The 230,686-nt window shown below is 39.9% G+C and carries 222 protein-coding genes, 15 tRNA genes, 1 rRNA gene, 1 pseudogene and 3 riboswitches (1 of these 242 cut by a window edge); of the genes and pseudogenes, 69 read left to right on the top strand and 170 right to left on the bottom strand.

Annotation, left to right across the window (positions count from 1 at the left end):
* From ACFQ4X_RS01195 to ACFQ4X_RS01185, 3 genes are all read right to left on the bottom strand, one after another.
* Window positions 1–692: the beginning of a heavy metal translocating P-type ATPase gene (locus ACFQ4X_RS01195; protein ID WP_379832749.1), read on the bottom strand. Its footprint begins 1,363 nt before the window's first position; only the first 692 of its 2,055 coding nucleotides appear in the window; it begins with the start codon at window positions 690–692; the stop codon falls past the left edge of the window.
* 18 nt (window positions 693–710) lie between these two features.
* Window positions 711–1,025 carry an ArsR/SmtB family transcription factor gene (locus ACFQ4X_RS01190; RefSeq protein WP_066286796.1) on the bottom strand — a complete coding sequence of 105 codons (315 nt, stop codon included), beginning with the start codon at window positions 1,023–1,025 and terminating at the stop codon, window positions 711–713.
* Between the two features lie 119 nt (window positions 1,026–1,144).
* Window positions 1,145–2,356 carry a DUF418 domain-containing protein gene (locus tag ACFQ4X_RS01185; RefSeq protein WP_379832748.1) on the bottom strand — a complete coding sequence of 404 codons (1,212 nt, stop codon included), beginning with the start codon at window positions 2,354–2,356 and terminating at the stop codon, window positions 1,145–1,147.
* A 145-nt stretch (window positions 2,357–2,501) separates the two neighbouring features.
* Here ACFQ4X_RS01185 and ACFQ4X_RS01180 point away from each other — a divergent pair, with 145 nt between their 5' ends.
* Genes ACFQ4X_RS01180 through ACFQ4X_RS01170 form a run of 3 tightly spaced genes read left to right on the top strand, consistent with a single transcriptional unit; the run spans window position 2,502 to window position 5,189 of the window.
* Window positions 2,502–3,305 carry an SGNH/GDSL hydrolase family protein gene (locus tag ACFQ4X_RS01180; RefSeq protein ID WP_379832747.1) on the top strand — a complete coding sequence of 268 codons (804 nt, stop codon included), beginning with the start codon at window positions 2,502–2,504 and terminating at the stop codon, window positions 3,303–3,305.
* The gene (locus ACFQ4X_RS01175; RefSeq protein ID WP_379832746.1) at window positions 3,302–4,216 is read left to right on the top strand and encodes an ABC transporter ATP-binding protein; all 915 of its coding nucleotides are present in this window, start codon (window positions 3,302–3,304) and stop codon (window positions 4,214–4,216) included. The genes ACFQ4X_RS01180 and ACFQ4X_RS01175 overlap by 4 nt, the downstream gene beginning before the upstream one ends.
* Entirely contained in the window at window positions 4,209–5,189 is a 981-nt protein-coding gene (locus ACFQ4X_RS01170; protein ID WP_379832745.1) for an ABC transporter permease, read from the top strand. The genes ACFQ4X_RS01175 and ACFQ4X_RS01170 overlap by 8 nt, the downstream gene beginning before the upstream one ends.
* A gap of 306 nt (window positions 5,190–5,495) precedes the next feature.
* Here ACFQ4X_RS01170 and ACFQ4X_RS01165 read toward each other — a convergent pair whose 3' ends face one another.
* Window positions 5,496–7,502, bottom strand: a complete 2,007-nt coding sequence (locus tag ACFQ4X_RS01165) for a methyl-accepting chemotaxis protein (protein ID WP_379832744.1) — start codon at window positions 7,500–7,502, stop codon at window positions 5,496–5,498.
* 275 nt (window positions 7,503–7,777) lie between these two features.
* Window positions 7,778–8,491 (bottom strand): TerC family protein, encoded by a 714-nt coding sequence (locus tag ACFQ4X_RS01160; RefSeq protein ID WP_379832743.1) that lies wholly within the window; start codon window positions 8,489–8,491, stop codon window positions 7,778–7,780.
* Between the two features lie 498 nt (window positions 8,492–8,989).
* On the opposite strand from ACFQ4X_RS01160, the gene ACFQ4X_RS01155 reads away from it, so the two are divergent.
* The 3 genes from ACFQ4X_RS01155 (at window position 8,990) to ACFQ4X_RS01145 (ending at window position 12,539) form a co-directional block, all read left to right on the top strand.
* Window positions 8,990–9,802: a YihY/virulence factor BrkB family protein gene (locus ACFQ4X_RS01155; RefSeq protein WP_379832742.1), complete on the top strand. Its 813-nt coding sequence runs from the start codon at window positions 8,990–8,992 to the stop codon at window positions 9,800–9,802.
* A 280-nt stretch (window positions 9,803–10,082) separates the two neighbouring features.
* Entirely contained in the window at window positions 10,083–11,117 is a 1,035-nt protein-coding gene (ytvI, locus tag ACFQ4X_RS01150) for a sporulation integral membrane protein YtvI (protein ID WP_379832741.1), read from the top strand.
* A 381-nt stretch (window positions 11,118–11,498) separates the two neighbouring features.
* The gene (locus ACFQ4X_RS01145; RefSeq protein WP_379832740.1) at window positions 11,499–12,539 is read left to right on the top strand and encodes an acyltransferase family protein; all 1,041 of its coding nucleotides are present in this window, start codon (window positions 11,499–11,501) and stop codon (window positions 12,537–12,539) included.
* A gap of 292 nt (window positions 12,540–12,831) precedes the next feature.
* On the opposite strand, the gene ACFQ4X_RS01140 is transcribed toward ACFQ4X_RS01145, so the two are convergent.
* From ACFQ4X_RS01140 to hutP, 7 genes are all read right to left on the bottom strand, one after another.
* A complete protein-coding gene (locus tag ACFQ4X_RS01140; RefSeq protein WP_379832739.1) occupies window positions 12,832–14,520 on the bottom strand; it encodes a S8 family serine peptidase in 1,689 nt (562 codons plus the stop codon).
* Window positions 14,521–15,026: 506 nt separating this feature from the next.
* Complete coding sequence (locus ACFQ4X_RS01135) at window positions 15,027–15,287, bottom strand: helix-turn-helix domain-containing protein (protein WP_379832738.1); 261 nt, start codon at window positions 15,285–15,287, stop codon at window positions 15,027–15,029.
* Between the two features lies 1 nt (window position 15,288).
* Window positions 15,289–16,254 carry a formimidoylglutamase gene (gene hutG, locus ACFQ4X_RS01130; protein WP_379832737.1) on the bottom strand — a complete coding sequence of 322 codons (966 nt, stop codon included), beginning with the start codon at window positions 16,252–16,254 and terminating at the stop codon, window positions 15,289–15,291.
* A complete protein-coding gene (gene hutI, locus ACFQ4X_RS01125; RefSeq protein WP_379832736.1) occupies window positions 16,229–17,500 on the bottom strand; it encodes an imidazolonepropionase in 1,272 nt (423 codons plus the stop codon). Before hutI ends, hutG begins: the two co-directional genes overlap by 26 nt.
* 379 nt (window positions 17,501–17,879) lie before the next feature.
* On the bottom strand, window positions 17,880–19,541 hold the full coding sequence (gene hutU, locus ACFQ4X_RS01120) for a urocanate hydratase (protein WP_379832735.1): 1,662 nt from the start codon (window positions 19,539–19,541) through the stop codon (window positions 17,880–17,882).
* A gap of 15 nt (window positions 19,542–19,556) precedes the next feature.
* Complete coding sequence (gene hutH, locus ACFQ4X_RS01115; protein ID WP_379832734.1) at window positions 19,557–21,083, bottom strand: histidine ammonia-lyase; 1,527 nt, start codon at window positions 21,081–21,083, stop codon at window positions 19,557–19,559.
* A gap of 337 nt (window positions 21,084–21,420) precedes the next feature.
* Window positions 21,421–21,855, bottom strand: coding sequence for a hut operon transcriptional regulator HutP (hutP, locus tag ACFQ4X_RS01110; RefSeq protein WP_077363280.1), 435 nt, complete (start codon window positions 21,853–21,855; stop codon window positions 21,421–21,423).
* Between the two features lie 402 nt (window positions 21,856–22,257).
* Between hutP and ACFQ4X_RS01105 the strand changes: the two genes are divergently transcribed.
* On the top strand, window positions 22,258–22,716 hold the full coding sequence (locus ACFQ4X_RS01105; RefSeq protein WP_379832733.1) for a hypothetical protein: 459 nt from the start codon (window positions 22,258–22,260) through the stop codon (window positions 22,714–22,716).
* An 8-nt stretch (window positions 22,717–22,724) separates the two neighbouring features.
* On the opposite strand, the gene ACFQ4X_RS01100 is transcribed toward ACFQ4X_RS01105, so the two are convergent.
* From ACFQ4X_RS01100 to ACFQ4X_RS01070, 7 genes are all read right to left on the bottom strand, one after another.
* The gene (locus tag ACFQ4X_RS01100; RefSeq protein ID WP_379832732.1) at window positions 22,725–23,843 is read right to left on the bottom strand and encodes a GerAB/ArcD/ProY family transporter; all 1,119 of its coding nucleotides are present in this window, start codon (window positions 23,841–23,843) and stop codon (window positions 22,725–22,727) included.
* 135 nt (window positions 23,844–23,978) lie between these two features.
* Entirely contained in the window at window positions 23,979–25,325 is a 1,347-nt protein-coding gene (locus ACFQ4X_RS01095; RefSeq protein WP_379832731.1) for a TrkH family potassium uptake protein, read from the bottom strand.
* A gap of 3 nt (window positions 25,326–25,328) precedes the next feature.
* Window positions 25,329–25,985: a potassium channel family protein gene (locus ACFQ4X_RS01090; protein WP_379832730.1), complete on the bottom strand. Its 657-nt coding sequence runs from the start codon at window positions 25,983–25,985 to the stop codon at window positions 25,329–25,331.
* Window positions 25,986–26,120: 135 nt separating this feature from the next.
* A riboswitch (cyclic di-AMP (ydaO/yuaA leader) is annotated at window positions 26,121–26,279 on the bottom strand.
* A 78-nt stretch (window positions 26,280–26,357) separates the two neighbouring features.
* The gene (locus tag ACFQ4X_RS01085; RefSeq protein ID WP_379832729.1) at window positions 26,358–27,140 is read right to left on the bottom strand and encodes an undecaprenyl-diphosphate phosphatase; all 783 of its coding nucleotides are present in this window, start codon (window positions 27,138–27,140) and stop codon (window positions 26,358–26,360) included.
* A gap of 115 nt (window positions 27,141–27,255) precedes the next feature.
* Window positions 27,256–28,767 carry a cardiolipin synthase gene (gene cls, locus ACFQ4X_RS01080; protein WP_379832728.1) on the bottom strand — a complete coding sequence of 504 codons (1,512 nt, stop codon included), beginning with the start codon at window positions 28,765–28,767 and terminating at the stop codon, window positions 27,256–27,258.
* Between the two features lie 381 nt (window positions 28,768–29,148).
* Window positions 29,149–30,303 carry a stage II sporulation protein P gene (gene spoIIP / locus ACFQ4X_RS01075; RefSeq protein WP_379832727.1) on the bottom strand — a complete coding sequence of 385 codons (1,155 nt, stop codon included), beginning with the start codon at window positions 30,301–30,303 and terminating at the stop codon, window positions 29,149–29,151.
* Window positions 30,304–30,446: 143 nt separating this feature from the next.
* Window positions 30,447–30,914 carry a MarR family winged helix-turn-helix transcriptional regulator gene (locus ACFQ4X_RS01070; RefSeq protein ID WP_379832726.1) on the bottom strand — a complete coding sequence of 156 codons (468 nt, stop codon included), beginning with the start codon at window positions 30,912–30,914 and terminating at the stop codon, window positions 30,447–30,449.
* A 172-nt stretch (window positions 30,915–31,086) separates the two neighbouring features.
* Between ACFQ4X_RS01070 and ACFQ4X_RS01065 the strand changes: the two genes are divergently transcribed.
* From ACFQ4X_RS01065 to ACFQ4X_RS01055, 3 genes are read left to right on the top strand one after another with little or no spacing between them, the layout of a single operon-like run.
* Entirely contained in the window at window positions 31,087–31,683 is a 597-nt protein-coding gene (locus ACFQ4X_RS01065) for an ArsR/SmtB family transcription factor (protein WP_066286759.1), read from the top strand.
* Between the two features lies 1 nt (window position 31,684).
* Entirely contained in the window at window positions 31,685–32,929 is a 1,245-nt protein-coding gene (locus ACFQ4X_RS01060; protein ID WP_379832725.1) for an MFS transporter, read from the top strand.
* An 11-nt stretch (window positions 32,930–32,940) separates the two neighbouring features.
* On the top strand, window positions 32,941–33,930 hold the full coding sequence (locus ACFQ4X_RS01055) for an NAD-dependent epimerase/dehydratase family protein (protein WP_379832724.1): 990 nt from the start codon (window positions 32,941–32,943) through the stop codon (window positions 33,928–33,930).
* Window positions 33,931–34,159: 229 nt separating this feature from the next.
* Here the strand turns inward: ACFQ4X_RS01055 and ACFQ4X_RS01050 are convergent, their stop codons facing one another.
* Window positions 34,160–34,798, bottom strand: coding sequence for a hypothetical protein (locus ACFQ4X_RS01050; protein WP_379832723.1), 639 nt, complete (start codon window positions 34,796–34,798; stop codon window positions 34,160–34,162).
* A gap of 273 nt (window positions 34,799–35,071) precedes the next feature.
* On the opposite strand from ACFQ4X_RS01050, the gene ACFQ4X_RS01045 reads away from it, so the two are divergent.
* Window positions 35,072–35,611: a histidine phosphatase family protein gene (locus tag ACFQ4X_RS01045; protein WP_379832722.1), complete on the top strand. Its 540-nt coding sequence runs from the start codon at window positions 35,072–35,074 to the stop codon at window positions 35,609–35,611.
* Between the two features lie 89 nt (window positions 35,612–35,700).
* On the top strand, window positions 35,701–36,330 hold the full coding sequence (locus ACFQ4X_RS01040) for a CAP domain-containing protein (protein WP_379832721.1): 630 nt from the start codon (window positions 35,701–35,703) through the stop codon (window positions 36,328–36,330).
* A gap of 41 nt (window positions 36,331–36,371) precedes the next feature.
* Here the strand turns inward: ACFQ4X_RS01040 and ACFQ4X_RS01035 are convergent, their stop codons facing one another.
* Both ACFQ4X_RS01035 and ACFQ4X_RS01030 read right to left on the bottom strand, forming a co-directional pair.
* Window positions 36,372–37,784 carry an ATP-binding protein gene (locus ACFQ4X_RS01035; RefSeq protein WP_379832720.1) on the bottom strand — a complete coding sequence of 471 codons (1,413 nt, stop codon included), beginning with the start codon at window positions 37,782–37,784 and terminating at the stop codon, window positions 36,372–36,374.
* A 244-nt stretch (window positions 37,785–38,028) separates the two neighbouring features.
* Window positions 38,029–38,577, bottom strand: a complete 549-nt coding sequence (locus ACFQ4X_RS01030; protein WP_379832719.1) for a TlpA disulfide reductase family protein — start codon at window positions 38,575–38,577, stop codon at window positions 38,029–38,031.
* Between the two features lie 227 nt (window positions 38,578–38,804).
* Here ACFQ4X_RS01030 and motA point away from each other — a divergent pair, with 227 nt between their 5' ends.
* Together motA and motB are read left to right on the top strand one after the other, a co-directional pair.
* Window positions 38,805–39,590 (top strand): flagellar motor stator protein MotA, encoded by a 786-nt coding sequence (gene motA, locus ACFQ4X_RS01025; protein ID WP_066286740.1) that lies wholly within the window; start codon window positions 38,805–38,807, stop codon window positions 39,588–39,590.
* Complete coding sequence (gene motB / locus ACFQ4X_RS01020; protein ID WP_379832718.1) at window positions 39,583–40,356, top strand: flagellar motor protein MotB; 774 nt, start codon at window positions 39,583–39,585, stop codon at window positions 40,354–40,356. The genes motA and motB overlap by 8 nt, the downstream gene beginning before the upstream one ends.
* A gap of 658 nt (window positions 40,357–41,014) precedes the next feature.
* Here the strand turns inward: motB and ACFQ4X_RS01015 are convergent.
* A complete protein-coding gene (locus ACFQ4X_RS01015; protein WP_379832717.1) occupies window positions 41,015–42,298 on the bottom strand; it encodes a M48 family metallopeptidase in 1,284 nt (427 codons plus the stop codon).
* Window positions 42,299–42,375: 77 nt separating this feature from the next.
* On the bottom strand, window positions 42,376–43,203 hold the full coding sequence (locus ACFQ4X_RS01010; protein WP_379832716.1) for an HAD family hydrolase: 828 nt from the start codon (window positions 43,201–43,203) through the stop codon (window positions 42,376–42,378).
* 141 nt (window positions 43,204–43,344) lie between these two features.
* Between ACFQ4X_RS01010 and ACFQ4X_RS01005 the strand changes: the two genes are divergently transcribed.
* The 3 genes from ACFQ4X_RS01005 to ACFQ4X_RS00995 are packed head-to-tail and all read left to right on the top strand — an operon-like array spanning window position 43,345 to window position 45,674.
* On the top strand, window positions 43,345–43,749 hold the full coding sequence (locus ACFQ4X_RS01005) for a GntR family transcriptional regulator (protein WP_379832715.1): 405 nt from the start codon (window positions 43,345–43,347) through the stop codon (window positions 43,747–43,749).
* Window positions 43,733–44,617, top strand: coding sequence for an ABC transporter ATP-binding protein (locus tag ACFQ4X_RS01000; protein WP_379832714.1), 885 nt, complete (start codon window positions 43,733–43,735; stop codon window positions 44,615–44,617). The genes ACFQ4X_RS01005 and ACFQ4X_RS01000 overlap by 17 nt, the downstream gene beginning before the upstream one ends.
* A complete protein-coding gene (locus ACFQ4X_RS00995; RefSeq protein WP_379832713.1) occupies window positions 44,607–45,674 on the top strand; it encodes a hypothetical protein in 1,068 nt (355 codons plus the stop codon). The genes ACFQ4X_RS01000 and ACFQ4X_RS00995 overlap by 11 nt, the downstream gene beginning before the upstream one ends.
* A gap of 81 nt (window positions 45,675–45,755) precedes the next feature.
* On the opposite strand, the gene ACFQ4X_RS00990 is transcribed toward ACFQ4X_RS00995, so the two are convergent.
* The 12 genes from ACFQ4X_RS00990 to ACFQ4X_RS00935 all read right to left on the bottom strand — a co-directional run bounded on the left by ACFQ4X_RS00990 (window position 45,756) and on the right by ACFQ4X_RS00935 (window position 57,444).
* On the bottom strand, window positions 45,756–46,556 hold the full coding sequence (locus tag ACFQ4X_RS00990; RefSeq protein WP_379836986.1) for a glycerophosphodiester phosphodiesterase: 801 nt from the start codon (window positions 46,554–46,556) through the stop codon (window positions 45,756–45,758).
* Between the two features lie 623 nt (window positions 46,557–47,179).
* Window positions 47,180–48,040: a Cof-type HAD-IIB family hydrolase gene (locus ACFQ4X_RS00985; protein ID WP_379832712.1), complete on the bottom strand. Its 861-nt coding sequence runs from the start codon at window positions 48,038–48,040 to the stop codon at window positions 47,180–47,182.
* A gap of 419 nt (window positions 48,041–48,459) precedes the next feature.
* On the bottom strand, window positions 48,460–48,591 hold the full coding sequence (locus ACFQ4X_RS00980) for a hypothetical protein (protein WP_276531385.1): 132 nt from the start codon (window positions 48,589–48,591) through the stop codon (window positions 48,460–48,462).
* A 97-nt stretch (window positions 48,592–48,688) separates the two neighbouring features.
* Window positions 48,689–48,994 (bottom strand): AzlD domain-containing protein, encoded by a 306-nt coding sequence (locus ACFQ4X_RS00975; RefSeq protein WP_379832711.1) that lies wholly within the window; start codon window positions 48,992–48,994, stop codon window positions 48,689–48,691.
* The gene (locus ACFQ4X_RS00970) at window positions 48,987–49,712 is read right to left on the bottom strand and encodes an AzlC family ABC transporter permease (RefSeq protein ID WP_379832710.1); all 726 of its coding nucleotides are present in this window, start codon (window positions 49,710–49,712) and stop codon (window positions 48,987–48,989) included. The genes ACFQ4X_RS00975 and ACFQ4X_RS00970 overlap by 8 nt, the downstream gene beginning before the upstream one ends.
* Before the next feature lie 102 nt (window positions 49,713–49,814).
* Window positions 49,815–50,879, bottom strand: a complete 1,065-nt coding sequence (locus tag ACFQ4X_RS00965; RefSeq protein ID WP_379832709.1) for an undecaprenyldiphospho-muramoylpentapeptide beta-N-acetylglucosaminyltransferase — start codon at window positions 50,877–50,879, stop codon at window positions 49,815–49,817.
* Between the two features lie 176 nt (window positions 50,880–51,055).
* Entirely contained in the window at window positions 51,056–52,489 is a 1,434-nt protein-coding gene (lpdA, locus tag ACFQ4X_RS00960; protein WP_379832708.1) for a dihydrolipoyl dehydrogenase, read from the bottom strand.
* Entirely contained in the window at window positions 52,490–53,767 is a 1,278-nt protein-coding gene (locus ACFQ4X_RS00955; RefSeq protein WP_379832707.1) for a dihydrolipoamide acetyltransferase family protein, read from the bottom strand. It abuts the gene before it with no gap.
* Window positions 53,768–53,779: 12 nt separating this feature from the next.
* Complete coding sequence (locus tag ACFQ4X_RS00950; RefSeq protein ID WP_379832706.1) at window positions 53,780–54,775, bottom strand: alpha-ketoacid dehydrogenase subunit beta; 996 nt, start codon at window positions 54,773–54,775, stop codon at window positions 53,780–53,782.
* The gene (pdhA, locus tag ACFQ4X_RS00945) at window positions 54,775–55,839 is read right to left on the bottom strand and encodes a pyruvate dehydrogenase (acetyl-transferring) E1 component subunit alpha (RefSeq protein WP_379832705.1); all 1,065 of its coding nucleotides are present in this window, start codon (window positions 55,837–55,839) and stop codon (window positions 54,775–54,777) included. The genes ACFQ4X_RS00950 and pdhA overlap by 1 nt, the downstream gene beginning before the upstream one ends.
* Before the next feature lie 14 nt (window positions 55,840–55,853).
* Window positions 55,854–56,954, bottom strand: a complete 1,101-nt coding sequence (locus tag ACFQ4X_RS00940) for a Leu/Phe/Val dehydrogenase (protein WP_379832704.1) — start codon at window positions 56,952–56,954, stop codon at window positions 55,854–55,856.
* A 94-nt stretch (window positions 56,955–57,048) separates the two neighbouring features.
* A complete protein-coding gene (locus ACFQ4X_RS00935; RefSeq protein ID WP_379832703.1) occupies window positions 57,049–57,444 on the bottom strand; it encodes a thioesterase family protein in 396 nt (131 codons plus the stop codon).
* Window positions 57,445–57,596: 152 nt separating this feature from the next.
* On the opposite strand from ACFQ4X_RS00935, the gene ACFQ4X_RS00930 reads away from it, so the two are divergent.
* Window positions 57,597–58,013 carry an HIT family protein gene (locus ACFQ4X_RS00930; protein ID WP_379832702.1) on the top strand — a complete coding sequence of 139 codons (417 nt, stop codon included), beginning with the start codon at window positions 57,597–57,599 and terminating at the stop codon, window positions 58,011–58,013.
* A gap of 223 nt (window positions 58,014–58,236) precedes the next feature.
* On the opposite strand, the pseudogene ACFQ4X_RS00925 reads toward ACFQ4X_RS00930, so the two are convergent.
* The 4 genes and pseudogenes from ACFQ4X_RS00925 to ACFQ4X_RS00910 all read right to left on the bottom strand — a co-directional run.
* A pseudogene (locus tag ACFQ4X_RS00925) lies at window positions 58,237–58,677 on the bottom strand (AhpC/TSA family protein); the annotation flags it as partial.
* A gap of 139 nt (window positions 58,678–58,816) precedes the next feature.
* On the bottom strand, window positions 58,817–59,536 hold the full coding sequence (locus ACFQ4X_RS00920) for an SDR family oxidoreductase (RefSeq protein WP_379832701.1): 720 nt from the start codon (window positions 59,534–59,536) through the stop codon (window positions 58,817–58,819).
* Between the two features lie 87 nt (window positions 59,537–59,623).
* A complete protein-coding gene (locus ACFQ4X_RS00915) occupies window positions 59,624–60,973 on the bottom strand; it encodes a sodium-dependent transporter (RefSeq protein ID WP_379832700.1) in 1,350 nt (449 codons plus the stop codon).
* A 37-nt stretch (window positions 60,974–61,010) separates the two neighbouring features.
* Window positions 61,011–61,961, bottom strand: a complete 951-nt coding sequence (locus ACFQ4X_RS00910; RefSeq protein ID WP_379832699.1) for an NAD(P)H-dependent flavin oxidoreductase — start codon at window positions 61,959–61,961, stop codon at window positions 61,011–61,013.
* Window positions 61,962–62,028: 67 nt separating this feature from the next.
* Here ACFQ4X_RS00910 and ACFQ4X_RS00905 point away from each other — a divergent pair, with 67 nt between their 5' ends.
* The gene (locus ACFQ4X_RS00905) at window positions 62,029–62,544 is read left to right on the top strand and encodes a gamma carbonic anhydrase family protein (protein WP_379832698.1); all 516 of its coding nucleotides are present in this window, start codon (window positions 62,029–62,031) and stop codon (window positions 62,542–62,544) included.
* A gap of 260 nt (window positions 62,545–62,804) precedes the next feature.
* Here the strand turns inward: ACFQ4X_RS00905 and paaX are convergent, their stop codons facing one another.
* The 20 genes from paaX to ACFQ4X_RS00805 form a co-directional block, all read right to left on the bottom strand.
* Entirely contained in the window at window positions 62,805–63,698 is an 894-nt protein-coding gene (gene paaX / locus ACFQ4X_RS00900; protein WP_066286689.1) for a phenylacetic acid degradation operon negative regulatory protein PaaX, read from the bottom strand.
* Window positions 63,699–63,767: 69 nt separating this feature from the next.
* Complete coding sequence (locus tag ACFQ4X_RS00895) at window positions 63,768–64,544, bottom strand: enoyl-CoA hydratase-related protein (protein ID WP_379832697.1); 777 nt, start codon at window positions 64,542–64,544, stop codon at window positions 63,768–63,770.
* A gap of 12 nt (window positions 64,545–64,556) precedes the next feature.
* On the bottom strand, window positions 64,557–65,762 hold the full coding sequence (locus tag ACFQ4X_RS00890) for an acetyl-CoA C-acyltransferase (protein WP_379832696.1): 1,206 nt from the start codon (window positions 65,760–65,762) through the stop codon (window positions 64,557–64,559).
* A complete protein-coding gene (locus ACFQ4X_RS00885) occupies window positions 65,762–66,634 on the bottom strand; it encodes a 3-hydroxyacyl-CoA dehydrogenase (RefSeq protein WP_379832695.1) in 873 nt (290 codons plus the stop codon). The genes ACFQ4X_RS00890 and ACFQ4X_RS00885 overlap by 1 nt, the downstream gene beginning before the upstream one ends.
* A gap of 352 nt (window positions 66,635–66,986) precedes the next feature.
* A complete protein-coding gene (locus ACFQ4X_RS00880) occupies window positions 66,987–68,495 on the bottom strand; it encodes an aldehyde dehydrogenase family protein (RefSeq protein WP_379832694.1) in 1,509 nt (502 codons plus the stop codon).
* A 26-nt stretch (window positions 68,496–68,521) separates the two neighbouring features.
* The gene (locus ACFQ4X_RS00875; protein ID WP_379832693.1) at window positions 68,522–69,292 is read right to left on the bottom strand and encodes an enoyl-CoA hydratase-related protein; all 771 of its coding nucleotides are present in this window, start codon (window positions 69,290–69,292) and stop codon (window positions 68,522–68,524) included.
* A 10-nt stretch (window positions 69,293–69,302) separates the two neighbouring features.
* Window positions 69,303–70,079: an enoyl-CoA hydratase/isomerase family protein gene (locus ACFQ4X_RS00870; RefSeq protein WP_379832692.1), complete on the bottom strand. Its 777-nt coding sequence runs from the start codon at window positions 70,077–70,079 to the stop codon at window positions 69,303–69,305.
* Window positions 70,072–70,377 carry an EthD family reductase gene (locus ACFQ4X_RS00865; RefSeq protein ID WP_066286672.1) on the bottom strand — a complete coding sequence of 102 codons (306 nt, stop codon included), beginning with the start codon at window positions 70,375–70,377 and terminating at the stop codon, window positions 70,072–70,074. The genes ACFQ4X_RS00870 and ACFQ4X_RS00865 overlap by 8 nt, the downstream gene beginning before the upstream one ends.
* A gap of 41 nt (window positions 70,378–70,418) precedes the next feature.
* Window positions 70,419–70,919, bottom strand: a complete 501-nt coding sequence (gene paaD, locus ACFQ4X_RS00860) for a 1,2-phenylacetyl-CoA epoxidase subunit PaaD (RefSeq protein ID WP_379832691.1) — start codon at window positions 70,917–70,919, stop codon at window positions 70,419–70,421.
* Between the two features lie 26 nt (window positions 70,920–70,945).
* On the bottom strand, window positions 70,946–71,752 hold the full coding sequence (gene paaC / locus ACFQ4X_RS00855; RefSeq protein WP_379832690.1) for a 1,2-phenylacetyl-CoA epoxidase subunit PaaC: 807 nt from the start codon (window positions 71,750–71,752) through the stop codon (window positions 70,946–70,948).
* Window positions 71,752–72,096, bottom strand: coding sequence for a 1,2-phenylacetyl-CoA epoxidase subunit PaaB (gene paaB / locus ACFQ4X_RS00850; RefSeq protein ID WP_077363378.1), 345 nt, complete (start codon window positions 72,094–72,096; stop codon window positions 71,752–71,754). Before paaB ends, paaC begins: the two co-directional genes overlap by 1 nt.
* A gap of 24 nt (window positions 72,097–72,120) precedes the next feature.
* Window positions 72,121–73,086 (bottom strand): 1,2-phenylacetyl-CoA epoxidase subunit PaaA, encoded by a 966-nt coding sequence (gene paaA, locus ACFQ4X_RS00845; RefSeq protein ID WP_379832689.1) that lies wholly within the window; start codon window positions 73,084–73,086, stop codon window positions 72,121–72,123.
* A 70-nt stretch (window positions 73,087–73,156) separates the two neighbouring features.
* Window positions 73,157–74,485, bottom strand: coding sequence for a phenylacetate--CoA ligase family protein (locus ACFQ4X_RS00840; protein WP_379832688.1), 1,329 nt, complete (start codon window positions 74,483–74,485; stop codon window positions 73,157–73,159).
* Between the two features lie 561 nt (window positions 74,486–75,046).
* Window positions 75,047–76,036, bottom strand: a complete 990-nt coding sequence (locus tag ACFQ4X_RS00835; protein ID WP_379832687.1) for a lipoate--protein ligase — start codon at window positions 76,034–76,036, stop codon at window positions 75,047–75,049.
* Between the two features lie 27 nt (window positions 76,037–76,063).
* Complete coding sequence (locus ACFQ4X_RS00830; protein WP_379832686.1) at window positions 76,064–76,798, bottom strand: MBL fold metallo-hydrolase; 735 nt, start codon at window positions 76,796–76,798, stop codon at window positions 76,064–76,066.
* Window positions 76,799–76,921: 123 nt separating this feature from the next.
* Complete coding sequence (locus tag ACFQ4X_RS00825) at window positions 76,922–77,251, bottom strand: YmaF family protein (protein WP_379832685.1); 330 nt, start codon at window positions 77,249–77,251, stop codon at window positions 76,922–76,924.
* Window positions 77,252–77,489: 238 nt separating this feature from the next.
* Entirely contained in the window at window positions 77,490–78,317 is an 828-nt protein-coding gene (locus ACFQ4X_RS00820; RefSeq protein ID WP_379832684.1) for a carbohydrate ABC transporter permease, read from the bottom strand.
* A 30-nt stretch (window positions 78,318–78,347) separates the two neighbouring features.
* Window positions 78,348–79,676: a carbohydrate ABC transporter permease gene (locus ACFQ4X_RS00815; protein ID WP_379836984.1), complete on the bottom strand. Its 1,329-nt coding sequence runs from the start codon at window positions 79,674–79,676 to the stop codon at window positions 78,348–78,350.
* A gap of 160 nt (window positions 79,677–79,836) precedes the next feature.
* Complete coding sequence (locus ACFQ4X_RS00810; protein ID WP_066286650.1) at window positions 79,837–81,138, bottom strand: ABC transporter substrate-binding protein; 1,302 nt, start codon at window positions 81,136–81,138, stop codon at window positions 79,837–79,839.
* A 45-nt stretch (window positions 81,139–81,183) separates the two neighbouring features.
* Window positions 81,184–82,170 (bottom strand): LacI family DNA-binding transcriptional regulator, encoded by a 987-nt coding sequence (locus ACFQ4X_RS00805; RefSeq protein WP_379832683.1) that lies wholly within the window; start codon window positions 82,168–82,170, stop codon window positions 81,184–81,186.
* 206 nt (window positions 82,171–82,376) lie between these two features.
* Here ACFQ4X_RS00805 and ACFQ4X_RS00800 point away from each other — a divergent pair, with 206 nt between their 5' ends.
* Window positions 82,377–83,099: an amino acid ABC transporter ATP-binding protein gene (locus tag ACFQ4X_RS00800; RefSeq protein WP_379832682.1), complete on the top strand. Its 723-nt coding sequence runs from the start codon at window positions 82,377–82,379 to the stop codon at window positions 83,097–83,099.
* Between the two features lie 296 nt (window positions 83,100–83,395).
* Here the strand turns inward: ACFQ4X_RS00800 and ACFQ4X_RS00795 are convergent, their stop codons facing one another.
* From ACFQ4X_RS00795 to hemE, 8 genes are all read right to left on the bottom strand, one after another.
* Window positions 83,396–84,940 carry a glycine betaine ABC transporter substrate-binding protein gene (locus ACFQ4X_RS00795; protein ID WP_379832681.1) on the bottom strand — a complete coding sequence of 515 codons (1,545 nt, stop codon included), beginning with the start codon at window positions 84,938–84,940 and terminating at the stop codon, window positions 83,396–83,398.
* Complete coding sequence (locus ACFQ4X_RS00790) at window positions 84,933–86,084, bottom strand: ABC transporter ATP-binding protein (RefSeq protein ID WP_379832680.1); 1,152 nt, start codon at window positions 86,082–86,084, stop codon at window positions 84,933–84,935. Before ACFQ4X_RS00790 ends, ACFQ4X_RS00795 begins: the two co-directional genes overlap by 8 nt.
* Before the next feature lie 654 nt (window positions 86,085–86,738).
* Window positions 86,739–88,877, bottom strand: a complete 2,139-nt coding sequence (locus ACFQ4X_RS00785; RefSeq protein ID WP_379832679.1) for a YhgE/Pip family protein — start codon at window positions 88,875–88,877, stop codon at window positions 86,739–86,741.
* A gap of 380 nt (window positions 88,878–89,257) precedes the next feature.
* Window positions 89,258–89,830, bottom strand: coding sequence for a TetR/AcrR family transcriptional regulator (locus tag ACFQ4X_RS00780; RefSeq protein WP_379832678.1), 573 nt, complete (start codon window positions 89,828–89,830; stop codon window positions 89,258–89,260).
* Entirely contained in the window at window positions 89,830–91,107 is a 1,278-nt protein-coding gene (locus ACFQ4X_RS00775) for an ATP-binding protein (RefSeq protein WP_379832677.1), read from the bottom strand. The genes ACFQ4X_RS00780 and ACFQ4X_RS00775 overlap by 1 nt, the downstream gene beginning before the upstream one ends.
* A gap of 100 nt (window positions 91,108–91,207) precedes the next feature.
* Window positions 91,208–92,623, bottom strand: coding sequence for a protoporphyrinogen oxidase (gene hemY / locus ACFQ4X_RS00770; RefSeq protein ID WP_379832676.1), 1,416 nt, complete (start codon window positions 92,621–92,623; stop codon window positions 91,208–91,210).
* 5 nt (window positions 92,624–92,628) lie between these two features.
* Window positions 92,629–93,570 (bottom strand): ferrochelatase, encoded by a 942-nt coding sequence (gene hemH, locus ACFQ4X_RS00765; protein WP_379832675.1) that lies wholly within the window; start codon window positions 93,568–93,570, stop codon window positions 92,629–92,631.
* A gap of 5 nt (window positions 93,571–93,575) precedes the next feature.
* Complete coding sequence (gene hemE, locus ACFQ4X_RS00760) at window positions 93,576–94,604, bottom strand: uroporphyrinogen decarboxylase (RefSeq protein WP_379836982.1); 1,029 nt, start codon at window positions 94,602–94,604, stop codon at window positions 93,576–93,578.
* Window positions 94,605–95,302: 698 nt separating this feature from the next.
* Here hemE and ACFQ4X_RS00755 point away from each other — a divergent pair.
* A complete protein-coding gene (locus ACFQ4X_RS00755; protein ID WP_379832674.1) occupies window positions 95,303–98,521 on the top strand; it encodes a M36 family metallopeptidase in 3,219 nt (1,072 codons plus the stop codon).
* Window positions 98,522–98,727: 206 nt separating this feature from the next.
* Here ACFQ4X_RS00755 and ACFQ4X_RS00750 read toward each other — a convergent pair whose 3' ends face one another.
* Entirely contained in the window at window positions 98,728–100,956 is a 2,229-nt protein-coding gene (locus ACFQ4X_RS00750) for a transglycosylase domain-containing protein (RefSeq protein WP_379832673.1), read from the bottom strand.
* A 157-nt stretch (window positions 100,957–101,113) separates the two neighbouring features.
* Here ACFQ4X_RS00750 and ACFQ4X_RS00745 point away from each other — a divergent pair, with 157 nt between their 5' ends.
* Window positions 101,114–101,605, top strand: a complete 492-nt coding sequence (locus tag ACFQ4X_RS00745; protein ID WP_379832672.1) for an antibiotic biosynthesis monooxygenase family protein — start codon at window positions 101,114–101,116, stop codon at window positions 101,603–101,605.
* Window positions 101,602–102,516 (top strand): diacylglycerol/lipid kinase family protein, encoded by a 915-nt coding sequence (locus ACFQ4X_RS00740; protein ID WP_379832671.1) that lies wholly within the window; start codon window positions 101,602–101,604, stop codon window positions 102,514–102,516. Before ACFQ4X_RS00745 ends, ACFQ4X_RS00740 begins: the two co-directional genes overlap by 4 nt.
* Here ACFQ4X_RS00740 and ACFQ4X_RS00735 read toward each other — a convergent pair.
* Together ACFQ4X_RS00735 and ACFQ4X_RS00730 are read right to left on the bottom strand one after the other, a co-directional pair.
* Window positions 102,494–103,201 (bottom strand): phosphatase PAP2 family protein, encoded by a 708-nt coding sequence (locus ACFQ4X_RS00735; RefSeq protein WP_379832670.1) that lies wholly within the window; start codon window positions 103,199–103,201, stop codon window positions 102,494–102,496. The genes ACFQ4X_RS00740 and ACFQ4X_RS00735 overlap by 23 nt on opposite strands.
* Before the next feature lie 298 nt (window positions 103,202–103,499).
* Entirely contained in the window at window positions 103,500–103,832 is a 333-nt protein-coding gene (locus tag ACFQ4X_RS00730; RefSeq protein ID WP_379832669.1) for a DUF3243 domain-containing protein, read from the bottom strand.
* A 205-nt stretch (window positions 103,833–104,037) separates the two neighbouring features.
* Between ACFQ4X_RS00730 and ACFQ4X_RS00725 the strand changes: the two genes are divergently transcribed.
* On the top strand, window positions 104,038–104,469 hold the full coding sequence (locus ACFQ4X_RS00725; protein ID WP_077363426.1) for a ferritin-like domain-containing protein: 432 nt from the start codon (window positions 104,038–104,040) through the stop codon (window positions 104,467–104,469).
* 319 nt (window positions 104,470–104,788) lie between these two features.
* On the opposite strand, the gene ACFQ4X_RS00720 is transcribed toward ACFQ4X_RS00725, so the two are convergent.
* From ACFQ4X_RS00720 to ACFQ4X_RS00700, 5 genes are all read right to left on the bottom strand, one after another.
* Window positions 104,789–105,526, bottom strand: coding sequence for an EcsC family protein (locus ACFQ4X_RS00720; protein WP_379832668.1), 738 nt, complete (start codon window positions 105,524–105,526; stop codon window positions 104,789–104,791).
* A 58-nt stretch (window positions 105,527–105,584) separates the two neighbouring features.
* Window positions 105,585–105,710: a BBE domain-containing protein gene (locus tag ACFQ4X_RS00715; RefSeq protein WP_379836980.1), complete on the bottom strand. Its 126-nt coding sequence runs from the start codon at window positions 105,708–105,710 to the stop codon at window positions 105,585–105,587.
* A 39-nt stretch (window positions 105,711–105,749) separates the two neighbouring features.
* Entirely contained in the window at window positions 105,750–106,967 is a 1,218-nt protein-coding gene (locus ACFQ4X_RS00710) for an ABC transporter permease (protein ID WP_379832667.1), read from the bottom strand.
* Window positions 106,964–107,707 (bottom strand): ABC transporter ATP-binding protein, encoded by a 744-nt coding sequence (locus tag ACFQ4X_RS00705; RefSeq protein WP_379832666.1) that lies wholly within the window; start codon window positions 107,705–107,707, stop codon window positions 106,964–106,966. The genes ACFQ4X_RS00710 and ACFQ4X_RS00705 overlap by 4 nt, the downstream gene beginning before the upstream one ends.
* Before the next feature lie 69 nt (window positions 107,708–107,776).
* Window positions 107,777–108,307: a PCYCGC motif-containing (lipo)protein gene (locus ACFQ4X_RS00700; RefSeq protein ID WP_379832665.1), complete on the bottom strand. Its 531-nt coding sequence runs from the start codon at window positions 108,305–108,307 to the stop codon at window positions 107,777–107,779.
* Between the two features lie 599 nt (window positions 108,308–108,906).
* Here ACFQ4X_RS00700 and ACFQ4X_RS00695 point away from each other — a divergent pair.
* The 3 genes from ACFQ4X_RS00695 to ACFQ4X_RS00685 all read left to right on the top strand — a co-directional run bounded on the left by ACFQ4X_RS00695 (window position 108,907) and on the right by ACFQ4X_RS00685 (window position 111,159).
* Window positions 108,907–109,365, top strand: a complete 459-nt coding sequence (locus ACFQ4X_RS00695; protein WP_379832664.1) for an HIT family protein — start codon at window positions 108,907–108,909, stop codon at window positions 109,363–109,365.
* An 81-nt stretch (window positions 109,366–109,446) separates the two neighbouring features.
* Window positions 109,447–110,526 (top strand): phosphoserine transaminase, encoded by a 1,080-nt coding sequence (gene serC / locus ACFQ4X_RS00690; protein ID WP_379832663.1) that lies wholly within the window; start codon window positions 109,447–109,449, stop codon window positions 110,524–110,526.
* 120 nt (window positions 110,527–110,646) lie between these two features.
* Window positions 110,647–111,159: a tryptophan transporter gene (locus tag ACFQ4X_RS00685; RefSeq protein ID WP_077363442.1), complete on the top strand. Its 513-nt coding sequence runs from the start codon at window positions 110,647–110,649 to the stop codon at window positions 111,157–111,159.
* 26 nt (window positions 111,160–111,185) lie between these two features.
* On the opposite strand, the gene ACFQ4X_RS00680 is transcribed toward ACFQ4X_RS00685, so the two are convergent.
* On the bottom strand, window positions 111,186–111,605 hold the full coding sequence (locus ACFQ4X_RS00680) for a YkvA family protein (protein WP_379832662.1): 420 nt from the start codon (window positions 111,603–111,605) through the stop codon (window positions 111,186–111,188).
* Between the two features lie 366 nt (window positions 111,606–111,971).
* On the opposite strand from ACFQ4X_RS00680, the gene ACFQ4X_RS00675 reads away from it, so the two are divergent.
* Both ACFQ4X_RS00675 and ACFQ4X_RS00670 read left to right on the top strand, forming a co-directional pair.
* Entirely contained in the window at window positions 111,972–112,253 is a 282-nt protein-coding gene (locus ACFQ4X_RS00675; protein ID WP_379832661.1) for a YtxH domain-containing protein, read from the top strand.
* Between the two features lie 210 nt (window positions 112,254–112,463).
* Window positions 112,464–113,045, top strand: a complete 582-nt coding sequence (locus ACFQ4X_RS00670; RefSeq protein ID WP_379832660.1) for an HTH-type transcriptional regulator Hpr — start codon at window positions 112,464–112,466, stop codon at window positions 113,043–113,045.
* On the opposite strand, the gene ACFQ4X_RS00665 is transcribed toward ACFQ4X_RS00670, so the two are convergent.
* From ACFQ4X_RS00665 to ACFQ4X_RS00650, 4 genes are all read right to left on the bottom strand, one after another.
* The gene (locus tag ACFQ4X_RS00665) at window positions 113,036–113,377 is read right to left on the bottom strand and encodes a DUF1878 family protein (protein ID WP_077363450.1); all 342 of its coding nucleotides are present in this window, start codon (window positions 113,375–113,377) and stop codon (window positions 113,036–113,038) included. The genes ACFQ4X_RS00670 and ACFQ4X_RS00665 overlap by 10 nt on opposite strands.
* Before the next feature lie 321 nt (window positions 113,378–113,698).
* Window positions 113,699–114,277, bottom strand: coding sequence for a YpmS family protein (locus tag ACFQ4X_RS00660; protein WP_379832659.1), 579 nt, complete (start codon window positions 114,275–114,277; stop codon window positions 113,699–113,701).
* 487 nt (window positions 114,278–114,764) lie between these two features.
* Entirely contained in the window at window positions 114,765–114,851 is an 87-nt protein-coding gene (locus ACFQ4X_RS00655; RefSeq protein WP_130297031.1) for a YjcZ family sporulation protein, read from the bottom strand.
* 102 nt (window positions 114,852–114,953) lie between these two features.
* Window positions 114,954–115,049: a YjcZ family sporulation protein gene (locus tag ACFQ4X_RS00650; protein ID WP_379832658.1), complete on the bottom strand. Its 96-nt coding sequence runs from the start codon at window positions 115,047–115,049 to the stop codon at window positions 114,954–114,956.
* A 233-nt stretch (window positions 115,050–115,282) separates the two neighbouring features.
* Here ACFQ4X_RS00650 and ACFQ4X_RS00645 point away from each other — a divergent pair, with 233 nt between their 5' ends.
* Entirely contained in the window at window positions 115,283–116,179 is an 897-nt protein-coding gene (locus tag ACFQ4X_RS00645; RefSeq protein WP_379832657.1) for a peptidylprolyl isomerase, read from the top strand.
* Window positions 116,180–116,651: 472 nt separating this feature from the next.
* Here the strand turns inward: ACFQ4X_RS00645 and ACFQ4X_RS00640 are convergent, their stop codons facing one another.
* From ACFQ4X_RS00640 to ACFQ4X_RS00600, 9 genes are all read right to left on the bottom strand, one after another.
* On the bottom strand, window positions 116,652–116,975 hold the full coding sequence (locus tag ACFQ4X_RS00640; protein WP_379832656.1) for a sporulation YhaL family protein: 324 nt from the start codon (window positions 116,973–116,975) through the stop codon (window positions 116,652–116,654).
* Between the two features lie 66 nt (window positions 116,976–117,041).
* The gene (locus tag ACFQ4X_RS00635) at window positions 117,042–118,349 is read right to left on the bottom strand and encodes an MDR family MFS transporter (protein ID WP_379832655.1); all 1,308 of its coding nucleotides are present in this window, start codon (window positions 118,347–118,349) and stop codon (window positions 117,042–117,044) included.
* 371 nt (window positions 118,350–118,720) lie between these two features.
* The gene (gene yhaM / locus ACFQ4X_RS00630; RefSeq protein WP_379832654.1) at window positions 118,721–119,680 is read right to left on the bottom strand and encodes a 3'-5' exoribonuclease YhaM; all 960 of its coding nucleotides are present in this window, start codon (window positions 119,678–119,680) and stop codon (window positions 118,721–118,723) included.
* A 91-nt stretch (window positions 119,681–119,771) separates the two neighbouring features.
* Window positions 119,772–121,136 (bottom strand): HAMP domain-containing sensor histidine kinase, encoded by a 1,365-nt coding sequence (locus ACFQ4X_RS00625; RefSeq protein ID WP_379832653.1) that lies wholly within the window; start codon window positions 121,134–121,136, stop codon window positions 119,772–119,774.
* On the bottom strand, window positions 121,133–121,810 hold the full coding sequence (locus tag ACFQ4X_RS00620; RefSeq protein ID WP_379832652.1) for a response regulator transcription factor: 678 nt from the start codon (window positions 121,808–121,810) through the stop codon (window positions 121,133–121,135). Before ACFQ4X_RS00620 ends, ACFQ4X_RS00625 begins: the two co-directional genes overlap by 4 nt.
* Before the next feature lie 19 nt (window positions 121,811–121,829).
* Window positions 121,830–124,691 carry an ATP-binding protein gene (locus ACFQ4X_RS00615; protein ID WP_379832651.1) on the bottom strand — a complete coding sequence of 954 codons (2,862 nt, stop codon included), beginning with the start codon at window positions 124,689–124,691 and terminating at the stop codon, window positions 121,830–121,832.
* Between the two features lie 8 nt (window positions 124,692–124,699).
* Entirely contained in the window at window positions 124,700–125,914 is a 1,215-nt protein-coding gene (locus tag ACFQ4X_RS00610; protein ID WP_379832650.1) for a metallophosphoesterase family protein, read from the bottom strand.
* Between the two features lie 337 nt (window positions 125,915–126,251).
* Entirely contained in the window at window positions 126,252–127,526 is a 1,275-nt protein-coding gene (locus ACFQ4X_RS00605) for an ABC transporter permease (RefSeq protein ID WP_379832649.1), read from the bottom strand.
* Window positions 127,519–128,418: an ABC transporter ATP-binding protein gene (locus tag ACFQ4X_RS00600; RefSeq protein WP_379832648.1), complete on the bottom strand. Its 900-nt coding sequence runs from the start codon at window positions 128,416–128,418 to the stop codon at window positions 127,519–127,521. The genes ACFQ4X_RS00605 and ACFQ4X_RS00600 overlap by 8 nt, the downstream gene beginning before the upstream one ends.
* Before the next feature lie 146 nt (window positions 128,419–128,564).
* On the opposite strand from ACFQ4X_RS00600, the gene ACFQ4X_RS00595 reads away from it, so the two are divergent.
* Together ACFQ4X_RS00595 and ACFQ4X_RS00590 are read left to right on the top strand one after the other, a co-directional pair.
* Window positions 128,565–128,750: a YhzD family protein gene (locus ACFQ4X_RS00595; RefSeq protein WP_066286575.1), complete on the top strand. Its 186-nt coding sequence runs from the start codon at window positions 128,565–128,567 to the stop codon at window positions 128,748–128,750.
* Window positions 128,751–128,779: 29 nt separating this feature from the next.
* Entirely contained in the window at window positions 128,780–129,214 is a 435-nt protein-coding gene (locus tag ACFQ4X_RS00590) for a GNAT family N-acetyltransferase (RefSeq protein ID WP_379832647.1), read from the top strand.
* A gap of 114 nt (window positions 129,215–129,328) precedes the next feature.
* Here the strand turns inward: ACFQ4X_RS00590 and ACFQ4X_RS00585 are convergent, their stop codons facing one another.
* The 6 genes from ACFQ4X_RS00585 to ACFQ4X_RS00560 all read right to left on the bottom strand — a co-directional run bounded on the left by ACFQ4X_RS00585 (window position 129,329) and on the right by ACFQ4X_RS00560 (window position 135,152).
* On the bottom strand, window positions 129,329–130,813 hold the full coding sequence (locus tag ACFQ4X_RS00585; protein WP_066286574.1) for an aldehyde dehydrogenase family protein: 1,485 nt from the start codon (window positions 130,811–130,813) through the stop codon (window positions 129,329–129,331).
* Between the two features lie 365 nt (window positions 130,814–131,178).
* Window positions 131,179–132,027, bottom strand: coding sequence for a Cof-type HAD-IIB family hydrolase (locus ACFQ4X_RS00580; protein ID WP_379832646.1), 849 nt, complete (start codon window positions 132,025–132,027; stop codon window positions 131,179–131,181).
* A gap of 153 nt (window positions 132,028–132,180) precedes the next feature.
* Window positions 132,181–132,549: a YlbF family regulator gene (locus ACFQ4X_RS00575; protein WP_379832645.1), complete on the bottom strand. Its 369-nt coding sequence runs from the start codon at window positions 132,547–132,549 to the stop codon at window positions 132,181–132,183.
* A gap of 50 nt (window positions 132,550–132,599) precedes the next feature.
* The gene (locus tag ACFQ4X_RS00570; RefSeq protein ID WP_379832644.1) at window positions 132,600–133,736 is read right to left on the bottom strand and encodes a DUF445 domain-containing protein; all 1,137 of its coding nucleotides are present in this window, start codon (window positions 133,734–133,736) and stop codon (window positions 132,600–132,602) included.
* 81 nt (window positions 133,737–133,817) lie between these two features.
* Window positions 133,818–134,519: a diphthine--ammonia ligase gene (locus tag ACFQ4X_RS00565; protein WP_379832643.1), complete on the bottom strand. Its 702-nt coding sequence runs from the start codon at window positions 134,517–134,519 to the stop codon at window positions 133,818–133,820.
* A 27-nt stretch (window positions 134,520–134,546) separates the two neighbouring features.
* Window positions 134,547–135,152, bottom strand: a complete 606-nt coding sequence (locus tag ACFQ4X_RS00560) for a polysaccharide deacetylase family protein (protein ID WP_379832642.1) — start codon at window positions 135,150–135,152, stop codon at window positions 134,547–134,549.
* 131 nt (window positions 135,153–135,283) lie between these two features.
* On the opposite strand from ACFQ4X_RS00560, the gene ACFQ4X_RS00555 reads away from it, so the two are divergent.
* The 4 genes from ACFQ4X_RS00555 to ACFQ4X_RS00540 all read left to right on the top strand — a co-directional run bounded on the left by ACFQ4X_RS00555 (window position 135,284) and on the right by ACFQ4X_RS00540 (window position 139,135).
* The gene (locus tag ACFQ4X_RS00555) at window positions 135,284–136,165 is read left to right on the top strand and encodes a PucR family transcriptional regulator (RefSeq protein WP_379832641.1); all 882 of its coding nucleotides are present in this window, start codon (window positions 135,284–135,286) and stop codon (window positions 136,163–136,165) included.
* Window positions 136,166–136,298: 133 nt separating this feature from the next.
* On the top strand, window positions 136,299–137,396 hold the full coding sequence (locus ACFQ4X_RS00550; protein ID WP_379832640.1) for an ABC transporter ATP-binding protein: 1,098 nt from the start codon (window positions 136,299–136,301) through the stop codon (window positions 137,394–137,396).
* 310 nt (window positions 137,397–137,706) lie between these two features.
* Entirely contained in the window at window positions 137,707–138,489 is a 783-nt protein-coding gene (locus ACFQ4X_RS00545; protein ID WP_379832639.1) for a transporter substrate-binding domain-containing protein, read from the top strand.
* The gene (locus tag ACFQ4X_RS00540) at window positions 138,482–139,135 is read left to right on the top strand and encodes an amino acid ABC transporter permease (RefSeq protein ID WP_379832638.1); all 654 of its coding nucleotides are present in this window, start codon (window positions 138,482–138,484) and stop codon (window positions 139,133–139,135) included. Before ACFQ4X_RS00545 ends, ACFQ4X_RS00540 begins: the two co-directional genes overlap by 8 nt.
* 35 nt (window positions 139,136–139,170) lie before the next feature.
* On the opposite strand, the gene ACFQ4X_RS00535 is transcribed toward ACFQ4X_RS00540, so the two are convergent.
* The gene (locus ACFQ4X_RS00535) at window positions 139,171–139,419 is read right to left on the bottom strand and encodes a hypothetical protein (protein ID WP_379832637.1); all 249 of its coding nucleotides are present in this window, start codon (window positions 139,417–139,419) and stop codon (window positions 139,171–139,173) included.
* A gap of 78 nt (window positions 139,420–139,497) precedes the next feature.
* Window positions 139,498–139,689: an alpha/beta-type small acid-soluble spore protein gene (locus ACFQ4X_RS00530; protein ID WP_066286545.1), complete on the bottom strand. Its 192-nt coding sequence runs from the start codon at window positions 139,687–139,689 to the stop codon at window positions 139,498–139,500.
* Between the two features lie 142 nt (window positions 139,690–139,831).
* Between ACFQ4X_RS00530 and ACFQ4X_RS00525 the strand changes: the two genes are divergently transcribed.
* Complete coding sequence (locus ACFQ4X_RS00525; RefSeq protein ID WP_379832636.1) at window positions 139,832–140,167, top strand: ArsR/SmtB family transcription factor; 336 nt, start codon at window positions 139,832–139,834, stop codon at window positions 140,165–140,167.
* A 262-nt stretch (window positions 140,168–140,429) separates the two neighbouring features.
* Here the strand turns inward: ACFQ4X_RS00525 and ACFQ4X_RS00520 are convergent, their stop codons facing one another.
* Complete coding sequence (locus tag ACFQ4X_RS00520) at window positions 140,430–141,947, bottom strand: aldehyde dehydrogenase family protein (RefSeq protein WP_379832635.1); 1,518 nt, start codon at window positions 141,945–141,947, stop codon at window positions 140,430–140,432.
* A 144-nt stretch (window positions 141,948–142,091) separates the two neighbouring features.
* Here ACFQ4X_RS00520 and ACFQ4X_RS00515 point away from each other — a divergent pair, with 144 nt between their 5' ends.
* From ACFQ4X_RS00515 to ACFQ4X_RS00500, 4 genes are all read left to right on the top strand, one after another.
* A complete protein-coding gene (locus ACFQ4X_RS00515; protein ID WP_379832634.1) occupies window positions 142,092–142,868 on the top strand; it encodes an SDR family NAD(P)-dependent oxidoreductase in 777 nt (258 codons plus the stop codon).
* A 195-nt stretch (window positions 142,869–143,063) separates the two neighbouring features.
* Window positions 143,064–144,302, top strand: coding sequence for a DUF2157 domain-containing protein (locus ACFQ4X_RS00510; RefSeq protein WP_379832633.1), 1,239 nt, complete (start codon window positions 143,064–143,066; stop codon window positions 144,300–144,302).
* Window positions 144,295–144,816 (top strand): GDYXXLXY domain-containing protein, encoded by a 522-nt coding sequence (locus ACFQ4X_RS00505; RefSeq protein WP_379832632.1) that lies wholly within the window; start codon window positions 144,295–144,297, stop codon window positions 144,814–144,816. The genes ACFQ4X_RS00510 and ACFQ4X_RS00505 overlap by 8 nt, the downstream gene beginning before the upstream one ends.
* Window positions 144,817–144,897: 81 nt before the next feature.
* Window positions 144,898–145,233, top strand: a complete 336-nt coding sequence (locus ACFQ4X_RS00500) for a hypothetical protein (RefSeq protein WP_379832631.1) — start codon at window positions 144,898–144,900, stop codon at window positions 145,231–145,233.
* 48 nt (window positions 145,234–145,281) lie between these two features.
* Here ACFQ4X_RS00500 and ACFQ4X_RS00495 read toward each other — a convergent pair whose 3' ends face one another.
* Window positions 145,282–146,601: a protoglobin domain-containing protein gene (locus ACFQ4X_RS00495; RefSeq protein WP_379832630.1), complete on the bottom strand. Its 1,320-nt coding sequence runs from the start codon at window positions 146,599–146,601 to the stop codon at window positions 145,282–145,284.
* Window positions 146,602–146,774: 173 nt separating this feature from the next.
* On the opposite strand from ACFQ4X_RS00495, the gene ACFQ4X_RS00490 reads away from it, so the two are divergent.
* On the top strand, window positions 146,775–146,927 hold the full coding sequence (locus ACFQ4X_RS00490) for a hypothetical protein (RefSeq protein WP_172827325.1): 153 nt from the start codon (window positions 146,775–146,777) through the stop codon (window positions 146,925–146,927).
* A 225-nt stretch (window positions 146,928–147,152) separates the two neighbouring features.
* On the opposite strand, the gene ACFQ4X_RS00485 is transcribed toward ACFQ4X_RS00490, so the two are convergent.
* The 8 genes from ACFQ4X_RS00485 to ACFQ4X_RS00450 form a co-directional block, all read right to left on the bottom strand.
* Window positions 147,153–149,183, bottom strand: a complete 2,031-nt coding sequence (locus ACFQ4X_RS00485; RefSeq protein ID WP_379832629.1) for an ABC transporter ATP-binding protein — start codon at window positions 149,181–149,183, stop codon at window positions 147,153–147,155.
* Between the two features lie 2 nt (window positions 149,184–149,185).
* A complete protein-coding gene (locus ACFQ4X_RS00480) occupies window positions 149,186–150,943 on the bottom strand; it encodes an ABC transporter ATP-binding protein (protein ID WP_379832628.1) in 1,758 nt (585 codons plus the stop codon).
* 741 nt (window positions 150,944–151,684) lie between these two features.
* Window positions 151,685–152,152: a 6,7-dimethyl-8-ribityllumazine synthase gene (gene ribH / locus ACFQ4X_RS00475; protein ID WP_379832627.1), complete on the bottom strand. Its 468-nt coding sequence runs from the start codon at window positions 152,150–152,152 to the stop codon at window positions 151,685–151,687.
* A gap of 17 nt (window positions 152,153–152,169) precedes the next feature.
* The gene (locus ACFQ4X_RS00470) at window positions 152,170–153,363 is read right to left on the bottom strand and encodes a bifunctional 3,4-dihydroxy-2-butanone-4-phosphate synthase/GTP cyclohydrolase II (RefSeq protein ID WP_379832626.1); all 1,194 of its coding nucleotides are present in this window, start codon (window positions 153,361–153,363) and stop codon (window positions 152,170–152,172) included.
* 11 nt (window positions 153,364–153,374) lie between these two features.
* On the bottom strand, window positions 153,375–154,025 hold the full coding sequence (gene ribE, locus ACFQ4X_RS00465; RefSeq protein ID WP_379832625.1) for a riboflavin synthase: 651 nt from the start codon (window positions 154,023–154,025) through the stop codon (window positions 153,375–153,377).
* A gap of 287 nt (window positions 154,026–154,312) precedes the next feature.
* Window positions 154,313–154,467: riboswitch (FMN riboswitch) on the bottom strand.
* A 55-nt stretch (window positions 154,468–154,522) separates the two neighbouring features.
* Window positions 154,523–155,893: a TrkH family potassium uptake protein gene (locus ACFQ4X_RS00460; protein ID WP_379832624.1), complete on the bottom strand. Its 1,371-nt coding sequence runs from the start codon at window positions 155,891–155,893 to the stop codon at window positions 154,523–154,525.
* Window positions 155,894–155,994: 101 nt separating this feature from the next.
* Window positions 155,995–157,065, bottom strand: a complete 1,071-nt coding sequence (locus ACFQ4X_RS00455; RefSeq protein ID WP_379832623.1) for a hypothetical protein — start codon at window positions 157,063–157,065, stop codon at window positions 155,995–155,997.
* An 88-nt stretch (window positions 157,066–157,153) separates the two neighbouring features.
* On the bottom strand, window positions 157,154–157,885 hold the full coding sequence (locus tag ACFQ4X_RS00450; protein ID WP_379832622.1) for a TIGR02206 family membrane protein: 732 nt from the start codon (window positions 157,883–157,885) through the stop codon (window positions 157,154–157,156).
* A gap of 129 nt (window positions 157,886–158,014) precedes the next feature.
* Here ACFQ4X_RS00450 and ACFQ4X_RS00445 point away from each other — a divergent pair, with 129 nt between their 5' ends.
* Entirely contained in the window at window positions 158,015–158,635 is a 621-nt protein-coding gene (locus tag ACFQ4X_RS00445) for a YhbD family protein (protein WP_379832621.1), read from the top strand.
* A 19-nt stretch (window positions 158,636–158,654) separates the two neighbouring features.
* Complete coding sequence (locus ACFQ4X_RS00440) at window positions 158,655–159,440, top strand: polymer-forming cytoskeletal protein (RefSeq protein ID WP_379832620.1); 786 nt, start codon at window positions 158,655–158,657, stop codon at window positions 159,438–159,440.
* Window positions 159,441–159,782: 342 nt separating this feature from the next.
* On the opposite strand, the gene sugE is transcribed toward ACFQ4X_RS00440, so the two are convergent.
* The gene (sugE, locus tag ACFQ4X_RS00435) at window positions 159,783–160,106 is read right to left on the bottom strand and encodes a quaternary ammonium compound efflux SMR transporter SugE (protein ID WP_379832619.1); all 324 of its coding nucleotides are present in this window, start codon (window positions 160,104–160,106) and stop codon (window positions 159,783–159,785) included.
* A gap of 50 nt (window positions 160,107–160,156) precedes the next feature.
* Window positions 160,157–160,260: riboswitch (guanidine-I (ykkC/yxkD leader) on the bottom strand.
* 120 nt (window positions 160,261–160,380) lie between these two features.
* Here sugE and ACFQ4X_RS00430 point away from each other — a divergent pair.
* From ACFQ4X_RS00430 to ACFQ4X_RS00415, 4 genes are all read left to right on the top strand, one after another.
* On the top strand, window positions 160,381–161,862 hold the full coding sequence (locus ACFQ4X_RS00430; protein ID WP_379832618.1) for a spore germination protein: 1,482 nt from the start codon (window positions 160,381–160,383) through the stop codon (window positions 161,860–161,862).
* A 23-nt stretch (window positions 161,863–161,885) separates the two neighbouring features.
* Window positions 161,886–163,031, top strand: a complete 1,146-nt coding sequence (locus ACFQ4X_RS00425; protein WP_379832617.1) for a Ger(x)C family spore germination protein — start codon at window positions 161,886–161,888, stop codon at window positions 163,029–163,031.
* Window positions 163,032–163,276: 245 nt separating this feature from the next.
* Complete coding sequence (locus ACFQ4X_RS00420; RefSeq protein WP_379832616.1) at window positions 163,277–163,507, top strand: hypothetical protein; 231 nt, start codon at window positions 163,277–163,279, stop codon at window positions 163,505–163,507.
* 15 nt (window positions 163,508–163,522) lie between these two features.
* A complete protein-coding gene (locus ACFQ4X_RS00415; protein WP_379832615.1) occupies window positions 163,523–164,623 on the top strand; it encodes a GerAB/ArcD/ProY family transporter in 1,101 nt (366 codons plus the stop codon).
* Here the strand turns inward: ACFQ4X_RS00415 and ACFQ4X_RS00410 are convergent, their stop codons facing one another.
* On the bottom strand, window positions 164,624–165,538 hold the full coding sequence (locus ACFQ4X_RS00410; protein ID WP_379832614.1) for a LysR family transcriptional regulator: 915 nt from the start codon (window positions 165,536–165,538) through the stop codon (window positions 164,624–164,626). It abuts the gene before it with no gap.
* 112 nt (window positions 165,539–165,650) lie between these two features.
* Between ACFQ4X_RS00410 and ACFQ4X_RS00405 the strand changes: the two genes are divergently transcribed.
* The gene (locus ACFQ4X_RS00405; protein WP_379832613.1) at window positions 165,651–166,646 is read left to right on the top strand and encodes an MFS transporter; all 996 of its coding nucleotides are present in this window, start codon (window positions 165,651–165,653) and stop codon (window positions 166,644–166,646) included.
* Window positions 166,637–166,879: a hypothetical protein gene (locus tag ACFQ4X_RS00400; protein ID WP_379832612.1), complete on the top strand. Its 243-nt coding sequence runs from the start codon at window positions 166,637–166,639 to the stop codon at window positions 166,877–166,879. The genes ACFQ4X_RS00405 and ACFQ4X_RS00400 overlap by 10 nt, the downstream gene beginning before the upstream one ends.
* Before the next feature lie 85 nt (window positions 166,880–166,964).
* On the opposite strand, the gene ACFQ4X_RS00395 is transcribed toward ACFQ4X_RS00400, so the two are convergent.
* On the bottom strand, window positions 166,965–168,170 hold the full coding sequence (locus tag ACFQ4X_RS00395) for an MFS transporter (RefSeq protein ID WP_379832611.1): 1,206 nt from the start codon (window positions 168,168–168,170) through the stop codon (window positions 166,965–166,967).
* 158 nt (window positions 168,171–168,328) lie between these two features.
* On the opposite strand from ACFQ4X_RS00395, the gene ACFQ4X_RS00390 reads away from it, so the two are divergent.
* A complete protein-coding gene (locus ACFQ4X_RS00390) occupies window positions 168,329–168,691 on the top strand; it encodes a winged helix-turn-helix transcriptional regulator (RefSeq protein WP_379832610.1) in 363 nt (120 codons plus the stop codon).
* A gap of 119 nt (window positions 168,692–168,810) precedes the next feature.
* The gene (locus ACFQ4X_RS00385; protein WP_379832609.1) at window positions 168,811–170,268 is read left to right on the top strand and encodes a flavin monoamine oxidase family protein; all 1,458 of its coding nucleotides are present in this window, start codon (window positions 168,811–168,813) and stop codon (window positions 170,266–170,268) included.
* A 52-nt stretch (window positions 170,269–170,320) separates the two neighbouring features.
* Here the strand turns inward: ACFQ4X_RS00385 and ACFQ4X_RS00380 are convergent, their stop codons facing one another.
* The 4 genes from ACFQ4X_RS00380 to ACFQ4X_RS00365 form a co-directional block, all read right to left on the bottom strand.
* Window positions 170,321–170,839 carry a DinB family protein gene (locus ACFQ4X_RS00380; protein ID WP_379832608.1) on the bottom strand — a complete coding sequence of 173 codons (519 nt, stop codon included), beginning with the start codon at window positions 170,837–170,839 and terminating at the stop codon, window positions 170,321–170,323.
* Between the two features lie 278 nt (window positions 170,840–171,117).
* Complete coding sequence (locus ACFQ4X_RS00375) at window positions 171,118–172,227, bottom strand: hypothetical protein (RefSeq protein ID WP_379832607.1); 1,110 nt, start codon at window positions 172,225–172,227, stop codon at window positions 171,118–171,120.
* Window positions 172,220–172,771, bottom strand: coding sequence for a sigma-70 family RNA polymerase sigma factor (locus tag ACFQ4X_RS00370; protein WP_379832606.1), 552 nt, complete (start codon window positions 172,769–172,771; stop codon window positions 172,220–172,222). The genes ACFQ4X_RS00375 and ACFQ4X_RS00370 overlap by 8 nt, the downstream gene beginning before the upstream one ends.
* 267 nt (window positions 172,772–173,038) lie before the next feature.
* Window positions 173,039–174,532 carry a LysM peptidoglycan-binding domain-containing protein gene (locus ACFQ4X_RS00365; protein WP_379832605.1) on the bottom strand — a complete coding sequence of 498 codons (1,494 nt, stop codon included), beginning with the start codon at window positions 174,530–174,532 and terminating at the stop codon, window positions 173,039–173,041.
* Between the two features lie 287 nt (window positions 174,533–174,819).
* Between ACFQ4X_RS00365 and ACFQ4X_RS00360 the strand changes: the two genes are divergently transcribed.
* The 6 genes from ACFQ4X_RS00360 (at window position 174,820) to ACFQ4X_RS00335 (ending at window position 179,969) form a co-directional block, all read left to right on the top strand.
* Window positions 174,820–176,181, top strand: a complete 1,362-nt coding sequence (locus ACFQ4X_RS00360; RefSeq protein WP_379832604.1) for an arsenic transporter — start codon at window positions 174,820–174,822, stop codon at window positions 176,179–176,181.
* Window positions 176,182–176,224: 43 nt separating this feature from the next.
* Window positions 176,225–176,875 (top strand): DUF2642 domain-containing protein, encoded by a 651-nt coding sequence (locus ACFQ4X_RS00355; protein ID WP_379832603.1) that lies wholly within the window; start codon window positions 176,225–176,227, stop codon window positions 176,873–176,875.
* A gap of 160 nt (window positions 176,876–177,035) precedes the next feature.
* Window positions 177,036–177,797 carry a GTP cyclohydrolase II gene (locus ACFQ4X_RS00350; RefSeq protein ID WP_379832602.1) on the top strand — a complete coding sequence of 254 codons (762 nt, stop codon included), beginning with the start codon at window positions 177,036–177,038 and terminating at the stop codon, window positions 177,795–177,797.
* Window positions 177,784–178,872: a bifunctional diaminohydroxyphosphoribosylaminopyrimidine deaminase/5-amino-6-(5-phosphoribosylamino)uracil reductase RibD gene (gene ribD / locus ACFQ4X_RS00345; RefSeq protein WP_379832601.1), complete on the top strand. Its 1,089-nt coding sequence runs from the start codon at window positions 177,784–177,786 to the stop codon at window positions 178,870–178,872. The genes ACFQ4X_RS00350 and ribD overlap by 14 nt, the downstream gene beginning before the upstream one ends.
* A 12-nt stretch (window positions 178,873–178,884) precedes the next feature.
* Window positions 178,885–179,463, top strand: coding sequence for a 5' nucleotidase, NT5C type (locus tag ACFQ4X_RS00340; RefSeq protein ID WP_379832600.1), 579 nt, complete (start codon window positions 178,885–178,887; stop codon window positions 179,461–179,463).
* A gap of 137 nt (window positions 179,464–179,600) precedes the next feature.
* Window positions 179,601–179,969, top strand: coding sequence for an SET domain-containing protein (locus ACFQ4X_RS00335; protein ID WP_379832599.1), 369 nt, complete (start codon window positions 179,601–179,603; stop codon window positions 179,967–179,969).
* Between the two features lie 283 nt (window positions 179,970–180,252).
* On the opposite strand, the gene ACFQ4X_RS00330 is transcribed toward ACFQ4X_RS00335, so the two are convergent.
* On the bottom strand, window positions 180,253–181,509 hold the full coding sequence (locus ACFQ4X_RS00330) for an ATP-binding protein (RefSeq protein WP_379832598.1): 1,257 nt from the start codon (window positions 181,507–181,509) through the stop codon (window positions 180,253–180,255).
* 135 nt (window positions 181,510–181,644) lie between these two features.
* Here ACFQ4X_RS00330 and ACFQ4X_RS00325 point away from each other — a divergent pair, with 135 nt between their 5' ends.
* The gene (locus ACFQ4X_RS00325) at window positions 181,645–181,929 is read left to right on the top strand and encodes a hypothetical protein (protein ID WP_379832597.1); all 285 of its coding nucleotides are present in this window, start codon (window positions 181,645–181,647) and stop codon (window positions 181,927–181,929) included.
* 82 nt (window positions 181,930–182,011) lie between these two features.
* On the opposite strand, the gene ACFQ4X_RS00320 is transcribed toward ACFQ4X_RS00325, so the two are convergent.
* Entirely contained in the window at window positions 182,012–182,836 is an 825-nt protein-coding gene (locus tag ACFQ4X_RS00320; RefSeq protein WP_379832596.1) for an STAS domain-containing protein, read from the bottom strand.
* Between the two features lie 261 nt (window positions 182,837–183,097).
* Between ACFQ4X_RS00320 and ACFQ4X_RS00315 the strand changes: the two genes are divergently transcribed.
* Window positions 183,098–183,406, top strand: coding sequence for a PadR family transcriptional regulator (locus ACFQ4X_RS00315; protein WP_379832595.1), 309 nt, complete (start codon window positions 183,098–183,100; stop codon window positions 183,404–183,406).
* Window positions 183,407–183,422: 16 nt separating this feature from the next.
* On the top strand, window positions 183,423–184,610 hold the full coding sequence (locus tag ACFQ4X_RS00310; protein WP_379832594.1) for a chromate transporter: 1,188 nt from the start codon (window positions 183,423–183,425) through the stop codon (window positions 184,608–184,610).
* A 215-nt stretch (window positions 184,611–184,825) separates the two neighbouring features.
* Here ACFQ4X_RS00310 and ACFQ4X_RS00305 read toward each other — a convergent pair whose 3' ends face one another.
* From ACFQ4X_RS00305 to ACFQ4X_RS00290, 4 genes are all read right to left on the bottom strand, one after another.
* Complete coding sequence (locus ACFQ4X_RS00305) at window positions 184,826–184,957, bottom strand: hypothetical protein (protein ID WP_379832593.1); 132 nt, start codon at window positions 184,955–184,957, stop codon at window positions 184,826–184,828.
* Window positions 184,958–184,985: 28 nt separating this feature from the next.
* Window positions 184,986–185,852, bottom strand: coding sequence for a permease (locus ACFQ4X_RS00300; RefSeq protein ID WP_379832592.1), 867 nt, complete (start codon window positions 185,850–185,852; stop codon window positions 184,986–184,988).
* Between the two features lie 19 nt (window positions 185,853–185,871).
* Window positions 185,872–186,039: a hypothetical protein gene (locus tag ACFQ4X_RS00295; RefSeq protein WP_379832591.1), complete on the bottom strand. Its 168-nt coding sequence runs from the start codon at window positions 186,037–186,039 to the stop codon at window positions 185,872–185,874.
* A 98-nt stretch (window positions 186,040–186,137) separates the two neighbouring features.
* Entirely contained in the window at window positions 186,138–186,473 is a 336-nt protein-coding gene (locus tag ACFQ4X_RS00290; protein WP_379832590.1) for an ArsR/SmtB family transcription factor, read from the bottom strand.
* A gap of 201 nt (window positions 186,474–186,674) precedes the next feature.
* Here ACFQ4X_RS00290 and ACFQ4X_RS00285 point away from each other — a divergent pair, with 201 nt between their 5' ends.
* Window positions 186,675–187,235 carry a YdhK family protein gene (locus ACFQ4X_RS00285; RefSeq protein WP_379832589.1) on the top strand — a complete coding sequence of 187 codons (561 nt, stop codon included), beginning with the start codon at window positions 186,675–186,677 and terminating at the stop codon, window positions 187,233–187,235.
* A 37-nt stretch (window positions 187,236–187,272) separates the two neighbouring features.
* Here the strand turns inward: ACFQ4X_RS00285 and ACFQ4X_RS00280 are convergent, their stop codons facing one another.
* The 4 genes from ACFQ4X_RS00280 to ACFQ4X_RS00265 all read right to left on the bottom strand — a co-directional run bounded on the left by ACFQ4X_RS00280 (window position 187,273) and on the right by ACFQ4X_RS00265 (window position 190,681).
* Window positions 187,273–188,343 carry a sensor histidine kinase gene (locus ACFQ4X_RS00280; RefSeq protein WP_379832588.1) on the bottom strand — a complete coding sequence of 357 codons (1,071 nt, stop codon included), beginning with the start codon at window positions 188,341–188,343 and terminating at the stop codon, window positions 187,273–187,275.
* Complete coding sequence (locus tag ACFQ4X_RS00275) at window positions 188,336–189,034, bottom strand: response regulator transcription factor (protein WP_379832587.1); 699 nt, start codon at window positions 189,032–189,034, stop codon at window positions 188,336–188,338. The genes ACFQ4X_RS00280 and ACFQ4X_RS00275 overlap by 8 nt, the downstream gene beginning before the upstream one ends.
* 145 nt (window positions 189,035–189,179) lie before the next feature.
* Window positions 189,180–190,466, bottom strand: a complete 1,287-nt coding sequence (locus tag ACFQ4X_RS00270; protein WP_379832586.1) for an MFS transporter — start codon at window positions 190,464–190,466, stop codon at window positions 189,180–189,182.
* A gap of 2 nt (window positions 190,467–190,468) precedes the next feature.
* Entirely contained in the window at window positions 190,469–190,681 is a 213-nt protein-coding gene (locus ACFQ4X_RS00265) for a hypothetical protein (RefSeq protein WP_379832585.1), read from the bottom strand.
* A 119-nt stretch (window positions 190,682–190,800) separates the two neighbouring features.
* Here ACFQ4X_RS00265 and ACFQ4X_RS00260 point away from each other — a divergent pair, with 119 nt between their 5' ends.
* Window positions 190,801–191,691 carry a LysR substrate-binding domain-containing protein gene (locus ACFQ4X_RS00260; protein WP_379832584.1) on the top strand — a complete coding sequence of 297 codons (891 nt, stop codon included), beginning with the start codon at window positions 190,801–190,803 and terminating at the stop codon, window positions 191,689–191,691.
* A 239-nt stretch (window positions 191,692–191,930) separates the two neighbouring features.
* Here the strand turns inward: ACFQ4X_RS00260 and ACFQ4X_RS00255 are convergent, their stop codons facing one another.
* From ACFQ4X_RS00255 to arsC, 7 genes are all read right to left on the bottom strand, one after another.
* Window positions 191,931–192,305: an enoyl-CoA hydratase gene (locus ACFQ4X_RS00255; RefSeq protein ID WP_379832583.1), complete on the bottom strand. Its 375-nt coding sequence runs from the start codon at window positions 192,303–192,305 to the stop codon at window positions 191,931–191,933.
* Between the two features lie 78 nt (window positions 192,306–192,383).
* Window positions 192,384–193,427, bottom strand: coding sequence for a zinc-binding dehydrogenase (locus ACFQ4X_RS00250; protein ID WP_379832582.1), 1,044 nt, complete (start codon window positions 193,425–193,427; stop codon window positions 192,384–192,386).
* 366 nt (window positions 193,428–193,793) lie between these two features.
* On the bottom strand, window positions 193,794–194,741 hold the full coding sequence (locus tag ACFQ4X_RS00245) for a nucleoside hydrolase (protein ID WP_379832581.1): 948 nt from the start codon (window positions 194,739–194,741) through the stop codon (window positions 193,794–193,796).
* Between the two features lie 187 nt (window positions 194,742–194,928).
* Window positions 194,929–196,338 carry a SpoVR family protein gene (locus ACFQ4X_RS00240; RefSeq protein WP_379832580.1) on the bottom strand — a complete coding sequence of 470 codons (1,410 nt, stop codon included), beginning with the start codon at window positions 196,336–196,338 and terminating at the stop codon, window positions 194,929–194,931.
* 95 nt (window positions 196,339–196,433) lie between these two features.
* On the bottom strand, window positions 196,434–197,672 hold the full coding sequence (locus ACFQ4X_RS00235) for an MFS transporter (protein WP_379832579.1): 1,239 nt from the start codon (window positions 197,670–197,672) through the stop codon (window positions 196,434–196,436).
* Between the two features lie 268 nt (window positions 197,673–197,940).
* Window positions 197,941–199,176 carry a TolB family protein gene (locus ACFQ4X_RS00230; RefSeq protein ID WP_379832578.1) on the bottom strand — a complete coding sequence of 412 codons (1,236 nt, stop codon included), beginning with the start codon at window positions 199,174–199,176 and terminating at the stop codon, window positions 197,941–197,943.
* Window positions 199,177–199,268: 92 nt separating this feature from the next.
* On the bottom strand, window positions 199,269–199,670 hold the full coding sequence (arsC, locus tag ACFQ4X_RS00225; RefSeq protein ID WP_066286431.1) for an arsenate reductase (thioredoxin): 402 nt from the start codon (window positions 199,668–199,670) through the stop codon (window positions 199,269–199,271).
* A 138-nt stretch (window positions 199,671–199,808) separates the two neighbouring features.
* Between arsC and ACFQ4X_RS00220 the strand changes: the two genes are divergently transcribed.
* The 4 genes from ACFQ4X_RS00220 to ACFQ4X_RS00205 all read left to right on the top strand — a co-directional run bounded on the left by ACFQ4X_RS00220 (window position 199,809) and on the right by ACFQ4X_RS00205 (window position 203,062).
* Window positions 199,809–200,129, top strand: a complete 321-nt coding sequence (locus ACFQ4X_RS00220; protein WP_077363606.1) for an ArsR/SmtB family transcription factor — start codon at window positions 199,809–199,811, stop codon at window positions 200,127–200,129.
* 38 nt (window positions 200,130–200,167) lie between these two features.
* Window positions 200,168–201,460 carry an arsenic transporter gene (locus ACFQ4X_RS00215; protein WP_379836978.1) on the top strand — a complete coding sequence of 431 codons (1,293 nt, stop codon included), beginning with the start codon at window positions 200,168–200,170 and terminating at the stop codon, window positions 201,458–201,460.
* 21 nt (window positions 201,461–201,481) lie between these two features.
* The gene (locus tag ACFQ4X_RS00210; protein WP_379836976.1) at window positions 201,482–201,943 is read left to right on the top strand and encodes an ArsI/CadI family heavy metal resistance metalloenzyme; all 462 of its coding nucleotides are present in this window, start codon (window positions 201,482–201,484) and stop codon (window positions 201,941–201,943) included.
* A 534-nt stretch (window positions 201,944–202,477) separates the two neighbouring features.
* Window positions 202,478–203,062, top strand: a complete 585-nt coding sequence (locus ACFQ4X_RS00205; protein ID WP_379832577.1) for a YitT family protein — start codon at window positions 202,478–202,480, stop codon at window positions 203,060–203,062.
* Between the two features lie 242 nt (window positions 203,063–203,304).
* On the opposite strand, the gene ACFQ4X_RS00200 is transcribed toward ACFQ4X_RS00205, so the two are convergent.
* From ACFQ4X_RS00200 to ACFQ4X_RS00125, 16 genes are all read right to left on the bottom strand, one after another.
* Window positions 203,305–203,688, bottom strand: a complete 384-nt coding sequence (locus ACFQ4X_RS00200; RefSeq protein WP_379832576.1) for a DUF302 domain-containing protein — start codon at window positions 203,686–203,688, stop codon at window positions 203,305–203,307.
* Window positions 203,689–203,752: 64 nt separating this feature from the next.
* Window positions 203,753–204,532 (bottom strand): sulfite exporter TauE/SafE family protein, encoded by a 780-nt coding sequence (locus tag ACFQ4X_RS00195; RefSeq protein ID WP_379832575.1) that lies wholly within the window; start codon window positions 204,530–204,532, stop codon window positions 203,753–203,755.
* Window positions 204,533–204,560: 28 nt separating this feature from the next.
* The gene (locus ACFQ4X_RS00190; RefSeq protein ID WP_077363618.1) at window positions 204,561–205,046 is read right to left on the bottom strand and encodes a DsrE/DsrF/DrsH-like family protein; all 486 of its coding nucleotides are present in this window, start codon (window positions 205,044–205,046) and stop codon (window positions 204,561–204,563) included.
* A gap of 79 nt (window positions 205,047–205,125) precedes the next feature.
* On the bottom strand, window positions 205,126–205,353 hold the full coding sequence (locus tag ACFQ4X_RS00185) for a sulfurtransferase TusA family protein (protein ID WP_379832574.1): 228 nt from the start codon (window positions 205,351–205,353) through the stop codon (window positions 205,126–205,128).
* Between the two features lie 43 nt (window positions 205,354–205,396).
* Window positions 205,397–206,521 (bottom strand): MBL fold metallo-hydrolase, encoded by a 1,125-nt coding sequence (locus ACFQ4X_RS00180; protein WP_379832573.1) that lies wholly within the window; start codon window positions 206,519–206,521, stop codon window positions 205,397–205,399.
* Window positions 206,522–206,562: 41 nt separating this feature from the next.
* Window positions 206,563–207,135 carry a sulfurtransferase TusA family protein gene (locus ACFQ4X_RS00175; RefSeq protein WP_379832572.1) on the bottom strand — a complete coding sequence of 191 codons (573 nt, stop codon included), beginning with the start codon at window positions 207,133–207,135 and terminating at the stop codon, window positions 206,563–206,565.
* A 158-nt stretch (window positions 207,136–207,293) separates the two neighbouring features.
* The gene (locus ACFQ4X_RS00170; protein ID WP_130296841.1) at window positions 207,294–207,557 is read right to left on the bottom strand and encodes a metal-sensitive transcriptional regulator; all 264 of its coding nucleotides are present in this window, start codon (window positions 207,555–207,557) and stop codon (window positions 207,294–207,296) included.
* A gap of 126 nt (window positions 207,558–207,683) precedes the next feature.
* Entirely contained in the window at window positions 207,684–209,432 is a 1,749-nt protein-coding gene (locus ACFQ4X_RS00165) for a phospho-sugar mutase (RefSeq protein ID WP_379832571.1), read from the bottom strand.
* A gap of 538 nt (window positions 209,433–209,970) precedes the next feature.
* Window positions 209,971–211,521, bottom strand: a complete 1,551-nt coding sequence (locus ACFQ4X_RS00160) for a GNAT family N-acetyltransferase (protein WP_379832570.1) — start codon at window positions 211,519–211,521, stop codon at window positions 209,971–209,973.
* Window positions 211,522–211,553: 32 nt separating this feature from the next.
* Window positions 211,554–211,949 carry a VOC family protein gene (locus tag ACFQ4X_RS00155; RefSeq protein ID WP_379832569.1) on the bottom strand — a complete coding sequence of 132 codons (396 nt, stop codon included), beginning with the start codon at window positions 211,947–211,949 and terminating at the stop codon, window positions 211,554–211,556.
* Window positions 211,946–212,611 carry an HAD family hydrolase gene (locus ACFQ4X_RS00150; RefSeq protein ID WP_379832568.1) on the bottom strand — a complete coding sequence of 222 codons (666 nt, stop codon included), beginning with the start codon at window positions 212,609–212,611 and terminating at the stop codon, window positions 211,946–211,948. The genes ACFQ4X_RS00155 and ACFQ4X_RS00150 overlap by 4 nt, the downstream gene beginning before the upstream one ends.
* A gap of 82 nt (window positions 212,612–212,693) precedes the next feature.
* Window positions 212,694–213,551 carry a ComEC/Rec2 family competence protein gene (locus tag ACFQ4X_RS00145; RefSeq protein WP_379832567.1) on the bottom strand — a complete coding sequence of 286 codons (858 nt, stop codon included), beginning with the start codon at window positions 213,549–213,551 and terminating at the stop codon, window positions 212,694–212,696.
* Between the two features lie 312 nt (window positions 213,552–213,863).
* Window positions 213,864–215,030, bottom strand: coding sequence for a sporulation protein YhbH (gene yhbH, locus ACFQ4X_RS00140; protein WP_066286403.1), 1,167 nt, complete (start codon window positions 215,028–215,030; stop codon window positions 213,864–213,866).
* Between the two features lie 194 nt (window positions 215,031–215,224).
* Window positions 215,225–215,401 (bottom strand): hypothetical protein, encoded by a 177-nt coding sequence (locus tag ACFQ4X_RS00135; RefSeq protein WP_379832566.1) that lies wholly within the window; start codon window positions 215,399–215,401, stop codon window positions 215,225–215,227.
* Window positions 215,402–215,433: 32 nt separating this feature from the next.
* Window positions 215,434–216,009, bottom strand: a complete 576-nt coding sequence (gene lepB / locus ACFQ4X_RS00130; RefSeq protein ID WP_379832565.1) for a signal peptidase I — start codon at window positions 216,007–216,009, stop codon at window positions 215,434–215,436.
* A 192-nt stretch (window positions 216,010–216,201) separates the two neighbouring features.
* Window positions 216,202–218,097, bottom strand: a complete 1,896-nt coding sequence (locus tag ACFQ4X_RS00125) for a PrkA family serine protein kinase (protein WP_379832564.1) — start codon at window positions 218,095–218,097, stop codon at window positions 216,202–216,204.
* 169 nt (window positions 218,098–218,266) lie between these two features.
* Here ACFQ4X_RS00125 and ACFQ4X_RS00120 point away from each other — a divergent pair, with 169 nt between their 5' ends.
* Entirely contained in the window at window positions 218,267–220,105 is a 1,839-nt protein-coding gene (locus tag ACFQ4X_RS00120; protein ID WP_379832563.1) for a transglycosylase domain-containing protein, read from the top strand.
* Window positions 220,106–220,275: 170 nt separating this feature from the next.
* Here ACFQ4X_RS00120 and ACFQ4X_RS00115 read toward each other — a convergent pair whose 3' ends face one another.
* The 5 genes from ACFQ4X_RS00115 to queG all read right to left on the bottom strand — a co-directional run bounded on the left by ACFQ4X_RS00115 (window position 220,276) and on the right by queG (window position 224,586).
* Window positions 220,276–220,845, bottom strand: a complete 570-nt coding sequence (locus ACFQ4X_RS00115; protein WP_379832562.1) for a DUF5366 family protein — start codon at window positions 220,843–220,845, stop codon at window positions 220,276–220,278.
* 487 nt (window positions 220,846–221,332) lie between these two features.
* The gene (gene trmL, locus ACFQ4X_RS00110) at window positions 221,333–221,806 is read right to left on the bottom strand and encodes a tRNA (uridine(34)/cytosine(34)/5-carboxymethylaminomethyluridine(34)-2'-O)-methyltransferase TrmL (RefSeq protein ID WP_379832561.1); all 474 of its coding nucleotides are present in this window, start codon (window positions 221,804–221,806) and stop codon (window positions 221,333–221,335) included.
* An 86-nt stretch (window positions 221,807–221,892) separates the two neighbouring features.
* Window positions 221,893–222,777 (bottom strand): amidase domain-containing protein, encoded by an 885-nt coding sequence (locus ACFQ4X_RS00105; RefSeq protein WP_379832560.1) that lies wholly within the window; start codon window positions 222,775–222,777, stop codon window positions 221,893–221,895.
* Window positions 222,778–222,844: 67 nt separating this feature from the next.
* Window positions 222,845–223,381: a methylated-DNA--[protein]-cysteine S-methyltransferase gene (locus ACFQ4X_RS00100; RefSeq protein WP_130296853.1), complete on the bottom strand. Its 537-nt coding sequence runs from the start codon at window positions 223,379–223,381 to the stop codon at window positions 222,845–222,847.
* 59 nt (window positions 223,382–223,440) lie between these two features.
* Entirely contained in the window at window positions 223,441–224,586 is a 1,146-nt protein-coding gene (gene queG, locus ACFQ4X_RS00095; RefSeq protein WP_379832559.1) for a tRNA epoxyqueuosine(34) reductase QueG, read from the bottom strand.
* 77 nt (window positions 224,587–224,663) lie between these two features.
* Here queG and ACFQ4X_RS00090 point away from each other — a divergent pair, with 77 nt between their 5' ends.
* Window positions 224,664–225,317, top strand: coding sequence for a B3/B4 domain-containing protein (locus tag ACFQ4X_RS00090; RefSeq protein WP_379832558.1), 654 nt, complete (start codon window positions 224,664–224,666; stop codon window positions 225,315–225,317).
* Window positions 225,318–225,917: 600 nt separating this feature from the next.
* On the opposite strand, the gene ACFQ4X_RS00085 is transcribed toward ACFQ4X_RS00090, so the two are convergent.
* The 17 genes from ACFQ4X_RS00085 to rrf all read right to left on the bottom strand — a co-directional run bounded on the left by ACFQ4X_RS00085 (window position 225,918) and on the right by rrf (window position 230,572).
* Complete coding sequence (locus tag ACFQ4X_RS00085; protein WP_379832557.1) at window positions 225,918–228,374, bottom strand: YhgE/Pip family protein; 2,457 nt, start codon at window positions 228,372–228,374, stop codon at window positions 225,918–225,920.
* A 489-nt stretch (window positions 228,375–228,863) separates the two neighbouring features.
* Window positions 228,864–228,948: transfer RNA gene (locus tag ACFQ4X_RS00080), tRNA-Leu, on the bottom strand.
* A gap of 24 nt (window positions 228,949–228,972) precedes the next feature.
* A tRNA-Cys gene (locus ACFQ4X_RS00075) sits at window positions 228,973–229,047 on the bottom strand.
* Between the two features lie 14 nt (window positions 229,048–229,061).
* Window positions 229,062–229,136: transfer RNA gene (locus tag ACFQ4X_RS00070), tRNA-Gly, on the bottom strand.
* Window positions 229,137–229,165: 29 nt separating this feature from the next.
* A tRNA-Gln gene (locus ACFQ4X_RS00065) sits at window positions 229,166–229,240 on the bottom strand.
* A 9-nt stretch (window positions 229,241–229,249) separates the two neighbouring features.
* Window positions 229,250–229,325: transfer RNA gene (locus ACFQ4X_RS00060), tRNA-His, on the bottom strand.
* 16 nt (window positions 229,326–229,341) lie between these two features.
* Window positions 229,342–229,415 (bottom strand) — tRNA-Trp (locus ACFQ4X_RS00055).
* 28 nt (window positions 229,416–229,443) lie between these two features.
* A tRNA-Tyr gene (locus ACFQ4X_RS00050) sits at window positions 229,444–229,528 on the bottom strand.
* An 81-nt stretch (window positions 229,529–229,609) separates the two neighbouring features.
* Window positions 229,610–229,685 (bottom strand) — tRNA-Thr (locus tag ACFQ4X_RS00045).
* Between the two features lie 9 nt (window positions 229,686–229,694).
* Window positions 229,695–229,770, bottom strand: a tRNA-Phe gene (locus ACFQ4X_RS00040).
* 42 nt (window positions 229,771–229,812) lie between these two features.
* Window positions 229,813–229,888: transfer RNA gene (locus tag ACFQ4X_RS00035), tRNA-Asp, on the bottom strand.
* Window positions 229,889–229,975: 87 nt separating this feature from the next.
* Window positions 229,976–230,052 (bottom strand) — tRNA-Met (locus ACFQ4X_RS00030).
* 24 nt (window positions 230,053–230,076) lie between these two features.
* Window positions 230,077–230,152, bottom strand: a tRNA-Val gene (locus ACFQ4X_RS00025).
* 24 nt (window positions 230,153–230,176) lie between these two features.
* Window positions 230,177–230,251: transfer RNA gene (locus tag ACFQ4X_RS00020), tRNA-Glu, on the bottom strand.
* Between the two features lie 25 nt (window positions 230,252–230,276).
* Window positions 230,277–230,368: transfer RNA gene (locus ACFQ4X_RS00015), tRNA-Ser, on the bottom strand.
* 4 nt (window positions 230,369–230,372) lie between these two features.
* Window positions 230,373–230,447 (bottom strand) — tRNA-Asn (locus tag ACFQ4X_RS00010).
* A 9-nt stretch (window positions 230,448–230,456) separates the two neighbouring features.
* Window positions 230,457–230,572: ribosomal RNA gene (gene rrf, locus ACFQ4X_RS00005) — 5S ribosomal RNA — on the bottom strand.
* Window positions 230,573–230,686 lie beyond the last annotated feature (114 nt).

The raw sequence follows: 230,686 nt of genomic DNA, 5'->3' as shown, positions 1-230,686 counted from the left end.
TTTACAGAGCTTTTACCATGAACAACGACTCCATCTGAAGGAATCTTTTGACCTGTTTTTACAAGTACAATGTCATCCACGTTTAATTCTTCTATTGAGATGATTTCCGTCTTTCCATCTTTCAATAAAACAGCTTCCTTAGGAGCGACTTCTAGAAGAGTTTCCATCGACCTGCGTGCTTTCTCCATACCATAGGATTCAAGCAGTTCATTGATACCAAAAAGAATCGCTACAAGAGCAGCTTCTCTCCACTCTCCAATAGCGACAGCACCTATTAAAGCGACCGTCATCAAAGTATTAATATCGAATTTTAATTTTGTTAAGTTGCGCAGACCTTTCATGAACGTGGGATATCCAGAGAGAATCGTCGCAATTCCGTAAAAGACTACTGGTAAAGCCGGCTGCTCCGTATACCATTCAGCCGTTAATGCAGCGATAAATGATGCAGCTGAAACATACAGAAAAATCATGAGCCAGTTCGGTCCTTTTGATTTTCCATCTGCTTCAAATCGGACCTTTTCTGATGAAAGAATCGAACGGACAGCATCCATATCGACTTCTTCATTTAAAATAATTTTACTTGAATTAAATTGGACTTGAGTCTCTTCCCCGCCTGGAAGCTGCTGAATTTGCTCCTGCAGTTTCAACGCACAGTGACCGCATGATAATCCGGTAATCTTGTGTTCCTTCATCTGCTGTTCCTCCTCTCTCTAGTCGTGTCTCGCATGATGAATCGATTGATGCAAGAGAGTCATCACATGCTCATCATCTATCGAATAATACAAGGTTGTTCCTGCACGTCTGAATTTTACAAGTCTAAGGTTTTTTAAAAAACGCAGCTGATGCGAGACTGTTGACTGCATGAGTGACAGTTCTTCCGCTATTTCTGAAACACTGCATTCCTTTTCTCCTAATAAGTGAAGGATCCGAATCCTTGTCGGATCTGAGAGTGCTTTAAAAGTTTGCGATACAATAAATAGTGTTTCCTCATCAAGTTGTTCATATTTTTCGTTGTTTTCTTTCATGAACTGGCACCCCCAGATATTGTTCTTTTTTAATATATGAATATATGCTCATATATGTTACTCATAGTGTAGCGGAATTTAAGAAAACATGCAAAAAAAAGCTGGAGTCCTCCAGCTTTTTAAGACACACTTTCTTCTGTTCTTTTTAACTTTTGCCTCTTCCCATAGGTTAACGTGCGCCAAATCCACTCAAGCGGTCCCATTTTATAGTTTCTTAACCACCATATTGAAAAAAGAACCTGTAAACCGAAGATGATAACAGCAATCATAATGCCGGTTAACGGACCGTATTCTCCATAAAGACCGAGTCCATAACTGAAAAAAATAAAGGTAGAGACGATCGATTGAGTCAGGTAATTCGTGAAAGCCATCCTCCCAGTAATCCGGAACAAGTTAAACAATCGTTTAAACTTGCCGCTTCTATAAAGCAGCACAATCGAACATATATAAAAGATGCTCATCATCGCTCCGCCAAATTCATAGCCCCACGACATAGCTGTATCATACCGCCAGTCTTCTCCTTTATAAGGAAAGAAAATAACGGCAAACATTTTGCTCCCTGGCCCCAAAACAAGAGTCAGTCCCCAAAGCTTCCATAACGCTTTATTTTCAAAACGCCGCTTCTTAGCGGCATAAGCGCCAAACAAGAACATAGGCAATATACCGAATAAAAAGAACAGGAAATATTGATTGAGATCAGTCCATTCGCGAATCCTCTCTTGCATGATTTCTGAATATGTACCCTCGCTATAAATCTGAATGGAGTTCTGAACCTCATTTTCATGCTGTGCGTTCAATGACTCCTGATAGCTTAAAGCCGCACCGCTTGTCCAGTAATCATACGTTAAAACAGACATGAACAAACTGTATGCGGTAATCATAACCAATCCAGTGATCAACAATGCTTTTCTAGGTAATCTGTAGAACAAAAGCATGATCACCCCAACTACGGCATACGTAACAAGAATATCACCGTACCAAAAGAAGAGAACATGAACTGCACCGAACAAAAGCAACACAAACTGTCTTCTTAGAAAGACTGGTAAAAAACTCCGGTCATTTGCTTTTGCTCTTTCAGACATCAGTATCATGCCAAAACCATACAAGAACGAAAACATCGTAATAAAATTTCCTTGAACGAAAAATTCAAGCAGAACGTTCGTCCAAATATCATAAGGCTGATTAAAATATTCATAGCTTAATGCCCTTATCGGTGAATCTGGTCCGGAAAACGACTTCATATTTACGAGCAGTATACCGAAAATTGCAATTCCCCTAAGGATATCCAGCGATTCGATTCTTTGGGATTCTCCGACTGGCGACCACTTCATAATTCAATCATCTCAAAAAAATTTTTCATGATTCCACTCCCTTTGGTTTATTTTACCTCAAATAGGCAAAAAAGTTAGAATGCGAAGCAATTTTTGCTATCCTAGAAAGAACAGATAATGAGAATTGGGAAGGATGAAACCTGTTTTGAAAAAATACACCTTAACGATTGTTTCGGCAGTTTCCATTGCTGCAAGTCTTTTATGGCTGTTTGGTCTTGGCTGGACACTGCAAGATCAATTTTCAGCCAACGAAAAATTCGAACAGCCAGCAGAAAAAACAGAGTCTGCCACATCAAAAACTGACGATGGCAAGCTTACCATTTTCGCGCTAGGGGATTCATTGACACGCGGAACAGGAGATGCTGATGGCAAGGGCTACACAGGATATTTATCTGATCTTTTAAAGGAAAAATCAGAACAGGATATCAATCTCGTTAATACAGCTATTAAAGGAGAAACATCTCGAGGTCTTCTGAAACAGATTCAGCAAAAGGAGATACAGAGGCAAGCCAAACAAGCTGATGTAATCGTGATGACGATCGGCGGGAATGACTTGTTTCAGCAAGGTTCAGCCCTTGAATCCTTGGATATGAACGCGATTAATGGAAAAAAACAAATTTACTTAAAAAATGTAAAAAACATTTATAAACAGCTCAGAGATTTAAATGAGGATGCTGTCATTTATCATGTCGGACTCTACAATCCTTTCAGCAATCTTCCGGATGCCAAAACAACATCATCTGTTGTTAGAGACTGGAACTTCCAGACTGCGGAAGCCGCAGCTGAGTATGAAAACATTGTCTATGTACCAACGTTTGATCTTTTTCAGCTGCAGGTTGAAAGCTACTTATACTCTGATCAATTCCACCCAAATACAGAAGGATATAAGTTAATGGCAGAACGTGTAGCCTCACTGATCACCTTTGAACAGGAGGAAGATGAATCATGAGTAATATACCTGCATTAGAAGTTGAAAATCTGACGAAAAAAATCAAGCGAAAACTGATCATTAAAGGTGTCTCTTTTACCCTTTATCCTGGTGAGGTGTTTGGCTTCCTAGGACCGAATGGCGCCGGCAAAACGACGACGATCCGTATGATTGTCGGCTTGATTTCTCCTACTTCAGGAACGATTAAAATTGGCGGCAAAAATGTTCGGACAGAGTTTACAGAAGCGATGCGGCATCTTGGCTGTATTGTTGAGAACCCTGAACTTTACCCTTATTTAACAGGATGGGAAAACTTGGAGCACTTTGCAAAAATGGATGCTTCTATTCCAAAAAGCAGGCTTCAGGAAGTCGTTACACTTGTAGGTTTAACCAACCGGATTCACGACCGCGTCAGCACGTATTCACTTGGCATGAGACAGCGCTTAGGAATTGCACAGGCTCTTTTAGGAAAACCGAAAGTGCTCATATTGGACGAGCCGACGAATGGCCTTGACCCTGCTGGAATACGCGAGATGCGTGAGTTCATCCGAAAGCTTGCGAGAGAAGAAAAATTAAGTGTGCTAGTCTCTTCCCACTTACTGAGTGAAATTCAGCTCATGTGTGATCGAGTCGCGATCATTTCTAAAGGTTCAGTTATTCGTACAGACTCTGTGCAAAATCTTTTAGCTGAACAAGAGAGAGTCATCTGGAAAGCCGAGCCGCTCTCTCTGGCTAAAGAGATATTAGAAAAAGAAACAGAGGTACAGGAAGGTTTGGATGGTACGCTGATCACGCTTTATAACGAACCACTTTTGCCTGAATGGAACGAAAAACTTGTACATGCTGGCGTGAAAGTAAAAGAAATGAGAACTCAGCTTCCTTCTCTAGAAGATCTGTTCTTAGAAGTGACAGGAGGCGAAAGTATTGATTAATCTTGTACGCAACGAAATGCTGAAGCTTTTGCGTAAAAAAAGGCTGTATGTCATCGTCCTCATCATCGCTTTTTTAGTACCGCTTTTTACATATGCTCAGTTTAAAGAGATCCAGGAGCAGCGGGAAAAGATGGGTACTCAGGACTGGCGCACAGTACTACAGCAAGAGATTACAGATACACAAAACAGACTTAGCTCGAGCCGTATTCAAGATGAATGGCGGAAATATTTAAAGATCAGATTATCTCAGCAGCAATATTATCTCGAAAATGATATTGATCCGCGCGCACCAGGAGCACCAACTTTTATGCGCATTTTCGTAGAGAACTCCATCGATCTCTTGCTGCCGCTTCTAGTTATGGTAATCGTCGCTGATCTCGTTTCCTCAGAAGCCAGCGGAGGCACAATCAAACTGTTATTAACAAGACCCGTAAAACGATGGCGGATTCTGCTAAGCAAGTACTTAGCCATGCTGCTCTCGGTATCTTTTATTGTATTGTCAGTTGCTGTGTTGTCATATGCGATATCCGGGATGGTGTTCGGGTACGGAGGCTGGAATATGCCGCTCTTGACAGGGTTTGCGGTTTCAGGTGATGAATTGCTGACAGACAATGTACACATCGTGCCTCAGTGGCAATATATTCTGATGGAGTTCGGCCTAGTCTGGTATGTATGTGTCATCGTAGGTACATTAACTTTTATGCTGTCTGTTTTACTCCGAAGCACCGCAGCGGTAATGGGAATCATGCTAGCTTCCCTAATCGCAGGAGCTATATTAGTTAATATGGTTTCCTCATGGGAAAGTGCTAAGTACTTTTTCATGGTGAACCTGAATCTCACAAACTATGTAAGCGGAATGGCTACTCCAATCGAAGGCATGTCATTAGGATTCTCAATGGCCGTCCTTGCAGTCTGGGGGCTCGCCGGGTTTATCATCGCGTTTGTTACTTTCTCAAAACGGGATATCTATTAATAGATGAAAAAAAGGAAACGGAATTACAGCTCCGTTTCCTTCTTTTTATGGGTGTAGTTGAAATTTTACGGTACGTGTTCTTATATTTATTACACGTTCGCTCAGACTCGTTGAGTTACGCTCAAAAACGCAGATTTACGCTCAAGATTTTCTCGCTACGCTCAAACTACCTATAGTTACGCTCAAAATCTTCCTTTTTCGCTCAAACTCCCTCTTCTAGCATCTTAGAGCAGAAGTCAACTACTTCTTATGCCGAAAAATTTACGAAAACAGTCTATACTTAATAATTTTGAACTTATTTTTGAACTAAATTTTAAAATGCTTGATCATTTCAGTTAAGGCTGTAGAAGCGTCATTCAATTCTTCTGCCGACTGTGAAACGGTTGCAAGTGCGCGAACTTGTTCTTCCGAGGAAGCACTTACTTCTTCACTAGCTGCAGCTGATTGTTCAGCAACAGCAGCTATGCTTTGGATAGAAGCTACTACTTCTTCTTTGTAGTTATTGATAATTTCAACTTCACTAGTAATCTGCTGAATTGATTTTACCATCTGGTCCATCGTATCCGCGATTTCATCAAATGCGCGCTCTGTATCTGTTACAGTGCAATTCTGATCTTCTGCGATCCGCTTAGTTTGTTCCATTTCCTTCACGGCACGAACAGATTCTGCACCGATGCCTGTAATCGTTTTTCTTACTTTATCAGCTGCAATGGATGATTGTTCAGCAAGCTTTCGAACTTCATCGGCAACAACTGCAAAACCTCTTCCGCTTTCACCTGCCCTAGCTGCTTCAATACTTGCATTTAGAGCAAGCAGATTCGTTTGCTCCGATATCTCTGTAATCGTCTGAATGACCTGCTCAATCTCTTCTACTTTGCCAGCTAAACCTGAGATTACTTCTTCAATATTTTGCAAGACCTCATTGCTCTCACCCGTTTTCTCACGGAGGACATGCATTTGCGATAGACCATTCTTATTTGCAGTTTCTGCTAGAATCGATAGGCGAGCCATCATTTCAGCCTGTTCGTTAACCTTTTCAATCTGTGAAGAGAGATCGAGAGTCCTGCGGTTCGTTTCATCTGCATCCTCTGCCTGGGTCGTAGCACCTGAAGCGATTTCAGCAACAGCTCTTGAAACTTCTTCACTAGCCGCAATAGTTTCATCTGATACAGCACTTAGATTTGATGTTGATTCATTCACGGTAACAACGGACTGGCTTACAGACGTAATCAGTCCTCTCATGTTTTCAACCATCGCATTAAAATGGTGGGTAAGCGTTCCAACTTCATCTTTGGATTTTGCTTCTACTGATACAGTCAGATCACCTTCTGCTACAAGCTGAACTTGTTTTTGCAGATTGCGAATAGGATTCGATATGCTTTTTGCCAGAAAATACGTTACAACAAGGGCAATCACTACAGCTATTGAAGCAAAGATCAAAATCATGTTAAAAAGCTGCTGAGCATCTTTTAACAATTCATCTGTCTCATACACAAAACCCAGCTTCCAGCCTGTGTCTGAAATCGTTGTATAATAAAGCTCACGGTCTGTACCTTTGTATTCGTATGAAATGTTTCCTTTTTCATTCTTATACATAGCTTTCGTAAACGATTCTTTACTCAAGTCTTTTCCTTGCTGGTCAGGATGAACAAGCGCCATTCCTTTTGGATCAAGAAGGACAGGATAACCGTTATAGCTTACTTTCGTTTGATTGATCATGCCTGAAAGCCCTGCAAGGCTCAAATCTAGACCAACAACCCCTAGCACATCTTTAGTGGCAGGGTCTAATACTGGTTTCGCAACAGTAACTACATATTCACCTGAGCTTGCATCTTCATATGGTTCAGTCCACATGATTTTTTCAGGTGACTGGACAGCAGTCTGATACCACGGGCGTCCGGTAGGATCAAACCCTTCAGGAAGTTCCAGCACGGGTGTTGTTTTAAACTGCTTCGTTTCAGCTCCAACATATAGAACTGCTACATTCTTGTTTAACTCTAAAAAGTGCTTAAAATCCTGATCGACAATTGGCCATGATTCATTAAGTCCTTTTGCTTCATCCTTTTTCAAGGTCTTTAAATAGTCTATAAGCCTGCTGTCCCGACTATAGCGATCAACAGTATTCCCATATGAATCTAAATATAGTTCTGTTGAAGATTTTACATCATTCGCTAAACCCGAAGCTTGTTCTTGAACATTTTCTGCTATTTGCTGCTTCGTCTGATAATAAGAAAATAAAGATGTTGATATTAGTGCAATAGCCACAAGAACACTGACAGACAGCATAATTTTCGTTTGTATTTTTTTAAACAATTGTTTAACCCCCATTCTATATCTCTGCTAAATATCGACATAAATTTACAGAATCTTTATAAAAATAGGTTAAACCGGTACTTTGGAATTACTTTTAATTAAAAAGTAATCAAATTAGGTACTTTTTACCTAACCAGAAGGTTGAGTGACTTAATTAAGGTTTGGAAATTTCATTTTTCCGTGGTAATTTAAGTTTTATCGAAATTTCGACATTCCCCAGCCCACATAAATATAAAAAAGACCTGTACAGGAATAATCCCATACAGGTCTTTGTCTTATGCTTCGTTATTTGAAGGCTCTGGTGCTTTTTCATTAGCTGCTGCTTTTTCTTCAGCCATTTTTTTCTTCTTAAGAGTTCCAAGTCCTAAAACAATAACAACCATTAAAATTTCAAAACCATATTTAATAAAGTCATTTTCAAAGTATGGCTTCATGAATTTCTCGCCTACGATCATTTTAGAAGCTGTCCAAGCAAGAACACCTGCCCCGATGGTGATAATAAAAGGATATTTTTCCATCAGCTTCAGAAAAAGTGTACTTCCCCAAACAACGATCGGAACTGAGATTAATAATCCGATGACAACAAGCAGAAAGTCACCATGTGCTGCACCAGCTACTGCAAGAACGTTATCAAGACCCATAACGGCGTCGGCGATGATTATCGTTTTAATTGCTGCGAATACATTATTTTGTGCTTCAATATCATGATCTTTTTCTTCTATCATTAGCTTGTAAGCAATATATAAAAGAATTAGTCCGCCGCCCAGCAGCAAACCTGGAATTTTTAATAGCCACACAACAGCGAGTGTCGCTGCCGCACGAATCACGATGGCACCTACTGTACCCCAAATGATTACTTTTTTCTGATTTTCTTTAGGTAAATTTCTAGCTGCTAAACCTATAACAATTGCATTATCTCCAGCCAAAACCAAATCAATAATGACAATTGCGAGCAAGGCTGACCAAAAATCTGGTGCGAATAACTCCATTTAAAAAATCCTCCCTGTTAAACATCTGTTTAATAGTATACCCTATGATTTTATAAAAAGATAATGAAATAACTTAAACTTTCCCCCATGAAAAAAGGCTGTAGTAATAGCTTTTTTGCCCTTACAGGCTTATCCATTTTTTCATATATATAATGGAAGGGGGGTTCATGTGCTGTTCTGGATGTTCTTTTCCGTGCAAATCATGTATTTTATTTTGTGGCGTCCCTTTATTTTGCCGAAATGTAAATCCTTGCTGCTGTCCAATTTTCCCAACGCCGTCTACACCTTCAACCTCTCCTTTTGTTCTTTGCTGCCAATCCAGCTGCTATTCCAGACCAACAAGAAGGTCCTCATCCTGCTGCAATTCTTAGGAAATTTCAATTACGACTTTAATTCATACGTGCAATTGAACGTTTTGTTTCAAAATAAGCGTTCTTTTTTTTGTTTACGGGAATAATGCAGGATAGAATGATACGCCGCAATCATGGAGGCATACATATGCGATGGGTATTGAAACAGTGGTTCCACCGTTTTTTTGAAGATAAAGTTTTTGATCTTTCGGCTCAGTTAGCATATTATTTCTTAGTTTCTTTATTTCCTTTTATTTTTCTTATATTTACTGTTATGGGTTTTTTACCGATTTCTTCTTCATATGTGCTCTCTCTTTTTCAGTCTATTGCACCAGAAGAAGCATATACCTTACTAGAGTATAATTTAATTGCAGTATTAGACGAACACCGCGGAGATGTATTTTCGATTTCATTAATTATAATGATTTGGCTTGCAACCATTGGTACACATGCCATTATACGGGTATTTAATCTTGCTTACCAAGTGGAAGAAAGCAGACCTTTTATTAAAGAATTAATTCTTGGGATATTTTTAACTTTCGGTTTAGTGGTGGCAGTTATCACTGCGTTATTGCTTCCTGTTTTTGGACGAACGATCGGAGTCTACATATTTGAGCAAACAGGATACTCTCATCCGGTATGGCACATTTGGGAAACGGCTAGGTATATGATTGGTTTTTCCATCCTTCTCTTTATCTTTTCAGCGCTTTACATGTTCGCTCCAAACATAAAGCTATCATTTCGTAATGTTTGGCCTGGTGCAGTATTTTCCACAGCTGGATGGCATCTATTTTCCTATCTTTTTTCTTCGTATGTTTCCATTTTTGATTATGGACAAATTTACGGAAACATGGGAGCACTGTTAACCCTTATGATCTGGTTCTATCTTTCTGCATTGATTTTAATAGCAGGAGGACAGTTAAATGCAATCTTGGCAATGAGGACGCCTGAAAGAAAATAAAGAAAACTTCGCTGACGCCAAGCCTTTCCCGTCAGCTCTAGTTGCGCTTATACTATCCACTATGACTTGTTGCTACGACGAAAATCATCGTGCAAACAAGTGATACTTTCTGATAGTGTAAAAAGATTTTTAAAAACTTTTCTTTCTGCAATTGACTTTTTCACTTTAACGGAACATCATTGTTTATATATAAAGAATTTTCATCTCTTTTTCCGGTCATAATGGGTACTAGCCTATTCAAGTATAAACCGGATAATTTTACGGAGATTGGAGTCGGAAAATGACTGTAAAAAACGTTGTTTTGTTATTATTTTTGCTCGCTGGAATCGTCATATTTGTCTTTTACAGTATACCTCTCCTTCTTGCATTATTAACCGCTATAATGCTTGAACCGGTAGTAAAATTGTTCATTAAACTATTTAAAGGCAGACGATTGCTGTCCGTCACTATTTCATTCGTGCTATTTTTAGCTGGATTTGGAATTCTATCATACTGGCTGACTACAACACTTGTTATTCAAGTGATTGAGTTTATTACTGTCCTCCCATCATACTCAGTCCACCTGTTTGAAGTGGCTGAAGATACGTTTTATGAAATGGAAAACTTCTATGCAACTCTTCCACCAGAAGTTGTTAGAACCCTTGAGGAAGGCTTGGTAGCACTAAAGGAATATGGAGTTGAAACCGCTAAGGGCTTGACGACGGGAATCTTAGGTCTTATTACTGCGATACCAGGTATGCTGATTTATTTTATAATCTATATCGTTGCGGTATTTTTATTTTCATTGGATCTGCCTCGCTTGTATGCAGAATTTCTGAACTTATTTACAACTTCTGCCCGTGAAAAGGTTGAACTTGTATTCAGCCAGCTTTCAAGAGCAACTGTTGGTTTTTTTAGAGCTCAGATCATCTTAAGCTTCATTACATATATCCTTGCTTTAGTGGGACTTATGATTTTGGATGTAGAATACGCGGTAATTCTTGCTCTATTAATTGTAATTGTTGATATCCTCCCTATTTTGGGAACAGGCTCATTCCTTGTACCATGGGCAGCTTACTCGTTCTTTATCAACAATAATGACCACCTCGCTTTTGGTCTATTAATCATGTTCGGTGTGATTACAATTGTCAGAAGAATCATTGAACCTAAAATACTTGGATCTAGTCTTGGTATTTCGGCATTGGCAGCTCTCGTATCCTTATACATAGGTTTCCAGCTTCTTGGAATGATAGGATTGATTGTGGGGCCAGCTGTTGTTATTATTTACGAAGCGCTTAGAAGTGCCGGTTTTATTAAAATAAAAATAGACTTTTAATCAAGGCAGTTTCGCGAACTTTATTGCCCTTGAAAGTGGTTGATTTCCGCTCCAGGATGCTCGCTTTCCGCGGGGCGGGCGGTGAGCCTCCCTATCGCTTCGCGCTGCCTGTCCCCTGATCCCGCAGGACAAGGAAGGCTTCGGAAGCGTTAGCATCGCACGAAGAAAATGTGATTTTCATTTTCGAGGAGTCTCGCACCTTGCTCTCCATCTTTTAGAGAAGAGCCAAATGAAAAAACGTGTTTCCTGTTTGCAGGAAATGCGTTTTTTTAATTTAGAGGTTAGAAAACTATGAAAGGTTGGGAATTATAGAGGATAGGAAGAAAAAGGTGAAATTCATACGAACACTTTATATGGTGAATTTTTATTGGAGGAATCTTGATGAGTACTGCAGCAAAAGAACGCGATTATTATTTTGACAACGCAAAGTTTATTCTCATTTTTCTGGTCGTGTTCGGACACTTTATTTCGCCGATAAAAGGTCAAAACGAGTGGCTTTACACGATCTATAATTTTATTTACACATTTCACATGCCTGCCTTTATTCTTATTGGCGGATTCTTTACTAAAGGTGTTTGGCGCGACGGCTACCTGCCCAAGATCTTTAAAAAGGTCCTGATCCCTTACCTGGTATTTCAGTTGGTGTATAGTTTATTTTATTACGATCTCTACGGAAAAAGTGAAGTGAAACTAGACTTCTTTTCACCGCATTGGACTCTATGGTTTTTACTGAGTCTTGTATTCTGGAACATTCTGTTGAAGTTATTTGTGAAGATCAAGTACCCGCTTGTTCTAGCTATCGGAATTGGTGTAGCTGTCGGCTATATTCAAGATATTGGAACATTCTTAAGCTTGCTGAGAACATTCGTCTTTTTCCCAGTGTTTCTGCTGGGGCATTTATTGGAAAAACGAGACTTCAAAAAAATATTAAAGCCTTCTGCAAAAGCAGCAGCCGCATCATTCTTAATCGTATTATTCATTACCTATCACTTTATTTTCCCGAACGGAACGAAGGAATGGCTGCTCGCTTCATCATCATATTCTGAGATTCTCGGATATAACAATTGGTATGGCGGACTCATTAGACTTGCAATGTATGCTATTATGTTTGCCGCAACGTTCAGCTTTTTAGCACTTCTTCCGAGGCGGAAAATGTTTTTTACAGAGTTTGGCGAACGGACACTTTACATTTATCTGCTTCACGGCTTTGTACTGAAGTATTTGTTTACGACCGAACTTTTTGCCAAAATCGAAGAGAACGGCGCCTACTTTATGCTTCTGTTTCTAGCAGTTATCGTCACACTATTTTTAGCCAGCAAACCAGTTATTGCTCTTGCACAGCCGTTTATTGAACTTCGCTGGTCTAAACTGAAACGAATGCTGAAGCCAAAACCATCACGGCCTCAAGAAAGCGAAAGTTAATATTCATTTAAAAAACACCGCTGGACATTCGTGTCAACAGCGGTGTTTTTATTAGGCAATTTAGGTAAACTCTGCAGCTAATGGGATGGTTGACTTCCGCTCCAGGATGCTCGCTTCCCGCGGGGCGTGCGGTGAGCCTCCTAGCGCTCTACGCTGTTAGGAGTCTCACCTGTCCCGCTGATCCGCAGGACAAGGAAGACTTCGACAGCTATACATCGCACGAAGAAAATGTGAAGTCCATTTTCGATGAGTCTCGCACCTTGCGCTCCAATCAACTTGTCAAAGAAGATTATTAATTTAAGCTTGACGCGCCTGCACTTACATCTAAATCATACGCTCCGCTTCCTCTGCTTGATGAAACCTTCACTTTATAAACACCTGTTTGTGTCGGCTTGAAGAATGCATGATCCTGCCGCTCATTTTGTGAAGAACTAACGACTGTGTTTCCGCTTGGATCGATTAGTGAAACAGAGTAGTTATGTGATGCCGGGAAAATGAACCAGCCCGGGCTGTAGTTTTCCGTAATGACAGTCATAGAAATCGGATATGCCGCAGATGTTACATTTAGGGAGAATGTCTGTGATCCGCCAGAACTTAAAGTCCCGCGTTTATAAAAATGATCCGGCACAGCAGGTCCAGAACCAGTTAAGCCCCCAGCCGTTTTTACTGCAGCATGTCCGTCTAAACGTCCGTATCCATATTCATTGTCTTTGCCTATTTTTCCAAAATCAATCGCTGTTGAATAGAGTGCATTCTTGATTTGCGGCTCAGTGATTGACGGGTTCGCATCATGAATTAGTGCAATAGTTCCAGCTGTAAATGGTGTAGCCATACTCGTGCCGCTGTATGTTACATATTGATTTCCTGAATTAGCTTTTGCTGCTGTGATATTATAGCCTGGTGCAAAAATATCTGGCTTCACTCTGCCGTCAGCTGTTGGGCCGCGAGATGAGAAGTATGTGATATTGAAGCCGCCTTCGTTTAGATCAGCACCTGCACCAACTGTGATTGCTTTATCAGCTGCTCCAGGAGAGCCGATCGTTGAAGCCGAAGGTCCTGAGTTTCCTGCTGCAACGGCAACAGCAAGTCCAGCTGCTGATGCGTTATTTACCGCAACAGATGTAGCATCTTGTCCGTTTGAGCTTCCTGAAGTCCCAAGGCTTAATGAAAGAACTTCAATGCCGTACGTATCTTTATTTTGCACGGCCCAGTCGATTCCCGCTGTAACGGTACTCATACTGCCTGACCCCTGGCTGTCTAAGACTTTAACACCAACTAGAGCAGCTCCTGGTGAAACACCTTTATGAGCAGGATTTGAATCTCCTTCACCCGCAACAATGCTGGCACAATGCGTTCCATGTCCTTGGTCATCATAAGGTGTTGTACGATTGTTCACAAGATCTTTCCACCCGATCACTTTTCCCCCATCCAGATCAACGTGTGCAGCATCAATCCCCGTATCAATGACTGCTACAACACTATCGGCTTTTGAATATGAGCGATCATTCCCATCTTGATCACCAGTCACACCATAATCGGCACGGGCTTTTGCCGTTCCGAACCAGCTGTTCGCTGTCTCCAGGTTCATTTGTATCGGTGCATCATATTCTACTTGTTTTACAAAAGGAAGATGCTCCAGCAGCATGATCTGCTTCTTTGTCATCGTTGCTGCCATTCCATTGATTACTTTGTACTCAAAGGACTTTTTGAACATCCCAACTTTTGAGGCGAGTTTCTCAAAGGCTTTTCCGCCGGCGAACTCCTCGTTGAATTGAATAATTACCGGCACCTTCTCTTCATCTGAAAGCTGCTGAAGTTTACTTTCCAGGTTATCGAAAAGTTTGTTTTTATTTAAGTTTACAAGTGCCTCAGTTATCTTTTGGTCCGTTAACTGTTTTGGACTTTCCGCCATTACCGAAAACGGTGTCAGCATGATCGATGTTGCTAAAAGTGTTGTCGCTATAAATTTCTTTTTATTCACCCTAAATAACCTCCTGCTTAATATGTAGTCTGAAAATTTCGTCATTTCTTGGTGATTACTTCCATATTAAACAGAATTCGGATGAATGAGGATAAGGTAGATGATTTATTTTCTTCCAAAGACTTTGGAGCTAGTTTTTTAGTCTTTTGGGAACGTAAAATTTCTTTTAGTAGATATGAATCAATTATAAAGGAGAAAACTCTACTGTAAATGTACTACTATTTTGATCATATATACGTGGATTCTCATTATAGTAGGATTTCACTAGTTTTATTATCATATCGAAGAGATCCTAGCAGAGTAATTCCTCTGAAGAAATACAAAATTTACACTTCCTCAATTTATCACCTAAAAAATGAGGATCATCACATAAAAATCTTAAATAATCATATAAAAATCGTTGCTCATCATATAAAAAATCTCACTAAAGTCCTTACGGAGAGGACAATAACTCAGAGACAAATAAAAAAAGCCTGCAACCAAGCAGGCTTCAGATAAATGCTATTCTATGATCCATGTTTATAGTATTCTTGTTTTGCTTCTGCAAGCACACGCAAAGGAAGTTTATCAGCTAGTTTAAATGCCTCTTTTTCGTTCAGCTCCAAAGCAGTCACTAGTTTCTCGATCTTCTCTTCAGATGGAATCATTCTTCCCTTTTCAATATCTGCCATATACTGAGGCGTGATGCTTAATCTCCTTGCAAGCTCAGACTTGCTTAAGCCTTTTTGCTTTCTGAAGTTTTCAATGAATCTTCCAAACTCACTCATTTTATTTCCCTCCTTCTCGTTTTGAATAAAAAAGCGAAAATTGCATGATGATATAAGCAGCCAGCCGGCTTGTCATATTTCGAAAATCTAGAGTCGGATCGATCTCGACAATATCCATTCCTTTTACAGAAGGGTTGCTGCCAAGCCATTGAATGCCTTCAATTAATGAATCGCTGTCTAATCCGCCTGGTCCAATCGCTGGACAGCCTGGGGCAAATGCCTGATCCAGTACATCCATGTCCAAAGAAATGTATATGTTATCTGTTGTCTGTTTTAACTGTTCAACTGATTTTTTCAGCAAAGTTAGAAGCCCTTCACGTTTGATGTCTCCCATTGTATAGACGGTTACACCATGATCCTTTGCATAATCATGATAAAGCTTTCCGTTTGAGAAATCCCGAATACCCAGCTGCACAAGCTGATCACCGCTGATCACATCGTTTTCGATAAGCTGTCTGAACGGAGTTCCGTTTGATGGACCGCCATCTTCTGTGTTTCTTAAATCAAAATGCGCATCAAACTGGATGATTCCTACCCGGCCTTTCGTTTCCTGAAAAGCTTTTATTGCTCCTGCAGAAACAGAATGGTCGCCTCCCAATGTGATAATCAAAGCTTCATTGTGCTGACTTTGAATTTCTTTTAATGTAGAATAAATGCGGTTTTGGGATTGAATCAAATCCGTTACATGCATCTCAATGTCACCAAAATCGGTGATAACCCCATCCCACATGTCTGTTTCCTGCTCAATGCTATAGGTCGAAAAAGAGTGCATCATCTGTCTGATCGTCTGTGGTGCCATAAACGCGCCAGAGTGGGAAATAGATGTTTTTGAAAGAGGTGCGCCTGTAAGTGCTACCCCTTTCACACCTTCACCTGCCCATGGCTTTAGAAGCTGTCCTGCCTTCTTTATTCCTCGGTCAGTAAACGGCGCTTCACCTGTTTTACGAAGAAAGGGTATAGTTTGCATGTAAATCCGCCTTTCCAGCCACCAATACACCGTTTTTCCAAACTTTATTTACGTGGTTTACACCATAATGATAAGGAACATATTTGTAGTTCGGTACATCCCAAAGCACAAGATCCGCATCTCTGCCTTCTATCAAGCTGCCTGCAACATCACCGCGCCCGATCGCATAAGCCGCATTAACCGTTACTGCGTTCCAGATCTCTTCTGGCGTCATCTTCAGCTTTAGTGCTGCTAAATTCATAATGAATTGAATATTCTCAGTTGGCGAACTGCCTGGATTGAAGTCTGTTGAAAGAGCTACTGCTGCTCCGCTCGAAATCATCTCTCTAGCAGGTGCATAGTGATCTTTTCCTAAATAAAACGTTGTTCCGGGCAATAGAACAGCAATCGTATCTGATTCACCTAGCATGCGGACGCCTTCCTTGCTTGCTCCAACGAGGTGATCAGCTGAAACAGCGCCGATCTCACATGCCATTTCTGTTCCGCCAAGCGGATCGATTTCGTCAGCATGTATCTTCAGACCAAACCCAGCTGTTTTTGCTTTTTGTAAAAATGTTCTGGACTGCTCAACCGTGAAGACACCTGTCTCACAGAAGATATCTACAAATTCAGCAAGACCTTCTTTCGAGATAACACTCAGCATAGATAGCATTTCTTCTAAGAAGGCATCCGGTCTTCCTTTATAGTTTTCCGGGATAGCATGCGCTCCCAAAAAGGTAGAAACGAGATCCATCGGATGTGATTCATTCAGCTTTTTGGCTACGCGAAGCTGCTTCAATTCTGTTTCTTTATCAAGGCCGTAGCCGCTTTTCGCTTCCATTGTGGTAACACCATATGTTAAACATCTGTTTAAATGAAACATCGCTTTTTCAAAAAGTGCTTCTTCAGTCGTTTCTCTTGTTGCTCTTACAGTGGAAAGAATTCCCCCGCCTTGTGCCAGGATTTCCAAATAAGGAACACCCTGTTGCTTTAGCGCGAGCTCATGCTCACGGGATCCCCCAAACACTAAATGTGTATGGGGATCAACCAAGCCAGGTGATAATAATTTTTCTTTAGCATCGATCGTTTCGTTAGCTTTTAGATCAGCCGCTTCTTCACGTGTTCCAACAAAAGCAAACTTGCCATCCTTTATTCCGACAGCTCCATTATCAATTACTTTGAGCTCATTCATTTCCGTTCCGCGAAGTGCTCTGCGTTCTCCAACTGGAACGACAATTTGTGAAGCGAAAATTAATGTATCAAGCATTCGTCACACTCCTTTTTCGTGATTTTCCATATTTCTAAACTTTGAATCGATTTCGTAAGTATCCTTTTTTGACAAGTTGATAGAAACTTAACTTATGATTGGGATCTCCTGTCCTTTGTTTATCCAATTTTACGGTACGTGTTCTTTTATTTATTACACGTTCGCTCAGATTCGTTTAGTTACACTCAAAAAGGTCGAGTTACGCTCAAGACTCTCTTTTTGCGCTCAAACTGCCTTAAGTTTCGCTCAAAATCTTCCTTTTTCGCTCAAAGTAACTAAAAACGAGGACAAACTCGAGAGACTCACCGCATGCCGCGTGGAAAGTGATCACAATGAACGGAAATCAACCACTTCTGCTAGCAACAATACAGGTTCAGCCTTATTTATTGATCATCGGCAGGTCAACGCCTTTTTCATTTGCTGTTTTAATCGCAAGATCATAGCCAGCATCAGCATGTCTGACGATTCCCATTCCAGGATCGCTCGTTAATACGCGCTCTAATCGGCGTGCTGCTTCTTCTGTCCCGTCTGCAACAACTACCATTCCTGCATGCAGAGAGTAGCCCATTCCTACGCCGCCGCCATGGTGGACAGAAACCCAGCTTGCACCGTTAACAGCATTGATCATCGCGTTCAGAATCGGCCAGTCTGCAACTGCATCACTGCCGTCCATCATTCCCTCAGTCTCACGGTTCGGTGAAGCAACAGACCCGCAATCCAAGTGATCGCGACCGATAACGATCGGTGCTGACAACTCACCATTAGCCACCATCTCATTAATGATTTTTCCGAACTTCGCACGCTCTCCGTATCCTAACCAGCAGATGCGGGAAGGAAGTCCTTGGAACTGTACTTTTTCCTGAGCCATCTTGATCCATTTGCAAAGGTGCTCATTGTCACTGAATTCTCTTAAGATAACTTCATCTGTTTTTTTGATATCTTCCGGATCACCAGATAAAGCTACCCAGCGGAACGGTCCTTTTCCTTCGCAGAAGAGCGGACGGATAAATGCTGGAACGAAGCCAGGGAAATCAAATGCGTTCTTGACACCTTCATCGAAGGCTACTTGTCTGATGTTGTTGCCATAATCAAAAACTACAGCACCTTTCTTTTGCATTTCCAGCATTGCCTGAACGTGAACAGCCATCGAGTGCTTTGACTTTTCGATATACTGCTCAGGATTTCGTTTACGCAGTTCTGCGCCTTCTTCCATGGAAAGTCCCAGTGGCAAGTAACCATGCAGTGGATCATGTGCAGATGTCTGGTCTGTTACTAGGTCAGGGATTTCGCCCATCTCGATCATTTTCGGTAAAAGTTCAGCCGCATTACCTAAGAGTCCGATTGATAATGGCTCTCCTTTTGCCGCATATTCCTTTGCCATTGCTAAAGCTTCATCTAAGCTGTCTGTCTTTTTATCTAAGTATCTTGTATCAAGTCGGCGCTGAATTCTTGTTTCATCTACATCGATCGCTATTACTACGCCATCGTTCATCGTTACAGCTAGAGGCTGAGCACCGCCCATACCGCCAAGTCCTGCTGTAAGCGTAATCGTTCCTTTTAACGTACCATTAAAATGCTTGCGGGCTGCTTCTGCAAAAGTTTCGTATGTTCCTTGCAGAATTCCTTGTGTACCGATATAGATCCAGCTTCCGGCTGTCATCTGGCCATACATCATGAGACCTCTTTTTTCGAGATCACGGAATGTCTCCCAATTTGCCCATGCAGGAACAAGGTTAGAGTTTGCAAGCAGTACACGCGGTGCATCCGTATGTGATTTAAAAACAGCGACAGGCTTTCCTGACTGAACGAGAAGTGTTTCATCATTTTCAAGTCTTTCTAATGTTTCAACGATTTTATGATAAGAATCCCAGTTGCGGGCAGCCTTTCCGATTCCTCCATAAACGACTAGCTCATCCGGATTCTCTGCCACTTGTGCATCCAAATTGTTCATAAGCATACGGATGGCAGCTTCTTGCACCCAGCCCTTTGCAGATAATTTAGTTCCTCTTGCAGCTGAAATTGAATGTTTTACGTTTGACATGTAAAAAACCTCCCCTTAATGTGCTAGCTTTTGAGTTTTAGTTCCTATTAAAATGTCATTCCATGAACCATCTAAGATCCAGGATGCAACTGCTTCCATATCACGGTGGAACATACGGTCACATTGAATCGTCGGACACACTTTTCTGCCATGTTCATATACTTTCTTTGTTTTTGGAGCGAGTTTTTCAGGGCCTCTGAAATCAGCAGCCTGCATCGCACAGATTAATTCAACAGCAAGTACTCGTCTTGCATTTGTGATAATCTGAGCCGCATGTCTTGAAGCAATCGTACCCATGCTCACGTGATCTTCCTGATTGGCTGATGACGGAATGGAATCCACACTCGCCGGGTGAGCCAGTGTCTTGTTCTCAGACACTAGCGATGCTGCCGCATATTGCATAATCATGGCACCAGACTCAAGACCAGGGTTCGGACTTAAAAACCCAGGCAGATCATTCAATTGAGGGTTGACCATCCGTTCGATGCGGCGTTCTGAAATATTAGCCCACTCTGCTGCGGCAAGCTTCAAGAAGTCCATCGCAAATGCAATCGGCTGTCCATGAAAGTTTCCGCCAGAAATGATCTTGTTCCCATCATCAAAGATTAGCGGATTGTCCGTTGCAGCGTTCATCTCGATCTCAAGCTTTTCTTTTACATAGCCTAGCACTTGCCACGAAGCGCCATGAACTTGAGGAATACAGCGTAACGAATAAGCATCCTGCACTCTGATTTCTCCCTGCTTGGTCGTGAGCTGGCTGCCCTCTAAGTAGTTTCGAAGTCTCTCGGCTACCTCAACCTGCTCTTTGTATCCTCTTGCAATATGAACATCTTCATCAAAAGCATCCGTAATTCCTCTTAAACTCTCAGTCGTTAATGATGCGATCGCATCGGCCATCAATCCGATTCTTTCAGCTTCTATATAGGCTGCTATCCCTTGAGCAGTCATCGCCTGTGTACCATTGATCAGCGCAAGTCCTTCCTTCGCAGTAAGAACAACAGGTTCGATTCCAGCTCTCTTAAGTGCATCCTGTCCCGTCAAGCGTTCTCCCTTGTAATAAGCCTCACCTTCACCGACTAAAACAAGAGCCAAATGAGATAACGGAGCGAGATCACCGCTTGCCCCTAATGAACCTTGCTGAGGTACAACGGGATGAACACCATGTGAAACGAGGTCTAGCAATCTTTCAATAACAACCGGGCGGATTCCAGACAAACCTTTTAATAGCGCATTTGCTCTTAAAATAAGCATCAGTCTGCTGATGGTCTCAGGAAACGGTTCACCAATTCCGCACGCATGGCTTCGAATCAGATTTAATTGCAAGGTCTCCACATCGTCCCTTGAGATGAATACATCGCTGAACTTTCCAAACCCTGTGGTAATGCCGTATACAACCTTGCCTGAAGCTACGATCTCTTCTACGGCTTTACGGCTGTCAGCCACCTTTTTCATACTTATCGGACACGCTTCTACCGGTTCATTGTCATGTAGAATACGCTTTATCTCTTCCATAGAAAGCGTATTTCCAGTTAAAATAACCATCTTCATCCCTCTTTTTCTTAGACTCTTTTCTGAAAAATTGTTGCTTTGGGATTCTCTCGGAGGCACCCTTCATTGAAGTTGATTGGAGCGCAAGGTGCGAGACTCCTGCGGGATCAGCGGGACAGGTGAGACTCCTAAGGGCGCATAGCGCCGAGGAGGCTCACCGCACGCCCCGCGGAAAGCGAGCATCCTGGAGCGGAAATCAACCACTTTCAAACAGCTACAAAGTTTACGCAAACAGCCTTATAAATTTAGTCTCTGATCAAACAAAAAAGAGCGCACCCGAAAGAAACTCTTTCGAATACGCCCCCTCATCACTAATAACTATGGGCAGTTTTTAAATATGATTGATTCCAAGTCCGATCGCCTCATGTTCAAGCCCTTTTACTGGCGCACCGATCGTTCCATATAGCGCGACTGCAATCCAGTCGCCTTCTTCTTTCTTCTCATAAGGGTTTCCACGGACAACGATAAAACGAAGACCTACTGTCCGAAGAACCGTTCCCAGTTGAACCTGGCCTCTTGTCACACCATGAAAGGCTTCCATAATGGCATGATAAAGAGAATGAGTTTCCCTATAAATACCGCTCTGAATGACCTTTTCATTTTTGGCCGCTGTCTCGATTGCTGCTACTACCTTCTGAGAGTCCATAGAACCGGCTTTGCCTACGCAATACTTCCAGCCCTGCTTTTCAATCTCAGATAGATAGCTCTCATCCAGCACACCTAAAATGGCCATTTTTCCGATAAGTTTTTCATTAGATAATGCCATATATTTATACACTCTTTCTGCTCACGACTATTAACTACCTCTAGTGTATGCGTTTACATTTTGTCCGTCAATTCCCTTTCAACAACTTATCACAGCAGTACAATAAAGAAAAAGACTCCATTTACGGAACGTGTTCTTATATTTATTACACGTTCGCTCAGACTCATTCAGGTTTCGCTCAAAAACGTCGAGTTACGCTCAAGATTTTCTCGCTGCGCTCAAACTGCATTTAGTTACGCTCAAAATCTTCCTTTTTCGCTCAAAGCCCCTCAACCTGGAGCGGAAATCAACCACTTACAAGAGCAACAAAAATTGTGAAAACAGCCAAATAAAATGAGGTATAATCTAGCAATCTAGCGGCAAGACTGTTTGTAAGAAAATAAACGGAATGAGGGCTGCGAAATGTTAGACGTACAAAAAGAGATCACGCTTGCTTCAATGTTAAGAACTCCACATTTTGAAGAAGATGTTAATGATTTTTTTATTGCTTATGACAAAGAACATAACCCTTTATTGCTATTGCCGACAACAAAGGGTTTTCTCCCGGAAAGACAGCTTTACAGCATCTCTTTTATTAAAAAAGAAAACAATTCATACCAATACACGCTCTCAGATAAAATCATGCCTTTTTCCATTGATGAATCTACATTAATTCATGATCAGCTAGGCTTCTTTTTCGGTCCAGAAAACAATATGCTCAAAAGCTTCTTTAAAGGTGATACGTATGGTGCTTATGTAGTCTGGACAAAACATATGGTTAAACAGCTGATTAATGAAACACTTCAGGATTGGCATAATACTTCAGACAGCCAGCAGCGAGAAAAGCATAAAGACAGGCTGACACTTCTTTTACAGGCATAAAATAACATTTAAGTGGACGATGACGTTTGACCGTTATTCGTCCTTTTCTTTTTAATTTTTTTCTTAATAAAGGTCATTACAAATAAGATAGGTATATAGCTGATTGCAAGATAAAATCCAATTATGTTCGTATAATTGTTGAGCATGTTTATTTTGAAACGCGTATCTAGGAAGATACAAGCTAAAAGGACTATACATAATAAAACGATTAGTGTAACGTGCTGCCTGATGTTCAGCATCAATTTCGCAACACGGCTGGAACACCATATAGCAAGGGTTATATTCGGCAAAATTACGAGACACCACATGGAAACGAAAACAAAATCAAAACGTTCTACAAAGGATACTTGTACAATTTTAACCATTGAGAGTGTTGCCCAAATATTTCGAGCAAGCTGCTCCTGACTGAAAAAGGCAAAAGAAAACAGTGTTACTAAAAGATACATCATAAAGGAAAAGATATTCGCATGGTGTGCAAACTTTTGTGATTTTTTCGCATTCTTTATAAAAGGATAGAAAACCAGCAATGTTTCAAACCCAAGATAACTAAGCATCATATTTTTTGAAGCCGTAAAATAATCTTTCAGCCTCTCATCAAACACTGGCAGCAAATTAGAAAAGTGGGTGTATTCAAGCGGATAAATTAAAAGGAATATAAGTCCCAAAGGAATAACAACACCTAAAAAACAAACGCCAGCAACCGTACGGAATCCTGCAGAAACCACATAATAAGTTAAAAGAAGGAATACAAGAGCTATTGTCCACGTTTTTAGTGTTGGAAACATCCATACTTGTACAACCTCAATATATGTTCTTAAAACCGTTATCGACCACAATAGAAAATACAGAAGAAGAGCAAAGTTAAAGATGTTCCCCAGCATTCCGCCAAACAATGTTTTGTGTATCGTGACGATATCTCCCCCGCCATTATCCAGCACGTAATAGATCATCCAGATAAGAATATGAACGAAAATAGCCGCAATGATAACAGAGATCCAAGAATCATAACCTGCGTATTTTGCAATGACCCGCTGATACCCTAATACTCCAACCCCCACTTGTTCTGAATGCACGAGAAAGAAGACAAGAAAGGGAGAAACAAGAAATATTTCTTTAATTTTTTGCATTTCGTCCTCACCCTTTCATGACACTCATTAAATCTTGTTTTAGCATTCCCAACAGAACGCCGCTTATCCCATTTTTAACCAAAAAAAAAGCTAACTCTTAAAGGCTATAGCCGCCTTTTCGAGTTAGCTTATTTATTATCCAGTGAATACTTCACCATCTGGATATCGAATATTTTCTCTTGTTTGTTTAGCAAGACTAAACGCTAGTGTCAGGGGACCAAGTTTACCAAAGACCATCACGATACAAATTACAATCTTTCCGATAATCGTCAGATCGGGTGTTAATCCCATACTTAGTCCAACTGTCCCGAATGCGGAAATCACTTCAAACAGTATTATCATAAAGGATTCGCCTTTTTGCACATATGTTACGATGAACAATGCTGCAAAGATAAATAAAATCGAAATGGTCGTAATTGCTAAAGCACGATAAACAACTGCATTACGGATCGTGCGTTTCATGACAACGGTATCTTCTTTTCCTTTTAAGAACGCTGCAACCGTAAAGAGAATGACTACGAATGTTGTAAGTTTGATACCCCCGCCTGTTGAAGTGCTTCCTGCACCGACAAACATCAATAGGATCATTAAAAGGGACGTATCCGGATTAATTGCCGTCATATCGATCGAGTTAAATCCTGCTGTTCTAGGAGATACTCCCTGAAAATATGCTGCCCAAAGCTTTTCAGCTCCCGATAACATGCCTAATGTTTTTGGGTTATTAAATTCAAATAAATAAACAAACAAAATGGCCACAATATTGATAGCAAATGTTGAAATAATCATTACTTTTGAATGAAGCGAAAGATCTTTCCATTTCCGGCTGACCCAGAGGTCTACTAGAACGGTGAACCCGATTCCCCCTGTAATAAATAGCAGAGAAATTACAATGTTAACCATCGGATCACCAACATAACCCATCAATCCATCAGACCAAAGCGCAAAGCCTGCATTATTGTAAGCAGAGATGACGTGGAAAACACTGTAATATACCCCTTTACCAAACCCCATCTCAGGTACCCATCTTAATGACAAAAAGAATATGGCGATGATTTGAATACTGATCGAAAAGACGAATAAGTTACGAACGAGCCTTATAACTCCGCCGATTGAGGGCTGGTTTAGCGCTTCTTGCATCAAAACCCTTTGTTTCACGGAGATCTTTCTCCCCATCATAATTACAACGAGAGATGCAAAGGACATCACACCAAGTCCGCCAACCTGTATTAAAAATAAAATGACGATCTCTCCGAATAGAGTGAACGTCGAACCCGGATCGACTGAAGCCAGCCCGGTTACAGTAGCCGCAGAAGTTGCTATAAACAACGCATCAATCCATCGCAGTGATTCCTCGTGGGCTATGGGAAGTTTTAATAAACAAGCGCCTAATATGATCAAAAACAAAAAAAGCGATGCTAAAAATTGAGGAGGGTTCAATTTTATCGGATTATGCAACCTGGATTTATTGACATGCAGTGCCACTAATTACACTCCCTCATCCTCAAAGCGGTTCAAGTCTTCATTGCGTCCAATTACCACGAGGACATCTCCATATTGAAGAGTAACATCTGCAATCGGAGAGACTAGAATGTCATCACCGCGCTTAATCGCAACGATATTACATCCAAAACGAGCTCGAACGTCTAAATCTGTCAGTGTTTTATTCACTAATTTATCTGTAACACCAATTTCTACAATACTGTGTTCATGCGACAGTTCAATAAAGTCGATAATTTTTTCTGAAGAGATAAGCTGAGCAACACGAAGAGCCATATCGCGTTCTGGATGAATAATTCGGTCTGCTCCTAGTTTTTCCAATACTTTATGGTGATAGTCATTTTGAGCTTTAACCCAAACCTTATTTACACCTGATTCTTTTAACAAAAGAGTTGTTAAAATACTTGCTTGAATATCTTCACCAATCGAGACGATAACATGGTTAAAATTTCTGATCCCAAGCGATTTCATTACCTTTTCATCTGTTGCATTAGCTTGAACGGCCTGAGTTGCAATCGTCGCAAATTCATTGACCTTTTCCATATCATTATCGATCGCGAGTACATCATAGCCCATTTTGGCAAACTCCCGGCAAATGCTGCCCCCAAAACGACCTAATCCGATAACTGCAAACTGTTTTTTCATTTAAATTCTCCCCTTAAAATCCATGAAGTTTTCCTTCGTTGTTTCTAGCCTTGCTGGTTAAGAGGTTCTCAAAAAGCTGTAAAAAACAAAAAAAGACCACACAAAAAAGCGGGTCCGGTTTTTCACCAATTTGACCTCTCCAGTGACATGACGCTTACGGGGTTAGCTGTCGGATTAGGGAATGGAGTATCCCTTTTTGCTTGCTTGCAAAATTCACCCCAAAAGATTGGTTCCCCCGTTTCACAGTCTCCTTTAAATTAAAGAAATTGACTGTAAATTCAGCGATCTAAAGCCTGCTAAATTTTGAATTACATATACTGTAATCCTCCGTCTTTTAATTGTCAATCCATTTTTTACGTGTTAACAAATACTTTACATTTTTCCGGAAAATTGCAATCCAAGTACGATTAAACCGATCAGCCATACATAAATTGCAAAGCCTTTTAAAGTACCGGTTTGCAATAACTTGATCATCCATTTCACAGCAATATACCCGAATAAAGCGGAGGCGATTGTACCGATAATCAAGGATGAATAAGCTATGGAAGGTGCTGTTGATGTAAAAAGATCTTTAGACTGCAGAACCACTCCGCCAGCGATTGAAGGAATTGATAAAAGAAAAGAAAAATAAGCTGCGGCTTTTTTATCAATCTTACAAAACAGGGCTGCCGCTATTGTTAAACCTGAACGCGAAACCGCAGGAAGGATAGCCGCACCCTGAAAGGTACCGATTACAAGAGCATCCCGGATTGTTATCTCCTCTATTCCTTTATATCCGTTTCGTTTAAAAGAATCTGCCCACCAAAGCAACAGCCCTGTTACTAAGAACTCCCAACCAACCGTTACACCGGTTTTCGAAATTTCTTCAAAGAAGTCCTTAAAAGCAAGTCCAATAATAGCCGTTGGAATGGTACCGACAATAAGTAATATTCCTGTTTTGCTAAATGGTTTTTTTATTACTTGTAGAATATCTTTCCAATAAACCGTCATAACAGCAAGCAATGTACCGATATGAAGCATGCTGTCGAGAAATAGTCCCGCTTCTTCCAGGTTGAAGATCTGCCTTCCCAGTAGCAGATGCCCAGTTGAACTCACCGGCAAGAATTCTGTTAATCCTTGTACAATCCCTAATATAAGAGCTTCAAGCCAGTCCATAAAAAAAATCCCCCTCAATAGATGGTCTCTCGTACAACCCTATTCTCAAGGAGGACTTTCTATTCTTTGTTTTTTGATAAGCGGTGAATCTCTTCGTCTTTTTTGTTTCTTCAGTTTAGAGAACACCTGAGAAAAGGCGGGAGAATGATTCTTTCGTTCTTTCCCATAGCCCTCTTTTATAAAATTCTACAGGACGGACCTTTGTTGATTCTTCTATGTCTTCTTCATATTGTTCAACGAGGTCGTTAACTGACTTTGTGTTAAGCAAAAATACGTTTACTTCGAAATTCAAATGGAAGCTTCTCATATCCATATTCGCTGTTCCAATAGATGCCGTATCTCCGTCAATGATGATAACTTTCTGATGCAAAAACCCTTTTTGATACGAATAGATCTCTATACCTGAACGGAGCAGCTCAGGGAAGTAAGAGCGGGTTGCATATTGAGTTAAAAATCCGTCGTTGATCTCCGGAACCATCAATCGGACCTGTACTCCTTTTTTGGCAGCGACTCTTAATGCAGTCCGGATGGCTTCATTCGGAACAAAATACGGTGTGGCGATCCAAATTGATTTTTCCGCACAAGAGATCAATGAATAATACAAATCACTCATGATTCCCAGCTGGGTATCTGGACCACTCGCAACAACATGTACGATCCCATCCCCATCTGAAGGATAGGCTTCCGTCAGATGGGAATCTTCCAATAAATCTTCTCCACATACATATTCCCAGTCCATCAGGAATATCGCGTGCAGAACTTGAACGGCTTCCCCTTCCATCACCATGTGAGTATCGCGCCAAAATCCGATATCAGGGTCTTCTCCTAAATACTCAACTCCTACGTTTAACCCACCAACAAATCCAACCTTGCCGTCAATCACGATAATTTTTCTGTGATTTCTAAAGTTAAGCTTCTGGTTAAAAAATCCGTACCTTACCGGCAAGAAGGCTTCCACAAGAATACCTGCTTTTTTCATACGGTCAATATCATATTGCTGAAGAGATAAACTGCCTACTCCATCAAACAGGAATCTTACCTTAACACCTTCATTTGCTTTTTTGATTAAAAGATCGATGATATCCTTCCCGAGACGGTCAGAGCGAAAGATATAGTATTGAATGTGTATGTACTCTTTCGCCTCTTGCAGTCTTCTAATAATTTCAGGAAAAGTTTCTTGCCCGTTCTTCAGGATCTTAGTCCCGGTATGACGATTAATTTTTGTTAATGTGATGTGATGCGCATGCGTTGCAAAGCATTGCTGATGCCGCTTCAAATCACTGAAATCAGGTTTCTCATCTTGTTTGGAAACCCTGATCCATTCATCACGATCATTTTTACGTTTAGACTTGAATAGATGTCCTTTTAAATAAAGCTGTCCTGAATACAGATAAAACATATATCCGATAAAAGGAAATAATATAAGTACATAAATCCATAAAAGTGTGTGCTGTGCGGTTCTGTTTTCCAGCATTAACGAATAGATCGTATACAAAATCACCGCAATATACAGGAGCCCGAATACCGTTTTAATGATGACATATCCTTCTGCAAAGAACACGATGTATAAACAGATAAGCAATAGTACAGTAAGGAAAAATTCCCAGATTCGTTTCATCCGCTTCATGCAATAGCTCCTTTTTCACATTCTTCTCTTTCTCTTTTTATTCCCGTCCACTGGTAATTAAAACAAGCGTTTCTCTTTTTTTATACCATTTTTAATTAGGATTTGCAGAACCTAAGCTTGTTATGACCAGGAACTATCCTTAATTTGTTAATCTTTTATACACAAGGGGGTATATCCAACAGATCAACAAGATAATTTGAAACATTAGAAGCATAATTTGATGAGTTTTCACCTTAATTTGAAAGATTTTATGTTTAATTTGACAAACTTTAGCCATTTATTGACGAACCGACCAACTACAGCAATTCTTTACCGTAACATACCCTCCAAACTGAAAGCCCCAGAGCGATTCAACACTCTGGAGCTGTCACCATAAATCATCTATTCAGCTTTCACATCTTTTTGCTTCCAATAGTACTCCGCGACTGCTTCCGCGATCGCTTCAGCACTTCTGTACAATTCATCCATGTTGTTATCGACTCCGCCAAATTCGATCAATAGCGCATTTTCATGCATGTCTTGGTTGTACACCCCATTAGTTCCCTCAGATTTATTTTTTCCGATGACCCCTCTGCTTAAGCTTGGGTACTTTTCATTTAATATTTTGTGAATCTCTTGTGCGGCTGCTTGGTTCTTTTCATAATTCGGATTCCCTTTACCAATGACAAACAGCACTTTTGCATAAGATTTCCCATCTATCGTAGCTGTAGTGGTTTTCCTGCGGGAAGAATCCCGATGCAGATCAAAGATTAATTCCAAGTCGTTATTGTTGGCCATTGCACTCTCCACAAGAGTCCTCGACATCGGATAGCTCTTGCGGTAATCTGCATTGTTCTTTCTTAGGAACTCTGTCATGTCTGTCATATCAACAGCTGCTCCGATTCCTCTGGATTCAAGCTCTTCTCCTAGCTTTTTTCCTACCATCGTGATGTTCACCTTGGAGTGAATCGCATGATCAGGGTTTGTCACTCCCTTTAGATGAGGCAAGAATGATTCCCAGCTGTGAGAATGGTAAATGTAGGCTACTCTTTTCCCTCCGGTCGTCTGTCCTGGAGGATTTTGAGGTTCAGATGGTTCCGGATCCTCGAGCCTTTCGATATCTTGCACTTCCGCATCTTCACCGCTTAAGAGCAATTCCATCGGCGGCGGTGATTCATAACCGATGTTTGTATAGTCTGTCCCTTCCCCTGCAACAATGATCGTTGAATCATAAAGTGCAAAACCAGGCAGCTCGTTTCCAAGCAAGCTTCTAATATCACCAGGCTTAATACTTGTTGTAAGCTCCAGCAAGATACTGGACAAGGCAGGAGGTTCACTCTCTTTCGGCAGTTCCTGTGTAAAATATCGATTTTCCCAGCCTATAAAATATACGAGTGCTTCCCCTGAAAACTCGGTTAACCACTTATGCATGGTGGATGAGCTCAGCCTGTACTTGTGTTCAAAGGATGTGATGAAACTAGTGGCAATGACAATAAAAAGCATGGCTCCTGCTAATAAAAGCGGTAAACGTTTCATATTTAATTGCGGGGTAAACATTTGTCGTCCTCCACTTCTTAATTCGTTTCTATCACATCCTATGCACGGAAAAATTCAAATAGAATTAAATCTATGAAAAAATAATAGAGAAAAAATGACGAAGAGATTCGCCTCTTATCAATCCACAAAAAAACCAGCCATAATCAGCTGGTCTTCGAGGAAAGCACATATTCTTCTGCGTCTGGCTGTGTACCATTTGCAAGCTTTTCATAAATATCTATAAAAGTTCCTAGTTCTTCTGATGACAAATGATTAAGGTAGTCACTGATAGAGTTCACTCTCTCATTTTCAGCTTCTCTCAAAATCTCATGTCCTTCGTCTGTGATTTCAAGATATACAATTCGACGGTCTAGTTCACTTCGGTAGCGGCTTACAAAACCACGCTTGTACAATCGGTCTGCTCCCACTGTGATTGCACTTGGCTTAACACCCATATATTCGGCTAATTTTGAAACTGTCCACTTATTCCTTACACATAATGTTTTCAAAAGAACAAATTGTGTTTTCGTTAATTCTTTTTCAATCGCAATTTCCGGGTGCAGTCGCTTTGAAACAATGTAATGTACTCTTTCTAACCTCTCCACATAGGATTTCAGATCCTTATTCCCCATACTGTGAACCTCCAGCCTCTAGTTGTAATGCGAACATTATACTAAGATTATACAAAAATTTTCACAACATTTGAACTATTTTTTACAAATAATGTGCAAAACAATTGACGTTTGGCATATTATTACATTATGATACATTCAAATATATTTGAACGTTTTAGGAGTGTTAAACATGCAAGAAATATATCACATCCGTGAGATCGAACAATTAAAGGTAATCAGTGACCCGCTGCGCATTAAAATTCTGTGGGAGATCTTAGATGAGGCAAAGACTGGTAAGATGCTTGCCGACATCTTGGAAATCCCTGCTCCAAAGATTCACTATCATCTCAAAGAGATGGAACGCGTTGGCTTATTAATTGTGGAAAGAACCGAAGAAAAGAATGGGATTATACAAAAGTTCTACAGACCTGTCGCTCAATCTTTTTCAATTACGGAAATCCTGCCTGATCAGCGTAACGCTGTAAAAGATGAACTTTCTGATGCGTTAAAGGAGAATATTCTCGTTTCCTTGGACAAAACGAAATCCATGATTAGAAAGCTTGATCCAGAAGTTCTTGCATACACTGATTCCCCGCTTAAATTTGGCTATAGACACGTTAAGCTCTCACCCGATCAAGTGAAACAGCTTCATGAAAAAGCAAAAGAAATTTCAGAGCTAATATCGGAATTCAAAAAGAATGAACAGGAAGAAGGTGAAATGTACCACTACTTCATGCTTTCGTTTCCATTAAAAGATACACCTTATCCAGAAGAGGAGATTGATTGAGATGGCACAAGCCACTGCATTAGCTGAACCTAAAATAGAATCACTATTTAAACAGCGTTCCTTTTTGTTTATTTGGGCAATAACGATTTGCTCTTCTTTCTCTATTGCTATTTTTCAATTTTCACAAAGCTGGTACGTAGTTAAAACACTTGATAAAGAAGCCTCATTAGGAATCGTTTTTATAGCTGCAAACGTACCTCGTATTTTATTCATGGCGATTGGAGGTGTTTTGGCAGACAGGATCAGCAGGACAAAAATTTTATACATGGCTAATTTCCTAAGAACGATTGTGTTATGCAGTCTGCTCGTCATGCTGGCAACAGGGCATCTATCACTTGTATCCTTTATCATTTTCGGATTTCTTTTCGGTGTTTTGGATGCTTTCGTATGGCCTGCAAATGGCTCTCTGCTGCCAAATGTCGTTGACAACGCACAGCTGACACGTGCTAATTCTGTTGTCCAAACGACACAGCAGAGCTCACTTATACTTGGACCAATGATTGGCGGATTGCTTGTTGCTTCAAGCGGCGGCTATATGCTTTCGTTTGGTGTACCAGCAGTTATGTTATTGATCTCAGCGATACTTGCCTATTTTTTAAATATTCCTGCTTCTGAAAGTTCAGGAACAAATAAGCCAGGTATGTGGCAGTCCATTAAGGAAGGAATCGATGTTGTAAAACAATCCACTTTTCTAAAAGCTTTGTTTTTAAGCACAATCTTTCTTAACGTTTTTGTTGTAGGTCCGTTAATGATGGGGCTTCCTATTTTCGTTAAAAATATTCTCGACGGCAGCGCACTTGATTTTAGTTTTATTGAAGGCTCTATGGCTGCAGGAATGCTGATTAGTTCAGTGATTATCGGTATTCTAAATATCAAAAAAAGACGCGGATTGATGGTAACCGTCTCTTTATTCACAATGAATATTTTCTTTTACTGGTTTAGTCAAAGTTCTTCACTTTACGTTTGTATGATGGCGATCTTTTTTATCGGGGTTACCTTCCCTGCGACCAACATTCCTCTTATCTCAGCGGTTCAATCATCTGTGGATAAAAAACTGCTTGGACGCCTGATGGGACTTTTAACGATGGCAAGTATGGGGCTTGCTCCCTTATCTCTAGCTGCTACATCCATGCTGATCTCATATGGATTTACAATTGATAACATTATGGCTGGCGGAGCACTTTCTTTAATTATTGTTAACCTTTTAATCATGTGGAAACTTCCTGCATTAAGAAAAATGGAATAGGCGGTGTAGAAATGAAAGTATTAATCATTGGCGGCACACGTTTTTTAGGAAGGCACTTGGCAGAATCTTTTTTAAAAAATAAACATGAGGTCACTTTGTTTCATAGAGGTAAAACAGCTGCTCCCGGCATTTTTCAAGGTGTTGAAGAATTAATCGGTGACCGTGAACAAGATCTTTCCCTGTTAGAAAACAAAAGCTGGGACGCAGTACTGGATACTTGCGGGTATTTTCCAAAACAAGTAAGGAAAACAGCAGAAGCTCTTCATAACAATGTATCTTCTTATATTTTTGTGTCATCTGTATCCGTATATGCAGATCAATCTGTCCGTTATTTAACCGAAGAAGCTAAAACAGCTGTCCTAAAAGATCCCGACACAACTGAAATGGGTGAAAACTATGGTGCACTGAAAGCTGCTTGCGAAAAAGAAGTCCAAAAGGTATTTGGTGAACAGGCATTGATCATTCGTCCAGGATTAATCGTTGGTCCTCACGATTATACCGACCGCTTTACTTATTGGCCTCATAGGGGTGCGCGCGGCGGAGAAATTCTTGTACCAGAAATGATTGATCCAACTATCCGATTTATTGATGCACGGGATTTAGCGGATTGGATCGTACGTATGGCAGAAAATCAGGAAAATGGTGTATATCAAGCGGTTGGCGATAGTTATAACTTCAATAATTTCGTTCAAAAATGCATACCTAATACAACAAATGCTAACATTGTACCTGTTCCAGAATCTTTTTTATTAGAAGAAAAAGTCGGTGAGTGGGTTGAGATGCCCCTATGGATCGCAAGTGAAGAATATCGTGGACTTGATTATGCTGATGACTCGAAGGCCAAAAATAAAGGACTCGTTTTTCGTTCAATAGAAGAAACAATTCAGGATACAGCTGCCTGGTCACTATCAAGAGATTTAGACTGGGACCAATGGAAAGCGGGATTACACCCTGATAAAGAGGCATCCTTATTGCAAAAGTGGAAACAAAAAGTTAAATAAAAAATAAGCTGGCACATGAGGACCTATCCTTAATGAGCCGGCTTTTTTAAAAGAAGTGAAAAATACATGAATGCCCATGGCACTTGTCCATACCATTTATTCCTTAAGGACATATAGTAGGATTGTGAGATACAAATCTCTCCTGCTGGCAAGAGGTCAGCAGAGCAATTCCCTACCCCCATTTCTTCATCATGCGTTCGGTTTTCTTTACCATAATCCTTCTTTAGGATTATGGCTTTTTTATTGAAAACGGAGAACGCGTTTCGTTAAATTGCAGGTATTTATTTAAATGAGCGGGAAGCTCTCCTTTTTGAAATACATACTGAATATCTGATAATGGAATCTCCAAACGTGCCAGTGCTGGGTATAGCGGCAAAATTTCTTTTGGTTCATAGGATTGATGATAGCTATTAATCGCCTCATTTGTTTCCTTCTCAACTGAAATTCGATAAGCATGAATTTCTTGAATCTGCTGAACCATCATTAAGTACTCTGCCTTCAGCCGCTCTAATTGATCGATTTTTTTCTCCATACTTACTTTCGCAGTATCGAGCTCACGATCTCGGGATGTGTAAACCGTTTTTATGTATTCTGAAAGCCTGTCATCTCTATTCTCTTTTAACTCATCTAGATGTTCCATGGCTGCACGTTCTTTTTCCATTGCTGCCAGATAACTGTTTTTTGCTTCCGTTAAATGTTCCATCGTAACTTTTGTATTCCTTACACCGTACTCATTCAATAGATCTTCATATTCATTAGAAGCCCATTCTTTTTGTTTATGCAGCTGCTGCCATTTCTCTTGTGCTCGAGCTATATCATCATCGTATTCTTTTTTCATTTGTTTAAAATGATTTAATTCAGGATACATAACAATCTCCCTTCGTCTTTCACCATTTATAGTATTCGGGAAGGAATCAGGTTTAACGTCTCGAATGAAAAATAAGGTTCTTTTTGTAAGTGGTTGATTTCCACTGCAGGATGCTCGCTTTCCGCGAGGCGTGCGGTGAGCCTCCTCGGAGCTGTGCTCCCTTAGGAGTCTCACCTGTCCCGCTGATCCCGCAGGAGTCTCGCACCTTTCACTCCAATCAACTTGTCAAAGAAGAGAGCCAAAAAACAACATCTATATAAGTGAGGATATATAATGAAAATTATAGCTGTCAGACACTGTAAAGCAACTGGACAAGAAAGTGAAGCTCCATTAACAGAAGAAGGCTTACAGCAAGCAAAGGAGCTTGCACGTTTTCTTGAAGGTTATCGATTCGACTATGTCATTTCAAGTCCTTTCAAGAGAGCTGTAGATACCATAAAACCATACGCAGAATTAACTCATACCGATATTAAAACGGATGAACGGTTGGCCGAGCGCATACTTTCGACTCAAACAGATCCAGATTGGGATTGGAGATTTCATTTAAAACGTACATATAATGAAGAACATTTAAAGTTTCCTGGAGGAGAGTCTACATTTGAAGCAAAACAGAGAGTTCAGTCTCTCATACAAGAACTAAAGGATGCTGGCCATAATTCTGTATTGCTTGTAACGCATGGAAACTTAATGAGTTTATTAATTAACCACTACGAGCCGTCCTTTGGATTTAAAGAATGGGAGCTCTTAAAAAACCCTGATGTATTCATGATTGATATTCAAAATAATGATGTAACCAACTTGTGGGTCGTTTAAACTGGTACATAATTCCAGACCCCCAACCCTCCTACAAAAGTCCCGAAACATGTACACGTAAGATAATTTATTAGGAGGGGAAACATCTTATGAAAAAATTAGTAGTAGCATCAGTATTGGGCGCTTCCCTATTCGGCGCAAACGCAGGAATCTCAGAAGCGGCATCTACATGCCCATTTGCTTCTTTAAATAATAATCAGCAGCAAGCACAAGCTGCTCCAGCACCACAACAACAACAGCAGCAAGCTGCACCGGCACCGGCACCGGCTCCAGCACCTCAGCAAGAGCAGACTCAAGCTCCAGCTGAAGAAGCACCAAAAGCTGAAACAAGTGCAGAACTTACTGCAGAAGAGCAGCAAATGCTTGACCTAGTAAACCAAGAGCGTGAAAAGCAAGGTTTACCAGCATTAAAAGCTGATCCTGAATTAACAAAAGTAGCTCGTGTTAAAGCAAAAGACATGATCGACAACAACTATTTCGATCACAACTCACCAACTTATGGTTCTCCATTTGATATGTTGAAGCAGTTTGGTGTGGAATATAAGACAGCTGGTGAAAACCTAGCAGGAAACTCTTCTGTTGACGGTGCTCATACTAGCCTAATGAACTCTCAAGGTCATCGTGAAAACATCTTAAAATCTGACTACACAAACGTTGGTATCGGTGTAGTTGACGGTGGTCAATATGGTAAAATGTTCGTTCAATTATTCAAAGGGTAATATACTTTAATACAAAAAGCTTTCCCGATTGGGAAAGCTTTTTAATTTTGCTTATCAACAGGTAATGAGATAATAAATTTTGTTCCGATCCCTTTTTCGCTCTGCACATCAAGCTTGCCGCTATGATGTTTAATAATGTTATTGCTGACCATTAAACCCAGCCCTGTTCCTTCATCCTTGGTCGTGAAAAATGGTTTTCCGATCTTTTTTAATACCGATTCTTCCATACCGCATCCGTAATCACATATTTGTATCTGAACATATTTAGAATGCGGACACATTTTTATTGTTACATCTACTTTATTCCCTATTGATGAAGCTTCAATTGCGTTTTTAATAAAGTTTATAAAAACTTGTTTTAATTGCATTGGATCACAAAACATAAGCGGGATTCCATCCTCGAAATCAGTTAAGATTTCGATGTTCTTCATTATGGCCTGCGTGTTCAATAGATCAACTGTATCTTTTATAATCGCCTCAATACAGGTCAATTCAAAGTTTTGTGAATTGCTTTTGGATAAAACCAAAAATTCCTTGATGATATGTTCAATTCTATCAACCTCAGATAAAATTATGGATAAATACTGATTAAAATCATCTGTTTGATTTTGGATAAGCTGAACAAATCCCTTTAAGGAAGTTAATGGATTCCGAATCTCATGTGCCACCCCTGCCGCCAGTTCTCCCACAACATTAAGTGTTTCTGCTTTCAAGAGTTTTTGTTCAGTTAATTTTTGATCTGTAACGTCTTTAAGGATTGTCACATGCAAAAAATCGACCATATCTTTTTCACAAGAGTATTCAATTTCTTTATAATAACCGTCAGGCGTTCTATAACGAAACTCGCCTGAGATTTTTTTGCCGTGCATAACCTCTCCCCATTTTTTCCGGATAACATCCCGGCCATTCTTCATAAAAAAGGTCTCGGCATTCTTTCCTATCAGTTCTTCTCTGGATAGTTCCAATAACTCACAAGCTCTTTCGTTTACTTCTGCGATCTCCATATTTGAACGGCATAAAATAATGGCTTCAAGTGCATGGTTAAACAACTGTTTAAATTTATTATCACGAATGCTTTCGGACTGGTCTTTTAAAGACACCATGTATGAAGTACCAATAACTTGATTCTCACCTAAAACAGGATACAGAGTAGTGCGGACAGTATGAGCTGCTACTTCTATTTCTGCCGTCTGCGTTTCTCCTGAGAAAGCTTTTTCTATTTGAGGTGTCCAGCTTGATACTAGTTCTTTTGAATGCAGTTCATAAAGCTTTGTCCCAGCTGCCGGTCTAACTGAAACCCCAAGAGCATCATACATCGCACCAGAAGAATGAGTAAAAATATAATCACCTTTGTCTTCTCTTTTCAGTCCAAAAAGATGGATGGGGCAATGTGAAAGTGTACTTTGAAAATCTGCAATACGTTTTATATCAATTTCTTCATATTGCTTGTTCATTAAGTAGTCCCCTTCTCTTACATAATCTGATACGGGTTTTAAGCACAATCAATAGTCCTGACATTCAGTAAGTTCCGCTAATACCTTAATTCGACAAAAAGAATATCTTCCCTATTGGTCAACTTTCCCATTTTTTCAGAATAAGGATACGGGTCTTTAGGATTACTTTTTAAATTGAAACTTTATCGAATGAAATAAAAAAACCTTTGTCCATAATCGACAAAGGTTTTAAAACTTACCTCATTTAATTCATACTCTTTATTTCATCCTCCATAAACTTATAGTCCATCGGTCCTATATGCATCTTCGTGATGGTTCCTTCTTCATCAATAAAGTAGCTAGTCGGTATCGAGACCGCTCTGAACTGTTTTCCAGTTGTATTTTTTTCATCGAGCGGAACTGGAAACGCAAGTTCATATTCTTTTACAAAATCCCTGATTTTATCAGGTTTTGTTTCAGAGTATTCTAAGTTAACTGCCAGGATCTCTACATCCTTCTGTTTATATTCCTGATAAAACTTCTGCATTTCAGGCATTTCTTCACGGCAAGGCGGACACCATGTTGCCCAGAAATTTAATATTACTTTTTTTCCCCTATATTCTTTAAGTGAGATCTGTTTTCCATCGAGTGTATTAAGTGTAAAATCCGGCGCCATACTTCCTGGTTTCAAACCGGTATTTTGTGCAGCTGGTGTCTGTTTTTTCGCCTCTTCATTTTCTTTTTGTGATGTATATAATGCAAGACCAATTAAACCTGCAAATATAAGTGTGAGAATAACCGGCTTGAGCTTCAATTAAATTCCTCTTTTCACTTCATTTTATCAACTTCCATCTTATCAAAAACAGGCAGCAATTGTCTTTTTCAGCTGCCGCTCTACTAAACATTTGTTTAAAATTTATTCCCCGATTGGTGTTTTTCCATCATTTATCATTAAGTTTCCCCTTATCTTTCCGATATAAAAGAATATCTGGCATACACGAAATTAGCTACAGAAATAAAAGATAAAGTGGGGAACATCTTATGGATCGCTCAAGTTTAATAGGGGTTATTCTTGGAATTATTGCAATTGGAGTCGGAATGGTATTAAAAGGTGTCAGTCCGGTTTCTTTACTCAACCCTGCAGCACTGTTAATTATTTTTGCTGGTACTGCTGCAGCCATTCTAATCGCATTTCCTATGAGTGAAATAAAAAAAATTCCAGCATTGTTTAAAGTACTTTTTCAAGAACAAAAACTCATTGATATGAAGGATCTTGTAACGATCTTTATCGAATGGGCTACAATCGCCAGAAAAGAAGGCCTTCTTGCCCTTGAACCTAAAGCAGAAGAAGTAGATGATCCATTTTTACAGCAAGGAATTAAGATGATCGTTGACGGTCAGCCTCCTGAATTTATTAAAGACGTGCTATTAAAAGACTTAGAAACCATGGAAGAACGCCATGCGTCTAACGCTACAATTTTCACCCAAGCTGGCACTTATGCTCCTACTCTTGGTGTGTTGGGAGCTGTTGTTGGCCTTGTTGCTGCATTAAGCAATATGGCAGACATCGTTGCACTAGGCTCTGCGATTTCAGCAGCATTCATCGCAACATTATTCGGGATCTTTACCGGTTATGTACTTTGGCATCCATTCGCCAATAAATTAAAACGCAAATCAAAGAAAGAAGTCATGATTAAAGAAATTATGATTGAAGGATTGTTATCTATTCAAGATGGTACATCACCAAAGATTTTGGAAGAAAAACTTTTAACGTATATTCCGACTAGTGAACGCGACCAATATAAAGCGGGTGGTACAGTTGGCTAAAAAGAAGAAGCATCATGAAGATCATGTAGATGAGTCATGGCTCATTCCCTATGCTGACATGCTTACATTGCTTTTAGCTCTATTTATTGTTCTATTTGCAATGAGTGAGATCGATGCCCAAAAGTTTAAGCAGATGGCAAGTGCATTCCGAAATGAATTTACAAGCGGTACGGGAGTAATGGAGGAACAGGCGCCAATCCCTACTCCAGATTCAACGCCGATTCCTGATGCTGCAAAAGAAATCATATCGAAGGAAGAAAAAGAACGTCTCGAGGATGCTAAGAAAGAACTTGAAGCTCTAGAAAACTTGGAAAAAAGAATCAATGCATTCATTCAGGCTAACAATCTTACAACAAGCCTTCAAACACAGCTAACCGAAAACGGCCTCTTGATCACCATTTTAGATAATGCCCTGTTCGATTCCGGAAGTGCAACAGTTAAGCCTGGATCCAGAGAGATCGGCAAGAAGTTATCTGATCTCCTTGTTACGAACCCTCCGCGCAATATTGTAATTGCAGGACATACTGACAATGTGCCGATCAGTACAGCTAATTTCCAATCTAACTGGGAGCTCAGTGCATTCCGCGGTATTAACTTTATGCGAGTTCTGCTAGAGAATCCCGCGTTAAAACCAAATCAAGTAAGTGCAAGCGGATATGGCGAATACCGGCCAAAAGCTGATAATAAAACAGCTGAAGGCAGAGCGAAGAACCGCAGGGTAGAAGTTTTGATTCTTCCAAATGTAAGCTTACAGGCAGTGAAATAAAACTCAGGTTTCCTTGTAAACCTGGGTTTCCCTCATAAAATTCGAGAACCGCTCGTAAATCTCAAAAATCGCTCATAAATCTCGAGAACCGCTCATAAATCTCAAGAACCGCTCATAAATCTCGAGAAGCGCTCATAAATCTCAAGAACCGCTCATAAATCTCAAGAACCGCTCATAAATCTCAAGAACCGCTCATAAATCTCGAGAAGCGCTCATAAATCTCGAGAAGCGCTCATAAATCTCAAGAACCGCTCATAATTCTCAAGAACCGCTCGTAAAACTCAAAAACCGCTCATAAACACGAAAAAGCTGGCCGGGAAAGTGGATATCATCCACACTCGGCCAGCTTTTCTTTTATTTTGGTTATTTTCTAAAGCCTTTTTTCTAAAAGATTGTTGCTTTCGGGTCATTTTTTCATTCACTACATTGACAAATTGGAGCGCAAGGTGCGAGACTCCTCGAAAATGAAAATCACATTTTCTTCGTGCGATGTTAAGCTGTCAAAGCCTTCCTTGTCCTGCGGGATGAGTGGGACAGGTGAGACTCCTAACAGCGCAAAGCGCTAGTAGGCTCACCGCACACCCCGCAGAAAGCGAGCATCCTAGATCGGAAATCAACCACTTACAAGAGCAACAATTATTACGAAAAAAGCCTTAAATTAATGAGGTAACTGCTCCTTATCCATTGTTTTCCCTGTATTATAACTGTCTAAAAAGTGGATACGCTCAAGCATTGTTGGATGGCCATACAAGAACCACTTCACAATTTTTGGCGGATTAACCTCACTCAGTGATACAGTTGCCAACTGCTGAAAAGCACCAACTGCTGCTTCAGGATTCTTTGTCATCTGAATCGCGTACTGATCAGCATCCCGTTCTGCTTTTCTGGAAACAGCATTTTCCACTGGAGATACCGCAAAGCTAAGGAGCGAGAATATCAGAAGCAAAGCAGGAAGAGCGGCGAGGTCCCCCACTCCTTTAACACCCCACGACTTACCGTATTTCTCAATCCACTTGCGATAGATGATATTACCAAGCCACAAGCCCAAGAAAGAAAGAACAATCGAAGAAATCAGATTCCAATACAGGTGATTCATCACATAATGTCCGATCTCATGAGCCATGACAAACAACACTTGGTTATCACTCAATTTATTTAACGTAGTATCCCATAAGACAATTCTCAAGTTAGAACCGATTCCGTTAACATATGCGTTTAAGGCGTTCGTCTTTTCAGACATGTTCACTTCATACACATTTTCAGCAGGTATATCCGCTTTGTCCGCTATGTTAAGAATCTTTTCTTTTAAAGCTTCATCCTGCAGCGGGTAGAACTTGTTGTACAAAGGATCAATTACGACAGGCTGAATAAAGTATAAAAACACCGTAAAAGGAATGGAGAGCAGCCATGCAAACAGCCACCATTTCTTTTCATATTTTTTAATGAGCCAATACATGACTCCAACCATAAGCGTTGTCAGTGCCCAGCTGATCCAGAAATCCACAAGACCATCTCTCATCCAGCTATGAAAGGATTGGACAGATATGTTATAGCTTTTTGATACTGTAAAGCTGTAATAGCGGAGCGGGAATGTTAACACCCAGCTCGCAAACGACAGAAGCAATACATAGACCGCCGTATGAACGATCGAAAATTTTGTTAGTCCGCTTGAAGCTTTTCGAAACCATTTTGACAGTCCAAAACCTAGAACAAATAAGTAAATCATCCATTCGAGTGGTACAGAAATAAAGTACAAAAAGTCCTTTATCCTTGAGAAATCAGTACTCAACTCAAGTTCTCTGTCCGTCATAAACATTGCCGGGTCTGCCGCAGATCCCTTAAGGTCTACTGGCAGTGCCGAATCGGCTCCGTGAAACAAGTAATACCACATCAATGCACCGTATATAGCAAAGCCTAGCATAAACCACATGGATTTTTTCAAAACACATGCCCCCTTTTATACCTACTATAAATTGTAAGGGGATTTGTCCAATTTAGAACAAGTCATGAGATAATTTTTTATAAAGCGTTCGTCAAGGTTGGAATAATTGTAAGATTTTCGTGTTCAACTTCTATACGGTTTGGCTGTATGTAGATTGCTTTTAGTCCCATTAACAAAGCTGGTGCAATTTCATTAATAAAATTGTCACCGATTGATACGGCCTCATGCGGCAGCACACCAAATTCGTCCAGAATGGTTTGCATCTTTTCTTTTGTTTTCAGCGGCTTGTGTCCTTCTGTAACAAGGGCATGAAACATCCCGTCCAGCTCAAGCTCGTTAAGCAGTCTTTTTACATCTTCTTTTTCGCTGTTCGAGAGAAGGACTAGCTTCTTTTCTTCTTTTAAGCGAATCAAACTGTCTTTCAGCCCAGGTGTTTTTGTTAAATTAAACTGATCTGTAACCATATATTCTTTCGTAGCGTTATAACATTCCCACGTATCACTTTGCTTCAATCCAAAATGCATAGCTGTCGCATATGGGAGCCACCAGCCGTCACCAATTGCAATCAGGCGTTCAAAATCATATACAAGTTCACCCGCATATTCCTGTTTTATTCTTTCTGCTGGCCAGTCTTCCCCATCAAATGAGGTAACCTTTGTTACCTGAAGAGTCATAGGGTCAACAGTTACACTTGTATCGTGTTTTATATCATATACCTTCCCGATCCCAACAGGGTGTGTTCCCTTTTTCATGTTTTCATATGTATCCCAGAAAGCCTGTCGCTTATCTTCAGCAACTCGCTGCTGCATCAGCCTGCAATAATAATCAAAATGATCTGTGTCTTCATAAAGAGTTCCGTCCAGATCAAAAATCAGCAGCTTTGCTTCATCAATCAAGTGTTTCATGCTGAACACCTCCTGCAATTATTGTAGATTTCTGCATTATAAAAAGTAAAGAAAAGTACATTGACAGGAATTTACTAATCCTGTATGTTATAAGTGTACTATATAGAGTAATACACACATAGTATTTAAAGGTGGGATAATATGATTTTAAATTTAGATCCCCGAAGCAATACACCAATATGGGAGCAAGTCGTCCATCAAATTAAAGAGCTGATTTTGAAGGAGATCCTGCAGCCCGAAGATAAGTTGCCTTCGGTAAGAGAACTATCAGGAACATTATTGATAAATCCAAACACAGTAAGTAAAGCGTACCAAGAACTGGAGCGGCAAGGCATCATCGAGACCCTGCGGGGAAAAGGCACTTTCGTTTCTGCTTCCATAACCCCTAGAGCCGATGAGCAGAAGATTGCCGAAATGAAGCAGCAGATCAAACAGCTTGTCATTGATGCTTCGTATTTAGGAATCGACCAGCAAACGTTGGCACTATGGATAAAAAAGTTTTCTGAAGAGCTTGGAGGGAATAACGACCATGTTAAAAATGATTAATGTTAGTAAAAAGATAGATGGACGCCAGGTTTTAGAACATGTCAATATTACTCTTGAGCCAGGTATGATTGCAGGCATTGTCGGCCGTAACGGAGTTGGTAAGTCTACTTTGCTCAGAACACTTGCGGGAATTCTCGACCCAGACGAAGGCGAAGTAACATTTAATGATATAGATATCCACCAGCAGCCTGGAGTTAAGCAAAAGCTTACTTATGTTCCTGATTCTACTGAAATCTTAAAAACTTACAACGTTAAAGAGATTGTGAAACTGTATGATGCAATCTATGAAGACTTTGACGTTATGTATTTTTACTCATTAATGGATCGTTTTAAGCTCCCAAAAAACAGAAAGCTTAGAACCTATTCCAAAGGGATGAAAGCTTTATTTCTTATGATTCTTTCATTCTCAACAAAAGCTGATTTTTTTATTTTGGATGAACCGACAAACGGATTGGATCCGATCGTAAAACGAAATATTCTTCAATTTATTATTGAAGAAGTAAGTGAACGTCAATTAAGTGTCCTTATTTCCACTCATCACCTTGAGGAAGTTGAAAAGATTGCTGACGTGCTCATTATGATGAAGGATGGTCAGATTGAGTCTACCACTTCAATCGAAGACGCTAAATCATCCTTCAGGAAAGTTCAAGCCGTTTACAAACACTCTCTACCTGAGAAAATTGCAAACTTAAACAACGTAACTATTCTTTCTCAAACCGGTAGAGTGTACACGCTGATGATCAAAGGCAATATCGAGGCGACGATGGAAAAGATGCAGCAAGAGCAGCCTTTATTGTTAGAAGAGCTTCCGATGACACTTGAAGATATATTTATTTCATCGCTTGGAGGGGAATCACATGTTTCATAAAGGATTATGGATGAGAAATCAAAAATTAGCCGCGCCCGCTGTTTGGGCCGTTTACCTCTCTTTATTCTTTTTTCTGCCTTTTTTCTTTTTTGGGGAAGCACAAAGCCTTCAAACACAGGTAGACGAATTCGATTTACAAGCATCACAATTGAGCTTTAGTTTTCATGGTGTTCAAATCGCCTTGTTTATGACGCTGATTCTTGTAGGGTTTGCCTCTTTGCTTATCGGGCCAGAGAGAACAACACATTCTACTGATCTGACATTTTCGCTTCCTTTTAAAAGAAAAGATATTTTTCTTTCAAAATGGATGTTTGGTGCAGTACATATTACTACTGGACTTTTAGTTAATCTATTATTATGTATGCTCATTGTAAGATTTACGATTCTTAATGAAATTGCTGATGCCACATTTTTATTGGAATTCATGATCTTAGTAATCCCTTTTTCTATCGCCATATTCACATTTAGTATGTTTATAGGTACGATCGCGGGCAGCATGATATCGCAGTTTATTCTAAGTTTTATTTTCTTGTTCTTCCCGATCGGTTTCTTTTCTTTAATTGGGACGTTCCTGATGTTCCACGGGGTTCAATTAGATATGTTGAATGGTCTTAACGAGGGATCTTTAAACACATTTGGAGATTTTATTGCAACCGCTACACTGCCTGTTCCAGTGTTTGAATTCGCCTATTATACGGATGTTGTTGATAATATCTATGGTTCTGTATCAGATCATACAAGAATGCCAAATTATCTTATATTACTCTCTCCGCTTATTTATTTTGCGGTAACTTTTCCACTGGGGATTTGGTTTTTCAGCTGTACGAAGAACGAAAACAATGGAAGATTGCTTGTTTTTGAAAAAGGAAAGCGTTTCTTCAGCTTTGGTGTAATCTTTTGCTTCGCTCTTGCGTTTGGTATGGCGGGCGGAAATCTATTTAGTTCTTTTAATAATCCGTCTTTAATCAGCTATTATTTTTCAGCTTCGATTGGCGCAGTACTTAGTTACTTCGTGTTAAGAAAGATCATGAATATTCGATTAGGGTTAAGCAAATAAACTTAGAGCGGATCAACTTCCGCTCTTTTTTTGTTGAAACAGAAAAAATGCAGCTGACGCATATATGCCAGCTGCTTTTGTTTATCGTCCTTTTTTCACTTCATTCAACAGGTCTGGGAAGTTTGTGAACATTCCGGTTACGCCCCAGTCGATTAGTTTTTGCATTTCTTCTTTTTCATTCACTGTATAAGGATGTATCTCAAGTCCGTTTTGAACGGTTTTCTGAACATACTCCTTGTCGATCATAGCACTGTTTGGTCCGATACCGACTGCATACTGTTTAATAGCTTGAACTTCAGCATCAGAAACGGCAGCTGGTGATGTATACCACATTAGCTGTACTAGTTTTATAGAGGGGTCAATCTCGTTCATTTTCAATAAACTTGCAGAGCTGAATGACTGCACAAGTAATGTATCTTTGTTGATTCCGTATTCATCAACCATCTCTGCGAGTTTTTCTTCCATCCCAGGATAGACTTCAGGCGACTTTGTTTCGATATAATAGTTCGCATTCTTTCCGAACGTTTTGAACACTTCTTCTAACGTTGGCACTTTAAGACCCTCATACTCAGGGTTTGCTTTTTCCGGATATTTCTCATTGAACCAGCTGCCTGCATCAAGTTCTTTAATTTCTTCAAGCGTGTAATCTTTAACCTGTCCTGTTCCATTCGTAGTACGGTCAAGTGTTTCATCATGCATGGCGATAAGCTCACCGTCTTTTGTCATCTGAAGATCTACCTCTATGTAATCCCCATGCATTTGTTCACCCATTTTGTATGCAATTAAAGTGTGTTCCGGTGCATAACCAGAAGCACCTCGATGTGCTACATTTAATATTTCTTTCTCTTTTTCAGCTGCATCAGCTGTAAATCCTGATACCATAACTGTAAGGCTTAACGCAAGAGCCCCGATAGTTGCTTTGAACATGATATTACACTCTCCCTTTGTTGTCAGTGAAGTACTCTCTCACATTAACAAGGGAGTTTGAAGACTTGTTTACACCTGCGTAAATCCGATGTAAAGAAATTATAAATAATGGCTGTTTTCGTAAGCTTTGTTCTCTTGGAAGTAGTTGATCTCCGTTTCAGGATGCTCGCTTTCCGCGGGGCGTGCGGTGAGCCTCCTAAACTACCCTCGCTTTTAACTACTTTGAGCGAAAAAGGAAGATTTTGAGCGAAACATAAGGCAGTTTGAGCGCAGCTAGAGAATCTTGAGCGTAACTCGACGTTTTTGAGCGTAACTTAAAGAATCTGAGCGAACGTGTAATAATAAGAGAACACGTACCGTAAAATTACAACTACAAGGATCGGAGAGCGGGGCTAAAACGGACGCTTCCGCTTTTCTTCTGTGCCATTGATCCTAGCCGTATTCTCGCACCTTACTTTCAAATCAATTGTCATCGAAGTGTCTTTACAAAAAGAATCACATGCAAAAATCTTTTAGAGAAGAGCTTAAATAAAAAAAGCCAGCTCGACATTTTCGAACCAGCTTCTGTAAAAGTTATTTTATTTTGTTTCTAAAAATCTTTGAATAGCAAACGCTACTCCGCTTTCGTCATTCTCTTTCGTTACGAATGCAGCCATATTTTTTATCTCGTCCACCGCATTTCCCATCGCGACAGGAAATCCTGCAATTTCGAGCATCGAAACATCATTGTAGTTATCACCGATTGCCATCGTATTTTCCAAAGAGATTCCATTTATTTCTGCAAATCTTTTTAGAGCTACACCTTTTTGTGCTTCACTATTTGTAATCTCCAAGTTATTATCAGCTGACGAACTGACTGCTAGATCCTCAACCGCTTGCAGATGCTGAAACGCACGCTTAAGTTTTTCTGTATCACTTGAAAAAGCAAGGAACTTATAGACCTCTATATCCTTTTGATCCAGAAGTTTTTCAAAATCTCCTACTACACTTACAAGTCCTAAACGAAAACGGCGTAAAGCTGCCTTTTGAACGTCATCATCCGTTGCTTCAGGATTTGAAGTAATAACAATATCCTTCATAACCTCATAGGCTTTTTCACGATTATCCGTATACGTTCCCTTACTTGTATAAAGTTCGTAATAGATTTCCTCTTTATCTAGAATACTTTTGATTTCTTCATATTGTGAGAACTCTAGAGGTGTTGAAGAAAGAATCTCCCATTCAGCAGACCTAATTTCAGCTCCGTTCACACAGATAAGAGGAAGATGCAATTCTGCGTCTTTTAATGTATGTCTTGCTTCATCATAAGAACGCCCTGTTGCGATCACAACATGATGTCCATCATTTACTGCTTGTGAAATGACCTTACTGTTCTCTTTTGTAACTTTCAACTGTTTATTAACTAGTGTTCCATCCATATCTATTGCAATCAGCTTCATTAATACCATCCTTTATTGCTTAGTCCATTAATAAGTTTACCCATAAGTGAAATAATTCAAATCAACTTGTGTGTTTTAAAAATAGGCTGTTTGTAACAATTGTTTCTATAAAAAGATGTTGATTTCCGCTACAGGATGCTCGCTTTCCGCGTGGCGTGCGGTGAGCCCCCTAGGCTCTTCAAGCCCGCAGGGTCTCACCTGTCCCGCTGATCCCGCAGGACAAGGAAGGCTTTGACAGCGTTACATGGCACGAAGAAAATATGATTTTTCATTTTCGAGGAGCCTCGCACCTTGGACTCTAATCAACTAGTCGAAGAAGCGTACTCAACAAAAAAATGTTTGAAAGCAACAATCTTTTAGTAATGAGCCTAAAAATAAAAAAAGAGCTTTAGAAGCTCTCTTAAAAAACAATTTTAGCATTAATCTTTGTAGATAAATGATTGTACCATATCCGTTACAGCGTGGAAAATTTCAACGGCTTGAAATGATAATACAGAAAGAGCTGAAATAGAAAATAAACCTATAAGTACAAATCTAAGTAAATGAGGCATCAGTAATCTCCTCCTTTTACTTGTGATTATACGCCCACTGATTTCTAAAAATCAATTAATAAGGTTAATTATTCATAAAGTAAATTATGACAATTGTCTACAAAAAGGTATAACCGTATAAAACCAAAATCGAGGCCAACACCACGATAATAACATTAAGGTTCAGCCATGCTGCAATAAATGCAGCAGCTGCTCCTATGACACCATACACTACAGAATTCGGATTAATCGTCAGCACTCCTGGGAATATGAGCGCTCCTAAAATAGCAAACGGAACATTTTTCAATATCCCCTGTACTCTTGGATGCAAGTTATTTGTGTGGAACATGACAAGTGGAAGCATCCTTGGAATGTACGTAACAAGGCCCATTCCAATAATAACCCAAATCAGATTATCATTCATTCCGCCCATCCCCCTTCACAAAAAACTCAATTGAAACGGCTGCGATCAATGTAGATAAAATTATTCCCCACCCGCCGCTAAGAAAAGGGATAAATGAAAATAAAGAGTTCAGGACTGCAGCTGTTCCTGCAAGAGCAATGACTTTACGGCTTTTTTTAGCTGCAGGTACAAGCAATGCGATAAACATTGCATAAAGTGCAATACCCATGCTAGCCTGAAGTGATTCGGGCAATCCCGAGCCCATCACAAACCCTGCACCTGAAAAAACTACCCAGGAGCTGTATGCCGCTAGACCGAGACCTAATAAATAGCTTCCCGTTATCTTTTTTTCTTGAGACGTTGCGGCTACTGAAAAGGTTTCGTCGGTAATAAAAAAAGCATAAATGGCTTTAAGCCATTTTGGCTCATCTTCTGCACGCTCTTTCAGGGAAGCACTCATCAGCAAATGACGGATGTTCATAATAAAAGTCGTTAGAATAAGTTCAGCAGCCCCGCTTGCGGTAGCGATCATAGATAAAGCGATATATTGTGAAGCACCAGCAAATACAATAATACTCATGCCAACCGTTTCAAAAAGGCTGAGACCGGCTGCTTTGGCAAGCAAACCGAATGTAAAAGCAACAGGCATATAGCCAATTGCGATTGGCAGTCCAGCTTGAATACCTTTTTTCCAAAGACCATGGGTTTGTTCGCTAGAAATTGCAGGACTAGGCAGCATTGTCTTCATCTCCGTATTCAGTGTGTGTGATTTGTGCAGGAATTGTGTATAAATTGAAGGGGGTCTGTCCCGGGGACAGACCCCCTTCAATTCTCAAACAATTTATTTACCGCCAGTGATTGTTCGCAAAATAAGGTCTACGCTATCAGAGGCTTTGAAGCTCTCCATGTTTCGCTGCATGTTGTCTTTATCAGCTTTAAGCTGTTTTAAAGACTGCAGAAGCGTTTCTTTTGTTAAATCTTCTTCGTACAGCACATGGCAAAACCCTTGTTTCTCAAAGGATTGTGCATTCAAAATCTGGTCACCGCGACTCGCGGCTCTTGACAAAGGAATTAACAGCATCGGAATTTTAAGTGTCAGCCATTCAAAAATACTGTTAGAACCCGCACGTGAAATCACAAAGTCTGTTGCCGCCACTACATCCGGCAATTCATTTTGAATGTACTCAAACTGGCGGTATCCTTCTGTATTATTTAGATTCTGATCCAAGTTTCCTTTTCCGCATATATGAACAATCTGATAAGAACGAAGCAGCTCAGGGAGAGACTCTCTTACAGCTTCATTAATTTTGCGGGCTCCTAAGCTTCCTCCCATGATCGTTAACACTGGCAAGTGGCTTCTAAACCCTAAGAAAGATAGACCTTTCTCACTTGATCCCTGCAGCAGCTCATCACGGATAGGTGAACCAGTTACGATGGCTTGCCCTGAAGCAAAATGCTTTTTCGCTTCATCAAATGTCACAAAAATCTTAGAAGCAAATTTAGATGAGATCTTGTTAGCAAGTCCTGGTGTAATATCCGATTCATGAATGTATACAGGAATCTTTCGCAGCCATGCTGCAATAACTACAGGCACTGCCACAAATCCTCCTTTAGAAAATACTGCATCAGGTTTGATTTTACCAAGTTTCAAATAAGCCTGGGCCACACCTGCCGCCACTTTAAACGGATCTTTTATATTTTTCAAGTCAAAATAACGTCTTAATTTACCGCTGGAAATACCGTAATAAGGTACATTCGTTCCTTCTTCTATTAAACTTTTCTCTATTCCATCAACAGAACCGATGTAATGAAGGTCCCATCCCATTTTTTCTAATTTAGGTATTATTGCTAAATGCGGGGTTACGTGCCCAGCAGAACCACCGCCGGTTAAAACTAGTTTCTTCAAACTGCATTCCTCACTTCTTTGTTTATCCGCAAGCTGTAGCGGATTTAATCTTATCGCCATTTTAATATATGTTGCTAAAAAAAGAAAATAGCAGCTGTATGATTCTTTACTGTTAAACAGCTGTTTAATATCTTTCGAAACAATATATAAAAAAGCGGCCTATAAGACCGCTTTTCTTAGACTGTGCTTTTCTCTTTTTTCCGTGCTGGCGGAACATGAATCGCTTTCCCGCTCACACATTCAATAGCCTCAAGCCATGCTTCATTTAAAGCTGGATGTGCATAGACCGGATAAGCAAGATCTTCCTCACGAGCAACCATCTCTAGTGCGTAAGTGCCTGCTTGAATCATATCAACAGCCCCTGCACCCATCATATGAATTCCAAGAATTACATCTGTCTTTGCATCGATTACCATCTTCGCAAGACCTTCTTTTTGACCTAGAATAGAAGCAAATCCGTTTCCGCTCATTGAGAACTGACCGGTTTTAACTTCATATCCTTCACTCTTTGCTTGTTCTTCTGTCAAACCGACTGTTGCGATCGGCGGATTTGTATGCACCACATAAGGTACTAAACTCAAATTGAAAGCTGAAGATTGGCCAGACATATGTTCAGCAGCTGTTTTCCCTTGTTTGATTGCTTTTGAAGCAAGCTTCATGCCAATCGTACAATCACCTGCAGCATAGATATTGGATACACTCGTCTGGCTGTGCTCATTTACGACGATAAATCCGTTCTCATCACGTTCCACATTGATTGCTTCGAGCCCAAGTCCCTCAACATTTGGTGAATAACCGGCTGCAAAAAGCACATGAGAAGCTTCAATAGAAACTTTTTCTTCTGCATCCTTTGTCAATGTCACTGCAACAGTATCAGCCGTTTCCTCTGCACTTTCCCACTGATGATTCTTGAACACTTTAATCTTATTTTTCTTTAAAACTCGCAGCAGTTCTTTTTCAATACCGCTGTCTAAGCTGAATCCATCATCAGGTGTGATTAATGTTACTTCACTTCCTAGCTGTTTATAAGCCATTGCCGCTTCCAATGCAAAATAGTCTTCACCGTAAACAACGAGACTCGCTGGCAGCTCATTCTGCTCCCATAAAGTATGAGGCGTCATTACACGGTTTGATAATTTTGCCTGTTTCGGCAATAACGGACTGCTTCCCGTTGCAATCAGTGCATGTTCAAATTCATACATTTCAAAATGGTGGCCTGAATCGATGCCGATTCTCTCACCTGACATAAAGGAAGCTGAACCTGTTAAGTGCTCAATCTTATTAGCTTTAATAAGTGCTTCAACACCTTTTTGAAGTCCAGTTACAACAGAAGAATAGTAGTTTGAAAAGGTTTCATATTCGAAAGTCGCTTCAGGTACCGAGATGCCCATTTGTTTATAATGAGACAGCCCGGAAAAATTAGCAGCTGTTTGAGTTAAGCTCTTTGAAGGGATGCATCCTTTATGAAGGCAAACTCCGCCAAGCTTTTCTTTTTCGATCAGCGTTACTTCGAGTCCCAGCTGAGCCGCACGGATTGCAGCATGATAGCCGCCAGGTCCTCCTCCGATAATAACCAGCTGTCGTTTTGTTGCAAAATCACCTACAACCATCTATATCAGCTCCAGTGTCATGAAGTAAGGATTCTCGATGAGTTCTTTTACACGGTTGGTGAACATAACAGCAGTCGCACCATCCGCTACACGGTGGTCAAACGACATAGATACATTCATCATCGAACGAATCACGATCTCGTTTCCAAGCACAACTGGCGTTTTCTTCGTCTTATGGAAAGCCATTAGCGCAACTTCCGGATGATTAATAATCGGTGTTGCTGCGATTGATCCAAGCGGTCCAACGTTAGAAATCGTAAATGTCCCGCCAGTCATATCTGATCCTTTTAACTTGTTTGTTTTCGCTCTTGTAATCTTATCTTTCATATCCACTGCGATGTCTCTTACGTTGCGCTGCTCCACATGTGAGATAACAGGTACGATCAAGCCTTCATCAGAATCAGTTGCGATTCCAATATTTACGTTCTTCTCAAGACGGATCACTTCTTTTTCTTCATCAAGCTTCGCATTGAAAATCGGGAAGTCCTTCAGAGCAATCTGAATCGCCTTTACGAAAAATGCCGCAACAGAAACGTTCATTCCGCGCTTATTCTCTGGGTCCATCGCTTTCAGCTGCTTCTTCAGATCCATTACAGCTGTTACATCGATTTCTTCAAAGTGCGTAACATGCGGAATTGTCGCAAGAGATTGAACCATCTTTTTCGCAATCTGTTTTCTGCGTCCTTTAAACGGAATCTCCTCTGAGCCTTTTGAAGTATATGAAGGTGCTTCTGTCTTACTGTCGTCTGCAGTATGGTTTACAGCTTCCTCTTTAACTGTAGAGGCAGAACCATTCTCGATAAAGTTATAGACGTCCTGATCCGTAACGCGTCCGCCAGGTCCAGTGCCGATGATCTGTTCAATATCAACTCCGTTTTCTCGGGCGATTTTTCTTGTAAAAGGTGCAGCGAGAACACGTTTGTTAAGCGTAGCGATGCCACCTGCAAATACGGTATTTTTAGGTGCAGCTACAATCTTATCTACTACAGGCTGTTCCTTAACGTTCGCAGGCTCTTCTGCCTTTTTCTCAGATGGTGCTGATGAAGTCGCTTCGATCGTTAAAATGACAGATCCTACTGTCACAACGTCTCCTTCTTTTACTTTAATGTCCTTAATGGTGCCGGCTGCAGGTGAAGGAAGTTCAGCGGTCACTTTGTCTGTTTGCACTTCGACAAGCGGCTGGTCGATCTTAACCGTATCCCCCGCTTTTACGAAAAAGTGGATGACTTCCCCTTCATGCATGCCTTCTCCAATATCATGCAGTTTCACTTCTACCATTTGTTCCACCTCCTAAAATTGAGTGACTTTCTCGATTGCCTGAACTACACGATCTGCACTCGGCAGGTAGTGGTCTTCAAGAGCGAACATCGGCACTGGTGTATCAAAACCAGTCACACGCTCAACAGGTGCTTTCATGTATAAGAATGAAGTATCGTTAATCAGCGACATGATCGTCTCACCAAGTCCGCCAGTTCCCGGTGCTTCGTGTACGATAACAGCGCGTCCAGTCTTCTGAACACTCTCTGCAATCATGTCTTTATCAAGCGGATAAAGTGTACGAAGGTCGATCACATCACACTTTATGCCTTTTTCCTCTGCCGCTTTAGCTGCTTTTGTCACAACATCGATCATCGCACCGTATGCAAAGATTGAAACATCGCTTCCCTCTTGCAGACGTGCAGCTTTTCCTAGAGGAACATTGTACTTTCCTTCAGGCACATCCATCTTCGTGCTTCTGTAGCATCGCATCGGCTCAAGGAATAGAACCGGATCCGGATCTTCAATTGCAGAGATCAGCATTCCCTTTGCATCATACGGATTAGACGGAACAACAACCTTCATTCCAGGCATTCCGGTAAAAAGTGCTTCAACGGAATCAGAGTGGATTTCAGGTGCTCGCACTCCTGCTCCAAACGGCGCACGAATAACCATTGGCACAGTAAAAGCACCAAGTGTTCTTGCACGAATTCTCGAAGCGTGTGTCATGATCTGGTTAAACGCCGGATAGATGAACCCTAAGAACTGCATTTCAGCGATAGGTTTAAACCCGTTCATCGCAAGACCGATAGAAGTACCAATAATTCCAGACTCTGCAAGCGGTGTATCGATTACTCTTTTCTCGCCGAACTCTGCAACCAGTCCGTCAGTTGCCCGGAATACGCCTCCATTCTGCCCAACGTCTTCCCCTAACACGATTACGTTTTCATGTTCTTTCATCATGACGCGCATGCCGTCTGTCACGGCTTGAACCATCGTTAATTTTTTCGTATCAACTGCCGTTGTCATTAGCGATCACCTCTTGAATGTGCATATGCTTCTTTTTGGCTTTCAATCGGCCAAGGATTCTCCGCAAACACATGATCAAATACATCGTTATAATGTGGTGCCGGAGCCTCTTCCATCTCTTTTACTGCTGCTTCAATCTCAGCTGTTAAAGACTCCTGCAGCTCTTCAGCCCACTTCTCATCCCACATGTTTTCATTTTTCATAAAGCGCTCAAGTCGAAGAATAGGATCTGTCTTTTCACGTCTTGTCGCTGACTCATTCTGGTCTCTGTATTTGGAAGGATCGTCAGCTGTCGTATGCGCTCCATACCGCCAAGTAACAGACTCGATCAATGTCGGACCTTCGCCTTTTCTAGCGCGCTCAACCGCAGTGCGTGTGTGGAAGTAGACTGCAAACACATCGTTGCCATCCAAACGTACGCCTTCCATCTCATAAGCGACTGCTTTTTGAGCGATCGTTTTACTTTTCATTTGTTTTTCGATTGGAACTGAAATCGCGAAACCGTTGTTTTGGTTAAAGAAAACAACAGGAGCATTGAATACGCTGGCAAAGTTCAATCCTTCATGAAAATCTCCTTCTGATGTTGCACCGTCTCCAAAATAAACGATGGAAGCACGATCCGTTCCTTTAAGCTTTTCAGCCCATGCAGCACCTGTCGCATGCAAGAGCTGAGATGCGATCGGCACTGCCGGCGGGAATATGTTCTTTCCTTCAGGAGGGATACAGCCTTCTTGACGGCCTTTCCAATAAAGGAAAAGTGTTTTTAATGAGTGGCCAAATGTCATCGTCGCCGCATGATCACGATAAGTCGGGAACATCCAGTCGCCTTCCCCCATCGCCAGTGCACTGCCGATCTGTGAAGCTTCCTGTCCTTCAAAAGGCACATACGTCCCAATTCGTCCTTGACGCTGCAGGTTAACACCTTTACGGTCAAACAGACGGGAACGAAGCATTTTTGTATAAAGTTCTTTTGTAAGTTCTTCCGTTATTTCACTGCGGTATGTTTCGTCGTTCCATTCCCCGTTTTCATTAATGATCTGCAATTTCGGAAATAGCTTTTCCATGAATGAATCCCTCCTTAGTTTCGAACCTGCCATTTAGGTCTTCTGTTATGAGCAAAGAAGCTGTTGCGTTTTGAACGGGCTGCTAATTTTTCTTCACAAAAACGGTTAGCCGCTTCCATAGTCGAAATGCTGTTCTTCGTGCTTTCACTGTAAATCTGAATCAAGCTGTCATAGATCGCTCTTGTTTTTGTCAGTACACGCGCTTTGTTTGGTCCGTAAAGTTCATCTGCAACCTGGATCAGTCCACCTGCATTTACGATATAGTCAGGACCATATAGAATTCCTTTTTGCTGCAGGTATAAGCCATGCTTATCCTCTAAAAGCTGGTTGTTCGCACTTCCAACAATCGCTTTAACTTTAAGCTGTTCAATCGTCTCGTCATGGATGATTCCGCCAAGTGCGCACGGAATAAAAATATCGGCGTCTACTCCGTAAATGTCACTGCCTACAACCACTTCAACATTGCCTGGAAGCAGTTCAGCTCTTTCTTGAATCTGCTTCAGAGCTTTTTCGTTGATGTCGGTTACGTAAATTTGTGCACCAGCTGCCAATAACTGCTCTGCAACTTTAAATCCAACTTTTCCCAAGCCTTGGATGGAGTAAGTTTTCCCTGCGAGATCGTCAGTTCCTTCAAGAGTTTGAATCGTTGCTTGCAGACCATAGATAACACCTTGTGCTGTAGGTACTGAAGAATCCCCGCTTCCGCCATATTCTTCAGGAACACCAACGATGCAGTTTGTTTCTTTTAAAGCATGAACAAAATCGTCTGGCGTCGTTCCCATGTCAGTTCCCGTATAAAAACGTCCGTTTAATGAATCAACGAACTGGCCGAATGCACGGAATAATTCTGGAGTTCGTTCTGTTGTAGGATCGCCGATAATAACGGACTTCCCGCCTCCAAAGTCAACATCTGCTCCTGCGCATTTGTACGTCATGCCCTTTGAAAGGCGCAGTACATCCTCAAGTGCCTCATCAACAGATGAATAAGGTCTCATTCTGCATCCGCCAAGAGCTGGTCCAAGGGTTGTATTATGTATTGCGATAATCGCCTTAAGACCTGTGGATGGATCATTACAAAATACGACTTGCTCGTGCTGTGATATTTTTTCAAACATGCTGAATCCCCCTAGTGTGTCTCTATTTCGCTTTGATTCTTTTTTGCTTTGCTGCTTTAAAGTGAAAGCGCTTTCATTATAAGTCAAAAAAATATTAAACTTTCATTTCTTCAATTTTTTGTGAGATCGCTGCTCTTGGCAGGATATATTGAGTAACTTCACCTTCACCTGCAAGTGCTTTTCCATTATGAACGGTAACATCGCAAATAACTGCTTTACCTTTTATTTCGCGTAATGTAGCTGTGACAATCAGTTCTGCGCCTCCAGGTGTTGGCGACATATGTTTTGCGGCTACACCTCCGCCAATACCTTCTTCATGATCTTCAAGATATGGCAATATGATTTGTCTTGCTGCCCATTCCATATGGTAGACCATGCTGACCGTTGAATATGCCGGATGAACCAGCTTACCTTCAAATTGAGCAAACATATCGGGTGTCACTGTAGCTGTAATGGTGGCTTTTTGACCAACCTCCATGCCTGGTTTCATGCATACACCTCATATCTTTCATCTAATTTATATAACGTTTTCTTAACGTTATCATATCATTTTGTGTGATAAGCGGTCAATGAATCGCCCGAATTGTTCCATTTGTAAGAAATGTGGAAAATATGCAAAAATAAAGGCGGAGGTGTTTTCCCATGAAAGAATGCTTATTTTGCAATCCTATGAATTTTCCAGAACAGAAAATAGTCTTTGAGAATGAAAGCTGTTATTTTATCCAAAGTCCAAAAGCACAGGATATTTTGGAAGGTGCAGGCTTAGTCATTCCAAAAGCGCATGTTGAAACCGTGTTTGATTTAAGCGAAAAAGAGTGGATGGATACATATGAATTGATGCACAAAGCGAAGAAACTGCTGGATGAAACATACAGACCTGACGGTTACAGCACTGGCTGGAACGTTAAGCTCGTTGGCGGACAAAGCATACCTCACGCCCACTTTCATATCATTCCTCGTTTTGCAGATGAGCCGTATGCCGGTAAAGGAATCCGGGCATGGATTAAATCGGAAGCGAACCGTCGGCCAAACAGGAAGATTGGGGCTGAAGTGAAGTAATCCTACTTACATATTTTGTTAAATTATGTAATGACGCTCAATTTTTATGTGATTTCTACGGCTTTTTATGTGATGAAGCTTGTCTTTTATGTGATGGATAACACTTTTTATGTGATTAACTCAATCGAGCGAACTTTAGCATCTTAAATTGCTCGTCATTTGCCTAAAATAAGCTAAGAACCCTGCCACTTTCCATGTGGCAGGGTCCTTTCAACTTCAAACCTTATTTATTTTCGCTAACCTGCTTCAAAATCTCCTTCACCCGTGCATGATCTTTCGGTGAATCATCCATGTGCTTCCACAAGACTTCACCATCGCGATCAAACAGCCATGAACTTCCTTGAACGTTTACGTCCTGATTCTTGACTGCACTAAAGAAAAGCTCTCTTTTCTTCTCTTCTTTCGGAATAATGTCGCTTATCTTGGCTTTACCGCTCAAAATTCCAGTGCCAACATACGCCAGGCTCTTCAAAGTTGTGAACCGATGATTTCCCATCTCCCTATATACATTCAGTTGGGGATCTCCATAAATGTTAAAAGGATATGGACCATGAACTTCTAAAAACTTTTCAATCTGTTCACGATCGGCTGGTGAAACAATGACTGCCTTAACCGAACGTGCCTCAAACTCACCGTATGACTTGCGCAACTGCGCAAGGAAATGCTGACAGAAAGGTCAGCCAAGATGTCTGACTAAAGCCACGAATGTCTTATTATCACCAAACAAATCACGCAGAACGACGGCCTCGGAACGATCAATTGAAACCAATTTTTGATTCAAGTCCATGGGAACAGCCTCCTTTTTATACGTTTGGATATTCCTGAGAAAGTGGATGAAGCATGATTTCATCAACGACCATATGCTTTGGTGCACTAGCCATATATGCAACTGCTTCTGCGATGTCTGTGACCTTCAGCCAATCTTCTTTAAAATCAAGACCCGGTTCACTGTCCGCAAAATACGTATCAATTGCACCAGGATTTACCGTACCTACTCGTACACCAAATTCACGAAGCTCTTGAGCAAGCGAACCAGAGAATCCTTGTACAGCATATTTTGTAGCGGTGTATACAGAACCGTTTGCAATTGTTCTTCGTCCTACATCAGAAGAGATCGTGATGATCGTTCCTTCCTTGCGCTCTTTCATGTGCGGAACAACCGCTGTACTGCATAGGAAAACACCTTGAACGTTTACTTCAAACATTTTTTGAAAGTCTGCTAAAGAGTGCTCCTCAGCCAACTTAAACTGGCCAACACCTGCATTGTTTACCAAAATATCTACTTGTCCAAAGTGATCAAACGTTTGTTTAAAAAGATCCGCAACATCCGTTTCATTTGATACGTCAGCTTTCACTGCAAGAACGTCATAACCGCTATTTTTCAGCTCTTCTGCTGTTTCAAATATACCTTCTGATGAACCGACCAACGTTAATTTCGCACCAAGTGTTCCTAATTTTTCTGCAATCGCCTTACCGCATCCGCGGGTAGCGCCTGTAATAACAGCAACTTTATTTTGTAGCATCTTAAAAATCATCCTTTCACTTTAGTACTCTGCTCTATTATAAGCATAAAAAAGACGCAGAACCAAATATGGTCTGCGTCAATGAGATCAGCCTGTGATCATTTTAAATACGCCAAGCGTGTTGAGGAAAACAATGAAAATAATTACTGGCACAATGTAGCGGACTAACATGAGCCATAATGCAAATCCTTTAACCGTAACGGATGACCCTGCTTTAAACTCTTGAAGCAATAGATCCTTTGGATATCGATATCCAACGAATAGTGCGATAAATAGAGCACCAAGCGGAAGCAAGATATTACTAACCAAGTAGTCTAATAGATCAAAGATCGTCTTGCCGAACAGAGTCACATCAGACAGTACACCCATTGAAAGTGCTGAAGGAATACCTGCAGCAAAGATAAGCAATCCGATGATCCAAGACCATTTTGCACGGTTCGTTAAAGTACCTTTTGTGATCGATGCAACAATGATTTCAAGCATAGAGAACGCTGATGTTAATGTTGCGAACAAGAAAAGAGCTAAGAAAATGATAAAGAAAAATTGTCCAAAGACGATCTGTTCAAACACTGCCGGCAGTACTACGAACAATAATCCCGGTCCTTCTGCAGGCTCAAGTCCTAACGAGAATACTCCTGGGAAGATTGCCAATCCAGCAAGCAATGAAATTAATACGTTAAGCAAAACAATTGTTGTAGCAGATTTCGTTAAGCTTTCGTTCTTACCTAAATATGAGCTGTACGTTACCATTACTGAAATACCGACACTTAAAGAGAAGAATGACTGGCCAAGCGCGAAAAGAATATCGTCTCCGCCGATCTCTGAAAAGTCAGGAAACAAGAAGAATTTTACACCTTCCATCGCATTGTCCAATGTCAATGAACGTGCAATTAAAACAACAAACAAAACGAATAGAGCAGGCATCATAATCTGGTTTGCTTTTTCGATACCGTTTTTAATTCCTCGGCTAACAACAAAGATTGTAATGATCATAAAGATAAACTGTGAAATCAAAACAGGCCAAGGGCTTGAGATAGATTCTCCAAACATTGCCCCAAAATCGTTTTTGAAAAAATCACCTGAAAAACTCTTGCCTAGATAAAGTACGATCCATCCGCCGATTACACTGTAAAAGGATAATAGAATAAATGCAGTTACTACACCCATGCGTCCGAGCCATGGCCAGGCTGATCCTGGCGCAAGTGTACGGTAAGCTGAAATAGCTTCCTTCTGAGCTCCGCGGCCGATTACAAATTCAGCCATTAAAAGTGGAAAACCTACTAAAAAAGTAAACAATAAAAAGATAAGGAAAAACGCTCCTCCACCGCTTGTCCCCACTACATAAGGAAATTTCCAAATCGCTCCGAGTCCGATTGCGGATCCTGCTGCTGCTAAAATAAAGGCTAACTTCGATGTCCACTGATCTTGCTGATTCATAATCTGAACTTCCCCCTCTGTTACAAATACAACTAGCCTATATTAAACGTTTGTTTAACAAACTAACTGTTTCTTTCGCTTCTTTCATCATCGTTTCAAGCAGTTCTTTCACGGTTGGAATGTCTGTAATTGCACCCGCAACCTGCCCGCTGTTAATAAAACCATTCTCCAAATCACCTTTTACTGCCCCTAAAATATGACGGTCTTCCGTTGTATGTTCAAGAAACTCTTCTTGTGTAACGCCATTTTTTTCAAGCTGAATCAGCTTTTGGGCATAAGGCGTATCGTAAATTCTCCGGATCTTTCCTATTGAACGTCCGACGATCATCGTTTTCGTATCATCGGCTTGCAGGAGAGATGTCTTATAGATCTCATGAAACGGAGCTTCTTTTGTCGCAATAAAACGTGTTCCCATTTGCACACCTTGAGCACCAAGAGCAAAAGCTGCTGCTAATCCGCTTCCATCAGCAATTCCCCCCGCTGCTATGACAGGAATGGAAACATTTCTGCTAACTTGCGGAAGCAGAACCATTGTCGTCGTTTCATACGGCGAGTTTAACCCTGCTGCTTCATAACCTTCTGCAACCAGTAGATCTGCACCTGCTGCTTCGGCTTTTTTCGCATGATAGACGGATGCAATCACCGTAATCACTTTAATTCCGTGTTCCTTTAATTTCGGTATGTAAGGCGCGGGATTACCTGCTGAAAGGGAAACGACTTGAACGTTGTGTTTGATCAAAAGTTTAAGAATTTCCTTAACGTCTGATGCTACAGTTAAAGGTACATTAACAGCAAATGGGCGCTCTGTCATCCCTTTTGTTGCAACAATCAGCTTTTCAACCTCAATTACTGGCATCGTCCCGGCACCGATCGTCCCTAATCCCCCAGCGTTTGAGATGGCTGAAGCAAGCTCTGCGTTACTAACGTTTCCCATTCCGCCTTGGATAATCGGAAACTTTATGTTTAACTTTTCGCAAACCGGATTCAAATTTTCCACCTCTCTTTTGTTCCTTTGTTATACTGAACCTATCAACCTATTATCCAGGGAGGCTCATATGAAATACTCATTTAACGGAAAAACTCCAGAAGTTCATGAAAGCGCTTTTATAGCTCCAGGTGTCCACGTCATTGGAGACGTAACAATCGGTGAAGGGGCAAGCATCTGGTTCAACAGCGTCCTTCGCGGTGATGAAGGTCCTATCTCAATCGGTAAAAAAACAAACGTTCAAGATAACTGTACACTTCACCTCTACGAAGGATTTCCGCTTATTCTTGAAGATGAAGTTTCAATCGGGCATAACGTCATTCTCCATGGCTGTACGATAAAAAAAGGTGCGCTTGTTGGCATGGGTTCAACAATCCTCGATGGTGTCGAAATCGGTGAACAAGCCTTTATAGGTGCAAACACATTGATTCCTCCAGGCAAAAAAATCCCGCCGAGGGTCATGGTTATGGGTTCACCCGGCAAAGTCATCCGAGAACTGAACGATGAGGACTTAAAGCTAATCAAGCTCACTATCGACACGTATTACGAAAAAGGAAAGCAATTTGCCGCTGAACTTAAAAAGTAAAAAACAAGCAAGCACTTTCGTTCATAGATGCGAAAGTGCTTTTTGGTTAACCTTTGTTGCTATTGAAAGTGGTTGATTTCCGCTCCAGGTACTCGCTTTCCGGGGGGCGTGCGGTGAGCCTCCTCTGCGCTTTGCACCGTTAGGAGTCTCACCTGTCCCGCTAATCCCCCAGGAGTCTCGCACCTTGCGCTCCAATCAACTATTCAACGATGAACTTAAAAGCATCCATAAGTAACGACCTTTTAGAAAACAGCATACTACTAAGACCGATTCTCCTGAATCAAAGGATGATTCAGTGCATCAAATTCCGAATTCTTTTTTAGGGCATTCCCATCTGAATAGATGCTTTCAAAGAAACGGCTTGCAGGTCCGGCAAGTGCTCGGTAGTAATCACTGAACAAAGATGCCGCATGATCACCAAGCCATTCAGCAGGCAGCAGTTCCTGAGGTAAACCTGGATCGATAAAAAGGAACTTGCGGTATTCATGAACAAGCTTCGTCCGTTCAACAAAGCATTCCCCGTCCGTCATTTCGCCTTTTTCGATCTTATTCTTATCAATCACATATTTTTGTGAGTACGTCACGATAAACTCATTGTATTTCGTGTTGATATCATTGAGATCCCAGCACTCAGATACGAGCTTTTCATTTTCATTAGGACCATTATAAACGGCCGTAAATGAATGAACGTAGTCTTCGATCTGATATTTATCAATCATCAATTGAACCTGTTCAGAAGACTGATGAGGCGAAATCCAAAAGCTATTTGCCAGGAGCCCGAAGCCGCTCCACACAAGCTCTTTACGAAGTTCATCCCTAATGCTTCTTTTTTCTTCAGGAATGGTGTAGGTGAACATCAGCCATTCCCCGTTCCATGGTTCCTGCTGCACTTTAAATATCCTTTTCGCAGCCTCATCCATACGCTTTTTTCCGCGTTCGGTTAAGTAATAATAACTCTTGTTTCCTTGCTTTCTAGCAGCGATCCATCCCTGTTTGTTCATTCTTGAAATTGCTGCCCTTACAGCTTGTTCATTATGGCCAAACTCTTCTAAAAGACGGATCAGACTGCCAATCCATATTTCACTTCCATAATGCCGGATATAATCCCCATAAAGGGTAAAAATCATGGAACGTGTGTTTAAACTGTTTTGCATTGTATTTAACCTCATTTGTACCTGTAATTGTCTGTACAATCCTACCAGAACAATATGAGCGAAAACAAGTTACTCTCCTTTGAATACAGGTGGTCTTTTTTCTCCAAAAGCAACAAGTGCTTCCATTCGATCTTTTGTCGGAATCGTCACTTCGTACGCTTTAGCCTCGATAGCCAAGCCTGTCTGAAGATCAACTTCGCTTCCATATTTGATCGCATATTTTGCTTGCTGTACCGCAACAGGCCCATTCTTCATGATAAGCGCTGCATAGTTCTCACAGACAGCCATCAATTCTTCTCTGGATGTTACCTGGTTTAAGATACCATACGAGAACGCTTCTTCAGCCATCATCTTTTTCGCTGTTAAAATTAGCTCCATCGCTTTTGCCTGACCGATCAATCTTGGCAAGCGCTGCGTTCCGCCTGCTCCAGGAATGATTGCCCAGCTAAGTTCAGTAAGCCCCATAGAAGCTTCTCTTACAGAAACGCGAAGATCACAAGCAAGCGCAAGCTCAAATCCTCCGCCAAACGCGTGGCCGTTGATCGCACAGATTGTAGGCTGAGGCAAAGCTTCTACCGCTGAAAACACATCTCGAATCTTACGTACGTTACGTCGAACTTCAGATTCTGTCAGCGTACGGCGCTCTTTTAAATCAGCACCTGCACTGAATGCTTTCTCTCCTGCTCCTGTAAAAATAACAACACGAACGTCATTGTTGTGATGGATGTCTTCGACTGTCTCTTCAAGTTCTTTTAGCGTCGCGTAGTTAAAACAGTTCAATACCTCAGGACGATTCAATGTTACATAGGCAACATGGTCTTTTACTTCATATAAAATGGCACTCATCGGATAATCCTCCTACTCATTAATGGCTTCAACAACAGAAGCGATTCCCTGTCCTACACCAATACACATTGTGGCAAGACCGTATCGTGATCCTTGCTTTTTCATTTCATGGATCAGCGTCGTCAAAATCCTTGCACCGCTTGCTCCAAGCGGATGACCGAATGCGATGGCACCGCCGTTTACGTTTACTTTTTCTGAATCCAGTCCAAGTTCATTCATGCATGCCAAAGATTGTGATGCAAATGCCTCATTCAATTCGATCAAGTCCAGATCAGTCACAGATAAGCCTGCACGTTTTAATGCTTTACGTGATGCCTCGATCGGTCCAACACCCATGATCTCAGGCTCTAAACCGGCCACACCTGAAGATACATACCTTGCTAACGGCTTAAGCCCAAGCTCATCCGCTTTTTCACGGCTCATTAATAACAGCGCGGATGCTCCGTCATTTACCCCTGAAGCGTTTCCTGCGGTAACAGATCCGTCTTTAAACAACGGTTTAAGTGCCCCAAGCTTCTCAAGTGAAGTTTCTGAACGAGGGTGCTCATCTTTCGAAATCCACGTTTCATTTCCTTTTCGGTCAACTAATCTTACAGGTACGATCTCTTCTTTAAATCGGTCTTGTTCCATCGCTTTTTTAGCTTTTTGCTGAGAGCTGTATGCAAACTGATCTTGCGCTTCTCTAGAGATGTAATATTTCTTCGCTACATTCTCAGCCGTTTCAGGCATAGAATCTGTTCCGAATTTTTCATGCATAAGCGGATTAACAAAACGCCATCCGATCGTCGTATCGAACATCTTCATATCCCCGCGTGGATATTCCACCTCTGGCTTACCCATAACTAGAGGTGCCCGTGTCATGCTCTCTGTTCCGCCAGCAATGAATACATCGCCTTCACCTGCCATGATGGCTCGCGCAGCATAGATTACCGCATCCATTCCAGATCCGCAAAGACGATTGATCGTAGTTCCACCAACCTCAACCGGCAGTCCTGCCAAAAGTGCAGACATGCGGGCTACGTTTCGATTGTCTTCTCCAGCTCCGTTTGCATTCCCAAAAATAACTTCTTCAATGTCTGATGGAGGCAATGCTGAGTTTCTTTCTAAAAGAGCTGAAATAACGACTGCACCAAGATCATCCGGTCTTACTGACTTTAGAGCACCTTTATAGCGGCCTATTGGTGTTCGGACAGCGTCCACAATAACGACTTCTTTCATTACTTCTTCACCCCGCTGCCTTCCGTTGTATAATCATAAACCCCTTTGCCTGATTTACGGCCAAGTCTTCCCGCTTTGACATACTTAACAAGAAGAGGAGCAGGGCGGTATTTTTCACCTAATGTTTTATGAAGGTAGTTTAAGTTATTTAATCGTGTGTCGAGTCCTACCAGATCTCCAAGTTCGAAAGGTCCCATCGGGAAGTTAAGTCCGAGTTTAATCGCTTTGTCGATATCTTCAGGTGTACCCACACCTTCTTGCAGCATGTAAAACGCTTCGTTACCGATCATGGCAGAGATACGGCTCGTTACGAAACCAGGAAACTCGTTTACCGTAACCGTTTCCTTGCCCATTTTTACAGCAGCTTCTTTTGCAAGCTCAACCGTTTCGTCATCCGTTTCATGGCCGCGCACGATTTCTATAAGCGGCATTCTATGAACAGGGTTAAAGAAATGCATCGCAATTACTTTTTCTGGACGCTTTGTAAATGACCCAATTTCTGTAGGGCTCATCGTCGATGTATTTGTAGCAAGCACACAATGTTCTGGTGCTGAATGGTCTAATTCTTCAAAAACAGCACGCTTAATCTCTATATTTTCTGGAACAGCTTCAATTACTATGTCTGCATCACTGGCAGCTGCTGTTAGATGCACAGTATAAGAAAGTCTAGCTTGAGCTGCGCTTGCATCCTCTTGTGACAGCTTTCCTCGAGATACCGCTTTTGAAAAAATAGAATCGATTTCTTTTTTTGCGTTTTCCAGCTGATCTTGCTTTACATCAACGAGCTGAACATCAAATCCTCCAACCGCACAAACGTAAGCAATTCCTCTCCCCATTACACCAGATCCGATGACTACTGCATTTTGCAACATGGTCTCTCCTGCCTTTCTTTTAAACAAGTGTTTAACGTTTTTGATTATACTTTTGTTGCTTTTAATGAATCTCTTCGTAGCAACATTTTTTTAGAAAACAACCTTGTATAAAAAGCGAGCACAACGGCCCGCTTTTGTTTTTTTATGTCTTTTTAAAGGCTTTTAGGAGCTTGTTGCTTCATTGACAAGTTGATTGAAGTGCAAGGTGCGAGACTCCTGCGGGACGAGCGGTCAGGTGGAGACTCCTAAGGGCGCAAAGCGGCAGGAGGCTCACCGCACGCCCCGCGGAAAGCGAGCATCCTGAAACGGAGATCAACTACTCCCATGAGCAACAAAGCTTAAACTATAAGTTTTACAGATTAAAAGGATTCAATGGACGAGATCCTGTATAGGAAACGACACTCTTTGTTTCTGTATAAAGGTCCAGCGTTTCAATACAAAGCTCACGGCCGAATCCAGATTGCTTGTATCCGCCGAACGGTGTACCTGGGAATGCTGAGAACGGAGAGTTGATCATGATCGTTCCAGCCTGAATCATACCAGCAACACGTGTTGCTTTTGCATGATCCTTAGTCCAGATCGCAGCAGCCAGACCGAAATCTGTATTATTCGCTAAACGAACCGCTTCTTTTTCATCCTTAAATGTGGATACAACGACAACAGGTCCAAAGATTTCTTCCTTAACCACTTTCATGTCTTCGTTTACATCCGTAATGATCGTCGGCAAGTACCAGTGGCCATTTTCAAAACCATCCACTTTAGCACGTCCGCCGCCTAAAGCAATCGTTGCTCCTTCTTCTTCAGCAGATTTCACATAGCCGTCGATTACTTCAAGCTGGCGCTCAGAGATGATCGCACCAACATGCGTTCCTTGATCAAGCGGATTTCCAAGAACAAGTCTCTTCGCTTTTTCAACGAACTTTTCCATAAATGCCTCATAAACACTTTCCTGAATGTAAAGACGAGAACGTGCTTCACATGATTGACCCGTGTTATAGAAAATACCGAACAATGAACCATCTACAGCAGCATCGATATCTGTATCTTCAAAAACAAGGTTAGGGGATTTCCCGCCAAGCTCAAGCGTCACACGTTTAAGCGTCTGTGATGCTTTTGCCATGATATCTTTACCCGTTCCTGTCTCACCTGTAAAGGCTACTTTATCAACATCATCATGTTCAGCTAAATAAGCGCCAACTGTTGAACCGTCGCCAGTGATGATGTTTACAACACCTTCAGGAACTCCAGCTTCGTGACAGATCTCTGTCATAACGATCGCAGTTAATGGCGTTAAGCTCGCAGGCTTTAAGATCACAGAGCATCCTGTTGCGATTGCCGGAGCAATCTTCCATGCTGCCATCATCATCGGATAGTTCCAAGGAATGATCTGTGCACAAACACCAAGAGGCTCTTTTAACGTGTAGTTCATGAACGGCCCTGGCATCGGGTTCACTGCACCGCGATGGCTTACGATTGCACCTGCATAAAATTCGAAGTCTTCGATTGCCTGCATCACTTGTCCTTGTGCAGCGCTTAACGATTTTCCGCTGTTCAGAATTTCTAGCTCAACAAGTTCGTTGAAGCGAGAACGCATGATGCTCGCGATTTTGTTCATTGTGCGAGAGCGCTTATTGACAGGAGAGCGCTTCCATTTTCCTGTTTCAAATGCAGTTCTAGCAGCGATGACAGCACGGTCTACATCAGCTTTCGTTGCTTTTGCCACTTTAGCTAAAGGTTCGCCAGTAGCAGGGTTGTACGTAACAAAATACTCCCCTTCAGATCCGGCCGTACTTTGACCTCCAATAATCATATCGTATTGATCACGCTTTACTGCTTTAATTTCTGTTTTTGCTGTACTCATACTCTCCACTCCCTTTTCTAAGATGTCTATTTTCCTGTGAATGCCGGTTTTCTCTTATCTAAAAATGCTGCAAGACCTTCTTGATGATCTTCAGACTCTCCAGCGATTTTCTGTGCTTGCGCTTCATACTCGAGTACTTCGTTCAGATCGCTTTCCCAGCTTTTATTTAAATAACGTTTGATAAGCCCGATTGCTTTCGTAGGCATGTTTGCCAATTTTTCTGCGAACGTTTCTACTTCAAGCATGAAATCCTCTTCGGTTACTGCTTTTGTTACGAGACCAAATTCTTTCGCTTGCTGTGCTGTGATTTTTTCACCTAGCACTGCCAGTTCCATCGCTTTAGCGTGGCCGACCAGTCTTGGCAAGAAATAAAGGTTCCCTGAGTCTGGAACTAAGCCCACGTGTATGAAAGCTTCTATAAAACTCGCTTTCTCGCTCGCGATGCGGAAATCGCACGCCAATGCCAGGCTCATACCTGCACCTGCTGCCACACCGTTAACCGCTGCGATCACAGGCTTTTCCATCGATACAAGTGCCTGCACCATAGGGTTGTACCCTTTGCGGAGAACTTCACCATAATCCGTGTCGGTTGAACCAGAAAGATCCTGACCCGAACAGAAAGCGCGCCCAGCACCTGTGATTACAACCGCTCTCACATTGCTGTCTTTGTTCGCCTCTTTAATCGCTGCGACCATTTCCTTATGCATAAGCGATGTAAAAGCATTTAATTTATCCGGACGGTTCAGTGTAATCCAAGCCGTCTTCCCTCTAGTTTCATAAGCTATCGTTTCAAACATGGTTTTCCCCCTACTTCCCTTTAAACTCTGCAGGACGTTTTTCAACAAAAGCTTTCATGCCTTCTTTTTGATCCTGTGATGAGAATAATAGGTAAAAGTTTTTTCGTTCAAACTGCATGCCTTCGTAAATTGAATAATCGATAGATTTATAGACGGTTTCTTTAATTAAACGAACCGATAATGGTGCTCTGGACGCTACAAGTTTTGCGTACTTTTTCGCTTCTTCTAAAACTAATTCAGGTGCAACAACCCGGTTGATTACACCGTATTGAAGCGCCTCATCTGCTGTCATGGGATCACCAATCCATAGCCATTCCAATGCTTTTTTCTGGCCCATCAGCTTAGTAAGCTTAACTGTTCCTCCAGCACCCGGCATTACGCCAAGCTTGATTTCCGGGAATCCAAACTGCGCGTTTTCAGCTGCAAAAAGAATATCTGCACATAGAGCAAGCTCGAAGCCCCCGCCGAAACAATAGCCGTTAACAGCACCGATAATCGGCTTCTTAATCGTTGCAAGACGATCCCATTCTTTGAACTGATTTAATAGTTCAAGAGAAACGCTGTCGTCATCTTTCATTTCATCAATGTCTGCACCAGCAGCAAATGCACGCTGGTTACCTGTTAAAACAATTGCTTTCACCTCATCATTACGGTCAAATCCTTCAAAAGCATCTAAAAGCTCCGTAACCATCGGCCGGTTGATCGCGTTTAGAACACGAGGCCTGTTTAATTGAATTAAGGCAATCCCATCTTCAACTGAGGTTAAGATTGTTTCGTAATTACTCATTGATTTCCTCACCGATCATGAGCGTTACAAGTTCTGCTGCAAAGCTCATTAAGTCTTTACCAGAAGCTTTACCTTCGTCAGACTTCATCGCTGCTTTTAGTGCGTCATGATCATCGTAGTACATTTCACAAAGAATATGGTACTCGCTTTTCCCCATTGGAGAACCAACAATCTTAGTTACTTCCATTTTGCGAAGTCCAGGAATCTTTTTTGTAATCTCTGTATGATGTCCAAAATAGTGCTCGTCGAATTGATCAATGTTTTCCGGTGTTTTGTAAAGTGCGATTAATTTTACCATGAGTGTTTCCTCCCTATTTTTAACCTCATATTTTTTTGTGGCTACCCCATATCAGCAACAGGTTTCATTGCTTCAAACGGGTTTTTGCAAGACTTGCAATACAGGATGCTTCGGCATGCTGTCGGACCAAAAATATTTTCCATCGTCACATATGTTGACCCGCAATATGGACAGTCGATCTCCCATGGCTCACCCATTACATGGTTTGCCGGCGGCGGAGAGATTCCGAATTCTTTTAATCTCTCACGTCCCTCTGGTGTGATTCGGTCTGTCGTCCATGAGGGTGTAAATACAAAATTCACTTCTGCCGATTCAATTCCTTCTACTGTTTCTAAGGCTTTTTTGATATCTCGTTCGATGATGTGCAAGGCAGGACACCCCGAAAAGGTAGGAAGTACGGAAACTTTCACATTTCCATCTGTCACTTCTACTTCGTGTATCATACCAAGGTCTAATATGCTGACGGAGGCGATTTCAGGATCTTTAACATCCCCAAGCGCGTCCATAACGATATCGGTCATGCTGTTTTTTAATTCGGACACGTGGTTCATCTCCTTTCAATATCGTCTTACCAGCCAGTTGCAGGATTTGTAGCATACACTTCTGAAAGTGTAGATAATGCTTGTTTTAAATCATCTGTGTGAACACCGTTTCTCCCGTTGCCTCTTTCCATTCGAGGCTCACCAGGATATTCTGCTCCCACTTCTTTAAACACTGCTTCCATCTTGTTCGTCCAGCGCTTTTTCATGACTGCTTCATCATCAATAAAGTTCGCCTTGACGATATCTGCGTATGAAGGACCAAGTGTCAGAACGCCTCCAAAGTCTTTCCAAACCTTTTCAATAGCCGCGTTCATGCGCTTGATTGCTTCGTCCGTGCTCGTCATCAGCTGCTTAAACCAAACTTCCCAGTGCATAAGGTGATAATATTGTTCCGTCATAATTTTTCTTGCCGCCTCTGCCAGCGGCTCATATGAAGAATGGCGAAGCGAATCTAAACGAATCTGCTTATGCACCGCATAAAAGTAATTGCGGACTACAGCAAATGCCCAGTCATACTCAGGTTCTTTTAAATACGTTCCCGGTCCATTCACTTCTTCTAAAATGATGGCATTGCGGAATTGATCAGTTGTACGAAGGTGAGCAATTCTATCTGCTTCCCCTTCTCCAAGGTCTTCTAAAAGACGATAGTAAAGATTTGCATGCCCCATCATGTCCTGAGAGATGGATGAGAACGCAACGTCCTCTTCAATATGCGGTGCCAGCCCAAGCCATTCAGATCCACGGAACGAAAGAAGAAAATCATCGTCTCCCATCTGATAGAGGAGCTCGATCAATGCGGCTTTCTCTTGTGGCTTCAATGTTTCCTGTGTCATTAATTGTCTCCCCTTCCGCCAAGGATGTGCTGTTCTGTAAACTGCTCCTGGTTGTAGTCACGCCATTTTTTCTTTAAATAACCGTATCCTTTTGTTTCTCTATACTCCTTATCAAGCCTTTTGAGCATCTCTCTCTCATCCTGATTCAGACCACGGATGTTCTCTCTTTTTACAACCCAGATGTCAGCAACTGTCTCTCTTCTGAAAAAGTTCTCTTTTGCCATGATGAGTGCCATATCAGCGTTAGGAGCGAGCAGGCTGAAGCTGTGCTGAAACGGTGATTTATCTGTTTTTTTGCTAAATACCTCATATACGTTGTAAAACTCATTTTTCGGTTCGTTCACGTTGGTTGTCTCTCCCTTCCGCTGTTAGATCGCTTTTTTAGCAGCCAATGCCTCACGTACCCACTCGTTATTTTTGTATGAGCGGCGGCGAAGGTCTAAGCGATTTTGAGATTGTGGTCCATTTCCGGATACGATCTGCTTAAACATGCTCCAATCAGCATCCTTATAGATCCACATTTGAGTTTCTTCATCAAACCGGATCGTATCATCAGGAATTGTGAGTCCGAGCGACCAGATACGCGGAATGTATTTTGTGAAAAATTCTTGTCTTAAATCTTCATTCGTTTTTGTACGGATTTTGTACATAATGTTCTTATCCGCATTCGAGTTACCCGTTTCTTTAGCTGATTTCGGTCCGAAGAACATGATAAGTGACTCCCACCAGCGGTTAAGAGCGTCCTGCAGCATCTGGCGCTGTTCAGGCGAACCTTCTGCCATCGCTAAAATAATGCTCTCTCCATGCTGTGCGTGGAATACTTCTTCTGCACAAATTCGCTTTAACGCTCGAGCGTAAGGGCCATAAGAAGAATCAAGCATCATACTTTGAGAGATGATTGCAGCCCCATCTACGAGCCATGCAATGATTCCAGCATCTCCCCAAGTGGGTGCATCCATATGGAAAACGTTATGGAACTTCAGTTTCCCTGAAAAAAGGTCTTCCATGATATCATGGCGCGTCTTTCCAAGCGGCGCCATCAAGTCTTCTGCTACACGAAGCAGCAATTGGCCATGCCCCATTTCGTCCTGTACCTTTGCCATGATTGCAAGCTTGCGGTGCAAGGAAGGTGCTTTAGGTACCCATTCTTTCTCTGGAAGCGCTCCCATAATTTCCGAAATGCCATGCATGGAAATCAAACGGATCAGCTGCAGACGATAATCATCCGGCATCCAGTCATCGGGTTCAATTTTTTCACCAGCATTGATACGATCTAAAAAATGCTGCATCTTTTCTTCTTCACTAAGTTGATTAAAGCTCACACCAACTGTCATGTTATTCCCTCCTATTATATTACGTTTTATTACCGTAATTATAAAATAACGTCATGCTTTTAAACAATGGTTAAACACCCATTTTTTTCTGAGCGTGCCTCACAACTCTGATCGCCTTTCCTTCAGAACGCGGAATGGCTTTTGGCGGAAACACTTTTATCTTCATCGTTACAAGGCAAGTGTCTTTAATTTTTTTAGAGATGGTTTGTTTAAGCAGCTCAGTCGCTGAATGTGCTTCATCACCATTCGTGATCGCATAAAGTTTTTCACTCATCTCGACATGAAGTTCAATGTGCTCCCTGAATCCTTCTGTCTCTATATGCACTTGGTAATGAGGGACGATATCCTCAATGGCAAGCAGGCAATTCTCGATCTCTGAGGGGAAAACATTAACCCCTCTGACAATGATCATATCGTCAATCCGCCCCTTCACCCTGCTCATCCGGACCGAAGTCCTGCCACAGCTGCAAGGTGTACGGTCAAGTTTAGCGATATCTCCAGTACGATAGCGGATGATCGGGAAAGCTTCCTTCGTTAAGCTCGTAAAAACAAGTTCTCCATATTCCCCGTCCGGCATTGGTTCGAGCGTATCCGGATTAATAATCTCAGCTATAAAGTGGTCATCCATAATATGCAATCCGTTCTGTGCTTCGTGACACTCCATCGCTACTCCAGGACCCATCACTTCGCTCAGCCCGTAAATATCCATAGCTTTGATTCCGAGCTTTTCTTCGAGTGTTGCCCGCATCTCTTCCGACCAAGGCTCCGCACCAAAGATACCGTATTGGAGTGAAGTGGCTCTTGGATCTTTCCCGAGCTCTTCCATCTTTTCAGCAATGGTTAAAATGTAAGATGGTGTTCCGCAAATCACTTGCGGTTTGAAATCTTCAATAAGCAAAATCTGCCTCTCTGTGTTACCTCCAGATACAGGAACCGTAACCATTCCAAGCCGTTCTGATCCGTTATGAAGACCTAGTCCGCCAGTAAAAAGTCCATATCCATAAGCGTTGTGCAGAACGTTACCGGGCTCACCGCCCGCGATTGCTATAGACCGCGCTACCATGTCACTCCATCTTTCAATGTCACCTTCTGTATAACCGACTACGGTAGGTTTCCCGCTTGTACCTGAGGATGCGTGAAGCCGGACTAGATGGTCTTGCGGAACCGCAAAAAGTCCGAATGGATAGTGATCTCGCAAATCCTTTTTCACGGTAAACGGCAGCTTCTGCAGATCTTCCAGTGAGTTGATTGAAGATGGATCAATTTCTTTTTCATCAAATGCATTTTTGTAAAAAGGCACATTTTCATAAACTGCATGTACTGTCTGCTTTAAACGATGAAGTTGAAGCTCTTCTTTCTCATCACCATTCATGCACTCCACTTTAGGATGAAGAATCATTTATTGTTCATCTCCTTTTAGGATTATGTAAGCGATTACATTAGAGGATAAAAAAATATGACGTTTTTATAGCGTTATTGCATATTAGTGTAATGTAATTTGATTTAAGCTTATCATTTATATTAATTTTCTGTCAAATGAATTTGAGTGTTGAAGTGACTGGTTTAAATGCTTCAAAACATTTGTTTCAAGGTGAAATTGATTTCCGCTCCAGGATGCTCGCTTTCCGCGGGGCGTGCGGTGAGCCCCCTAGGCTAATCGCCTGCCGGGGTCTCACCTGTCCCGCTAATCCCGCCGGAGTCTCGCACCTTGCGCTCCAATCAACTCACAGAAGCAAACTCAACAAACAATCTTTTAGAAAAAATCCTTTTTTATTACACGTTCACCCGATAGAAGCTCCGTTTCACCCGTGCACAGCTATGTTTCACCCGTTGAACTGCCACTTACACCCCATCACACCTTACTTTCACCCGTTGCACCACATACAGAGCGATTTTGAAATATACCCCTTTACATATACAAAAAAACCGCCCTCAAAGAGGCGGTTAATTTTTTATCTATTTAATATAGAAGATCTAGAAATTCCTGACGTGAAACATTACCAAAATAGTGCTTCAAATCGATATCTTCCAGTACTTTTTCAATTTCTTCTCGATCATATCGTACACCGTTCAGCTTATTCTCGATATCTGATACATCACCTACACCGAAGAAGTCCCCAAAAATCTTACTTTCTTGGATAATTCCTTTTACGATATGAAGGCGGATATCAATAGAGCCTGCTGCAAAACGATTAGATAATTCAACGTTAAACTTCGGCGACTTACCGTAGTTCCAATCCCAGTTCGCATAGCGCTCTCTGGAGATTTTACGGATCTCAGTCCAGTCATTTTCTGTTAATTCGTATTTTGGAATTGAATCGAACTCTTCAAATAAGTAAGTAAGTAGTATTTCTCTAAATTCTTCCATCGTCATGTCCTCATCCAAGTGCTCACGAATATTCGTAACACGGCTTCGGATGGACTTGATCCCTTTAGATTCAATCTTGTCCATGCGGACGTTTAAAGCTGATACTACATTTTCAATCTCAGAATCAAACAATAAAGTTCCGTGACTGAACATACGCCCTTTTGTTGAAAACTGTGCATTGCCCGATATCTTCTTGCCTTCAGCCAAGATATCATTGCGTCCGCTTAACTCAGCGTTCACACCTAATTTTTTTAAGGCTTTTACTACTGGATCAGTGAACTTCTTAAAATCATGAAAAGAGTTCCCATCATCCTTAGTGATAAAGCTGAAGTTCAAGTTCCCAAGGTCATGATACACAGCTCCGCCTCCAGATAAACGGCGTACTACATGAATCCCCTGATCGCGCACGTACTCTGCGTTAATCTCTTCAACCGTATTCTGGTTTTTGCCGATGATGATGGATGGTTCATTTATATAAAAAAGCAAATACGTTTCATTGATGTCCAAATGCTTCAAAGCGAATTCTTCAATCGCCAAATTCACTCTTGGGTCTGTAATATTTTCATTATCAATAAAAAGCATAGTTTTCTCCTCTTTCAGTCCCTATCTTTAAGCTCCCCACGTCCAGCCGGATGAGGCAAGCTCCACTTTATTGTTATACACCTCTTTTGCCTCTGTGACAAGCTGTGATAACTGACCAAAATGAGGAAGATGTGTGAGCAGAAGCTGACGGACTTCTGATTGCTGGGCGAGCTTACCGCAATCTTCAGATGTCATGTGGCCAGGACCGCTTCCATCCATTCCCTTATAAAAGTTGCATTCAGCAATAAGAAGATCAGCATTCTGGCTGAAAGGTACCAGTTCCGGAATAAATGCAGTATCCGCGGTATAGACGATCGTATCTTTCCCATCTGTTATACGCATCGCATAACAAACAGCGGCATGCTTCGTCAGCTGAAATGTAATCGTAAACGGACCAACTTTTAATTCACCAAAAGGATCATATGCGACTCCTTTTGTATGCTGAAGATGAGTCAGTGAAAGCAACCCTGCTTCATCTTCGTTATGGCCATAAATCGGAAGTGTCTTAATCCCTTCCTGTAAAAAAGATTGGATAAGGCGGCTATATTGAAGTACTCCAATATCTGCAACATGGTCAGCATGGTAATGAGAGATAACCACCGCATCCAGCTCTTCTGGTTTTATGTACTTTTGCAACTGGGAAAGTACACCGCTTCCGCAATCTACAAGAAGGTTAAAGCCTTCACATTGTAAAAGATAGCCTGATGTAGCTTCCCCTGCACCAGGATATCCGCCCCAGTAGCCTAAAACAGTAAGTTTCATGTAAAATTCCTCCGATTTTGTTTGGATATCTTCAGATTATCAGAATCAAGTTTAGTCTTCCATTTTCCAAAATAAAAAAACACCGAAAAAAAATCGGTGTTTCCTTATATAATTACTCACTTATTAACCAGAAACATTTTTCCCCGTCCAACCCGAATACTGATGTGTATGCCCATCATTAAAAGTAGTTGTCCCTGTTATCATATGATAATGTGTTCCATCCGCTGAATAGATGGGTGGCCCGGTTGTTCCAGAGAAACGGTGTACATGACCGTCATCAAATGTAGTTGTTCCTTCATAGTTATGAACATGCCCCATTGTGTTTTTAACTGGGCTTGTCGTCCCTTGTACAGTATGTGAATGCCCATCATTAACTGAAGTCTGAGTAGAATATTGATGAACATGCACGTTTCTGCCCATCCATTTCATTTGTTCAATATCATGATCGTGCACAATACTTCCTCCTTCCTTACATTTAATCTCTCCTATTTCTATGTACGTTTTTTCAAAAAATACATAAAGAAAACTTGGCTGACGCCAAGCCTTTCAGTCAGCCTTAGTTGACCTTATACTTTGTACATAAACTTGTTTGCCACGTCGAATATCATCCCCTTAACAAGTTATGATTTTTAAAAGTGAAACAAAAAACCCTGCAGCTAATTTAAGCTGCAGGGTTTCCAAAACAAGATTTCTATTCTTTTACCGCACCGGATGTCAGTCCGGAAACAATCTTACGCTGGAACGCAAGAACCATAATTACAAGTGGGACCGTTACGATAACTGTTGCAGCCGTAACTTCACCCCACGGAATCGTGAACTGTCCTTCAAACATCGCGATACCGACCGGAACGGTTTTATAAGCATCATCCGTGTTGATCGTTAACGCGAACAGGAACTCGTTCCATGCTGAGATGAACACAAGGATCGCTGTTGTGAAAATCCCTGGAATCGCAAGCGGCAGGATAACTCTCCAATAGGTTTGCATCAAGGATGCACCGTCGATCTTCGCCGCTTCTTCTAAATCAAACGGAATCTTCCGGAAGAACGTTACAAGCAGCCAGATTGAAAGCGGCAAGGTAAACGTCGTATAAGGAATGATCAAACCAAGATAGCTGTTCGTCAATCCAAGGTTCTTCAATACAATATAGATCGGTGAAATCGTTGCAATCTGCGGAAACATCGAAACAGATAGCACCAAACCTAAGATAAATGTTTTGCCTTTAAACTTTAAGCGTGCGATCGCATAAGCCGCAAAGCTAGCAACAAGAACGGCATAGATTGTTGTAATCGTTGAAACCACCAAGCTGTTCCACAGATATTTTAAGAATGGGTAGTTCACAAATACAGATTCGTAATTTTCAAGAGTCATATTATCCGTAAACGGTATGAACGCACGATCGCCAAACAATTCAGCAACCGGTTTAATCGAGCTTGCCAGTACCCATAAAAACGGAAACATGACAAGGAAGACAAACAATGTTAGAAATACGTAAAACATTGGACCCGCTTTTTTGTTCATTTCCTATTCACTCCTTATGTTTTCCGTTTTTTACTTATCATTTAAAAGATCTCGGCCTAAAAACTTAATATAGATCATCGAGATAATCGCCACACAGATAAACACAATAACGGACAACGCCGACCCTTCACCGAAATTGGTTTGTGCAAACATAACTTTATAAGCTAATATTGAGATCGTTTCAGTAGAGTTCGCTGGACCTCCGCCTGTTAAAACGTAGATCAAATCAAACACACGGAATGCATCCAGTGTACGGAACAATAATGCAACAAGAATGCTAGACTTTAATAACGGCAATGTGATTTTTAAAAACTGTTTCCACTTACTCGCACCATCAATGGCTGCTGCTTCATAAAGGGAACTTGGAATGGTCTGTAATCCAGCCAGTAAGAGCAACGCCATATAAGGTGTTGTTTTCCATACATCTGCAAAAATTACCGAGAACATGGCACCATTGCTGCTGGTTAACAAATCTGTCATTCGGTCAAAAAGACCAATACTTTCAAATGCCTTCGCAACAATCCCGTTTTGACCATCGTATAAATACTTCCACATGAATGCCGAAACTGCCGTCGGAATAGCCCATGGTATGAGGATTGTCGCACGGACAAGCCCTCTTCCGAAGAACGCCTTGTTAATCAGGATCGCAATTGCAAGGCCAATCACAAGCTCAGCGAAAACAGAGATCACAGTAAAGACTGTAGTATTTGAGATCGCCTTCCACATACGTCCGTCTGATAAATTTTCTTTATAATGTTTGAGTCCGATAAAGTTCGGTGTGATAACAGAATCACTTAATGAAGAAGATAAACCGATAACATCATCGGGATTTTTCAGCTCGCCTTTCAGCTCACGTACTCGATCTGTCGTATCATCCACCGTCTTTTCAAGATCAAGAGCTACATCTTTGTCCAGCTCAGCAACAGCAAGATCCTCACTGACAGGCTTCATGACCATCAGTTTTTCGTCAACCTGATCATATTGATCCTTCAGTTCACCGTCTTTCTTTAACTCTGAATCTATTTTTTCTAGATTTGCCTGAATCGCCTCTAGTTCTTCTTTTGTTTTTCCAGAAGCCTCTCCTATTTCTTCATCAAGAGAATTCATTAAAAAAGGATAGTTGTCCAGGTAAGTATGGAGATTCACACTGTAAGAAGTATGAGCCTCAGATTTTGCTGGATTATTAAGTCTTAAGTCAAACATGCTGTAATAAAAAGATTGGAAAACAGGCCAAATCGCAATGACAAAAATAAGAATCATGGCAGGTGCAATAAGCAGATATCCGATTGAACGTTCAGACAGCTTCTTTTTGCTCTTTGTTTTCGTTTTTGCCTCAATAGGTTTTGGGTTATTAGGCATTAAGTTAGGTTTCAAAAGGGTCAGCTCCTTGCTTTTCGAATGCAATCGACGGACGGGCGTTGAAACGTCCATCCATTTCACTCTTATGGAATCGATACCAGCTATAGAGAAAGGGGAGCCTTCATCACAGAAGGCCAGCCCCTATTTCCAAAATAATTGATTATTTTTCAAGCTTCTCTGAAATTTCTTTTTGCATATTCTTTGCAGCTTCTTCAGGTGTAATCTTTTTAGCGATAGCTTGAGATACCTGAACTTGGATGATGTCAGAAATCTCAGGGTAGTTCGGAGCTACCGGACGAGATACCGCAGCTTCAAGAGCTTTTACAAATCCTTCATCCTTGTAGTAAGGGTTTGCTTTTAGAATTTCTTCATCTTCGTAAAGAGAAAGAATCGTTGGTGCATGTCCGCCTTTGATCGCGTCGATCTTCTGTCCTTCTTCACCAGCCATAAAGCTTAAGAACTTCCATGCTTCTTCAGGATGCTTGGTGTTCTTGTTAATACCAGCCATCCATCCGCCAAGTGTTGCTGCAGATCCTGCATCTCCAGCTGGAAGTGGAGCAGCTGCTACTTTACCTGCGATTTTAGATTGCGACTCATCGTTTGCTAACGCATATTGATATGGCCAGTTACGAATCAAACCAGCTTGACCGTTGATGAATGCTGTATGAGATTCTGGCTCAGCAAATGTTGTGATGTTTTGCGGTACAACATCAGAGTTTACGATCTCTACTAGCTTAGAGATCCCTTTGATCGCTTCTGGAGAATCTACTTTCACTTCACCATTTTCGTCGATGATTTCTCCGCCGTAAGAAGCGATGAATTCAACAGCGTTACATACAAGTCCTTCATACTGCTTCGCTTGCATCAAGTAACCGAACTGTGTTCCGCCTTGACCTTTAGTTTCCTTCGCTTTCGCTAAAAGCTCGTCCCACGTTTTTGGAACTTCACCTTCTGGAACTAGATCTGTACGGTAGAAAAGCATTCCTGCATCAATGAACTTAGGAAGTGCCCACTGCTTGCCCTTAAACTTGGCAGCGCTGATCGCACCTTCGTTATAGGCTCCTACGTCAACACCATCTTTTTCGATAAAACGATCAAGCGGCATCAAGAATCCAGCTTGTGCGAATTCAGCAGGCCAGATAACATCCAGGTCAATAACATCGATCTCATCGGAATTTGCATTAAATGCAGTTACGTAAGCATCATGCTGTTTTCCTGTATCTGCTGGCATTTCTTTAAACTCCACGTCAATGTTAGGGTATTTTTTTTCAAAAGCTTCCACCATTGCTGTAGTCCCTTGTGTATCATCCTTACCACGCGCATAAACGATTTTTACTTTTTCGTCTTTATCCCCGCCGCCAGAATTGCTGCTGCCTTCCTCTTTGTCTGAGCAAGCTGCAAGCACAAGTGAAAGCGCAAGTGAAGTCGAAATCACTTTTGAAATCTTCTTAAGCTTTTTCATTGTTATATCCCCCTACTCTCCTGTTTTGTAAACGATTTCATTTTGTTATGTGGAACAACGTTGAATCAGTTTTAAAGGCAAAATGACTTCTTTTCTAACAGATGTCCTCTTTGATTTAATTGATTCAATCATTAATTCCATCGCCTGCCGTGCAATTGTCTCAATCGGCTGCTCGACAGTAGTCAATTCCATCAGTTCTGCTAGAGGCTGATTATCAAATCCAATAACGGCTAGATCTTCAGGCACCTTCCACCCCGCATCTGATGCAGCCTTAACAATTCCTGCAGCTACCTCATCACTTCCAGTAAAAAGGGCTTGTGGTGGATCTGACAGTTTCTTCAGAGCCTCGAACGTCCTTTTACCGTCTTGCACACTGTAAGCACCACCGAAATACCATTCATCCTTCATCTGAAGTCCAGCTTCATTCAGTGCCTTCAAAAAACCGATTCTTCTGTCATGCGCAACTCTTGAACTCTTATGGTCACCCGTACAATACCCAAGTTTTGTATATCCCTGTTCGATCAAGTGCTTCGTTCCTATGTAACCGCCTTTGATCTGGTCTAAAAAAACAAGGGGAACTTGTGCCGAGTCAGAGTATTCGTTGCATACAACAATAGGACCGTAAGCCAAATAAGGTTCAATCTCACTCCAGTCATTTTCGATTGACGTCAGAATCAAACCATCTACCTGCTTTGTTTTTAAAAGCTCCAAAAAGTTGCGCTCTTGTTCCTTTTTATAACGTGTCTGGCACAAAATCAGCTGATAGCCTTTTTTGGCAGCCTCTTTTTCCATCACTTCAACTAAATGACTGAAAAAGGGATTCGTGATGCGAGGAACATAGACGGCAATCGTTTCTGTTTGCTGTCTTCGCAATCTTCTTGCTGATGAATTTGGAACATAGTTGAGTTCTTGCATAGCATTTGACACAAGCCGCTTTTTTTCTTCTGTTACATACGGATGCTGGTTGATCACCCTTGAAACAGTTGTGCGGGACAGCCCTGCCAATTTCGCCACATCTTGAATGGTTGCCATCAGATTCTCCTCTTTAGAACTTTCTGGAATCGAAATCATGAAATCGTTTTCATATTCAGAGTATAGTTTAACTTTCAACTGCAGGTCAATGCCTTTTTTCAGAAAGTTTTGTAATTAAAGATTTGAATTAAAGCAGGACTTTAATCGAAACAAACGAACTTATGATAAAATACATAAACGAGTTGTTACATGAAAGGAGCCGGACAATGATTAAAGTAAAAAACTTAAAAAAGTCCTTCGGCGATCTCGAAGTACTCAAGGACATCAACGCTGAAATTAAACCACAAGAAGTAGTATGTGTAATCGGTCCTTCTGGCTCAGGAAAGAGTACCTTTCTCCGCTGCATCAATAAGCTGGAGGAAATTACAGGCGGTCAAGTTCTAGTAGATGGCACAGATATTACTGATCCCAAAGCAAACATTAATAAGATACGGGAAGAAGTAGGAATGGTATTCCAGCAGTTCAACCTCTTTCCGCATAAAACAGTATTAGAGAACGTTACACTTGCTCCACTCAAAGTAAGGAATGCAAGCAAAGAAGAAGTTAGGGACAAAGCATTGAAACTGCTCGCAAAGGTAGGTTTGCAGGATAAAGCGAACGCCTATCCTTCTCAATTGAGCGGAGGGCAAAAACAGCGTGTCGCGATTGCCCGCGCACTGGCAATGGACCCGAAAATCATGCTTTTTGATGAACCTACTTCCGCACTTGATCCAGAAATGGTCGGAGAAGTTTTAGAAGTAATGAAGGATCTCGCACGGGAAGGAATGACGATGGTCGTTGTGACTCACGAAATGGGCTTTGCTCGCGAAGTTGGCGACCGGGTGATTTTCATGGACGGCGGGTATATTGTTGAGGAAAATGTCCCTTCTGAATTATTTGGTGACCCTCAGCATGAACGGACGAAGCTGTTTTTAAGTAAAGTGTTATAATAAATTGAGGTGAAACCAGCTTTCTCTATGATGGGAGCTGGTTTTTTTTTGCATTCTAGAGGTTTGCTGTAGAATACCTCTGGTCGTATAACATGAAGTTTATAAGCTGTAATTGAACGTTTATAAGCCGTAAAATATTTTTATAAGCTGTAAAAATATTTTATAAGCTGTAATTTACCATTTATAGACTTTTCGACAAACTTAGCCCTAATCATATTCAAAAATACCCCTCACACCAGTCCTGAAATTTTCCTTAATAAAAAACTGGACCCCATCCGGGATCCAGTTCATACTAATTATTTGATTAGCCCTTTACTCTCCAAGAAATCTTTGGCTACTTCACGCGGATCTTCTTTATCCAAGTCAACCTTTGCGTTCATTTCAGCCATATCTTTCTCAGAAATCTTACCTTCAAGCTCATTTAACACGCCTTCAAGCTCCGGATATTCTTTCAATGTATCCTCTCTAACGATCGGAGCAGCAAAATAAGGCGGGAAGAACTTCTTGTCATCTTTTAATGTCTCTAAATTAAAGCGGACAATCCTGCCATCTGTTGTAAACGCTGGAACCGCGTCTACTTTTCCTTCTTTTACTGCAGTATACATTAAGTTCGGATCGAGGCTTCTTTTCACTTTAAAGTTTAAGCCATACGTTTTTACAAACGGTTTGTACCCGTCTTCACGTTCAAAAAACTCTGTCGGTCCGCCAAATGAGACTTCATCTGAAATCGGTGCTAATTCTGAGATTGTCTTTACATTTATTTGTTTTGCTTTGTCAAGATTTAAAGCTAATGCATAGGTGTTCTCAAACCCTAATGGCTTTGTCCACTTCAGGTTATATTTTTCCGCATAGCCTTTTTTAACAGTGTCGTAGATTTCTTCAGGACTCATGCCTGGATCATACTTTTCTTTTAAGATGGTTAAATACCCTGTTCCGGTGTACTCAACATACATATCAATGTCGCCCTTTTTAATTGCTTCTGTTAAGATAGGCGTCTCCCCAATCGCTTCTTTAACGGTTACGGGATAATCCGTTTTATCTTTTATATATTCTGAAATGATGTATGGAAGTATATATTGCTCTGTCCATTTCTTACCTGTAATTACAATGGCATCTTCGTCTCCGCCTCCGCGCAATGCAAAAAATAGAACGAGAGCTGCAATAGGAATACCAATAAATAGCGGAAGTTTCCACGAACCACGTTTTTTTGCTGATGTTTTAGGCTCAGTAGCCATTTCAATTCTACGCAATATAAAATCAAAAAGGATTGCTAATAATGCCGCTGGAATAGCTCCTGCTAAAACAAGTTCGTTACGTGTTGTCGATAGACCGCGGTAGATCAGATCTCCAAGTCCGCCTGCACCAATGAATGCAGCTAACGTAGCCACACCAATGGTTAAAACTGTTGCGGTTCTCAGACCTGCCATAATGATAGGCAGTGCCAATGGCAGTTCGATCATTCTTAAAATTTGAGAATTGGTCATTCCCATTCCTTTACCTGCTTCAACGACTGATTTGTCTACTCCCGTAATACCTGTGTACGTATTCCGTAAAATTGGCAATAGGGCATAAACCGTCAGTGCGATGATAGCCGTAGTGCTTCCGATCCCAAAGACAGGGAGCAAGAATCCAAACAAAGCCAAACTCGGTATCGTTTGAAAAACAGCTGTTACCCCAATAATTGGTTCTGCCACTCTTTTTTGTCTAGAAATAAAAATCCCTAGCGGAATTGCAATGACAGTAGCTATTAGAATTGAAACAAGAGATAAGAATAAATGCTGCTGCAATCCTACTAAAATTTCAGGCCAGCGGTTAACTAAAGTTTCTAGTAAATTATTCATCACGCTTACCTCCTTCAAGAGGCTTTTGTGCAGTGATGTTTAATCCAGCAAGTCCCCTCATCATTGTCGCACGTGTGATGATTCCTAATAGTTTTCCTTCTTCTAATACTGGGATCATGTTTACATGATTGGTCGCAAAAATTTCTGCCACTTCTGTATAAGATGCATCTGGAGTAACCGTGGCAATTTCTTTCTCCATTAGATCTCCGACTGTTTTATCTTCCTCTGCATAATGTCTTTCAATGCTTTCAAGTGTAATAATGCCAAGCAGCTTATTTTGCTGGTCGGTAATAAGAAGGCTGTCTACCCCATAACGTTTCATCATTTTCAAAGCTTCAGCAAGCCCTCTCGAATGTTTTGATGTAATAGGATGCTTTCTCATCAAATCAACAGCTTCAGGCATGGCAGCCTCTGAAGAGAGCCTATTCTCTCCAATAAATCCTTTAACAAAATCATTAGCAGGATGACGAAGAATTCGTTCAGGCGTATCGAACTGAATGATTTCCCCTTTATTTAAAATCGCGATCCGGTCTGCAATCTTAATCGCTTCATCCATATCATGCGTTACAAATACGATCGTTTTTTTAATCGTATCCTGCAATTTAACAAGTTCATCCTGAAGCTGTTCTCTGCTGATAGGATCAAGCGCGGAGAACGGTTCATCCATCAAGATGATAGGAGGTTCAGCTGCTAGGGCACGAATAACCCCTATACGCTGCTGCTGACCGCCGCTTAGCTCAGAAGGATAGCGTTTTCTGAAGGTTTTAGGGTCCAACCCTACCAAATCAAGCAATTCATCTACTCTGCCGTCATATTTTTCTTTCTCCCAGCCTTTTAAGCGCGGAACGAGAGAAATATTGTCTTCAATCGTCATGTGAGGCAGAAGTCCGATCTGCTGAATCACGTATCCGATATTCCTTCTCAGCTCAACGGGGTTTTGGTTTGCAATGTCCTCTTCATCAATTAAAATAGTTCCTTTTGATGGTTCTATCAAACGGTTTATCATTCGCATGGTTGTTGTTTTACCACAACCACTAGGCCCGATTAACGCGACTAACTCCCCTTTTTTTACCTGAAAGTCAATGTTCTTCAAAGCCTCAAAACCGTCAGGGAACGTTTTCCCTACGTTTTTGAAAGTAATCAAGTGCGGTTCTCTCCTTTACGTAAAATAAGCTGCATCCATTAGAATGTCCAATTATTATCTTTCCCTTGCTCGCTTGCTAAAAAACCACTTTTTTAAGACTGGACGAAAACTTCGCTGCTATGGGAAGCGGTTGATTCCCGGTCCAGGCTCCTCGCTTTCCGCCGGGCGTGCGGTGAGCCCGCAAAAGTCTCGCACCTTGCACTCCAATCAACCTGCCAAAGGGACAATTATACGAAATAACCTGTTGATCTAGGCTTTACGGTACGTGTTCTTTTATATATTACACGTTCGCTCAAAATTCTCGTTTTTCGCTCAAAATGTCTGAGTTACGCTCAAATAAGTACTAGTTTTGCTCAAAAAAGCTCCGTACCGCTCAACTTTTCCCACCAGGGCTCAAACTAGGGTTTACTTCTGCAACCATACCTATCTTTCTAAAGAAGCAACCCGTATTCACTTACCTAATTCTAATGAAACGGTTAAAATAATGGGCAAACCATTCAGTTTTTTCTTGCAGGAGGTCTAATTGTGGACAGAAATCACTTTTGTAAAAATAACCGGTTAAAACCTAGTAACCTCCTTCCCGGATATCCTACTACACATGTATTCGAACAAAAAAACACTTGGATTTACGTCTCCAAGTGTTTTTCCTAATCATTAAGCTGCAAGCTCATCTGTTTGTCTATTCTTGTTTCTCATCTGTATTGCAAAATAAGTCCATGTTCCGACCATACATAGAACCATACATCCTGCTAATACCCATACGTTGAAAGTAAAACTGTTCATGTCTCCGCTTGAGATTACTGCTTTAAAGCCTGATACAGAGTAAGTCATCGGAAGCCATGTGTTGAAGATTTGCAGTCCGTCTGGGATAAGTTCCAGCGGGAATGTACCTGCACTCGTTGTCAGCTGAAGAATCAAAATAATAATCGCAACAAATCGCCCTGGATCCCCTAAAACGGTTACGAGCAATTGAACTAGTGCTAAAAACGTCAGACTTGTGATTACGCTAAGTCCGATAAACGCCGGCAGATTGCTTACTTCGATATTTAAACCGAATAGCAGCACTGCATCAGCAATCAATGCTTGAACAACACCAACTGCAGCTAAGAATGAAAACTTGCTCGCAAACCATCCAAAACCTGAACGAGGTTCTCCTGCTTTATCACGCAATGGGAACACAATCGACATCAATAATGCACCGACAAATAAACCTAACGATAAGAAATAAGGAGCAAAACCAGTACCGTAGTTCGGAACATCAGAAAAACTCTTTGTTTTTACAGAAACAGGGTTGGCAATTCGTTCAAACATTTCACTATCTGGATCAAGCTCTCCTGTTTTGTCTGCGGCTTCACTCAATTTAGAAGATAATTGCCCGCTTCCTTCAAGGAGCTTTTGTTCTCCGTCATGAATTTCGTTTACATGACCTGTTACCTCTTGCCAGCCTGAAGATACAGTTGCCGTTCCATCCGCAAGCTTGCCGCTTGCATCTAGTAATGCTTGAGACCCAGCAGCTGCTTCACCTAGTTTAGACTGGAATGTTTGCGTTCCTGCGTTTACTTTAGCCTGGCCGCTCGCAAGCTGGCCAACACCATCCACTAATTTCAGCTGTCCATTATGCAGCTGTTCTGACCCTTTTGCCACAGCCGTTTGGGAATCGCTTAATTTTTTGGCACCAGCTGATAGTTCGTTGGCTCCCCCAGCAATTTTGCCAGTTGCAGCCGTTAATCCATCCAGACCATTATTCACACCACCACTAATAGCGGCAATTTGTTTTAAAGAAGCTGCTATTTCTTCATCAGACATGTTACTTTGATTTTCGATTAAGTTGTTGATCTGTTGTTCAACTTGTTTCGATCCTGCAGTTGCTTTTTCTGCTCCTGCATCCCATTCATTCACAGAACTTGCTAAACTGCCAGCACCCGCTGCAAGCTTTTCAGCGCCGCCTTTTAAAGCAAGACTTCCATCCTTAATCTTCTCAGAACCAGCTGTCACTTTGCTGAGTCCGCTTTTTAATGATTGAGCTCCTGTGTTGATCTCTCCTGTAACAGCCGCTAACTTTTTATGCGCAGCAAGCAATTGATCCATGCCGCTGTCAAACTCCGTCATCTTAGAATTGAATAAAGCTGCCCCGCTTTCTAATTCTTTAATCTGAGGAGTTTTTTCAGTCATACCCGCAGCAAGCTCACCGCTTCCAGAAGACGCTTTTTCTAAGCCGTCTGTCACTTGATTTGATCCATCAGCCGCTTGTTCCAGACCGCCAGCAAGCTGCTCAACCTGACCAAACATCACTTCAGCATATGTTTTTGTCAGTTCATTTGAGAGACTTTCTTTCATTTTATCAACCGCGGTACCGCCGATCTGTGCAGCTAGAAAGTTAAAACCGGCATTCGGTGTGTAGATGAGCTCCGGCTTTTCTTTTTCACTTCCTGATAACGAAGTTGCTTTCTCGGAAAAGTTCTCAGGGATTTCAATCATCATATAATAATCATTATTTTCAAGCCCTTGTTTTGCATCATTCTCACTGACGAACTTCCACTCAAACTGAGGATTTTCTTTCAGTTTTTTTACAAACTCATCCCCTACATCAAGGTTGTCTCCGTTATATTCATAACCTTCATCAAGGTTAACGACTGCAACCGGCAGATCCTCCATCTTGTCATATGGATCCCAAAACGCCCATAAGAACATTCCGGTATACAGCACCGGTATAAAAAGAACGGCAAAGACCGGTAGCGCAATCTTCTTGTTCGAAAATACTGCTTTAAACTGAGCACCTATACTCTTTAACAAATGTTTTCACTCCTTATAAAATACCGTTTGACCGATTTAGTCATTTGGTCAATTTGTTGTAAAAAAAAGAGACCTCTTTCTGTCTTCTTTCCTAAAAGCTCATTTGTAAAAGTTTGTTGCTCATACATTTAAATAATGCATCATTGACTAGTTGATTGGAGCGCAAGGTGCGAGACTCCTGGGGGATTAGCGGGACAGGTGAGACTCCTAACGGCGCAAAGCGCAGAGGAGGCTCACCGCACGCCCCCCGGAAAGCGAGCATCCTGGAGCGGAAATCAACATCTTCTATTAGCAACATTATTTACACTTAGCTTTTAAAAATGACCAAAATCAAATTCTGGTCACAAATAATCTATCACGTTTTATCTATTTCTGCAACATTATATTTCTCTTCGAAGCCCATCCATAACGAACATTTCAAGAACTTCGAGCATCTTTTCTTTTTGAATCGCGGGATTATCCCTTTCCCAATCAAAAATAAGAGCCAGGTACAGTTTGACCATCATAAAAGCCACGATATCTGTGGGACAGTCCTTGATTTCACCTTTTTCAATCGCTTTATCCAGTTCCCTTTGAACAAAACTCAATACCGCTTTTTCGATTCTTTGCAGAGCATCCGTTACAGGTGATGTATTCATTTCTTTTACTTCCTGTGAAAGCTTCACAGCTAATTGATGCGTTTTCCGGAACTCAATCACTTCATATAAAGCATAATGCAGATTTTCATAAAATGGCCGGTCTTCTTTAATCGCTTTTGATGCTGCAATCTTTGTTTCTTTTACAAGGTTCGTAATAATCTCAGAAAACAACTCTTCTTTATTTGCGAAAAAAGTGTAGATGGTCCCTTTACCTACATTCGCAATTTTCGCGATCTGGTCAACCGTACTTGCCTTATAGCCAAACATTGAAAAAGAACGTTCAGCTGCTTCTAATATGCTTTTCCTGCGATCCATTACATTATCACCTCTTCTTGCAGCTGATCAGATTTCGTACATAATGGCAGAGTTAAAAGTACTCTAGTCCCTTCATTTAACTCGCTTTCATAGCGGAGTTTCCCGCTCATATCTTTAATAAGTTTAAAGGTTACCATCATTCCTAAACCTGTTCCTTTTGCTTTCGTTGTGTAAAAGGGAAGGCCAATCTGCTCAAGCTCTTTTTCAGTCATTCCTTTTCCATTATCCTCAATCGCTATGGTTATATATTTTTTTGTAACTTTATATTTGTAAATATTGATAGTACCCGCATTATCAATTGCTTCAATACCGTTCTTAATGATGTTTATAAGTCCTTGTTTGAGCTTCGGTTCGTCTGTACAGATCAAGTATGAACCAATCTCTCTTAAAGACACTTCCACATTGTGTATAGATCCATACGGAGCGGTTAATGAAACTACATCTTTTAAAATGGATTCAACATGGATACTTTCTAGTTTGGGAATATCGGGTTTCACCATTGAAAGGTAATCTGTAATAATTTTATTCGTCCGGTCCAGTTCCTCAATTAATAGCGGAGAGTGCTCTTTCAATTTTTCATCATTAGTTGTACTTCCTAAAAACTGAATCATACCTCGGATGGTTGTCATCGGATTTCTGACTTCATGTGCGATCGCTGCTGCCATTTGACCAGCAACCGCTAATTTATCCAGATAAACTGTTTCTTTTAATTGCATATTGATCTTAACAAGCCTCTCGATAAGAAAAATACACGAAAAGAAAGCAATAAGAAAACTAGAAAAATAAACAAGATAAAAATCAAGTGTCAAAAATTCCAGAAAAGAATGGATGAACAAGATATAAAATAGCGTGTAGATCACAGCAATATAGATCGCTGAAACCCACCTGCGTTTATCTTCGTCAAAGAAGCCTTGATATATTAGAGCAATCACATAAGCTAATAAAGTTAATACGACACCGAGCCATGCAAAATCCCCGCCCATTCCGCTCCTTGCTACGATAACAAATAAAGAACAGATGGCACCGGGCAGCCAGCCAGCATAAAGGGTAACAATCATAATAGGTACATTTCTGAGGTCAAAAAAAGAATCTTTAAGCGTTTCTATAGGGAACAACATACAAACTAAAGCACCAAATCCGCTTATTACCCCAAAGATAACCTTATTTTTCAAGCTTGGTATCACACCTGGGTGAAGAGGGAAGAACATATTCAAGAGGTGAGTAAACGAGAAAACGATTGCAATATTAACGAATAATGGTTCAATAAATGCCTGCATGATGCTCCCCCTTCCCTTTTTTCTTTCTTCAGTATAGCAGAATCATTCTACAAGAAAATAAGAAAAACGACAAACTTATCCATTTGCCGTTTAACAAAATTTATACTTTTATTTGGTTAAAAAGAGATTCAGCAGCCCTTTTTGCTGAATTCACACAATCCGGAAGTCCTACGCCATCATATGGGGCACCTGCAAGAAGTACACCTGGGAGCTCTTTTTCAAATGTCCCTCTAAGCTGTTTCACGTAATCTTTATGTCCCACTTCGTACTGCGGCATCGAATCGATCATACGGGAAACATAATACTTTTCAGGCTTTTCAACTACACCCATTATCTTTTTAAGATCATCCAAAACTTTTTTCAAGATCACTTCATCTGACTCATGAACGATTCCCTGATCATCAGCCCGGCCTACATAGCATCTTAGAAGAACCTTGCCTTTAGGTGTCGTATGCGGCCACTTGCGGCTTGTCCACGTACATGCTGTGATAGAAGTTTTCTCGCTTTTTGCGATGACAAATCCGGTGCCATCTAATGAAAATGATACTTCATCTTCATTAAATTCCATCGCAACTGTCGCAACAGAAGTAGGTTTCGTTTTATGAAAATGTGCCGGAAACAGCTTTTCGTTAAATAATTTTTTCGTGACTGCATAAGGCGTGGTTACGATCACGTGGTCAGCAGCTAGAATTGACCCGTCTTCCATTTTAACGGAGTAAGTCCCGTCTTCTAAACGCTCTACAGATTCAGCTTTTACACCTGTTTTTATATGTTCTTCAGGGAGAGATTCTTTAAGAGCTGATACAAAAGAAGACAGCCCGTTTTTAAATGTTAAAAATGCGCCTTTTTTATTTTCTGTCTTCTGAGTTTGTACAGGCTTTGGCTGTGATTTTTTCATACCAAGAATTAAGCTTCTATACTTCTTTTCTGTTTCAACAAATTGAGGAAAAGTAGACTGCAAGCTTAATTGATCGATCTTACCAGCATAGATTCCTGACAGCAATGGTTCGATCAGACGGTCTACTATTTCATCACCAAGACGTCTTCTAAAAAAGTGTCCAACCGATACATCTTTACTAGAATCTGAACGCTTAGGAAGAACAAGGTCAAAACCTGCTCTCGCTTTTCCAAAAATTGAAAAGAGCGGAGTGAATGCAAAGGGCATTACTTTTGTGGGAACACCCATTACCGCTCCCTCTGGAATAGGATGCAATCTCATATTATGCAAAATATAAGCTTGTCCTGTTTCATTGGAAACCAGTTCTTTTTCAAGACCAACCTCTTTAGCCAGTTCGGTCATAACCGTTTTTCGAGCCAGATAGGAATCCGGCCCCCGCTCGATTACAAATCCATTTTCCTTTATCGTTTCAATCTTTCCGCCTAGTCTGCTGCTGCTTTCAAGCAATGTAAATGTTACAGGCTTCCCTGTTTCTTTTGCATACTTTTGCACATAAAAGGCAGCGGCTAAACCTGTAATGCCGCCGCCCAAAATGATCACGTGCTTTCGCTCGCTCATCGTATTCACATTCTTTCTTTTGCTAGTGCTTTTTCAACTGTTGTTGCCAGACAGTCAATAAATTCAGGTTTTGCATTAGGCATTTCAGGACGGTAATAGTTAACGCCTAATTCGTCAGTTACTACTTTGCACTCATAGTCATTGTCATACAGAACCTCTAAGTGATCTGCAACAAATCCTACAGGACAATAGATGAAATGCTTGTAGCCTTGTTCGTTGTATAGGTCACGTGTAAGATCCTGAACATCTGGTCCAATCCATGGCTCTGGCGTATTGCCTGCACTTTGCCATCCTATTGTATAATGAGGAACCCCGGCTTCTTTTGCAATCAAATCAGCTGTTTCCTGCAATTGGATCGGGTAAGGATCTCCCATCTGCAAAATTTTCTCTGGAAGACTGTGTGCAGAAAAGATAACAACTGTTTTGTCATGTTCGCCCTCAGGAATGTTATTAAACGTTCGTTTAATTCCTTCCGACCAATATTGAATATACTTAGGCTCGTCATACCAGCTGTCAATTGTTACAAAATCGGGACCGCCGATTTTTGCTGATTCTTCTACCGCACGTCCGTTGTAAGATTTAACACTGAACGTTGAATAATGCGGAGCAAGTACAAGAGTTACAGCTTCCTCGATACCATCTTCTTTCATCTGCTGAACAGCATCTTCAATGAAAGGATCGATATGCTTTAAACCTAGGTAGCTTTTAAACTCCTTATCTGGGTAGCGGCGATTCATTTCTTCTTCTAGTTTTTGTGCCTGATCTTCTGTAATTTTTGCTAATGGAGATATTCCGCCGATCTGTTCGTATCTCTCCGTTAACTCCTGAAGCTGTTCAGGCGAAGGTTTGCGGCCTCGTCTAATGTGTGTGTAATAGCTCTCTACTTCATCCAGACTTCTTGGCGTTCCATATGCCATTACTAATAAACCAGTTTTCTTTTTCGTCACTTTAATCACCCTAGTTTTTTAGACGTGTATTCATGGACAAAGGTGGTTAATTGTTTCAATGTTGCAATGTTGACCTCAGGGAAAATACCTTTACCTACATTAAAGATAAATCCTGGCTCTTCCATACCTTCATCCAAAATTTCTTTCGTTCTTGCTTCAATTACTTCCCAAGGAGCAAGCAGGAGTGAAGGATCCAAGTTTCCTTGCAACGCCTTCGTAACACCCATCTGACGCGCTTCTCTTGGTGACAATCTCCAGTCTAGTCCAATAACATCGATAGGAAGTTCATTCCACTCCATCACAAGATGGCGTGCACCTGTTCCGTAAAGGATCAATGGAACACCTTCTCCACGAAGTTCTGAGAAGATTCGCTCCATAACAGGCATAATGTATTTTGCGTAATCCTGTTGATTTAAAGCTCCCACCCAAGAATCAAAAATTTGAAAAGCTTGCGCACCGGCTTTAATCTGAGCTTTTGCATAAGCGATCGTCATGTCTCCAAGCTTGTCCATCAGCATGAACCAGCTTTCTGAATCAGAGAACATAAGCTGCTTTGTTTTATGGTAATCCCGTGAAGGACCCCCTTCAACCATATAGCTTGCAAGCGTAAATGGAGCACCTGCAAAAGTAATGAGAGGAACTTCCAATTGCTGACGCAAAATTTTAATCGTTTCAAGTACATATGGAACATCTTTCTCAGGGTTGATCGTTCCAAGTCTTTCAACAGCCTCGCGTGTTCTTACAGGATTATCGATAACAGGTCCTACGCCTGGCTTAATCTCTACATCTACCCCGATTGCAGGAACCGGCGACATAATATCTTTGTAAAGAATCGCTGCATCAACACCGTGCTGATCAACCGGCAGCTTTGTAACGCCTGCGCACATCTCAGGTCTGTGAGTGATGTCAAACAGTGAATACTTCTCCTTCAATTTACGGTACTCAGGCTGAGAACGGCCCGCCTGTCTCATGTACCATACAGGAATATGTGAATTTTTCTCCTTACGACACGCCTTTAAAAACTCTTCATTCATTGTCAAAACGTACACACCTTTCTATCAAGACCAAAAGCTGCAGCACTATTGTTATCTCCTAGCTGCTGAAACTTAAAACCTTTAAACGTCAATATCCATACACATTGTAAGGGAATTCATAATAAAAGTATAGGCTGAAAGCTCAATTGTCATCATTTTGGCAAATTGCCCTAGTCACCCGGCAGTATAAGCTTTATATGTGAAACCTCTTAAACTGTGAATTAGGAATAATTTAAAGGCTGTTTTCGTATTCTTTGTTGCTTTTTGAAAGTAGTTGATTTCCGCTCCAGGTTGCTCGCTTTCCACGGGGGTTTCATATTCAAGGAAGCATGTGTGCTCCTGCGTCTGCTAGAAATCCTATCGAAGCGGGCTTCCTCGTCGCATGCCTTGCGAGAAGAGTACTCACGTAGTTGGCACGCACCTTGCGCTCCAATCAACTTGCAAACTGTGAGATAGAAAAAAGTCAAAAGCAACATTTTTTGAGAAGAGCCATTTAAAAATTCAGCTCTTTCCACAAAATCCCATACGCGCTGCAAATCCTCTTCCTCTATTACCTTAGTCGTATGCCAGCACTATAACTTCAGGCTAAAAAATATAAGATAAAGCACTATCTTTCAGGAATTCCATTGACTCATTTTTAGGACAATTGTTTAATGACTGTAATAAAAGTCAGAAAATTCCGTTAAGGGGTGTGTACAATGTCCATCAACATAAAAACAATTACCGGCTCAGCCGTATGTTCTGCTTTACTTTTATCACAGTTATTCCCAGTCAGTGATCTCCCCGTGAATGCTCTTTCATCAAATGAACTGACAAAAGAACATAATCACGAAAATTTTGATATTCGTAAAAATTTATCTGCAGTGCTTCCTGATAATTCACAAATACAAGCAGCAAATTCATTTATTCAAGAAACAGGCACCGGAACCAAAATCTCCTGGAATTCAACTTTTGGTACACCTTCTTTTATCTCTAAAAACAAAGGATACTTAACTTCTCCATCCAGTTATAACAGTGAGACTATTGCTCGAAACTGGCTAAAAGAGAACTCACAAATGTTCGGACTCTCTTCCGATCAAGCAGACTCCCTTTCAGTTATAAAGCATCATTCTATTCCTGGCAGCGGTCTTCAAACGGTTGTTCTTCAGCAAACTTTCTCTGGGATTGAATCCGCAAACGGCGGACGGATCATTGTTTCTGTCAATAAAGATGGACGTATTCTTTCTGTTGCATCAAATGCTTCAAAGGCGTCAGAAATGGTTGAAGCACATAAACTCTCAAGCAAAGATGTTCTTCTTTCCGTAGTTAAGGAACATCTTCCTGATTTAAATTATACGCCAGTATTAAACGGGTCAAATAAAGGCTGGGAAGAATATGCTGGCGGCGATACCCTTCCAACTGTTCAGCGCGTTAAAAAATCAGCGTTTGTCACATCTGATGGTGTTAGACCTGCTTACCGTGTACTTTTTATTGAAAAACTGAACAAAGGTAAGGAAGTTGTTGTTGACGGAGTAACAGGCAAAACTCTTTTTGAACGATCACTTGTTCAAAACCTTGATCCGGAAGGCTTAATTTTTGAAAATTATCCCGGTTCTCCGGCAGGCGGCACACAGGTTGTGAAATCATTAAAAGGTGACCCAGAAGCTTCTCCACAAGGTTGGCTGCTGCCTGCAAATGATGCTGGCGTTACAACACTTGGTAACAATGCTGATACGTACGCAAACTGGTCAAATTTTCTTGTTCCAGAAGGTGCAGGACTTATCAGACCAGTAAATCCGCTCGGGAAATTTAATTTCCCGTTTAAGGATGCTTGGAACAAAACAGAAGGACAAACCGTTCCACCTTCTTATGCGGAAGATGTAAACAGTGCAGCAACGAATTTGTTCTATCATCACAACCTGTTTCACGATTATTTTTATAAGCTAGGATGGACAGAATCTGCTGGAAACCTGCAAGCTTCTAATTTCGGAAAAGGCGGTATGGACGGTGACCCTATCCTTGGTCTTGTTCAAGCAGGCGCAGCATCAGGAGGAGAACCGACATATACGGGCCGTGACAACGCCTATATGCTTACTCTTCCCGATGGTATTCCTGCGTGGAGCGGCATGTTTTTATGGGAGCCGATTAAAGGGGCTTTCGAAGGTGAATATACAGATGGCGACTTTGATGCCGGGATCATTTATCACGAATACAGCCATGCTCTCTCCAACCGTTATGTAGCAGGAGGCGAATCTCTGAACAGCCATCAAGCAGGCTCCATGGGTGAAGCTTGGGGTGACTGGTTCGGGATGCACTATCTTGTTAAAAACGGTCTGCAAAATAATCCTGTTGTCGGGGCATATGTAACGGGGAATCAGGAACGTGGGATCCGAAGCTGGGCACTCGATGACGCTCCCCTTCAGTTTGGTGACATTGGTTTTGATATCGTTGGTCCTGAAGTCCATGCTGATGGTGAGATCTGGGCGGCTATTCTTTGGCATGTTAGAGAAAGTTTAATAGCCGAACTAGGAAAAGAAGAAGGTGAATCTGTCGCAGAACATATCGTCATGGATGCAATGCCAATCTCTGCTCCTGATCCGTCAATGGATGATATGCGTACTGCCATCCTTGCAGCTGACCAAGACAGATACGGCGGAAAACACTATGATCTTTTATGGAAAGCTTTTGCACAAAGAGGTCTTGGGGCTTCAGCTAAATCTTTATCTGGTGATGATACTGATCCCCTACCAGCGTATGACCACCCTGTATCCGGACAAAACGGTATGCTTGCCGGAAAGATTATAAATTCTTCAACAAAAAAACCGGTACAAGATGCAAGAATTATTATCGGACAATATGAAGCCCGTACAAGTCCTGTAGCTTTATCAAGTGATACCGGCGGATTCAGCCTGCCTATCGTCTCGGGAACCTATGACATTACCATTCAGGCTCGCGGCTTCGGTTCAACAACATTTAAGAACGTAGCTATTACAGCTGGTGAGATTGAATCATTAGATGTGAATCTGGCACCTAACCTTGCTTCTGCAGCAAACGGAGCTGAAGTGGTTTCGGTATCTGATGAAACAGAAACACATCCTGTGAAAAATGCTCTGGATGATACAGAAGCGACCGTGTATGCTTCACAAACAAAAGAAGAAGGCTTTACGGGATCTGAGTTTGTTGTAGATCTTGCAGGAGACAAACCAGCCACCGTTTCAAGTGTCCAAGTAAGTGCATTTAAAGACATTGCAAAAGCACGTTTTTCAGCATTAAAAGACTTTACCGTCCAAACATCGCTTGACGGTGAGAACTGGACTGCTGTTAAAGACGGTACGTTCAACGCTGGAAAGCCGCGTCCTGCAACACCTGATCTGCATTATAAAACATTCGATTTGGCTGAACCGGTAAAAGCCAACTTTATTAAGTTCATTGCTAATAATGCTCAAGATAACTCTCTTGGCCATGTTCAGGTAGCCGATGTTCAAGTTTTTGCAGAACGGTCATCAAAAGTTGAGGCATTGCCTCCTGTTGTTACAGAACCATTTAAAAGTGAAGGGGTAATCCAGGCAGGCAACCCGGCAACAGGCATCGGAAGCTTAGCTGACTTGGACGCGACAGGAAGTGTAACGCAGAACGAATTCGTTTCGACCCAAAACCCTGAGCCGGCTTCACAAGGTGTTGATGGATATGTAGTAAGTCTTCCTGAACAATATCGTGATGGATTGCATAATGTATCTGTCACAGGTCCTGATGACGGGGCACATGATCTTGATGTTTATTTCTATGATTCATCATTCAATCTGATCGGCAGCATCGCAACAGCGGGGGCGAATGAGTCAGGTGTAGTTCCTGGCGGCACATCTTTTATCTATGTAGGACTGTATTCCGGTGCAAATGTTCCCTTTACAATAGATGTGAAAAGTCCATTTGCGAATTAAATATAAATACAGTGTAAAAGATGGGCTTCGTGCCCATCTTTTTTGTTTGTTTAACAGTTTATGATCATCAGACGGTCCCTAATTCATACATAGTAAGCTTAATCGCACGTTATTTTAATTTAAAACGATTTCTGTCAACTTTCGACAACCGCACCCTCAAATAAAGCTGCAAAAAAGAAGATGGCACAAAAGCCATCTCCCTCAACTCAATCATCTTTCTTTTTTTTCTTATTGTCTTTCTTCTTTCCATTATTTCCTTTTCCGCGGCTCTCTTTTTTATCATCGTCATCATCACCAAACCCTGGGAAAAATGAGATCGAAACTGTATTGGAAGGACGCCCCTCTTCTTTTGTAAGAGGGTTATATGGAACGACATAAAAGTCAGGCAGTGTGAACAAATGCTTGCCTGAAGCAACATATTCTCCCTTTCCTTTTACCGTATCCAATTTTGTGGATTCCCCATCATTTACAGCATAGATTTTATATTGAAGACGCTTGTCCTTAGAAGGTGTCCATTTTAGCTTTACTGATGGCATACCATAGTCACCCATACCAAAATCTGCAGAAAGGTCCCCGATCTCGATCATATCGATCGGAGGTTCTAAATCCTTCACTCCATCGGGCTTTTTAAACGCTAACCCCTGTTGTGAAGGCATCTGGTTAATCACTTGTTTAAATAAAAGGGTAGGCTGTGCACTTCCGCTGTTTAAATAAGATTCTTTTGTCGTTTTATCATATCCCACCCAAACTGCACCGACCACTTGAGGGGTAAACCCAACAAACCAAGTATCTTTATTTCCTTTATCCACGTTCGGGTAATTGGTCGTTCCTGTTTTTCCGGCAATCTCCATATTTTCCGGACCATCTGAACCTGTTCCGTTGTCCACAACCTGCTGCAGCATTCGCGTCATATTCCATGCATTCTGCTTCGTCCAGACTTTCTTTTCCTCACGTTTGGCCTTGCCGATCAGCTCGCCCTCATGATTGTAGATTTTGCTGATCACAAAAGGTTCTACGGTCTTCCCTTCATGAAGAAAACTTCTATAGCCCTTAACCATCTGCAAAGGACTTACCCCATGATCGATTCCGCCAAGCGCGATGCCGAGGCCTTTATCTTCAATCGGCATCCCGAGGTCTTCTAAATACTTTTTAGAATAAGAAATACCAATCTCATTTAAAAGCCATACAGCTGATGAATTGACAGAGTGTGTAATAGCATCCACCATCGATACTTTCCCTTCATATCTGCCATTGTAGTTCTTCGGCTCGTATCCGTTATAGCTCATTTCCTCATCCAGCAGCATGGAATATGGCTTATATTTTTCTGATTCCAAAGCAGGACCATATACGGATAATGGTTTAAAGGTGGACCCTGGCTGCCGGTTTACCTCAACACGGTTCAGCCCTTCTGTCACATAGTTCCGTCCGCCCTGAACAGCGAGAAGCCCCCCTGTCTGGCTGTCCATAAGAACCATTGCTCCTTCAGGTTTTTCCTTTCCGGTCCCGATAAAATACTTTCCTTCTTGAAAGCTCTTATATACAGAATTTTGTGCAGCAGGATCCATTGGCACGACTATCTTATACCCGCCCTGCCTCAATTCTTCTCTCGATATATGATACTTCTCCCTCGCTTCTTTAATAACCATGTCAATATAAGTAGAATAAGCCGGATTGCGTTCTTCCTGTGTAAAGTTTACGGCGATCGTCTGGCCTTGTGCTCTTACTGTTTTATTCGGAGATAAATAGTTTTGCTTCTCCATAAGCGTCAGCACTAGATCACGGCGTTCCTTTGCTGCATCTGGATGTTTAATCGGCGAGTAATGACCGGGAGCTTTCGGAAGACCCGCAAGCATTGCACCTTCTGCAACAGTAAGCTCACTTACATCTTTATTGAAATACGTTTTTGCAGCAAGCTGAATCCCGTAGGCCCCATGTCCAAAATAGATTTGGTTTAGGTACATCTCCAAAATCTTGTCTTTTGAATATCTTCGTTCAAGATTAATGGCGATAACCGCTTCTTTCGTCTTGCGGAGCCAGGATTTTTCATGTGATAAGAAAACATTTTTAGCCAGCTGCTGCGTGATCGTGCTTCCGCCTTCCACCTTGCTTCCAGCTAAAATATCTTTATAAATGGCACGTGAAATCGCTTTTGCATCAATTCCGTTATGTTTATAAAAACGAGAGTCCTCAACTGCTACAAAAGCTTCCTGAACATGGTCAGGAATATCTGTAATATCAACAATTTCCCTGTTCTCATCATATATTTTTGTGATTTTTTCACCTTTTTCGTTCACCAAAAACGTCGCCGAATCCATCACAAGGTCTTTTTCATCAATCACATAGTCTCCCGCCATAATGATAAAAAGATAGGCAAAAAATCCAATAATCAATGAACCAACTAAAATACCAAGTGCGACAAGACTTTTCTTCACCATAATCAAACCTCATTTCTTTCTAGGTCGAAAAGTACATTTTATATAATTTTCCCTCAGATGGAAAGTATATTACAAGCAGTAAGATTCTTACACTGTTTAACCCGCATGTTGGTTGGGTAAAACAAAGATAAATCGATTAAAAGGCAGGGATTAGCAAATGAAGACATATATCACGTACGGAACTACTGACTATTTATCCAGCTATCAAGAAAAATACAACCAGGCGCTCCTGCTAGAAGGTGATTCAAACTCCGCACTCGTTTATGAAACAGATGGAGAGAATCCTTTTACTGAAAAACATGAATATGAAGTGATCAACCAGAGGGGATCTTTATCAGGTGCAGGCTTTGTCGTTATGAATCACGTTCCTGTTACAGAGGATGGCCGCAGTCTTTTTGAAGAGCGTTTTCAGAATCGTGCAGGGCTTGTTGAGAGTGAACCTGGATTCATTGGAATTCGTGTACTCCGCCCGCTTCACCAAGACCCGTATATTATAATGACTCTCTGGAATTCCCATGCTGATTTCATTAATTGGCAGCAATCAAAAGCATATGAAGAAGCTCATAAGGACAGAGGCACCTCTAAAGGACTTCCTGAAACTCTTTTCTCTGGCAAGTCATTTGTCAAAGAATACATGGTCGTTCAATGAGTATGAATGCATCTGAACTAAAACGTGTTTCTGTTATCTTAAATCCTAAAGCGGGACAGGGACGTCTTCTCAACAATTGGAACGAAGTCATTACAGAATTGAAGAATGGTTTTCATGACGTACAAGTATACGAAACAACAGCCCCTGGTGAAGGTGCATCTTTTGTAGAGCAGCTTCATGCAGATACAGATGTGATCCTTGCAGCTGGCGGAGACGGTACCGTACATGAAATTGCAGAGGCATTATTATCAATAGAAGAAAGAAAACCCGCATTTGGAATTTTACCTGGAGGAACCTGCAATGATTTTTCACGGGCTCTCGGCATGAACCAAAATCCTCTAAAAGCCGCGGAACAGCTGAGTCAGAAAAATATCAGGCATATTGATATAGGAGAATTCGACGGACATTTCTTCACGAACTTTTGGGGAGTTGGATTAATTACACATGTATCAGAATCTATAGACCCGGATACAAAAGAAAGATTTGGAAGACTGTCTTATTATTTATCTGCAGCAAAATCAATGCAAACGTGGGAACCTTTTGAGATCTCGGTTCAATCTGAGGAGTTTCAGTTCGAAGGGAAAGCAGCCATGTTTTTAGCCGTAAACGGACCTTTTACAGGCGGGATCAAACCTTTCTTCCCAGACACTGATATTCAAGATGGCAAACTGGATTGTTTGCTAATCGAAGAACCTTCTATTTCGTTTATTTGGGATGTTCTGCAAAATCGGCTTACCGACACATCCTATGAGGGACAAGGCTATCACTATTTTCAAAGCTCAGAAATTCAAATAAAAACCGCTCCCCAACAGTTAATTGACTGTGATGGAGAGCGGGAACATAAAACACCTTCTGTCGTTAAATGCCTTAAACAGCATATATCAGCACTTACTGGGGATGTTTCCTTTTAAAAAAAGGAAGCGTCCTTTTTTTGTATGCCCGAATAGACTCACGGCCGCCAATACATAAAAGCAGCCAGACAGTACCTGCGGAAAAGCCTGCCAGCACATCAGATGGATAGTGGACCCCTAGGTAGATTCGGCTGAATCCGATCAGCAAGATCAAAGTGATAAAACCTATCCCCAACAATAGTTTGAGTGATCTTCCCCTCTGGCTTCTTATTACTAAATAGCCTAAGAATCCATAATAAATTAAACTTCCCATTGAATGACCGCTAGGGTAGCTGAATCCTTGTTCGATGATAAGGCTGTTTTCCGGCCGAACTCTTCCAAACCAGTGCTTAAGACCAAGATTTAAGAGACCGCCGCCTGCTACAGCAATTATATAAAATATTGCTCCCCAATAATTTTTCCGTTTCATGATAAGCCATATTAGACTGCCGATTAATAATATAGTGAGAATTGTAGTAGAACCTAAAAAAGTTATAAACTTCATAATTGCAGTTAATGCATCATTTCTAATTTCTGAAACATATTGAATGATTACTTGATCAAATTGAAACCTTTCTTCTTCCATCAGATCTTCAGACAGTTCAAAGAATACATTTAAGGAATAAAAAGAAAGAAAGAGACCGGCTAAAATATAAATAACGGGGAGTATCGGAAAAGGTAATTTGTTTGCTAAGTCTCGTAACATAAGATCTCCTCTTTTATAAAATATATATCTCAAGTTTTCACCTTTTGAACAAGTATTAAACTTTTTTCACAGCTGGCTGTACTTTTTATATAAAAGTTAAAATACTGACTTAAAAGTATAAAAACTTTTGAGGTGCCTCTTTTTATTTAATCCAATTTAGATAACGTCAATTATTACCCTATAAGATAGCTAAATTTGGAAGATATTAATTATTTTTTATTTTTTAAAAAATAAATAATTAGGGGCTGCCAAAAGTAAGTTCACCTTACTTTTGGGACAGCCCCCTTGGTCATACATTCTATTTAACAAGTTTCACTAGCATATGAGCCAGCTTATGGCGCTCTTCTTGTTCTCCGACTTTCCATAGTTCTTTTAAGAGGTTTTCTTCAGAGTTGCGAGGCTCCTCATGTGCAGCGAGATAATCAGCAACTTTTTCTGCCGTTTTTGCAAGTGTCTCCTCGCTCATACCCATCTTCTCGCCGACTTCAACTTTGCTGTGAAGATAGCTTTTGAACTCTTCAAAGTTAGACAAGATTTCGTCTTTTTTGCTTTCGCTCATACGGTTCGCTGTGTCCTCAACCTTGCTCATGTCAACATCACGTTCTTTGTCCACCATGTGTTTGCTTTCCATTTTTGTTACCTCCTTAAAAGTGTATGTGTATGACCTTTGTTTAATGATTGTGTTAGGTCTGTTATCCATTTACCTTTATTTCACACAACTTAAACTTATTTATACAGTTTGTTTATTTCAGTTTTTTCTATTCATACTTTCGGTTTACTATGATTAGAAAAAGGGAAGGATACTTTTGTAGAACAAGATTCAGGAGGTTATACAAATGGAAAAAGACTTACAAGCACTAATTGATGGACTAAACGAGGATCTTGCAAACGAGTACTCAGCGATCATTATGTACAACCATAATGCAGCAACAGTATCTGGATTGTACCGTCAGATCTTAAAACCTTTCTTCCAAAGTGAAATTTCGGATGAGCAGGGACATGCTCTTTATTTAGCAGAAAAGATCAAAACTTTAGGCGGAACACCTACTACTCAGCCGAAGCCAGTTAAACAAGTAGAAAGCGTACGCGAAATGCTTGAAGAAGCTCGCAATGCTGAAGAAGATACAATCAGACGTTATGAAGAGCGCAAAGAGCAAGCATCTAACCTAAAGCTGACTGAGTTAGTTGTTCAGCTGGAAGATATGATCGCTGATGAAACAAAGCATAAGGAAGAAATGGATCGCTTACTAAGCGACAGCCGCTTCTAAACAAATATATGATTAAAAGGTCAGCTAACGTTTTAGCTGGCCTTTTCGTTTGTTGGTTTACGGTACGTGTTCTTAATTTATTACACGTTCGCCCGTTGAGTACCTCGTTTCACCCCAAATACAGATGTTCCACCCCAATACTGCCGAGTTTCCCCCCGTGAATTGCTGCCTTCACCCGGTGATACCTAAGTTTCACCCCTACCATCTAATATGGAGCGATTTTGAATATCAAAATCTTCGTTATTTCTTCCGTTCCCCTGCCACTATAAACAAAAATAAAAAAAGCTGCTTAGAAAAGCCAGCTTTTTCTAAAAAATCTCTATTCTTTTTCCATTAAAACACGCCATCTGTAACAATTTTGAGCGACTTCCCCGAGATCCTCCAAGAAATGATAATTGGCATATGCTCCCACAATTGCTCCAAGACCTGGCACCATCTGAAGCATCTTTATCAAATCGATATGATCGCGATAGTCCTGCTGCAGTTCTTGCCAGTTTATATTCTCAATCGCTCCTGGATGTTCAGGAAACTCATGAATCGTTTCTTTCCAAAAGACCACCTTTTCAAACGCTTCTTTCCTTTTATGAGGATCGGAAAAAGCAAGACGGAACACATGAAGGATGAAAATCCGTTCCCTGTAGTCTTTTACATCTAATCCATAAATGCTTGCCGCTTCAAAAAGGAACTTCATTTTTATTCCCAGCAGTAAAGGAAAATCAGCAAGACCGAGCAATATACCCCCAGCCCCTGTACCGGCGCCTTCTACAGCCGCTGTTTTTTTATAAAAAGCGAGACGCTCCTTCAGTTTTTCGTCTCTTTCACGAAGCTCTGCTTCTAGCTGAGTTGTCCGCTTCGTCGTATATTCCGATCCTACTAATGTTGCTTTTATCATATGTTTCATACTAGTTGTAATCACGTCATGTACTTTTTGAGGTATTTTCTCATTAATTTTTGTCTGAATAGATTTTGTCGCTTTGTTCCAAAGCGAAGGCCGCTTCGTCATCTCAACTTCCCAGCTTTTCAGTTCTTCAAAGACCTTTTGTTCATATGTGTTCATCTTACTCCTCCTCTCCTAGACATACGGATTAACGATCTTATTAGTTTCAAGTAAACACTTATAATTCCCTTTTCGTTGGAATGCCTAATGGAAAATTGAATAGATTTTCTGGATCATATTTTGTTTTCACTTTAATCAACCGGGGCAGATTTTCAAAATAGCATTGTTCAAGCCAATCCTTAATGCAATTATCATGAACAAATAATCTTCCTAACCTCTAAGGCTAGGAAGATAGTGTTATATGTTTTTTTGTCATGGATGGCAGGCGTAACAGGCTGTACACGAATGCTGAAACAGGCATCAATAGTGCAATCAGCCAATCACCTGTAAGAATTCCGTAAAACACTCCATACAAGATTCCCTGCATTAGCAAAAGACCTCGCAGCCACTTCATAAATGCCGCAATTTTTACATTAGCCTCGACCGGATATATGTTAAAAATCACATTCCATTTATATTGCGTGTAGAGTGTAAACAATTGCAGCGCAAGCATTTGAAAAAACAATATAACTACAGCCAGCTGCCACCATCCGGGTGGAACCAGATATAAAAAGAGAAAACCGATTAAAACCAGCCTTATGTACAAACCTAAGTAATCACCTGATCGCGTAAAGGTTTTCATAAAAAGTGCCGGCATCATATTCTTTTTCTTAAAAGAGAACGTACCAAGCATGTTCAGCAAAGGTCTTTTATGAACGGTTTGTTTCAGTGCAGGAACATCTGTAAAGTAATTTACTAAACGGTATCCCTTCATCTTTAGCGTCTGTTCTTCAGCTAAAAGCATTTCCCATTGGTAACCGTGCATCTTCTTAAATACTCCGAACACAAAGTTCTTTAAAACATACATAATAGCAAACATGGCAATCAGGAAGACATAAGCTTCGTTAAACAGAAGATATACATAAACAAAATTCACGATAAATCTCATGATCTTATAGTTTAATTGGTGGCTTTTATACGGCAGCCTTCTTTCTTCCCACGCAACATATAAATTAAATACTTTCGCAGCGATTAAAAAGAAAGCAAAAGTGACATACATTTTCCATCCATCTGTAATGAATACCTGGACAATCGGCCACGTCAGTGTAAATACAAAAAGAGTTAAGAACGAACCGCTTGCGATCGCAGAAGATAAGCTCTGTGAAAAATAATGCTTCATACCAGATTCAACAGGCAGTAAAAAAACAAGATCTCCCTCTTTTAATAAAGTCCTGATCGCACTTTTCGTCAGCAAGAACGAAAACAGCACCGTCAAAATAAGCACTGCAGGGAAATCCTGAGGTAGTGCTTTAAGAAGCTTTGCATAATAAATACTGCCCACAATGATGAGTAAAATTAAGGAAACAATGAGTCCGCTGTTTGCCATTAAACTAAAATATTTTAACGTTTGAGTTAAATGTGCGTTGCGGCGTTTGCGCCATAATTTTTTAACATCGATCATGTTACTTTACCTCGAGCTACATACAGGTAGATCTCATCAAGGGTAGCATCGGTCAAACCGCTTCTTTCTCTCAATTCCTCTAAAGTTCCGCTTAATACTAACCTTCCTTCATGCATGATCAAGAAACGGTCACAGTACCTCTCAGCAGTAGACAAAATATGAGTGGACATTAAAACTCCCGCACCGCTATTTTTAAACGCAACCATATATTCAAGGAAAGATTGAATACCTAGAGGATCCAGCCCTACGAATGGCTCGTCTACAATATATAGCTTTGGCTCTACTAATAGGGCGCAAAGGATCATTACCTTTTGTTTCATCCCTTTAGAGAATTGGTTCGGAAACCATTTAATTTTATTATCCATACGAAATTCTTCAAGCAACGGCCTTACTCTTGCTAAAAACGTTTGTTCTTCAAGTCCATAAGCCATAGCAGTTAACTCAAGGTGCTCCCATAATGTAAGCTCTTCATAAAGAATGGGGATCTCAGGGATATAAGTAAACTGGCTGCGGTAAATTTCCGGTTCATCCCGGAAGGTTTGCCCTAAAATCTTCGAGCTGCCAGACATAGGTTCCATCAGTCCGAGAACATGTTTAATCGTCGTACTTTTTCCAGCTCCGTTTAATCCGATCAGCCCGACAATTTCACTTTCTTTCACAGAAAAATTCAGGTTATGGATGACAGGCTGATTCGGCATATAACCGCCCGTTAAGTCACTGACTTCTAGGATAGGTTTCATTTTTTACCCTCCCTTTTCTTTGGTTTATCTTTACTCACCTATTATTTACCATATTTTTTGTTTTACCCTTTAAGAAGCAGGCATTGGAGTTGGTGTAGGCTCCGCATAGCCTTCTTTATATTTCTCATCAATCATTTTCCGGATATCAAGTGTACTCTTGCCTTCTGCAGACTCACTCATACTGATCGCTGCAATTTCAAGACAAGTACCGCATTTTGTTCCATGATCATCCCATATGATTTTTCCGTCTTCTTTATTATCAGCTACAAAGCAATCATAATTGTTTTTATGCCCTGCAGAATCACCGCAGCCGCAATAACAAGGCATTGATTCCAGCACTTCTTTAAACTTTGGTGCAGCGGCATAAATCGCTGAAATCTCTTTAGACTGTTTATCTAAAAATGCAGGCATAATGTCAACGGAAGCTGTTAATTGTTGAATATCACCATTAGCAAGATGCTTTTCATGTCCACTTTCTTCATGTTTTTGCTGAGATTGTCCTTGATGGTTCTTATGCTCTTCTTCTTTCTCATTCCCGCATCCTGAAATGAGAACACCAGCAGCAAGAGTCATCGTCATTACTAGTTGTCTTCTTTTCACAGAGGACCCTCCTCTTGTTCATTCTTATCTAATAATAGCTCAATTCAAGCCCTTTTTTCCAATTTTATATGTATAACAAGTAAGACTGTATGGACAAGATATAAGGGAAGAAGGTATCCCCCCTTCTTCAGGGAGAAAGATACAACGGTTCAGATTTTTTTTAAAATGCTTTTCATTTAAGGAGATGGTTCTCTTGGACTATTCAGTGCTTGAGCAATTGCAGATTCTTAAACTAGAGGTGCATGGCTAAAAAATCTTATTGCTTTGTTTTCATGTTCTCCTTTCTTCTCTAACCTCTATAAGAAGGAGAGTTCTATTTTCTAATAGGACTCTTCTTCTTTATTTTTGGTGATTTTTGTGAAGTTGCTGCTTTTTGAAGCGGTTGATTTCCGCTCCAGGATGCTCGCTTTCCGCGGGGTGTGCGGTGAGCCTCCTCGACGCTTTGCGTCCTTAGGAGTCTCATTTGTCCCACTGATCCCGCTGGAGTCTCTCACCTTGCGCTCCAATCAACTTGTCAATGAAGTGTCTACAATAAAAATAATCCAAAAACACAAATCATTTAGAAAACAGTCTTATTTTTCTCGTCGTTAATGTGTGTTATGATAAGTAAAAAAAATGAGGTGAGCCGCTTGTCCCACGATTCAAACTGCATTTTTTGTAAAATTGTTTCAGGTGAAATTCCGTCCTACAAAGTGTATGAAGATGAAAATGTTCTTGCCTTTTTAGACATCAGCCAGGTTACAAAAGGACATACGCTGATCATTCCAAAGGAACATTCAAAAGATGTTTTTGAGCTGTCTGAAGAAACAGCAGCCAAGCTTTTTTCTGCTGTGCCAAAAATCGCTTCAAGCATTAAACAAACGTTTAACCCAATTGGATTGAATCTTTTAAATAACAACGGCGAAGCTGCCGGCCAGTCTGTCTTCCACTACCACATGCATTTTATTCCGCGATATGGTTCTGGCGATGGTTTTGGTGCAGTCTGGAAAACGCAGGAGCTCCCTGCCAATGAAATGGCTGAGATCGCTCAAAACATTAAAGAAAACGTCAAGAACTAACACTACATAGTAAAACTGCCTATCTTTCTCAGGCAGTTTTTTCATATTCAAGAGCATCACATCATCAGAGGAGGAGAAGAAATGGAACGCATTTATTTTCAAGCAGGACCAACTACTCTGCCTAAAGAGGTTATGAAACGTGCTAAGTCAGAGTGGGATGACTTTAAGGAAACAGGGTTAAATATTATGGAACACAGCCACAGAGGGGAAACATATGAAGAAATTCATGAACAGGCTAAGACCCTTATGCGGAATTTATTAGACATCCCTGAAACACATGATGTTTTATTTTTGCAAGGCGGAGCAAGTCTCCAGTTTGCTATGCTCCCAATGAATTTACTCAGTCAGGGCAAAACCGCTAAATACGTATTAACTGGATCATGGTCAGAAAAAGCGTTTCAAGAAGCAGCTAAAATCGGTCCAAGTGAAGCCGTCGTCTCAGGGAAAGACACAAAATATCGGACGCTTCCAGAAATAAATTATGAACCAAGCGATCAAGACGCTTATCTGCACATCACCTCTAACAACACGATCTATGGTACTCAATGGCCTGACTTGGATGCATTTTCTCATCCTGCTCTCGTTGCAGACATGTCGAGTGACATAATGAGCAAGCCTTTTAATGTTTCTAACTATGCTCTGATATATGCAGGCGCACAAAAAAACCTCGGGCCAGCTGGAGTTACAGCTGTTATTATCCGAAAAGATCTATTAAAAGAAAACGAATCGCTCCCCTCTATCCTGTCGTATCAGGTACATGCAAAGAACAGATCTCTTTATAACACACCACCAGTATACTCAATTTACCTGCTTAATCTTGTTTTGCAATGGATCGAAGAACAAGGCGGTGTAAAAGAATTAGAAGTTAAAAATAAAAAGAAAGCAGAGATAATCTATAATGCGATTGACAGCAGCGATGGCTTTTATAATGGTTATGCGACGCCAGAGTCACGGTCACATATGAATATCACCTTCACATTAAGTGATCCCGAATTAGAAAAACGTTTTATAAAAGAAAGTGAAGAAAACGGTATTTTTGGATTAAAGGGGCATCGTTCTGTCGGTGGTTTCAGAGCTTCGATCTATAACGCTGTACCAGAAAAATCATGCGAAAAACTTGCCGATTTCATGCTTCACTTTCAGGGAAAATACGGTAAATAAGTATATAGCCTTTAAAATTTTCAATATCTTTGATACAGTAGAGTTACTTTCGCAATAGGCCACGAGGGCACTATTGGAAAGAAATTTAGGCTAAAAGAAATAGCTGAGGAGAGATGAGAAATGAAAACAAAATCATTAGCGTTAACATCAGTACTTATTGCATTAGGGTATGTTTTTCACACGGTTGTGCCGCCATTATTCTTTGGGATGAAACCTGACTTGCTTCTGGTAATGATGTTCTTAGCCATCATGCTTGCACCAACTAAACAGAATGTTTTGATTGCAAGTATGGCAGCAGGAGTCATTTCTGCACTGACAACCGGAATGGCTGGAGGACAAATTGCCAACATCGTGGAAAAACCAATTACAGCCTTTATATTTTTAGGAATGTTCTTATTAGCACGTAAAGTGAAAGTAAATACTTACAGTGCTGTACTATTAACCGTTATCGGAACGATTGTCAGCGGAACATTATTCTTGCTCGTAGCCATGATGGTCGCTGGTCTGCCAGGATCATTGTTCAGCTTTATTGGAATGATCGTACTTCCTACTAGCATAATTAGCGGATTAATCATGTTCTTTATTTATCCGGTGGCAAACCGCTTCTCAAAACGATCAAGTTTAACTGCATAAAATAAAATTTAAAAAGCCAGTTCCTTTTAAGGAGCTGGCTTTATGTATGTGTCTTCTTCTGTCTCTTCCCAAGTTTGAAACGCTGAAATTTCACTCGATAATGTTTTAAACAAAAACGCCAAAACTGTAGCATCATCCAATAAACCTGCCCCAATTAAGAAATCAGGAACAGCATCAATCGGGCTCACAAAATAGAGAAGACCGGCAACGATAAGAACCATTGATTTTTTAGAGACGTCTCGGTAATCACCTTTTTTATAGGACCTTACTAAGCGGACAAGTGCTTTTACCTGTGCTCCTAAATCCCTCAAACCTTGCTTATCTGATTGAGTAGTTTTGTCTTCGGCTTTTGTAACAAGCTCACCTGTTTGTGTCGAACTTTCTAAAACAGCATTCGCCTTTTCTTTCATCTTATTAAAATAATTGCCGATTGTATTTTGCTTCAAACCCATTCCCCTCCTGACCGTTTTTTATATGTATACCCTCTTTTTATATTCTTCGTCAAATATTATCACGATTTCCCTTTTTTATTTTTTGCTTTTCTATTCGTCAAAGTATGCCAGCAATCTACTAAATCAGACATACAGCGAGTTAATAAACACGTCCAATGAAAAACAATGAAAGCAACTATAGACGTCGTCATTCCAAGGGTTGAAAACATATTCATAAGCATATACCCCACAACGTGTATCTTGTCCAAACGTGACGAAATCTATCGGGAAATATTTTTATATTCGTCATTATTTTTCATAGGATTATAAGAGAAATTCACGAATTTATTAGATAATAAAAGAATGAGGAGGAATTTTAAGATGTCTAAATCAAAATCCATGGTAGTAGGTTTCGCATTAGGAACGGTTGTAACAGCAGCAGCTACTTTACTTTCAACTCCTAAGGCAGGCAAAGAAGTAAGAAAAGATCTGAAAGAAAATATGGATAAAATGAAATCTACATTCTCCAGCATTAAGCGCGACGGTATTCAGCTTAGAGCAAAGATTAAATTTGCTAACAAAGAAAAAGAGGAAGCGATGCAAGAAACAGCTGCTTCTACTATTGAAAAAATGGAAGAAGAAATCGAACAGGATACGAAATAAACAACAAAAAAATTCTCCATCAGTGGGGAATTTTTTTGTTTATGTACAAACATATAGATTCTCTGACTTTATCACTATATCTGCTAAAAGTTATAATTCTAATTTACTAAAAAATAAGCAGAAATTGAAAAATTTTACTTTCTTATTATAGGAAATACTGGCATAATGAGGAATAGGATGTGTTTTATAAGATGGAGGGGCATTTTAAAAATGAACAAAGATCAATTATATAGTTTTCAAGAAGCCATGATCTATAGTCACAAACTTTCACAAATTAGTAAAGCTTTATGGAAAAGTGTAGAAAAAGACTGGCAAAACTGGATTAAAGATTATGGATTAAACATTAACGAACACCATATCCTTTGGATTGCTCATCATCTAGAAGGCGCTTCAATTTCGGATATCGCGAAATTCGGTGTTATGCACGTATCAACAGCCTTTAACTTTTCAAAGAAACTTGAAGAACAAGGCTACCTTACATTTTCTAAAAAAGAAGACGACAAACGAAATACATACATCTGTTTAACAGATAAAGGTGAAGAACTTCTATTACAAACATTAAACACATATGATCCAGCTAAATTCGGTGTATTCAGCGCATCTATGCCAATTAAAGAACTCTTTGGAAGATTTCCTGAGTTCCCTGAGCTGATGTCAATTATCCGCAATTTATATGGTGAAGATTTCATGTCTATCTTCAACAAACTGGAAGAAAAAATCGAAGCAACAATCGAAGAACAAGCAGCTTCACCTGTTATCGCAGCTGAAGAAATTGCTTCTTCTCATTCATAACGAACAGAAAGTTCATATAGCTTTTCCATCAATGAAGTATATTTTTCCTGATGAAGTAATGCCAGGATTGTTTCTCGAGGATTAAGCTTTGGTGTCAGCATGCCTGCAAAGTGAATTAACAGCGGTGTGTAATGAACAAAACCTGCTTCTTTTTGCATAAAGAATATTTTTTCAAGCTCATCGCAAAGCTGAATGATATCATTCACTTCTGTTTCGGTGAGCTTTTTTTCCATGACTAGCCTGAAGAATGGATACGAAGTAAGATCGACACTTTCAATCGTCAGCTGATTATAAAATTCCAGTCTTTCTAACCTCTCTTCAACCGTCTCCATACATACCCTGCTTTCTAGTCATACTATGTCTATATTATAATCCAACTTTCCCCATTTGGATATGGTTTTAATTTTCTAAAAGATTGTTGTTTTTGAACATTTTTTTAGTGAGTACGCTTCTTCGACTAGTTGATTGAAGTGCTAGGTGCGAGACTCCGGCGGAATCAGGGGGACAGGTGAGACTCATAATGGCATAGCGCAAGAAGGCTCACCGCACGCCCCCCGGAAAGCGAGTATCCTGAAGCGGAAATCAACTACATTCAAATCAGCACTAAAAAAACACCCTAGCCCGCAAAAATCTGCGAACCAGAGTGTTTCTCGTTATTCTTTCGTATAAACGCCAAACTTAATGGAATTCTGCTTTAAATCAAATTCTTCTGTTTTTACAGCATACCCTGGTTTTGTTGGCATTTCTGTTACCCTCATCAAAATGCTTTCATCTGCAGGATAAACATCTACCCATTCTGGAAACTTAACCGTATTCTTCAGCAGCTTAAATACCTCGTCCCCTGGCAAAGGAAAACGTCCAACTTGAATATCCTTCTCTTTTAATAATAGATCACCATTGTCCATAACTTCCGGCTCAAAGGTAATCTGATAGGGAAGTTCCTGGTTAAAAGCCACAAACGAACCGTTCAGTACAGCTTCATCCCGTAAATTAACGTATACATTAACATTTGGAGCTTTTTTCTTCAGCTCTTTGTTCAGCAGATCTTCCACCTGTTCCTTCTCGGTATGTATGCTTAACAATTTTTGATTATCGCGAATATCTGAATCTAGTGCACTTCTATCCAAATGCCCGCCTTTCGGATCTGTAAAAAGTAAAATGATGACTGTTGCTGGAATTGCTACTGTTATAAGTAATAATAAAAAGAATGCTGCTTTCCATTTATTTCGCATCTTCTCTCCCCTTGTTTGAAAAGTATTTTTTCTATTCATATTCCACATATTTTGGTAAAGTTAAACAAGTAGTTCATGTTGGAGGTTTTTAAATGGCTGGCTATTTATTCGTTTTTTTAGCACCTGTATTTTTATTTGTATTCAATTCACTCACATACAAGCTCTGTGATAAAAAAAACTTGTCCTCAAAACAGGAAGATTCAGTTTACCGCACCATAAATGTTTCTATTACCATTCTTCTCATTTCTTCTTATATTTCAAACGTCTTTTAGAGAAAACTTTGCTGACTGCACGATTTGTCAGTCAATCCTATAATGCAAATAGTAAAAGGGGGAACCAGACTGCTTTCCCCCTTGTGTAACTTTAACATACATATGCACTGCACCTATTGATCAAGAGTAGTAAAAACAACACTAACGAATCTGCTTAAATAGTTCAAGCCATACAGTTCCTTTCAAAAGAAAAGGCTGCAAGACTAACTCTTATATTAGCAGAAACAAGCAGCACCTACGATAATCAATAAGATAAACAACACTACAATCAAAGCAAAGCCTTTTCCATGTCCGTAGCCCATGTTGCCACCTCCTTCATTAATCTGTACACTATCCTATGCATCATGAGTAAGACACGCATAGGCATCTGCCCTTATAATGCTTAATTTCCATACTTTCATCATTTAGCAATGAGATGCTCCTATAATGATGAGAAGGATAAATAAAACAATAATTACTGTAAATCCTCCCCCGCACCCGTAACCATAACCGTAGCTCATCATCATACCTCCCTTTTCTTTCTCCATATCATATAGTGATGCGCCCTGTTTTGATTAGACTAATGTCCCGGGTTTTAAAATTTTTTTTATAAATAAAGCTTGGCTTTCGCATAAATACTCAAAATATAATGTGTAAATTTTCTCATATTTCGTTTATTGAATAGGAATACCCACAACGTTTATGCTATAGTTAGAGATGTTAAATTATTACTTCACAGTAGGAGTGTTTGAAAATGAAAAAATGGATGTTATCTTTAGGGCTCACAGCGGGACTAATTTCTCTATCCGCTTGTAATAACGCTGGTGCTGACTCAGAAGCAATTGTTGAATCTAAAGCTGGAGATATTACAAAAGAACAGTTTTACAATAAAATGAAAGAACAATATGGTGATCAAGTACTTAACCAAATGATCGATGAAATGGTACTTGAAGATAAATACAAAGTAACAGACAAAGAAATTGATAAAGAAATCGACAAGATCAAGGAAGAGCTTGGCGGAGAAGATGCTTTCAAACAAGCACTTGAGCAAAATGGCTTATCTGATGAGAAACAGCTAAAAGAACGCGTAAAGTCTATGCTTTTAAATGAAAAAGCTGCAACTGAAGGCGTTAAGATTTCTGAAGATGAAATGAAGAAAGTATTTGAAGAAAAATACAAAACAGAAGTAAAAGCTAGCCACATCTTAGTTGATGATGAAAAAACAGCTAAAGAAGTTCAAAAGAAACTTAATGAGGGCGGAGACTTTGCTAAACTAGCAGAAGAATACTCTAAAGACCCTGGTTCTAAATCAAAAGGCGGAGACCTTGGCTTCTTCGGTAAAGGTGCTATGGTGCCTGAATTTGAAAAAGTAGCGTTTACTCTTGATAAAGGTGAAACGAGTGACCTTGTTAAGTCTGATTATGGTGTTCACATCATCAAAGTAACGGACAAGCGTGAAAACAAGTTCGAAGACAAGAAAGAACAAGTTGAACAAGAATTAAAACAGCAAAAAGCTAAACCAATCACTGAAATTCTAGAAAACCTTCGCAAAAAAGCGGACGTTAAGATCAAAGACAAAGAACTAAAAGAAAAGATCGAAAAGAAAGCTGAACAGCCGCAGCAACCAGCAATGCCACAACCGCAACAATAATTATGATGGACCCAGGCCTTTTGAAGAGCCTGGGTTTTTATTTTTTGGATTGCTGTTTTCCAGGCAGAAAAAAACACGACCGAATAAAAATTTGCTTCAACCGTACAAAAAAAACACGTTAACCGTACAAAAAATCGATCTCACTAAACAAAAATGCCTTTTCATACAAAATTTGTTCGTACCAGGAAGACACACTCTTATAAATAACACACGATCTTTTCTAAAAGATTGTTGCAACTTAGAGATTCTTGTCAAATTCTTCATTGAATAGTTAATTGGAGCGAAAGGACTAGACTCCTGCAGGATGAGTGGGACAGGTGAGACCACTTAATGTCGCAAGGCGACGAGGGGGCTCACCGCACACCCTGCGGAAAGCGAGTCCTGTAGCGGAAATTAACCTCTTACAAAAGCAAAAAAGGGTTAGAAAAACAGCCATAACAAAAGACCTGCTGAAATCAGCAGGTCTTACTTTTTATTCTCCAGAAGCTTTCTGTTCTGGCTCTTCAGCAGCCATTTCGAAGTGCTCATTCATTTCCTTGGCTTCTTCATGTGCTCTCGCCAAATCCAGGCGTTTCATGTACACCTTTCCTTCTTCTTCTATCACCTTTTGCTCAATAGCACGGTCTTCCTGGAAAAGTGTTGTTGCCCTGTATCCGCTATAAATAATGCCGCACAGTACAAAATACATCCACCATGGAGTCATTACAAAGAACTCACTTACTCCTGCCGAATATTCTTTCAGCACAAATGCAGCAATGAGTATCGCACCAAAAAATAAAGCAGCGTATCCTTTCATCGATAAACTCCCCCTTTTGTTAGACAAGCTTTTAATCAAGTCTATGAGGGAGCTGCAAAAGATATGTCACGAAAGTGCAGGTTTTGCTTTCGTTTCAGCCGGTGAATTTGTTTTCACTTTCTTATCAAATGCACGGAACATAACGTAGTAAATTCCCGCACTTATTACAGCTAGAATGAAGAGCAGATAAAACGTATTATCAAAGCCAATCCACATCGTTAATGGAATAGAAATCGGAGCAATCGTGCGGCCGATTGAAAAACGAAGACCTGCTGCCGCAAAGTATTGACCTCTCATGTTCTCTGGTGCCAGTTTAGAAATAAAACTTTCCTGAATCCCTACCACCATCAGTTCGGCAGTCGTAAAGATGACCATCGCTGCAAACAGAACCCACATCATCGTCGTGCCGCCGAAAACGAGCATAGATACACCGTATAGAAGAGCAGAAAAAATAAATACTCTTCCTTCATTAAATCGGTTCATCCATTTAGCCATCCAAACTGTACAAAGTGCAACCATCAATCCGTTTAAAGAAATTAAATATCCGAAAACTTTTTCACCCGTTAATTTAAGATCCCAATTTCCGAGTGCAATCAGCGTTTGTTCCGGTACCTTTTCTGTCAGATAGACAGCTAGTAATAAATCCATCTGCATGAATGTTTGAGCTACGAGAATTCCTGCTAGTATAAACAGCAAAAATAACTTATCACTAGCAATAACCCTGTAGTCCTTCAATTGTTCCCAAACCGCTTCATGCCATTTTTTATCGGCACCCACTGGCTCAAGAATTTCTTTTTTAACCGGAACCGTTTCTCTTGTGTACTTCGCCAGAACAACAGCCAAAATAGCACTAAAGATCAAACAGGCAATCATTAATTCGAACCTATAGGAAAAGAAGAAGATACTTCCCAGCACGGGTCCAAATACAACTGATAAATTCATCGAAGTATAGAACACCGCAAATACTTCTGTACGATCCTTTTCTTCCACTACGTCCGCGATCATCGCGTGGCTTGCCGGCCAATATAGAGATCCAAACAGCCCAAGGACCGAAAACGCGATAAAGGTTAAAATAGGTGAATCAAGCCATGGGGAGTTAGCTATAACAAAGACTATAAACGTAGCAGCCTGCCCCCAGGCAGAAATAACCATCATCTTTTTGCGTCCATACCTGTCGGCACAATATCCACCGACAAGGTTCGTGACTACACCCACTACTTGTGATAGCACAAGCAGAATTCCGGCTGTTTCTTTACCCAGTTCATCTGAAAAATAGATGGCCATAAACGGGAAGAACATCCAAAATAATAAACCCACAAAAAATTCTCCGACTAAACGTACTTTAATATTTGTATCCCAGTCTTTCCATTTCATGTTGCTCACTCTTTTCTTGTAATTTAAATTACGATACTTTAATCACTTATACCTGTCTTTTGAGCGCTATATGGAGTAAACAACGGGATTTCTAATAAAACAGAAAAAGCCCATGGATAAGCACCCTTGCATGTGCATACCACAGACTTTTCATAAAAAGGCTGAAGATGACACAAGAAAGATCGCTCAAAAGAAGGTAGATCGCATAGCAAAATAAGCCTTTCCTAGAAGGATTGGACGTTATTTAGCTTGCTTTCCTGCCTTAATTTGAACAATGCTTTTCATGAGTCATTGCCTCCTGAATGTTTTCTTATATTTCCAATTCCAAATTTAACATAATTTCAAATAATTCACAATCGTTTTCTTCCAAATTAATTTTTGGCAAATTCTGCTTGGAACTGAGGCTTATACAAGGAACGGTTCTCTAGGGCGAACTGCTTCTCAGTAAACTCTCCTGGCTGTACTTTTTCCAGCGCACGGTCCATCATATTCATTCGTGCATCAAAATTATCAATCATATGAAGAATCTCTGCTTCTCTGATCAATGGCTGTTTCGGGCTTCCCCATTCTGGCTTGCTATGATGGCTAAGCACAAGATGCTGAAGGACAGTTACTTCTTCCCCTTCAATCTCCAACTCTTTTGCTGCCATTCCGATCTCATTTACCATGATCGAAATATGCCCCAGCAATTTACCTTCTAATGTGTATGTCGCTGCGACTGGTCCTGACAGTTCAATCACTTTTCCAAGGTCGTGCAGAATAATCCCGGAATAAAGAAGATCTGTGTCCAAGGAAGGATATAGTTTGCTGAATGCCTTGGCCATATTGAGCATGGATACAACATGGTAAGCAAGACCTGAAACGAATTCATGATGATTCTTCACAGCAGCTGGATATTCCAGAAAATCTGTTTGATATTTTTTAAGCAGGTGCCTCGTGATTCGCTGTATATTCGGATTTTTCATCTCAAATATGTATTGTGTGATCGTCTCCACCATTGCCTCTTGTGTGAGTGGAGCTGTTTCAAGAAAATCGCTTATTTTTACGCCGTCAAGTTCCGTTGCAGGGCGGATCGCTTTAAGTTTAAGCTGCATTTTTCCTCTGTAATTGCCCATTTCACCAGCAAGCTTCACAATGGCTTGTGCCGCATAAAGCTCCTCATCTTCAGGAGAGCTATCCCACAATTTCGCTTCTACATCACCCGTTTGATCTTGGAGGATCAGCGTCAAAAACGGCTTTCCGTTGCTTGCAGTTCCTTTTACAGACGATTTGACGAGAAAGAATCCGTCTACCATCTCTCCTACCTTATAAAAAGCAAGTCCTTTTTTCATATTCCACCCCGCCTTTCTTTGTTTTAAGTATAGCATATCAGTCTATTTAACTACTGTTGTAATCACTAAAAAACACATTTGCAGCAGCTTGTTATTCTTTATTCTGCATGTCGTTTATTAGTATTTTGATCTGGAAAGCTACACCGTTTTTCGTATTAAGAGCTGTTGCTTTGCCGCCGTGTAGTTCAGCGATCCGTTTTACAATAGCTAGTCCAAGCCCAAACTGTCCCTTGTTTCCTTTTCGGAACGGCTGAAAGATTTCTTCTCCTGTTACACCTGTCAGCTGCTCTCCATCATTAAAGACTTCGACGATGAAGTAGCTTCCCTTATAGAAAGCAGAAAGCCTTATCGTTTCACTGGCATACCTTAGTGCGTTTTGAACAAGATTATCAAGCAGAATACTCCACTGTTCATGATCGCCATTAATCTTGTAATGATTGCCTGTAATTTCAAAGTTTATATCCTCACGCTGATATCTGAACCGCTCAATGATATCTTCAGACAGATCACCAAACTCAAATGTTTCTTTAGAGAGAACATTAAGCTTCATCGCATCGAGCTTTGTATAATACAGCATATTTTGAACACGCTTTTCCATTCTGTGTGTCTCTTTTAAAATAACGTCCATCATGTCTTCAGTCGTTCCCTTTGGCATGATGCCATCTTTTACAGACTGTGCATAGCTTTTAATCGTCATGATCGGTGTTTTCAGCTCATGAGATGCATGCTGAATAAATGTTTTTTGTGCATGATCATGTCTTAAGAGATTCTGCCTCATATCCTCGAACTGTTTTGAGAGAACATAAAACTCGTCATCTCCCTTCCAATGAAACGGTTCCTGCCAGTTTCTTTTCGCAATCTGCTCAAACCGCTTCCCTAAGATCGTTAGAGGGGAGCGGAGATATCTTGCCAGCCAGATCGCTGGAATGATCGAAAAGATACCTGTAAACAGCAGGATTAAAACCAGTCTCAGCCAAAGCCTGTTTACCATCTGATCACGATACGTGTCCCACATATAAGAAATCAAATAGACGACTTCACCTTGTGCATTTGTTCCTGTCGAGATCACATAAAAAAGAGTAGCGCCTTCATATGTTAACTCATATCGCCCTTTATTTTCTTTTTGCTCATACGCCTTTTCCGCCATCTCCACTAAGACTTCTTGCGGAACCGGATCACCTTGGGAATTTGCATACTGATCTACAATTAAAAAATGGCCGACTGATCGTTCAGCGTTTCGTCTTTCAATAAAATCAACCGATGACTCCCCTTTTTGAGGAAACTGCTTTTGTGGATCACGCACTTTCTGTTGCTCGTTTTCGATGATTCTGTATGTTTCCTCTGTCAGCGTATCTTTAATAGACAGCGGATAGATAATAGCAGTTAACAGTCCGATCGTAAACAGCAATAACCCAAACGAAAGCCAAATACGCTGTGTAAGGTTTAGCCGGATCATGATGGGATGATCCTGTATCCAGCACCATAGACGGTTTCCAAGTTCAGCCGTGGCATTTTTTTGCGCACACGCCTGATCACATCATCTACAGCGCGTTCAGATCCAAAGTAATCGTCTCCCCAAACATATTCCAGAATCTCTTCTCTTTTTCTTGACTTGCCTTTGTTTTCAATTAAATAGAGCAGAACGTCTATTTCTTTTCCAGTTAAATTAATGATATCTCCATCCCGTGTGATCCTTCTGGAGATCGGATCTATCGTATATCCTGTTATCTCAATGATCTGCGGCATTCTGTTGCCTGTTTCATAGACTCTTGTTAAAAGTTTCTTAACACGAATTACAAGTTCCCTTGGCATAAAAGGCTTAGCCAGGTAATCATCACTTCCAAGCTCAAGACCCACTATCCGGTCCAGGTCCTGATCTCTTGCTGAAATGAAAATGACGGGTATATCCGAATTCTTTTTAATTTCTTTAATAATTTCATAGCCGTCCATACCTGGAAGCATAATATCTAAAATCCAAAGATGCGGAGGGGATCCTTCAGAATTCTTTAATGCATCTTCTCCATTGTGGTAAACAGAAACATTCCAACCCTCTTTTTCCATATAGGCTTTTAAGACATGTGAAAGATCTTGCTCATCCTCTACTAAGTAAATCGTATACTCATTTGACATGGGCATTCCCCTCCTTAAATTATTTTTCAGCTAAAACAGAACCCTCTGGCCAGTGAATAAAAGGAACATTTGGCACAAGCGGCTCTAAATGCGAGTGGCAAGTAAAAAAGAGAACCTGCCTGTCCCGTGCAATTTCTTGAATCAATGACAGCGTGCGACGTGTCCTGTTTTGATCGAAATTCACTGCAATATCATCCATAAGTATCGGGAATTCAGCTGGACCGGCATTCGCTGCAACAGCGAGCCTGATCGCTAAATAAACTTGTTCTGCGGTCCCCCTGCTTAATTCATGCGGATAAAAGCGAGTTCCATCCCCTTTTAACACGACTAGTTCATTTGCATCCGTAAATAAAATAGATTGATATTCACCTTCTGTTATTTTACTAAAATAACCACTCGAAGTCTCTAAAACTGCTGGAAGCTTCGTTTGCTGGTAGTCTTCTTTCACCTTCTGCAATGCATGCTGAGCAAGACGCAGGCTGGCCCACTTCTTAACAAGAAGATTCCATTCATCCTTTAATAGTTCATATCGGTGCAAGTGCTCCGAGTATGTGCCATCCTCTAGAAGGTTTTTCAATTCCCAATGCAGTTTCGCTCTGTCTTCTGTTGCAGCGGTGTGCTCATTTTTCTGAAGTTCTTCTTTTCTTTCAAGATCCTCAAAAAGCTGAACCGTTTCTTCGTATTTCTCTGTCATCTTTTCAGCCATGCTTTCAATCACATGAGGTTCAAATCCTAATGACTGCAGCTGATTGTTTAGTGCATCCCGCTCAATAGATATCTTTGTAAAGGCGGCAGTTCTTTTGCCTATATCGTAATAAGCTTCTTCTGTATCAGCATAAGCTTCTTTCCATAGTTCGGCTATTCGATCGTTAATGTTCTGAATTTGATTTAATAGAGAGTCTTTTCGTTCTGATAACTCACTAAAGCTTTTTCTTAAATGCTCACTTTCCGCTTCATTTTTCAACTGGTTTTCAAGTTTTGTATACATCGCTTCGATTATCTTTGAGGAGTCTTCAGCAGTGTCAATCCCCAAGATATCAGCAAGCTTACTAGCTTCATTATTTAAACGAGCGAGTTCTGCTTTAGTATTCTCCAGTTTCTTGATCGCATTTTCTTTTTGTTTCATAACCTCTTTAATTTTCATGAGGCTGTTCATATAGCCTGATAACATCAGCTTCTCTTTATCGCCAGTATATCCATACTGTTCAGCCCATTTTTCTGCTTTTTCATACACTTTCGCTTCTTCAATCTCTAAATAATCAAGCTGTTTTGCAAGCTGCAGGTAAATATTATTCTCGTGCTGAAGTGCTGCTGTTAGCTGAATCCAAAGCTTTCGGTTTTCCTCGTCCTCAAGGAAACGCTGATTAGTTCGAGGCTTACTATCTTGTTGATAAATAGCTTTTTTACCACTGATGAATGCTAGAACACCCGCTAAAAGCAGCAGCACGATCCCCGCGTACATCACCGCTGTGTTTTCAGTAGACCAGCCAGACCAAATCAGAACAACTGCCGAAATAACAGGCAGCATCCAAGCGTATGCAGGGAAAGCTGTCATTTGATTTTTTTTATTTTTTTCTGTTTCATATCGAGCTAACTCTTCATCTGGCAGGAGCAAAGCTTTTCGTTCTGCTTCCTCTTTTTCCATGTACTCAAGCTTCACTCTGGAATCTTCTAAATCATCTTCTAATCTTCTCTTTTTCTCCAGAATGGCATTATGCTGTTTCAGGAGCTCCTCTTGCTCTTGGAGAGAAGATAAAGAAAGCGCCAATTCCTTAAGTTCCTCCTGACGCCATGTTTCTCCAATAGCTTCAAGTAATCCTGATTCTTCATCACGCCACTCATCTATTAAGGTGGTAAGCTGTATGAGCTGCTCTTGTAAATGCTCATATTGAGGAAGTTTATTAAACAATTGTTTAATTTCTTTTTGATAAGACAGCATTCGTTCATCTGTTTTTAGCATTTGCTGATCCTTATCTATTTTGAGCAATCGGTCTTCGATGTATTGCAATTCTCCATTTAATAGAGATACTTCTTTTTGCCATTGCTCATATCGCTGAATACCGTTTTCCGGAAAAGTCAGCTGTATCGTTCCAAATGACTTTAGTTCGTGATTCAGCTGTTTGTACTTTTCTAAAACAGGACGAAGCTCAAACAAACGTTTAATAGATCTTAGCTCTTTTTGAATATGACCCAGATCTCGGCTTGTTTCGTGCATCCTAGTCTCGAGTGATTCTTTTTGCTTTTCAATCATTTGATAGTTTTCATTTTTTTCCCTAAGCTTTTGCAGGGATTGGTCTGCATTCTTTAACTGCTCCAACTTTTCATTAATAACAGGCTTTTTCCCCGCTTTTTTAAACAAACCGGATTGTTTTTTTTCAAAAGTCTGTTCAATTTCCAGAAGGTCTCGATCACCTGAGATCGCCGTGCTAAGCAAGAAGTTACCTAGTTCTTCCGAAGTTAACTTATCGAGTTTCTGCAGCCCATCAAGTCCAAAGCAATACGCTCCCGAAAACAAAGACTGGTCCATTCCGTCTAATAATTGAATCAAAAAAGATTCATCTTTTTGCCGGCCTGTTTCATCATAGATCGTTACGTCTCCAGCAGCTTTTGTTCCGGCAACTCTCTCGATTGTCCATATCCCGAGGTTTGTATGTTCAACTGTCATCTTTCCGCCGGCCCGGCTGCCGTTTTTAGGGTCATACTGTCGCTTTGACTGGTTCTTCAAAGGAAAACCGAACAACATACATTTAATAAAATCCATCAATGTTGTTTTCCCTGCTTCATTTTCACCAAACAGCAATTGAAAACCTGAACGTTCCAAAGTAAGTTTACAGTCCTTTAATGCTCCAAAATGATAGATATGCAAAGAAACTATTTTCATAACCTCACCTATCCCTTATACAGTTCTGATAATAATAGCTGCTCAGCCTGCTTCTTCACATCTTCCCAATCCTCTTCATCGAGTGAAAGGAATTTCCTTGCCGTTCTATGTGTCTTCAATTCAGACAAAGCAGTTTCAAGCTCTCGATCGTCTTGCAGAACGTTCATAATATCTAGAAAAAATTGAGACTGCTTAATAGATAACTCATCTTGGATAGCAGGACGAACATCATTTTTTAATGAAACAGTATGCACGAACGAAATCTCTGCATCCTCTTCTCGCAATATCTCCTCAAGGTCTTCTAAGAAAACTCCATCCAATAGTTCTTCATATAGGGGTGTAGGCCCAGTTAATCGAATCGTAAGGAATATGCCTTTATGCGGATGTCTGTATGTATCTTTTATTTTTTCGCAAAGTGTAATAACTTCCTGTAAATTTTCGGCCTCATCACATTCGATCATTGCTTCATGCCACTCAATATCTGAAGTCGCATGAAAAACGCTCGTAGCCTGGTTGCCGTTAAGAGTAACGATATAACCGCCTTTTTCACCTGTTTCACCGCTATGTCTGCCTTGAATGTTTCCCGAATAACGGACAGGGGGATCATCATTAAGATCCATTTTTTTATGAATATGTCCAAGAGCCCAGTAATCATAGCCCTTCTTCAAAAGCTCAGATAATAAAAATGGTGCATAACGGCTGTGTCCGCTATATCCGTCCGCTTGTCCGTGCAAAATACCGATATGGTACAGTTCGTCTCGTTTTTCTGGAAAATGAATCGTACGGTTGTCCGTTACAGCTGAAGTTTCATAACTGAACCCATGAAGACAAGCAACCCTTTTCCCTTCTTTTTCATAGCAAAAAGTTTGAATGCTGCTTCCTTGAAAAAAGTGAACATTCTTGGGCCACTCAAGTGAAACCCACTGGCCATCGAGTGGATCATGGTTGCCATGAACGATGTATACTTCTATATGATGAGACTCTAGTTTTGCAAAACAATTTTTTAAAAAGGATTGCGCCTTTAAGCTCCGCTGACCGCTGTCATAAAGGTCACCGGCGATGATTACAAAATCTACTTCTTCCTGAATCGCTATATCAACGAGCCTATTAAACGACAAAAATGCACTTTCAAAAAGACGCTTAAGCATCCCTTCCGGCAACGAGGAAAGCCCTTTGAACGGACTATCTAAATGAAGGTCTGCACAATGTAAAAACTTTATCATTTCACTCATCCTCTTTTTCTACCATTCTTCCCCTCATTTTAACATATATACGAAAGCACGTTCGCTATTTTAAACAACAATTAGAGAGCATTACTTTTTTACGGTACGTGTTCTTATATTTATTACACGTTCGCCCGTTAGAGATGAACTTTCACCCGTTGGAGTGCTCGTTTCACCCCGACTTGCTCGTGTTCCACCCCAACATCAAGCCGTTTCACCCAGTGACCCTTCCTTTTCGCCTCATCCCCTTTCCTCTTCATTAAAATATTCTCAACCAAAATAAAAAACTGACGCCAAAAGGTATTATTTCTACCTTTTGGGTCAGCTTTCTCTTTTTTTACAGTCCAGTAGTATCCTTTTTTTCTGCTTTTGATAAAAGAAGTGCTTGTTTAAATAGTTTTAAAGATGGTGCGTTGCCGTACATAAGAACTCCTCCGCGATAAACGCGTGCTCCAATTACAGCAAACAGCAAAATAGCTCCGATTAAGACGCTGATTCCAAGTGCTGTTTCCCAAACTGGCAGCGAAAGCATACCTACACGAAGCAGCATGAGCATCGGTGTAAACAGCGGGAAGTATGAAGCTGCTGCTACAAATCCAGACTCTGGATTCTCTCTGCCGTACATCGCAATCATAAAGGCAGCCACAATCACGATAACAACTGGCGTCATTAGATTGTTTACCTCTTCTACTCTGCTGATCAATGAACCCATCATGGCAAAGAGAGTAGCATAAAGGAAGAATCCTAAAATAAAGAAAACGAGAGCATAAACGATTAATGAGATTGGTATTTCGTTGAGCTTCAGCTCCTGGATAATACTTTCGCTTCCGCTAAGATTTTCATTTAATTTTACCGCCACAAATCCTCCAGCTACAAATAGTGCAAGCTGAGTAAGCGCGATAAGAACGATCCCGAAGATTTTACCAAACATCTGTGTTACGGGTGATACAGATGAAATCAAAATCTCCATTACCCTTGAGGACTTTTCCGTTGCCACTTCAACCGCGATCATACTGCCATACATCATGACAGACATATACATGAAAAACAGAACAACATATACAAGGATATAGACTTGTGCTGCTTCTTCTTCACTTTTAGCCGTTGTAGACAGTGACTCTTTTTCGAATGATACTGGCAGATAGATTGCTGCCAGCTGTTCCTGATTTAATCCGATTGACTCAGCAGCTGATTTATTTTTGATCTGCTGCAATGCCATCTCTATATCAGTAATCAGACTCTGCTGTGTTACGTCTTCAGCTTTATACTTACCTGTAATGATGCCTGAAGCATCTTTATCTAAAATCAAAAGACCATCCAGGTCACCTTCAATAACCGCTTTTTCAGCATCACTTTCCGATTTCGTGTATGCTTCAGCTTTTAGATCATCTCCTGCTTGTTCTAACTGCGCTTGAAGAGCTGGGAGTGTATTGCCTGTTTTATCGATCACTCCTACCTTTGATTCTTCATCTCCACCGAACACTTTCGTAATCTCATTCATGTTCGTCACTACAAATAACAAGGCGATGGTAATAAGAGTCGTGATCAAGAACGGTTTTGATTTAATCTTAGAGCGGTATGTATGCATCATTACCGTAATGAATTTACTCATGAACCACACCTACCTTTTCAATGAAAATATCATTTAATGATGGTTCTTCGAGTTCAAACTTTCTAACAAATCCTTTGGACTGGACCGCTTGGAACAAGTCATGTGCAACTTCTTCCCTTTCAACTTGCAAAGTAATGCCATCTGCAGTCATGCGGTGCTTCAAAACGCCGCTTGTATCTTTTAAATAGGTAAGGTCAAAATCTGCTTTTACCGACACATTTTTCTTCCCAAAAGATCTCTTAATCTCTTTTAAGTTGCCCTGTACGACTGATTTTCCTCTATGCATGATGCACAAATGCTGACACAGTTCCTCTACGTGCTCCATTCTGTGACTGGAAAACACAATAGTCGTACCTTCTTTTTTCAATTCATGAACAGCACTCTTCAGAAGTTCAACATTTACGGGATCCAGTCCGCTGAACGGTTCATCCAAGATTAATAGTTCAGGACGATGAATAACTGCCGCAATAAACTGTATTTTTTGCTGATTTCCTTTTGAAAGAGATTCTACTTTTTTATTCAAGTATTCTTCCGCTCCAAAGCGCTTTAACCATTTATTAGTTTGTTCTTGAATGAGCGAACGAGACATTCCCCGAAGCTGTCCTAAATAGATTAACTGCTCCCTTACTGTAAGTTTGGGATAAAGACCTCTTTCTTCGGGTAAATAACCAACAAGATCACTAGTTTGATAAGATATTTCTTTATGATTCCAAGTAATCTTGCCCTGAGTAGGAGTCAATAAACCGAGAATCATTCTGAATGTTGTTGTTTTACCAGCACCGTTTGCACCTAACAAACCGAAAATTTCACCTTTAGGAATTTCTAAATTTAATCCATCTACCGCTGCAAAAGAACCGAACTGTTTACGGACGTCTTTAATAGTTAACATCAACTTCCCTCCCCGTTGTAAAATATACCATATTCTACCTCATACGTGGCGTGAAATCATAAGTTTCACACAATTTATTGATGATTTGGCAGGAAAAATCCGTCGAATGTTGAAATCACTTTTTAGATACGAAAGGAGCTAGACTTTTCATGAATACATATGCATTAACTGCCTACGAAAAGAACGGTGAAAAGATATTGGATGAAGCCATTACGGCATCAAATGATTCTGAAGCAAAACAACGTGGAGAAGCCCGTCTGGCTGAATTAAACATGCAAGAAAAAACGCATCGTCTGACTTCACCAAAGGGACAGCTGCTTCTTTTCCATCGCTAATGAAACTCATGGAAACGAGGGGAAAAACAGTGAGTGAAGTTATAATTCGAGAAGCACGCTATGAGGACAGTTACGAACTTTCTTTATTAATGGGTGAACTTGGCTACCCCACTGCTCCTGAAGAAATGACAGAGCGATTAGAAACGCTGCTTCCTAACGAAGCATATGCTTGTTTTGTAGCCTGCATAAACGATCAAGTTATTGGCATGATCGGTCTGACAAAAGGCATCTACTTCGAGAAAAATGGCTGCTATGCGAGGATCTCAGCGCTTGTCGTGAGTGAAGAATTCAGAGGCAACGGCATTGGCAAACAGCTTGTATACTATGGAGAAGAATGGGCAAAAGAACAAGGGGCAACTTCCATCTTGCTGAATAGCGGAAAACACCGGACTGATACTCATGATTTTTACCGGAGTTTAGATTATGACGATACAGGGCTTCGATTTATAAAAGTAATGCTTTAGCCGATGAAAAATTGCAAGATTTTCAATGAACAAAGAAAAACCGGGTGCTGGATCGTGGCACCCGGTTTCTCCTATTTTCCGATCATTTTATTGACCCCGTAATGTCTATGTTGTCTATTTAAGATTAACCCACACACTCTTAACTTCAGTGTAGTTGTTCAAAGCATAAGATCCCATTTCACGGCCAATACCTGATTGCTTGTATCCGCCAAATGGTGATGCAGCATCAAACGCATTATAGCAGTTCACCCAAACTGTACCTGCACGTAGCTTGTTAGATACATAGTGAGCTGTTTTTAAATTCTCTGTCCATAGTCCTGCAGCAAGACCATACTCAGAATCGTTCGCACGAGCGATAACATCATCCAAGTCATCAAACGGCATTGCAGCTACAACTGGTCCAAAGATCTCTTCTTTTGCGATCGTCATCTTATCATCAACGTCAGCAAAAATTGTAGGCTCTACGAAATATCCTTTATCAAAAGGAACAGATCCTCCTGAAAGAAGCTCAGCACCTTCATCTTTACCTTTTTGGATATAGCTAAGAACGCGATTATGCTGTTCTTGAGATACTAGAGGTCCCATTGTAGTTTCCGGATCAAGTCCAGGTCCCTGTTTGATCTTTTTAGCGTGTGACACAAGGTCAGCTACTACGTTATCAAACGATTTTTTCTGGATATATAAACGTGATCCCGCACAGCAAACTTGTCCCTGGTTGAACATGATACCGCTTAACGCACCAGGAACTGCACGGCTCATATCAGCATCCGGCAAGATAATGTTCGGCGACTTCCCGCCAAGCTCTAATGTAACACGCTTCAATGAGTTAGAAGCATTACGCATAATCAGCTTACCAACTTCAGTTGATCCAGTAAATGCGATCTTGTCCACATTTGGATGGTCAACTAGAGCTGCTCCTGTTTCACCAGCACCTGTTACAACGTTAAGCACGCCTTCAGGGAAGCCAGCTTCTTGAGCTAATTTAGCAAGGTATAATGCAGAAAGCGGAGTTTGTTCTGCAGGCTTTAATACAACTGTACATCCAGTCGCTAGTGCTGCTCCAAGCTTCCAAGCCGCCATTAATAATGGGAAATTCCAAGGAATGATTTGTCCAACTACACCTAGTGCTTCGTGGCGTGTATAGTTGAAAAAGCTTCCTGCAACAGGAATAGTCTGTCCAACAATCTTTGTTGACCATCCTGCATAGTAACGGAAATGCTCAATTGCCAACGGAACGTCAGCGTTCATCGTTTCTCCGATAGGCTTACCGTTGTCCAATGTATCAAGCTGTGCTAATTCTTCTTTATTCTCTTCCATTAAATCAGCTAGTTTATAAATTAAGTAACTGCGCTTTGATGCAGGCATCTTCGACCAGTATCCAGTTTCGAATGCTGCTCTAGCAGCTTTTACTGCCTTATCGATGTCTTCTGGTCCACCTTCTGAAACCACTGCAAGTACATCGCCAGTTGAAGGGTTTAATGTTTCAAATGTTTTTCCGCTTGCTGAGGAGACCCATTCTCCATTAATAAAATGTTTTTTTGTTCCGTTCAGGAACTCGGCCACCTTTGGTTTTAATTGTAGGTCTAATGTTTTTTCCATTTGAATCCTCCCTTTACAAAGTGAATCTTACGTAAATAATATTCGTCACGATTCATGAAAACCCTTTCATTTTCTACAATTGTAATAAAAATGAAACGTTTTTGACTAAATTCGGCAAATGCATGTCGAAAAATGCGGGTTATTGTTGAAGTATGATCTCTTCAGAAGCGCATAAATCTTCCTGAGCGCGCGTAAATCTTCTCGAACGCGCATAAACCTCCCCTGAACGCGCATAAGTCTTCCCGAACGCGCATAAGTCTTCCCGAACGCGCATAAATCCTTCCCATACTCCCGTGAACTGCCATTTTCGCAACAAAAAAACTCTTCCTGGACTATAAACATCCAGAAAGAGCCCTCTTCTAACCTTATTTCATCGTTTGGAAACGCATTTGCTTTCGGAATACCTCTTTTACCATGTACGGCACGCCTAGCTGATCGTTCGTGCGTGTGATCCACTTCGCCTTTTTCTTTACTTCATCAGGCGCATTAGCCATCGCTACGCCTAGTCCTGCAAATTCGATCATATCCAAATCATTGTAAGAATCGCCGATTGCCACCATTTCATTAGGCGCAATTCCAAGCTTTTCACCTAAGAACCGCAGCGCATTTCCTTTTGTTACTTTTTTCGCTGTGATTTCCAAGTTGCATTTTGTCGAAGAGGAATACTCAAAACCTGGCATTTGTTCTTTCAAATACTTCATAGCTGATTCGCATTCTTTTTCATCAAAAAACTGAACATCCATTTTAGGCGGCGAAACTTCTTGTGATAATACATAATCTCCGAGGTTCTCTGTAAAAGAAACAGGATAAAATAACGGATCGCCAGTGCTTAGTGTTAACTTAGCAACAAGCTGGCTTTTTTGTTTCAGCTGATTTCCAATTGAAAAACGCTCATGAACAACTCGCATATGACATTCGTAGTTCTCGAGTATATCTACAATTTTGTAGGTATCCTCCACTGACAGCCGGTTTTCCTGAAGCGGTTCGTCAAGAGATGAAGCAATGAAACCGCCATTATGGCTGATGAGATAATTGTTGATCTTTAGTGCCTTGGCTATCTTTTGTGTAGATGGAAAGCTCCTTCCCGAAGCGAGTGTGACATAGACCCCTTTTTGCTGCACATAATCAATGGCTTCTTTCGTTTCTTTATCGATACGGAAATTGCTTCGCAGTAGGGTTCCGTCGATGTCAATCGCCAGTAAACGGTATACCATGTTGCTCCCCCCATTTCGCGAAAATAAAGTATAAGAACTCGAGTTAAGTCTATGACCTTTAAACATGCTTTAGAACGCTGACAAGCCTATAAACTTATACACGTAAAAAAACCCCTGTTTCTATTTAGAAACAGGGGTTCAATCTACGAACGACTATTGCTGTTGTCCTTCTTCTTCAACCATTGGACCATAAAGCTCTTCCAACGGTTTTGTAATAACTTTATTCAGATCATTAATGATCATGCTCATGCGCTGTTCAGCAGCCATAAGCTTTGAGATTGTCTCGTTTTGCTGAACGTCAGCGAATAGCTTTTGAGCTTCTTCAATCTCTTCTTGCGTAACTTCTTGGCCGCTCATTTGCTTCTGCTGAAGATTTACTTGAATATCACGGAATTTGCCAAATAGTTCTTTTGTTTCCGGATTATTATTTACTTCATCATAGCTATTTTTTAAAGCTTGGAAGTCTTCACTGTTTCTTAATGCTTTTTCTAGATCGTATGCTACATCATATACGTTTGCCATTGGTAAAATACCTCCCATGAATTAAAGTACGGTACCCACTATAACAGACTCTACAAAAATAGTACAAGGATACCCTGAAACAGACCAATAATTCCACCTAAAAGTGCTCCGAGCCACGTAATCATCTTCAATTCACTTTTTGCAATCGATATAATGATTTCCTCTAATCGCTCAAGTGAAAACGTCTCAACTTGCTCTTCCACAATTTTGGCCAAATGCATCTTTTCCAGAAGAACATCGAGGCGTGCTGTAAATAGATCCAGCCCAGCTGCAACAGCTTTTGGTGTCAGTTCATCAATCAGCCAGTTTTCGAATGTTTCTGCCAACGTACTGACCGGAGTGTTTAAATATTCTTCGATCGGCAGTCTTTGCGCGATTTCTTTTGCCAGACCTGCTGTAATGTCAGGCATGTTTAATAGAGCAACAGCTTCTCCCATTCTTTTTTCCATAAAACCGCTGTATTCTTGCTGAAGTAGTTTAAGCAATGTCTCACGAGTATTTTCATGTTTTAAAAATTTCATAAGCTCTGGCTGTACTTTTTCAGCAATACTGACGTTTCCGAAGAACATAGAAACCATGTTGACAAGCATGCCCTTATCCATTAGAAATGCGTCTATACCGCTTGCTAAAGCCTTTCTGCCTTCTGTACTCTCTAAATAGAGCACACCTCTGTTTAATAGCCAGTCCACAACTTCAGGCAGCTTTTCCTCACCTGCTGCTACAAACTTTTCAGGCAGAACATCTTTCATTTCTTTGCTGTTTGATTCTTCGAGCATATTTTTCATTCTGTTCGCAAGCCAGGTTTCGGTCGTGGTTTGGATACGGCTTTGAACATCTTCAACACCAAAGTCTTTTTTCAACAATTCTTGTATCGTTATGTCACTCTGTAAAAAGCGTTTAACCTCACCTTGAACGAGTTCAGTCATCTCTGAACGAAAGCCCGAGTCATTGATTTTTGTCTGTACTCCCTCAGCTGTCAAAAGATGCTTCGTAACTGTTTCTCCTAACTGGACAGCTAACTGATGCCTTCTTTTCGGAATGAGTCCAGGAGTAAAAGGCACTTTGAATTTACCAATATACAAGGTATTAAATGGCCGGAAAAGCATTTTAATAGCAATCAAATTTGTCAAACCGCCAATAAATGCTCCGACAACGACCATGATTGTCAATGTAAGCCACATATTCATATATCATTCTCTCCATTACTGCTTAATCTATCTTCTAAGTATACGCCATTTTAAAAGCTGCAAGCAATTTGGACTTAAGGCTTACTCTTTATCACCATTGTCCGGAAGCAGATCTACATAATAAAAGCGGTCTTCACCTGTATACATATCTTTTGCGAGCCTGAACTCACCTAACTTATACGCAATAGGAAAAGAAAAGTTCGGTCCGTTAAACACAAATGTATGAAACTCTCCATTTTCTCCGCATATGTCATGTTCAGGAGGATACTCACGAATAAACTGTTTATTAATTACTCTTCCGGAAAAGGAGGAATCTATTTTAAATGTGTCCACGCAGCAAACTACCGTTTTAAAACCATTTTCCACAAATTCATTTAACAGCTTTTTCGAATCTTCTCCCCAAATAGGAAAAACAGGGGTTAGTCCTGTTCCTTCAAGCATCTTTTCACGATAGGCTTTAACATCCTCTAAAAAAATATCACCGAACATAATATAAGAAATGCCATCAGCTATCATTTCATCAACAGCTTCTTCCATACGCTGCTGATAGACTTCATTCGGGCAATCACGCGGTATCCAAACTTTTCTTAGCGGGATGCCTAGGGACTCAGACTGAAGATCCAAAAGCCTGTTTCGAACGCCATGCATCGTTGTCCTGTCATAGTCTTCTGTTAACGTGGTCAGCAGCGAATCAACCTCCCACTCACCGGATCTCTGCAATCTATGTAACGCTAAAACAGAGTCTTTTCCCCCGCTGAACGATACAACAATTTTTTTCTTCATAGATCCTCCCACCTTTTATTTACTAGTTTATAAAGGAGGCAGCTCGAACGAATAGCCTTCCGCTTTCAGATCTGTTATCAGTTCATCAAGAATGGTCACAGTTTGCTTGAGTTCATGAAGCAGTATTACTGAACCGTTCTCAGCATAATTAAGGATGTTATGAACGATATGATCTGGACTTTCTTTATGCTCCCAATCCAGTCCCGCTACTTCCCATAAAAACGGTGTAACATCTAATTTTTTTAGAACTTCAAGTGTATCTTCATTAAACTGGCCATATGGCGGACGGAAATACTTCATCTGCTGACCGGTTAATTGTTCAATATGCCGCTTATTTGATGTAATATCGTTGCGCTGTTCCTCCTGGCTAAGTTTCGTCAAATCTCTATGCCGCAGTGAATGGCCGCCTATTATATGGCCATCATCTAACACCCTCTTCCACGGACGGTGTTTGTGCAGCAATCGGGACTGCCAAAAGAACATCGCTTTTACTTCATGCTTATTTAAAATATCTAAAATCGGAACCAATACCGAAGAAGGTCCATCATCAAAAGTCAGAATCAGAGATTTTGATGAAAGATTATTCCAGTCCCGTTTGTTCGTCCATATTTCTTTATTCTCCCAGTCGTACACGACCGTTGATGAAGTTACTCAAGGGCATTTTTTCATCTCCCTCTCCTCCTGTTCTTTCAATTCCGTTTTTTAATACTGCATAACATTGCTATAATAATAACAAGCTTTCCCTTGAAAGGATATGAAATAGGATGCTCAATAAATTAAAGAATCACTATAAAGAGACAATGACTACTGACCTTTCAAACCAATCGGAGTACATGTGGTTCACTACACATGCCGGAGAACCGTTTGGCATAAAACAATCTGCTATTTCCGATTCAGAAGTACAGCTGCTGCAAAGCATGTTTGATAAGTATGAAAATGAAGCAATAATTCAGTACACGCCTGCACAGTTAAAGTGGAAGAAAATCCTTTCAGGTGAAAACAAAGTTAACGGTCAAGGATTCTATCGTTATATTCATTTCTTCAGCAAGCAGCCCATTCTTGATTACACCTCTTTCTCAGAGGCTGTCAGTGGACTTTTTCCTGAAGAAGCTGTTCTGCTTTTAAATGAAGGCAACAAGAGCGGAGTAATTATTGAAACATCTAAACAAGAGTTTAATGACACACCTTACGAAGCTTTGAAAGATACTTTGTCTACTGATTTTTACATGGATTTGTCGATCTACATTGGTTTATTTCAAACCAATCTGGCTTTGGCAGCAGAAATATATGAACGTGAAAAAAATGACTATTTAAGCGTTAAAGGGTATTTGCAACCAAAAGCGGTTTATACCATTGCCGATCTTCTACCTCTGATGCTGCTTCAGACTGCTAGTCCCAACACACAAAAAACATTGACAGGACTGCTTTCCGAATGGATGGAAGAAGACAAAGAAACAGTTAATACAATTAAAGTTTTTGTGGAATGCAACATGAACATCTCACTTGCTGCAAAGAAACTATATATTCACCGCAACAGCCTGCAATATCGAGTGGATAAGTTCTTTGATCGAACAGGCATTGACGTGAAACAGTTTAAGAATGCCCTTTCTGTGTACATGGCCATATTGTCACTGGAACAGTTATAGTGTTCTTCCTCTTTGTGCAGTTTGCATAAAGAGGCTTTTTTATTTTGGGCATGTCGTCCATTTACGCCATCGTTATGAAAGCGTAAACTTAAAACATTAAAGAAAACGTTTACATCGGAAGGGGATTATTAAAATGGCAGGCATTAAGTTAAATAACATCGTTAAACGATATGATAACAAAGTAACAGCTGTACATGACTTCAATCTTGATATTTCTGATAAGGAATTCATCGTATTCGTAGGTCCATCTGGATGTGGTAAATCAACTACACTTCGTATGATCGCTGGTCTTGAAGAAATTTCTGAAGGTGAACTAGTAATCGATGAGCGCGTTGTAAACGATGTTGCTCCAAAAGATCGCGACATCGCGATGGTATTCCAAAACTATGCACTATATCCTCACATGAACGTGTATGACAATATGGCATTCGGACTTAAGCTTCGTAAGTTCAGCAAAGATGAAATCGATAAGCGTGTTAAAGAAGCAGCTCGTATTCTTGGTCTTGAGCAATACTTAGATCGTAAGCCTAAAGCTCTTTCCGGCGGTCAGCGTCAGCGTGTTGCCTTAGGACGTGCAATCGTTCGTGACGCAAAAGTATTCTTAATGGATGAGCCTTTATCTAACTTGGATGCTAAACTTCGTGTTCAAATGCGTGCGGAAATCACGAAGCTTCATCAGCGTCTGCAAACAACTACAATTTATGTAACGCATGACCAAACAGAAGCAATGACAATGGCAACTCGTATTGTTGTTATGAAAGACGGACGCATCCAGCAAGTTGGATCTCCAAAAGAAGTTTATGACACACCTGAAAATATCTTCGTTGGCGGATTTATCGGAAGCCCGGCAATGAACTTCCTGAACGGAACTTTAGAAGATGGTTTCTTTAAGATCGGTGACATGAAGATTGCAGTTCCAGGCGGCAAGATGAAAATCCTTCAGGATAAAGGCTATACAGGGAAAGAAATCGTACTTGGTATTCGCCCTGAAGACATTCATGATGAGCCTGTATTCTTAGAGTCTTCTTCAAACACGAAGATCGATGCGAAAATTGATGTTGCTGAATTAATGGGTGCTGAAACATTCCTTTACTCAACAGTAAGCGGACAAGATTTCATTGCACGTGTTGATTCACGTACCGATATCCGCAACGGACAAAGCATTTCCCTTGCATTTGATATGAACAAAGCGCATTTCTTCGATAAAGAAACAGAACTTCGCATTCGTTAATATACCTTTTAAACAAGCTCTGCTAATTTAAAGCAGGGCTTTTTTTGTTGTATGAGAACCACACCATCCATAAAATGTAAAAATATGTGATGAAGTCTTGTTTGACTCTCCATTTTTATGACTGAACATTTTTATGTGATCGTCCTTAATTTTTATGTGATCTTGTATACCCAGTTAAAAAATAGAACCAATTTCCCTGTTATTTTTTTCTTTCTCGGGGAAAATGTTTAATGATTGACGAAACGGAAACTGGTTATTACAATTAATTCTATAAAAATTGTCGGGATTAACTCGACTAGGAGGACTTCATTTGAAAAACACACTTAAACTCATATTGGTACTCGCACTTTCAGCTATTGTATTATCAGCATGCGGCACATCTGATCAATCTAAAGATTCTGGATCTGATAAAGATAAAAATGTTTTGACGATTGGTACCGAAGCTACATATCCGCCATTCTCATACCGTGATAAGAAAACGAATGACATTACTGGTTATGACGTTGAAGTTGCGAAAGAAGTAGCAAAAAGACTTGATATGAAACCAAAATTTGTAGCGACAGAGTGGAAAAACATGTTTACGTCACTCGACTCAAAGCGTTTCGATCTTGTTGCAAACCAAGTTACGATTACAGACGAAAGAAAACAAAAATATGTTTTCTCATCTCCATATACGGTTTCTGGCGGTCAAGTAATCGTCAATAAAGACAACAATGATATTAAAAGCATCGAAGACTTAAAAGGAAAAGTAGTTGGGACGACACAAGGCAGCAACTATGCAGCAGAAGCTGAAAAAGCTGGAGCAAAAATAAAGTACTATAAAGGCATTGCACAAGTTTTAACCGACCTTGATGTGAATCGAGTTGATGCAGCAATGAACGATCAGCTATTCATCTTAACGGAATTAAAGAAAACCGATTATAAAGTAAAGGCTGTAGGAGAACCTTTTAACAAGAACGAGATGGCATTTGCGTTCCGAAAAGACGATAAAGAACTTACTGAAAAAGTAAATAAAGCTCTTGAGGAAATGAAAAAAGACGGCACTTTAAAAGAGATCTCTGAAAAGTATTTTGGAGAAGATGTAAGTGAATAATTTATCTGAGATTCTGATCAACTCCCTCCCCTATCTGCTGGAGGGAGCTGTTTTTACTATCCTCATCAGCTTATTTTCTATTTTAGGTGCTCTTATCTTCGGGCTCGTGATCGCCTTGTGCAGAATGTCATCAAGCAAGATTCTTTCGGGGTTTGCTAAAGGATATATTTCTTTTTTTAGAGGAACGCCATTATTAATTCAATTGCTGATTCTTTATAACGGATTTACATTTATTTATGTACCAGAGGGATGGCAAGCTGCATTGGCCGGTTTGATCCTGCATTTCAGTGCATATATTGCTGAATCCTATCGCGGTGCTATTCAATCCATTGAAAAAGGACAATGGGAAGCCGCTTTCTCATTAGGAATGAACCGATATCTGACATATAAAGAAGTCATACTCCCGCAAGCGTGGAGAATATCAATTCCATCTGTATGGAATTCTTTAATCGATATTGTAAAAGCTTCATCTCTAGCGTCTGTCATAACGGTTCCTGAATTAACACTTATGGCAGATCAGATCAGTGCATCGCAGCTGATTGTATTGCCTGTATTATTAGAGGCTGCGGTTATTTATTGGATCTTAACTTCTTTACTGGATGGTTTAAGAGTTTTACTGGAACGCCGAATCAGAATTAGCCAATAGCCTTCATGTCCTTTAAGGAAGGATATGAAGGCTGCTTATTGCCATTCTCCAATAAAGAAAAGAACTTCCTGATGGCAGGCATCACAATAAAAGACATGCGGACATTGGCTGTCTTTAAAATCCGCTGGATAGCCATCCTCCAATTTTAGTTCATCCACTTCCATATATGGACTGTAATCATCAAAAAAATCACTTACTCTTCCCTGATCTTGGACAGCTCTTCCACACTCAGGACAGCGGACATTTATCGTTTGAAAGTTATTGCATATTGGACACATTGCCATAAATATAACTCCTTTACGTACATCCTTCATAAAAAGGAGTGGAATACTCCACCCCTTTACAGCCATGTTTTTATAGAGTTAGCGAGAACCGCCTAATTGTTGTTGTGCCATTGCTACTAAACGTTTCGTCATTTCCCCGCCGACTGAACCGTTAGCACGTGCAGTTGTATCTGGTCCAAGTGTAACACCGAACTCAGATGCAATCTCATACTTCATTTGATCGATAGCCTGTTGTGCACCAGGTACCACTAACTTGTTGCGTCTTGCCATTTGTTTCACCCCCTTGTTCATATTGTGTATACTTCACAAATTCTATATTCGCGGCTCTGCCTGGCAATTTATAGTGTTCTTCCCACACAAAAAGGATTTTTTTCATTATTTGTTTTAATGGTTTATACTGAGCTATAGGAAGTTGAAACGAAACGAAGTTGGTGAAATTATGTCTAATGAACATGCTGTTGATATGTTCCGTAAAACAATTCCTTTATTTCAAGCACTTGGCGATCCCGTCAGGCAAGATCTTGTTTTACTTTTAGCTGAAGCAGAAAAAATGAACGTAACAGATATAGCAAACCAATCTCCCATGTCACGTCCGACTGTTTCCCATCATCTAAAAATTTTAAGGGAAGCTGGAATCGTTGGAACAGAAAAACGGGGAAAAGAAATCTTTTACTTTTTAACGCTGGATCAAACAGTAGTGCAGCTTAAACAACTGATTAACATCATTGAACAAGATTGTATTTTATAAAAAAGCTTTTTTCGTATTCTTTGTTGCTCTTGTAAGTGGTTGATTTCCGCTCCAGGATGCTCGCTTTCCGCTGGGCGTGCGGTGAGCCTCCTCGCGCTTTGCGCGTTCAGGAGTCTCACCTGACCGCTCGTCCCGCAGGAGTCTCGCACCTTGCACTCCAATCAACCAGTCAAAGAAGAAAGGTAACGAGTTCTTCAATAGCAAAAACCTTTTAGAAAAGAGCCTATAAAAAAAAGCGGTCCAGCTCTATGCTGAATCGCTTTTATTTTTTAAGCAGCTGTTTATAGAATGAACGTAACAGCTCAGCCTTTTGTTTGTTATTTGAAAAATAAGCCTGTATGAGGGTTCGTACTTTTTTATATTTATTCTGATAAGGATACCAGTTAATCTCTTTTTGCTTAATGCCAGGATCTTTCATAACAGACATTTGACGGCTGAATGTATATAGTCCTTCATCACCATGATATCTCCCAGTGCCACTGCTTTTGACACCCCCAAACGGCAGATGAGGATTTGCGACGGAAACAAGAACATCATTAATAACGGCATTACCTGTAATAAGTTTTGATGTAACGCGGTTCGCTTTTCCACTATCTTTCGTCCAGACACTTGCATTTAAGCCGAATTCCGTACTATTCGCTTTTTGAATAGCTTCTTCCTCTGTTGTAAATGCAATGACAGGCATTACAGGACCAAACGTTTCTTCCCTGACAACCTTCATATCTTCTGTGATATTTGTTAAAATCATCGGCTCAATATACATGCTTTCCCCCCACTTATCGGGGTGTTTGCCAGTCAGCAATAATGCTCCTTTTTCAATGGCATCCAGCACATGATCTTTTATGATCTCTTTTTGATTCTGAAAAGTTAAAGAACCAACGTCTTCACCCATTTTCAGTTTTTTCGTTTCCTCCACAAGACGGTCTATAAATTCTCCATGAACCGAGCTTTGAACGTACACACGCTCCACTGACATACATACTTGGCCAGCGTTCGTAAAGGAGCCCCATATCGCACCATGAACAGCCCTCTTTAAAGGGGCATCTTCAAATACAATCATCGGATCCTTTCCGCCAAGCTCCAGCGTGTACGGAATAAACCTCTTGCTTGCTTCTATCCCGATTTTTCGTCCCGTTTCAACAGATCCTGTAAAAAAAATACTGTCCGGTGTTCCAGAAACGAGTTTTTGACCGAGCTCTTTGCCGCCGTGCGCAACTTGCAGCAGGTTTTTTGGCAGATTAATTTCCCTTGCGATTTTTTCTATTAATAAACCAATAGTAGGTGTCACTTCAGAAGGTTTTAAAATCACTGAATTACCAGCAATTAATGCTGATATAACAGGTGTCATGGAAAGCTGAAACGGATAATTCCATGGAGAGATGATTAAAACCGTTCCTAAAGGAAAATAATCCACATAAGAAGACTTCCCTACAAAAAGAAGCGGTGTTGATACCCTTTTGCGCTTTAATATTTTTGGTGCGCGCTTTTCATAGTGCTGCAGAATATCAATGACAGGCATAAGATCTGCAGTCAAAGCTTCTGTCTTTACTTTCCCTGTTGCTGAACATATTTCTTCAACGATTTCATCCATATGATCCAGAAGATACTGCTTCATTTTCGTTATAAAAGAAAGCCTGGTTTCCAAAGAACGGCTGGACCAAAATTTGAATGCTGACGATGCTTTCTCATACATTTCTGGAACTTGCTGAATATCCGTTTCAAGCCATTGATCAATCGTTTCTCCTGTAGCAGGATGTTTTGCAATCAATACGTTTTTCATGTTGCGCACCTCCTTTTATCAAAATATTCATACATCTTTCATCATACCTTTTTTTTGCACTTATTGTTTATTTATTTTTTTATATGTGATAATATGTCGATATACTTAAACATATAAACATAAAATAAAAGGAGTTAAACCTTTATGAATAAAACAGTTTTAATTACCGGCGCTTCAAGCGGAATCGGTTTAGAGTTTGCATCACTTTTTGCCAAAGATGGTTACCATCTCGTGCTTAATGCTAGAAACGAATCAAGACTTAAAGAGATCGCAAGTGAATTAACAGCCAAGTATGGGGTAAAAGTTACAGTTGCTGCAAAAGATTTAAGTATTCCCGAAAGTGCAGATGAATTAGCATCTGAACTTGCCTCAGCTGGAATTGAAGTCGATGTGCTCATTAATAATGCTGGTTTTGCAGCATATGGACCTTTTAATGAGACATCTTGGAAAGAAGAAAAAGATATGATTCAAGTAAACATTATGGCTTTAACAGCCTTAACAAAACAGCTGCTTCCCGGAATGATCAAACGGAATTCCGGCAAAATCTTAAATGTTGCTTCAACTGCTGCGTTTCAGCCTGGGCCATTAATGGCTGTTTATTATGCAACTAAAGCATATGTACTTTCATTTTCTGAAGCTGTTAATTACGAACTAAGAGATACTAATGTCAGCGTAACGGCTCTTTGTCCAGGAGCTACAGCAACAAACTTCGAAAAAAGAGCAAGTCTTGAGTCATCAAGACTATTTCAATCAGGAGCTATGAACGCCAGTGATGTTGCTCTAGAGGGATATAAAGCTTTGATGGAAAATAAATCACTAACTATTCCTGGTTTTAAAAATAAAGCTTTAGCTAACTTGGTTCGCTTCCTGCCTCGAAAGTCCGTATTAAAAATTGTTCATTATGTTCAAGATAAAAAGTAATCATTCGATAGGAACAGCCTGCTTTCAGGCTGTTCCTAAACTTTTATATCGACAATAAATAGTTCGAATTGAATCTTAATTTTATTTCTTGATAGCTAAATTGAGGTAGTGTAATATTACACTTATAGAGAATTTTTAAATTGTTAATCTGAATCCAGAAATGCTTACATATACTTGTGGTGAGGTGGGGATAAGATGAACCAAAAATGGATGAGACACGAAGGCCAAAAATGGGTTGAAGAAAAAATTATTACGTCTGACCAGCTTGATTTAATCGTTGCCCGTTATCCAGATTCAAAAGAAATGAAAAAATCCACTGGAATTCTACCTGTTCTAGCAAGCATATTAATCGCAATCGGTATTTTATCGTTTATTGCATCAAACTGGGGTGACATCCCTCCCCTAGCAAGGCTTGGTCTTTTAATTATAATCATGATCAGTTTCTATCTAGCTGGTGATAAATATCTTAAAAAAGGAAATGAATCTCTCGGAACATCGCTCAATCTCCTTGGCATTGTGACCTTCGGAGCAAGTATTATTTTGTTAGGTCAAACTTTTCACCTAACTGCCACAGATGCAAGGCTTTTTGTGTTCTGGAGCCTGCCCGCCGTATTCTATTTATTTAGAGACAGACACAAACTGTATTTCTTTCTTTTAGCTGTATTAACAATAGGCGGACAGTTCTACAGTATGGGGGAATTTGATAACTTTAGTTATGTTCTTTTCGCTATCTTTTTGATTAGTATTGGAGGTTTTGTTTACTTATACCCAAGAACATTGGAAACATGGCTTTTTACAATCGGATTAAGTGTTCAAGCATTCTTGTTAGTTATTATTGAAGATCTAAACCTGCTCTGGTTCTTCCTGTTCGGGTTTGCATTATATACAGCTGGCATGTGGATAAATAAATCGTTATTTAAACAATCGTTTAAGCTGATGGGGTCTTTAATCGGATTTGCTTATGCATACGGTTTGTATTTCACTCTCACAAATGAATTTTTATCAGATTTCGAATTCCCGAATCCTGCTTTTTATCTGCCAGCCTTGATCGTAATTTTTGCCTTAGCAATTCTCGGAAAAAGAAAAGAAAGCCTGCATCTGCCTTCATGGGAATTAATCATCTTCGTTCCCTATTTTTATTTAGCGAAAGTAGCAGATCCGCTGCTGACTGGTCTTTTATATCTAGTTGTTATGTTTGCATACTCTGGTTTCATGCTGGCAGAGGGGTACAGGAACGAAAATCGCTCACAAATTAATTTTGGAATCGTCCTTTTCTTGCTTGTATGTTTAATGGGGTACTTTAACCTCGCATGGGCCTTCATGCCGAAATCAGTGTTTTTCTTAATCGGCGGTATTCTATTATTTATGCTTAATGGTTTCCTTCAGCGCAAGAAAAAGGGAATTCTTAAAAATGGAGGGCCGCATCATGAATAGAAAAAGAGGATGGATCATAGCGGCTATACTTCAAGTTTTATTTTTACTATTTATCGCTGGCAGCTACTACAGCATCGATTATTTTGGCAAAGAGATCAAAATAAAAACCGTTCCCGTAGATCCAAGAGATATATTATACGGTGATTATGTCACTCTTCGTTTTGATATCAGTACTGTTCCTGTTTCTAAATGGAAAGGGGAAACACACTTATTAGCAAGCAGACAGCGTACCGCATTTGTTGTGCTAGAAGAAAATAAAGAGGGTTATTATGAAGTTCAAAGTGTTTATCCTGATAAACCTGAAGTAAAAGATCATCAGGTTCTATTAAAAGGTCAAGCCGAAAGAATATGGGGAGACACATCCGAACAGATGCAGATCAATTATGGAATAGAACGGTATTATGTCGAGGAAAATACCGGGAAAACTTTAGAACAGCAAGCAAGCGACATGGTTGTTACAGTAAGAGTCGCACCTTGGGGAACACATAAGATTACAGATATAAAGCCTCGTTGATTCAAAGCCTCTTTTAAAAGGGGCTTTTTTCTTCGGTTTAAGATTGCGGATTACGGGAAAATTGATAATGAGGTGAAAACAATGTCTGATACTAAAATAATTGAACTTAAAGATGTAATTAACGGCTGGGCTGGAAATCAAATTTCAATACGCAAGGAAGAAACAGGAGATATTGATCAAATAAGGATTTCCCTTCAGAAGGCAACATTCGAACAACGAGATGCAGAAGATGAATATCTAGGAGACCACATATTGTTTTTACACGGAACAGCTTATGCAGCTGAAGAAGGCAGTCAAGTAGAACTTCCTGCAATAACTTACGAAATCCCAATTGACGGAATAACGGACATAAGACTTGATCCAGATATCGTTTCGTTTGAAACAAGCAGAGCTCAATATGTAGTAAATAAAAATTAGGGCTGTCCCAAAAGTAAGGTAAACTTACTTTTGGCAGCCCCTCTTTTTTTAGTCTTGCATGCTTCTTGTTATATCTGAAAGTGAGTCAGCAGAAATAGCGATTTGTCCTACTGCATGGCTGAGTTCTTCTATTACTTCTGCCATTACTTCAACTTCATTTTCAAGTTTCCCGCTTCTCTCCGTGCTTTCATCCATTTTTGATAAAATCGCATTAAAGAAATCCGTTATCTCCGTAGCTTCAGAAACACTGTCATTAATGAAGTGATGGATGCTCGCTACAGATTCCGAGACAGCCTCAATCCTTTTATGAGTATTTTTCACAAGATCGGATACACCAGACACTGAAGTTTTAGTCTGATCAGCTAATTTCCTGACTTCATGAGCAACAACCGAGAACCCTTTACCTGCTTCTCCAGCTCTCGCCGCTTCAATTGCTGCATTCAGTGAAAGAAGGTTTGTTTGTTCAGCAATAGCTGTTACAATATCAACCACATCATTGATTTTAACGGTTGCCTGTTCAAGGTTTACAAGCTCTGCAGAAATCTGTTCAGATTGCTCTTTTACTTTATTGATCATCTGCTGGTGCTCTTCGAGTTTGTTTTTACCTGCTAGTGAATTTTTTGAAACTTCTTCCGCTGATTCAGCTGTATCCTTTGCGAAAACAACAACTTCATCTGCTTTAGATGTTAGTTCTTGCAGCGCAGCACTTGTTTCCTCTGAGATGCTTGCCAGCTCTTCTACTGAATTGCCCACAGATTGGGTGATCTGCTGTTTCTGTTCCTCGTGACGAGCTCTTTCTTTAATCTGTTCAAATTCAAAAGCTTCTAAAACAATCTGCTGTTCGAAATTCAAGATTTTCGTTACTACTTTTACTGCTCGCTGATATTCAATTTTACTCTCAATGTTCTTATCTAAAATTGAAAGAATAGACAGCAGCATATCTTGAAACGAACAAATATACCATTTAGGCTGTAATCCTATTTTAAAGTGAATGTGGGCAATTACTCTTCTTTGGTCTACATAACTCTCATCAATGACACCATCAAACATTTCTTGAATATGTTTGATCAGTGTAACTTTTAAACGGTTGACTGAACTGTGTTTTTGAATAATTTGCAGTAGACCTGGAACGTGCTCAATATTTTTATAAAACTGATCCACAATTCCCTCAATGTTCTCTGAAATTAAGGGCTTTAGCGACTTGATAACAGCCAGATCTTCCAGTGTAAGAGAAATCATGTTTAATTGCTTCTGCCACTCACTGTCTAACGGTACGTTAATTTTCACTTCATTAATAAAATCATTAGATAAATTCAGTACAGGATTTTTTTCAGCTTTTTTAGTTAAGATGCTCAAGATCGAAGCCATAGTCTTTTCCTTCTTCCTTTATAATCACTTATTTAATCTAATCCAAAATTTAGCGAATCGATGTGACTTTTATCACATTTTGTCACTCCTATGTTTTATCGACAACAAAAAGGGTATCTTCAAGTAAGCAAAAATAACTATTATTAAAAATAATGAAACGAGGAGTGGTTCACATGTGGAAAAAAAGATGGGCAGCCGGTACTTTGGCAGCGATGTTAACATTAGGTGGATTAACTGCTTGCGGTGATGGCGTCGACCAGGATAACGGTGTAGATGACGGCGAACAAAACGATGAAATGGATGAAAAGAATAAAGAAGAAAATTAACACAAGAAAAAGAGCTGGCTCAACCTCGGTTGAATCAGCTCTTTTTTGTATTTTACGGTACGTGTTCTTTTATTTATTACACGTTCGCTCAAGAATGGCTGTTTACGCTCAGAATACGGCTAGCTACGCTCAAACTGCTCGAGCTACGCTCAAAATCCATCCCGTTTCGCTCAAAATCACCTTATCTGCGCTCAAAAACATCTATTTACCATATCTACAGAGCAATTAAGCTGTTTTTTCAGCACGTTTTTCTGTCTTTCCTTGCTGAAGCTGATACATCTGGAAGTATCGTCCTTTTTGCTCCATCAGCTCATCATGATTTCCGCGTTCCACGATTACACCGCGGTCGAGAACGAGGATCTGGTCTGCACTCTTAATCGTTGAAAGACGGTGGGCAATAATGAACGTAGTTCTTCCCCGCTTCAATACATCAAGTGCTTCCTGAATGACAGCTTCTGTTTCAGTATCAATACTTGCTGTTGCTTCATCCAGTATTAAAATCGCCGGATTATATGCAAGTGCTCTAGCAAACGAGATCAGCTGGCGCTGTCCTGAAGAGAGCGTACTTCCTTTTTCAATAACCGGTTCATCCAGTCCTTTTGGCAGGTTATTAATAAAAGGCATTGCCCCTACATCCGTTAATGATTTTTCTACTTGTTCCCTCGTAATCTCCGGATTATCAAGGCTAACGTTAGATGCGATCGTTCCTGTGAACAAGAAAGGATCTTGAAGAACAATCCCCATATGCTGACGCATTTCTTGTTTTGACAGTTCCATGATGTCCTTGCCGTCAATCATAATTTTGCCCTGCTTAATGTCATAAAAACGGAAAAGCAAGTTCATGATTGAACTCTTTCCAGAACCGGTATGACCAACAAGTGCTACTGTTTCACCTTGATTTGCTTCAAAGTTAATATTTTTCAGCACAGGTTCTCCATCCACATAGCTGAACGTAACGTCCTTGAATGCTACATTTCCTTTATAGCGATCGATTTCATTCTCCGTAACCGTCTGACCTGGTTCATCCATTAATACAAAAACTCTCTCAGCGGAAACAAGTGCCTGTTCCAGTTGTGCAAGCTGATTCACCATCCCTGTTACAGGGTGGAACATTCGGTTCAAATAATCAACAAACGCATATAGAACACCGATCGAAATGGCTGAACCTACTCCTAGCGCCTGACCTCCAAAGTGCCAGATAAAGGCCATGAATGCAAGGTTCTTCAGGAATAATACTAGATTGTGTCCTGTCATTGCATTCAGACTTAACAGTTTGTTTTGAAACGTGAAGTATTCTTTATTCATTGTCTCAAACTCTTCCGTTGTTTCCTTCTGTCTCTTAAATGCCTGAATGATGGTCATACCGTTTATTGATTCGTTAATCATTCCGTTAATGTCACTCAGTGTTGAACGGATTTTATGATTATACTTTGATGCAAACTTGCGGTAAATCTTAATCCAAACTACCAGTATCGGTACGAGAATCAAACAGATCGTTGCAAGTTTAACATCAAGCAAGAACAATGCTGTGAAAATACCTGTCAGATAAATGATTCCCGTAAAGAAGTTTGCAAGTACGTTTATAAACAGCTCTTTTATCGCTTCAGTATCGTTTGTTATGCGAGAAACGATTTTACCTGCAGGCTGATTATCAAAATATGTGATCGCTACCCGCTGTACGTGAGCAAATACGTCCTGACGAATTTTTTTGATAACCAAGTTTGATGATCGCTGCAGCATATAGCGCTGACCATACTGAAAGAATGCTGCGAATAAAAGCAATCCTAAATAGATCATCATAAGTTTCATGATTCCTGCGATTTCAGGTTCATAGAATGAGAATGATTCACCGATACTCAGCTTATCCGCTGGGTAAGTTTCAGACTTTCCTTTATAAGAAATCGTCACTTCTCCGTTTTTTGCTGATCGTTCACCGGTAATTGAAACAGGCTGATCAATTACAAAATAATCACGTTTCACCTGTACAACACGTATTTCTTTTCCTTTATTTTCTCCCTGATCAAAATGATCACTTCGTTTATACCAGTTTCCATCGTACTTCACTGCCGCTTTTTCTTCTTCACTCACCTGATACCATGGTTTTTCAATACCAAGGATATGGTCGTCAATCATTGTTTTAGCAATAAATGGTCCAGTCAGTTCAGCTGCTATTGCAACAGTCAGCATTAGCAATCCTAGAATGAAGTTCTTTTTATATTGAAGTGCGTATTGAAACAGGCGCTTTCCGACGTTCATGGCTACACCGCCTTATTATCATTTAAGTTTTGTTCGATTTGCTGGCGTTCATGCTGCTCTTTATACCAGCCATCTCTTGCAATCAAATCCTCGTGTCTGCCTTCATCCACAATCATTCCGTCATCAATGACGATGATCCAGTCTGCGTGTTCAACTGCAGATAATCTGTGCGTCGTAATAAATGTTGTTTTACCCGCACGTTCTTTACGAATATTTCCGATGATAGCCGTCTCTGTTTTCGCATCCACTGCAGAAAGCGCATCATCGAGAATTAATATTTCAGGATCAACACATAACGCACGGGCGATAGAAACACGCTGTTTCTGTCCGCCTGATAACGCTACACCTTTTTCTCCAACAAGGGTATTTAAGCCTTCTGGGAGATACTCAACATCATTTTTAAATGATGCCATTTCCATAACGTGGTTAAGCTTATCTGTATCAGCTAAACTATTACCGAACAAGATATTTTCCTGAACGGTTTTAGAAAATAGAATCGCATCCTGCGGTACATACCCGATCCAGCCTTGAAGATCCTCTAAGGCGATATCTTCAATGTCAACACCAGTGAAGCTGATTCTCCCTTCACCAACAGGGTACTCTCTCAGTAATTGCTTCAGCAATGTTGTCTTACCGCTTCCGGTACGCCCCACAATTCCGAGTGTTTCACCTTTCTTAACCGTAACATTGATATCTTTTAAGTTATCAGACTCTGATGAAGGATATCGGAACGTGACATCCTCAAATATAATCGTTCCCGGATCTGATAAAGGAACAAGATCCTCACCATCTTTAACATCTGCTTCGTACGCAAGCGTTTCATTTACTCGATCAAGTGAAGCACTTCCGCGTTCCATAACATTGATTAATTCACCAACTGCAATCATCGGCCAGATAAGCATACCTAGATAGACGTTGAAGGTAACAAGTTCTCCAAGAGTAATCGTATTATGAAAAACCATGTATGCTCCATAACCTAATCCGATCAAATAGCTCATCCCTACAAGAATCTTAATCGTTGGTTCAAAAAGAGCATCAATCCTCGAAACTGCAAGGTTCTTTTCAAAAACATCTTCCGTTACTTTATTGAAACGTTCTACATCCGCTTCTTCCTGTACATAAGCACGGATAACACGGACTCCTTGAATACTTTCCAAAACCGAATCGTTCATTTCACCAAATGCATCCTGTGCAACCGTAAAACGCTGATGCACTTTTTTACCGTACTTCTTAATAATGAAGGCAATGACTGGCAGCGGTATAAGAGCTGCAAACGTCAATTTCCAGCTGATCATAAAACCCATTACAAACAAGATCGTAAGCATGAAAAGACTCGAATCAACGAGTGTTAAAATACCGAATCCTGCAGTCATTGAGATGGCTTTTAAATCGTTTGTCGCACGTGCCATCAAATCTCCTGTTCTATTTTTCTCAAAAAATGTAGGAGTCATTTTTAATAAGTGACGCATGAATCTTGAACGCATCGTCCGTTCTATAATAAAAGCGCCTCCAAAAAGCTGGTACATCCAGATGTACATCGTTATATACATCGATACGAGTACTGCTACAAAAATTCCAAGAGTTTTCATCATATCTTCTCTCGTGATCGTACCCATATGAATGGAATCTATTGTATTTCCTATTAGTTTAGGAGGAATAATCTCAATAATTCCAACACCGGTTAACAGAACAACCGCCACCGTATACCTTATCCAATGCCTCTTAAAAAACCAGGCTAATTTCCCTAAAACCGAAAACATATCGTTCTCTCCTCTCTATCTCGCTGTCTTCTATTAAACAATTGTTTAATAGAGCTACCCAAAAAGTGTATGATCCTTGCGTTCTAGCCACACCATTAACACTCCATTTTCCATTTCCTTTACCTCCAGATTTTTTAAAAGACTGTTCTTTGCTGCTTTATGAAAGTGGTTGATTTCCGTTCCAGGATGCTCGCTCTCCAATCAACTTGCCAATGAAGAGAATTAAAGAAATGAACCAAAGCAACAATCTTTTAGAGAAGAGCCTTTTTATATATTGCATAAGAAGAGCAGCCTCTTCGTGCAAATGAAAAGAAAAAAGCATACCACTCGAAGGCGATATGCTTTAAAAAATCATAAAAAAACACACGTCACGACTGGAGTGACCTGCGTAATGAATATGTATAGAGATCAGACAAAACTAAGTGAAAGGAATCCTAATACAACTCTTCCGGCAGGCCATGATATGAAATTGTAGAGTCTTTGCCCATTGCAACACAGACCGTTAATTGAGTAACAATCATTTCTTTCACCATGACACAACCATCCTTTCCATAATTTTGTAGTTTGTAACTTTGGTAATCTTAACACTATTCTAATAACTATGTCAATTCATTTTAGATATGCTAAATAAAATAATTTACTTGTTACTATATGTTCTGAAATTTAAAAATGTGTGTCCAATTTTATAATTATGAATACAAATAAACCCGCCACAATGTGACGGGTAATCTGTAAATATTTTTATGAAAACTGGCGAGTTAAGTTTGCCATCTCAATTGCAGAAACCGCAGCTTCCCAACCCTTGTTTCCTGCTTTTGTTCCAGCCCTTTCAATAGCCTGTTCGATAGAATCTACTGTTAATACACCGAAAATGACAGGGACACCGCTCGTCATTGATGCTTGCGCTACACCTTTAGCAGCTTCGTTGCACACATAATCAAAGTGAGGAGTCGATCCGCGAATGACAGCTCCTAACGTAATAATGGCATCATAGTTTCCGCTGTCCGCCATCTTTTTCGCGATTAATGGAATTTCAAATGCTCCTGGAACCCAGGCGATATCCACATCTTCTTCTGAAACCCCGTGTCTTTTGAAAGCGTCCTGTGCGCCAGAAACTAATTTATCTGAAATAAAATCATTAAAACGTCCTGCAACGATTCCTACTTTTAACCCTGATCCAACTAAATGTCCTTCAAATAATTTTGCCATTTTTGGTTCCTCCTGTTTTAGAAATGAAGCATATGCCCCAATTTGCTTTTCTTTGTTTTCAAATAGTCTTCATTGCTTTCATTGTGTGGCATCTGAAGCGCGACTCGCTCGGTAACTTCAAGGTCATAGCCTTTGAGACCTGCAATTTTTCTCGGATTATTCGTTAGAAGTTTCATTTTATTAATGCCTAAATCTTTTAAGATTTGCGCTCCTATTCCGTAATCACGCAAATCTGGTGCAAACCCAAGCTGTTCGTTCGCTTCAACTGTATCAAGACCTTCTTCTTGCAGTTTGTAAGCTTTCATTTTGTTAATGAGCCCGATGCCTCTTCCCTCTTGTCTCATATACAATAAGACTCCACGGCCTTCTTTCTCGATCTGTGAAAGTGCTGCATGGAGCTGCGGTCCGCAGTCACAGCGGTTTGAACCAAAAACATCTCCAGTCAGACATTCAGAGTGAACCCGCACCAGTACAGGCTCACCGTCGCTTATATCACCTTTTACAAGTGCCACGTGTTCTTTGTTATCCAATACATTAGAAAAGCCGGCCGCTTTAAAATCACCATACTCTGTTGGAAGGTTGATTTCGACTTCTCTTTTCACCATTTGCTCTGTTTTGTTTCGGTATGTGATCAGATCTTTTATCGTAATCAGCTTCATATTGTGCTGTTTCGCTAATTCTACAAGTTCAGGAACACGTGCCATCGTCCCGTCTTCTTTCATAATTTCACAGATAACGCCCGCAGATTTGCTTCCCGCCATTTTTGCCAGGTCGATAGCAGCTTCAGTATGACCCGCTCTTCTTAGTACTCCGCCTTTTTTACCGATTAAAGGAAAAATATGACCAGGACGTTTGAAATCGGATGGAACCGAGTCCTCATTCACCAGCTCACGAACAGTGGCTGCTCTTTCTTGTGCTGAGATTCCAGTTGTAGTTGATACATGATCCACACTAATCGTAAAAGCCGTGCCATGTGAATCTGTATTCGCTGCAACCATTGGCGATAAATCAAGCTTAACTGCAATTTCTTCTGAGATCGGTGTACATACTAACCCTCTGCCATGTGTAACCATAAAATTGATGGATTCAGCTGTTATCCCTTCTGCCAGGGCAACAAAATCCCCTTCATTTTCCCGATCTTCATCATCAACTACAATAACAATTTTCCCTGATTTTAGATCTTCAACAGCTTCCTCTATGGTGTGGAACATTGACTCTCCTCCTAAAATCCGTGCTCTTGTAAGTAATCAAGAGACAGCTTCGACTTTTGTTTAGTTTCTTCTTTTTCTGGAGACAGCATTCTGGATACGTATTTCGCAAGCATATCGCATTCGATGTTCACAAGATCTCCAGTGGTTTTCTTTCCTAAAATAGTATGATCCGCGGTATGAGGAATGAGGGAAACCGTAATTGTATTCTTCGTTGTATCAAAAACAGTAAGACTCGTTCCATCAACGCATACGGATCCTTTTAACATAAAGTACCTCATCAAATGATCAGGAAGAGAAATGGTATAGTAGATTGCATTCTTTTCTGGACGTTTCTCCGTGATTTCTCCGGTTCCATCTACATGACCTGAAACAAAATGGCCGCCAAACCGCCCCCCGGCAGCCATTGCCCGTTCTAAATTAACATGGTCACGATTGTTCAAAAGTTTCAAAGTTGAAGACCTGAACGTTTCAGGCATAACATCTACTGTGAATTGATGAGAGTTATATGATGTCACGGTAAGACATACCCCGTTGACCGCAATACTGTCACCAAGGTTTACATCCTGCAGGACTTTTTCAGCAGATATGGTGATTACGATTGTTTCATTTCCTTTGTTAATAGACTTAATCGTACCTAGTTCTTCAATGATTCCTGTAAACAAACACTCTACCTCCCTTGCTCGTTATTTTTCAATGTTTGCTGATCGTAAATGTGCATGAATCTGGGAGTTTTCATGTAATGAAAACTTGGCTGACGCCATGCCTTTTGACGTTAGCCTTAGTTGAGCTTGTTGCTGCGTCGAAACACAGCGTGCTGACAAGTTATACTTTCTGATAGTGTAAAAAAATACCCCGAGAACTCAATCGTTCCCGGGGTTGTTGTTAAAAGGCTATAACCAAATAAACCTTTAAAATCACTGTTTTATTAAACAAGTGTTTAAAAGCATTCACGTTCCTTCTCCCATCCAGACTATACTGTCGGCTTCGGACTTACACCGAATCCACCGTTTTTGCTTATTACCAAAACCGGGTCACGGACTAAGAGGCAATTCAACCGCCTCATCACCGCCGGTCGGGACTTTCACCCAAACCCCGAAGGACACTATTTACTTAAGTTCATTATAAGTAAACAATAGACTGAATTCAAACGTGATTGCTTTTACTGGCCAATTATTAATTTTTCTTTTGGATAATGGATGTGTTCAGTTGCTACTTTGCCTCGGATGATAAATAGGAAAGAAAGCATTCCTATTCTTCCAAGAAACATTAATATCATTAAAATTACTTTGCCGGTAGAGCTTAATGTTCCAGTTATGCCAACGGATAGACCCGTTGTTCCGAACGCTGAACACACTTCAAAGAACAAATACTCTATCGGCATAGGATCTGTGATTGACAGAATAATGGTTGAAGTTGTACACAGTACCATTGCAACGATAATAACGATAAATGATTTTTGTATATCTTCGGGGTAGATTTCCCGATTAAAGATTTTGATTGTATTTCGTCCTTTGGCATAAAAGAAAATCGCTAAAGCAGCTACCGCAAATGTTGTAGTTCGAATACCTCCGCCAACACTGCTCGGGGAGGCTCCAATAAACATCATTACTCCTAAAAAGAGCAAAGTCGGAACGGTAAACTCAGATACATCCATTGTAGATAATCCGCCACTTCGTGTCGTAACAGACTGAAACATCGAATAGAAAAACGTTTCATGCCATGATTTACCTTCAAAAAAAGCATTCATCTCCAACAGATATATTCCCAATGCACCCGTTACTACTAGTAAAGCAAACGTAATTGTTGTTACTTTTGTAAAAAGAGTAAAGGTATATCGCTCCAAATACTTTCTTTCTTTTATAAAGTTATTGATCTCTACTAATACAGGAAAACCAATCGCTCCTGATGTAATTAAAAACATGGTCACGATCTGAACGAGGTAATCGTGACGAAACGGAATCAGTGAGCTTCCCGTAATATCAAATCCGGCATTTGTTGTAGCCGTAACCGAGGCAAAGAAAGCGTGGTACAGAATATCCAGTTCAGTGTCATAATAAGGCTGGAAAAGAATAAAGAAAAGCACAGTCCCCACAATTTCTATTCCTATGATCAAGGTTAAGATTTGTTTCATAAGCTGAACGAGACCCGCTAGAGTAGACTGATTTTGATCGGTCATAATCAGCTGCCGTTCTCTCATACCGATCCTTTTACCAATCAGCAGCCAAATAGCAGTTCCGAGCGTCATTACACCAATTCCGCCTATTTGTACAACGATAGCTAGCAAGATAACTCCCGTATGGTTAAATGTTTCAGAAATATTCACTGAAGAGAGCCCTGTAACACTCACAGCACTTACAGCTGTAAATAATGTATCAATAAAAGAAAGCTTTACTCCCTCTTTATGTCCAACTGGCAAACTTAATAGAATCGTAGCCGCAATAACGGACAATAAATAAAAGATTACGATAAGCTGAACAGAAGTTAAGAAATTCTTTTTTTGTTGTGTAGTTGCAGTATTGTTTTTAAACATAGTCTATTTCACCTGTCGAGGGAATTTTTCTATAACCTTATGAAATAGTAACAATAGCATTTCCATTTAACAAGGTGAAATCGAACATTTGTTAAAATATTTCAATCGGTTTCGTTTTCAGAAGTCATTCTCTTTTCTATTATGTTCATTAAAGATGAGGGTTCATCCACTTTTATTACCACTCTAGTAACTTTCTTTTTAAATCCATAAATGAGATCTGTCACTACAGGTTCCTTTAAAAGAATTTCGATTGATGGCTTTTCCGGAATAAAATCACTCACGAGTGCTTCGAAAGTGTATTTCTTTGCTGAAGCGGATATCGTATCCGGTCCTTCATATTTTTTTAGTTCCTTTATGGCAGTATAAGGAAGTGACATTCCCTTAAAGAAGCCGATATTCATGATGATAGAATCTTCCGTTGTGATTAAGGGGGTTTTCTTAACGGCCTGCATCTGACCAAAAAGGAAAAGTATTGAATAGGCATTGAGCAAGAGCAATACTAGAGAAAGCGTATGGTCGATCTTGCTTAAAAGATAGTGAAGTCCAACTGATTCAATAATAAGTGCATGAATCAGCATCAGATTAAGAGCGACAAAGCTTGTTTTTTTATGAAAAGTAAAAACCTCACTGGTCGTCAAAGCTGGTTTTCTCCAGGAGAACAGAGCATAGTAAAGCATCGTAATCTCACTGACGACAGCATCGAGCATACGGCTTTCGGAAAAGTGTGAGTAAAACGCTTGTTTAATTTTAATCAGAAATGGAAGTTCAACCGGGAGCTTTCTGTAAGATGCTTTTACTTTAGGAAACTTCCTTATAACTTTAATTAACAAATACAGTTCAATTGAAACGAATCCCGCTTCTAATAGGAGTAAAGCTTTTGGGATCATGGATACATTCTCTAATAATGAATCTGGAATAATAAATGTCGCCAGCCCATAGCTTGCGATGGCTGTAAGGACAGTGAGATTCCAAGAATATCTTTTACGAATAATAAAGTAGTATACAAGAATCGGGATAACTAGAAGAAAATCAAACATGGAGCCTGCTACTACTAGATTTGGCACCGGCTGAAAGAATGGTGTCATGTACAAAACCATATTGCTCCCAATTACTAATAAACATAGAGCGAGAAACGGCACCCATTTAATTGGCTTAATAACAGCTTGGTTCATAAAATATCCCTCCTCAATTCTATTATACAATAAATACCAATTAATTCTTTTCATTCCAATTACTGTCACAAAACATACAAAAAGACCACTACGCACCAATCGGCGAGTGATCTTTATTAATGGAATTAGATGGCTTCTCTATAACAGGGATAAAGACAATCAAGCACATGAAAAATGCAATCAGTTCTAATCCAATGATGTACCAAGGGTGAGGACCCAGTAAATCCATTATTGAAGCATTGCCTGGCTTACTCATAAGAAACATATAATTCGTATTCAGCAAAAAATTAATTACATAGACACATGCTGCATAGAGATTGAGCCATAGAAACGACTTAAAAAATCTGCCCCACGATATTCTAAATGACTTTACGATTGCATAATACATAGCTGTCCAAACTATTAAACCATGTGCGAAAAAATATTGAATAAAACGAAAGTGCCATGCATGCTGATACAGCTCAGGAGTGAGCAATCCTTGTAAGGCACCTGTAAAACCAAACAAATACACAAAAGCAAAAAGCTTCTTATTATCTGTTAACAGCAAGATCATGCATAAAAGAATATTTAAACTGCATAGCTGAAGCGGCAGATACAATTTCACTGTCCATATCTCGTTATATAGTGCCCAGCACTGATAACCCGCTTCCGATAAAGCGAGACTGATCAAAAGGACATATTTTATCGAATGCATTTCTTTTATGCGAAACCGAAAGAGGTACATCATTATTACGATAAGAACGATAACTAGCAGGGTGAAGATATGTTCACCGCCGAACATAACAAACCCTGACTCCCCTTCACTAAACCACTGCTTCATACACTCACCCCTCAACGCCATTACTTATTGATATTCACAACCGTTAGATCATTTCCTTTAATAAAATGGAAAAAATAATTGCATAACGTAACAGTGTTATGTTACATTAGTTTCAGAAGGAGGTTGAGCATGGAAAATTTAATCTCAAAGAAAGATCTTCTTGAAGCTGCAAACATTTCTTATGGCCAGTTATATCGCTGGAAACGAAAAAATCTAATCCCTGAAAACTGGTTTATACGCAAATCAACCTTTACAGGCCAAGAGACTTTCTTTCCAAAAGAAGATATCCTGCAGCGAATTGAAAAAATTAAGAATTTAAAAGATGATTTGTCGCTAGATGAACTTGCTGATATGTTCTCTCCATCCCCTACTATTACTTCCTTATCAGCAGAAGAATTAACAAAACGTAACATTGTTTCTTGCACCGCTTTAGAAATGTATAACAACCACAATGGCAGCACTTCCACTTTCTCCTTTGATCAATTATTAACCTTATACTTACTAGATACCCTGCTTCAAACTGGAGAAATGAACCGCTCAGAAGGAATGGAACTTCTTCACATCATTCAGCACCATTCGAACGAAATAAAAGGCAAGGAAAGCGAACTTATTTTTATTCGAAAAATGGGTGTATCTTTATTTATCCTCACACCTGAACCAGCTAAGCTGTTCGTAGAATCTCAAACAAAAATTATCGCCCATTACAAACTGAATCAATGCATTGAAGAGTTAAAATTAAAGATTTCGTAAACGTTGAGGAGGAATAGATATGGAAAGAACAAAACAAAGAAACATAAGCATTTCAGGTTCAGGAACAGCTGCTGGCGGTGAATATGATCAAGTGAAAGTTAATGGGTCAGCACATATAAACAGTGATATTCAGTGCGAAGTTTTCAAATGCAACGGAAGCGCTCATATAGAAGGAAATATAAAAACTGTCACTGCCAAGGTCAATGGATCTTCACATATTGAAGGAAACATGGAAGCTGAAGAAATGACCATCAATGGAAGCACTGATATTGACGGAAATTTAACTTGCAGCGAAGTTAAGATACAAGGCTCATCTAATATTAAAGGTGATCTGAAAGGAAAAGAAATCATCGTCAGAGGATCTGCTTCAATAAAAGGAAACGTTTCAGGTGATGAGGTAGATGTAAAAGGACAAGTAAAAATTGGCGGAGACTGTGAGGCAGAATCCTTTAATGCCCGCGGTAATTTTAAAATAAATGGTCTCCTAAATGCCGGAAACATCGACATTGAACTCCTTCGCCTTTGTGAAGCAAAAGAAATCGGCGGTGAAAATATCATCGTAAAAAAGAACATTGATTCTTCCGGTTTCAAAAAACTCATAAAATTTTTTATTGGTCAGCAAACAGATCAACTTACTGCAGATGTTATCGAAGGTGATCATGTATCCCTTGAATACACACATGCAAAAGTAGTTAGGGGCAATACGATAGAGATTGGCCCGGGATGTGTTATTGATCGCATCGAATATAAACAAAGCCTTGAGCTGGACGAAAACGCTAAGGTAGGCACACAAGAAAAAATCTAAAACCACAAAAGCTGCCTCATACAGGTCTATTAAACACTTGTTTTAGGCAGCTTTCTCTTTTTCTCTTAGTCTTTTTTCTAATAGATTGTTGTTTTTAAATTGTTTTTTGAAGACCCTTCTTTGACAAGTTGATTGGAGCGGAAGGTGCGTGCCAACTACCTGAGTACACTTCTCAAGGCATGCGACGAGGAAGCCCTTTCGATAGGGTTTCTAGCGACGCAGGAGCACACATGCATTAAGAGCGTCCACTTGCTTACATACCGAGGGAGGCTCACCGCACGCCCCGCGGAAAGCGAGTACCTGGAGCGGAAATCAACCCTTTCAAATTAAAACAGCCTTCTTCTACTGACTCCCCGCAGTAACTTTTAAACCGATTATTCCTGTAATAACAAACGCTAAAAACATAAAACGAAGAAGTGTTTTTGGTTCGTTAAAAAGGATGATTCCCAAAATCACTGCTCCAGCTGCCCCTATTCCCGTCCAAATCGTATATGCCGTCCCGATCGGCAGAACTTTTGTAGCTTGTGACAAATAATAAAAACTGATGATCATTCCAATTACGGTTATAACCGACGGCCACAATCTAGTGAAACCATTCGTATACTTAAGCCCTATCGCCCATACGATTTCAAAGATACCTGCAACAAATAAATATATCCATGCCATGATAACCCCTCCTAAAAATAAACAAAGCCCAGAAAGATATAAGATCTATATCCTCCCAGGCTTTTATCCCTCCGTGTACACAATGTATCCATTGTGCGCTTTCTCTCGGACCAGGCCAGTGAACAGTCACTGCGGAACCCTAGAAAGCTATTCTCCCTATATTATTGAAAAAAACTTTGTAAGTGTCAAGAAACTGCTTGGTGTTTCCATGGTAAATAATGTATAGATTTTCCCTGCTTATCAAACATTATTAAGAATAAGGCAGGTGAGATCATTGAATACAACAAAAATAGAAATTCCTATTTATCAAAATCTTCAAGACAATGAAGAGTATATCCGAAATCTTTATAAAAACTGTGATGATATAAAAATTCGAAATTTCCAATTCGGAAGAAATTATAAACAAGAAGCTCTTGTTGTACACTGTGACTCTCTCGTTCAGGAAGAAAAATCCAACTTGCTTCACACGATCATTAAAGATATGCCGGACTTTGAAGCTGCACTCTCCCTGTCGGTTACTATCGATCAAATTAAGAACTTCTTTGAAAACAAAGGAATAGCTTCAAGACCTGTCATGCTTTTAAAAAACTACAATGAATTAAATGCAAATATCGTGAATGGGCATATCGTTCTGCTTTTTAATAAGTGGAACCAGGCTATAAGCATTGATGCTTCCTCTGTGGAGAAGAGAAGCGTAGCAGAACCTCAAAACGAAGTTGTCGTTGTAGGTCCTCGTGAAGGTACTATTGAAAACCTGCAAAAAAATCTTGGGCTCATCCGCTCCAGACTAAAAACTCCAGACTTGAAATTCTGTTTTAAACAAACACAAAACAAGTCGAACACAAAATTTGTTTATGGTTATTTGGATGGCACAGTTAATATTCAAATGCTTGAGGAATTTGAACGGCGAATTAACAAGATAAATAAAGAAGAAATCCTTGAAACAACCTATATCGCTGAATTAATCGAAGAATCAACAATTACGCCATTTCCACAATACCGTTTCACGGAGAGACCAGACGTCGCTGCTGCGTCTTTGTTGGAGGGGAAGATTATCCTCCTCATGGAAGGCACCGGAACAATTGTAATCTGTCCTGGTCTTTTTAATGAATTCTTTCAATCAGCATCTGATTATTACCAAAGATCTATTTTTTCTTCTATTATTCGGCTCGTGAGATTTCTAGGTTTTGTTCTGAGTTTGGCCTTGCCCAGCATTTATATTGCATTAACTACTTTTCATCAGGAGCTTATTCCAACCGTCCTGCTTATTGCTCTGCTGGACACACGGGAAGGAATCCCTTTTCCCGCATTGGTAGAGGCATTAATTATGCTCTTTTTTTTCGAACTCTTACAGGAAGCGGGAATCAGACTCCCTAAACCGATCGGTTCAACAGTAAGTATTGTTGGCGCCCTGATCATTGGAGAAGCATCCATTAACGCAGGGCTCGCCTCACCTATCATGATCGTGGTCATTGGACTTACAGGGATTGCTTCTTTCTCAATTCCATATTACGATTTCGGGTTTGCAGCTCGTTTATTGCGAATACCGTTGATGTTTCTTGCTGCAATGATGGGAGGATTTGGACTTTTCCTTGGCTTTATCCTGATCTTCCTGCACCTTTCAAAATTAAGAGTATTAACAGAGCCTTACCTTGGAACATTCACATTAAACAGCACGTCATTACTAAAAGATGGTTTTTTCCGGGTATCTTTGAAGAAATTGCTTCGTAACCGCAACACTGGAAAGGAATTTTAAACCACAAAGGAGGCTGAAGTTGCATGAAAAAGTTAATAAAATACATCGTTGCTTCTTCCCTCCTTTTCTTATCTGGCTGCTGGGACCATTCAGAACTAACGGAATATCTATTTGTTCAATCCCTTGCCATTGATCAAAATAAAGATGGAACAATAAGACTAACCACACAATTCTATAAGCCTGCCCCTAAAATTGGTTCCGCCGGGAGTGGAGGCGGTGAATCATTTTTTAATCTGGAAACAGAAGCAAAAACGGTATTCGAAGCCATTCGGGACGTTACCATTCATACCGGAAGAAAAGCAAATTGGGGACATGTTCGATTCATCGTGATCAGTGAACGCATAGCAAAACAGCATAGTCTCGGGGAAGTTTTGGATTTCTTTTACCGTGATCATGAACCTAGGCTGTTAACAGGGGTTGGTATTACAAAAGGAACTGCGGCTGATTATTTGAAAGAAAAACCTCATGTCGAAAATACTGTTAGTGAACAATTGAATGAAACGACCAAAATAGGCAGCAAATTCAGTGCAAAAACGTACCCTGCAAATTTATTTACGTTAGGAAAGCAGCTTCACAATGAAGTGGATACAGCCTATGCCCCCTTTCTAAAGAAAGAAAAAGAAGTGGAGAACAGTATTTATATTGATGGACTGACGGTTCTTCAAAACGGAAAAATAAAAACCATTCTATCCAATAAAGATACAAAGTCTCTCTTGTTCACATTAAATGAGTTTCAATTTGGAATAATTGAGCTGGGCTGCAAAGGGCAAAGACCTGAAGAAACATTTGAAGTAACAGAGGCTCATACAAAGACATCCCTGTCGATTAAAGGGGACGAAATACATTATTTTATTAAGCCCAAAATCCAAGCCAGTATTGGAGAGTTAGAATGTACAAATCTTCAAACAGCCCCTCAGATAGAAAAACTTAATGAAAGGATTGAAAATCAAATCAACACCAACATTACAAAATTACTAAAAAAATCTCAAAAGAAAAATCTAGATGTTATAGGTTTAGGAAACGATATATATAAATCTGAGCCTCAATTATGGGCAAAGATTAAAAAAGAAAAAATACCTTATTTCAAAAAAACTGTTTTTCATGTTAAAGCGAATGTAAATGTTATAAACACTGGTACCGATATAAGTAAGCCATTCCATCAAAAATAATGGCTGTTTCGCAAACTTTGTTGCTCTTGTAAGTAGTTGATTTCCGTTCCAGGTTGCTTCGCTTTCCGCGGGGCGTGCGGTGAGCCCCCTCGCCACTTCGCGCCTATGAGTGGTCTCACCTGACCGCTTGTCCCGCAGGAGTCTCGCACCTTCCACTTCAATCAACTTGTCAGTGAAGGGAATGAACAAAATTATTTAAAAGTAACAATCTTTTAGAAAAGAGCCAAAATAATAGAGGAATCCTAATGACAGAAAAAATTATTATTTTATTCATAATTGCATTTCTATACTTTGATTTCAGGGCAATTAAACAAGATAAAAAATTGAAAAGAATTTATTTAGTTCTTTCCATTCCAGCAGTATATTTGCTCTACTCTTTTGTGTTCGGCAAGAACTTGCCCAATTTGGATGAGTTCTTTTATTTCATCTTTGGGCCACTAGCAGAAATCGTTATTTCATGGCTAAAAGTAAAATAACAAGGAGCAATTTCTATGCAAGCAGGTAAAATTAGTTACTGGCAGATGGCTGTTTTGTTTCAAGTTTATATGACAGGATCAGCTCTAATTAACATTCAAGGTCCCTTATTAGCTGCTGCTCAAAATGGGGCATGGATTTCTATGCTTTTAGCTAACCTAGTGGGATTTATCATTTTATATCTGGTGCTTTACCTGCATAATCAATATCCAAATGAATGTTACGTGAACCAGGTCCGATTCACCCTCGGAAACGTATGGGCTTATGTATTTATCCTGCCTCTTATTTTAGTAATCTTATATATAACATCTAATATCGTGTATGGAATGGGACAATACTTTACAACATCAATGATGAGAGAAACACCTCTTTTCATCTTTCATTTGCTTATACTATTAACAGCGGGTTTAACAGCCAAAGCTGGAATAGAAGTAATGGCTCGTATGTTTCATCTGATGATGTACATATTGCTTTTTATCGTTGTAATTATGCTTATCTTGCCATTTAACATATATGAATTTAGCAACTTGCTGCCTTTGGCTCCTTTAGGATTCAAACCAATACTGAATGGTGTATACATAGGTTTTGGGTTCCCTTATATGGATATCCTCTTCTTTGCTATGATTTTGTACCTCGTGAAGCCAAAACAGGGGCAGACCATTAATAAATGGCTATATTTAGGCTTATTTATTAACGGAATCGTTTTATCGTTAACCATAATTTGTTCGATACTTGGTCTAGGATCGCTAGTGTTTCTTAAGAAATTTCCTTTGCATGTACTCGCTCAATTAATTAGTATAGGTGAGATCATCGAAAGGATTGAAGCGATATTTGGTATAGCTTTAATCCTCGGTTCCTATATGAAGATTGCACTGCTCCTGTTTATTCTGGATCAGGTACTATCAACTCTTCTTAAAGTAAAGCCTTCAAATTTTATTTATATCATAGCGAGCATTGTCTTATTTCTCTCTCTTACGATGTATAAAAATGAAATTGAACTTGGAGAATCAGGATCTGTGATGCAGTCTGCGGTAACCTTTTTCTTTGGCTTCCTCCCTCTGTTATTAGTTGTGGTAATAGCCAAAGTAAAGAATAGAAACAGGAAACAAATGGCTTGATCAGAATGTAAATGACTTTAACTCACAGGATTTTTCCTTTTCGATTTGATCACTAAATACTTTAATAAAAGTCCTTAACGACGAGGAAATCTCCTTTTCCTTTTTCAACTGTACTAAGGCACTTTCCCTATATAGTTTAGGAAACCCCTTCACAGACAATGAAACAAGAGTGCCTTGCTTAATTTCATGAGAGACCATTGTTTCTGTCAAAAGAGCGACTCCCATCCCGCTCTTCAGCAAATCATAAGCTGTTTGCGGCGGCACTTCAAAATCATTACCGTTTGATAGCATATCTCTTTGAACTCTTTTTGTTTCAACACTCCAGTCTACTAATAAATAAGGATCTGCCATTTCACTTAAATCACTTAGCTCAATTTCACCTTTATGTGCCAAAGAATGATCAGGGTGAGTTACTAAGACTAATGGTTCTCTAATATGCAATAAACTTTTCAACTCAGTATTAAAGAAAGGATATGTCATGATACACAGTTTTACATAGCCTTCGTACAGCATTTCTAACAGCTCCTGATTATGTCCTGTATGTACGACAATTCCTATGTGAGGATGCGTTTTATGCAATGTTGCTAGTGCAGAAGAAAAATAATGAGCAGCAAGTGTCGGCAATGTTCCAATCGCTATTTTTCCACCTCTTCCTTCTTTCGCAAGCTTTGCCTGCTCAATCCCTTTGTTTATTGTTTCAATGGCTTGCTGCGCAAAAGGCAGAAATGTTCTTCCTAATTCCGACAACTCCAGCTTGTTCCCTCCCCTTTTGAAAAGTTCACCGCCCACTTCCTCCTCTAAGTTCTTAATACGTATACTGATTGTCGGCTGAGAAATATCCATCATTCTAGCAGCTTTACTGAAACTGCCGTGGCGAACAACATGTTCAAAAGCTAATAATTGATTTGTATCCAAATCATCACTCCTATTAACATTTTTAATAAATCGTATAGGCTATATTATATTGTTTAATGGTCATTGTTATCTTACACTTTTTCTGAATATACGAAAAGAAAGGGTGTTGAATTTGGGTTTTCATAGAGTCTTTAAGAATCCTAAATTAGTTATTTTGTGGGTAAGTCAATTATTTTCGGCTATTGGTGATCATTTGTATGTGGTAGCAATAACGTGGATCGCAATAAAAGAATTAGGTGCATCAGCAGCATATGTAATTGGAGCTGGTACTTTCTCAGCTTTGTTTTTTGGTATTTTAGGCGGAATTTACGCAGACCGGTGGAACCGTCACAGAACAATGATTTTAACGGATATCCTGCGTGCATTATTTGTTGGTCTGCTCCCTCTCATTGAGTGGTTCTCAGCACTTAACGTTTGGCATCTCGTAATAATCAGTGTCATTGTATCCGGATTGGGGACCTTCTTTAATCCTTCTCTTCAGGCAAGTCTGCCATCTTTGTGCAGGGATTCAGAACTTCTTCAGCAAACAAATGCGTTGATGGATACAACGCATAGGTTTGCTAGGATTTTCGGACCGGGTTTAACAGGAGCCTTTCTTGCATTTATGCCATTGCCGCACTTTTTCACTTTAGACGCTGTTACCTTTATCCTTTCAGCCATCGCTCTCGTTATCATTAGAAAAGCCTTTGTACAAAAAAGTGAAACCAAGAAAATGAAATATGAACAAAAATCTCCTTTGATTGATTTTAAGGTAGCTATCTCTTTATTAAAAAATCATAAAGTCCTCCTGTGGGCATTAATAAGTCTTGGAATGGTGAATTTATGCTGGGGTGCTGTCTATATGGTAGGTGTTCCTCTTTTTACTGAACAGATCTTAAAAGAAAGTGCAGGAGCATTCGGTCTCATTGGCGGAGCATATGGTATCGGAAATTTGTTAAGCCTCTTTGCAGTCGGTACATTGAAAAGAAGCATTTTATTTATGTATGCCGGCCACATTATTTTAGGTGCTGGGTTTATTGTGATTGCCTCAGCAGATTCCCTTTCGGTTGTTTTAATTGGAGCGGTAATTGCGGGTTTGGAAGTCCAATGGGAGACATTATGCTGTTAACAATGATTCAAACTGATTTCCCCGAAACCCATATCGGAAAAATTTATAGCTTTCGTGCGTTAATCGGCGGGCTAGGTCTGGCTATGGGTACTTTTATTGCAAGCTTCACCTATAAATTAGCGTCTATCCCTTCTATAATGATTATTTTTTCTTTGATGATTATTGCAGTCGGGGCTATCGGAATCTTCCGTGTTCGCATAATTTCTTCGCTTCATTTAAAGAACGCTTCCTGACATTAAATGTTTACCTAGGAGCTATGAGTAGAAATTAAATTGTTTAAACATCAAAAAGGCAGCCCTTATTAGGACTGCCCTTGCTTTACATCTTTCTTTTTTCGAGTTTCCCGCTCCATGCTGTTAAAAGAACTGCACCAAACACCATTACTCCGCCAATCCATGGAGTATGAATGATTCCTATTGAATCCACAATGACTCCTCCAACAAAAGCTCCTATTGCGATACCTAGGTTAAATGCAGCGATATTAATTGCAGATGCTACATTAACAGCTGAAGGGACATATCTCTCAGCTAGTTTTACCACATACACTTGAAGACCAGGAACGTTCATGAAAGCTAGCAATCCTAAGAAGAATATCGTAATTGTTCCAGCTATCTTATATGGCGCAGTAAACGATAAGATAACAAGGACAATCGCCTGGAAAACAAACATCCAGAACAAAGCTTTTACAGGGTTTTTATCTGCAGCTTTACCCCCAATTGTATTACCGATTGCAACTGCTATTCCGTAACCCAATAAAATAAAACTGACTGCTTTAGGAGCATACCCGGTCACATCTTCTAAAATCGGTGCTAAATAAGTGAAAGCGACAAATGTTCCGCCGTAACCCAGTGCTGTTATAGCAAAAGCAAGCAGCAATCGTCCATTTTTAATGACTTTCACTTGATCCTTCAAACTTGAAGGCGGTGCTTCTTTTAAATTCTTTGGTACTAAGATGGCACTTGCGATAATAGCTGCTACCCCTAGAAGCGCTACTGCCCAAAACGTTGCTCTCCATCCGAAGGTTTGTCCAATGAATGTACCTAATGGAACTCCTGTAACTGTTGCAACGGTTAATCCCGTAAACATAAAGGCTATTGCACTTGCACGCTTATGCTCTGGAACTAAATCAGCGGCAATTGTTGCCCCAATTGAAAAGAAAACGCCATGAGAGAAAGCTGTAATAAAACGGGCAACCAGCAACAAACTAAAACTAGTAGAAAGAGCTGCAACGCTGTTCCCTGCTATAAAAACAATCATGAGCAGCATAAGCAATGTTTTCCTATTCATTTTATTAGTTAGAGCTGTAAGAATAGGAGCGCCAAACGCAACACCCATTGCATAACCAGATATTAATAATCCCGCTAATGTGATGGATATATTTAGATCCTTGGCTAATGATGATAATAAACCTACTGGCACGAATTCTGTTGTTCCGATTCCAAATGCTGAAATCGCTAATGCTAATAATGCCGGAAATCCGCCTTTTGTTTTTGCGGAATCCACTTTTACTGCGGCTGTATTCATTTATAATTCCCTCCATTAACTTTTGTTTAAGCCAAGCTAGCTGGTCAACTGGATGACTTGATGCTATTATGTTTCATATACGAACTTTAAGTAAGTACGCACTTTAAAGTAATGTAGGTACTAAAAAGTAATAATTGAATAATGGAGGCTTTTATCTCATGAAAAAATATAATATCCCTGTTGAAGCTGCACTCGAAGTGATCGGCGGAAAATGGAAAGTGGTAATCTTATGCCACCTTATAAAAGAAAAACGCAGAACTGGAGAATTAAAAAGGTTGATGCCCGGTATTACACAAAAAATGCTGACGCAGCAGCTCCGAGAATTGGAAGAAGACGGCGTGATTCTGCGTGAGGTGTATAATCAAGTTCCACCGCGTGTTGAGTATTCGTTAACGGACTACGGATGGTCATTAAAAAGTATTCTGGATGCACTTTGCGCTTGGGGAGAACAGCATATTGAGAAAACGTACCCTGACAAAGAAAATGTTTTAGTTAAACCTGTAGAGATTAAGCAAATATGACATAACAAACGGCAGCCTGAACGGCTGCCGTTTTAGTTTTATTTACAAATTAATATTTTACAAAAACATGAAATACATTATAAAAACAAAGACGGGATAGAAAAAAAGGGAGGAAACCGATGAACACCAGCAGATTAACAGACGTTGAGATGCTAAGTGCTATTAAGCATGGCTTAAATAAGACGTCAGCTCCCCAAAAAATTATCATAGTCGGAGCTGGTATGGCTGGACTGACTGCCGCTTCCCTTCTAAAAGCTGCTGGTCATGATGTTCAAATTCTTGAATCTACTCATCGAGTTGGTGGACGGGTTTATACGATACGAGCTCCTTTTTCACATGGTCATTATTTTGAAGCTGGAGCGATGCGTATCCCTGAAACCCATAAACTTGTTTTGGAATACATTAAAAAGTTTAACTTACCAACGAATGAATTCATCAATACCAATCCTCATGACATCATCTATGTAAATGGCGTTCTAACTAATCAGAACATGTACGAACAAAATCCAGGAATTCTTCGTTTCCCGGTGGCAGAGACTGAAAAAGGAAAAACCGCTGAGCAGCTCATGCAATACGCTGTACAGCCAGTAATAGATTTTATAGAAAAAGATTCTGTAAAAAACTGGCCGATCGTTATACAAAACTTTCAGCATTACTCATTAGACAACTATTTAAGACACAATCCCTTTGGAAGATCTTTAACTTCTGGTGCAATTGACAAGATTAAAGTTCTCCTATCCCTCGAAGGACTTCCTGAGCTGTCCTTTCTCGAAGTCCTCCGCGATATTCTGATCATTTTTATAAAACCAGAATTAAAATATATAGAAATAACAGGCGGAAACGATTTGCTTCCCAGAGCTTTTCTTAAAGAATTAAGACACCATATTTATTTTGGACAAAAGCTGACTCGAATTGTAAACGATCAAAATAAGGTTATTTTATTCACGGAAAGTCCTCAAACCTTGCATCCCTACAAATTTGAAGCGGATCGAGTCATTATCACGATCCCATTTTCTGTACTCAATTTTGTGCACATCGAGCCTTTTAATTCCCTTACTTATTACAAACGAAAAGCCATTAGAGAGCTTCATTATGTTCCTTCAACGAAAATAGGAATTGAGTTCAAACACCGTTTCTGGGAAAAAAACGGTTTAACGGGCGGCAAGTCCGTTACAGACTTTTCGTCACGATTCACTTATTACCCAAACAAGAACAAACAAGGTATATCATCAGGCATAGTTTTAGGAAGTTATACATGGGAGGATGATACAGTACCATGGAGAAGTGCTGCGAATGAGATGAGAATCAAGGAGACTCTTCACTTTTTGTCACATTTTCACGGTGAGCAGGTCTATCATCATTTTGTAACAGGTCATGCTCACAGCTGGTCATTCGATCCCAATGCAGGAGGCTGCTTTGCTATGTTTAAGCCTTATCAGGAAAGTGAACTTTACGATGCCATTAAAGCTCCAGAAGGCAGACTTCATTTTGCTGGTGAGCACACTACTTTAAAACATGGGTGGATTGAAGGGGCTGTTGAGTCAGGTATACGTGCTGCAAAAGAAATTAACGGTTAATAAAAATGAAACAGCACGCAATCACGTGCTGTTTTTAAACATTTGTTTAATTCTATGACTGTAAATATCGCTCTTGAATAATCTTCCGATGGTGCAATTCATGACCAGCCATGATCGTGATCAATGCTTGAGCTGTAACTTCACTATTATTTGCAGTCCCCCTGCGTGAAAGTGATTCGTCACTCAAGCTTTTAATGAGATGAATGGTTGACTGGCGGACGCATGCAAAGTGATCCAGAAGATCTTTTAGCGATTGTTTATCAAAATTAGCCTTTGCTACATATTCATTTTCATCATAGCCTGGAAGAGATGCTCTTTCACCTCTTGCTATAGAAAGAAGCCTGTAGCTCATAATTCTTTCTGTATCCGTAATATGTCCAATGACTTCTTTTATGCTCCACTTCCCCGATGCATATCGGTATTCACTTTGCCGTTCGGTAAGTGTGCTGAGCAGCGCAACTGTTTCTTCCATTTGGTCCCTTAAGATCTGAACGATATCTCCCTGCGGAACTAATTTTACATATGAAGCATAATAATCCGCATATTCGTAGGTTGATGGCATTTTGTCCATGATCACACCTCATTTTTAATTAATTAAACAGCTTTGAAATTATTTATAGGCTGTAATTTTTTGTTTCTAAGCTGTAATTTTTATTTCTAAACCCTAATTTATATTTCTAAGCTGTAAAAAAAATTTCTAAACCGTAATTAATAATTTATAGGCCTTTCGACAAACTGATACGTTTTTTATTTCGTTCTATGTCTCCTTTTCTCCTCTTAATTATTCAAAAATGTATTTTTCTCCTATTCCTATGAAAAACAAAGAAAATTTAAGTTTTTAAGAAAAGTTTATTGAATCGGCATAAATGCAACGTTCCATATACCGTCCTCATCCTTTATCATTTTAAAACCAGATTTAGCATCAGCACTCTTACTTGCTTCGTACTCAATATATCCATCATGTTCTCCGTCTGGAATAAAGTTGCCTAAATCAATATTATTAAAAGTTGTTAAAGTTTGCATGATAGTGCCCCGGTCAGACTCTGGAATTCTTTCATCATCATCCTTCGTCCATTGAATATACCCTTCCCGATCTGTATAAAGCGCATATGCTGCATCGTATCTTTTATCTAATTTAGCTTGAACATATAGCTTTGCGATAGTTATCGGATCTATATCTTTAAGATGTTTCTCATCCAAGTCTTGCAAGAATTTCTGATAAATAACTTCTTCCTCTGGTGTTAAAGTAAATCTGATGACATCTAAGTTAGAATCAGGGTATATTCTTTCAACCCAACGACCATTTATTCCTTTCGACATCATAATTACAGAGTCGCCTTCTGCAAAATTAATGGTCGTCCACAGCACTTCGTATTTATTTGAAAAACCGATATAAAACTGGACGCCGATATTCCTATTCAGAATACTTTCAACATCAATTTCATGTGAAATTTTAAGTTGATCAGCTGAATCGCTGACTAAGAAATTATAGCCAATTTGTTTAACAGAGCCGCTTTCGCTATCTGAGTTATCTATTTCCACATAATCATTTCCTAAAAGATTAATTACTTCTTTTTCAGCCATGCCCATCAAAATCTTACTTTGAAGAAAGCTTACTTTATCCGATATTTCTTTATCACTGTATTTTGGGAGGGTTTTTACGGGATCTTCTTTTTCCACAGGATCCTTTTTAACAACCATTTTTTCTTTATGTAGATTTGCAGGCTGACTTTTCTCGCCCGCATCTGTGAAGTTTAGAACCAGGAAAACGATTAAAGCACAAAGAGATATCAATGTAACCGAACTAATTACTTTTGGAAAAACCAATTGTCTTCTATTTGTGGAACTTGGATATTTCACCTGATTAACGATCCTTCTTTTTTCTTGTTCTGTGAATACCCTATCTTCATTCAAATAATGATCAAAGTCGTCTTTCATTTCCTTAAGCACTTTATCCATGGTAACCCCCTCCTCTCATATCCATTTTTGTTTCCAGATTTTTTTTCGCTCTCCTTAGACGGGATTTTACAGTATTAAGATTGATTCCTAATGTTGCAGAAATTTCTTCTAACGAAAACTCTTTAAAATAATATAAAATAATGACCTCTCTGTACTTAATCGGCAGCTGGAGTATCAGTTTGCCTATCTGTTCTTTTTGCTCAGATTCAAGATATACTTCTTCTGGAGACAAACTGTTTGATTTCTGATAAAACGTATTGGTTAATAACGTTTTCGTGTAATGCCAGCTTCGTACATAATCTTTGCATTTATTTATCGCGATTCGGTAAATCCACGTTTTGATTGTTGATTGTTCCCGAAATTCATTCAGGTGATTATAAGCACTTATAAATATTTCTTGTGTGATATCTTCAGCCTGCTGCCAGTTCTTTGTATACGTGAACGCTAATCTTTTGATTTCTTCACCGTATTCATCCATAAGGTATTTTAATTGATCAATCTCACTTTGTGGATACTCTTTTACGGCCGTAATGCCCTTTACCACATATGTCGCCCTCCCAAGTATTAATCGTTTGTTAGACGGAGACCCTTTATAAAAAGTTGCACTAAATATGAATTTATTTCCATTTATTTATTTTAACGTAATTTTGTTATTTTAAGGAAGTCATTTAATGGTGCAGCCTTACGATCACATAAAAATGATTCACCATCACATAATTAACCAATAATTTACAAATAAAATTCATAAAAAGAGCTGACTTTTCCAGGTCATTCACCATAACCCTTAAAGTCAGCTTCTAATAATTTTACTCTATTTTAATATGTTCCAAATATCTTCCGAGGCACCGCCTACATACCAGGCAGCTGTTCCCCTCAAGTGATACTTCTCCACTAGATTATAACGAAGTTTCATGGAATCCTTATCCTCCACCCAGATCTGGTGTTTTTCACCGTTTTCCATGAATTCCACATAGTTTTGCGATGTCTTCCTATCCCACTTTTTCGCAAGTCCTTTTTCCTGAATCAGCTTTTCTGTTTCGAGTATCGTTCTGTCGATGCTCCTTACTTGCCCGTTAGCGCTTGTAATCCATTCACGTGTATAGAACGGTACTCCTAAAACAATTTTATGAGCAGGAACTTCCTTCATTAAGAGCTCAATTCCTTCACGTGTCCAAGGTATAGATGCAACAGAACCAGCTTTAGGACTGCTTGCCCAATGTTCGTCATATCCCATCATAACAATATAATCAGCTGCTTTTCCCAGACCTGCTCTGTCTAAGCTCCCTGACCAGAATGGATCTGCATTCTCTCTGCTGACATCAACGGAAACGACAATATCGTATGGTTCAAGTGCAGTTTTAAGTTCGCGAATAAATATCACATAATCTTGTTTATTCTTAGGATCAATGTTTTCAAAATCCACATTAATTCCCTGGCTTTTAGTACGGAGCAGAGAATTCTTTATCATCTCAATCACTTTATTGCGTTTATCAGGATCTGAAAGCATTAAGTTTGTCAGTTCCGGATCGAACTTATTTCCAAAGAGTGGCCACACTTGTTTTCCTGCTTCGACAGCGCCATTGGCATAACTTTCATCTGCATTCATGCTGACGATTTCTGTTTTGCTTAATGTATACCATCTTGGTGAAACTACATCTAACCCAGCTATCTTCAGCTGCTTCTTATAAGAATCACCTGTTCCGTTATACTTCCAGCCGAGGTTGAAACGGTTTACTTCCTCTGCATCGACATTTGATTTAGGAATCCACCCTGTTTTTCCCCCTAAAAGCTGTACCTTATAAAAACCTGATGGAATCTTCAGCTCATTTCCAGATTCAAGAATAATAGCCTTTAAACCGTTATGTTTTATAAGGGTATCTGCGGAAACATGATAATGTCTTGCAATCTTCCATAATGAATCTCTTATGTTTATACGATGACTCAACATCTCTTGTGGAATCATCAGCCGCTGTCCGATATATAGTCGTGTACCTAATATATTGTTTGCATCTTGCAGCTCACTAACGGTTGTTCCATATTGTTTAGCAATGAGGTAAAACGTATCTCCCATTTTAACAGTATGTACTTGAGGTGATGCTGAAGCGTCCTTTGTTTCAAGGATCGGATATTCTTCACCCTTTACAAGATTTGTTACTATATTTGAATTTAATTTATGACTTTCATAAATAGATGCTTTATCCACTGAAACAGAACCAACTTTCATTGTATCTGCCGCATATGAAGTTTTAGCAACGTTAATAGATAGAATAAAGCCAATCGTTAAAATAAAAACAAACTTATTCACAGTTCCCTCCAGATGAATCTATTTAACTACTTATTTAGATTACCGTCTGATCGAGTGGAACTGAACAGGTACTTTGTGGAAAAGAGGTATGTTTCCTCCGCTCCTGTCTTTTAGAAATCACAGCGTTCTCAACTTATCTGGTCATATAACTAACAAATTCTTGTTAGACGATATGACCATTTTTACTTTTATAGTCTAGTATACAGTCGCCAGTGTTTGTTTTTCATATAATGTAGGACAAGTATTTACTTATTGATATTAAAAGAAAGAAGGGACGAAGAACGTCAATGAATCTTCACATCATGATTTCCGTTTTCGTCTTCCTTATGACTATGTTAGTTATATTTTGGAGACCAAAAGGCATCAACGAGGCATGGCCAGCCGCAATCGGAGCTTGCATCATACTGATTACAGGCATAGTGACTCAAGCTGATGTACTTGAAATCCTTCATAAGATTGGCGGAGCATCGATCACCATCATCTCAACCATCGTCATGGCAGTTATTCTTGAAAGCTTTGGTTTTTTTCATTGGTCTGCATCCCGTCTTGCTATTCTATCTCAAGGATCGGGGTACCGTCTTTATTGGTACATCCAACTATTATGTTTTCTAATGACCCTCTTATTTAATAATGACGGAAGTATTTTAATAACCACTCCGATATTAATTCTGCTTCTCAAAAATTTCAGGTTAAAACCGCACCAGCAAATACCTTATCTGTTAACTGGTGCTCTTACTGCAACAGCATCGAGTACTCCAATTGGGGTAAGCAACATTGTAAATCTAATCTCTTTAAAAATAGTGGACATGACCCTTTATATGTATACAGCGATGATGATAGTGCCAGCTACGCTAGGCTTACTCTTTATGTCTTATCTGATGTATATTCTAGTGAAAAAAAGACTTCCAAAAAAACTCCCTCAACTGACATACGATATTGAACAATCCTTTTTCACAAAGAAATTCCATCCTCTTAAAGGAACGGTAACTGTTGAAACAAAACGTCAGCGAACAAAGTTCATGTTAAAGATCTTGTTGTTTGTTTTACTGATCAGATGCTCAATCTTTATAGCTTCATTCTTGTCGATCCCAATCGAACTTATTGCAGTCCTAGGTTCAGTTGTCTTGTTAATATGGAGATGGTACTACCTCAGAACAAATCCATTGGATATATTAAAGAAAACCCCATGGCACATTCTTATCTTTGCTTTTTCTATGTACGTAATCATCTACGGGCTTCATAATACCGGACTTACTGATTTACTCCTGAAAATTTGCGGACCAATTGTTGATCAAGGTATGTTTCAAGCAACTTTATTAATGGGAGGGCTGGTTACACTCCTTTCAAACCTCTTTAACAACCATCCTGCATTGCTGATAGGAACGATAACCCTGACAGAAATGAATCTTGATCCCATCACACTAAAAACAATGTATCTGGCGAGTATTGCAGGCAGTGACATTGGTGCATTATTACTGCCGATTGGGACACTGGCATCATTAATATGGATGCATCTTTTAAAACAAAACAAGATTAAAATAAAATGGAAAGACTATTTACGGATATCGTTAATAGCGGTCCCTCTCACTTTAGCAGTAACACTAATATTGCTATATATATGGGTACATTTCATATTTATCTTAAGTTGATCCTCTGGTGAAACGTATGAATATTTATAGGAGTAGATTGTAATTGAACCATTTTAGCCGCATGTTAAATAAACAAATAAAACTAAAAATAACCGGACATAGTTTTAAAGGAATACTGACCGATTTTGGAAATGACATTTTAGTACTTTTTGATGGAAAAAAGTTTTTCTATATTCCTCTTTTGCATGTCCAAAAGGCAGTCCTTATCGAGGAGGATAACCAGGAAATCAATCAGCCTGCAGTACTGCCTTTCTCAGAAGATAATACACCCATTTCATACCGCAGCATCCTAACAAATGCTAAGGGTTTGTACACTCAGATACACGTTTTAGGAAAAACACCGCTTCATGGAACAATAATCAATGTATTAAGCGATTATTTAGTTTTTTATTCACCCGTATATAAACTTATTTATATTCCTCTGGCTCATTTGAAATGGCTGACGCTTTACGAACAGAATACATCCCCCTACTCTGTTCATTCTGACCTGCCTGATGCACCTTCCCTTAGCCGTTCATTTGAAGAACAAATAAAGAAATTCGAAGGAAAAATTGCAGTATTCGATATGGGAGAGGATCCAGATAAAATTGGATTACTCAAGAATGGGAAAGGCAACCTGATTGAATTGATTAACGCTAATGAAGAAACCGTTTATTTTAAGCTGAATCATGTGAAATCAGTGTATATTCCTTAAAAAAATATGTTTTGGATAATAGCTTGAATCGCCTATACAAGGAGATTCAATGCTTTTTTTTTCCAACAAGAGCAAAACACTTCTTTCAAATGATTTATGTAGTATAAAATAGATGTATACTCAAATTGTTTTATTACGCAAACCTAAAGGGGAAAATAACATGATACAAAGCACTTTCAACGAAAAAGTCCTTTCTATTCTTGAAGATAAAATACAAGTGATCAAAAAAGATGAAGGAGCCATCTATTTAGTCGGACCAATAAGGCTTCCTGTAAACTTATATGGAGAAACCGTTGTGTTCAAATGGTACTGCTGGCTGGAGGGCTGTGAGCAAACTGATAACTTTGAAGAAATTATTAAAAAATTGTCTTCGTCAAACCTGGCTGAATATCAGCAATCCAGTGTTTTAGTTTACGGTGACTTTGAATACAGCGAAGATGCGCTTATTCGTATGCACTCTATTTGTCACACTGGAGATATTTTCGGCAGCAAGCGCTGTGACTGCGGCTATCAGCTTAAACAGTCAATGAAAATGATCACAGAACACGGTACAGGCGCGTTATTTTATCTAGCAAACCATGAAGGACGCGGGATTGGACTATTCAGTAAAGCAATGGCTTATGTACTGCAAGAAAATGGACAAGATACTGTAGAAGCAAATGAAAGTTTAGGTTTTGTAGATGATTCCAGAAACTATAATGATGCGATTGAAGTCTTAAAAGCGTTGCGTACAAAGCCTGTTACTTTGATTACAAATAATCCTAAAAAACTTGATGCACTTATAAAAGCAGGCTTGCCTGTTTCCGGCCGAACACCTATCTGGGGGGATATCTCTGAATTCAATGAAAAATACCTCCAGACAAAAATCAACCGATCCGGCCACTTAGAAGACGAAGGGACTTTTCCAAATGAGCAGTCATGAATTCTATATGCAGCTTGCTCTTGAGAATGCACTGGCTATGAAAGGTCAAACTGATCCGAACCCTTTAGTAGGTTCAGTGATTGTGAATGAAAATCGTGTTGTTGGAATAGGCGCACACCTTAAAGCCGGTGAACCTCATGCGGAAATACATGCTTTACGTATGGCTGGTGATAAAGCCCAGGGCGGTACGATCTATGTTACTCTGGAACCCTGTTCTCATCACGGCAGAACTGGACCATGTGCTGTGGCGATTGCAGAAGCCGGCATAAAAAAAGTAGTAATTGCAGCATTAGACCCTAACCCTCTCGTTTCTGGGCGAGGAGTAAAAATTCTAGAGGAAGCCGGTATTGAGGTAGAAATCGGTATACTTGAAGAAAAGTCTCGTAACATGAATGAAGTATTCAATAAATTTATCGTAAAGAAACGGCCTTTTGTTACCCTTAAGTCCGGAATAACCCTTGATGGCAAAATAGCAAGCTATTCAAATAACAGCAAATGGATTACCTCTTCAGAATCCAGATTAGATGTTCATAAGCTTAGAAATGAAAACCAAGCCATTCTTGTCGGTGTCAACACTGTCATTCATGATGACCCTGAACTGACCGCTAGAATTCCAAACGGACGGAATCCTATTCGTGTGATTATGGATTCAACACTTAAGATCCCATTAGATTCAAAGGTACTTAACGATCATCAAGCTGAAACATGGGTTTTCACTACTGAAAACCATGTTAAAGAAAAGAAAGATCAAATAGAAGCACTTGGAGCTAAAGTGTTCATTACAAGCACCTCACAAGTAGATCCGACACGTGTTCTTGAAATATTAGGAAAGAATCTGGTTTCTTCACTTCTAATTGAGGGCGGCGGGACGATAAACGCAGCTTTCCTTGAGAACAAGCTTGTCGATAAAGCTATTTTTTATATGGCACCGAAATTGATTGGCGGCAAGGAATCTCCTTCATTCTTTGGAGGCACAGGAATTGATAAAATGGCAGATGCTATTGAATTGACTGATTTGCGCGTAACTCAAATCGGTCCTGATTTTAAATTTACCGGTTACCCAAAATACAATTAAGAGGTTTTGCCCATGCGATTAGGTTTTGATATTGACGATACTTTAATAGGTTTACGAGAACATGCTTTTCATATATATAATAAAAAGCTAAAACAAGATCTTCCCCTTGATGTTTTTCATACTATCAAAACGTTAGAAATACATGAGCCATTTGGGCTTTCAAAACAGGAAGGCAATCAGTTATGGATCGATTCCATGGAAGAAATCTACTTCAGTGATTGTCCTGCATATCCTGATGCAGTAGAAGTCCTACAAGAGCTTCATAAACAAGGCCATGAAATTTACTATATTACAGCAAGACCTGCAAAACATTGTGAAGAAACAAAAAAGTGGGTAGAAAAAGCTGGTTTCCCTGTGCAGGAAGGCAGATTCTTTTGTGGTATGAAGGATGAAGAAAAGATACATACCATCAAAGAGCTACATTTAGATTATTATTTTGACGACAAACCAAATGTATTAGAGACTCTTACAAATGAATCTGTACAGCTGTATGTCAGGGACCAATCCTATAATCAGCATATGGAATTTCCTCGATTAACGAATTGGTCTGAATTAAAAGATATTGTTAAAAAACATAATACTAGCAAATAGTGCGCATCTCTGCGCACTATTTTTTTTGTTCAAATATCTTGAATTAGTAGGCACGCGCACTTTCTTTATGTCCCTATCCTTCATATCTTATGATGACATGAATTTTTTTGATGCAGAAGAATGGTGGTGACTAGAAATTGATTGAAATTAAAAAATCTCGATTCGGCAGAGGAGTTTTTGCCGCACGCACTATTCAAAAAGGCGAATTGATTCATCAGGCACCTGTGATTGTATGCCCCGACGATCAATACAAAAAGCTAAAAAAAACTGCATTGCGGAACTATTATTTTAACTGGGGAGAAAATTATGATCATGTAGCTATCGCGCTCGGATATGGGTCATTATTTAACCATTCCTATTCTCCCAATGCAATGTTTGAAAATAATCTAAAAAAAGAAACCGTTGATTTCTTTGCACTCAAAAGAATTAAAGCTGGTGAAGAAATTTTTGTGAATTATAATGGCAATCCTGACGACAAAGGACCACTGTGGTTCGATGTTTGGTGAATTAATAGTAAAAAAAAGAAACAGCGCGCTGTAGAAGGAGGGCACTGAAAAAGTCCCTAAATAAAATGTTGAATGCGGGGATCTCCGCTCCAGGGTACATGCTTTCCGCGGGGCGGGCGGTGAGCCCCCTGCCGCTACGCGCCTTTAGGGGTCTCACCTGTCCCACTCGTCCCGCAGGAGTCAGTACCCTTCCGCTACAATCCTTACATGTTTGTATGCAAAAAAAGAAAAACCGGTGAAATTCAACCGGTTTTTCAGTACGCTCCTGCAGAAGCGTGCTATTTTACTTTTTATCCAGAGAATGTGCAGGGAATTGAAATGAAAAGGTTGTACCTTTTTTTAGTTCACTCGTAATATGTACTGTTCCGTTCATCGCTCTTATGACACTAAAAGCCACCATCATTCCAAGGCCAGTGCCTTTGGCGCCTTTTGTTGAGTAATATGGCTCTCCTAAACGATTAATTTGATCCTTTGTCATGCCTATACCCGTGTCTTTGATCTTTATGGTTATTTGTTTATTATCCTTATGTACTTCAATAAAAAGTTTTCCTCCATGAGGCATAGACTCTATCCCATTTTTTATTACATTTAACATGCATTGCCTGAATTTTTGCCTGTCGCCTGAAACATATGCCAAGGGTGAAAATTCTGCTGTAACGAGTACAGAGTGCTGATTTGCTGTAGGAATTAATATTGAAATAATCTGGCTAAGCTCATGCTGGACGTTTAATTCTTCCATAGAATCGATGGTAGGTTTGGAGAACGTTAAATAGTCTTGAATAACTTGTTCTGCAGAATCGAGACCTTCTCTTATTAAACTTAAGTATTCTTTCTGTTTATCAGGATGTATAGTTTCCTCTTCTAGCAGCTGAACAAATCCTTTTGATACAGTAAGAGGATTTCTGATCTCATGTGAAATCGCCGCTCCCATTTGTTCGACAGCTGCTAATTTTTCAGATTTAAACAACTGTTGTCTCATCATCAGATTCGATCTGACAAATTCAATAGTACTCGAAGTAATCAGTATCCCCAGCGGTGGAATAACCAGAAAAGCAAAGTAAGCATCAAAACGGTTCAAATCTATATTACTGATTTCCATCGTTGCGATTGTTGCTAAACTGGTAAATAAGGTTATACTTACCGAGATGATAATCCTCTGCTTTGGACTCTTCTTCCAAAACAATGGATATACACGCCACAATAGTATAGCGAGGGGTCCGTATATTAAGATATTTAAAAAGAAACCGGTGTCTACACCATGCAACCCTCTTAAAAATATGATTGCTAATGACAGAATAGGCCCGATCCCCATGTATAGGCCGCCTATTATCACAGGTACTTCTCTTAAATCAAAACGAGTTGTGTCCGTCAGTTCGTAGGCAAGCGCTATACATGCCCATATCGCCGCGATGCCGCAAACGATCGCAGCTCTTTGAGAAATTAAAGCGGGATCTTTTCTTTTTAAAGACCAGATGATACATATGAAAATAAAAATGAGTAATAGAGACAAGTTAAACAATAAATGCTGGGTAATCTCCAATCCATTCACCATCCATTAGACCTATTACTGAAAATATTACATTTAGTTCCAAAGAATGACAATAGAATTATTTATTAATACTTTTACTTTCAAAAAATATTTTTAAAATGTTTTATATAATCGGAGGCTAAAAAGATGATGCTTTTCTTATTGCTTTGTTTGATCGCAGCAGGACTCTTAATTGAAGTCATACAAAAACGAGTTTTAAAAATAAATGATCCTGACATACAAGAACTTTGGGCAGAATTAGAAAAAGCAAAATGGTATGGAGAGCTAATCAGTGACCCCGAGTTAAAAGAATGGGTATTACTTGATAAACAAAACGGATTATTAAAAGACCCTTATTATGTCCGCAAAATAATAGAAAGCGAAGGACACAGGGAAGGATTTATCAACTATATAAAAAATAAAGCAAAGTAAAACGGCAAAATATATATAGAAAAACAAAAAATAAACCAGCATGCCATGGCATGCTGGTTTTCACCTTTAAACAAATGTTTAATTAAGAATACGATCTAATGCTTTCAATCGCCTGTTTCACGTTAGCGAAAGTTTTTATAGAAGTAAAGTCAATCCCCTCTGAAACAGCACTTATCGCCAGTTCCGGACGAAGACCTGTTACTAGTACATCAATTCCTAACAAACCAAGCACTCTATATACATTAAAGATATTAGCAGCCACTTCGGTATCAATAGCAACGATTCCAGAGAAATCTATGATAAGCCGCTCAATATTCATTTCAGGAATTTTTGGCAGTACGCCATTCATTAGATGCTCTGTTCTGTCAGTATCAATCGACCCGATTAATGGCAAAACAGCAAGTCCATCCTGAATAGGTACGATAGGTGTAGACAATTCCCTAAGTTCTTTTTTTGCATTTAATAGAAGCTCCTCAGAACGTCTTTCAAATGCAAGAACCGTCTCGTTTATGCTGACATCGAGCATGTGGTGAACACGTTTAAGTATTAGCACTACGTCTTTTGTGCCCAATCCATGCTCCAAACTAATATCCATAATAAAATCTGCAAATACCATCCGAGTGTCGGGGTAACGAATCAGGATATCAGAGATTCTATTATGTTTAGCAGCTGTCTTCTTACCGTTTTCTCTGCTCCATTCAACAAGTTTATCTGGGACAGACCCTTCTTTACAGTCAATAGATTCACTTAAAAATTCCAGAAATTCAGCATACACCTTTTTTGCTTGTAAGATATCGTTTGGAGGAACTTGAAAACCAAACTTATTAATAATATCATCAACGATTTTATTAGCTAGAAGGTCAGCGTTTTCTTTTAGGTAATTGGCAACCGTTAATGTCGCTTCCACTGCTTTCACTCTCCGCATCTATATTATTTTTAATATATCTGTTTCTTTTATTGTACCATTAAAAAACCATAAACTGCCTAAACTGTGAAAATAATAAAAGGTTTATAGTAGTACGCTCAATGGAACCCTGTTCTTTTTCTTTATGAAAAAATTATTAATATAATGTAAATCTTATAGGTATTCAGTTGAAATTTGAAAGAAGGCATGTTATCTTGTTTTCGAAAGTCGATATTGAGTTTCGGAATTAAGGATGGTGACGCAATGGAAGAAAAGGTATTAAGAAAACTTTTCCTTGGGTTTATACAAATACACATCTTGCACCACGCAAAAGAACATCCCATTTATGGAGTATGGATGTTAGAGGAACTTAAAGAGCATGGCTACAATATAAGTACCGGCACTCTCTATCCCATCCTGCACAACATGGAATCAGACGGCCTTTTAAAAAAAGAAGAAAAAAATGTAGAAGGTAAAATTAGAAAATACTACACTTCTACTGAAAAAGGAAATCTAGTGCTAGTTGAAGCAAGAAAAAAAGCTTATGAACTATTCAAAGAAATAAAGGATTAGCTGAGGTGAAAGAGCATTGAAGCATGAACAAAATCGTTTCAAAACATTATTAGAAATACTCCTGATCTCTACCAGGCTTGGCTTAACTTCCTTTGGCGGGCCCATTGCACACTTGGGTTACTTTCACGAAGAATATGTAAGAAAAAGAAAGTGGATAGATGAAAAAAGCTATGCAGATCTTGTTGCACTGTGCCAGTTTTTGCCCGGACCAGCGAGCAGCCAAGTAGGTATAGGAATTGGCGTTATGCGCGGAGGCGTTTTGGGAGGCGTTATTTCCTTTATCGGGTTTACACTGCCTTCGGTTATCGCGCTTATTCTATTTGCACTCGTTTTGGAAGGACTGAATGTTGGCGACCTCAGCTGGATACATGGATTAAAAATTGTTGCTGTCGCAGTTGTTGCACATGCCATTCTAGGCATGGCTGAAAAATTAACTCCTGATTTAAAACGAAAGACCATCGCATTGTTAGCTTTAGTAGTTACACTTCTCTGGCAAACGGCTTTTTCACAAGTTGGAGTCATTCTTGTTGCTGGAATTATTGGTTTTATCTTGTACCGACATCAAGCAGATAGTGAAGATACAGAATTTAAATTTCCTGTCTCACGCACATTCGCAGTGATTTGTTTAACACTATTCTTTGGTTTACTTATTCTTTTACCAATAATAAGAGAAGCAACATCAATCAGTTGGATTGCACTCTTTGACAGCTTTTACCGCTCAGGTTCCTTAGTATTTGGCGGTGGACATGTTGTCTTGCCTTTATTGGAGCGTGAATTTGTTCCTACAGATTGGATCAGTGAAGAAGCATTTTTAGCTGGATACGGTGCTGCCCAAGCTGTACCTGGACCTTTATTTACCTTTGCAGCATATATCGGAGCAATTATGAATGGATGGCAAGGAGGATTATTAGCAACTTTCGCCATTTTCCTTCCAGCTTTTCTTTTGATTTTGGGAACACTTCCTTTCTGGAATATGCTGCGTCGAAACCCAAAAATTAAAGGAGCATTAATGGGTGTGAATGCAGCTGTTGTGGGGATCCTAATTTCAGCATTTTATAACCCAATTTGGACGAGTACGATCATCAAACCAATTGATTTCGCTTTAGCTGCAGTACTCTTTAGCATGCTGGTTTATTGGAAGCTTCCACCATGGGTTATTGTTGTAACAGGTGCCATTGGCGGATTGTTGATGTCCTCATTATAAAGATCGGAAATACCCAAACAATATTGCTTGGGTATTTTTTTGATTTATTTTTGCTGCTCTAGGACATTATTTGATGAAATTCTTTTTTTGTACGGCTGAGGAGAAAAATGGAGATTGAATTGGATCGGATTATCTGATGGTCAATCTATATAAAAGATGAAACCCTCACTAATCTGTGAGGGTTTTGAAATATCATTGAGTGAACTTTCACTTTCTTAAACACAGCACTTATTATCTTTCTTATCATTATCACAGCAAGACTCTTCCCCGCTCTTAACCTCTTTAATCTCAATGCTGCAACATTCATTTTCCTTTTTATCGCCTAAAAGTATTTTGATAAAGCTCATCCTCTTCACCTCCTTTCAATAAAGCAACTTAAACAAGATAGAATATGAAACCCGAGACTGTAGACATAGTGATAACTGAGGCTACAAATGTAATGACTAGCTCCTTTTTAAAAATAGATTTTAATAACACTATTTCTGGCAAACTAGCACCGGCAGAACTAATCATGAGTGCCATAACCGGTCCCAATGCCATCCCTTTTGCAATGAGTACCTGAGAGATTGGAATCATGCTGGAAAGCCTGATGTATAATGGAATTCCTATTATTGCAGCGATTGGAACCACCCACCAATTGTCACTTCCAAATGTCTCGGCAATCCAGTTCGTTGGCACTAAACCATGAATCATAGCGCCTATTGCTGCACCTAATATGAGATAAGGATAAACGCTCTTCATCAACCCAAGCGTCTCACGCAGTGCGGCTCTCACGTCAAACTTTTTTGATTCTTCTTTATATCCTGTCATTACGACATTTTTCACTGATTTCTCAAATCCGAAAGCTTCTAATGCGAAACCGATTATCACAGAAAAAACAGCCGTAATAATGGTGTAGATTATCGTAACTTTCCAGCCTAGAATAACCCCCATTATCGTAATGATGGTTGGATCAAGTACCGGAGAGGAGAACAAGAAAACCATTACAATCGAGAAAGGCATCTTCTTTTTTAGCATGTTCACGACAACAGGAATCGTGGAACATGAACAAAACGGAGTAATAAAGGCAAAAATCAAAGCAAAAACTGCAGCTAAACCTTTGTTCTTACCACCCAAAAACTTCTCCACTTTTTCGTATGGAATATAAGACTGAAGAAGGTTGATAACAAATGAGATAACCACGAATAATACGGTAAGTTCTAAAGCAATGCTTAAAAAACTTTTAAAGGTTTCCATCCACATGATTTTCTTCTCCTTTCAATCAAGCACAGCACACTTGGTTATTTTGAATGGCTGCCTTTCTTGTAAATAAATTTCTAAAAGATGTTTTTTTCTTTTCTCCTGTTTGGAGTTTCCAATGCTCCGTGCTTACTTTTTCTAATTCTTTCCGCTGATTTTGCAAGATGTTTTCAAGAAAATAATGGTTCATAAAAGTATCCTCCTCTTATATCAAAAAAATTTGTTTTATTCATCAAAAAAAATTGATGTTTTGTCTAAAAATGAAATACTACAAATTGTAGTACTCATTTAACAACAAGATGGCAAGAACACACAACACAACTGATCTGATAAAAGATCTTTAAGTTCCTTAATGTTCAAAGAATAATAGTTCCAGGTCCCTCTTTTTTCTTTTTGAATTAAGTCAGCTTCTAATAAAATCTTTAAGTGATACGATAGCTTCGATTGTGGCATATCAATCATCGGTGTCAGATCACAAACACATACACTTTCTTTAAGCGCTAAAATATTTATGATTTGCAGCCTCTGCTGATCGGCTAATGCCTTAAATTTTTGTTCGAACTTTTCAAAGTCAAGATTTGTTGCAGGATTCATGTTGTTTAGTAAAGGTATTTCTTTTTTCATTTTAATCACTCCTAACATCAAAAAAATTTGATGTAATTTTATTATATCCTTTATTTTCTAAATTGCAACTATTAAATCAAAATAAATTGATTTTATTACCCTTCACAACTTCTTCATAACTTACTTTTATAATGATTTAGCATCGGAGTTTTTTAACTCTTGTTTTTAATGGGCATTCTACTAACAGAAGGAGGAATAAAAATGAAGCTAAAGAACAATCTATTCTCAACATTGCTGCTTGCTTTCTCCCTTATTCTCGCGGCTTGTGGCAACGACGAAAAAGAAAATCAAAAAGAAGAAACACACGAAGGAATGGAACATGGCAATATGGATCATTCAGGTTCTGGTGAAGTTCCAAAAGGTTTAAAAGAAGCTAAAGATCCTGCTTTTCCAGTTGATAGCCAGGCAATCATTAAAGCTGATCACATGAAAGGTATGGATGGGGCTGAAGCTACGATTGTTGGAGCTTTTGATACTACTGTTTATACGGTATCTTACACACCAACAACTGGCGGTAAAAAAATAACTGATCACAAATGGGTTATTCATGAGGAGCTTAAAAATCCAGGAGATCAACCGTTAAAGGAAGGAACAGAAGTTACACTTAACGCCGACCATATGAAAGGTATGAAAGGTGCTAAGGCTACTATAGATTCTGCAGAACAAACGACAGTTTATATGGTTAATTACACACCAACAACTGGCGGAGAAAAAGTTACAAACCATAAATGGGTAACAGAAAGCGAATTATCCGCTGAATAATAAGTGCAAAAAAAGTCTCCAACGCTGGAGACTTTTTTTATTTAGAAAAATTAATATGGACTTCAGTACCTTTACCAAGTTCACTTTCAATCCAGATTTGGCCGTCATGAGCTTCTATTATTCTTTTAACAATGGTTAAACCAATTCCGCTTCCGCCAAATTCTCTATTTCTTGACTTCTCGCTTCTATAAAAACGTTCAAACACTTGTTCAACTTCATTATTTGGGATTCCTTTTCCTGTATCCTTTACAGTAATATGAACATGATCAAATTCTTCTGTAGCTAAAACTGTTACGTATCCATCTGCAGGAGTGTAGGTTAATGCATTGCTTAAAAGATTGATAAACACCTGCGTCATACGCTTTGCATCCAGCCTTAATTCAATGGGAGCGTTAGAACTACTTTCAAGTCTGACACCTTTCTGTACATATGAAGCTGATATTGCTTCGATACTTTTGCCGATAATTTTATTTAAGTCCTCTTTCTTAAGCTCAAGGACAGATTGCGGAGATTCCATTTCGGTAAGGTGTTCGAGATCTTGTACTAATAGTATCAGCCGTTCTATTTCTTCTTTAAGCGAGTGAATTCTCTCTTGCGTTGGATGAAAAACACCGTCTTCAAAGGCTTCAAGATGACTTTTGATGGTCGCTAGAGGCGTTCGTAATTCATGTGCGATATCTGAAGTCATATTCTTTCTTGCTGTTTCTTGTTGATGAAGCTGTGAGGCTAACTGATTAAGAGAGACGCCCAGATCATTTAATTCATCGTTGCCTAATGTTTCAGTTCTTACCCCAAGGTCTCCCTTAGCCATTTTTTCTGCCGCATTCCTCATTTGAATAAGTGGAGTGGATAAGCTTTTGGCAACAAAATAACTAATGATGGTGACTAAGAGGACTGCTCCAATTGATGTCCAAAGTATAGAACTTAACAAGGCCTTTTCAAAATGATGCGTTAGTGGACTTATACTATTGAAGTCTGGTACATCTTCTTTAAACATACTCAAATGATAATGCACCTCAAGCATGATAATGATACTTGCAATGATAAGAATTGATGAAGCAGCAAACACAAAACTAATCGCTAATCTTGCATGCAGTCCTCTAAACATGAGAACTCCCTCCTGTAAATTTATACCCCATCGCAAAAACGGTAACGATATACTTTGGTGCCTTTGGGTTGCTTTCAATCTTTTGACGCAGGTTCTTCACATGCTGATCGATTGTTCGTGTGCCGCCTTCATAATCAAACCCTAGAATCTTTTCAATCAGTTCATCTCTAGAGAAAATACGGTTTGGATGTCTTGCAAAAGTAATCAGCAATTTATATTCATTTGGAGTAAGGTTTACTAGCTGTCCCTTTACATACACCTCTTGTTTGTTAGCTGCTATCGTAAGTTCACCATCGTTATATGTAATCTGTTCAGCTAATAATTCCCCATCCCCTGAACGTCGTAAAATCGTTTTCACTCTCAAAACAAACTCACGGGGACTAAACGGTTTTACCATATAATCATCAGCACCTATAGATAATCCTTTAATTCGATCTTCCTCATTTACTTTTGCAGTCAGCATAAGGATCGGAACGCTAAATTGTCTCCGTATCGTTTGGCAGATCTCTTCTCCACTCATATCCGGCAGCATTAAATCAAGGACGACAAGATCTACAGTCTTAGTAGAAATATAGTGAAGAGCATCCTTTCCGTTAGACGCTTCCAGAGTCAAGTATCCATCTTTTCTTAAATAAGAAGAGACCACTTCCATTAATTTTGGTTCATCATCAACAATTAAAATGGTTTTCATTTAACGTCTCCTCCAGCTTGATATATCTGTATTATAACTGAGCATAACAAAAAGCACGCATTTAAGCGTGCTTCTCAGAATGCAGATTTAAACACTTGTTTAAGTTTATCCGCCTAAAGTTTTTTTACAGACAGTCCCCTTCTTATTACAATCCTCTTTGCTTGATAATTTTTTTGCTGCTTCCTCGAAAATAAACCACAACTGGAATCAGCATTAAGGACAATACTCCCCCAGCAAATGATAATGCTGCATAACTGGAGTAAGCTACAATCATTCCAGACATAGCTCCTCCAGTTGCCCCCGCCAATGCTATTAATACATCAATCGTTCCTTGAGTTTGAGCCCGGGTTGAAGACTCTGTAGAATCCACTAATATAGTGGTGCCGCTAATTAATCCGAAATTCCAGCCTACTCCAAGTAAAGAAAGAGCAATAATTAGAAGAAACATAGAATCACCTGGGGCAATCGCTGCTATCACTCCTGCAAAAAGCAATGTGATTCCTGAAGCAATAACCATCGCAGTTCGGCCAATTTTATCACAAAGGACACCTGTCACGAGTGAAGGCAGATACATCGAGCCGATATGAACACCAATGACTAGACCAATTTCGCTAAGACCGTGTCCATGATGTTTCATGTGAACAGGAGTCATTGTCATTATAGCAATCATCACAAGCTGTGTAAGAATCATGACAGCTGCACCGATTACAATGCCCCTTTTATCGTTGAACTGTTTACTATTAGTTATAGATACTTTATTAATTTGCTTATTTTTACTAGATTCCAACATTTTTACGATTAAAAAAGGATCTGGACGGAGCATAAGAAAAATAATAAGACCAGCTATTATAAATGCCGTTCCCGATAAGATGAAAGGTCCTGCAAGGGCTGGAACACCAATAGATGAAGCAAAACCCCCCATCACACCAACTAAGTTTGGACCTGCAAAAGCACCAACTGTTGTTGAAACTAAAATAATACTAATCGCTGTCGCACGCTGGTTTTGATTTGCCAAATCAGTACCTGCATAACGAGCTTGTAAATTTGTAGCTGTACCCGCACCGTATATAAAAAGAGAAACAAATAATAGTAAAAGGCTGTTTGTTATAGCCGAAATAACAACACCTAACGCTCCCAGCCCTCCCGCCAAAAATCCAATCGTTAACCCTGTTCGACGTCCATACCGTTGAGAAAGACGTCCCACAATAAACGCAGCTGCTGCTGAGCCTATTGTAAAAAGGGCAGCAGGCAAACCTGAAAATGCATCTGTCCCCATCATTTGCTGTGCAAGAAGTGCACCTACAGTAATTCCAGCAGCGAGTCCAGCCCCACCAAAAATTTGCGAAATGCTTACAACGAGCAATGTTCTTTTATATATCTGCTTTAAATTGCTATTTCTCTGATCTAATGTTTCTATTTTTTCATTTAGCATACTTATACATCCCCTGCCTTAATGCCAGCAATCTTAACAACGTCTTTCGCAAGTGCTATATGCTCTTCTTTTACTTTTAGAAGGATGCAGGATGAAGATATTTCAAGTTTAAAGGGAATTCCCCATGTACTTAATAATTGTTGAACCTTAAATGACTCACCAGAACTTATCGTTAAATGGACTAAATATATTGGGTTTCTTTTAAACCAAGACATAAGATCCTCTCCCGAATAAGTTACCTTTCTTCCATTCTATTCTTAATTGAAATATAATAAAAATGCATATTTGTAATACCCACTATACGGTTTCGTTATGGAGAAGGAGAAGATAATCCATGGATTTTTATCAGCTTAAAACGTTTTATCATGTTGCCAAGCAAAAAAGTTTTACACGCGCTGCAAATGAACTCTCTATTAGTCAACCAGCTGTTTCAAGACAAATAGAATCAATGGAACAGAAGTTTGGATTAACTCTTTTCCATCGTGTAGGAAGGGAGATTAAACTGACCGATTCTGGATTGGTTTTGTTCGAAATGGCAGAAAAAATTCTCTCTTTAGTAGGCAAAACGGAGTCTGTTATGGAAGGAATGAAAAATCTAGAAAGTGGATCAATCGTGGTTGGAGCTAGTACTACAATCGGGAACTACTTGATGGCTCCGATTGTCATCAACTTTATGAAAAAATATCCTGGTGTAAGCATTAAATTAGAAATCCAGCCAACGGATGAAATTCTAATTAAAGTTAAAAATAATTTAATTGATATAGCTATAATTCCTGAAGTACCTGTAATTACATCGGTAATTAACGAGATTCTGCTGCAGGATGAGATTGTCTTGATCGCAAAAAAGAACCACCACCTTACTAAGAAGAAAAATTTAAAACTTGAAGACATAATGAATGAGAAGTTCGTAATAAGAGGGCAAGATTCAAATACACGTAAAACTATTGAAAAGCACCTTAAACAACATGAGGTTCATCTTCAAAAGTATATTGAACTAGACTCAACTGAAGCGATCAAACAAGCCGTTTTAACTGGAGAATACATCAGTTTCGTTTCTAAAAGAACGATTCAAATGGAAACAAAGTTTGGAGAGATTCAAGTATTAGAAGGAAAAGACTTAAGAGCCCTTAGAAACTTTCATATCGTCCGGCATAAGGAGACTTTCCCCAGCCCTGCAGTAGATGCATTTATTAGATTTATTAATCATGACTCCTGTGTTATTTAAACTTCTAAAGCAGGAACAAAGTTTGCATAGCTTTTTCATGGGTAGCATTGATTTTTCTCATTCTAAGAAGTTAAAAAAGCACGCCAGCAGCATGCTTTCCCTATTACTTTATAGAGAACCCTTCCGTTCACTCACATACTATTTAGCTGATTACGAACTTCCTCCCACTGCTTATCAACAATCTTGTTATTCATGCATTCGATTTTTAAATATAGTTTGTAGGATCGTTTAAGGAGACTTTATAGGATCACTCCTGAAAAATCTCCACTTAACACTGCCTTCTCATTTTGATTTTTGCATAAAAAGGAGGCAGTAATTTGTGTTCTATTATCCTGCTTTTCGAACTTTTCAATTGTTACTGCACAATTTATTGTATCACCAGTAAATACTGGTCTTAAAAACTCAAAATTCATTGTACGAGCTAGTACGTTGCTATCGCCTCCTATTTTTGTTGGTAAGGTAGCGGTTAGTAGTCCTTGTATTACAAGTCTACCCTGTTTATCAGGAGTCATATGATGAGATCCTTCATCACCTGAAACCTTAGTAAACACTTCAACATCTTCTGCTGTGAAAGTTCGTACAAATGTTATAATATCTCCAACTTTTAAGGACAATTTAACCTCCCCCATCAATTATATGTGACATGTCTTCAAATGCTGTTGTGCCGTATAAACTCTTAAAGGGTTTATTTATCATTGTTCTTCAGGTAATAAAATAATTTTACCTAGTTTCCCAGCATTTTTAAAATAGGTTTGAGCTTCTCTTGCTTTTTCTAGAGGGAAAGTCCGTTCGATAACTGGCTTAATTTTCCCTTCTGAAATAGCCTCAAGCATTTGTTTGAATTCTGATCTTGTACCTAAAACTGATCCAAATAAGGTGATGTGTTTTAAGTACAAAGTACGAAAATCCAGATTTGTTTTCTGACCGCCAGCAGATCCAGAGATGCAAAATTTTCCACCTGGCTTCAATACTTGAAGAGAGGTTGAAAACAAAGCATCACCTACCACATCTAATACTGAATCGATTGGTCCACCATTTACTTCTAATATTTCATCGGCAAGGTGATTAGACTTATAGGACAGTACATGTGCAGCTCCTAATTCTTTCATTCTTTTCTCTAAAGCTAAATCTCCAACAATTGCAATAACCTTCGCACCAAATACTTTGGAAGCAATTTGAACATTTAAAGACCCAACGCCACCATTAGCACCTGTAACCATAATGGTTTCATTAGGAGCAGCTTCAATTTGCTCTACCATATGCCAAGCAGTCAAACCACTTACCGAGAAAACAGCACTTTCTATGTAGTCAGGAAGAGGCATATGATAGCAAAGGTCTGCTGGCCATACAACATATTCGGCATAACCACCATCATATTCCGAACCAATAAAGGACATATCTTCTGAGATATGCTCAGAACCTTCCTCACCACTTGATGTAAACGGAAAAAGAACGACATCCTTCCCTATCATGCTTTCGTTTATTTGGCTTCCTGCTTTTACAACACAACCTGTGATATCTGACCCAGGAACCCTTGGAAATTGTACACCTTCTGGTTTCCAGCCTGATTTCGAATCTGTGCCATAGGCTCCTTCCCTCATCCAAATTTCCGTATTATTAATGGCACAAGCCTTTATCTTAATAAGGACTTCATTGCTCTTAGGCTCTGGGATTGGTTTTTCTACTAGTTCTAATTTTTCAACATCTCCGTACCCAGTCACTTGAACAGCTCTCATATAGACACCATCTTTCTAGTTCTTTATGAACAATTGTCTGATAGTGTACTCAAAACTTGCCTAATTAACCACACATATGCTCGCTTACTAACCTGTTACAACAAAAAGCACTCTTACATGGAAGAGCTTTTTAAACACCTGTTTAATTTTAAATGTTCTTCCGATGAACTATCTTACTATCAAACGTGAACAGGACAGGCTTCTACTCAATCTTTGTCTCAATGTGTACAGGACCCATAAGTGATTTCTTCTCCTAAGGATCTCAGATTTAATCCATTTAATTTATCCTTAAGGAATCTAATTAAAAGAGCTACATTAGAATATTCAACTAATACACATATATTATGTTTTAATCGAAAATAACACTTACCTCCTAGTTAAGAGGGTATCCATAATGCTTTGTTTAAAGGCTTCATAATTAAAAGAAAAAGCGACACTATGCGTTCTATACTCTGGGTTTGTTGTAAAGCGAAAGTCAGCAATGCTTTGACCAAAACCTTCCCCTCTGTCGGGTATAACTTTTATTGGCACTCTCGAAACGTTCACAAATTCTGGATACAACATGAACCATATCGTCATAAAATCATGCATAGGACTTCCTTTAATACCTGGGTTTGATTTAGAGTAAAAATTATAATAATAGTCCAACATTGGTTTGATCATGAGTCCTGCGGGATCCTGAGTATTCTGATGGAATCTATCAATCGTTTGAACCATTTCGGGAGTAACGAGTGCGTTTTGTGTAATGTTTAATGGAATAATCGTCAAATTTCTAGCATGAAGCAAGACTAGATTTGCTGCATAGGGGTCAGAGTAAAAATTGGCTTCTGCTACGGCTGTTACATTCCCTGGATAGAAGAACGCTCCTCCCATGCAAATATACTCCTTTACTTTCTTCATCTTTTCTAAATTAAGAATAAATGTAGTTGCTAACGAAGATAATCTTCCAAGGTTGATGATTGTGAGTTCCTCTATATTTGCATCTATTATCTGATAAATATCATTAATTGGGAAAACTGGGTAAGGAATATCTGGAGGAATGATTGGACCTAAGCCGGCTTCTCCATGTACTTCTGGAAAAAACTGAACCGATATGCCAGTTAGTGGAACAGATGCACCGAGAAATACAGGGATTTTTTCTTGTCCCATAATGTACTTTATATAATTAATATTTCTAATGGCATTTGTTCTCGATACATTTCCATAGTCAGCAACGATTCCCAATATTTTTACGTCTTTTCGAAAAAAGGCATAAATAAGAGCAAAAGCATCATCAATTCCCAAATCTGTAAAAAGAAGAATCTTTTTGGGCATACATATTCCCCCTTATCTGAAAATGTATGACACAAGTTATAATTAAAAGAACAATAATCATGAAAACAATGTGATATCAGAATTTTTAACTCAGCTATATTTAATACGAACTTGTTTGACCAAGGAAATTACAAAAAGCACGCCAACAGCGTGCTTTTAACTTTATTTTTTAAACACTTGTTTAATTTTACAGGTACTTCCGATGCACGGTCTTCCCATCAAACGTGAAAAGAACAGGCTTCTGCTCAATCTTCGTTTCCATATGAACTGGACGTCCCCATAGATGATGGAGGTGCGGCAGTACTTTCTCCAGATACTTCACATCGAGTTCCATATCTTCATAGCTATGATTGAGGTATAGCTCCCCGTTCTTCATATAATCTGCGTCATTGACTGTAATATATGGAAAACCGCCGTTTACTCTCATACTCACGAGCTGATCGCGAACTTCTTCCCACTGCTTGTCGACGATCTTGTATTCCTTGCCTTGCTTTTGGAATAGGTACATGTCTTCCCTTTGTGCTAGATCTTTAGTTAAGTAGTTTCGAATGAACGACATGTCGGATTCCAGTTCACGGACCTCGAACATTTTCTCTCGCCCTGATCCTGGTTTCACGCCTTGCCTGATCAGCTCTTCATCTGGGTTGTTGTAGCGTTCTTCGATATCTTTAAATACTTGAAGTCCTAAGTAATACGGATTGATTGATGTTTTCGAAGGCTGAACGACCCCCGCGTTAAGTTTCGCGAACTCAATTGTCTCATGAGAGGTTAAGTCCATCTCTTGCAGGATCTTGGCGTGCCAATAGGATGCCCAGCCTTCGTTCATGATTTTTGTTTCGAGCTGCGGCCAGAAATAAAGCATTTCCTCTCGCATCATTGATAAGATATCCCGCTGCCATTCTTCGAGTTCACGGCTGTATTGCTCAATAAACAGAAGAATATCTTTCTCTGGCTGAGGCGGAAAAGATTTTTTCTTTTTTAATGCAGGCTTAGGGCCTTTTTTATCATCGATTTTCCATAAGTCATCGTAAGGTGTTTCTTTTTTAGATATTATTTCATCATCTTCACCAAACACATAGTTTAGTTTATTCCTAACGATTGACGGGTCAATGTGTTCTTGGATCGCCAGCACTGCATCCAAGAACTGCTCAACTTCTTTTTTTCCATATAGATGTTCGTACTGAGCCACTCGTTCTGCCGTAGCTGTCATGCACTCTACCATGTCCCTTCTTGTGTTTGAAAAGCGGACATTGTTCTTAAAGAAGTCACAATGAGCAAGAACATGAGCAATGATGAGCTTATTTTGTATCAATGAGTTTGTATCTAGCAAAAATGCATAACATGGGTCTGAATTGATAACTAGCTCATAGATTTTGCTCAATCCTAAATCGTATTGAAGCTTCATTTTGTGGAACTGTTTTCCGAAGCTCCAGTGCGAGAAACGAGTAGGCATTCCGTACGCACCAAATGTATAAATAATATCTGCCGGACATATCTCATACCGCATAGGGTAAAAATCGAGGCCAAAGTGATCTGCAATCTCAGTAATTTCAGCAATTGCTTTTTCAAGCTCTTTATTTTGCAATTCCCAGTTCATGTTTTCCCCCTCCTGCTTTTTCCTTACTTTTAACTGTATGAAAGAAAACGGACATTCATGAGAAAACAAGAGTTAAAATCGGACGTGTTTTAAAATTAAGCTTTTCGAACTGCCGGCAATAAATAAAACAGAAATGTACTTGCAGTAACGATCCCGCCAATTGTAATAGTAAAAGTTGAGCTGGTAGATGAAGCCAAATAACCTGAAATCATAGCTGAGGCTGGCAGCAATAACCATGTCATCCATCGGCTTGTGGCCTGAACTCTGCCTAATAATTGATCAGGAGTGTACGTCTGACGAATTGTTCGAATACACGGGTTGATCATACAAGCAGCTAATACACCAATTGCATTCGTTAACGCTACTTCAATAAAAGTTTCAGAGTATGCGAGTCCAATAATGGAAAGTCCACCGGTTAGATGTGCGATCATTAGGATCGTCTGAAATCTGATAATCCGGCTCATTCTATTTGTTACCAGAGCTCCAGCAATCGCCATCAAACCGCCTAAGGAGAGTATAATCCCAATCTCAGCAGGCTTAAAAACGAGAACTTCTTTTAGGTGGAAAATAAGTAACGTTAAAAACATCGTTGTTCCAAAAGTCGATATCATGAGCGCCAAGTTTGTATACCAAATGATCTTCGTATTAAACACATGTTTAAATCCTTCTTTGAGCTCTGAAGCAAATGCGTGAAAAAATGTATGCAATTTATAGCGGGTTACCTTATTTTCGTGTTCAATATGTATTTTAGTGATCATCCAAAAAGTTAAAAAGAATGATATTGCGTTTAAGAAGAGACCTGCGCCTGGAGCAGTCATTGAAACTAGCAGTCCTCCTAGTGCCGGACCAATAACAATTGCTGTTTGAAATAATCCTTCATCCCATGCGTTCGCTTCATGAAGCCTTTCTTTATGCACGAGGTGAGGCAGAAAAGCAAACCCAGCTGCATTATGAAGCTGCGTCATCCAACCCATGAATAATGCACCCGCTGCAATATGCCAAAATTCAAGGGTATCGGTTTGATAGAGCACAGCAAGCAGCAGCAATAAAAATCCTCTGGAGAGATCACTGAAATAAAGTATTCTTTTCCGGTTATATGTATCTGCTATCCATCCTGCTATTGGCTGAAAAAAAACCGGAATCCTTTCCACAGCAGCTATGATCCCCATAGAAACCGCCGAACCTGTAAGCTGAAGTACAATCAGCGGAAGTACGAGAAGATAAACTTGATCGCCTAAAAACGAGATAAATTTACTTCCAAGCAAATTCATTACTTTAACATTCTTATATAACGGCTGTGTTTCTTGATGTAAATTTTTACGTAAAGGCTGCATTCTATTAAATCCCCTTTCTCTCTGCTTAATAAAATTACTTATTAAGCAGAGAGAATCCTTTAGAAAAAAATAAATTGTTGGGGACTGTCCCCCAACAATTTATTTCCCTTCGTCGTTTCAGTATCATGAGCTAATAAAATACTCCAAAAGGACCAGGTTTTGTTTACGATTTACTATTAGTCCTTCGTATATCTAGTTTCATCAACATTTATTTCCCAGCCTGATATTAAAAGAAGAAGCATCCCCACAAAAGGAAATGCTTCTCTCACTACTTACCTTGATATACATCCAGCACGCTTGGCCATCCGTAATATTCCTCAGTAGGTTTTGCTAATTTATCGATCCAAACAGTCTCTTTCGTTCCCAGGTCGATCTTTTTCATCACTTTTGATTGATTAGAGATTGCAAAAGTTCTTACCCAAATAATCGCTTCATCAGGTAATGTTTTCGGATATTCGTCTGCAGCTCCCTTCTCGGGCTGAGTTAGCCTTTTAGCACTTTTTGTAGTTGTATCAACTAAGGCTAGGAATGGCTTTGATCGTTTTTCTTCAGGAACTTCCCATCCCCACTCAATCTGCCTGCTTACAACAATTTCACGGTCACTTCTCCATGTGAAATCTCCATCAGCATAACCTTGGAAACCAAGATCCACTTCTTTCCCACTTCGCGTGTCCCAAAGGGTTAATCGTTTATTTTCAGAAACGAGTCTCCCAATTCCCTTAATAAAAGCTAATCTTTCAGTTTCTGGAGACCAATGAAACCAATTCGGGTTATTTAACATATTTGCGATCATTTTAGTGGTTGATCCTTTCCTCGACACAATCATTAATGTATTGCTGTCAGCTGACATTGATGCAGTCGGGCAGGCAATAAAAGCAAAAACGCTATTTTTCATGCCCCACTTGAATGTTGTTGTGCCGATTGCAAAAAAGGATTCACTCATTTCTGGCAATGTCGTGATCTTCTTTACTTTTTTCAAATCGCCTTTTGCATCTGCAGGGACTGTAAATATCTGAACGGCGGTCCATCCATCAGGCTCCAAATTAGAAGATGATGAAACAACAAACCCTTTACTATCAGGAGTCCAGCTATAATTTCCTGCACCAAGGGTTACATTTTGAAAAGATGTCGCTGGCTTTGAAACATCTATTACATTTAGAATGCTGCCACTTTTCCAAGCAAGCATTTGATTAGCCGGTGACCATCTTGGCATCTCAACTTCACCAGTAAACACATTTCTTTTTAAACGAGTCACACGGTTGTACACCCATAACTCTTTTGCTTCACCCTCACCAGACATGTAACTGATATACATGCCATCACTAGAGAATTTAGGGTGTGACAGCTTAGTGCCTTCAACCAACCTTCTTTCCACATCCCCATCTTTTAGCCAAAGGCCATCTTTACGAATAAAAGCAGCTTTTCCCTCAGCCGCTTCGGAATGGTTCGGATAATTCATAATTATAATCAACATGCTAATCAGCAGAATGGTTAATCGTTTCAAATCATTCACCTCATTACTAAGATGAACTAAATGAGAGAATTCATACAAGAAAAGCTCAGAAACCATCGGCTTCTGAGCTTTGTCTGCTACAATTATTCTCCTGTTTCAGCAAAACGTTTGATACGTGCTGCGATTTCGTCACGTACACGCTGGAATTCGCTCCACTCTTTCCCTGCAGGGTCATCAAATCCCCAGTGTTCACGCTTTTTATGAGGTGGTGTTGCTGGACATACGTCATTGGCATGTCCACAAAGTGTTACAACTAAATCAGCTTTTTCTAAGATATCTTTATCAATTACATCAGAAGTCTGATTTGTAATATCGATATCTACTTCTTTCATCGCTTTAACTGCATTCGGGTTTACACCGTGCGCTTCAATTCCAGCAGAATATACGTCATATTTATCACTAAGATAGTGGTGTCCGAATCCTTCAGCCATCTGTGAACGGCAAGAGTTTCCTGTGCAAAGGAAATAGATGATTGGTTTCGCCATGTTAAAAACCTCCTAAGATTAAAGAACTTTCTTTCGTGACCATCATAATATAAGTATATCCTTATATCAATATCTATTTATATATTCTTTGACATTCTATATAAACATATGGTTATATACTAATGAGGTGAAATCGATATGGAATTGGATCAGTTAACGGAATGTTACAAAGCAATGGCAGATAAAACACGTTTGAATATTTTAGCTTTACTCCGTCACGAAGAATTATGTGTATGTGAGCTAGTTGAAATATTAAAGATGACACAACCTAGTATTTCACAGCATTTAAGAAAATTAAAGCAAGCCAAATTAGTTAAAGAGCGACGAAACAGTCAATGGATCTTTTACTCCATAGACGGTGAGATCTATCCTTTTATAAAAGCAAACTTAGATGCACTGCCTGACATGTCAGAGAAAATTGAACAACTTAAAGCTTCTGGCGGTAAGGTTTGCTGCTAACTTAGAAACTCACAATTGGGGGAATTGATATGGACAGCATGGCGATTACGGCCTTCGCTGTATTTTTAGTTACGATTATTTTTGTTATCTGGCAGCCTAGAGGTCTTTCAATCGGATGGTCTGCTACAATCGGTGCTGCTATTGCACTCCTTCTAAAAGTCGTAAGTCCTGCAGACGTTTGGACCGTAACCGGTATCGTCTGGAACGCAACTTTAGCTTTTGTTGCGATCATTCTCATATCGATCATTTTGGACGAAATCGGCTTTTTTGAATGGTCTGCCCTTCATATGGCAAGACTTGCTGGCGGCAACGGCAAGAAGATGTTTACATATGTCATCCTTCTTGGAGCTGCTGTTTCCGCATTCTTTGCTAACGATGGTGCAGCATTAATCCTGACACCAATCGTACTCGCTCAAGTCCGGGCACTTAATTTCAAAGAATCAATGGTTCTTCCTTTTATTATGGCAAGCGGATTTATTGCAGATACGACTTCCTTGCCGCTAGTCGTTTCAAACTTAGTAAACATTGTTTCGGCTGATTTTTTCAACATCGGATTCGTCGAGTACGCAACCCGGATGATTATACCGAACTTCTTTTCTTTAATAGCGAGCATGCTTGTTCTGCTTATCTTCTTCGGTAAAGATATCCCTGAAACGTATGATCTTTCTCAATTAAAAAAACCGAAAGAAGCTATTCGTGATCAGAAGCTTTTCAAGCTATCATGGATTATCCTTGCTGTTCTTTTAGCAGGATATTTAACAAGTGAATTTATCGGAATTCCTGTATCATTTATTGCAGGAGCTGCAGCACTCATCTTTATCTTAGCTGCTCGTAAAAGTCCAGCTATCGAAACGAAAAAAGTAGTTAAAGACGCACCTTGGACGGTTGTCGTATTTTCAATCGGTATGTATGTAGTTGTTTACGGTCTTCGTAATGCAGGACTTACTGATATGCTCGGAAACGTAATTCAAGTTGTCGCAGACCAAGGATTGTTTGCCGCTACGATCGGTATGGGCTTTATTGCAGCGGTTCTTTCATCGGTAATGAATAACATGCCGACTGTAATGATTGACGCTTTAGCTATTCAAGGCACAGAAACTTCTGGTGTCATCCGTGAAGCATTAATTTACGCAAACGTTATCGGTTCAGACCTCGGACCAAAGATTACGCCTATTGGGTCATTAGCAACCCTTTTATGGCTGCACGTTTTATCTAAAAAGGGTGTAAAAATCACGTGGGGCTATTACTTTAAAATTGGTATCCTACTAACGGTCCCAACATTGTTTATTACTTTAACCGGCCTATATCTATGGCTGCTGCTATTATCATAAAAAAGGAGAGTGCAAATCATGATTCAGCGTATGCATGTTGCTGTTAACTGTTCAAATTTAGAGAAATCACTTGAGTTTTATAAAAACTTTTTCGGGCAAGAACCAGCAAAAGTAAAAGAAAACTATGCAAAATTCGAGCTTGATGAACCAGGACTTCACTTTTCCCTGAATGTACGCCCCTTTGAAAAAGAAGGCGTGCTGAACCACTTAGGTTTTCAAGTAAATAACACAGAAGACGTACTCGCTATGGGCGAACGTCTTCGTAGTGCAGGTCTGCTATTAATTGACGAGATGAACACGACTTGCTGCTATGCTGTTCAAGATAAAGTATGGGTCTATGACCCGGACGGCAACGCATGGGAGATCTTCTACACAAAAGAAGACTCTGAGTTTGAATCTGCTGGAGATGCACGCGACTTGTCGCTCTGCTGTGCTCCACCGCAAAAACCGCAAACGATTCAATTAGGATTCACAAAAAAATAAGATTATTACATGGGGCTGACTCAAAGGTAAAAAAGTACCTTTTTGATGTCAGCTTTTTATTTTGAGGATGTTTTCAAAGATGAAAGTATCCTTTTTTCTTCATGGGATATTTTCCGCATTAAAAATCCGCTTTTAAGTATTTTTTGAGCCTGTATTTATAAAAAAAGAGAAGAATGCTTTCTTAAAAGTAAGCTCCTCTCTTTATTTGTATCCAATATGGTGCCGTTCTGGTCACAGAAACTGCTCTACCTGTATACCACATAGGTATTATTAGTCGTAAGGTAAGTTGAATCCGTGAAAAGTGGTGCTTAATCCACGAAATTTCGGTCTTAATCCACAAATTCCTACCGTTTATCCACGAGTTTTACGCTTATATCCACGAGTCTACACTCGTCGACAGATTTCGCCCCCCTCTCATGCCATGTAACAAAGCCAATTTCTTATTGGTTTAGTAAAGATATAGCCAGCTGAAATGACTATTCTTGGACAATCCTGCATATTATTTACTAATCACAATAGACAGGGATGATTGCCATGATGAAACGTACTGTAGCAATCTTTTTGGGCAGCGTGCTGCTCGGTATAGGAATTAATGGATTTATTGTCCCTTTTCATTTACTGGATGGCGGGATGATCGGGATCAGTCTACTCGTAAAATATGTATGGGGCTATAAAGTTGGTTTAACTTTGATATTATTAAGCATTCCTATTTATCTTTTAGCATGGAAGCTCGAACGCCGCTATTTTATTAACAGCATTCATGGTCTCTTAGTTTCTTCCTTAATTATTGATCTTTTGACCCCATTAAGAGGTATGTTTACTGTTTCAATCATTGAAAGCTCTGTAATTGGCGGTTTGTTTATTGGAACAGGTATCGGCTGGATGCTGAGACACGAAACAAGTACAGGCGGAACTGATCTGCTGGCACTTTTTGTATCACGCTGGCTTTCGATCAATGTCGGCATGGTCATTTTTTTGATCGATGCAGCTGTTATATTAGCAGGACTTTATGTGATGGGAGAAGGGATTTTATTTTATTCCCTCGTTACGATTCTTTCTGTAGGATTTGCAACGATGACAATGACAATAATACAGTCTATACAATTTTATAAGACATAAAGAGAGAGCCCCTGACAGGCTCTTTTCTAAAAGATTGTTGCTATTAAATATTTTGTTACCTTTCTTCATTGACAAGTTGATTGGAGTGCAAGGTGCGAGACTCCAGCGGGATCAGCGGGACAGGTGAGACTACTAATGGTGCAAAGCGCCAAGGAGGCTCACCGCACGCCCCGCGGAAAGCGAGCATCCTGGAACGGAAATCAACAACTTATAAAAGCATCAAAGATTGCGAAATCAGCTTTTTAAACTGATCTATCCATACATGCGATCAATCGGTCTTCAATGTCTTTTGCTTTTTGTTCTAAGTCTTGGTCGTTGAGCAGTTTTACAAACTCAGTCGGCTTCGGCATTCCGATTTTCGTCTTGCCTTCATCTGTATACAACACCATTTTACACGGCAAGAAGTATCCGATCATCTTATTCTGTGTCAGGACTTCCTTCGCTTCATGAGGATTGCACACCTCTAAAATAAGAAAATCATCGTTATAGTCCAGTCCTTTTTCCTGCAGCTTTTCTTTTACGTTAAACTGCCAAAGAACACCGAACTTTTCTTCTTTTAATTGTTCCTCTAATTTTTGAGCCGCTTCTTCCATTGACATTGTTGTTTCGACTGTGTAATGAAACATAAGCATCCTCCCTTTTTTGTGTCTTTCTTAGTATGTCTTGCCTAATTTATTAACAGGCAAACATTTACCCTAAAATATCTAGCCAAATCTTAATTGACGTTGCAATAATAAGTGCTGCTAAGATAAATTGAAGGATTTTTGTATTTATTTTTTTACCGAACTGAGCTCCTAGCGGAGACGCGATTAAGCTTGCTACTACCATGATTACAGCTGGCCATAATAATACTTGCCCAGTCGTAATCTTACCGATCGTCGCACCGATTGAAGAAATAAAGGTAATAGCAAGTGATGTTGCAATCGTCATTCGAGTTGGTATCTTAAGAACAACCAGCATGATTGGTACAAGGATAAATGCTCCAGCTGCACCTACGATACCTGCTGCCACACCTACAATAAATGCTAGTGCCGCTGCAAGCCATTTATTAAATTTAACTTGATCTAACGGAATGTCATCAATGCCCTTCTTAGGAATAAGCATCATCACAGCAGCTATAGTAGCCAATACGGCGTACACAATATTGATTTGACCTTCTGTCATAGCCTGTGATCCATATCCGCCGATAAAACTTCCTAAAAGAATTGCAGCACCCATATAGATGATGAGTGTCTTGTTCAAATAACCGCCTTTACGATAAGCCCATACTCCGCCTATCGTAGCAAAGAATACTTGAACAGCACTTATACCTGAAACCTCATGAGCTGTGTATGCTGTGAAGCCTAGCATTGCTGGAATATATAGAAGCATTGGATACTTGATGATTGATCCGCCGATTCCTACCATTCCGGATATAAAAGAACCTATAAAGCCAATAAGAAAAATCGTTATAATGAATCCTATTTCCATGACTTCACCTCCCCATGACTGTCTTTAATTAGATAAATAAGTTGATTTTGGACTCATCTGCATCAGCAAGATATGAAGCTACACCTGCATAGTCTAAACCATCAATAAGTTCATCTTTCGTAATACCCATAACATCCATTGACATTGTACAAGCAACCATCTTAACATCTAAGTCTTGAGCCATTTCGATTAATTCCTTAAGTGTTACGATGTTTTTCTTTTTCATCGTATACTTCATCATCTTTCCGCCTAGACCGCCATAGTTCATTTTAGAGATTCCAAGCTTTTCTGGTCCTCTTGGCATCATTTTTGCAAACATTTTATCCATGAATGTTTTCTTAACATTCACGTACTCTTCTTTCCTTAAGATGTTTAATCCCCAGAATGTGAAGAACATCGTAACTTGTTTCCCCATAGCAGCTGCACCTGTTGCGATAATAAAACTTGCCATCGCCTTATCAAGGTCACCGCTGAATACGACCATAGTTGATTTATCTTGTGTTTGTTGTTCCATTATTAAATCTCCTCCTCATAATTAACCCCTATATTTACATGTCATAAGGAGGCATGTGAACATACCCCCTTATGTTTTATTAGCCTTTTTTAATAAAGAATTTGAATACGCCGTCTTCTTCTTTGTGGTCTAATAATTCATGACCTGAAGACTTAGACCAAGCTGATAAGTCATTTACTGCGCCTTTATCTGTTGCCAGTACTTCTAAGATGTCTCCGCTATTAAGTGTATCCATAGCTTTTTTTGTTTTTACGATTGGCATTGGGCAAGATAACCCTTTAGTGTCTAAAGTTTGTTTTACGTTCATTGAAAGAACCTCCTGATAATTTTGGTTTTAGTGTTTGTTTTATTTACTCAGTGATTGCACAGCGGTTTGGACCAATTTCCATTTCGCGCTGTTCGTCAGTTGTTGGATCTATTTTCCCCATGTTTGTCTGACGGATTTCTTGATATGCATTAGGCTGCGGCGGTAAGTTTTCCGTTACAGCTCTGCGGAATTCATCATCGCTTTTAATGTTTAACCCTTCGTTCTTTTCAAACAGCTCGCCAAGAGGAGCTTGAACAGCACCTTTTTCATCAAGTTCGCTGATTTTACCAAAGTGAGCTGGCAATACAACTAGATCTTTTGAAAGATTGTTGTATTTGTTGTATAAAGAATCACGCAGATCGCTTACCCAGTCCTCAGCTTTACCAGCAAGGTCTGGACGTCCGATTGAATCAACAAACAGAATATCTCCAGAAAGCAAGTATTGTCCATCAACGATCATAGAAGTACTTCCGATCGTATGACCTGGAGTATATAGCGGCTGAATCTCAATCTTCGTGTTTCCAATCGTAATGTCTTTACCTTCTTCTAATGCTTCATAAGAGAACGTTACTTCTTCAGCATCTTTTGGAGGCAGCCAGTACGTTGCACCTGTTTTTTCCGCAAGACGGCGTCCGCCAGAAATGTGGTCCGCATGAAGATGAGTATCAATCATGTGCTTAATTTCAAGGCTATTTTCTTTTGCAAAATCTTCATAAGCTTCAATTGTACGAGCGGAATCAATGATTGATGCTTCTCCGTTTGATTCAACAAGGTAAGAAAGGCATCCTTTACCGATACGATTGAATTGATAGATAGAGCCGCCATCCTTTAAGTCGCCGATCTTCACTGGCATCAAGTATTCGCTCCAAGCTTTCATACCGCCTTCAAGGTAATAAATATCATTAATTCCTGCTTCATCAAGCATCTCTGCTACCATTACAGAAGATCCTTCTTTAGCACAAACAACCAACACATCTTCTTTTGGAAGGTGTTCCAATACATCCTCTACACCATCAATTAGATCGAAATACGGACGGTTGATCGACTCAATCCCTTTACCTTCGATTTTCCAGTCTTTAAAATCACTTTCATTACGAACATCAAGAATAAACATTTTGCCTTCAACAACACGTTTTGCTACTTCTTTAGCTGATAATGCTTTAACCATTTCTCTAATACCTCCCCAGGTATATTATTAGTTAAATTTTTTTAATTTTCTTCTACAGGCCCAGTCCATTCAGACATTCCAGGCAATACGTTTTTCACACGCTCAAAACCTTTTTCAGATAAGATTTGTGCAGCCATATCACTTCTTGAGCCTGTTCGGCAAATCACATGGATTTCTTTATTTTTATCAAGAGTGTCTAATTTACTTTCAAGTTCTCCCAAAGGAATAGATACTGCCCCAGGTATACGTTTGAACTCATATTCTGCGGGTTCTCTAACATCAAGCAAAATCATGTCGTCTTTGTTCTCTGCCAAAGCTTTTTCTAATTCGTCGTTTTGAATCGTATGCTCAAACTTAGCTGCTTCTTTTACTTCACCAGGGTTTGATTTTCTTAAATAGTGTTTAAGAACATCTCCCTCTTCTTTTGTACCTAGATATTGGTTTCCAGTGTTTCTAGCCCATCCTTGCATATCAGCCAGAGAACCTTTGTCTGTTGCTTGAACTTCGATTACCTGTCCTGCTTCCAATTGATCCATTGCTTTTTTTGTGCGGACAATTGGCATTGGGCATGATAACCCTTTACAGTCTAAAACTTGATCTACTTTTATACTCATGTTTATTACCTCCATATTTTTTTTCGAATCAACCACATATACCCACATAGGTATATAAAAACTCAAAAAAATTTATAAAAAAATTATCGACTTATACCCATAGGGGTATATTAAATGATAAAAGAGAATCTGTCAACAGGCTATCCTTATGACAGATATTAGCGGCTTTTTACAAGAAGCTGAACGGCTTCTTTTACTAGATCGGAGTTCATTTCTTCTCCGTTTTCCATTTGATCACGCAAGCATTGTTCAAGGTTCGTGCCGACAATTAATCCAATCGTACGATCAATAGCAGTTCGTGAGGCAGAAAGCTGTGTAATAACGGCTTTACAATCTTGCTCTTCTTCTAACATACGCAAGACACCACGAATTTGCCCCTCAATTCTTCTTAGACGATTTTTCATTTCTTGTGTGTATTCCATATCAGCACCTCCTCTTCGTAAAATACCTATAGGGGTATATTACATCATTATAATTTTAATGTCAAACGTTTCATTAAAAGTAATGAAATTGGCTGCAGGCACTGCCTTACAGCCATTCACTATTTATTATTGTTCCACCTTTTGCATTCTTTCATGAACCAAATCCATAACAGCCTGCTTTAATGAAGCTAATGCTTCGTCGGCTTTCTCGTTTGATTTAGCTTGTACTCCGAAATAAAACTTAATTTTCGGTTCTGTTCCTGAAGGTCTTACACAGAACCATGATCCGTCAGCTAACTTATATTTAAGTACATTTGATTTCGGAAGAATAATATCATCATTCGTATCACTCTCTATAGTATATCGGATACTTGCTTGATAATCCTCCGTAACATCCATCTTTTGTCCGTTGATCTCAAGCGGCAGATCAGCTCTAAATCCAGCAAGCAGGTTTACTATCTGCTCAGCGCCAGATTTGCCTTTTAACGTCAAAGATTCGAGTCCTTCCTTATAATAACCATACTTTTCATAAACATCCGTTAACGCATCATAAAGCGTTTTGCCTTGTTTTTTATAATATGCAGCCATTTCTGCACCCATTAAACATGCTTGTACAGCATCTTTATCCCGCACAAAGTCACCAATTAATGAACCATAGCTTTCTTCGTACCCGAAAATAAAGGAATGTTCTCCGCTCTTTTCATATTCTTTAATTTTTTCACCAATAAATTTGAATCCTGTAAGTGTATCTTCACATGTTAAACCATAAGATTCAGCAATAACACGTCCTAACTCTGAGGTTACAATTGTTTTAAATACGATACCTTTAGAACAAAGGCTGCCTTTTTCTTTACGCTGAGAAAGAATGTATTCCAGCATGAGGGCTCCCGTTTGGTTACCCGTTAAGATCTCATATTCACCTTTATTATTTTTCACTGCAATCCCGACTCTGTCTGCATCTGGATCAGTCGCCATAAGGATTTCGGCATCATTTTCTTTTCCATACTGAATAGCCAGTTCAAATGCAGCATGTTCTTCAGGATTAGGCGATTTTACTGTAGAAAAATTCGGATCAGGCTGCTCTTGCTCTTTTACAACAATCACATTCGTAAATCCAAGCTGCTTGAGTCCTTCTCTTACTGGTATATTAGCTGTTCCATGCAGCGGAGTAAAAATAATGCTTAAATCATGCATTTCTTTAATAACTTCACGGTTCAAGCTGATCTTAGTCAGCTGTTCCATATAAGCTTTATCAATTTCTTCACCGATCACTTCGATTAAACCTGCATTTTTTAATTCTTCTTCAGTCTTCACATCTATTAATAGTTCATCATCAACTGAATTTACTTTTTGAATTACTTCATCCGCTTCTTTAGGCGGGAGCTGTCCGCCATCTGGTCCGTACACTTTATAACCGTTATATTCTGGAGGGTTATGACTCGCGGTAATTACAATTCCGCTATACGCTTTTAAGTATCTCACTGCAAAAGAAAGCTCAGGTGTAGGTCTTAAACTTTCAAAAACATATGCCTGTACGCCGTTCGAGGCTAAAGTCTTTGCTGCTTCCATCGCAAATTCAGGAGATTGGTGCCTTGAATCATAAGCGATTACTACTCCGCGTTTTTGTGCCTTTTCACCTTGATCCATTATAAAATGCGCTAACCCAAGTGATGCTTTACGAACCGTATACGTGTTCATTCGATTTGTACCAGGGCCAATTTCCCCGCGCATGCCCCCTGTACCAAACTCTAAGTTCTTATAGAAACAGTCTTCTAGTGCTGTCCTGTTATCTTTAATTCCTTCTAATGCAGTTTTTAAAGATTGTTCAAGTGCTTCATGCTGTATCCATCTTTCATATGTTTTCTCCCAGGACATTGTACTGCCTCCTTTTTCTTTTGAAGCTGAATAAATGTTTGTTTTCTTTAGTTTCGATTTGAATCCATTATTTCCTGCTTTATCTACTAAATACGGCCTTTATTATACCGTTTTCATCATAAAAAATAAAATCCATTCTATAAATTCTTCTTAGCTCCGACACGATTCGTTATATTTCCCGAGAAATAGAAAAAATGCGGCAAGCTTTTGAAGCTTTCCGCATTTACTTCTTTTCTAATAGATGGTTGATCTGATCTTTTGCTCTTTTGTTATTCTCTTCATCGACAAGTTGATTGTAGCGTAAGGTGCGAGACTTTGCGTGCCAACCACCTGAGTATACTTCTCGCAAGGCATGCGACGAGGAACAAGCTTCGTCGAGATTTCCTTGCAGACGCAGGAGCACTTATACTTCCTTGAAGGTGAGACTCCCAAAAGCGCAAAGCGCTGGGAGGCTCACCGCCCACCCCACGGAAAGCGAGCACCTGGAGCGGAAATCAACCACTTCCAATAACAACAATCTTTTAGAAAATAGCCTTGTTTATTTACTCTTATCCTTTTGAATCACACTATATAAATCAAGACGTCTATCTCTAAGCAGCGTAACACTGCCTGTTTTACGCTGTCTTCTCAGAATTTCAAGATCGACATCACCAACCACTACCGTTTCGATATTCGGATGACATTCTCCGACAATACCGTCTCTTGGGAAAGAGAAATCAGAAGGTGTGAAGATTCCTGACTGCGCATATTGAATGTCCATGTTTTCTACTTGTGACAGGTTACCTACTGTTCCAGCAATCGCCGTATAGATTTCATTTTCAATGGCACGTGCTTGAGAACAATAACGTACTCGCAAGTAACCTTGACGGTCTTCTGTACAAAACGGTGTGAAAATAATTTTAGCACCCTGATCAGTAACAATACGGGATAGTTCAGGAAACTCGATATCATAACAGATAAGAATAGCAACTTTACCGCAATCCGTATCAAATACTTGTAGTTTATCACCAGCAGAGATCCCCCACCATTTTCTTTCATTTGGTGTGATATGAAGTTTATATTGCTTATCGATCGTACCGTCTCTTCTGAACAAATACGCTACATTGTATATGTCGCCATCTTCTTCGACAAAATGCGATCCCCCGATGATGTTCACATTGTATCTTACTGCAAGGTTCGTAAACAATTCGATATACTGCTCCGTGAACTCAGTTAATTTTCGGATTGCCAAGCTTGGACTCTTTTCTTCGCAAAATGATAAGAGCTGTGTTGTAAGCAATTCAGGGAAAACAGCAAAATCTGAACCTTGATCTGATGCGACGTCAGTATAATACTCCACTTGAGTTGCAAAATCTTCAAAGGAATCGATCGATTTCATCATGTATTGAATCGTTGTGATCCTTACTGGTTCACTTGTTTTAAAGTACTTTTTCGTTTTATTTGGAATGTAATCGACATTGTTCCATTCCATTAAAGTCGCATATGCTTTTGATTGCTTATCATCTGGCAGATAGCTTTTATTTAACCGCATGATTGTGAAACCATTCATTAGCTGAAAGGTTAAAACAGGGTCATAAATATTGTGTTGTATAACTTCACGAACATACTCTCTCGGTGTCATCTCTTTTGAATACTTATGATAGTTTGGAATCCTTCCGCCAAGAATAATACTTTTCAGATTTTTTTGCTCTGCCAGCTCTTTACGTGCCTCATAAAGCCTAGCTCCTATTTTCATACGGCGGTATTCTGGATGAACCATAACTTCAATCCCATACAAATTAAAGCCTTCAGGGTCATGATTTGTAATATAGCCTTTGTCTGTGATTCCATCCCACGTATGCTTATCATCATATTCATCGAAATTCACCATGAGACTCGAACAGCTTCCGACAATTTTCCCTTCATACGTTACGCAAAATTGACCCTCAGGGAAAATCCGAAGGTGGCTCTCCAGCTGATCCCGCTGCCATGGTTCCATGTTTCCAGGAAAGCATACCTTTTGCAGTTTTAAAATTTCATCAATATCTTCAAATTGTATATTTCTCAGTTCTATCTTTTTCTCAAATTTTGAAACATCAATCTCGCTCATCTATTCCACTCCTCTAACCTGCTTTACTCAGATTACTTCCATTTTTTCATACGCTCATAAAGAGAACCTGTATATAATTCCAGTTCATTGCCGTCAGGATCAATAAAACTTATTGTCCATCCTCCGCCCCTCTCGGTAGGTCCCCTCGTTATAAGAACTTGTTTTTCTTTGAGGTAAACAGCAGCTTTATGAAAGTTTCTTTCAGAAACCGAAAAAGCAAAGTGATCTACACCGATTTGGTCTTTTTGCTTAGGTTTTGCTTTTTTGATTTCCAGTAAACATAACCAGATTCCGCTAATGTCCAAGTATACATCTGTATTCCCTTTATGAACTATTTTTGCACCTAAAATATTTTGATAAAAATAAATGGCTCTAGATAGTTCTGAAACTCTTATGGTTATGTGATTGATTCCCTGAACCTCAATCATGATTTTTGTTGTTCTACTAGCTGTATAAGTGCAGCCAGTTCAAGCTCTGCTATTGACTCCATTTGATGATCTACTTCGTCAAATTGCATATGTCTTGTTACCGGGTTTGGTATAGCTACACAATAGAGGCCTGCTTTTTTAGCCGCCAAAGAACCATTTACAGAGTCTTCAAATGCGATTGCTTCTCCTGGTTTAACACCTAGTTCATCTACCGTTTTAAGATATAATGCCGGGTCTGGTTTAACTTTTTCGACATCATCAGCAGTTTTGATCACTTCAAAATAGTGGCTGAGACCGATTCTTTCAAGATGTCCCATTACCCATTGCCGTGAAGAGCTGGATGCAATCCCTATCTTCAAACCTAACTCTTTAGCTGCTTTTAGATAATTCTCTATCCCAGGAAGGGGTTTTTGTTCTTTAATTAAGGCTAATGCTCGCTCTGTTTTCTTTGTCCTCAACTCATCATGATTCAGTTTTTTGTTAATTTGTTTTTCTAAGTATTCATAAGGGTTAAAACCAGAATGAGTTCCTATGCATTCGCCCCATACTTCCAAAGGCAGCTCACTTCCATGCTCTTTATACATCTCTTGAAAAGCATTGTAATGCTGAGTTTCAGTATCCAGAATCGTACCATCAAAATCAAATACTAGTGCTTTAATCAATACTAATCATCCTATCCGCGTTTTTATTTATTTTCTTAAACTTTTAATAAAGACGCAAGAAAACCGATTCTGGTCTGGCAGTTTAATGCAGCACATTGGTTCTGAACATGATTTTCTTTCCGTTGCTTGTTGCAATGATTGCTCCGAGCTGATCTGTTCTGTAGACAGTCATCTTTCTGTTATTTAATCGATATAGGACTTCTTTAGAAGGAAATTGATAGGGGTTGTTCTTCCCTACTGAAATTACAGCTGTTTTGGCTTTAACCTTCTTTAAAAACTCCATTGATGATCCTGTGTTTGCACCATGATGACCAATCTTTATAACATCCGCCTTTACTCCCCCGCGGCTCATAATTTCTTTTTCTTCCTCTGCACCCGCATCTGCCATCAGCAAAAAGTTCTTTTTTCCGTGCTGGATCTTTATAACTGCCGAATAATCGTTTATATGTTTGTAGTACGATCCTTTTGGGGCAAGCATTTCAACTTTCACCGAAAATCCCATTTTAAAATGGACGCCTGCTTTTGCCCGGTCTACTGGAATTTGCTTTTCATTAATCACACGAAAAAGGTCATGATAGTACTTTGTATCATATGGCAGGTTTGGCATGTACAGAACACTTACCGGAAATGCACGAATCACATCATCTAGTGAACCGATGTGATCATGATGAGGATGACTGGCTACTACAATATCTAAATGGGTAATGCCTTCTCGTTTCAGGTAAGTGATAATTTCTTCCGCATCATGCTCATCGCCGCCGTCGATCAGCATCGTTTGTCCGTTCGGCGCTTCTACAAGTATACAGTCGGCTTGTCCGACATCTAAAAAGTGGATTTTTAATGGATCAAACCAGTCGGCATGTGCAGTCTTTCCTGGTACCAGCATCAATACAAGTATGAAGCAAATGACGAATGCCGCTGATTTGTTATATTTCTTCAAACTTCACACCCCCTTTATTATTTAGTTTATTTATCATTAAACTTTGTCGCCCTTGAGAGGTTGATTTCCGCTCCAGGATGCTCGCTTTCCGCGGGGCGTGCGGTGAGCCTCCTCGGCTATTTAAGCCTGCGGGGTCTCACCTGTCCCGCTACTCCCGCAGGAGTCTCGCACCTTCCGCTCCAATCAACTTGTCAACGAAGGGAATCAAAAATACTTAAAATCGTTCAAAAAATCTTATCTTTAGTTATATGTAATTACGCCTGTTTCAACAACAAAACCCGCTATCCAATACATGGATGGCGGGCGGCTAAATTATGTGGTGATTTCACTTTTTTTGAAGAAACTCTTCATGGCGTGGTAAACATCTGCTTTTTCTTTTAAAATATAATGATTAAATTTCGGGTTATCCATATTTTTATATACACTCATTAATGTAGAGTGGCGGTTATAAGCATTCACTTCTCCATATCCAAACATATTTGAGTGTTCCATAATCTGCTGCACGAGTTTTACACATCTCGCATTATCACTTGTGAGATTGTCACCGTCGGAAAAATGAAACGGGTAGATATTAAAGCGGTTTGACGAATATTTCGTTTCAATAAGTTCCAGCGCTTTTCGGTAAGCTGATGAACAGATCGTTCCTCCGCTTTCCCCTTTGTTAAAAAAGTCTTCTTCAGTAACTACTTTGGCTTCTGTGTGGTGTGCAATAAATTCGATTTCTACTTTTTCATATTTTGACCGCAGAAAACGCGTCATCCAGAAAAAGAAACTTCTCGCCATGTACTTTTCCCAAATTCCCATAGACCCGGATGTATCCATCATCGCTAAAACAACAGCTTTTGATTCTGGTTTTATCACTTCATTCCATGTTTTAAAACGCAGATCATCATTATGAATAGGTGCTACACTTGGTTTGCCGATTAGTGCATTTCTTTTAAATGCGGTCAGTATGGTTCTTTTTTTATCAACGTTACCCATTAGGCCTTTTTTGCGTACGTCATTAAATTCAATCTTTTCTAAAACGATTTGATCTTGCTCTTTTTGTTTAAGGTTTGGCAGCTCCAGCTCTTTAAAGAGCATCTCTTCAAGTTCCAGTATGGAAACTTCTGCTTCTGCATAATCCACTCCTGGCTTATCACCCGCTGGTCCTTTTCCTTTTCCTGCGCCATTTTGTCCTGCACGTCCATCTCTGGCTACTACGTCCCCCACCTGGCTATCTCCGTCACCTTGGCCTACGTGCTTGTTTTTGTCGTAGTTGTATCGGATTTTGTATTCATCCATTGAACGGATTGGAATTTTGATCACATCACGCCCGTTGGATAGAATGATATTTTCTTCGCTTATCAAATCCGGCAAGTTGTTTTTAATGGCTTCCTGCACTTTTTCCATATGCCTTTGATGATCTTGATATCCTTTTCGGTGGAGGGACCAATTTTCCTGGGACACAACAAAATTGTTCTTATCCTGTTCGCTCATAGTTTTCCCCTCCAGAGCAGCAAGAGTCAATGCTGCTTTTCTTGATCAACCCGGGGCATATCCTGTTTCCTTTTAATCCGCTTTTATTAGAAAAAAGGGTTGGTTACTCTATCTTATGCAAGTACTCACTAGAATTGCTAAACTTTCACGAGAAAAAAGCCCCCTTTTCCAAAATCGAAAAGAGAGCTTGCACATTATTTCTTATATTCCTTTTTTTCATGCTGTTTAGGGTCAGGTGTTTTACCGCTTTTACGTACTTCTTCATTTGTTGAAACATGTTCCATCACTTTTCCGTGTTCTTTCATTTCTTCAAAATTTGATGCCATTGAACTGTTTTTTCTTTTAGGTTCTTCTTTATTTTGTTTTGTCATAGGGATTCACCTCTTAATGAAATTTTCCCCATTTATTCCTTTTTAAAACCGTTAAAAACTCTCAGTTCATCAACTGGCCAATAACGAATATTCGCTTCTCCTACTATATCCTTCATTTCAACAAAACCAATATGGCGGCTGTCGATGCTATGAAGCCTGTTATCACCTAGAACGAATATCTTTCCTTTTGGAACTGTATCATGTCCTGTGATTTCTTCGAGAGTAAAGTTGCCTGTCAGGGTACGGTTGCCTGCAAATCTTTTAAATTCTTCTAGATAAGGTTCCTCTACTGGCTTATTGTTAATATAAAGTTTGTCATCTTTATATGCGATATGATCACCGGGCAATCCTATAACACGTTTAATATAATCTTCTTTCGGATTTGCTTTAAACACAATAAGATCGAAACGTTCCGGGTTGCCGATCTCATAGCCGATTTTATTTACGATAAGGCGATTGCCATTTTGAATCGTAGGCATCATCGATTCTCCGTAAACAACATACTGCTCAATCAAAAACTTTTTTATTATAATAGCAAGAATGAGTGCAATTCCAATCGCTTTAATCCAATCCAGCAGTCCATTTCTTTCTTTTCGAGCCGAGCTCATACAGCTCACTTCCTTTAGTTAGCTTATTAGTATCAATTTACCATTTTTAAGTTAGCAATTACAAGGTCAATATTTTTATAGTAAAAATGAATGTATAAAGATTCATTTATAATTTCTTTAGTTTTCCCTATTATAGTGTAAAAAAACACACCCTGAAAGACCTTATCAGTGTCTTAGGGTGTGTTCTGCATATTATCGATTCAGCAAGCTTCCAACATAGCGCAATAGTTCGTTGGCACTAGTTGTATTATAGCCATGCTCATCGACAAGACGAGCTATTACTTCATTTATCTTTTTCAATTGTGATTCGTCAGGTGTCTTTGAAGAAGTTGTAATCTTCACAACGTCCTTAAGATCTGCAAATAGTTTCTTTTGGATCGCTTCTCTTAGACGCTCATGTGAATTGTAATCAAACTTCTTCCCTTTTCTTGCATATGCAGAGATCCGGATAAGTATTTCTTCACGGAATGCTTTCTTCGCGTTTTCAGAGATACCGATCTGTTCTTCGATAGACCTCATGAGCTTTTCATCCGGGCTCATCTCTTCTCCAGTGAGCGGATCACGGAGTTTATTCTTATTGCAATATGCCTCTACATTATCCAGATAGTTATCCATAAGTGTTTTAGCTGATTCTTCATACGAATAAACAAATGCTTTTTGAACTTCTTTTTTCGCAATGTCATCGTACTCTTTACGGGCAGAAGAGATAAAGTTGATAAACCTCTCTTTATCTTCCTTTGAGATGGAAGCATGGTGATCGAGACCATCTTTAAGTGACCGTAATACATCTAAAGCATTTATGGAAGGCGTTTCTTTACGTATAATGGCAGATGAAATTCGGTTTATTACATAACGCGGATCGATGCCTGACATTCCTTCATCAGAGAACTCTCTCTTTAGTTCTTCCAGATCAACATGATTGAAACCTTCTACAATTTCACCGTCATACAGCCTCATCTTTTTAAGAAGATCCATACCTTGTTTCTTTGAATCTTTCAATCTTGTCAGTACTGAGAAAATAGCCGCTACCCTAAGGGCATGAGGTGCAATATGAACGTGAGACATGTCACTCTCGCTTATCATTTTTGCGTAAATCTTCTCTTCCTCTGAAACTTTCAGATTGTATGGCACGCCCATGACAATAATTCTTGAATGCAAGGCTTCGTTCTTTTTATTCGAAATAAAAGACCGGTACTCTGATTCGTTCGTGTGAGCCACGATTAATTCATCAGCGGAGATTAAGGCGAATCTTCCCGCTTTAAAGTTTCCTTCTTGTGTAAGTGAAAGCAGATGCCATAAGAACTTTTCATCACATTTCAGCATCTCCTGGAACTCCATCATTCCTCTGTTCGCTTTGTTCAGTTCTCCATCAAAACGATATGCCCTAGGATCTGATTCTGATCCGTATTCAGCGATTGTAGAAAAATCAATGCTTCCTGTTAAATCCGCAATATCCTGTGATTTTGGATCAGATGGACTGAACGTTCCGATACCAGTCCGTTTGTCTTCTGAGAAGAAGATTCTTTCAACCATCACATCTTCAATTCTGTTGTCATACTCTTGTTCAAGCCTCATTGTATTTAACGGAGATAAGCTTCCTTCTACACGAATGCCATATTCATCATGAAACTCTTTTCTGAGATGCTGCGGAATTAAATGCAGCGGATCTTCATGCATCGGACAGCCTTTTATCGCATATACGGCGCCTTCTGGTGTTTTCGTGTACTGTTCCAAACCTCTTTTTAACATCGTTACAAGAGTGGATTTACCACCCGATACGGGACCCATTAACAGCAATATACGTTTACGGACATCAAGGCGTTTAGCGGCAGGGTGAAAATACTCTTCTACAAGTCGTTCGATTGATTCTTCTAATCCGAAGATCTGATCGCTGAAAAAATGATACACCTTTTGACCATTTTTTTCTGAAATTCCAGCATCTTTTATCATGTTGTATACTCTTGAATGCGCTGACTGGGCTACAAATGGCCGATCACGTAAAATATCAAGGTATTCAGCGAAGGTACCTTCCCAGGCTAGACGCTGTTCTTCTTCTCGATGCAATTGGATTCTTGATAAAATATCCATGAGTACCTCCTTGATTGTATTGGCTCCATCAAGTGTTAATCTACTCTATGCGAGGATGTCCGTAATCATTCTGTTTGAATAGTGATTTTTATTTGAAAAAGTGTTAATTTGTATAAACCGTTTCATGGTAAAATATGTTTATCATTTGTTTTGAAACGGAGAAAGAGTCATGAATCCTAAGCTAGGTGTCTTTGCTGTATTTATATTATTAAGTATGGTGTTTCTATCATTTGTCGGGTTGCGGAAGGAATTCGAAAACTATATTCCTTTTCAGACTGCTGTAGAAACACTTGGTGATGCAAAGACCATCTCTCTCGAACAGAACAGCCGCCTTTTAGATATGAATGGCGGTCTTCTTTATGAGTTTAAAGGGAATGAAAGCCGCATTCATCTTACATATAAAGACATTCCGCTTCCCGTCCTTCAAGCTTTCATTGCAACAGAAGATCAAAATTTCTTAGAGCATCATGGCATCGACGGGAAAGCGATCGCAAGAGCATTTATCACAAACTCTTCAGAAGGCGGCATCGAGCAAGGCGGCAGTACAATCACCCAGCAGCTGGCCCGAAACCTTTTTCTAAATCATGAGCGTACGTATGACCGGAAATTGAAAGAGCTTTTGATTTCTTACCGAATTGAGCAGCAGCTTTCTAAAGAACAAATTTTGGAGCTTTACATCAATGCTATCTATTTTCAAAACGGAATATATGGTATTGAAAAAGCGAGCCGCTATTACTTTAGTAAACCATCTAAGGAGCTTACTTTAAGCGAAACAGCACTCTTAGCTGCAATACCGAATAATCCGGTTTTATATAACCCTTTAAAAAATCTGGCTAACGCTAAAAAAAGGCAGGAATGGATTCTGCTCAAGATGAAAGAGGAAGGCTATATTGATCAGCCGAAGTTTGAAGCTTCTATTAAACAACCGATTAATTTACAAGTTCCAAAGAGCGATGTTCCCTTCCCAGAAATCGTTGGCTATTTAAAAGAAGAGCTTATGGAATTAATCGCATCTGCTCCTGAAAATAAAGCATTGAGTACAGATCAGATGACGAAAAAGCGGGATGCTTTGTTAAGAAGCGGTGCAGTAATTGAAACTTCACTAAATCCGAAGCTTCAGGCTGAAGCATTGAAGGCTATTCAAAAAAGACTTTTAAATAAGGAGATTGAAGGTTCGATCGTTGTAGTTGATCATGTTTCGAAAAAGATTGTTGCAATGATCGGCGGAAAAAATGTGGGAATGGAAGAGTTTAACCGGGCTTATCAGGCACGAAGACAGCCTGGTTCATCCATTAAGCCTCTTCTCGCGTATGCCCCATACATAGATGTATTCGGTCTTGGAACGAATTCAATGATATCTGCAGCGCGAATTTGTGAAGGAAACTATTGTCCTAGCAACTATGGAGGTGCTTCGTACGGTACAGTCTCCTTAAAAAGAGCGATGGCAAGCTCCATTAACACGGCTGCTGTCCGGGCAGTAAAGAAAACAGGTGTCGAGAGAGCCTTTACTTATCTGAAACCGTTTCAATTTTCAGCGGTGGAACAGAATGACCATCAGCTCGCCAGCGCCCTTGGCGGATTTTCAAAAGGCTTTTCGCCCCTTGAGCTGACAAGTGCCTATACGGCATTCGCAAATAATGGAACTTACGTGAAACCTAGAATAATAACGTCTGTTAAAGATAAAAACGGAAATGTTTTATACGAGTGGAATGAGCAGCCGGTTAAAGTTTGGAAGCCGGAAACGAATGCTGTGATGAGGGACATGCTGGCCGCGGTTATGATTTCTGGAACCGCACGAGATGCACGGTTTCCTGGTTCAGTGTACACAGGCGGCAAAACAGGAACTACAAACGATGTTAAAGATTTGTGGTTCGTGGGGCTGACTGACCGGTATACGGGAGGTGTCTGGGTAGGCCGAGACAAACCTGGGAGTCTTCGTTCGATCGAAGGATCCTCACCAGAAGTCATGATTTGGCGCGATATTATGATAAAAGCACACCAAAAATGAAAAGATGACCCTGCCGCTTGGTGAAGTAGCAGGGCTTTTGCTTTAAAGGTGCTCTTGAATTTTAATAAACTCAGGTCAGTGGCGGTTAATGCCTTGCTTAATTTGAATAATCCCACGTTAATAAAAATATAACCACGAGTGGACATTCTCCGAAAAATACCCGAAAATTTTTATGTAATCGATGCTACGAACGCGTTATACAATCGCAAGACGGTATATACAACAAGCAAGCCGAACCCTGTCCAGAAAAACAAATGCATAAAGACCATACCGATGATACCTGCCGTTGACAAACTAGAGCCGATCTTCAAAAGAAAATAAAAGAAATAAACGAGAGAGGCGGCAATGAACACGATAAACATCAGGAGTATGGAGTGATTTAATACAATCGCAAGCATTCCTCCGCCAAAAAAAAACCAGCCGCCGCTTTTCCCCTGCTGCAGCAGGATGCCTTCCGTATCTTTAGAAAAAAAGAACATGCTTAAATGCGTCAGTGCATCCGATAAAAGTTTTAAAGCCGCAAATACCATAAAGAACAATAAGAACAAACAAAAACCAACCGATAAATGAATCACATGGCTCTCAAATAATTCGAGCATCCCCTGGTAAACGCCAAAGTATTTAAGCTTTTTAATAACAAGCCGTTCAAGGTGAATGGCGAATCCACAGCTAAATAAGATAATCGAAAATAATGGGAGGTACCCTGTCATATAAACGTTTTTCTTCATTCTGTTACTCATATCCCCCTCAATTTGTAAACTTTCGCAGAAATACATTCACATGAAAACCGTTTTCATTTATAATGGGGAGAGATATTGGAAAGAATAAGACTACTTTCAAAGGAGGAGTTCAGATGGATTTTATCCTCATCCTACTCGTGATGCTCGCCTTCCTGACTGCAATCTTTACAGCAGGCTACAACGATCGTCCTGGAAAAAACTAATCCATAATACATATGGAAGTAAAAACGTCCCTCATTGATAAGGACGTTTTTTTATTTCCTCTTTATTTTAGGCTGTTTTCGCAAACTTTGTTGCTCTTGAAAGTGGTTAATTTCCGCTCCAGGATGCTCGCTTTCCGCGGGGTGTGCGGTGAGCCTCCTCGACGCTTTGCGTCCTTAGGAGTCTCACCTGGCCCACTGATCCCGCTGGAGTCTCGCACCTTGCACTCCAATTAACTTCCCAATGAAGAGATTGACCCAAAAGCAACAAACTTTAAAGTAGAGCCTTATCTTAACTCTCCGAAACTTTGCTGGCGTAACGCTTCATAAATCAGAATCGCTGCTGTGTTTGATAAGTTCAATGAACGAATATGATCGTTCATCGGAATGCGCAGACATCGATCCATGTTTGCATCAATTACTTCCCTTGGCAGTCCCTTCGTTTCTTTTCCAAAAACAAAAAAGACATCTTTCTCAGAATCCGAATAATCGAAACCAGAATACGTCTGTTCTCCGAATTTCGTTATATAATAAAATTCGCCATCCGGATATTCCTTATAAAAAGCATCCAGAGAATCATGGTGATGAATTTTAACGTGCTCCCAATAATCAAGACCTGCACGCTTTAAATATTTATCTTCCAATGAAAAACCCAATGGATGAATCAGATGCAAGTGTGTGCCTGTCCCCGCGCATGTACGTGCGATATTTCCTGTGTTCGCAGGAATCAATGGTTCATATAAAACAACATGTATAGCCAATAAAGCTCACCTCAAAAACAATATTCCAACAAGTACTTATTATAGCACTTTTTCAGGAATATCACTCTAGATGGCGAGCTTTACTCTTAGAGAATATGAAAAAATTTATACTGAATTCTTTTCGTATAGGCTGTTGAATCCTCATAGCCCCAATAGCGCATTCTGCTGTTTGTTGTATGAGCATTTACAAGCGGCTCTCCAGATGGATCTTTTGCAACTACAATTGTCGTATGCTGATAATGCCCATCACCGTCAAAATCATAGCAGATAACATCACCCGGCAGTAAAAGGTGGGCAGCTGATTTCTCTTGAGCCTGCAGACTTGATTTCGAACCGCTTAAGTACCATCTTAATGCATTTGCCACCGACCAGCTGTAGCTCCAGGAAGTGTTCCTCATCCACCAGCCTTTTGACTTAATGGATTGCGGGGTCATTGGAATTCCACCTGCATGAATACTTTGTGAGATATAGTTGGTGCAGTCATTCTCGAATGATTTATAAGCAGGATTATACGTATTCCACCAGCGTTCCGCATATCGTACGGCCGCCAGCCTGTCATAACCGCCCTTTGTCGGTGCAATAGATTCATTCTCACGTTCGATCTTCGGCAGTTCCCGATAATTGCCTTCAGCATTAGCAGGCTCATCACTTTTCATTTCTCCATCTTGAAAGAAAATAGCACGCCTCTCCTGAGACATTTCCTCTACGTAAAAATCAAATCCATGTTTAATTAAAAAACTATAATGGACAAGATAATCCACATGAATTTTGTCTTCCGTTTCCGTAGTCCGCAGTACACTCCCGTTCGCCTGATTATTTACGATAAATGCATTTCTATCGGTATACATTTGTTTTTTTCGCATAAAGCTTTCTTGTTCATCTTTTAAAAAGAAGCCCCTTCCATCTGCATCAGCATGTATCATCCATTGGGACTGATTTTGAATATATTGCTTTAGCGTTTCCATCCACATCAGACATACCTCCCTGCTTCTTTTAACATATGAGAGGTATATAAAAAAAAAGAACCCCTGAAGGGCTCTATGATGTTTTCTTGCAGCTATTCTGTTCAATCGATAATAATATTTCTTTTTTGTCTAATCCTCCGCCATATCCTACAAGTGCACCATTGCTTCCAATGACGCGGTGACAAGGAATAAAAACAGGTACAGGATTCTGGTTATTTGCACTTCCGACTGCACGAACTGCCTTTGGTGCACCGATTCCCTGTGCCACTTCCTTATAAGAACACGTAAGTCCATATGGAATGCTCGTTAGCTGGTTCCAAACTTTTTTCTGAAATGCCGTACCAAACAAATCATAGCGGATGTTAAACTCGTGCAGGTTGCCTGCAAAATAAGCATTTAATTGCTGAACAGCATCTGCTAGATATTCAGGAGAATGAATAAGTTCTCCTTTAATAAAATGCTTAGCCATCCAAGAACGTAAAGATGGAAGGTTATCCTCCATTGAACCAAAATCGAGACGGCAGATTCCGTTCTCCGTTGCAATGATCGTTAACGGTCCGATTACGCTTTCCATTTCTTCATAATAGAGTAACGTTTTAATCTGACACATAATTATCCCTTCTTTTCATTACTTGACCTTACTATATCGGACACTTTAAAGATATGCGATTACGAAATTTCTTGATTTCGAAGCATTTTAAGTCCTTTATCTATCTCTAGCGCCACTAAATCGTCTTTTTCGCGCTCTTTTGCTGATAAAAGTTCTAATTCTGCTTCATTTCCGCCTATTTTACCAATTGCCCAAGCAGCAGTCCCTCTTATAACAGGTCTTGGATCATTTTTTAATAGGTAAACTAAATCAGGTATTGCAGCTTCTTCTCTAAAATGGGCCAATGCTATAATCGCATTTCTCTGAATTGGTTTCTTTCCTCTCCAGCTTCCGGATACATGCCCGAATTTTTCTTTGAAATCTCTATTGCTCATCATCAATAAAGGCTGTAAAAGAGGTTTTGCAATTTCAGGATCCGGCTCCATTTCTGCATGGTGATGAAAATCTTTCCCTTTGTTTTCCGGACACACAGTCTGACACGTATCACACCCATATAAACGGTTGCCTAGCTTTTCTCTGTATTGATCTGGCAAGAAATCTTTTGTCTGGGTTAAGAATGCAATACATTTTGATGAATCGAGCTGTCCTCCCTGTACAAGAGCACCTGTGGGACATGCCTCTACACATTTATTGCATGAACCGCATTGATCTTCCATAGGTGTGTCTGCAGGAAATGCTATATTAGTAATCATTTCGCCAAGATACATATAGGAGCCAAATTCTGGTGACATAATCGCACAGTTTTTGGCGCTCCATCCTATCCCAGCCCTCTCGGCCACAGCCCGGTCGGACAGTTCTCCTGTATCAACCATAGATTTTATATTAGCATCTGGAACTTTCTCTATAATAAAGGCCTCAAGCAATGCAAGCTTTTCTCTTAATATATGGTGGTAATCCTTACCCCATGATGCTCTGCAAAAAATTCCTCTTCGCTCCCCTTTAATACTTTTCGGAGCATTTTTCATTTTGGAGGGATATGCAAGAGCGATCGAAATGATGCTTGAAGCTCCTGTTAGAAGCCGTTCAGGCTCTGTTCTTTTGTCAATGTCCTTCTCTTCAAATCCTGATTGGTATTGAAGATCTTGCTGAATCCGGAGCCTTTCTTTTAACTCAGCAAAAACATCAGCATTAGCGAAGCCAATTTTATCTATTCCGATTTCTTTACTATATGCAACAATCTCTTCTTTCAACTGGGCACCTGTCATGCATATCCCTCCTTTCACATTTATTTTCAATCCGTATGGTAAACTAAAAGTATATATTCATGAAACGGGGTTCACTTATGATAACTATTTCGCCAAAAATAAAGGAACTTGTCCCGCAGTTTAAAATAGGCACAATTACATACCATGATATCGCGATTAGCGAGTCTCCGCAAATGATAAAAGGCAGATTCCAGCTTTTTCTAGAATCCTTAAAACTGGAAGACAAAACAGCTGCTGATTACCCAGGTGTTGCCGAATACCGATCAGTATTTAAAAAGCTTGGCACAGACCCTTCACGGTACCGCCCAGCGTCAGAAGCACTGCTGCGCCGTGTGTTAAGCGGCAAAGATCTCCCGCCTATCAATTCAGGTGTAGACGTTAATAATTTCTTTTCCATTCGATTTGCAATTCCCATTGGACTTTATAACCTTGATAAAATTGAAGGCGATGTGGAGGTAAGGATCGGCAGTGTTGAAGATACATATGAAGGGCTAAATGGCCGTGAGATGAATATGGAAGGCAAACTGCTGTCTGCAGACTCGATTGGAGCGTTTGGCAGCCCTATCGTCGATTCTAAGCGGACGATGGTGGACGAGAGTGTTAAGAATGCACTGCATATCGTGTATTTGCAGCCATCTATGGATGGAAGTGAAGCGAGAGAACTGCTAGAGTCGATGGCTAAGATGTTTACCCAGGTGAATGGCGGGACGGCTGAGATTCAGGTGATTTAAACAGGTGTCTAAATTATGTGGCTGAGAGTGTTGAATTATGTAAGCTCGTCAATATATCATGGATATTTGTCAATATAATGAGTGATATGGTGAATATAATGAATGATATGGTGAATATATCATTTTAAAATTTCAATAAATCATGTAAACTCGTCAATATTTTATCTAAACGCACCTTATCAAAAAAAATGCAGGGCTTCATTGAGTCAACGAAGCCCTGCATTAAAACCTACAACTAACTTGTTCTATATATAGGCAGCATGTATTAGATTTATGACAAGTTCTTTTGAAAATTTAATTTATTTTTTATATAAAATAAGCAGGCAGAAGAAAAGAAGTATGGTTAAAAGAAAAATTGTTCTAATCGAATAAAATATTTTAGCAATCAAGATATCGATTATATCTAAATACCGGGCAATATCGAATATTAAAAAAAAGATTGCAGTAATACAAACTGTTATAACAACAATACAGAAGATACTCAACACCTGGTTCCTGCTCATCAGCATCTCCCCCTCCCCCTTTACTATTCAAGGTACAAGAAGAAGATTCAAAAAAAAGTTCCCGGCTTCTTGCCAGGAACCTTCCTTACATATTCAATTATCCTGCTATTTCAAACTTTTGTGACTGACTTTTACCACTTTTCATTAAAAATGCAGCAGCTGACAGCACTCCAAAAACTGCGAAGTAAATCAGCAAAATGCTCATATTTGATAGAGCAGCACCGGAATCATTCAAAGAAATAAGTGCTTTAAAACCTGCAATGGAGTAAGTGAATGGAAGGAACTCACTTAATGCACGCAAATTTTCTGGAAGCATATCTATCGGCAAGTTCGCTCCAGTTGTAGAAAGCTGCAACACCACTAACGCGAAAGCTATAAAACGTCCGGCATTTCCGAACAAAGCAAAGAACAATACAATTGCAGTGAAAACCAAACTTACAAATAAAGCAAACAATACGAAACCGGCACCATTGTACACATTCATATCAAGAAACAGAAGCACTACAACAGATAACAGCAATGCTTGTACGAGGGCAAGCGATCCCAGGTTCATAAACTTTGCACCAAACCATGATAATGCTGAAACCTCTTCAGGTTTCTTGAAATTAATAAACAAGGACATGATTAAGATTCCAACAAATAAAGCAAGTGATATTACAAATGGTGCTGTTGAATCCCGGTAAAGAGGATACTTGTTGACCGTATCACTCTTTAATTCAACTGGAGAAGAGAACATGCTGATATTGGCATCAGTAGCTTTTTTGATACCGCTTGTTTTTTCAGCTCCTTCCATTAGTCCTAAAGAAAGTTCCCCACTTCCTTCATTCAATCTACCAGCACCATCGTTAAGTTTTGTAACACCATCTGTTAAGTCACCCCAGCCTTTTTCTACAGAAGCATTTCCATCGCTAATTTGACTCATGCCGGAATGAATCCTCGACGCGCCGCTTGTCAGATCACGCCATCCCTTTTCCACTGCAGTGTTACCAACTGAAATTTGACTTGCACCTCCATTAAGTTTTGTAACTCCTTCTGTAAGTGTACTCCATCCATTATTTACAGATTGGTTACCCGCAGCAATCTGGGCCGTTCCTGCTCGAAGTTCTCCTACTTTTCCTACAAGTGTATCCCAGCCACTTTCCACAGAAGCTGTTCCTTTTTGTAGCAGTGGAACCTTTTGATTTAGTACAGTCACACCATTATCAATGGCTGTTTGCCCTGCTACGAGCTGATTCATCCCATCTGCTAATGAATTTGGACTAGGGACTGCATTCTCAATGAAAGCACCAGCGATCTTTGCTGCACCTTGCTGAAGGGCTGCTAGCTTTTGACCCTTTACAGGATCGTTTGCTGCCGCTGACAATCCTTGACCCGTCAAATAAATTTTCATAAATGCAGGATCATTCTTTAACGCAGGATTAGCTGTTAAAAATGCATCCAAATCTGCTGACAAACCTTTCAGTCCTGCTCCTAACTGTTGTGATTCTGAAACGACATTATTTACTCCGGCAGAGATTGCTTGTGTTCCAGGCCCAATTTCAGACTTTATAGCTGTCTGAGCACCTTTTAAACCATTTAAAATTCCAGTAGTTCCTGCTTTAAGTTCAGGAATGCTTTTTTCTAATTGTTTTGCTCCTTCCGCTAAATCTTTAATTCCTGGTTGCTTATCCTTTAAACCTTGCAATAACATACCAGTTCCTTCATCAGCTGCTGCAGAACCAGCAGCTAATTTTGAGATGTCCCCTGATTTAGTTTGTAAGGAACGAAGCATTTCTGCAGTGCCTGCAGTCAATTCTTTAGAACCATTAGCAAGTTTGCTAATATCGCCTTGTTTACCAGATAAAGAAATGAGCATTTGTCCGGTACCAGCTTTTAGTTCGTTTGCTCCATCTGCTAACTTTGATATATCCCCTGATTTTTCTGTAAGCGATTGCAAAAGTTGGTTTGTTCCATCATTAAGTTGAACCATTCCATCATTCAGCTGTTTTGAGCCATCTGCAGCGGATTGAAATCCGTCAGAAACTTCTCCAAGACTCGCAAACATATTTTTAGCGTATTTCTCAGTTATTTTGTCTCCAAGCTTTTCCCGGATTTTTTCAGTTGCACTTCTTGTAATTTGAGCAGCCATGAAATTCAAACCTTCATTTTGAATATAAGTCAGCTCCAACTTTTGAGGCTGATTCCCAAGTACTGTTGTTACTTTTTCTGAAAAATCTTCTGGAATTTGGATAACCATATAATAATCTAGATTATCTAACCCTTTCTTGGCTTCAGTTGAACTAACAAATTCCCAGCCAAGATCCTTTCCTTTCTTTAAATCTGCAACCAGATCCTCCCCTACATTAACCGGCTCCTCACCAGACATTGCTCCCTTATCCTTGTTGACAACTGCAACAGGTAAGTTAGACAAATTGTCATATGGTCCCCAAGTCGGTGACAGCAGAATCCCGCCATACACGACAGGTACAAGCAGAGCGGCTATGACAGAAATCAGCACCCCTTTCTTTGCTGCTAACTTTGCCATTTCAGCTATAAATAAGCGAAAGACATTCATCCCTTAACCCCCATAATAATAAAATAAATTCCTAATGAAGATAATGAGTGAATTCTCATTCATTTCATTAGAAATAATTATTCGAATTAAGTACAGATAAATCCTTCTAACTTATCAGAAAATTGTAAATTATTATCATTATATGAGACTTTATTCCTTATTATAGTTCATGATCAGGTATATAAAAAACTTCCCATTATAAAATGGGAAGTTACATTTATATGTAAGTTAGTAAAATGGGACCCCCCGCTTGGCTATTCCGCCAAATAAAAACACTTATTCGCCATGTTCCTATACTATTCTGTTTTAACTATAAAAGGTAAGCTTTTTATTGGACAATTTATACAAACCATTGTATTTCTTCTAAAGATGATTAAGTAACATAGAACAATACAGTCGGTCATAAGAGCGCAGGGTGAATCGATATATCATCCTTAACACAACTAAAAAGCCAATGCACTAGGCATTGACTTTGTCATTTGTATGTAATGGTACCGGTGGTCGGGGTCGAACCGACACTCCAGAAGGAACACGATTTTGAGTCGTGCGCGTCTGCCAATTCCGCCACACCGGCATTGTAAAGCTTTTAAAACTTGAATGGAGGCGGCACCCGGATTCGAACCGGGGGATAAGGGTTTTGCAGACCCGTGCCTTACCACTTGGCTATGCCGCCAGATAAAATTCAAATGGAGCGGAAGACGGGATTCGAACCCGCGACCCCAACCTTGGCAAGGTTGTATTCTACCACTGAACTACTTCCGCACAAACATCTTATTCATATATTAAAAAAATGGCTGGGCTAGATGGATTCGAACCAACGCATGACGGAGTCAAAGTCCGTTGCCTTACCGCTTGGCTATAGCCCAACACATAAATGGGGCGGACGAGGGGAATCGAACCCCCGAATGTCGGAACCACAATCCGATGCGTTAACCACTTCGCCACGACCGCCACAATATAATTTAAATGGCAGGGGCAGTAGGAATCGAACCCACACCAAAGGTTTTGGAGACCTTCGTTCTACCGTTAAACTATGCCCCTGTAAGGATAAATATGCTGAAAAATAAAATGGTGGAGGGGGACGGATTCGAACCGCCGAACCCGGAGGGAGCGGATTTACAGTCCGCCGCGTTTAGCCACTTCGCTACCCCTCCACAATTGAAGACAGGTTCTATTGTAAGTTATTTACGACCTATTTTCAATACGTTTTTTATTCCAATTAAGGAAGAAAAAACTGGTGCCGGCTAGAGGACTTGAACCCCCAACCTACTGATTACAAGTCAGTTGCTCTACCAATTGAGCTAAACCGGCAAAAAAAAATGGTGGCTCGAGACGGAATCGAACCGCCGACACGAGGATTTTCAGTCCTCTGCTCTACCGACTGAGCTATCGAGCCAAGAATAATTCTTGGTATTTTATAGCCACCATAAAATAAAAATGGCGGACCCGACCGGGGTCGAACCGGCGATCTCCTGCGTGACAGGCAGGCATGTTAACCACTACACCACGAGTCCATGTTCATGAAAAATTGGTTGCACCCTATGGGCACTCCAGATATTTTATGGTCAAGAAGAATCTCGACGTTGTTCATGAAATATTATTGGTTGCGGGGACAGGATTTGAACCTGCGACCTTCGGGTTATGAGCCCGACGAGCTACCAGACTGCTCCACCCCGCGATGATATAAAGTATTAAAAGTTAATGGTGGAGGATGACGGGTTCGAACCGCCGACCCCCTGCTTGTAAGGCAGGTGCTCTCCCAGCTGAGCTAATCCTCCATATAAAGTTGGTTATGTATAAAATGGTGACCCGTACGGGATTCGAACCCGTGTTACCGCCGTGAAAGGGCGGTGTCTTAACCGCTTGACCAACGGGCCATGTTTGAGTTAGAGAGTATGTATCTGGCGGAGAGCAAGGGATTCGAACCCTTGATACGGGGTTGACCGTATACACGATTTCCAATCGTGCTCCTTCGACCTCTCGGACAGCTCTCCAATATGGCTCCACAGGTAGGACTCGAACCTACGACCGATCGGTTAACAGCCGATAGCTCTACCACTGAGCTACTGTGGAATATGTATGGCTCAGCGACGTCCTACTCTAACAGGGGGAGACCCCCAACTACCATCGGCGCTGAAGAGCTTAACTTCCGTGTTCGGTATGGGAACGGGTGTGACCTCTTCGCCATCATCACTGAACCAATTATATAGAGAGTATGTTCTCTCAAAACTAGATACGACGTTTCCAAACGTTTCATACAATTTTAAGGATAAGCCCTCGACCGATTAGTATCTGTCAGCTCCACGTGTCGC

It is taken from the genome of Fictibacillus halophilus (assembly GCF_042680145.1).
Taxonomy (GTDB): Bacteria; Bacillota; Bacilli; order Bacillales; family Fictibacillaceae; genus Fictibacillus; species Fictibacillus halophilus_A.
The sequence above is the reverse complement of the archived record's forward strand: the minus strand, read 5'-3'. Positions and strand labels throughout refer to the sequence as shown.

Bases quoted from the DNA above. Each gene is read 5' to 3' on its own strand.
- ACFQ4X_RS00445 (WP_379832621.1), top strand. From the start codon at position 158,015: ATGGAAAATTTAATCTCAAAGAAAGATCTTCTTGAAGCTGCAAACATT.
- ACFQ4X_RS00120 (WP_379832563.1), top strand. From the start codon at position 218,267: ATGAATCCTAAGCTAGGTGTCTTTGCTGTATTTATATTATTAAGTATG.
- ACFQ4X_RS00350 (WP_379832602.1), top strand. From the start codon at position 177,036: ATGATACAAAGCACTTTCAACGAAAAAGTCCTTTCTATTCTTGAAGAT.
- ACFQ4X_RS01105 (WP_379832733.1), top strand. From the start codon at position 22,258: ATGTTAGACGTACAAAAAGAGATCACGCTTGCTTCAATGTTAAGAACT.
- ACFQ4X_RS00615 (WP_379832651.1), bottom strand. From the start codon at position 124,691: ATGAAAATAGTTTCTTTGCATATCTATCATTTTGGAGCATTAAAGGAC.
- ACFQ4X_RS01065 (WP_066286759.1), top strand. From the start codon at position 31,087: ATGCAAGAAATATATCACATCCGTGAGATCGAACAATTAAAGGTAATC.
- ACFQ4X_RS01070 (WP_379832726.1), bottom strand. From the start codon at position 30,914: ATGGGGAATAAGGATCTGAAATCCTATGTGGAGAGGTTAGAAAGAGTA.
- ACFQ4X_RS01160 (WP_379832743.1), bottom strand. From the start codon at position 8,491: ATGGAGTTATTCGCACCAGATTTTTGGTCAGCCTTGCTCGCAATTGTC.
- ACFQ4X_RS00830 (WP_379832686.1), bottom strand. From the start codon at position 76,798: ATGAAACTTACTGTTTTAGGCTACTGGGGCGGATATCCTGGTGCAGGG.
- ACFQ4X_RS00675 (WP_379832661.1), top strand. From the start codon at position 111,972: ATGTCTAAATCAAAATCCATGGTAGTAGGTTTCGCATTAGGAACGGTT.
- hutI (WP_379832736.1), bottom strand. From the start codon at position 17,500: ATGCTTGATACATTAATTTTCGCTTCACAAATTGTCGTTCCAGTTGGA.
- ACFQ4X_RS00480 (WP_379832628.1), bottom strand. From the start codon at position 150,943: ATGTTTTCGGTTTTAGGGAAATTAGCCTGGTTTTTTAAGAGGCATTGG.
- ACFQ4X_RS00795 (WP_379832681.1), bottom strand. From the start codon at position 84,940: ATGAATAATTTACTAGAAACTTTAGTTAACCGCTGGCCTGAAATTTTA.
- sugE (WP_379832619.1), bottom strand. From the start codon at position 160,106: ATGGCATGGATATATTTATTTGTTGCAGGTATCTTTGAAATCGTATGG.
- ACFQ4X_RS00300 (WP_379832592.1), bottom strand. From the start codon at position 185,852: ATGTGGATGGAAACCTTTAAAAGTTTTTTAAGCATTGCTTTAGAACTT.
- ACFQ4X_RS00415 (WP_379832615.1), top strand. From the start codon at position 163,523: ATGCAAGCAGGTAAAATTAGTTACTGGCAGATGGCTGTTTTGTTTCAA.
- arsC (WP_066286431.1), bottom strand. From the start codon at position 199,670: ATGGCGAAACCAATCATCTATTTCCTTTGCACAGGAAACTCTTGCCGT.
- ACFQ4X_RS01010 (WP_379832716.1), bottom strand. From the start codon at position 43,203: ATGAAACACTTGATTGATGAAGCAAAGCTGCTGATTTTTGATCTGGAC.
- ACFQ4X_RS00170 (WP_130296841.1), bottom strand. From the start codon at position 207,557: ATGGAATACACACAAGAAATGAAAAATCGTCTAAGAAGAATTGAGGGG.
- ACFQ4X_RS00115 (WP_379832562.1), bottom strand. From the start codon at position 220,845: ATGAGTAACAGAATGAAGAAAAACGTTTATATGACAGGGTACCTCCCA.
- ACFQ4X_RS00835 (WP_379832687.1), bottom strand. From the start codon at position 76,036: ATGCTTTTTATTGATAATGAAAATATTACAGACCCAAGAGTGAATTTG.
- paaA (WP_379832689.1), bottom strand. From the start codon at position 73,086: ATGACAGTTGGTGTGAGCTTTAATCAACTTAGTGAAGAAGAAAAGATG.
- ACFQ4X_RS00880 (WP_379832694.1), bottom strand. From the start codon at position 68,495: ATGAGTACAGCAAAAACAGAAATTAAAGCAGTAAAGCGTGATCAATAC.
- ACFQ4X_RS00990 (WP_379836986.1), bottom strand. From the start codon at position 46,556: ATGGTATCAGGATTTACAGCTGATGCAGCTGAAAAAGAGAAAGAAATA.
- ACFQ4X_RS00565 (WP_379832643.1), bottom strand. From the start codon at position 134,519: ATGAAGAAAAAAATTGTTGTATCGTTCAGCGGGGGAAAAGACTCTGTT.
- hutG (WP_379832737.1), bottom strand. From the start codon at position 16,254: ATGCAAACTATACCCTTTCTTCGTAAAACAGGTGAAGCGCCGTTTACT.
- ACFQ4X_RS00720 (WP_379832668.1), bottom strand. From the start codon at position 105,526: ATGAACACATATGAACAAAAGGTCTTTGAAGAACTGAAAAGCTGGGAA.
- ACFQ4X_RS01035 (WP_379832720.1), bottom strand. From the start codon at position 37,784: ATGAACAAGCAATATGAAGAAATTGATATAAAACGTATTGCAGATTTT.
- paaX (WP_066286689.1), bottom strand. From the start codon at position 63,698: ATGCAAAACAGTTTAAACACACGTTCCATGATTTTTACCCTTTATGGG.
- ACFQ4X_RS00485 (WP_379832629.1), bottom strand. From the start codon at position 149,183: ATGAACGTCGGAAAGCGCCTGTTTCAATACGCACTTCAATATAAAAAG.
- ACFQ4X_RS00905 (WP_379832698.1), top strand. From the start codon at position 62,029: ATGAAATACTCATTTAACGGAAAAACTCCAGAAGTTCATGAAAGCGCT.
- ACFQ4X_RS00840 (WP_379832688.1), bottom strand. From the start codon at position 74,485: ATGATTCTTCATCCTAAAGTGGAGTGCATGAATGGTGATGAGAAAGAA.
- ACFQ4X_RS00295 (WP_379832591.1), bottom strand. From the start codon at position 186,039: ATGAACCATTATTTTCTTGAAAACATCTTGCAAAATCAGCGGAAAGAA.
- ACFQ4X_RS00105 (WP_379832560.1), bottom strand. From the start codon at position 222,777: ATGTGGATGGAAACGCTAAAGCAATATATTCAAAATCAGTCCCAATGG.
- pdhA (WP_379832705.1), bottom strand. From the start codon at position 55,839: ATGGAAAAGCTATTTCCGAAATTGCAGATCATTAATGAAAACGGGGAA.
- cls (WP_379832728.1), bottom strand. From the start codon at position 28,767: ATGAAGCGGATGAAACGAATCTGGGAATTTTTCCTTACTGTACTATTG.
- serC (WP_379832663.1), top strand. From the start codon at position 109,447: ATGGAACGCATTTATTTTCAAGCAGGACCAACTACTCTGCCTAAAGAG.
- yhaM (WP_379832654.1), bottom strand. From the start codon at position 119,680: ATGAAAAAAGGACTTGCTTTTTATAAGGTAGGAGAGATGGTAGACGGA.
- ACFQ4X_RS00460 (WP_379832624.1), bottom strand. From the start codon at position 155,893: ATGTTTAAAAACAATACTGCAACTACACAACAAAAAAAGAATTTCTTA.
- yhbH (WP_066286403.1), bottom strand. From the start codon at position 215,030: ATGAGCGAACAGGATAAGAACAATTTTGTTGTGTCCCAGGAAAATTGG.
- ACFQ4X_RS00915 (WP_379832700.1), bottom strand. From the start codon at position 60,973: ATGAATCAGCAAGATCAGTGGACATCGAAGTTAGCCTTTATTTTAGCA.
- ACFQ4X_RS00440 (WP_379832620.1), top strand. From the start codon at position 158,655: ATGGAAAGAACAAAACAAAGAAACATAAGCATTTCAGGTTCAGGAACA.
- ACFQ4X_RS00745 (WP_379832672.1), top strand. From the start codon at position 101,114: ATGAAGACATATATCACGTACGGAACTACTGACTATTTATCCAGCTAT.
- hemY (WP_379832676.1), bottom strand. From the start codon at position 92,623: ATGAGCGAGCGAAAGCACGTGATCATTTTGGGCGGCGGCATTACAGGT.
- queG (WP_379832559.1), bottom strand. From the start codon at position 224,586: ATGACAGGTGCCCAGTTGAAAGAAGAGATTGTTGCATATAGTAAAGAA.
- ACFQ4X_RS00870 (WP_379832692.1), bottom strand. From the start codon at position 70,079: ATGAGTAATTACGAAACAATCTTAACCTCAGTTGAAGATGGGATTGCC.
- ACFQ4X_RS00245 (WP_379832581.1), bottom strand. From the start codon at position 194,741: ATGCCCAAAAAGATTCTTCTTTTTACAGATTTGGGAATTGATGATGCT.
- hutP (WP_077363280.1), bottom strand. From the start codon at position 21,855: ATGGCATTATCTAATGAAAAACTTATCGGAAAAATGGCCATTTTAGGT.
- ACFQ4X_RS00420 (WP_379832616.1), top strand. From the start codon at position 163,277: ATGACAGAAAAAATTATTATTTTATTCATAATTGCATTTCTATACTTT.
- ACFQ4X_RS00510 (WP_379832633.1), top strand. From the start codon at position 143,064: ATGAACCAAAAATGGATGAGACACGAAGGCCAAAAATGGGTTGAAGAA.
- ACFQ4X_RS01090 (WP_379832730.1), bottom strand. From the start codon at position 25,985: ATGAAAAAACAGTTTGCAGTTATCGGATTAGGTCGTTTTGGGGGCAGC.
- ACFQ4X_RS00470 (WP_379832626.1), bottom strand. From the start codon at position 153,363: ATGTTCCACACCATAGAGGAAGCTGTTGAAGATCTAAAATCAGGGAAA.
- ACFQ4X_RS00950 (WP_379832706.1), bottom strand. From the start codon at position 54,775: ATGACAACGGCAGTTGATACGAAAAAATTAACGATGGTTCAAGCCGTG.
- ACFQ4X_RS00260 (WP_379832584.1), top strand. From the start codon at position 190,801: ATGGATTTTTATCAGCTTAAAACGTTTTATCATGTTGCCAAGCAAAAA.
- ACFQ4X_RS00190 (WP_077363618.1), bottom strand. From the start codon at position 205,046: ATGGAACAACAAACACAAGATAAATCAACTATGGTCGTATTCAGCGGT.
- ACFQ4X_RS00270 (WP_379832586.1), bottom strand. From the start codon at position 190,466: ATGCTAAATGAAAAAATAGAAACATTAGATCAGAGAAATAGCAATTTA.
- ACFQ4X_RS00935 (WP_379832703.1), bottom strand. From the start codon at position 57,444: ATGAAACCAGGCATGGAGGTTGGTCAAAAAGCCACCATTACAGCTACA.
- ACFQ4X_RS00390 (WP_379832610.1), top strand. From the start codon at position 168,329: ATGAAAAAATATAATATCCCTGTTGAAGCTGCACTCGAAGTGATCGGC.
- ACFQ4X_RS00895 (WP_379832697.1), bottom strand. From the start codon at position 64,544: ATGAGTGCCATTTTATATGAAGTAAAAGACCATGTTGCCTATGTAACA.
- ACFQ4X_RS00165 (WP_379832571.1), bottom strand. From the start codon at position 209,432: ATGTCCTGGGAGAAAACATATGAAAGATGGATACAGCATGAAGCACTT.
- ACFQ4X_RS00240 (WP_379832580.1), bottom strand. From the start codon at position 196,338: ATGAACTGGGAATTGCAAAATAAAGAGCTTGAAAAAGCAATTGCTGAA.
- ACFQ4X_RS00550 (WP_379832640.1), top strand. From the start codon at position 136,299: ATGGCAGGCATTAAGTTAAATAACATCGTTAAACGATATGATAACAAA.
- ACFQ4X_RS00280 (WP_379832588.1), bottom strand. From the start codon at position 188,343: ATGTTTAGAGGACTGCATGCAAGATTAGCGATTAGTTTTGTGTTTGCT.
- ACFQ4X_RS00175 (WP_379832572.1), bottom strand. From the start codon at position 207,135: ATGAGTATAAAAGTAGATCAAGTTTTAGACTGTAAAGGGTTATCATGC.
- ACFQ4X_RS00160 (WP_379832570.1), bottom strand. From the start codon at position 211,521: ATGAGCGAGATTGATGTTTCAAAATTTGAGAAAAAGATAGAACTGAGA.
- ACFQ4X_RS00595 (WP_066286575.1), top strand. From the start codon at position 128,565: ATGAATACATATGCATTAACTGCCTACGAAAAGAACGGTGAAAAGATA.
- ACFQ4X_RS00585 (WP_066286574.1), bottom strand. From the start codon at position 130,813: ATGGAAAAAACATTAGACCTACAATTAAAACCAAAGGTGGCCGAGTTC.
- ACFQ4X_RS01155 (WP_379832742.1), top strand. From the start codon at position 8,990: ATGCGATGGGTATTGAAACAGTGGTTCCACCGTTTTTTTGAAGATAAA.
- ACFQ4X_RS00385 (WP_379832609.1), top strand. From the start codon at position 168,811: ATGAACACCAGCAGATTAACAGACGTTGAGATGCTAAGTGCTATTAAG.
- motA (WP_066286740.1), top strand. From the start codon at position 38,805: ATGGATCGCTCAAGTTTAATAGGGGTTATTCTTGGAATTATTGCAATT.
- lpdA (WP_379832708.1), bottom strand. From the start codon at position 52,489: ATGGTTGTAGGTGATTTTGCAACAAAACGACAGCTGGTTATTATCGGA.
- ACFQ4X_RS00875 (WP_379832693.1), bottom strand. From the start codon at position 69,292: ATGTTTGAAACGATAGCTTATGAAACTAGAGGGAAGACGGCTTGGATT.
- ACFQ4X_RS00285 (WP_379832589.1), top strand. From the start codon at position 186,675: ATGAAGCTAAAGAACAATCTATTCTCAACATTGCTGCTTGCTTTCTCC.
- ACFQ4X_RS00750 (WP_379832673.1), bottom strand. From the start codon at position 100,956: ATGGTGAAGAAAAGTCTTGTCGCACTTGGTATTTTAGTTGGTTCATTG.
- ACFQ4X_RS01055 (WP_379832724.1), top strand. From the start codon at position 32,941: ATGAAAGTATTAATCATTGGCGGCACACGTTTTTTAGGAAGGCACTTG.
- ACFQ4X_RS00605 (WP_379832649.1), bottom strand. From the start codon at position 127,526: ATGAGTAAATTCATTACGGTAATGATGCATACATACCGCTCTAAGATT.
- ACFQ4X_RS00970 (WP_379832710.1), bottom strand. From the start codon at position 49,712: ATGCTGCCTAGTCCTGCAATTTCTAGCGAACAAACCCATGGTCTTTGG.
- ACFQ4X_RS00635 (WP_379832655.1), bottom strand. From the start codon at position 118,349: ATGAAATGGAAAGACTGGGATACAAATATTAAAGTACGTTTAGTCGGA.
- ACFQ4X_RS00980 (WP_276531385.1), bottom strand. From the start codon at position 48,591: ATGCCTCATTTACTTAGATTTGTACTTATAGGTTTATTTTCTATTTCA.
- ACFQ4X_RS00815 (WP_379836984.1), bottom strand. From the start codon at position 79,676: ATGCCTAATAACCCAAAACCTATTGAGGCAAAAACGAAAACAAAGAGC.
- ACFQ4X_RS00865 (WP_066286672.1), bottom strand. From the start codon at position 70,377: ATGGTAAAATTAATCGCACTTTACAAAACACCGGAAAACATTGATCAA.
- ACFQ4X_RS00920 (WP_379832701.1), bottom strand. From the start codon at position 59,536: ATGCTACAAAATAAAGTTGCTGTTATTACAGGCGCTACCCGCGGATGC.
- ACFQ4X_RS00185 (WP_379832574.1), bottom strand. From the start codon at position 205,353: ATGAACGTAAAACAAACTTTAGACACTAAAGGGTTATCTTGCCCAATG.
- ACFQ4X_RS01040 (WP_379832721.1), top strand. From the start codon at position 35,701: ATGAAAAAATTAGTAGTAGCATCAGTATTGGGCGCTTCCCTATTCGGC.
- ACFQ4X_RS00730 (WP_379832669.1), bottom strand. From the start codon at position 103,832: ATGGAAAGCAAACACATGGTGGACAAAGAACGTGATGTTGACATGAGC.
- ACFQ4X_RS00135 (WP_379832566.1), bottom strand. From the start codon at position 215,401: ATGACAAAACAAAATAAAGAAGAACCTAAAAGAAAAAACAGTTCAATG.
- ACFQ4X_RS00885 (WP_379832695.1), bottom strand. From the start codon at position 66,634: ATGTTGCAAAATGCAGTAGTCATCGGATCTGGTGTAATGGGGAGAGGA.
- ACFQ4X_RS00575 (WP_379832645.1), bottom strand. From the start codon at position 132,549: ATGGCAAACGTATATGATGTAGCATACGATCTAGAAAAAGCATTAAGA.
- ACFQ4X_RS00220 (WP_077363606.1), top strand. From the start codon at position 199,809: ATGGAATTGGATCAGTTAACGGAATGTTACAAAGCAATGGCAGATAAA.
- ACFQ4X_RS00275 (WP_379832587.1), bottom strand. From the start codon at position 189,034: ATGAAAACCATTTTAATTGTTGATGATGAACCAAAATTAATGGAAGTG.
- ACFQ4X_RS00090 (WP_379832558.1), top strand. From the start codon at position 224,664: ATGATAACTATTTCGCCAAAAATAAAGGAACTTGTCCCGCAGTTTAAA.
- ACFQ4X_RS00490 (WP_172827325.1), top strand. From the start codon at position 146,775: ATGTGGAAAAAAAGATGGGCAGCCGGTACTTTGGCAGCGATGTTAACA.
- ACFQ4X_RS00325 (WP_379832597.1), top strand. From the start codon at position 181,645: ATGATGCTTTTCTTATTGCTTTGTTTGATCGCAGCAGGACTCTTAATT.
- ACFQ4X_RS00535 (WP_379832637.1), bottom strand. From the start codon at position 139,419: ATGGCAATGTGTCCAATATGCAATAACTTTCAAACGATAAATGTCCGC.
- ACFQ4X_RS00755 (WP_379832674.1), top strand. From the start codon at position 95,303: ATGTCCATCAACATAAAAACAATTACCGGCTCAGCCGTATGTTCTGCT.
- hemE (WP_379836982.1), bottom strand. From the start codon at position 94,604: ATGAATGAAGAGTTTTTAAAGGCGTGTCGTAAGGAGAAAAATTCACAT.
- ACFQ4X_RS01000 (WP_379832714.1), top strand. From the start codon at position 43,733: ATGTTAAAAATGATTAATGTTAGTAAAAAGATAGATGGACGCCAGGTT.
- ACFQ4X_RS00085 (WP_379832557.1), bottom strand. From the start codon at position 228,374: ATGAATGTCTTTCGCTTATTTATAGCTGAAATGGCAAAGTTAGCAGCA.
- ACFQ4X_RS00940 (WP_379832704.1), bottom strand. From the start codon at position 56,954: ATGTTTGAAAAAATATCACAGCACGAGCAAGTCGTATTTTGTAATGAT.
- ACFQ4X_RS00555 (WP_379832641.1), top strand. From the start codon at position 135,284: ATGCTCAATAAATTAAAGAATCACTATAAAGAGACAATGACTACTGAC.
- ACFQ4X_RS00520 (WP_379832635.1), bottom strand. From the start codon at position 141,947: ATGAAAAACGTATTGATTGCAAAACATCCTGCTACAGGAGAAACGATT.
- ACFQ4X_RS00930 (WP_379832702.1), top strand. From the start codon at position 57,597: ATGAAAGAATGCTTATTTTGCAATCCTATGAATTTTCCAGAACAGAAA.
- ACFQ4X_RS00610 (WP_379832650.1), bottom strand. From the start codon at position 125,914: ATGATAAAGTTTTTACATTGTGCAGACCTTCATTTAGATAGTCCGTTC.
- ACFQ4X_RS00100 (WP_130296853.1), bottom strand. From the start codon at position 223,381: ATGTGTCAGATTAAAACGTTACTCTATTATGAAGAAATGGAAAGCGTA.
- ACFQ4X_RS01100 (WP_379832732.1), bottom strand. From the start codon at position 23,843: ATGCAAAAAATTAAAGAAATATTTCTTGTTTCTCCCTTTCTTGTCTTC.
- ACFQ4X_RS00670 (WP_379832660.1), top strand. From the start codon at position 112,464: ATGAACAAAGATCAATTATATAGTTTTCAAGAAGCCATGATCTATAGT.
- ACFQ4X_RS00235 (WP_379832579.1), bottom strand. From the start codon at position 197,672: ATGCAGCCTTTACGTAAAAATTTACATCAAGAAACACAGCCGTTATAT.
- ACFQ4X_RS00340 (WP_379832600.1), top strand. From the start codon at position 178,885: ATGCGATTAGGTTTTGATATTGACGATACTTTAATAGGTTTACGAGAA.
- ACFQ4X_RS00735 (WP_379832670.1), bottom strand. From the start codon at position 103,201: ATGTTACGAGACTTAGCAAACAAATTACCTTTTCCGATACTCCCCGTT.
- ACFQ4X_RS00650 (WP_379832658.1), bottom strand. From the start codon at position 115,049: ATGAGCTACGGTTATGGTTACGGGTGCGGGGGAGGATTTACAGTAATT.
- ACFQ4X_RS00685 (WP_077363442.1), top strand. From the start codon at position 110,647: ATGAAAACAAAATCATTAGCGTTAACATCAGTACTTATTGCATTAGGG.
- ACFQ4X_RS00215 (WP_379836978.1), top strand. From the start codon at position 200,168: ATGGCGATTACGGCCTTCGCTGTATTTTTAGTTACGATTATTTTTGTT.
- ACFQ4X_RS00375 (WP_379832607.1), bottom strand. From the start codon at position 172,227: ATGGATAAAGTGCTTAAGGAAATGAAAGACGACTTTGATCATTATTTG.
- ACFQ4X_RS00125 (WP_379832564.1), bottom strand. From the start codon at position 218,097: ATGGATATTTTATCAAGAATCCAATTGCATCGAGAAGAAGAACAGCGT.
- ribD (WP_379832601.1), top strand. From the start codon at position 177,784: ATGAGCAGTCATGAATTCTATATGCAGCTTGCTCTTGAGAATGCACTG.
- ACFQ4X_RS01005 (WP_379832715.1), top strand. From the start codon at position 43,345: ATGATTTTAAATTTAGATCCCCGAAGCAATACACCAATATGGGAGCAA.
- ACFQ4X_RS00530 (WP_066286545.1), bottom strand. From the start codon at position 139,689: ATGGCAAGACGCAACAAGTTAGTGGTACCTGGTGCACAACAGGCTATC.
- ACFQ4X_RS01060 (WP_379832725.1), top strand. From the start codon at position 31,685: ATGGCACAAGCCACTGCATTAGCTGAACCTAAAATAGAATCACTATTT.
- ACFQ4X_RS00665 (WP_077363450.1), bottom strand. From the start codon at position 113,377: ATGGAGACGGTTGAAGAGAGGTTAGAAAGACTGGAATTTTATAATCAG.
- ACFQ4X_RS00805 (WP_379832683.1), bottom strand. From the start codon at position 82,170: ATGGCAACCATTCAAGATGTGGCGAAATTGGCAGGGCTGTCCCGCACA.
- ACFQ4X_RS00620 (WP_379832652.1), bottom strand. From the start codon at position 121,810: ATGTCAAATGAGTATACGATTTACTTAGTAGAGGATGAGCAAGATCTT.
- ACFQ4X_RS00505 (WP_379832632.1), top strand. From the start codon at position 144,295: ATGAATAGAAAAAGAGGATGGATCATAGCGGCTATACTTCAAGTTTTA.
- ACFQ4X_RS00380 (WP_379832608.1), bottom strand. From the start codon at position 170,839: ATGGACAAAATGCCATCAACCTACGAATATGCGGATTATTATGCTTCA.
- ACFQ4X_RS00305 (WP_379832593.1), bottom strand. From the start codon at position 184,957: ATGAGCTTTATCAAAATACTTTTAGGCGATAAAAAGGAAAATGAATGT.
- ACFQ4X_RS00660 (WP_379832659.1), bottom strand. From the start codon at position 114,277: ATGCGAAATAAATGGAAAGCAGCATTCTTTTTATTATTACTTATAACA.
- ribH (WP_379832627.1), bottom strand. From the start codon at position 152,152: ATGGCAAAATTATTTGAAGGACATTTAGTTGGATCAGGGTTAAAAGTA.
- ACFQ4X_RS00725 (WP_077363426.1), top strand. From the start codon at position 104,038: ATGGAAAAAGACTTACAAGCACTAATTGATGGACTAAACGAGGATCTT.
- ACFQ4X_RS00155 (WP_379832569.1), bottom strand. From the start codon at position 211,949: ATGATTGAGGTTCAGGGAATCAATCACATAACCATAAGAGTTTCAGAA.
- ACFQ4X_RS00455 (WP_379832623.1), bottom strand. From the start codon at position 157,065: ATGAACCAAGCTGTTATTAAGCCAATTAAATGGGTGCCGTTTCTCGCT.
- ACFQ4X_RS00775 (WP_379832677.1), bottom strand. From the start codon at position 91,107: ATGCAGGCATTTATTGAACCATTATTCGTTAATATTGCAATCGTTTTC.
- paaC (WP_379832690.1), bottom strand. From the start codon at position 71,752: ATGACACAGGAAACATTGAAGCCACAAGAGAAAGCCGCATTGATCGAG.
- ACFQ4X_RS00740 (WP_379832671.1), top strand. From the start codon at position 101,602: ATGAGTATGAATGCATCTGAACTAAAACGTGTTTCTGTTATCTTAAAT.
- ACFQ4X_RS00640 (WP_379832656.1), bottom strand. From the start codon at position 116,975: ATGAAAGGATACGCTGCTTTATTTTTTGGTGCGATACTCATTGCTGCA.
- ACFQ4X_RS00500 (WP_379832631.1), top strand. From the start codon at position 144,898: ATGTCTGATACTAAAATAATTGAACTTAAAGATGTAATTAACGGCTGG.
- ytvI (WP_379832741.1), top strand. From the start codon at position 10,083: ATGACTGTAAAAAACGTTGTTTTGTTATTATTTTTGCTCGCTGGAATC.
- ACFQ4X_RS00495 (WP_379832630.1), bottom strand. From the start codon at position 146,601: ATGGCTTCGATCTTGAGCATCTTAACTAAAAAAGCTGAAAAAAATCCT.
- ACFQ4X_RS00200 (WP_379832576.1), bottom strand. From the start codon at position 203,688: ATGTTTCATTACACAGTCGAAACAACAATGTCAATGGAAGAAGCGGCT.
- ACFQ4X_RS00580 (WP_379832646.1), bottom strand. From the start codon at position 132,027: ATGGTATACCGTTTACTGGCGATTGACATCGACGGAACCCTACTGCGA.
- ACFQ4X_RS00955 (WP_379832707.1), bottom strand. From the start codon at position 53,767: ATGGTAGAAGTGAAACTGCATGATATTGGAGAAGGCATGCATGAAGGG.
- ACFQ4X_RS01045 (WP_379832722.1), top strand. From the start codon at position 35,072: ATGAAAATTATAGCTGTCAGACACTGTAAAGCAACTGGACAAGAAAGT.
- ACFQ4X_RS00290 (WP_379832590.1), bottom strand. From the start codon at position 186,473: ATGAAAAAAGAAATACCTTTACTAAACAACATGAATCCTGCAACAAAT.
- ACFQ4X_RS00710 (WP_379832667.1), bottom strand. From the start codon at position 106,967: ATGATCGATGTTAAAAAATTATGGCGCAAACGCCGCAACGCACATTTA.
- ACFQ4X_RS00695 (WP_379832664.1), top strand. From the start codon at position 108,907: ATGATAAGTAAAAAAAATGAGGTGAGCCGCTTGTCCCACGATTCAAAC.
- ACFQ4X_RS00780 (WP_379832678.1), bottom strand. From the start codon at position 89,830: ATGGATCGCAGGAAAAGCATATTAGAAGCAGCTGAACGTTCTTTTTCA.
- ACFQ4X_RS00890 (WP_379832696.1), bottom strand. From the start codon at position 65,762: ATGAAAGAAGTCGTTATTGTGGACGCTGTCCGAACACCAATAGGCCGC.
- ACFQ4X_RS00265 (WP_379832585.1), bottom strand. From the start codon at position 190,681: ATGTCTTGGTTTAAAAGAAACCCAATATATTTAGTCCATTTAACGATA.
- ACFQ4X_RS01185 (WP_379832748.1), bottom strand. From the start codon at position 2,356: ATGAAGTGGTCGCCAGTCGGAGAATCCCAAAGAATCGAATCGCTGGAT.
- ACFQ4X_RS00515 (WP_379832634.1), top strand. From the start codon at position 142,092: ATGAATAAAACAGTTTTAATTACCGGCGCTTCAAGCGGAATCGGTTTA.
- ACFQ4X_RS01145 (WP_379832740.1), top strand. From the start codon at position 11,499: ATGAGTACTGCAGCAAAAGAACGCGATTATTATTTTGACAACGCAAAG.
- ACFQ4X_RS00395 (WP_379832611.1), bottom strand. From the start codon at position 168,170: ATGAATACAGCCGCAGTAAAAGTGGATTCCGCAAAAACAAAAGGCGGA.
- ACFQ4X_RS00810 (WP_066286650.1), bottom strand. From the start codon at position 81,138: ATGAAAAAGCTTAAGAAGATTTCAAAAGTGATTTCGACTTCACTTGCG.
- ACFQ4X_RS00820 (WP_379832684.1), bottom strand. From the start codon at position 78,317: ATGAACAAAAAAGCGGGTCCAATGTTTTACGTATTTCTAACATTGTTT.
- ACFQ4X_RS00425 (WP_379832617.1), top strand. From the start codon at position 161,886: ATGAAAAAGTTAATAAAATACATCGTTGCTTCTTCCCTCCTTTTCTTA.
- ACFQ4X_RS00250 (WP_379832582.1), bottom strand. From the start codon at position 193,427: ATGAGAGCTGTTCAAGTGACTGGGTACGGAGATGTTGAAAAATTAGAA.
- ACFQ4X_RS00360 (WP_379832604.1), top strand. From the start codon at position 174,820: ATGAATCTTCACATCATGATTTCCGTTTTCGTCTTCCTTATGACTATG.
- ACFQ4X_RS00705 (WP_379832666.1), bottom strand. From the start codon at position 107,707: ATGAAACCTATCCTAGAAGTCAGTGACTTAACGGGCGGTTATATGCCG.
- ACFQ4X_RS00195 (WP_379832575.1), bottom strand. From the start codon at position 204,532: ATGGAAATAGGATTCATTATAACGATTTTTCTTATTGGCTTTATAGGT.
- ACFQ4X_RS00400 (WP_379832612.1), top strand. From the start codon at position 166,637: ATGCTGTTAACAATGATTCAAACTGATTTCCCCGAAACCCATATCGGA.
- ACFQ4X_RS00645 (WP_379832657.1), top strand. From the start codon at position 115,283: ATGAAAAAATGGATGTTATCTTTAGGGCTCACAGCGGGACTAATTTCT.
- ACFQ4X_RS01050 (WP_379832723.1), bottom strand. From the start codon at position 34,798: ATGTATCCTGAATTAAATCATTTTAAACAAATGAAAAAAGAATACGAT.
- hutH (WP_379832734.1), bottom strand. From the start codon at position 21,083: ATGGTTATTTTAACTGGAAATACGCTTTCTATGGAAGAGATAAAGCGT.
- ACFQ4X_RS00180 (WP_379832573.1), bottom strand. From the start codon at position 206,521: ATGGTTAAAGCATTATCAGCTAAAGAAGTAGCAAAACGTGTTGTTGAA.
- lepB (WP_379832565.1), bottom strand. From the start codon at position 216,009: ATGAGCTCGGCTCGAAAAGAAAGAAATGGACTGCTGGATTGGATTAAA.
- ACFQ4X_RS00655 (WP_130297031.1), bottom strand. From the start codon at position 114,851: ATGGGCTACGGACATGGAAAAGGCTTTGCTTTGATTGTAGTGTTGTTT.
- ACFQ4X_RS00975 (WP_379832711.1), bottom strand. From the start codon at position 48,994: ATGAATGATAATCTGATTTGGGTTATTATTGGAATGGGCCTTGTTACG.
- spoIIP (WP_379832727.1), bottom strand. From the start codon at position 30,303: ATGTTTACCCCGCAATTAAATATGAAACGTTTACCGCTTTTATTAGCA.
- hutU (WP_379832735.1), bottom strand. From the start codon at position 19,541: ATGTCAAACGTAAAACATTCAATTTCAGCTGCAAGAGGAACTAAATTA.
- ACFQ4X_RS00625 (WP_379832653.1), bottom strand. From the start codon at position 121,136: ATGATCCGGCTAAACCTTACACAGCGTATTTGGCTTTCGTTTGGGTTA.
- ACFQ4X_RS00205 (WP_379832577.1), top strand. From the start codon at position 202,478: ATGATGAAACGTACTGTAGCAATCTTTTTGGGCAGCGTGCTGCTCGGT.
- ACFQ4X_RS01190 (WP_066286796.1), bottom strand. From the start codon at position 1,025: ATGAAAGAAAACAACGAAAAATATGAACAACTTGATGAGGAAACACTA.
- ACFQ4X_RS01135 (WP_379832738.1), bottom strand. From the start codon at position 15,287: ATGAGTGAGTTTGGAAGATTCATTGAAAACTTCAGAAAGCAAAAAGGC.
- ACFQ4X_RS00315 (WP_379832595.1), top strand. From the start codon at position 183,098: ATGGAAGAAAAGGTATTAAGAAAACTTTTCCTTGGGTTTATACAAATA.
- ACFQ4X_RS01085 (WP_379832729.1), bottom strand. From the start codon at position 27,140: ATGGACTGGCTTGAAGCTCTTATATTAGGGATTGTACAAGGATTAACA.
- ACFQ4X_RS00450 (WP_379832622.1), bottom strand. From the start codon at position 157,885: ATGAAGCAGTGGTTTAGTGAAGGGGAGTCAGGGTTTGTTATGTTCGGC.
- ACFQ4X_RS00995 (WP_379832713.1), top strand. From the start codon at position 44,607: ATGTTTCATAAAGGATTATGGATGAGAAATCAAAAATTAGCCGCGCCC.
- ACFQ4X_RS00800 (WP_379832682.1), top strand. From the start codon at position 82,377: ATGATTAAAGTAAAAAACTTAAAAAAGTCCTTCGGCGATCTCGAAGTA.
- ACFQ4X_RS01175 (WP_379832746.1), top strand. From the start codon at position 3,302: ATGAGTAATATACCTGCATTAGAAGTTGAAAATCTGACGAAAAAAATC.
- ACFQ4X_RS00985 (WP_379832712.1), bottom strand. From the start codon at position 48,040: ATGAAGCTGATTGCAATAGATATGGATGGAACACTAGTTAATAAACAG.
- ACFQ4X_RS00570 (WP_379832644.1), bottom strand. From the start codon at position 133,736: ATGAATATGTGGCTTACATTGACAATCATGGTCGTTGTCGGAGCATTT.